The 230,686-nt window shown below is 34.7% G+C and carries 175 protein-coding genes, 1 tRNA gene, 1 other RNA gene and 2 pseudogenes (2 of these 179 cut by a window edge); 98 read left to right on the plus strand and 81 right to left on the minus strand.

Features of this window, described 5'->3' with window-relative positions; all coding sequences use genetic code 11:
- On the minus strand, window positions 1-598 hold the 5' portion of the coding sequence (locus BB050_RS14950) for a sensor histidine kinase (protein WP_008468852.1). It extends 455 nt beyond the left edge of the window; 598 of the gene's 1,053 nt are visible here — the first part of the coding sequence; it begins with the start codon at window positions 596-598; its stop codon lies beyond the left edge, outside the window.
- A gap of 278 nt (window positions 599-876) precedes the next feature.
- On the opposite strand from BB050_RS14950, the gene BB050_RS14955 reads away from it, so the two are divergent.
- The 5 genes from BB050_RS14955 (at window position 877) to chiA (ending at window position 14,989) form a co-directional block, all read left to right on the plus strand.
- Window positions 877-3,909 carry a SusC/RagA family TonB-linked outer membrane protein gene (locus tag BB050_RS14955; protein ID WP_008468853.1) on the plus strand — a complete coding sequence of 1,011 codons (3,033 nt, stop codon included), beginning with the start codon at window positions 877-879 and terminating at the stop codon, window positions 3,907-3,909.
- 10 nt (window positions 3,910-3,919) lie between these two features.
- A complete protein-coding gene (locus tag BB050_RS14960; RefSeq protein ID WP_008468854.1) occupies window positions 3,920-5,500 on the plus strand; it encodes a RagB/SusD family nutrient uptake outer membrane protein in 1,581 nt (526 codons plus the stop codon).
- Window positions 5,501-5,603: 103 nt separating this feature from the next.
- A complete protein-coding gene (gene nagB, locus BB050_RS14965) occupies window positions 5,604-7,541 on the plus strand; it encodes a glucosamine-6-phosphate deaminase (protein ID WP_066034091.1) in 1,938 nt (645 codons plus the stop codon).
- Window positions 7,542-7,698: 157 nt separating this feature from the next.
- Window positions 7,699-9,765, plus strand: a complete 2,067-nt coding sequence (locus BB050_RS14970) for a beta-N-acetylhexosaminidase (RefSeq protein ID WP_066034092.1) — start codon at window positions 7,699-7,701, stop codon at window positions 9,763-9,765.
- 487 nt (window positions 9,766-10,252) lie between these two features.
- Complete coding sequence (gene chiA / locus BB050_RS14975) at window positions 10,253-14,989, plus strand: T9SS-translocated chitinase ChiA (RefSeq protein WP_066034093.1); 4,737 nt, start codon at window positions 10,253-10,255, stop codon at window positions 14,987-14,989.
- A gap of 196 nt (window positions 14,990-15,185) precedes the next feature.
- On the opposite strand, the gene BB050_RS14980 is transcribed toward chiA, so the two are convergent.
- Window positions 15,186-15,416 carry a hypothetical protein gene (locus BB050_RS14980; protein WP_066034094.1) on the minus strand — a complete coding sequence of 77 codons (231 nt, stop codon included), beginning with the start codon at window positions 15,414-15,416 and terminating at the stop codon, window positions 15,186-15,188.
- 82 nt (window positions 15,417-15,498) lie between these two features.
- On the opposite strand from BB050_RS14980, the gene BB050_RS14985 reads away from it, so the two are divergent.
- The 3 genes from BB050_RS14985 (at window position 15,499) to BB050_RS15000 (ending at window position 18,574) form a co-directional block, all read left to right on the plus strand.
- Complete coding sequence (locus tag BB050_RS14985) at window positions 15,499-15,729, plus strand: helix-turn-helix domain-containing protein (protein WP_066034095.1); 231 nt, start codon at window positions 15,499-15,501, stop codon at window positions 15,727-15,729.
- 147 nt (window positions 15,730-15,876) lie between these two features.
- A complete protein-coding gene (locus BB050_RS14990; RefSeq protein WP_066034096.1) occupies window positions 15,877-16,650 on the plus strand; it encodes a TlpA family protein disulfide reductase in 774 nt (257 codons plus the stop codon).
- Between the two features lie 304 nt (window positions 16,651-16,954).
- Window positions 16,955-18,574 carry an ABC-F family ATP-binding cassette domain-containing protein gene (locus BB050_RS15000; protein ID WP_066034098.1) on the plus strand — a complete coding sequence of 540 codons (1,620 nt, stop codon included), beginning with the start codon at window positions 16,955-16,957 and terminating at the stop codon, window positions 18,572-18,574.
- A gap of 199 nt (window positions 18,575-18,773) precedes the next feature.
- On the opposite strand, the gene BB050_RS21895 is transcribed toward BB050_RS15000, so the two are convergent.
- Both BB050_RS21895 and BB050_RS15010 read right to left on the minus strand, forming a co-directional pair.
- The gene (locus tag BB050_RS21895) at window positions 18,774-18,947 is read right to left on the minus strand and encodes a hypothetical protein (RefSeq protein WP_164085588.1); all 174 of its coding nucleotides are present in this window, start codon (window positions 18,945-18,947) and stop codon (window positions 18,774-18,776) included.
- A 449-nt stretch (window positions 18,948-19,396) separates the two neighbouring features.
- The gene (locus BB050_RS15010) at window positions 19,397-19,870 is read right to left on the minus strand and encodes a hypothetical protein (RefSeq protein WP_066034100.1); all 474 of its coding nucleotides are present in this window, start codon (window positions 19,868-19,870) and stop codon (window positions 19,397-19,399) included.
- A gap of 201 nt (window positions 19,871-20,071) precedes the next feature.
- Here BB050_RS15010 and pyrR point away from each other — a divergent pair, with 201 nt between their 5' ends.
- The 6 genes from pyrR to BB050_RS15040 all read left to right on the plus strand — a co-directional run bounded on the left by pyrR (window position 20,072) and on the right by BB050_RS15040 (window position 24,632).
- Window positions 20,072-20,611, plus strand: a complete 540-nt coding sequence (gene pyrR / locus BB050_RS15015) for a bifunctional pyr operon transcriptional regulator/uracil phosphoribosyltransferase PyrR (protein WP_008468864.1) — start codon at window positions 20,072-20,074, stop codon at window positions 20,609-20,611.
- A 106-nt stretch (window positions 20,612-20,717) separates the two neighbouring features.
- Window positions 20,718-21,647 (plus strand): aspartate carbamoyltransferase catalytic subunit, encoded by a 930-nt coding sequence (locus BB050_RS15020; RefSeq protein WP_066034101.1) that lies wholly within the window; start codon window positions 20,718-20,720, stop codon window positions 21,645-21,647.
- Window positions 21,648-21,852: 205 nt separating this feature from the next.
- Entirely contained in the window at window positions 21,853-22,185 is a 333-nt protein-coding gene (locus BB050_RS15025) for a ribonuclease Z (protein WP_066034102.1), read from the plus strand.
- A 59-nt stretch (window positions 22,186-22,244) separates the two neighbouring features.
- Window positions 22,245-23,150, plus strand: a complete 906-nt coding sequence (locus tag BB050_RS15030) for a ribonuclease Z (protein WP_066034103.1) — start codon at window positions 22,245-22,247, stop codon at window positions 23,148-23,150.
- A 145-nt stretch (window positions 23,151-23,295) separates the two neighbouring features.
- Entirely contained in the window at window positions 23,296-23,940 is a 645-nt protein-coding gene (gene pdxH, locus BB050_RS15035) for a pyridoxamine 5'-phosphate oxidase (RefSeq protein ID WP_066034104.1), read from the plus strand.
- Window positions 23,941-24,125: 185 nt separating this feature from the next.
- Window positions 24,126-24,632 carry a CAP domain-containing protein gene (locus BB050_RS15040; RefSeq protein WP_066035184.1) on the plus strand — a complete coding sequence of 169 codons (507 nt, stop codon included), beginning with the start codon at window positions 24,126-24,128 and terminating at the stop codon, window positions 24,630-24,632.
- Window positions 24,633-24,749: 117 nt separating this feature from the next.
- On the opposite strand, the gene BB050_RS15045 is transcribed toward BB050_RS15040, so the two are convergent.
- From BB050_RS15045 to BB050_RS15055, 3 genes are all read right to left on the minus strand, one after another.
- Entirely contained in the window at window positions 24,750-26,693 is a 1,944-nt protein-coding gene (locus BB050_RS15045; RefSeq protein WP_066034105.1) for an OmpA family protein, read from the minus strand.
- Window positions 26,694-26,705: 12 nt separating this feature from the next.
- Window positions 26,706-27,623, minus strand: coding sequence for a PorP/SprF family type IX secretion system membrane protein (locus tag BB050_RS15050; protein ID WP_008468871.1), 918 nt, complete (start codon window positions 27,621-27,623; stop codon window positions 26,706-26,708).
- A gap of 131 nt (window positions 27,624-27,754) precedes the next feature.
- Entirely contained in the window at window positions 27,755-36,724 is an 8,970-nt protein-coding gene (locus BB050_RS15055; protein ID WP_066034106.1) for an HYR-like domain-containing protein, read from the minus strand.
- Between the two features lie 827 nt (window positions 36,725-37,551).
- Here BB050_RS15055 and BB050_RS15060 point away from each other — a divergent pair.
- The 6 genes from BB050_RS15060 to BB050_RS15085 all read left to right on the plus strand — a co-directional run bounded on the left by BB050_RS15060 (window position 37,552) and on the right by BB050_RS15085 (window position 43,125).
- Window positions 37,552-38,037, plus strand: a complete 486-nt coding sequence (locus BB050_RS15060) for a SixA phosphatase family protein (protein ID WP_008467937.1) — start codon at window positions 37,552-37,554, stop codon at window positions 38,035-38,037.
- 5 nt (window positions 38,038-38,042) lie between these two features.
- Window positions 38,043-40,121, plus strand: coding sequence for a polyphosphate kinase 1 (ppk1, locus tag BB050_RS15065; RefSeq protein WP_008467935.1), 2,079 nt, complete (start codon window positions 38,043-38,045; stop codon window positions 40,119-40,121).
- Window positions 40,122-40,156: 35 nt separating this feature from the next.
- Window positions 40,157-41,047, plus strand: a complete 891-nt coding sequence (locus tag BB050_RS15070) for a Ppx/GppA phosphatase family protein (protein WP_008467933.1) — start codon at window positions 40,157-40,159, stop codon at window positions 41,045-41,047.
- Window positions 41,048-41,062: 15 nt separating this feature from the next.
- Entirely contained in the window at window positions 41,063-41,644 is a 582-nt protein-coding gene (locus tag BB050_RS15075) for a TMEM175 family protein (RefSeq protein ID WP_066034107.1), read from the plus strand.
- A gap of 3 nt (window positions 41,645-41,647) precedes the next feature.
- Window positions 41,648-42,208, plus strand: a complete 561-nt coding sequence (locus BB050_RS15080; protein WP_066034108.1) for a Crp/Fnr family transcriptional regulator — start codon at window positions 41,648-41,650, stop codon at window positions 42,206-42,208.
- A 338-nt stretch (window positions 42,209-42,546) separates the two neighbouring features.
- Window positions 42,547-43,125 (plus strand): NAD(P)H-dependent oxidoreductase, encoded by a 579-nt coding sequence (locus BB050_RS15085; RefSeq protein WP_066034109.1) that lies wholly within the window; start codon window positions 42,547-42,549, stop codon window positions 43,123-43,125.
- A gap of 77 nt (window positions 43,126-43,202) precedes the next feature.
- Here the strand turns inward: BB050_RS15085 and BB050_RS15090 are convergent, their stop codons facing one another.
- Window positions 43,203-43,619, minus strand: coding sequence for a hypothetical protein (locus tag BB050_RS15090; protein ID WP_035691956.1), 417 nt, complete (start codon window positions 43,617-43,619; stop codon window positions 43,203-43,205).
- 275 nt (window positions 43,620-43,894) lie between these two features.
- Entirely contained in the window at window positions 43,895-44,980 is a 1,086-nt protein-coding gene (gene dnaX, locus BB050_RS15095; RefSeq protein ID WP_066034110.1) for a DNA polymerase III subunit gamma/tau, read from the minus strand.
- A 180-nt stretch (window positions 44,981-45,160) separates the two neighbouring features.
- Here dnaX and BB050_RS15100 point away from each other — a divergent pair, with 180 nt between their 5' ends.
- From BB050_RS15100 to BB050_RS15115, 4 genes are all read left to right on the plus strand, one after another.
- The gene (locus tag BB050_RS15100; RefSeq protein ID WP_066034111.1) at window positions 45,161-45,961 is read left to right on the plus strand and encodes a hypothetical protein; all 801 of its coding nucleotides are present in this window, start codon (window positions 45,161-45,163) and stop codon (window positions 45,959-45,961) included.
- A gap of 14 nt (window positions 45,962-45,975) precedes the next feature.
- Window positions 45,976-46,371 carry an NIPSNAP family protein gene (locus tag BB050_RS15105; RefSeq protein ID WP_066034112.1) on the plus strand — a complete coding sequence of 132 codons (396 nt, stop codon included), beginning with the start codon at window positions 45,976-45,978 and terminating at the stop codon, window positions 46,369-46,371.
- A 186-nt stretch (window positions 46,372-46,557) separates the two neighbouring features.
- A complete protein-coding gene (locus tag BB050_RS15110; protein WP_066034113.1) occupies window positions 46,558-47,037 on the plus strand; it encodes a BON domain-containing protein in 480 nt (159 codons plus the stop codon).
- Between the two features lie 7 nt (window positions 47,038-47,044).
- On the plus strand, window positions 47,045-47,416 hold the full coding sequence (locus tag BB050_RS15115; protein ID WP_066034114.1) for a LysM peptidoglycan-binding domain-containing protein: 372 nt from the start codon (window positions 47,045-47,047) through the stop codon (window positions 47,414-47,416).
- Between the two features lie 101 nt (window positions 47,417-47,517).
- Here BB050_RS15115 and BB050_RS15120 read toward each other — a convergent pair whose 3' ends face one another.
- Entirely contained in the window at window positions 47,518-47,811 is a 294-nt protein-coding gene (locus BB050_RS15120; RefSeq protein ID WP_008467915.1) for an SH3 domain-containing protein, read from the minus strand.
- A gap of 125 nt (window positions 47,812-47,936) precedes the next feature.
- Here BB050_RS15120 and rnpB point away from each other — a divergent pair.
- An RNA gene (rnpB, locus tag BB050_RS15125) (RNase P RNA component class A) lies at window positions 47,937-48,279 on the plus strand.
- A gap of 30 nt (window positions 48,280-48,309) precedes the next feature.
- On the plus strand, window positions 48,310-49,560 hold the full coding sequence (locus tag BB050_RS15130) for a cation:dicarboxylate symporter family transporter (RefSeq protein ID WP_066034115.1): 1,251 nt from the start codon (window positions 48,310-48,312) through the stop codon (window positions 49,558-49,560).
- A 66-nt stretch (window positions 49,561-49,626) separates the two neighbouring features.
- Here BB050_RS15130 and BB050_RS15135 read toward each other — a convergent pair whose 3' ends face one another.
- The 3 genes from BB050_RS15135 to BB050_RS15145 all read right to left on the minus strand — a co-directional run bounded on the left by BB050_RS15135 (window position 49,627) and on the right by BB050_RS15145 (window position 51,973).
- Window positions 49,627-49,821, minus strand: coding sequence for a hypothetical protein (locus BB050_RS15135; RefSeq protein ID WP_008467912.1), 195 nt, complete (start codon window positions 49,819-49,821; stop codon window positions 49,627-49,629).
- A 96-nt stretch (window positions 49,822-49,917) separates the two neighbouring features.
- A complete protein-coding gene (locus tag BB050_RS15140; RefSeq protein ID WP_008467910.1) occupies window positions 49,918-50,604 on the minus strand; it encodes a response regulator transcription factor in 687 nt (228 codons plus the stop codon).
- A gap of 10 nt (window positions 50,605-50,614) precedes the next feature.
- Window positions 50,615-51,973 (minus strand): sensor histidine kinase, encoded by a 1,359-nt coding sequence (locus BB050_RS15145; protein WP_066034116.1) that lies wholly within the window; start codon window positions 51,971-51,973, stop codon window positions 50,615-50,617.
- A 132-nt stretch (window positions 51,974-52,105) separates the two neighbouring features.
- On the opposite strand from BB050_RS15145, the gene BB050_RS15150 reads away from it, so the two are divergent.
- Entirely contained in the window at window positions 52,106-54,220 is a 2,115-nt protein-coding gene (locus tag BB050_RS15150; RefSeq protein ID WP_066034117.1) for a TonB-dependent receptor domain-containing protein, read from the plus strand.
- Between the two features lie 129 nt (window positions 54,221-54,349).
- Here the strand turns inward: BB050_RS15150 and BB050_RS15155 are convergent, their stop codons facing one another.
- Together BB050_RS15155 and BB050_RS15160 are read right to left on the minus strand one after the other, a co-directional pair.
- The gene (locus BB050_RS15155) at window positions 54,350-54,955 is read right to left on the minus strand and encodes an RsmD family RNA methyltransferase (RefSeq protein WP_008467905.1); all 606 of its coding nucleotides are present in this window, start codon (window positions 54,953-54,955) and stop codon (window positions 54,350-54,352) included.
- Window positions 54,952-55,773, minus strand: a complete 822-nt coding sequence (locus BB050_RS15160; RefSeq protein ID WP_035691950.1) for a DUF3822 family protein — start codon at window positions 55,771-55,773, stop codon at window positions 54,952-54,954. Before BB050_RS15160 ends, BB050_RS15155 begins: the two co-directional genes overlap by 4 nt.
- A 315-nt stretch (window positions 55,774-56,088) precedes the next feature.
- Here BB050_RS15160 and BB050_RS15170 point away from each other — a divergent pair, with 315 nt between their 5' ends.
- The 3 genes from BB050_RS15170 (at window position 56,089) to BB050_RS15180 (ending at window position 59,247) form a co-directional block, all read left to right on the plus strand.
- Window positions 56,089-57,498, plus strand: coding sequence for an ATP-dependent DNA helicase (locus BB050_RS15170; RefSeq protein ID WP_066034119.1), 1,410 nt, complete (start codon window positions 56,089-56,091; stop codon window positions 57,496-57,498).
- A 217-nt stretch (window positions 57,499-57,715) separates the two neighbouring features.
- Entirely contained in the window at window positions 57,716-58,546 is an 831-nt protein-coding gene (gene ygiD / locus BB050_RS15175) for a 4,5-DOPA-extradiol-dioxygenase (protein ID WP_066034120.1), read from the plus strand.
- A 137-nt stretch (window positions 58,547-58,683) separates the two neighbouring features.
- A complete protein-coding gene (locus tag BB050_RS15180; RefSeq protein ID WP_066034121.1) occupies window positions 58,684-59,247 on the plus strand; it encodes a helix-turn-helix domain-containing protein in 564 nt (187 codons plus the stop codon).
- A 31-nt stretch (window positions 59,248-59,278) separates the two neighbouring features.
- On the opposite strand, the gene BB050_RS15185 is transcribed toward BB050_RS15180, so the two are convergent.
- The gene (locus BB050_RS15185; protein ID WP_066035185.1) at window positions 59,279-60,616 is read right to left on the minus strand and encodes an outer membrane protein assembly factor BamB family protein; all 1,338 of its coding nucleotides are present in this window, start codon (window positions 60,614-60,616) and stop codon (window positions 59,279-59,281) included.
- 342 nt (window positions 60,617-60,958) lie between these two features.
- On the opposite strand from BB050_RS15185, the gene BB050_RS15190 reads away from it, so the two are divergent.
- A complete protein-coding gene (locus BB050_RS15190; RefSeq protein ID WP_066034122.1) occupies window positions 60,959-61,768 on the plus strand; it encodes a class I SAM-dependent methyltransferase in 810 nt (269 codons plus the stop codon).
- A 155-nt stretch (window positions 61,769-61,923) separates the two neighbouring features.
- Complete coding sequence (kdsB, locus tag BB050_RS15195) at window positions 61,924-62,658, plus strand: 3-deoxy-manno-octulosonate cytidylyltransferase (RefSeq protein ID WP_066034123.1); 735 nt, start codon at window positions 61,924-61,926, stop codon at window positions 62,656-62,658.
- A 207-nt stretch (window positions 62,659-62,865) separates the two neighbouring features.
- Here the strand turns inward: kdsB and BB050_RS15200 are convergent, their stop codons facing one another.
- The 8 genes from BB050_RS15200 to BB050_RS15235 form a co-directional block, all read right to left on the minus strand.
- Window positions 62,866-65,280, minus strand: coding sequence for an alpha-ketoacid dehydrogenase subunit alpha/beta (locus BB050_RS15200; RefSeq protein WP_066034124.1), 2,415 nt, complete (start codon window positions 65,278-65,280; stop codon window positions 62,866-62,868).
- A gap of 190 nt (window positions 65,281-65,470) precedes the next feature.
- Window positions 65,471-68,218, minus strand: coding sequence for a gluzincin family metallopeptidase (locus BB050_RS15205; protein WP_066034125.1), 2,748 nt, complete (start codon window positions 68,216-68,218; stop codon window positions 65,471-65,473).
- Window positions 68,219-68,516: 298 nt separating this feature from the next.
- The gene (locus tag BB050_RS15210; RefSeq protein ID WP_066034126.1) at window positions 68,517-69,245 is read right to left on the minus strand and encodes an LOG family protein; all 729 of its coding nucleotides are present in this window, start codon (window positions 69,243-69,245) and stop codon (window positions 68,517-68,519) included.
- 628 nt (window positions 69,246-69,873) lie between these two features.
- On the minus strand, window positions 69,874-72,705 hold the full coding sequence (uvrA, locus tag BB050_RS15215) for an excinuclease ABC subunit UvrA (RefSeq protein ID WP_066034127.1): 2,832 nt from the start codon (window positions 72,703-72,705) through the stop codon (window positions 69,874-69,876).
- A gap of 101 nt (window positions 72,706-72,806) precedes the next feature.
- On the minus strand, window positions 72,807-73,760 hold the full coding sequence (locus BB050_RS15220; RefSeq protein WP_066034128.1) for a Fic family protein: 954 nt from the start codon (window positions 73,758-73,760) through the stop codon (window positions 72,807-72,809).
- Window positions 73,761-73,823: 63 nt separating this feature from the next.
- On the minus strand, window positions 73,824-75,608 hold the full coding sequence (locus tag BB050_RS15225) for a chloride channel protein (protein ID WP_066034129.1): 1,785 nt from the start codon (window positions 75,606-75,608) through the stop codon (window positions 73,824-73,826).
- Window positions 75,609-75,680: 72 nt separating this feature from the next.
- Complete coding sequence (gene ggt, locus BB050_RS15230; protein WP_066034130.1) at window positions 75,681-77,369, minus strand: gamma-glutamyltransferase; 1,689 nt, start codon at window positions 77,367-77,369, stop codon at window positions 75,681-75,683.
- A 22-nt stretch (window positions 77,370-77,391) separates the two neighbouring features.
- The gene (locus BB050_RS15235) at window positions 77,392-77,976 is read right to left on the minus strand and encodes an acyl carrier protein phosphodiesterase (RefSeq protein ID WP_066034131.1); all 585 of its coding nucleotides are present in this window, start codon (window positions 77,974-77,976) and stop codon (window positions 77,392-77,394) included.
- Between the two features lie 419 nt (window positions 77,977-78,395).
- Between BB050_RS15235 and glmM the strand changes: the two genes are divergently transcribed.
- Window positions 78,396-79,784 (plus strand): phosphoglucosamine mutase, encoded by a 1,389-nt coding sequence (gene glmM, locus BB050_RS15240; protein ID WP_066034132.1) that lies wholly within the window; start codon window positions 78,396-78,398, stop codon window positions 79,782-79,784.
- A gap of 91 nt (window positions 79,785-79,875) precedes the next feature.
- On the opposite strand, the gene BB050_RS15245 is transcribed toward glmM, so the two are convergent.
- Both BB050_RS15245 and BB050_RS15250 read right to left on the minus strand, forming a co-directional pair.
- Entirely contained in the window at window positions 79,876-81,360 is a 1,485-nt protein-coding gene (locus tag BB050_RS15245; protein WP_164085589.1) for a glycosyl hydrolase, read from the minus strand.
- A gap of 209 nt (window positions 81,361-81,569) precedes the next feature.
- The gene (locus tag BB050_RS15250) at window positions 81,570-82,442 is read right to left on the minus strand and encodes a lysophospholipid acyltransferase family protein (RefSeq protein WP_066034134.1); all 873 of its coding nucleotides are present in this window, start codon (window positions 82,440-82,442) and stop codon (window positions 81,570-81,572) included.
- A 112-nt stretch (window positions 82,443-82,554) separates the two neighbouring features.
- Between BB050_RS15250 and BB050_RS15255 the strand changes: the two genes are divergently transcribed.
- Window positions 82,555-83,193 carry a rhomboid family intramembrane serine protease gene (locus tag BB050_RS15255; protein ID WP_066034135.1) on the plus strand — a complete coding sequence of 213 codons (639 nt, stop codon included), beginning with the start codon at window positions 82,555-82,557 and terminating at the stop codon, window positions 83,191-83,193.
- Between the two features lie 51 nt (window positions 83,194-83,244).
- Window positions 83,245-83,937, plus strand: coding sequence for an SIMPL domain-containing protein (locus BB050_RS15260; RefSeq protein WP_066034136.1), 693 nt, complete (start codon window positions 83,245-83,247; stop codon window positions 83,935-83,937).
- A 266-nt stretch (window positions 83,938-84,203) separates the two neighbouring features.
- Here BB050_RS15260 and BB050_RS15265 read toward each other — a convergent pair whose 3' ends face one another.
- Window positions 84,204-85,574, minus strand: a complete 1,371-nt coding sequence (locus tag BB050_RS15265) for a sensor histidine kinase (protein ID WP_066034137.1) — start codon at window positions 85,572-85,574, stop codon at window positions 84,204-84,206.
- 249 nt (window positions 85,575-85,823) lie between these two features.
- Between BB050_RS15265 and BB050_RS15270 the strand changes: the two genes are divergently transcribed.
- Window positions 85,824-86,801, plus strand: a complete 978-nt coding sequence (locus BB050_RS15270; protein WP_008467874.1) for a YheT family hydrolase — start codon at window positions 85,824-85,826, stop codon at window positions 86,799-86,801.
- A 9-nt stretch (window positions 86,802-86,810) separates the two neighbouring features.
- On the opposite strand, the gene BB050_RS15275 is transcribed toward BB050_RS15270, so the two are convergent.
- The 3 genes from BB050_RS15275 to BB050_RS15285 form a co-directional block, all read right to left on the minus strand.
- Complete coding sequence (locus BB050_RS15275) at window positions 86,811-87,578, minus strand: DUF2490 domain-containing protein (protein ID WP_066034138.1); 768 nt, start codon at window positions 87,576-87,578, stop codon at window positions 86,811-86,813.
- A gap of 519 nt (window positions 87,579-88,097) precedes the next feature.
- Window positions 88,098-88,442 (minus strand): hypothetical protein, encoded by a 345-nt coding sequence (locus BB050_RS15280; protein WP_066034139.1) that lies wholly within the window; start codon window positions 88,440-88,442, stop codon window positions 88,098-88,100.
- Between the two features lie 115 nt (window positions 88,443-88,557).
- Window positions 88,558-89,274, minus strand: coding sequence for a YqjF family protein (locus BB050_RS15285; RefSeq protein ID WP_066034140.1), 717 nt, complete (start codon window positions 89,272-89,274; stop codon window positions 88,558-88,560).
- A 151-nt stretch (window positions 89,275-89,425) separates the two neighbouring features.
- On the opposite strand from BB050_RS15285, the gene BB050_RS15290 reads away from it, so the two are divergent.
- Window positions 89,426-89,683 carry a hypothetical protein gene (locus BB050_RS15290; RefSeq protein WP_008467867.1) on the plus strand — a complete coding sequence of 86 codons (258 nt, stop codon included), beginning with the start codon at window positions 89,426-89,428 and terminating at the stop codon, window positions 89,681-89,683.
- Between the two features lie 312 nt (window positions 89,684-89,995).
- Complete coding sequence (locus tag BB050_RS15295; RefSeq protein WP_066034142.1) at window positions 89,996-91,165, plus strand: zinc-dependent alcohol dehydrogenase; 1,170 nt, start codon at window positions 89,996-89,998, stop codon at window positions 91,163-91,165.
- Window positions 91,166-91,302: 137 nt separating this feature from the next.
- Here BB050_RS15295 and BB050_RS15300 read toward each other — a convergent pair whose 3' ends face one another.
- Both BB050_RS15300 and BB050_RS15305 read right to left on the minus strand, forming a co-directional pair.
- Entirely contained in the window at window positions 91,303-91,959 is a 657-nt protein-coding gene (locus BB050_RS15300; protein ID WP_066034143.1) for a DUF6766 family protein, read from the minus strand.
- 183 nt (window positions 91,960-92,142) lie between these two features.
- Window positions 92,143-92,820 carry an SRPBCC family protein gene (locus tag BB050_RS15305; RefSeq protein WP_066034144.1) on the minus strand — a complete coding sequence of 226 codons (678 nt, stop codon included), beginning with the start codon at window positions 92,818-92,820 and terminating at the stop codon, window positions 92,143-92,145.
- 245 nt (window positions 92,821-93,065) lie between these two features.
- On the opposite strand from BB050_RS15305, the gene BB050_RS15310 reads away from it, so the two are divergent.
- The 3 genes from BB050_RS15310 to BB050_RS15320 all read left to right on the plus strand — a co-directional run bounded on the left by BB050_RS15310 (window position 93,066) and on the right by BB050_RS15320 (window position 95,409).
- On the plus strand, window positions 93,066-93,356 hold the full coding sequence (locus tag BB050_RS15310; protein ID WP_066034145.1) for a hypothetical protein: 291 nt from the start codon (window positions 93,066-93,068) through the stop codon (window positions 93,354-93,356).
- A 100-nt stretch (window positions 93,357-93,456) separates the two neighbouring features.
- Window positions 93,457-94,854 (plus strand): DHA2 family efflux MFS transporter permease subunit, encoded by a 1,398-nt coding sequence (locus BB050_RS15315; protein ID WP_066034146.1) that lies wholly within the window; start codon window positions 93,457-93,459, stop codon window positions 94,852-94,854.
- Between the two features lie 117 nt (window positions 94,855-94,971).
- Window positions 94,972-95,409 (plus strand): hypothetical protein, encoded by a 438-nt coding sequence (locus tag BB050_RS15320; RefSeq protein WP_066034147.1) that lies wholly within the window; start codon window positions 94,972-94,974, stop codon window positions 95,407-95,409.
- A gap of 95 nt (window positions 95,410-95,504) precedes the next feature.
- Here the strand turns inward: BB050_RS15320 and BB050_RS15325 are convergent, their stop codons facing one another.
- Window positions 95,505-95,855, minus strand: coding sequence for a hypothetical protein (locus tag BB050_RS15325; RefSeq protein ID WP_066034148.1), 351 nt, complete (start codon window positions 95,853-95,855; stop codon window positions 95,505-95,507).
- Window positions 95,856-95,891: 36 nt separating this feature from the next.
- Window positions 95,892-96,137 (minus strand): hypothetical protein, encoded by a 246-nt coding sequence (locus tag BB050_RS15330; RefSeq protein ID WP_008467852.1) that lies wholly within the window; start codon window positions 96,135-96,137, stop codon window positions 95,892-95,894.
- A gap of 224 nt (window positions 96,138-96,361) precedes the next feature.
- Here BB050_RS15330 and BB050_RS15335 point away from each other — a divergent pair, with 224 nt between their 5' ends.
- The 3 genes from BB050_RS15335 to BB050_RS15345 all read left to right on the plus strand — a co-directional run bounded on the left by BB050_RS15335 (window position 96,362) and on the right by BB050_RS15345 (window position 99,012).
- Window positions 96,362-96,940: a Crp/Fnr family transcriptional regulator gene (locus BB050_RS15335; protein WP_066034149.1), complete on the plus strand. Its 579-nt coding sequence runs from the start codon at window positions 96,362-96,364 to the stop codon at window positions 96,938-96,940.
- A 164-nt stretch (window positions 96,941-97,104) separates the two neighbouring features.
- Window positions 97,105-97,962 carry an SDR family oxidoreductase gene (locus tag BB050_RS15340; RefSeq protein ID WP_066034150.1) on the plus strand — a complete coding sequence of 286 codons (858 nt, stop codon included), beginning with the start codon at window positions 97,105-97,107 and terminating at the stop codon, window positions 97,960-97,962.
- Window positions 97,963-98,007: 45 nt separating this feature from the next.
- Window positions 98,008-99,012: a VOC family protein gene (locus BB050_RS15345; protein WP_066034151.1), complete on the plus strand. Its 1,005-nt coding sequence runs from the start codon at window positions 98,008-98,010 to the stop codon at window positions 99,010-99,012.
- Window positions 99,013-99,089: 77 nt separating this feature from the next.
- On the opposite strand, the gene BB050_RS15350 is transcribed toward BB050_RS15345, so the two are convergent.
- Window positions 99,090-101,129 carry a transketolase family protein gene (locus BB050_RS15350; RefSeq protein WP_066034152.1) on the minus strand — a complete coding sequence of 680 codons (2,040 nt, stop codon included), beginning with the start codon at window positions 101,127-101,129 and terminating at the stop codon, window positions 99,090-99,092.
- A gap of 67 nt (window positions 101,130-101,196) precedes the next feature.
- Window positions 101,197-103,824, minus strand: a complete 2,628-nt coding sequence (locus tag BB050_RS15355) for a glycoside hydrolase family 3 C-terminal domain-containing protein (protein ID WP_066034153.1) — start codon at window positions 103,822-103,824, stop codon at window positions 101,197-101,199.
- Window positions 103,825-104,104: 280 nt separating this feature from the next.
- Here BB050_RS15355 and BB050_RS15360 point away from each other — a divergent pair, with 280 nt between their 5' ends.
- From BB050_RS15360 to BB050_RS15460, 21 genes are all read left to right on the plus strand, one after another.
- A complete protein-coding gene (locus BB050_RS15360; protein ID WP_066034154.1) occupies window positions 104,105-105,136 on the plus strand; it encodes a LacI family DNA-binding transcriptional regulator in 1,032 nt (343 codons plus the stop codon).
- A 430-nt stretch (window positions 105,137-105,566) separates the two neighbouring features.
- Complete coding sequence (locus BB050_RS15365; protein WP_066034155.1) at window positions 105,567-106,601, plus strand: glycoside hydrolase family 43 protein; 1,035 nt, start codon at window positions 105,567-105,569, stop codon at window positions 106,599-106,601.
- 24 nt (window positions 106,602-106,625) lie between these two features.
- Window positions 106,626-107,336 (plus strand): NUDIX hydrolase, encoded by a 711-nt coding sequence (locus BB050_RS15370; RefSeq protein WP_066034156.1) that lies wholly within the window; start codon window positions 106,626-106,628, stop codon window positions 107,334-107,336.
- Between the two features lie 766 nt (window positions 107,337-108,102).
- A complete protein-coding gene (locus BB050_RS15375; protein ID WP_066034157.1) occupies window positions 108,103-111,192 on the plus strand; it encodes a SusC/RagA family TonB-linked outer membrane protein in 3,090 nt (1,029 codons plus the stop codon).
- 12 nt (window positions 111,193-111,204) lie between these two features.
- Window positions 111,205-113,145, plus strand: coding sequence for a RagB/SusD family nutrient uptake outer membrane protein (locus tag BB050_RS15380; protein WP_066034158.1), 1,941 nt, complete (start codon window positions 111,205-111,207; stop codon window positions 113,143-113,145).
- A gap of 153 nt (window positions 113,146-113,298) precedes the next feature.
- Window positions 113,299-115,029, plus strand: coding sequence for a glycoside hydrolase family 43 protein (locus tag BB050_RS15385; RefSeq protein ID WP_066034159.1), 1,731 nt, complete (start codon window positions 113,299-113,301; stop codon window positions 115,027-115,029).
- Between the two features lie 88 nt (window positions 115,030-115,117).
- A complete protein-coding gene (locus BB050_RS15390; RefSeq protein WP_066034160.1) occupies window positions 115,118-116,353 on the plus strand; it encodes an SGNH/GDSL hydrolase family protein in 1,236 nt (411 codons plus the stop codon).
- Between the two features lie 38 nt (window positions 116,354-116,391).
- A complete protein-coding gene (locus BB050_RS15395; RefSeq protein ID WP_083219850.1) occupies window positions 116,392-119,109 on the plus strand; it encodes an alpha/beta hydrolase-fold protein in 2,718 nt (905 codons plus the stop codon).
- Window positions 119,110-119,177: 68 nt separating this feature from the next.
- A complete protein-coding gene (locus BB050_RS15400; RefSeq protein ID WP_066035187.1) occupies window positions 119,178-121,706 on the plus strand; it encodes a glycosyl hydrolase 115 family protein in 2,529 nt (842 codons plus the stop codon).
- Window positions 121,707-121,797: 91 nt separating this feature from the next.
- Entirely contained in the window at window positions 121,798-124,080 is a 2,283-nt protein-coding gene (locus BB050_RS15405; RefSeq protein ID WP_066034161.1) for a glycoside hydrolase family 127 protein, read from the plus strand.
- A 54-nt stretch (window positions 124,081-124,134) separates the two neighbouring features.
- Window positions 124,135-125,712 carry a glycoside hydrolase family 43 protein gene (locus BB050_RS15410; protein WP_066034162.1) on the plus strand — a complete coding sequence of 526 codons (1,578 nt, stop codon included), beginning with the start codon at window positions 124,135-124,137 and terminating at the stop codon, window positions 125,710-125,712.
- 40 nt (window positions 125,713-125,752) lie between these two features.
- Window positions 125,753-127,129 (plus strand): glycoside hydrolase family 43 protein, encoded by a 1,377-nt coding sequence (locus tag BB050_RS15415; protein WP_335583300.1) that lies wholly within the window; start codon window positions 125,753-125,755, stop codon window positions 127,127-127,129.
- Window positions 127,130-127,314: 185 nt separating this feature from the next.
- Window positions 127,315-129,138 carry a glycoside hydrolase family 97 protein gene (locus tag BB050_RS15420; RefSeq protein WP_236940444.1) on the plus strand — a complete coding sequence of 608 codons (1,824 nt, stop codon included), beginning with the start codon at window positions 127,315-127,317 and terminating at the stop codon, window positions 129,136-129,138.
- 674 nt (window positions 129,139-129,812) lie between these two features.
- The gene (locus BB050_RS15425) at window positions 129,813-132,821 is read left to right on the plus strand and encodes a SusC/RagA family TonB-linked outer membrane protein (protein ID WP_066034164.1); all 3,009 of its coding nucleotides are present in this window, start codon (window positions 129,813-129,815) and stop codon (window positions 132,819-132,821) included.
- A 12-nt stretch (window positions 132,822-132,833) separates the two neighbouring features.
- Window positions 132,834-134,327: a RagB/SusD family nutrient uptake outer membrane protein gene (locus tag BB050_RS15430; RefSeq protein WP_066034165.1), complete on the plus strand. Its 1,494-nt coding sequence runs from the start codon at window positions 132,834-132,836 to the stop codon at window positions 134,325-134,327.
- A 194-nt stretch (window positions 134,328-134,521) separates the two neighbouring features.
- Window positions 134,522-135,484: a glycoside hydrolase family 43 protein gene (locus tag BB050_RS15435; protein ID WP_066034166.1), complete on the plus strand. Its 963-nt coding sequence runs from the start codon at window positions 134,522-134,524 to the stop codon at window positions 135,482-135,484.
- Window positions 135,485-135,533: 49 nt separating this feature from the next.
- Window positions 135,534-136,817, plus strand: coding sequence for a family 8 glycosyl hydrolase (locus BB050_RS15440; RefSeq protein ID WP_066034167.1), 1,284 nt, complete (start codon window positions 135,534-135,536; stop codon window positions 136,815-136,817).
- Window positions 136,818-136,835: 18 nt separating this feature from the next.
- The gene (locus BB050_RS15445; RefSeq protein WP_066034168.1) at window positions 136,836-137,951 is read left to right on the plus strand and encodes an alpha/beta hydrolase-fold protein; all 1,116 of its coding nucleotides are present in this window, start codon (window positions 136,836-136,838) and stop codon (window positions 137,949-137,951) included.
- Between the two features lie 35 nt (window positions 137,952-137,986).
- Window positions 137,987-139,153: an alpha/beta hydrolase-fold protein gene (locus BB050_RS15450; protein ID WP_066034169.1), complete on the plus strand. Its 1,167-nt coding sequence runs from the start codon at window positions 137,987-137,989 to the stop codon at window positions 139,151-139,153.
- Window positions 139,154-139,409: 256 nt separating this feature from the next.
- Window positions 139,410-140,384 carry a bifunctional Delta(1)-pyrroline-2-carboxylate/Delta(1)-piperideine-2-carboxylate reductase gene (gene lhpI, locus BB050_RS15455; protein ID WP_066034170.1) on the plus strand — a complete coding sequence of 325 codons (975 nt, stop codon included), beginning with the start codon at window positions 139,410-139,412 and terminating at the stop codon, window positions 140,382-140,384.
- Window positions 140,377-141,444: a proline racemase family protein gene (locus BB050_RS15460; protein ID WP_066034171.1), complete on the plus strand. Its 1,068-nt coding sequence runs from the start codon at window positions 140,377-140,379 to the stop codon at window positions 141,442-141,444. Before lhpI ends, BB050_RS15460 begins: the two co-directional genes overlap by 8 nt.
- A gap of 267 nt (window positions 141,445-141,711) precedes the next feature.
- Here the strand turns inward: BB050_RS15460 and BB050_RS15465 are convergent, their stop codons facing one another.
- Window positions 141,712-142,494 carry a GLPGLI family protein gene (locus tag BB050_RS15465; protein WP_035691899.1) on the minus strand — a complete coding sequence of 261 codons (783 nt, stop codon included), beginning with the start codon at window positions 142,492-142,494 and terminating at the stop codon, window positions 141,712-141,714.
- 4 nt (window positions 142,495-142,498) lie between these two features.
- On the minus strand, window positions 142,499-145,297 hold the full coding sequence (locus BB050_RS15470) for an outer membrane beta-barrel protein (RefSeq protein WP_066034172.1): 2,799 nt from the start codon (window positions 145,295-145,297) through the stop codon (window positions 142,499-142,501).
- An 823-nt stretch (window positions 145,298-146,120) separates the two neighbouring features.
- Between BB050_RS15470 and BB050_RS15475 the strand changes: the two genes are divergently transcribed.
- From BB050_RS15475 to BB050_RS15505, 7 genes are read left to right on the plus strand one after another with little or no spacing between them, the layout of a single operon-like run.
- Entirely contained in the window at window positions 146,121-146,786 is a 666-nt protein-coding gene (locus tag BB050_RS15475) for a hypothetical protein (RefSeq protein WP_066034173.1), read from the plus strand.
- Between the two features lie 38 nt (window positions 146,787-146,824).
- A complete protein-coding gene (locus tag BB050_RS15480; RefSeq protein WP_066034174.1) occupies window positions 146,825-147,334 on the plus strand; it encodes a phage tail protein in 510 nt (169 codons plus the stop codon).
- 23 nt (window positions 147,335-147,357) lie between these two features.
- On the plus strand, window positions 147,358-147,879 hold the full coding sequence (locus tag BB050_RS15485) for a phage tail protein (protein WP_066034175.1): 522 nt from the start codon (window positions 147,358-147,360) through the stop codon (window positions 147,877-147,879).
- A complete protein-coding gene (locus tag BB050_RS15490; protein ID WP_335583301.1) occupies window positions 147,854-148,447 on the plus strand; it encodes a phage tail protein in 594 nt (197 codons plus the stop codon). The genes BB050_RS15485 and BB050_RS15490 overlap by 26 nt, the downstream gene beginning before the upstream one ends.
- Before the next feature lie 11 nt (window positions 148,448-148,458).
- Window positions 148,459-148,965, plus strand: a complete 507-nt coding sequence (locus BB050_RS15495) for a GNAT family N-acetyltransferase (protein WP_066034177.1) — start codon at window positions 148,459-148,461, stop codon at window positions 148,963-148,965.
- Between the two features lie 9 nt (window positions 148,966-148,974).
- Window positions 148,975-149,274, plus strand: coding sequence for a DUF6916 family protein (locus tag BB050_RS15500; protein WP_066034178.1), 300 nt, complete (start codon window positions 148,975-148,977; stop codon window positions 149,272-149,274).
- 25 nt (window positions 149,275-149,299) lie between these two features.
- Window positions 149,300-154,276: a beta strand repeat-containing protein gene (locus BB050_RS15505; protein ID WP_083219851.1), complete on the plus strand. Its 4,977-nt coding sequence runs from the start codon at window positions 149,300-149,302 to the stop codon at window positions 154,274-154,276.
- 879 nt (window positions 154,277-155,155) lie between these two features.
- On the opposite strand, the gene BB050_RS15515 is transcribed toward BB050_RS15505, so the two are convergent.
- The 5 genes and pseudogenes from BB050_RS15515 to BB050_RS15535 form a co-directional block, all read right to left on the minus strand.
- Window positions 155,156-155,236 (minus strand) — tRNA-Tyr (locus BB050_RS15515).
- Window positions 155,237-155,693: 457 nt separating this feature from the next.
- A pseudogene (locus tag BB050_RS21750) lies at window positions 155,694-156,032 on the minus strand (TlpA family protein disulfide reductase); the annotation flags it as partial.
- A 66-nt stretch (window positions 156,033-156,098) separates the two neighbouring features.
- Window positions 156,099-156,860: a DUF4369 domain-containing protein gene (locus BB050_RS15525; protein WP_008467816.1), complete on the minus strand. Its 762-nt coding sequence runs from the start codon at window positions 156,858-156,860 to the stop codon at window positions 156,099-156,101.
- Between the two features lie 262 nt (window positions 156,861-157,122).
- On the minus strand, window positions 157,123-157,563 hold the full coding sequence (locus tag BB050_RS15530; protein ID WP_008467814.1) for a KTSC domain-containing protein: 441 nt from the start codon (window positions 157,561-157,563) through the stop codon (window positions 157,123-157,125).
- A 433-nt stretch (window positions 157,564-157,996) separates the two neighbouring features.
- A complete protein-coding gene (locus BB050_RS15535; protein ID WP_008467813.1) occupies window positions 157,997-158,242 on the minus strand; it encodes a hypothetical protein in 246 nt (81 codons plus the stop codon).
- Between the two features lie 86 nt (window positions 158,243-158,328).
- Between BB050_RS15535 and BB050_RS15540 the strand changes: the two genes are divergently transcribed.
- The 9 genes from BB050_RS15540 (at window position 158,329) to BB050_RS15575 (ending at window position 166,982) form a co-directional block, all read left to right on the plus strand.
- Entirely contained in the window at window positions 158,329-158,871 is a 543-nt protein-coding gene (locus tag BB050_RS15540) for a hypothetical protein (RefSeq protein ID WP_066034180.1), read from the plus strand.
- The gene (locus tag BB050_RS21900) at window positions 158,871-159,017 is read left to right on the plus strand and encodes a hypothetical protein (protein ID WP_164085590.1); all 147 of its coding nucleotides are present in this window, start codon (window positions 158,871-158,873) and stop codon (window positions 159,015-159,017) included. The genes BB050_RS15540 and BB050_RS21900 overlap by 1 nt, the downstream gene beginning before the upstream one ends.
- Window positions 159,018-159,120: 103 nt before the next feature.
- Window positions 159,121-159,354: a hypothetical protein gene (locus BB050_RS15545; RefSeq protein WP_066034181.1), complete on the plus strand. Its 234-nt coding sequence runs from the start codon at window positions 159,121-159,123 to the stop codon at window positions 159,352-159,354.
- On the plus strand, window positions 159,344-159,724 hold the full coding sequence (locus tag BB050_RS15550; protein ID WP_066034182.1) for a YchJ family protein: 381 nt from the start codon (window positions 159,344-159,346) through the stop codon (window positions 159,722-159,724). Before BB050_RS15545 ends, BB050_RS15550 begins: the two co-directional genes overlap by 11 nt.
- A gap of 106 nt (window positions 159,725-159,830) precedes the next feature.
- The gene (locus tag BB050_RS15555; protein WP_008467804.1) at window positions 159,831-160,949 is read left to right on the plus strand and encodes a vWA domain-containing protein; all 1,119 of its coding nucleotides are present in this window, start codon (window positions 159,831-159,833) and stop codon (window positions 160,947-160,949) included.
- Between the two features lie 189 nt (window positions 160,950-161,138).
- A complete protein-coding gene (locus tag BB050_RS15560; RefSeq protein WP_066034183.1) occupies window positions 161,139-162,602 on the plus strand; it encodes a magnesium chelatase in 1,464 nt (487 codons plus the stop codon).
- Window positions 162,603-162,871: 269 nt separating this feature from the next.
- Window positions 162,872-163,726 carry an EamA family transporter gene (locus BB050_RS15565; protein ID WP_066034184.1) on the plus strand — a complete coding sequence of 285 codons (855 nt, stop codon included), beginning with the start codon at window positions 162,872-162,874 and terminating at the stop codon, window positions 163,724-163,726.
- Between the two features lie 451 nt (window positions 163,727-164,177).
- Window positions 164,178-165,464, plus strand: a complete 1,287-nt coding sequence (locus BB050_RS15570; protein WP_170830266.1) for a Glu/Leu/Phe/Val family dehydrogenase — start codon at window positions 164,178-164,180, stop codon at window positions 165,462-165,464.
- 294 nt (window positions 165,465-165,758) lie between these two features.
- Entirely contained in the window at window positions 165,759-166,982 is a 1,224-nt protein-coding gene (locus tag BB050_RS15575) for a sterol desaturase family protein (protein ID WP_066034186.1), read from the plus strand.
- 124 nt (window positions 166,983-167,106) lie between these two features.
- Here the strand turns inward: BB050_RS15575 and BB050_RS15580 are convergent, their stop codons facing one another.
- Complete coding sequence (locus tag BB050_RS15580) at window positions 167,107-168,705, minus strand: DUF6377 domain-containing protein (protein ID WP_066034187.1); 1,599 nt, start codon at window positions 168,703-168,705, stop codon at window positions 167,107-167,109.
- 480 nt (window positions 168,706-169,185) lie between these two features.
- On the opposite strand from BB050_RS15580, the gene BB050_RS15585 reads away from it, so the two are divergent.
- The 6 genes from BB050_RS15585 to BB050_RS15610 all read left to right on the plus strand — a co-directional run bounded on the left by BB050_RS15585 (window position 169,186) and on the right by BB050_RS15610 (window position 178,933).
- Window positions 169,186-169,707, plus strand: coding sequence for a DUF5004 domain-containing protein (locus BB050_RS15585; protein WP_066034188.1), 522 nt, complete (start codon window positions 169,186-169,188; stop codon window positions 169,705-169,707).
- An 8-nt stretch (window positions 169,708-169,715) separates the two neighbouring features.
- The gene (locus tag BB050_RS15590) at window positions 169,716-170,798 is read left to right on the plus strand and encodes a hypothetical protein (RefSeq protein ID WP_008467788.1); all 1,083 of its coding nucleotides are present in this window, start codon (window positions 169,716-169,718) and stop codon (window positions 170,796-170,798) included.
- 28 nt (window positions 170,799-170,826) lie between these two features.
- Complete coding sequence (locus BB050_RS15595) at window positions 170,827-173,826, plus strand: SusC/RagA family TonB-linked outer membrane protein (RefSeq protein ID WP_236940339.1); 3,000 nt, start codon at window positions 170,827-170,829, stop codon at window positions 173,824-173,826.
- A 28-nt stretch (window positions 173,827-173,854) separates the two neighbouring features.
- A complete protein-coding gene (locus tag BB050_RS15600; RefSeq protein WP_008467783.1) occupies window positions 173,855-175,366 on the plus strand; it encodes a RagB/SusD family nutrient uptake outer membrane protein in 1,512 nt (503 codons plus the stop codon).
- A 277-nt stretch (window positions 175,367-175,643) separates the two neighbouring features.
- Window positions 175,644-176,888, plus strand: a complete 1,245-nt coding sequence (locus BB050_RS15605) for a glycoside hydrolase family 99 protein (RefSeq protein WP_066034190.1) — start codon at window positions 175,644-175,646, stop codon at window positions 176,886-176,888.
- A gap of 26 nt (window positions 176,889-176,914) precedes the next feature.
- Entirely contained in the window at window positions 176,915-178,933 is a 2,019-nt protein-coding gene (locus tag BB050_RS15610) for a glycoside hydrolase family 97 protein (RefSeq protein WP_066034191.1), read from the plus strand.
- A gap of 565 nt (window positions 178,934-179,498) precedes the next feature.
- Here the strand turns inward: BB050_RS15610 and BB050_RS15620 are convergent.
- Window positions 179,499-180,410 carry a hypothetical protein gene (locus tag BB050_RS15620; RefSeq protein WP_066034193.1) on the minus strand — a complete coding sequence of 304 codons (912 nt, stop codon included), beginning with the start codon at window positions 180,408-180,410 and terminating at the stop codon, window positions 179,499-179,501.
- Window positions 180,411-180,654: 244 nt separating this feature from the next.
- Between BB050_RS15620 and BB050_RS15625 the strand changes: the two genes are divergently transcribed.
- Window positions 180,655-181,821: a hypothetical protein gene (locus BB050_RS15625; protein ID WP_066034194.1), complete on the plus strand. Its 1,167-nt coding sequence runs from the start codon at window positions 180,655-180,657 to the stop codon at window positions 181,819-181,821.
- 138 nt (window positions 181,822-181,959) lie between these two features.
- Here the strand turns inward: BB050_RS15625 and BB050_RS15630 are convergent, their stop codons facing one another.
- Together BB050_RS15630 and BB050_RS15635 are read right to left on the minus strand one after the other, a co-directional pair.
- A complete protein-coding gene (locus tag BB050_RS15630; RefSeq protein WP_008467772.1) occupies window positions 181,960-182,394 on the minus strand; it encodes a DUF6526 family protein in 435 nt (144 codons plus the stop codon).
- Between the two features lie 300 nt (window positions 182,395-182,694).
- Window positions 182,695-183,180, minus strand: a complete 486-nt coding sequence (locus BB050_RS15635) for a DNA-deoxyinosine glycosylase (protein WP_066034195.1) — start codon at window positions 183,178-183,180, stop codon at window positions 182,695-182,697.
- Between the two features lie 170 nt (window positions 183,181-183,350).
- Between BB050_RS15635 and BB050_RS15640 the strand changes: the two genes are divergently transcribed.
- Window positions 183,351-184,376, plus strand: coding sequence for a helix-turn-helix domain-containing protein (locus BB050_RS15640; protein ID WP_008467767.1), 1,026 nt, complete (start codon window positions 183,351-183,353; stop codon window positions 184,374-184,376).
- Between the two features lie 191 nt (window positions 184,377-184,567).
- Here BB050_RS15640 and BB050_RS15645 read toward each other — a convergent pair whose 3' ends face one another.
- From BB050_RS15645 to BB050_RS15690, 10 genes and pseudogenes are all read right to left on the minus strand, one after another.
- A complete protein-coding gene (locus BB050_RS15645) occupies window positions 184,568-185,767 on the minus strand; it encodes an NAD(P)/FAD-dependent oxidoreductase (protein ID WP_008467765.1) in 1,200 nt (399 codons plus the stop codon).
- A pseudogene (locus tag BB050_RS15650) lies at window positions 185,764-186,278 on the minus strand (low affinity iron permease family protein). Before BB050_RS15650 ends, BB050_RS15645 begins: the two are co-directional and overlap by 4 nt.
- Window positions 186,278-189,100 carry an AsmA family protein gene (locus BB050_RS15655; RefSeq protein ID WP_083219852.1) on the minus strand — a complete coding sequence of 941 codons (2,823 nt, stop codon included), beginning with the start codon at window positions 189,098-189,100 and terminating at the stop codon, window positions 186,278-186,280. Before BB050_RS15655 ends, BB050_RS15650 begins: the two are co-directional and overlap by 1 nt.
- Before the next feature lie 104 nt (window positions 189,101-189,204).
- Window positions 189,205-190,035, minus strand: a complete 831-nt coding sequence (locus tag BB050_RS15660) for an MlaD family protein (RefSeq protein WP_066034196.1) — start codon at window positions 190,033-190,035, stop codon at window positions 189,205-189,207.
- Between the two features lie 22 nt (window positions 190,036-190,057).
- Window positions 190,058-190,834: an ABC transporter ATP-binding protein gene (locus BB050_RS15665; protein ID WP_370516257.1), complete on the minus strand. Its 777-nt coding sequence runs from the start codon at window positions 190,832-190,834 to the stop codon at window positions 190,058-190,060.
- A gap of 4 nt (window positions 190,835-190,838) precedes the next feature.
- The gene (locus tag BB050_RS15670) at window positions 190,839-191,597 is read right to left on the minus strand and encodes an MlaE family ABC transporter permease (protein WP_008467754.1); all 759 of its coding nucleotides are present in this window, start codon (window positions 191,595-191,597) and stop codon (window positions 190,839-190,841) included.
- Window positions 191,598-191,847: 250 nt separating this feature from the next.
- On the minus strand, window positions 191,848-193,092 hold the full coding sequence (gene fabF, locus BB050_RS15675) for a beta-ketoacyl-ACP synthase II (protein ID WP_066034198.1): 1,245 nt from the start codon (window positions 193,090-193,092) through the stop codon (window positions 191,848-191,850).
- Entirely contained in the window at window positions 193,092-193,649 is a 558-nt protein-coding gene (locus tag BB050_RS15680) for a TetR/AcrR family transcriptional regulator (RefSeq protein ID WP_008467749.1), read from the minus strand. Before BB050_RS15680 ends, fabF begins: the two co-directional genes overlap by 1 nt.
- A gap of 145 nt (window positions 193,650-193,794) precedes the next feature.
- A complete protein-coding gene (locus tag BB050_RS15685; RefSeq protein ID WP_066034199.1) occupies window positions 193,795-196,065 on the minus strand; it encodes a glycosyltransferase in 2,271 nt (756 codons plus the stop codon).
- Window positions 196,046-197,104 carry a glycoside hydrolase family 130 protein gene (locus BB050_RS15690; protein WP_066034200.1) on the minus strand — a complete coding sequence of 353 codons (1,059 nt, stop codon included), beginning with the start codon at window positions 197,102-197,104 and terminating at the stop codon, window positions 196,046-196,048. The genes BB050_RS15685 and BB050_RS15690 overlap by 20 nt, the downstream gene beginning before the upstream one ends.
- A gap of 270 nt (window positions 197,105-197,374) precedes the next feature.
- Between BB050_RS15690 and BB050_RS15695 the strand changes: the two genes are divergently transcribed.
- On the plus strand, window positions 197,375-197,536 hold the full coding sequence (locus BB050_RS15695) for a DUF1328 family protein (protein ID WP_008467744.1): 162 nt from the start codon (window positions 197,375-197,377) through the stop codon (window positions 197,534-197,536).
- Window positions 197,537-197,630: 94 nt separating this feature from the next.
- Here BB050_RS15695 and BB050_RS15700 read toward each other — a convergent pair whose 3' ends face one another.
- The 13 genes from BB050_RS15700 to BB050_RS15755 form a co-directional block, all read right to left on the minus strand.
- Window positions 197,631-198,098 carry a hypothetical protein gene (locus BB050_RS15700; RefSeq protein WP_008467741.1) on the minus strand — a complete coding sequence of 156 codons (468 nt, stop codon included), beginning with the start codon at window positions 198,096-198,098 and terminating at the stop codon, window positions 197,631-197,633.
- Between the two features lie 27 nt (window positions 198,099-198,125).
- Window positions 198,126-198,635: a DinB family protein gene (locus BB050_RS15705; RefSeq protein ID WP_066034201.1), complete on the minus strand. Its 510-nt coding sequence runs from the start codon at window positions 198,633-198,635 to the stop codon at window positions 198,126-198,128.
- A gap of 177 nt (window positions 198,636-198,812) precedes the next feature.
- A complete protein-coding gene (locus BB050_RS15710) occupies window positions 198,813-199,022 on the minus strand; it encodes a hypothetical protein (RefSeq protein ID WP_008467738.1) in 210 nt (69 codons plus the stop codon).
- A 13-nt stretch (window positions 199,023-199,035) separates the two neighbouring features.
- Entirely contained in the window at window positions 199,036-199,416 is a 381-nt protein-coding gene (locus BB050_RS15715) for a DoxX family protein (RefSeq protein ID WP_066034202.1), read from the minus strand.
- 336 nt (window positions 199,417-199,752) lie between these two features.
- Window positions 199,753-200,484: a GNAT family N-acetyltransferase gene (locus tag BB050_RS15720; RefSeq protein WP_066034203.1), complete on the minus strand. Its 732-nt coding sequence runs from the start codon at window positions 200,482-200,484 to the stop codon at window positions 199,753-199,755.
- Between the two features lie 71 nt (window positions 200,485-200,555).
- The gene (locus tag BB050_RS15725; RefSeq protein ID WP_066034204.1) at window positions 200,556-201,161 is read right to left on the minus strand and encodes a Crp/Fnr family transcriptional regulator; all 606 of its coding nucleotides are present in this window, start codon (window positions 201,159-201,161) and stop codon (window positions 200,556-200,558) included.
- 217 nt (window positions 201,162-201,378) lie between these two features.
- Window positions 201,379-201,996 carry a hypothetical protein gene (locus BB050_RS15730; protein WP_066034205.1) on the minus strand — a complete coding sequence of 206 codons (618 nt, stop codon included), beginning with the start codon at window positions 201,994-201,996 and terminating at the stop codon, window positions 201,379-201,381.
- A 326-nt stretch (window positions 201,997-202,322) separates the two neighbouring features.
- Window positions 202,323-203,741 (minus strand): TolC family protein, encoded by a 1,419-nt coding sequence (locus BB050_RS15735; RefSeq protein ID WP_066035190.1) that lies wholly within the window; start codon window positions 203,739-203,741, stop codon window positions 202,323-202,325.
- Window positions 203,742-204,068: 327 nt separating this feature from the next.
- Window positions 204,069-207,233, minus strand: a complete 3,165-nt coding sequence (locus tag BB050_RS15740; protein ID WP_066034206.1) for an efflux RND transporter permease subunit — start codon at window positions 207,231-207,233, stop codon at window positions 204,069-204,071.
- Between the two features lie 12 nt (window positions 207,234-207,245).
- A complete protein-coding gene (locus BB050_RS22310; RefSeq protein WP_472342643.1) occupies window positions 207,246-207,923 on the minus strand; it encodes an efflux RND transporter periplasmic adaptor subunit in 678 nt (225 codons plus the stop codon).
- Window positions 207,917-208,387 (minus strand): efflux RND transporter periplasmic adaptor subunit, encoded by a 471-nt coding sequence (locus BB050_RS22315; protein WP_472342644.1) that lies wholly within the window; start codon window positions 208,385-208,387, stop codon window positions 207,917-207,919. The genes BB050_RS22310 and BB050_RS22315 overlap by 7 nt, the downstream gene beginning before the upstream one ends.
- A 323-nt stretch (window positions 208,388-208,710) precedes the next feature.
- On the minus strand, window positions 208,711-209,304 hold the full coding sequence (locus tag BB050_RS15750) for a TetR/AcrR family transcriptional regulator (protein WP_008467721.1): 594 nt from the start codon (window positions 209,302-209,304) through the stop codon (window positions 208,711-208,713).
- Window positions 209,305-209,552: 248 nt separating this feature from the next.
- Window positions 209,553-210,476, minus strand: coding sequence for an SMP-30/gluconolactonase/LRE family protein (locus BB050_RS15755; protein WP_066034207.1), 924 nt, complete (start codon window positions 210,474-210,476; stop codon window positions 209,553-209,555).
- A 136-nt stretch (window positions 210,477-210,612) separates the two neighbouring features.
- Between BB050_RS15755 and BB050_RS15760 the strand changes: the two genes are divergently transcribed.
- Window positions 210,613-211,041, plus strand: coding sequence for a cupin domain-containing protein (locus tag BB050_RS15760; protein ID WP_066035191.1), 429 nt, complete (start codon window positions 210,613-210,615; stop codon window positions 211,039-211,041).
- Between the two features lie 67 nt (window positions 211,042-211,108).
- On the opposite strand, the gene BB050_RS15765 is transcribed toward BB050_RS15760, so the two are convergent.
- Complete coding sequence (locus tag BB050_RS15765) at window positions 211,109-211,444, minus strand: hypothetical protein (protein ID WP_123906998.1); 336 nt, start codon at window positions 211,442-211,444, stop codon at window positions 211,109-211,111.
- 366 nt (window positions 211,445-211,810) lie between these two features.
- Between BB050_RS15765 and BB050_RS15770 the strand changes: the two genes are divergently transcribed.
- Together BB050_RS15770 and BB050_RS15775 are read left to right on the plus strand one after the other, a co-directional pair.
- Window positions 211,811-212,359 (plus strand): type 1 glutamine amidotransferase domain-containing protein, encoded by a 549-nt coding sequence (locus BB050_RS15770; protein WP_066034209.1) that lies wholly within the window; start codon window positions 211,811-211,813, stop codon window positions 212,357-212,359.
- A 557-nt stretch (window positions 212,360-212,916) separates the two neighbouring features.
- Window positions 212,917-213,150 carry a hypothetical protein gene (locus BB050_RS15775; protein WP_066034210.1) on the plus strand — a complete coding sequence of 78 codons (234 nt, stop codon included), beginning with the start codon at window positions 212,917-212,919 and terminating at the stop codon, window positions 213,148-213,150.
- Between the two features lie 67 nt (window positions 213,151-213,217).
- Here BB050_RS15775 and BB050_RS15780 read toward each other — a convergent pair whose 3' ends face one another.
- On the minus strand, window positions 213,218-214,189 hold the full coding sequence (locus tag BB050_RS15780; protein WP_066034211.1) for a hypothetical protein: 972 nt from the start codon (window positions 214,187-214,189) through the stop codon (window positions 213,218-213,220).
- 71 nt (window positions 214,190-214,260) lie between these two features.
- Between BB050_RS15780 and BB050_RS15785 the strand changes: the two genes are divergently transcribed.
- Window positions 214,261-214,881, plus strand: a complete 621-nt coding sequence (locus tag BB050_RS15785; protein ID WP_066034212.1) for a hypothetical protein — start codon at window positions 214,261-214,263, stop codon at window positions 214,879-214,881.
- 60 nt (window positions 214,882-214,941) lie between these two features.
- Window positions 214,942-215,874, plus strand: a complete 933-nt coding sequence (locus tag BB050_RS15790) for a hypothetical protein (protein ID WP_123906999.1) — start codon at window positions 214,942-214,944, stop codon at window positions 215,872-215,874.
- A gap of 273 nt (window positions 215,875-216,147) precedes the next feature.
- Here the strand turns inward: BB050_RS15790 and BB050_RS15795 are convergent, their stop codons facing one another.
- The 3 genes from BB050_RS15795 to BB050_RS15805 form a co-directional block, all read right to left on the minus strand.
- Entirely contained in the window at window positions 216,148-217,236 is a 1,089-nt protein-coding gene (locus BB050_RS15795; protein ID WP_066034214.1) for an efflux RND transporter periplasmic adaptor subunit, read from the minus strand.
- Between the two features lie 221 nt (window positions 217,237-217,457).
- Window positions 217,458-220,748, minus strand: coding sequence for an efflux RND transporter permease subunit (locus tag BB050_RS15800; RefSeq protein ID WP_066034215.1), 3,291 nt, complete (start codon window positions 220,746-220,748; stop codon window positions 217,458-217,460).
- A 12-nt stretch (window positions 220,749-220,760) separates the two neighbouring features.
- Window positions 220,761-222,146, minus strand: coding sequence for a TolC family protein (locus BB050_RS15805; RefSeq protein ID WP_066034216.1), 1,386 nt, complete (start codon window positions 222,144-222,146; stop codon window positions 220,761-220,763).
- Window positions 222,147-222,319: 173 nt separating this feature from the next.
- On the opposite strand from BB050_RS15805, the gene BB050_RS15810 reads away from it, so the two are divergent.
- The 3 genes from BB050_RS15810 to BB050_RS15820 all read left to right on the plus strand — a co-directional run bounded on the left by BB050_RS15810 (window position 222,320) and on the right by BB050_RS15820 (window position 224,655).
- Window positions 222,320-223,357 (plus strand): sensor histidine kinase, encoded by a 1,038-nt coding sequence (locus BB050_RS15810; RefSeq protein WP_066034217.1) that lies wholly within the window; start codon window positions 222,320-222,322, stop codon window positions 223,355-223,357.
- Complete coding sequence (locus BB050_RS15815) at window positions 223,354-224,058, plus strand: LytR/AlgR family response regulator transcription factor (protein WP_066034218.1); 705 nt, start codon at window positions 223,354-223,356, stop codon at window positions 224,056-224,058. The genes BB050_RS15810 and BB050_RS15815 overlap by 4 nt, the downstream gene beginning before the upstream one ends.
- A 123-nt stretch (window positions 224,059-224,181) precedes the next feature.
- Entirely contained in the window at window positions 224,182-224,655 is a 474-nt protein-coding gene (locus tag BB050_RS15820; RefSeq protein ID WP_066034219.1) for a hypothetical protein, read from the plus strand.
- Window positions 224,656-224,931: 276 nt separating this feature from the next.
- Here BB050_RS15820 and BB050_RS15825 read toward each other — a convergent pair whose 3' ends face one another.
- The 6 genes from BB050_RS15825 to BB050_RS15850 form a co-directional block, all read right to left on the minus strand.
- Window positions 224,932-225,696, minus strand: coding sequence for an SDR family oxidoreductase (locus BB050_RS15825; protein ID WP_066034220.1), 765 nt, complete (start codon window positions 225,694-225,696; stop codon window positions 224,932-224,934).
- A 267-nt stretch (window positions 225,697-225,963) separates the two neighbouring features.
- Window positions 225,964-226,686 carry an SDR family oxidoreductase gene (locus BB050_RS15830; protein ID WP_066034221.1) on the minus strand — a complete coding sequence of 241 codons (723 nt, stop codon included), beginning with the start codon at window positions 226,684-226,686 and terminating at the stop codon, window positions 225,964-225,966.
- Window positions 226,687-226,994: 308 nt separating this feature from the next.
- A complete protein-coding gene (locus BB050_RS15835; RefSeq protein ID WP_066034222.1) occupies window positions 226,995-227,918 on the minus strand; it encodes a helix-turn-helix domain-containing protein in 924 nt (307 codons plus the stop codon).
- Window positions 227,919-228,068: 150 nt separating this feature from the next.
- Window positions 228,069-228,629 (minus strand): 2'-5' RNA ligase family protein, encoded by a 561-nt coding sequence (locus tag BB050_RS15840; protein ID WP_066034223.1) that lies wholly within the window; start codon window positions 228,627-228,629, stop codon window positions 228,069-228,071.
- A 25-nt stretch (window positions 228,630-228,654) separates the two neighbouring features.
- Window positions 228,655-230,022, minus strand: a complete 1,368-nt coding sequence (locus tag BB050_RS15845) for an alginate export family protein (RefSeq protein ID WP_066034224.1) — start codon at window positions 230,020-230,022, stop codon at window positions 228,655-228,657.
- Between the two features lie 5 nt (window positions 230,023-230,027).
- On the minus strand, window positions 230,028-230,686 hold the end of the coding sequence (locus BB050_RS15850; protein ID WP_066034225.1) for an amidohydrolase. The gene runs 1,129 nt beyond the window's last position; the window shows 659 of its 1,788 coding nt (coding positions 1,130-1,788); its start codon lies off the right edge, out of view; it ends in the stop codon at window positions 230,028-230,030.

Below are 230,686 nucleotides of genomic sequence, written 5' to 3' on the forward strand. Positions count from 1 at the left end.
TGGAAAGTTTTATGATTACATCAGGAACTTTTTTGGATGATTCTAATGATAATGCGTATAAGTTGTTTAATGTATTAAAGAAAAAATGTGGCTGAATTTGATTTTCGAGGTATTTAAGTTTAATCTTAAATTGGTTTTCTCTAAGCGATCTGTTTCTTTCTCTTTCTCGTAACCATGTCAGCGTCAGATAAACTGATGATGCCATTGCTAGTACATACAACTCTCCAATGCAAACGGCAACGATATGATTAATTTCAAAAGGATGATATTCTCGATTTGCTTCTGGCCAGATGTTTTCAGATATAATGTAGTAAGTAAGCGCAGTTTTAGCCAAATAAATTCCAAATAGACTCAGAAGCAATAAAAATGTATACATAATATATTTTTGCTTCAATACATACTTCGGAACCAAAACAAATAAATTCAGATATACTAAAGGTATAACCAGAGAAAATTCGATTAAGTTTGATTTGAAAGCATAAGGATAATCATTAAAGTAAGCGCCCCATCTTAAAAAGTTTAAAGTAAAGTATACTCCCCAAAACCAGATATGATTTTGCAGTTTAATATCAAATTTAACTTTTCGAATTTCTTTCAACTGGCTTTAAGTTCTTTACGGTTTTTTTGGTTTTTCTTAACAATATTGAAATATTGTGCAACTTTAAACAATTAACTGCAAAGAGCCAATTTTTTTGAATAAAATTTCGCAAAAAAAGGATATTGGTGCTTAATTTTTGTATTAGAACGTTTTCGTAAAGCGTATTATTGAATGATTTATGTCGTTCGTTTAAATTTTATTGCTGTTGGTTTAATTTATTTTTTTTAACAATGCCTTAAGAATAATTTTACTTCATAACTAACAAAATAAAAATAAACATGAAAAAAATTTTCTTAATCTTTATGATTGTTTTTACGGCGCAAGTTTCGCTTGCACAAGTAAAAAGTGTCAAAGGTGTGATTACAGATTCTGACGGTATGCCATTACCTGGAGCTTCTGTTGCTGTACAAGGAGGTCAAAAGGGAACAACTACCGATTTTGACGGATTGTATACTATTGAAGTTCAAAAAGGTCAGAGCTTAGTATTTACTTATGTAGGACTAGAAACTCAGACGATAGTTGTAGGAGATGCTGCTACAATTAATGTTAAAATGTTAACGGCTGCCTCTAATGCTTTAAGCGAAGTGGTTGTTACTTCTTTAGGTATTAAAAAGACAAGAAAATCTTTAACTTATGCTGCTCAAGAACTTAAAGGAGATGAGTTAGTACGTGTAAAAGATGCCAACGTTATCAATACAATTGCTGGTAAGATTGCCGGTGTTGCTGTAACTAAGAGTGCTGGTGGAACAGGGGGATCTACTAAAGTTGTAATTCGTGGAAATTCTTCTGTTTCCAATAGCCAGCCTTTGTATGTAATTGATGGTATTCCTATGTTGAATTCAGGTTCTGGCCAGCCAAACGATACATTTGGTAGTTTAGCAGGAGGTAACCGTGATGGAGGAGATGTAATTTCTTTGGTAAATCCTGATGATTATGAAGGAATGACAGTTCTTAAAGGTGCAGCGGCTTCTGTATTATATGGTAGCCAAGGTGCAAATGGTGTAATTTTATTATCATCTAAAAAAGCAAAAACAGGAAAAGCAAATATTACTCTTTCATCTGTAACAACTTTTGAAACAGCTGCTTATCTTCCTAAATTCCAAACAGATTATCTTGCTGCTGACGGTGCTGATGAGTCTTGGGGAGCAAAAGGACAATCTAAAGATCATGTAAAAGACTTTTTTACTACAGGAACAACACAAATTACTTCTTTAGGATATTCAATAGGTTCTGAAAATTCTTCTACAGCATTTTCTTATGCAAATACTTCTGCAAGCGGTATTATTCCTGGAAATAATTTGAAGAAAAACAACTTTGGTATTCGTCAAACTGCTAAGTTCTTTGATGATAAACTTGTATTTGCTGCAAATGCAAACTATACAAGTCAAAATATTGCAAACAAGCCAGTTAATGGATTTTATTTTAACCCACTTACAGGTGTTTATTTGATGCCAAGAGGAAATGATTTTAATTACTATAAAGATAATTATGAGCAGTTTGATCCATCAAGAAATTTAATGGCTCAAAATTGGATGACTAATAGAGATATTATGCAAAATCCATACTGGTCAATCAACAGAAACAAATCTGAAGATAAAAATGATTTCTTCAACGGAGCTTTGTCTTTAACGTATAAAGCAACTAATTGGTTATCTATTGCTTCTAGATATAGCTATAATAGAGTTACAAGTTTATTCGATAAAAGAATATTTGCTACTACACAAGGAACATTATCTCATGCTAATGGGCGATATATTAGCGAAAATGCGCTAAGCACCCAACGTTATGCTGATTTGATTGCAACGATCAATACAAAAATCGGATCTGATTTTAGTTTCAATGCAAACATTGGTACAAGCGTAACGAATACTTTAACGAATCAAAAAACAATATTAGATTCTGGTATTGGGGGAGGATTGAAATATGCTAACTGGTTTACTTTGCATAATTTCAATAATAATGATGGGAACTACCAAACAATCGATTCAAGAAGAGAAGTGCAATCTATATTTGCCGCTACTACATTTGGTTACAAAGAGATGTTATTCTTAGACCTTACAGGAAGAAATGACTGGTCATCTACTTTAGTAAATACAGGTACATCAAGCTATTTTTATCCATCTGTAGGTTTAACTGCTATCATCAGCGAGATGGCAACTTTACCTGAATGGATTAATTATGGTAAAGTTCGTGGGACTTATGCTCAAGTTGGTAATGATATCTACCCTTTCATTTCTACTCCAACAAATTACTATCCTAACGGAAGTGGATCAAAATACAATCCTTTAGTTGCACCAAAACCGGGAACTACATTAAAACCAGAGCTTAAATCAGAGTTTGAGTTTGGTACAGAATGGAGAATGTTTAATAATAGATTAGGTTTTGAAGTGTCTTACTATAATTCAGAAACTAAAAACCAATATTTACAAGTTGTTGCTCCAGTTGGAAATAGTGCAGGTGCTGATTTTTATGGAATAAATGCTGGAAGTATAGAAAATAAAGGTTTTGAGGTTGTATTAAATGCAGGAATTATTAGAGGAGATAAATTCACTTGGGATTCGACTATTAACTTCTCACAAAACAAGAATAAAGTAAAAGAAATTCCTGAAGAATTAGGAGGAAAAGTAAATTTAACAGATCCTGGAGTTAACGGTTATAAATATACTTTGACAGAGGGAAGACCTTATGGTGTTATCGAAGGTTACAAAATGTTGAAAGATGATCAAGGAAGAATTTTATTGAATAGCGATGGAAAAATTCAAAAAACTGAATTTGTTGAATTAGGAAATTCAAATCCTGATTTTATGTTAGGTTTTTCTAACTCTTTCAAATTGGGATCTTTCTTCGCAAATGTTTTAATTGATGGACGTTTTGGAGGAGAAGTAATGAGTTTAACTCAAGCGCAAAATGATGCGTTTGGTGTTTCTAAAGCTACAGGTGATGCAAGAAATGCAGGCGGTGTTAAAATAAATGCAGTAATGCCTGATGGTACACCAGTAACAACTATGGATGCTCAGTCTTACTACACAACCGTTGGGGGAAGAGCAGGAGTTACAGGAGAATATATTTACGATGCAACAAATGTAAGTTTAAGAGAGATTTCTATTGGTTACAATTTTAATCCTAAAACACTACCATTTATTCAAACAGCGAGTATTTCATTTATAGCTAGAAACTTATTCTTTATTTATAAAGATGCTCCTTTCGATCCAAATATTGCATTAAGTACAGGTCAAGGTTTACAAGGGGTAGATATTTATGGTTTGCCTTCTACCAGAAGTATTGGTCTTAATTTAAATGTAACATTCTAATTCTAAAAACATGAAACTAAATAATATAACAAAAGCGACTATTTGTGCCTTGTTACTCACTGCAGCAGGGTGTACAGATAATTTTGAAGACATTAATACTAATCCAAATGGTATTACACTTCCTGATTTTGAGCAAGATTTTAATCACATCAAAGGAGGATTTGCACCGATGTTTAATAATATTCAGGTTTTAAGTCCTGAGTGGGTATACCAATTACAACAAGGATTAAATAGCGATATTTGGTCTGGTTATATGTCAACTCCAACGGGATTTGCTGGGGGAATTAATAATACTACTTATTCATTAGTTGATGGGTGGAATGGATTTATCTGGGATTATGGTTATAAAAATGTGATGTTTAATGCATATGATATAGCTAATAAATCTAAAGGGAAATACGATCAATTTTATGCGTTGTCATTGATTTTGAAAGTGGAGGGAATGCATAGAATGACCGATACTTTTGGGCCAATTATTTATTCTAAATTCGGTTCTAATGACGCAACTATTCCTTACGATTCTCAAGAGGAAGTTTACACTCAAATGTTTGCTGAATTAGATACTGCAGTAGCTGAATTGACAAAAAGAATTGATGCGGGAGAGGCTTCTACATTTGAATCGACAGATATGTCAGGTTACAAAGGAAAGTATGAATCATGGGTTAGGTTTGCTAATACTTTGCGTCTGAGATTAGCGATGCGTATTGTAAAAGTTAAACCGTCTTTAGCTAAGGCAGAAGCAGAAAAAGCTATTGCACAAAAGTTTGGAGTAATGAAAGTTAATGACGATTCGTTTAAAATCGTTTCACCGGTTTACACAAATCCAATTTCAACAATTAGTGGTGCATGGCTAGACATTCGTATGTCTGCTGATATGGAGTCTATTCTAAAAGGTTACCAAGATCCTAGAATTGCTTCTTATTTTGATGTTTCTAAACAATTTCCAGGAGAATACAAAGGTGTTCGTACAGGTATTAATATTATTGGAAAATCAGATCATCAAGATTTTTCTGGAATTGGTGCTGTTGTAAGATCAAAAGAAATCTACCTTATGAACGCTGCAGAAGCTTACTTCTTAAGAGCTGAAGGAGCATTAAGAGGTTGGAATATGGGTGGCACTGCTCAGGAATTATATGAAACAGGTATTAAAGTGTCGTTTGAGCAAAGAGGTGTTTCGGGTGCTGCAAATTACATTACTGATAATGTTAAGACTCCAATAGCATATGTAGATCCTAATTTTCCAGAAAACAATTCACCAGCTGTAAATAATGTTACTGTTGCATGGGATGCTGCGGCTACAAATGAGGTAAAACTTCAAAAGATTATTACTCAAAAATGGATTGCTGGATTTCCAGAAGGACAAGAAGCTTGGTCTGATTATAGGAGAACAGGATACCCTAAACTATTCCCAGTTATTAAAAATTATAGTGGAGGAACAATCTCAACTGAATTAGGTGTAAGAAGAATCAATTTTGTTCAGTCTGAGAAAGCTGGTAATGCTGGAGGAGTGGCAACAGGAGTTGCTAAATTAAATGGTCCTGATAATGGAGGAACAAGGTTGTGGTGGGACACAACAGCTCCAAACTTCTAAAAAAAAGAATATTAAGTTTGGTTAGTAGTATGGTATAGATGGTGAAAGCTGTCTATACCATATCTTAAGACCAAAAGGGTAATTACTACAAAAAAAGAAAAAAATGAAAAGTGCTTTAGAAATAAAACCTGATATCAGTTATAAAAGCGCTGGGAAATTTGAAGAAACACGTTTTGAAAAAATTCATAACGAAATTTTCAAAAGTTCTATTGAAGCTTCTGTAATTGTAGCACAGGAAATTGCGCAACTTATTAGATCTAAGCAGGAAAAAAATAAATCTTGTGTTTTAGGTTTGGCAACAGGTTCTTCTCCGATCAAAGTTTATGAGGAACTAGTGAGAATGCACAAAGAAGAAGGACTTAGTTTTAGCAATGTAATCACTTTTAATCTGGATGAATATTATCCGATGACTAAAGAGAATAATCAGAGCTATCATTATTTCATGCATGAGCACCTTTTTAATCATATTGATATTAAACCTGAAAATATTAATATTCCTGATGGTACAGTAGCAATTGATGAAATTAATCAATACTGTATCGATTATGAAATGAATATTAAAAACGCTGGAGGTCTTGATTTTCAGTTATTAGGAATTGGACGTACAGGACACGTTGGATTTAATGAGCCTGGTTCGCATATTAATTCAGGAACAAGAATTATCACTTTAGATCATATCACAAGAGTCGATGCATCATCAGCTTTTAATGGTATTGATAATGTGCCGAAACGTGCCATTACCATGGGGGTTTCAACCATCATGAGATCAAAACGTATTGTTTTGATGGCTTGGGGGCAAAATAAGGCAGATATTATAAAAAGAACTGTTCAAGGAGATATCAGTTCAGAAGTTCCGGCTACATTTTTACAAAATCATCCAAATGCAACTTTTGTTTTAGACCAGTCTGCCGCTTCAGAATTAACCCGTTTCAAAACACCTTGGTTAGTTGGCGAATGTCTTTGGACACCTGAATTAAAAAGTAAAGCGATTGTTTGGCTTTGTCAAAAAACAAAACAGTCTATCTTAAAATTGACGGACCGTGATTATAACAATAACGGAATGTCTGATCTTTTGGCTCAAGAAGGTTCTGCTTATGATATGAACATTAATATGTTTAATATTTTACAGCATACTATTACCGGTTGGCCAGGAGGAAAACCAAACACAGATGATTCATTTCGTCCAGAAAGGGCAAATCCAGCTAGAAAGAGAGTAATACTTTTTAGTCCGCACCCTGATGATGATGTGATTTCTATGGGAGGAACATTTTCAAAATTAATCAAGCAAGGACACGATGTTCATGTGGTGTACCAAACTTCGGGAAATATTGCTGTTTCAGATGATGAAGCACTAAAATTTGCAGAAGTTGCCAGTGATTTTATCGGAGAAGGTCAAGCTGATATCAATTTCAAATCGGTTATCGAATTTTTAAATAATAAATCCGAAAATCAGATTGATTCTTTAGAAGTAAGAAAACTAAAAGGATTAATTAGAAGAAGAGAGTCTTACGGAGCAACAAGATACATCGGATTAAAAGATGAGAATACGCACTTTTTAGATCTTCCTTTTTATGAAACAGGACAAGTTAAAAAGAATCCGTTAGGACCAGAAGATATTGCAATTGTAAAAGATATCATTGCGAGGATAAAACCGCATCAGGTTTTTGCTGCTGGAGATCTTGCTGATCCACACGGAACTCATGAGGTTTGTTTAAATGCCATTTTTGCCGCATTAAAAGAACTTAAATCAGAACCATACATGGATGATTGCTGGTTGTGGCTTTATAGAGGCGCTTGGCACGAATGGGATATTCATGAAATAGATATGGCTGTTCCATTAAGTCCATCAGAAGTTTTATTGAAACGTCATGCCATTTTACACCATCAGTCTCAAAAAGACAGGGTAATGTTTCAAGGAAATGACTCTCGTGAATTCTGGGTTAGGGCAGAAGATCGAAACAAAAACACAGCCATATTATACGATGAGTTAGGTTTGGCTGAGTATGAAGCGATTGAAGCCTTTAAACGTTTTGACTACTAAAAATTTTTTCCGATTCATTTTATAATGAATCAAATAGCAAAATTCAGATTGATCTCATTGCGAAAGTGAGGTAAAAGCTGGAATCATTCTGAGTTTTGTTTTTTATATAAATTTCGGATACTTCTTAAAAAACTATCCAACCAAAAAAAAAAGAAAAATGAAATATCTATTTGTACTATTATTTGCTGGCATATCTGCAGGTGCTCAAGTCCAGAAAGAGCAGCTGAATCTTATGCCTTGGCCTCAGAATGTTGTTATTAATGAAGGTAATTTTAATTTAAGCAAAAATTTTAAAGTAAACATTACTGGAAATCCAAATCCAAGAATTTTTGGTGGAGTAACTCGTTTTTTGCGCCGTTTGGATGGTAGAACAGGTATATTTTTCGAGCAAGGTTTTATTGAAAAATTAAATGAAGTTCCAAATGCGGAATTACAGATTAATTGCACCAAAAGCGGTAAAATTGGTTTATACGAAGACGAAAGTTATCATTTAGATATTACTTCAAACAAAATTACTCTAAATGCTTCAAGTGATTTAGGAGCTTTGCATGGTTTAGAGACTTTATTGCAAATGCTTCAAAACAATTCAAAAACATTTTATTTTCCAGCTTCAAAAATTTCAGATTTCCCAAGATTTACATGGAGAGGTTTAATGATGGATGTTTCAAGACATTTTCAGCCAATTGATGTAGTGAAAAGAAATATTGATGCACTGGCAGCAATGAAAATGAATGTTTTCCATTGGCATTTGGTTGATGATCAAGGCTGGAGAATTGAAATGAAAAAACATCCAAGATTTACGCAAGTAGCTTCGGATGGAATGTATTACACGCAAGAGGAAATTAAAAATATCGTAAAATATGCCGATGAGCGCGGTATTTTAATTGTTCCAGAAATAGATGTTCCAGGTCACGGATCTGCAATCTTAACTGCTTATCCAGAAATTGGAAGCAAAGTGATTACACTGACAGGAGGAACATCCGAAAAAAATATTCAAGGTACAGCAATTGCTACCTATGGAATTGAAAGAAATGCTGGAATTTTTTCGCCAACATTAGATCCTTCAAATCCTAAAACATACCAACTTTTAAGTGAAGTTTTTGATGAGGTTTGTCCGTTGTTTCCAGGAGCTTATTTCCATATTGGAGGAGATGAAAACGAAGGAAAAGACTGGGATGCAAATCCTAAAATTCAAGAATTCAAGAAGAAACATAATTTAAAAACCAACCACGAACTGCAAACGTATTTCACGATGCAATTGGCACCGATGTTAAAGAAACACGGAAAACAATTAATGGGTTGGGAAGAAATTTTAACCAAAAATTTATCTAAAGAAGCCATTGTGCATTCTTGGAGAGGTCCAAATGAAGGAATGCCAGCTGGACAATCTCTTGTAGATGCCGTTAAAAAAGGATACAAAACAGTTTTATCAAATGGATATTATATCGATTTAATGTATCCAATCGCAAGCCATTACCTAAATGACCCAATGCCAAAAGGGGCTAATTTAACTAGCGACGAAAAAGCAAGAATTTTAGGCGGAGAAGCTACAATGTGGACCGAGTTGGTTACCCCAACAACTATTGATTCTAGAATTTGGCCAAGAACAGCTGCAATTGCAGAAAGATTATGGTCGGCAGAAGATGTAGTAGATGTTGAGAATATGCGCAAGCGTTTAGAAAATATTTCTTTTAGATTGGAAGAATTGGGGATTACACATATTCGTAATAAAGATGTGATTTTAAGAAACATTGCAAATAATCAGGATATCAAATCATTGGAAGACTTTTCTAATGTAAGCGAACCCCTAAAAGGATATACTCGTAACAAAGGAGGAACAGAGTACCAAATGTATTCTCCGTTTACCTTGTTTGCAGACGCCTGTGGACCAGACGCAAAAGATGCTTTAGCATTTGACGCAGCTGTAAGCCAATATTTAGCTAACAAATCGGCAGACAATAAAGCCAAAGTGGCTGCATTTTTTACAAAATGGATTGCAGTTCATAAAGGATTAACAGAATTAAGCAATAACGCACCGTTGGTGCAGCCAATATTACCATTATCTAAAAAACTAAATGATGCTTCTCAGGAACTATTATTGGTTTTGGATAATAAATCAACTTTAGCGCCTGCAGATCTGAAAAAATTGATTGAACAATGCAATACAAAAGATCATGCAGATGTAGAACTGTCTGTTTATGAGAGTTTAAAGAAATTAATTTAGAGTTGGATTTGAATTAGTATTTAGTACGTTTTTGAGTTACTAATGTTTTTTTAGAGTGATAATTATCTCTGCCATATTTATGGCAGGGGTAATTACAATGACAACTTTGAATTTTTAGAACAAACACATCAGAAATAATCAGTAAAAATTTAAAAAAAAATAACCAATAACGGAGTATTAACCTTTTAAAAACCAAATAGAAAGAATACCACAAAACATGACAATAAAAGAGTATAGATTGATGAGTAGTCCCAAATTTATCATTTGTATTTAACATTAATTTTTTAAAAATTATAAATAAATATCAATCACTACTATTGGCTAATGATTATGTATGAATCAGTAATAGTAATATTTATCTATAGAATTTAATTTGAGTTTATTTCCAATCGACAGCAGCCTTCCAACCTGCAGTTGAGCGAAACCCAGAAGCTTGATGCTGCTGCGGCCCAATTACTTATTTTCTATTAACTAATATTTATTAATTATGAAACATTTTTACAGATTGCTCTTTTTGTTACTGTTTCCCTTACTTGCGTTGGCGCAACCAGCCCACGGAAAAAAAGTAGTAGGGTATTATGCACAATGGTCTATCTATGCCAGGGACTTTAATGTTCCGAAGATTGATGGAAGTAAATTGACGCATTTAAATTATTCTTTTTATGGGACCACTTATGATCCTGCCCATCCTGAGAATACAAAATTAAAATGTTTAGACACTTATGCTGATTTTGAGCATATGGAAGGTGGAATTCCTTGGGATGCACCAGTAAAAGGAAACTTTTATGATTTAATGAAATTGAAAGAAAAGTATCCGCATTTAAAAGTTTTAATCTCTGTGGGAGGCTGGACAAAAGGTCAAGATCTTTCTCCAATTGCTGCAAGTCCTGTAGCAAGAGCGGCTTTAGCAGCAGACATGGCAAACTTCATTACTACATACCCGTTTATTGATGGTTTCGATATCGATTGGGAATATCCTCTTTCTGGTGGAACTGACGGTACAGAAATAGTAAATGGTGCGCCTGTTCCTCCACAAAAATATAGCCCAGACGACAATAAAAATTTAGTGCTTTTATTGAAAGCGATGCGTCAGGCAATGCCAAATAAACTGGTTACAATTGCTGCTGGAAACAATGTTAGAAATGTTTCTAAACAGTATTTAGGGCCAAACAACAGAGCACAATACGGAATGACAGAAGATATTTCGACTTATTGCGACTATATCACTTATTTCGGATACGATTTTGGCGGTAACTGGTACGATAAAACTTGTTACAACGCACCTTTATATGCAAGCGGAAACCCTAATGACCCGTTGTATGGCGCAACGCAATCAGAATCATTAGACGAATTAACTAATCAATATTTGAATGTAATTGGTTTTCCTGCCAATAAATTAATCATGGGATTGCCTTTTTACGGAAAAAAATTCGATAACGTTGCCGCAAATTCAACAAATGGATTGTTTGTTTCAGCACCAAGATATGTAGTTCCTGGATGTACAAATCCGCAAAACCCAACAGGTACATGGGATGGTTCTGGAGCTTGTGAAAAATCAGGAAGTATCGAAATCTGCGATTTAGTAGGAAACCCAGTTACCAATTCACATCCTTACTTAGATCCAAATACTATGATGGTAACGCCTTCTGCAGCTTCTGCTGGATGGGTTCGTTATTTTGATAATACTACAAAAGTTCCTTACTTATATAATGCTACTACCAAAGAATTTATCTCTTATGAAGATAAACAATCAATGGATTTAAAGGTGCAATATATAAAATCTAAAAATTTAGCAGGAGGTATGATTTGGGAATTGTCTCAAGATACAAGAGGCTCAATTCCAAATTCATTATTAAACCAAGTTGATACTTCTTTTGGAAGCGTTGTTCCAGGAACAGTTAGTATTTCTGGTTCTGTAAAAAACGGATCAGCTTTGGTTACCAATGTTACGGTTGAATTGCGAAATGCAAGCAATGCCGTAATCCAAACAGTAGTTTCTGCTACAGGAAACTTTGCTTTCAATAATTTAACTTCAGGACAAAATTATTCGCTTACAGCAGCAAAAGCAAGTTATACATTTGTCCCAGTATCTTTAAACAATGTAACTGTAAATCAGACAGGAGTTATAATTAACGGAACTCAACCAACTTACACAGTAAGCGGAACAGTACTAGACGGAACAACGGGAGTTTCTGGTGTAACCATTTCTGCAGTTTCTGGAAGCACAACATTAACAGCGGTTTCAAACGCAAGTGGAGCGTATAGCGTTGCAGGTTTAACAGCAGGATTAAACTTTACCGTTACAGCTGCAAAATCTGGGTTTTCTTATACTCCAGCTTCAACAGTTTACAATGCAATTGACGCGAATAAAACGCTTAATTTCACTCAAGGAGCAGCGGTGGTAACGTACACCGTAAGCGGAACAGTTCTTAACGGAACAACTCCAGTTTCTGGTGTAACAGTAACTGCATCATCTACAGCAGGGAATGTTACGGCAACGACTAATTCAATCGGAGCATATTCATTGACTTTAGCTTCTGTTGGAAATTATACAGTTACGGCTGCTTTAACAGGCCAAACATTCACGCCAGCATCTACAGTTTATTCTAATTTGAATGCTAATAAAACATTGAATTTTACTCAAGATGTTGCAACAACTACGAGCAAAATCAGTGGAACAGTTAAAAACGGAACAATTCCTGTTGCTGGCGCGAAAGTAGAATTGGTTTTACCTTGGACAGATAATAACCACAACTGGAAAAGCGTTTTAGCAACAACAGATGCACAAGGGAAATACAGCTTTGACAATTCGGTTATAGATGGTTATACACAAGCTTTGAGTTTGAAATTAAACTCTTGGCAAAATGGCGAAGTGGCTTATTATCCAAATAATCTAGCCAACTTTGCAATTCCTGCAACTCCAACTGTTTATAATTTCAATACAAGTTCAACGGCTAAAGTAGCATTAGCAGCAGCTACAAATCTAATCAGCGGAACTGTGAAAAATGGTTCAACGCCTGTAGCGAATGCTAAGGTAGAAATCGTTTTACCATGGACAGATAACACACACAACTGGAAAAGCGTTTTGGCAACAACAGATGCATCAGGAAACTATACTTTCGATAATTCAGTTGTAGCAGGTTATACACAAATCTTGAGTTTGAAATTAAATTCATGGCAAAATGGAGAAGTAGCCTATTACCCAAATAATCTGGCAAACTTTGCTGTTCCGACAACGCCAACAATTTATAATTTTAATACACAAACTACGGTTGTGACTAAGCCAGTTGTTGCCATTACAGCACCAACAGCTTCATCGATTGCTATAAACTTAGGATCATCAATTAATTTTGTAGCAAGTGTAGGATTAAGTGCTGCCGATGCGACTACAATCTCATCTGTTGTATTTAGTTTAGACGGACAAACGATAAGTGCTACCAATTCTTCTGGAACTTATACTTCGGTTTGGACACCGGTAGCAAATCAGTTTGGAGTTTCTCATACGTTAACCGTTACCGCTACTGCATCAAACGGACAAACAGATTCAAAAACCTATAGTTTTACATTAACTTGTTCAGGTGCAAATTGTCCAAATACATTGCCTGTAATTACTTGGAATTCGCCATCAAATACAACTGTTTACCAAAGTTCTTTCCAAGCTGTGCCAATTTCAGTTACAGCGGTTGACAGCGACGGATCAGTTTCTGGTGTTACTATTACTATAAACGGCGGTACATTTAATATGACAGCAGGTACAAATAATACTTATACATATAATTTTACGCCAACTGCTTATCAGGATTATCCAATTGTAATCAAAGCAACAGATAATAAAGCTGCTGTGACTACTTTAAACAATACTATTAAAATTGCTACAATAAGTGGTAATAGATTTATTCCGCTTCCATCTAAAATTATTTTAGGGTATGCGCATTCTTGGGAAAATACTGCAGCTCCATTCTTATATTTTTCTCAAATAAAGGGAAGCAAATTTAATGTAGTCGATTATGCTTTCGTAGAAACCGTTAATCGTGATGGTTATACACCAATATTAACTACAAATGATGCTAGATATTTGACCAATGGAGTTTTCGATAAGCAATTATTGAAAAATGATATAAAATCTTTAAGAGATAGCGGTGTTCCTGTTATTGTCTCTATTGGAGGTCAAAACGGACATGTTGTTTTAGAAAATGTTACTCAGAAAAATATTTTCGTTAATGGTTTAAAAGCGATTATCGATGAGTACCAATTTGATGGAGTTGATATTGATTTTGAAGGCGGATCTATGAATTTTAGCGCAGGAGGTTTGAGAGATATTTCTTATGCGGGTATTTCTGCTTACCCAAGATTGAAAAACGTAGTAGATGCTTTCAAAGAATTAAAAGCGTACTATGGCCCTGGATTCTTGTTAACTGCAGCTCCAGAAACACAATATGTACAAGGTGGTTATACTACTTATACAGATACTTTCGGTTCGTTCTTGCCAATCATTCAAAACTTGCGTAACGAATTGGATTTGTTAGCGGTACAATTGTACAACACAGGAGGAGAAAACGGATTAGACGGTCAATATTATGGTACAGCTAAGAAAGCAAACATGGTTACTGCCTTAACTGATATGATCATAAAAGGGTATAACATTGCTTCAACAGGAATGCATTTTGATGGTTTGCCAGCTTCAAAAGTTCTTATCGCATTGCCAGCTTGTCCAAGTGCAGCAGGCAGCGGATATCTAACTCCAACAGAAGGAATCAATGCTATGGACTATTTAAGAAACGGAACCAATTTCACTGGAAGAACCTACACTATGCAGCCAGGCGGACCATATCCTTCTTTAAGAGGTTTAATGACTTGGTCTGTAAACTGGGATGCCTCTTCTTGCGGTAATTCATCTGAATTGTCTAAAGCGTATGCTGCTTATTTTGCATCGCAAGCTACGGCTAAAACATTGGCTGTAGAAGATATAACGGCTGATAGCAATACGACTGTGGCTTACTTTAGAAACAATACTTTATCGGTATCTAACGAAACAGAAGACATTGCTCAAGTTGACGTATTCAATACGATAGGGCAGAGTGTTACAAGCCACAGAAACATTCAAAACAATAAAGAAGTGTTGCTTAATAGCCCAAGTTTTGCTAGTAAACAGATTTTTGTTGTGATAGTAACCAATAAATCAGGACACAAAAAGTCATTGAAAGTAATGAACTTTTTAAACTAAAATAAAAGGATTGAAAATTTAGAAATAAGAAAATTGGGACGGTTAAAATTGAGTTTGGTTATTTATTTTTTAACCTAATTTTTATTTCTTAAATGCTGTGAATTGAGGTAATTTGTTATTTGGTTTTTGCCTCAAGTAGCGCATTATGAACCCGACAATTTTATTGTCGGGTTTTTTTTATGGCTAAAACATTTTTTTATGCCTCCAAATAAGGATCTAAAACTTCTGCAAGTTGATTAAGCCAATAAAAATTATCATCGACATTCTTTATTCCCGATTCTATCGTTTCGCATTTTCTCATAACTGATAACGAAAGTGCATTATTTACTTCTCGTATCATTTTTGCCATTTCTTTACAATCAATTTTGTCTGTAAAGAAATCGTTTAATCTTGTTTCAAGTTCGGTTGAAAATTCATTTGTAATCATAATCTTATAATTTTTGTAAATATATTAAAACTTGACACAAATTTGTGTCAAATTAAAAAATATTTGTTATGACTTTTGAAATATGGATATTTCAGAAGAAGTTTTTATTATAAATCTTGGAGTTCACATCAGACAATTGCGTGAAAAAAAAGGCTTATCTCAACAGGATTTGGCTGATGATTGTGGTATTCCCAGAAATCAAATTGGTAGAATTGAAAGAGCCAAAATAAATACAGGTATAAAAACTCTTATTAGAATAGCAAATGCTTTAGATATTGAGCTTGCTGATTTGCTCAGTTTTCAATTAAAATAATTTTTGAAGAAAAAAATCTGCTAAATCTGCAGTCCCGATAGCTATCGGGAGCGAGAAACCCTTTGCGAACTCTGCGTAGATCCTTTGCGAACTTCGCGGTTAAAAAGAAATCCGTACTTTTGAATTACAATTATCGCATAAAACTTCATGAAAAAATTATTAATTATTTTAATCACATTTTTAGTTTCTACTCTCTCTTTCGGCCAAAATAAATTCGGAAATCCAGAAGTCGATCCCACTCAAATTCAAAAAACTTACCCAGAATGGTCCGTTTATCAGAATAAAAAAATAATGCTTTCGAGAGATTTTACCGCTTTAGACGAAGCTTCAAAAGAAATAACAAAAGAAGCCTTTTTAGATAAATTAGCAAACGGGAACTTTATCCCAGTTCGATTGAAATCTGAAGCGAATATTTACGTCTATAAGCTTTTTAAAATTCAGCCAAAAACAGATACAAGTATAAAAGCGACAATCAATCAAATTGGTTTTGATGCTTATAAAAACTATAAAATGGAAGGAACCGCTTTTCCTCAATTCTCATTCAAAGATTTAGACGGAAATCTAGTAACCAACGAATCCATGAAAGGAAAAATCATTGTGATAAAATGCTGGTACATTCATTGCACGCCATGCATCAGAGAGTTTCCTCAAGTCAACAAACTAGTTTCAGCATATAAAGACAGAAAAGATATTGTTTTTATGAGTTTAGCCGAAGATTCAGCAGAACAATTAAAAACGTTTTTAGCTAGAAAACCTCTTTTGTATTCTGTAATTCCAGACATGAAAGAATATATGAATAATGCTTTGCAGCTGAATTCTTTCCCAACACATTTTATTCTAAACAAAGAAGGAATGATTGCAAAAGTGCTCCCTAATTTTGAAAGTTTAGAAGTGGCTTTGGCTAAAGAAAGCAAGTTGTAGATGAATTAATCCATTCTGGGCAAAGCTTATGAATTGCCTCCATCTTTAGATGGAGGTTCGATTGGAAATGAAAAAGGCTTTAGCCCAAATTCTAAAGTTTGGCTAAAGCCTTTTTATGAGACTATAATTTACATCCAGCTAAAGCTGGACGCAATTCAGTTATATGTATTAACAAAGAAACTTTGCATCTCTGCGACTTTGCGAGAAAATGCTTATTCAAAAGAAAAAACCTTAGCCCCTTAGCATCTTTGCAACTTAGAACCTTTTTCACTACTTTTGCACCAAATTAATTAAAAAGACATTCATGTTAACAGTCAACAATTTATCAGTTCAGTTTGGTAAAAGAGTTTTATTTGATGAAGTAAATACAACTTTCACTCATGGAAATATTTACGGAGTTATCGGAGCAAATGGTGCTGGAAAATCTACTTTTTTAAAAGTGATTTCGGGCGATATCGACCCAACTTCTGGACACATTCATTTAGAGCCGGGAAAACGTATGTCGGTTTTAAACCAGAACCACAACATGTTCGACGAACATACTGTTTTGGAAACCGTTTTAATGGGAAATAAAGTTCTATACGCTGTTAAAAAAGAAATGGATGAACTTTATTTAGATTATAATGATGCTAATGCAGACAGAATAGGGGAATTACAAGTTCAGTTTGAAGAAATGAACGGATGGAACGCCGATTCTGATGCTGCAGCAATGTTATCTAACTTAGGAATCACAGAAGCAGATCATTATACTTTAATGGCTGATATGGAAGGAAAAATGAAAGTACGTGTGCTTTTGGCGCAGGCGCTTTTCGGAAATCCAGATTTGCTAATTATGGATGAGCCTACCAACGATTTGGATTTTGAGACAATCGCTTGGTTAGAAAACTTCTTGGCAAACTACGAAAACACTGTAATCGTTGTATCTCACGACCGTCACTTTTTAGATGCGGTTTGTACTCATATTTCTGATATTGATTTCGGAAAAATCAATCACTACTCAGGAAACTATACGTTCTGGTACGAGTCTAGCCAATTAGCGGCAAAACAACGTGCGCAGCAAAACAAAAAAGCAGAAGAGAAGAAACAAGAGTTGGAAGAATTTATTCGTCGTTTTAGTGCAAACGTGGCGAAATCGAAACAAGCTACTTCTCGTAAAAAAATGATTTCGAAATTAAACATTGCCGAAATCAAACCTTCAAGCCGTCGTTATCCTGCAATTATTTTCGATCAAGATCGCGAAGCGGGAGATCAGATTTTGAACGTTCAAAATTTAGCGGCTTCTGTAGACGGAGAGGTTTTATTTAAAGATGTGGATCTGAATATGGCAAAAGGCGATAAAATCGTTCTTTTCTCTAAAGATTCACGCGCAACAACAGCTTTCTACGAAATCTTAAACGGAGAACAAAAAGCAGACGCAGGAACTTTTGATTGGGGAATTACAACCAACCAAGCGTATTTGCCAGCTGAGAACCATAAATACTTTGAAAACGATTTGACTTTGGTTGACTGGTTACGTCAGTATGCAAAAACAGAAGAAGAACGTGATGAGGTATTCATTAGAGGTTTCTTAGGGAAAATGATTTTCTCTGGAGAAGAAGCTCTAAAAACGGCAAGAGTTTTATCTGGAGGAGAAAAAGTACGTTGTATGTTATCTAGAATGATGATGGAGCGTGCTAACGTTTTAATGCTAGACGAACCGACAAACCACTTAGATTTGGAATCTATTACGGCTTTCAACAACTCATTGAAAAACTTTAAAGGTTCTGTAATCTTCACAACACATGACCACGAGTTCGCGCAAACTGTTGGTAACAGAATCGTAGAATTAACACCAAACGGAGTTATCGACCGTTACATGACATTTGACGAATATCTTGATGATGAAAAAATTCAGGAACAAAGAAAGAAGATGTACAATCTTTAATTTTTGAAATTCCAATATATTAAAAATCCCAAATTCCAAATAAAACTTGGAGTTTGGGATTTTTTGTATTTAAAAATATAGCCACTAATTACACGAATTTCCACGAATTAAATTTGTGCTAATTTGTGTACTTTGTGGCAAAAAAACAATCCCGCTATAAAAATTGGAATTTGGGATTTTTTATTTGTTTATTTTACTATTATTTGCTTCCGAACATTTTTGCGAAAATCCAGATAATAATCGCAATAATAAAAATTACGATAAATATCCCGAATCCCATTCCGGCTTTAAAAATCTCTCCTATAACTTCACAGCTTGTAAATGAAAACAGTATTACAAATACCATTAACAATCTTAGTATTTTATTTTGCATGATTCTGATTTTTTAAATTGATTATTTAAAATTACTTCAGAAATCAGGAAAATGTGTTATAGAATTTTTTGGAAATGTTTTAGGATTTGGATTTTATAATTTTCATTTCTAAAACAACAAGTCCAATAATTACAATTATTTCTGCCAGAAAGTAAATAATGCCAAAAATAGAAATGCTTTCATAATTGAAGATTAATATACCAAATGTTAGGATACAATAAAGAATGTTCGCGGTGCAAATTATTTTTAAAAACGATTTCCAATTTTGCTTCACTAAAAAATAATAATTAATGGAGTAAATGAAAAATATGAATGCTATAATAGAAAGGTATTCGAAAATATCTTTAGATAATCCAAAAAAGTCATTGAAATTTCTAAGTGTAAAAAAGAGTAGAATGGAAGTAATCAATGCTCCAAAACTATCTAATAGAAATATGTTTTTGGGTTTTTTAATGGCTCTCATTTATTTTACTCAAATATTTTTTCCAGATATTTTTGTCAACTATATATGAATATTGATAACCAGTTTCAAATATTCTTACCTTATTTTTTAATTGAGTTGTATCAACATGATAAAGAGCAAAATATTCTTTTTCTTCATTTTGATAAAAGTTGATAGAATAGTTGATATCAGGACAACAACAATAATCAGTACGTTTTCCATTTGCAAATACTTTTTCAAAATCAAGTATTTGATTTTTATTTGTAACTTCACATAGTTTATCTACTACAGGAAATGTTGTTGCTGAATCAGTTTCTAATTTTTTATGAAGTTCAATAGTAATTTTTGTGCTGCGTTTAACGGTTTCAGTAAGAGTATATTCGTTTATATAGGTTTCTGATTTCTTACAATTTATAGTCATAACTGAAATGAGAAATAAAAAAATATATCTTGTATTACTGTTTAAATATTTTTGATTCATAATTATGAATTTACTATTTTATTGTAAAGCTAAAATATATTTTAAAATCAATTCAGAATAAAAAAAGTATTGCTGTCAATTAAAATAATTATGAAAATTATTAGGAAATAAAATTTTCCTCAAAAAAACATTTCCACGCCCAACACCCAACAAATAAAATCAGATTCCGTATATTTGCGCAACCAAACATTACAATCACTTATGAGTCAAAAAGTATTACTTAATTCGAAAGAAGTTACTATCATACTCCATCGTTTGGCTTGTCAGTTAATCGAAAAACATCTTGATTTCTCTGAAACTATTTTAGTTGGAATTCAGCCAAGAGGCGTTTTTTTAGCTGAACGTTTAAAACAAATATTAGAAAACGAATATAAGGTTCCTGAAATTTCTTTAGGATATCTGGACATCACTTTTTTTAGAGATGATTTCCGTCGTACTGATAAACCGCTTGAAGCCAATAAAACCCAAATCAATTTTATAGTCGAAGACAAAAAAGTCATTTTTATCGATGACGTTTTGTTTACCGGAAGAAGCATTCGTTCTGCCTTAACTGCCATTCAATCTTTCGGAAGACCTTCAGAAATTGAATTGTTGGTTTTAATAGACAGACGTTTCAGCCGTCATTTGCCAATTCAGCCCGATTATAGAGGCCGTCAGGTAGATGCTATCAATGGTGAAAAAGTAATTGTAAGCTGGAAAGAAAATGATGGTGAAGATGTTGTTCACCTAGTGACGAATTAAGTTTAATCGGTTAACCGGTTAATTGTTTAATCGGTAATAACACCGATTAAGCGATTTGAGAAAAAACGATTAAACAATTCAACGATTAAACATATAAACACACACAATGAAAGAATTAAGCGTAGATCATTTATTAGGAATCAAATATATCAACGAGAATGATATTAACCTGATTTTTGAAACGGCAGATCATTTTAAAGAAGTCATTAATAGACCAATTAAAAAAGTTCCTTCATTACGAGATATTACTATTGCCAATATTTTCTTCGAAAACAGTACCAGAACCAAACTCTCTTTCGAATTAGCGCAGAAACGTTTATCTGCTGATGTCATCAGTTTTTCTGCAGCTCAATCATCGGTTAAAAAAGGAGAAACCTTGATTGATACTGTAAACAATATCCTTTCGATGAAAGTGGATATGGTTGTAATGCGCCACTCTAATCCCGGAGCGGCTTATTTTTTATCTAAAAATGTCAAAGCAAGCATTGTAAACGCAGGAGACGGAGCACATGAGCATCCAACTCAGGCTTTATTGGACAGTTATTCTATCAGAGAAAAACTGGGAGATGTTGCTGGAAAAAAAGTAGTTATTGTAGGCGATATTCTGCACTCGCGTGTAGCGCTTTCAAACATATATGCTTTGCAGATGCAAGGCGCAGAAGTAAAAGTTTGCGGACCAAAAACGTTGATTCCGAGATATATTGAATCGCTTGGAGTTACGGTTGAACCGAATTTAAGAAAAGCGCTAGAATGGTGCGACGTAGCAAATATGCTTCGTGTACAAAATGAGCGTATGGATGTGAATTTCTTCCCATCAACGCGCGAGTACGCACAGCAGTACGGAGTAGATAAACCGCTTTTGGATTCTCTTAGCAAAGAAATTGTAATCATGCACCCTGGGCCAATCAATAGAGGAGTAGAGATTACTTCTGAAGTGGCAGATTCTGATCATTCGGTGATTTTGAATCAGGTGGAGAATGGTGTAGCGATTAGAATGGCGGTTATTTATTTATTGGCTTCTAAGATTCAGCAATAATTTTGTTTCTGGTTTAAAATTTAACCGCAAAGTTCGCAAAGAGCTACGCGAGGTTCGCAAAGCTTTGTTTTTTCTTGTGTACTTTGCGAAAAAACCTTGCGAACTTTGTGGTTAAGCTCACAAAGTTTGGCAACTTAAATTTGAAACTTGAAACAACAAAAAAACTTAGTAAATTAGCATAAATATAAGCCCTCAAAAATATAAAATGAAAGTAGATCAAAAAGGACATACCGTTACGATTAAAGATACGCAAGGAGATGTAAATGCTTTCTTGGAAAAAGTAACGCAACAATTTAAAACTTTTGAAAAACAAAATATTATAATCGATTTGTCATCAGATTCTAATATTTCAGAAAATGATTTAAAAGCTTTTTTACCGCTTTCTAAAGTTCAGAAAAAAGCAAAAAAATCGTTTGTAATTGTAGCAACCGATCTTGATTTTAATGCTATTTCAGATAAATTGGTTGTAGTGCCTTCTCTTTTAGAAGCTCACGATATTATCGAAATGGAAGAAATAGAAAGAGATCTAGGTTTCTAATAATTAACAATTGATAATTAAAAATTAATAATTGTCAATTATCAATTTTTAATTGAGAAATGAAATTAACTATACTTGGCTGTTATGCCGCAACTCCCAGAACGCTTACTAATCCCACTTCGCAGGTTTTAGAAATTAAGAACAGATTATTTCTAATTGACTGTGGCGAAGGAACTCAAGTGCAGCTTCGTAAAAACAAGATTAAATTCTCTAAAATTAATCACATTTTTATCTCGCATCTTCATGGAGATCATTTGTTTGGATTAATAGGAACTATTTCGACTTTTTCACTTTTAGGAAGAACCACAGATTTGCATATTTACGGTCCAAAAGGAATTAAAGAATTGATTCTGCTTCAATTAAAATTGACAGAATCTTGGACCACTTATTCTCTGTTTTTTCACGAATTAGAATCGAAAGAAAGCGAAGTTATTTTTGAAGATAAAAAAGTGATTGTAAAAACAATCCCGTTGAAGCATCGCGTTTATACGAATGGTTATCTTTTTCAGGAAAAACCCGACGAAAGAAAATTAGATGTAGAAGCTGTTCAGCGCTATAATATTCATGTTGCTTATTATCAGAAAATCAAAAATGGCGGAGATATTACGCTTGATGATGGAACTATAATTGAAAACGAAAAACTTACTTTTGATCCACCGCCAGCAAAAAGTTATGCCTTTTGTTCGGATACAGTTTATAACGAAGAGATAATTCCAGTTATTCAGAATACCGATATTTTGTATCACGAATCGACATTTTTAGAATCGGAGGCAAGATTGGCAGAAAAAACACTGCACTCGACAGCAAAAGAAGCTGCAAATATTGCTTTAAAAGCTAATGTAAAGCAATTGATTTTAGGTCACTATTCAACACGATATGATGGAATAGAGCCTTTTAAGAAAGAAGCTGAGGAAGTTTTTCCAAATGTGCTCTTGGGAGATGATGGAGTGAGTTTTGATCTTTAAAGTTGCTAAGATACTAAGGTTCTAAGATGCTAAGTTTCTTATTGTAACTAGAAGGGCTTCGACTCCGCTCAGCCTGACAAACTTGAAACTTGAAACCTGAAACAAAAAATCTAAAATCTAAAGTCAATAATCTAAATAATAAATCATGAACGATTTAAGTAATTATAGAAAATCTTACGAGAAAAGCGAGTTATTGGAAACTAATATTCCTGAAGATCCGATTAATCTTTTTAACCGATGGTTTCATGAAGTGGAAGATTTTGGCGGAAGCGGAGAGGTGAATGCTATGACGGTTTCGACGATTGGACTAGATGGTTTTCCGAAATCGCGTGTGGTTTTATTGAAGAAATTTTCTGAGGAAGGTTTTATATTTTATACCAATTATAATTCAGAGAAAGGAAAAGCGATAGAAGCAAATCCAAATATTTGTCTGTCATTTTTTTGGCAGGAGATGGAACGTCAGGTTATTATTAAAGGAATTGCGCAGAAAACTTCTGAGATTATTTCAGATAATTATTTTGATTCAAGACCTGAAGGCAGTAAACTTGGAGCGATTGTTTCTAATCAAAGCGAAGTGATTCCGTCAAGAACATTCTTAGAAGAAAACTTAAAAAAACTAGAAGCCGAATTTGACGGAAAACCAATTCCTAGACCTGAAAATTGGGGCGGTTATATTGTGACTCCGCTTCAAGTAGAATTCTGGCAGGGAAGACCAAATCGACTTCATGATAGAATTCGTTATACCAGCCAGTCAGATTTTTCTTGGAAGATTGAAAGATTATCTTCGTAAAAGTATTTTTACGTAGGAATTTTATATTTAAAAATATAAAATGAATGCATTTCGTCGATTATTTTTGCACTTTAACGGTAAATTGAATACGTTTGGAATACAATAAAGCAAACGATATTTATTCAAAGATAAATTTAAAGGATTTGCCCCAACATTTACTTTAAACCGCTACAATGCTGATGATTATGAAAAAGATTACGCGCACCATGTTGTTCATTGCGATTTTAGTCGCAATGAACGCATGTTCTGCTGACGCTGCCGAAGCAAGCTTGGATACTACTAGTCCAACAGAAACGCTTGTTGCAAATTACACATACAATGATACCGAAATAGAAACGATGAGACTGATAAACGAATACCGTGTGAGTATTGGTTTAAATGCCTTGGAAAGAGTGAATCATATATCTTTTAAATGTGAAGAGCATAACAAATATATGATTGAAAATAATGTTGTGAATCATAATGATTTTGCGGCTAGATCTAGCAATATGACGAGTGTATTAGGAGCAAAGAAAGTAGGAGAGAATGTTGCCTACAATTATAAAACTCCTGAGGCAGCTGTAAGAGCTTGGCTAGAAAGTCCGGGGCACAAAGAAAATATTGAAGGAGATTTTACTCATTTTGGATTGTCTGTAACGACAGATCCAGCTACAGGAAAAAAATATTATACTAACATTTTTGTTAAGCTTTAAAGATTTATTGAACAGGTTGGTTTTTTAGAAGTCGTTGTGATTCATAGAATTGCAACGACTTTTTAAATTAAAAAAAGCTGCTTAAAAGCAGCTTTTTTTGTTGGTCTATTGTTAAGATTATAAAGCGGTGATAATAAATTCGCTTCGTCTATTGGCCTGATGTTCTTCTTCGGTACATGGAACGCCATCAGCGCATTTATTTACAAGTTCTGTTTCACCATATCCTCTTCCAGTTAATCGGTTTGGCGCAATTCCGTTTTTAACCAGCCATTGAATAGTTGATTTGGCTCTTCGGTCAGATAAAGCTTCGTTGTATTGATGAGAAGCTCTACTGTCTGTGTGCGAACGAATGTCTAGTTTCATATTAGGATAATCGTTAAGAACAGCTAGTATCTTTTCTAGATCCAATGCAGCTTCGGTTCTAATATTTGATTTATCCAAATCGAAATAAATCATTTTAATGCCGAAACATTTTCCTAAATCATCGCCCACAGTAACTTTACAGGTTGCTTTTTCCAGTGCAATCGGTAAGTTTGTTTTACCGCTTGTTTTTTCAATCGTGACACTTAATTCTCTGGTTGTGTATTCTGGTTTTTCGGCTCTCACATAATAGGCTTTTCCGCATTCTACAGCAAAAGAGTAAAGACCTGAACCATCTGCAGCAGCAGAGTTTTTAAGATTCATCTGATCATCGTACAAAGTAACTTTTGCTCCAGGCAGTACGGCACCAGTTTCAGCATCTGTTATAACGCCATACAATTCCTGAACGCATTTGAGCCTTTTGGTTTCTAGGAATTTGTAGATATCATCAGAACCCTGTCCGCCCTCTTTATTTGAACTGAAAAATCCTCTCCTTGTTTCGGGATCAATGATGTACGCAAAATCATCTTTTGGTGAGTTGACATCTGCTCCCACATTTTGGATATTGCTCACTTTTCCGCTATTGTCAATATCGCCGACAAAAACATCCAAACCTCCCAAACCTGGATGTCCGTCAGAGGCAAAATAAATCTCGTTTTCGCTGGTCAGATAAGGATATGTTTCTTTTCCTTCCGTATTAATGCTATTTCCGAGATTTTCCGGTGGGCCATATCCGCCATTTGGATTTATGGTAACCTTATATATATCGGACTCTCCGATTGACCCTGGCATATCAGAAGCAAAATAAAGCGTTTTTTCATCTGGACTAAGAGCTGGGTGAGCCGTGCTATAGTTATTGCTATTGAAAGGAAGCTCAGTAATATTGGTCCATTTATTATCTTTTCCCAGCTCTGCTTTGTAAAGTTTTATTAAGGTAACTTTGTTTTCGTCTTTTCCTTTTTTTCCATCAATATAGTTATTCCTGGTAAAATAAACTGTTTTCCCATCTTTTGTGAACACGGGAGAGGCCTCATGAAATTTGGTATTAATAGCAGATTTGAATTTATTTACCTTTGATGTGCTTCCTGTTGCAGGATCCAAATCTGCATCGTAAATGTTGGTGAAATATTCTCCCGTCCATTTGTGTTTGCGTTTTGTAAAATTTCCAGTATCTCGCGCTGAAGCAAAATATATTTTGTTGTTGTAAATAAATGATCCGTAATCTGAGTACCTGCTATTTATACCTGCATCTTCTATCTGGTACCTCCCAGAATTTGCTTTAATCTGGTCCATGTAGTTTACATCTTCTTTGTAAAGTTTTCCTCTGCTGTCATTTTTGGAGATAGCATTAAACTCATCCAGAAATTTATTGGCTTTGCTGATGTCGCCAGTAGATTTTAGAGATTGCGCATATCTAAAATAGTATTCTGGTTCCACTTTTGTGTTCATTGCAAATAACTCGCCATACCATTTTGCCGCATTTTGAAAATCTGAATTGAAGTAATAGGCATTTCCCAGTTTTTTAAACATATCTTCAGATTTGTAGCCTTTTGCAGCAACTTTTTCATAAGTTTTTATTGCATCTACATAAGCATAGCCGTCATATTTTTTGTCTGCATTATTTATTTTTGACTGCTGTGCATAACTGCTAAATGAAAAAGCACCTATAATTGTAATTAAAAGTAGTGTATAGTTTTTCATGATACCTAATTTTTAGAAGAAACGAGGAGTTGTCATTTTGCCTTTGTTTGAGAAGAATTCATAGCGAAGGAAAATTTCGTGTGATCCTGAATTATAATTGTTTAAGTTTGAAGTTTCTCTATCATACCCATAACCTAAATAAAGTCCGTCTGTGATTTGAAATCCAACCATAGCGCTTAAAGAGGCGCTCCATCTATAGGCTGCACCAAGCATAAATTTATCATAGAACATAAAGTTGGCTGAAAGATCTACTTGAAGCGGTGCGCCCTGAACCATTTTGGCTAAAACAGCAGGTTTAAATTTTACATATTCATATTTGTCAAGATTGAATACATAACCTCCAATTAAATAATAATTGATTTTGTCTTTGTAAATTGCTACGTCATTGTCGTCGTAACGATTTGTTTCAATAAAATTTGGAACAGACAAACCAATATAAGCTTTATCAGAATGCCAGTAGACTCCAGCTCCAACATTTGGACTGAATTTATTGTTTAAATCCTGAAATTGAGGATCTCCCTGATCGGCGGGATTTAATTTATTTACATCTAAATTGAAAATATTTGCAGTTCCTTTAATACCAAATGAAAGTTTAAAATCGGCAGATGTCTGAACTGTATAAGAGACATCGACTGAGATATTATTCTCATTGGTAGGACCAATTTTGTCATTGACTAATGAAGCCCCTATACCTAGTTTGCTATTATTTATAGGAGAGTTAACTGAAAAACTGCTTGTTTCTGGTGCTCCGTCGAGACCTACCCATTGGGTGCGGTAAAGACCAAAAATACTAAGTGCTCCACGAGAACCTGCATAGGCAGGATTTATATTTATTGTGTTATACATATACTGCGTATACTGTGCATCTTGCTGTGAATACCCTGAACATGTAACTAACAGAATGACGAAGAAAAATAATTTTGTTCTCATAGTAGATTTTATTTAATAATTACTATTGACTTTTTAAATCATTGAATTTCAATGTTTTTTTTTGAGATGATTAAATTTTACGGATGTTTTTAAATACGCTGTAAAATGATATTTACAGCGTATTCTAAGTACTATTTGGATAGATACAAGTATCCGTCTAATTTATGATCTTGAACATTGTTGTTTCCATCCAGAGATTTATAGTTAATAATGTAAAAATAAGTTCCAGTTGGTAGTCCGTCAGATTGCTTAACAGTTGTTCTTCCTCTTGAAGTTCCATCAAAAGCATTCGTTGTATTATTGTAGTTTGTAGTTTCAAACACTAAAACTCCCCAGCGATTGTATATTTCCACAGTATTGCCAGGATAACAAGTGGTGTCATCGATATTGTCAATTTTAAAGAAATCGTTTATGTTATCACCATTTGGAGAAAAAGCATTATGTACTAATACATTACCACAAGCTAAGACTTTACAATCATCATTGATTTCCATATTTAAAACTATGCTTCTCGGACATCTTTCGTCAGCTATTATATATTCAAAAGCATAATTGCCTAATGCTAAACCGAATGGATTAAGAATGCTTCCCTGAAGCGCATTAGTATTGTTTCTATCCTGCCAAACTCCAGTCAATGGACTTCCTTCAGGAAGCAGACTGTTCAAGTTAACTAATGTTGAGTCATCTGTACATGCTGTGCCGCTTACTTCTACAACACCATTTGGAATCACTATGATTGTTACAGTGGCAGAATCGCAGTTTTGAGAACTTAATTTGTCACAGATTGTATAGTTGTAAATATAAGTTCCTGCAGGTGTCAAGCTTGATACATTTACATTTCCAGAAGCATCAACCGTAATGTTTGGATCTGTTTTGGTGTTATTTCCTTCTGCTGTAAGTGTAAAGTTTACTAACTCTATTGTTACTGGTGTTCCTCCTTTTAAATCATTACTTAAAACATTGCCTACTAATCCAAAGGTGTTGCATCCTATATTACTGTATGTATCATCATTTGCAATTAGTGGGGAAATTACAGTAACGGTTACTATAGCAGTATCACAGTTTCCAAAATCGGCTTTTTCACAAATTTGGTACGTTAATGTATAAGTGCCTCCCGGTGTATTTGCTGCGACGTTTATTGTTCCGTCAGAAGCTATCGATATCGATCCCGTTGGATCAGTAACGCTTGTTGTTAAAGTTACATCATTGATGTTTACTGCTGAACCATTTAATGTATCGTTGGTTAAAACATTGCCCACTGTGGCTTGTCCTGAGTTTCCTATTATTGGTGCAGGATTGTCATCGTTTGCCACTATAGCAAATGTTGGTCTTGCAGTACAAAAAGGATCAGCAGGAGGATAGCTAATTGTGATAGTCTGGCTTGGATTAAGAGATAGAGTTACATTTGCTGTTGGACGTAATTTTTCAAATCCGTCAGCGGCTTCAATCCATCTGTTATTTTCAAAAATCCAGCCTGGCCAGTCAATTCCTTTGCCTTGTTCATCTACTACAGCTCCTGGCCATAGTACACGTCCACTTAATGGCAGATCAGTCATTGTTGTAACTACATTGTTATTGCTATCTGCCCATGCTATGGTCACGCCATTTATAGGAGTAAAGTTTTGCGGCGTAACTGCGTAATCTAGGTAAGGAACATCATTAACGCATATTGATGTTGCTGTAACAGTCATAACTGGAGCTTCTATTGTAATGGTAACGGTTGCTGTGTCACAATTGTCCGTTTGATCAGCTTCACAAATTTGATATACCATTGTTAATGTTCCAACTGGAGCATTTGGCAGTACATCAACAGAACCGTCAGCATTTAATTGTAAAAACTCGTTTGGTGTTACAGTTGTTATAATTACATCAGATGCAGTTATAGGATTTCCTTCTAAAGTATCATTTGGCAATACATTAAGTACATTGGTTGTAGTGTGATTTACACCTGCAATTGGGCCAGCACTGTCGTCATTAGCCACAATGTCTTTGTATTCTTTACAGCTTACACCGAAATCAATATCTAAATGAACTAAATCTTCTGGTGTAACATTCACTACATAGCCACTATCTGTTGTAGTTTTACAAACGGTGTGCAACTGTGCTTTGCTTGTTTTTCCAGTTATGTTTTTAGCAGATACAGAAGGGAATACTTTTACTAAACCAGTAAATCCTAAGTTTGCAGCTACAGTATCGAAATTAGCATCTCTTACCAATTTTACGGTATATTGTCCATAAGGATTTGCTATTTCTGGACGGTTTCTCCAGAAACCTTCTATTCCCACAATAACTTCATCATGATATCCATTTGGACCATCAATGATCACATTTGCACTAAGAGCATTTCCGAAACCACCAGCATTTAATTCTCCAACATTTTGAGGACCAGCATAGCTTCCGTCTCCGTTAAGATCTATCCATTCCCATTGGCTGTAGTCAATAGCTCCATTTGAATCTGGAATGTTTTTGGTAACTGCTCCATCATTATTTGCATCATACCATTCATCTTGAATTCCGTTGCTATTAGTATCATACCAAACATAATCTCCGAGAACAGGAAGTTTAGAAGCTCCATATTCGAAGTTATGCACTTGGAAAGCACATTCTTCTAGAGTAGTAAAGAATAAGCTAGAATCAACAGGGTATAATTGATAGGCACTATTTAAATTAGCATCTTGTACTTGCACTAAATAACTTCCGGCAGGCATTCCTGTGAAACTGTACATTCCGTCTGCACCTGTAATACGCAATTGTATTGGTCCTATAGTGGTTCCTTGAGGAATCAATGTTACAGGCACATTTGCAAGAGGAGTGTTAGTATCTACATTTATGATTTGACCAGATATTTTAACTCTATAGTTTGGTTCTGTAATCACAACTGTTGCAGTTGCTGTACAAGTTTCATTTTCAGTATTTACTGAAGATGTTGCAGTAAGTGTATAGGTTCCTGCTGGTAGATTAGTATTTCCAACTACTTCATTATTTTGGTTGGTAATAACTACAGTAGCTCCAGCACTGCTAGTAACTGCAATTGAACCGTCGCTTTCTCCTTGGCAACTTACATTTGTAGCAATACCGCTTACAGAAACTTTATTTTCAACTGTAAAGGTTTGAACTAATTCAGTTTTATTGCCTGCACAGTCTGTTAATGTATAAGTTCTGGTTAAGATGTAAGATTCTCCATTACATCCTGTTCCTCCATTGTTAGTGTCGCTTACAGTAATATTTACAGTTCCTGAGCAATTGTCTGTTGCATCTTTTATGTCATCTGGACTTCCTGCTGGAATGTCTGCTGCACTTTGTAGATTGGCAACATCTGCTGGTGCTGTACCGGTTGGAGGAGTAGTATCTCTTACTGTTATAATTTGAGTATAAGAAATTGAATTTCCTCCACAATCACTTGTTGACCAGTTGCGAGTTAAGGTATATTCTGTACCGCATTCGTTTTTAATATCGCTTTTAGTTTCACTGAAAACAATTGGTAAGTCTCCATTGCAATTATCAGAAGCTACCATATTAAATGGTTCTGGAACAGTGTCACAAGAAACTGTAATATCTGCAGGAAGTTCACCAGCGAAAGTTGGTTTTGTAGTATCCTGAATTGTGATTACTTGAGTAAAAGTATCAGAAACATTACCGCAGTCATCTTTTACAGTCCATGTATTGGTGTAAGTTCCAGCGTTTGCACAGCTTTCAGAAGCTACGAACTGTCCGCTTACTTTTTCAATGTTTAAAACATCAGCATCGCATAAGTCAGCTGCTGTAGGGAACTGAGCCTGAGCAGCCGCAAGACCTTCTGTATCGCTACATTCTAAAGTTACGTTTAGAGTGCCAGCAACAGTCGTCCAAGTAGGAGCAGTTGTATCTTGAATTGTGATCACTTGAGTGAAAGTCTCTGAAGTGTTGCCACAATCATCTTTCACAGTCCAAGTATTGGTGTAAGTTCCTGCATTTCCGCATCCTTCAGAAGCCACGAACTCTCCGCTTACTTTAGTGATGTTTAGGACATCTGAATCGCATAAGTCAGAAGCAGCTGGGATTTTAGCTTGAGCCGCTGCAAGACCTTCTGTGTCACTGCATTCTAAAGTCACGTCTAGAGAGCCAGCAACAGTATTCCAAGTAGGAGCAGTTGTATCTTGAATTGTGATCACTTGAGTGAAAGTCTCAGAAGTGTTTCCGCAGTCATCTTTTACTGTCCAAGTGTTGGTGTAAGTTCCAGCATTTCCGCATCCTTCAGAAGCCACAAACTGTCCGCTTACTTTTTCGATGTTTAGAACATCAGCATCGCATAAGTCAGAAGCTATAGGGATTTTAGCTTGAGCCGCTGCAAGTCCTTCTGCATCACTGCATTCTAAAGTCACATTTAAAGCTGTTGGAGCGGTTGTCCAAGTTGGTGCTGTTGTGTCCTGAATGGTAATCACTTGAGTGAAAGTTTCAGAAGTATTTCCGCAGTCATCTTTTACAGTCCAAGTATTGGTGTATGTTCCGGCATTTCCGCAAGCTTGAGAAGCAACGAACTGTCCGCTTACTTTAGTGATGTTTGAAACATCAGCATCGCAAAGGTCAGAAGCCGTTGGGAACATGGCTTGAGCATTTGCCAATCCAGATGCATCGCTGCATTCTAAAGTCACATTTAAAGCTGTTGGAGCTGTTGTCCAAGTAGGAGCAGTGGTATCTTGAATCGTAATTACCTGAGTGAAAGTTTGAGAAGTGTTTCCGCAGTCATCTTTTACAGTCCAAGTGTTGGTATAAGTTCCGGCGTTTCCGCATCCCTCAGAAGCTACGAACTGTCCGCTTACTTTAGTGATATTTAGAACATCAGTATCGCATAAATCAGAAGCTTCAGGGAATTGAGCCTGAGCTGTAGCAAGACCTGAAACATCACTACACTCTAAAGTCACATCTAGAGAACCAGCTTGTGTTGTCCAAGTAGGAGCAGTTGTATCTTGAATTGTAATTACCTGAGTGAAAGTTTCGGATGTATTTCCGCAATCGTCTTTAACTGTCCAGGTGTTGGTGTAAGTTCCTGCATTTCCGCATCCCTCAGAAACTACGAACTGTCCGCTTACTTTAGTAATATTTAAAACATCTGTATCGCATAAGTCAGAAGCTGCAGGGAACTGAGCCTGAGCAGAAGCAAGTCCAGATGCATCGCTGCATTCTAAAGTCACGTCTAGAGAACCAGCTTGTGTTGTCCAAGTAGGAGCAGTTGTATCTTGAATTGTAATTACCTGAGTGAAAGTGTCAGAAGTGTTTCCGCAATCATCTTTTACAGTCCAGGTGTTGGTGTAAGTTCCAGCATTTCCGCATCCCTCAGAAACTACGAACTGTCCGCTTACTTTAATGATGTTAGAAACATCAGCATCGCATAAGTCAGAAGCTGTTGGGAACTGAGCCTGAGCTGTAGCTAGACCCGCACTATCGCTGCATTCTAAAGTTACATTTAAAGCTGTTGGAGCAGTTGTCCAAGTTGGAGCAGTGGTATCCTGAATGGTTATCACCTGAGTGAAAGTAGCAGAACTATTTCCGCAGTCGTCCTTTACAGTCCAAGTGTTGGTGTAAGTTCCAGCGTTTCCGCAACCTTGAGAAGCTACGAACTGTCCGCTTACTTTAGTGATGTTTAGAACATCAGCATCGCATAAGTCAGAAGCTGTTGGGAACTGAGCCTGAGCTGTAGCTAGACCCGCAGTATCGCTGCATTCTAAAGTCACATTTAAAGCTGTTGGAGCAGTTGTCCAAGTTGGAGCAGTGGTATCCTGAATGGTTATCACCTGAGTGAAAGTAGCAGAAGTATTGCCGCAATCGTCTTTTACAGTCCAAGTGTTGGTGTATGTTCCGGCATTTCCGCAAGCTTGAGAAGCAACGAACTGTCCGCTTACTTTAGTGATGTTTGAAACATCAGCATCGCAAAGGTCAGAAGCCGTTGGGAACATGGCTTGAGCATTTGCCAATCCAGAAGTATCACTGCATTCCAAAGTCACATTTAAAGCTGTTGGAGCTGTTGTCCAAGTAGGAGCAGTGGTATCTTGAATTGTAATTACCTGAGTGAAAGTGTCAGAAGTATTTCCGCAATCATCTTTTACAGTCCAGGTGTTGGTGTAAGTTCCAGCGTTTGCACAGCTTTCAGAAGCTACGAACTGACCGCTTACTTTAATGATGTTAGAAACATCAGCATCGCATAAGTCAGAAGCTGTTGGGAACTTAGCCTGAGCAGAAGCAAGTCCAGATGCATCGCTGCATTCTAAAGTCACGTCTAGAGAACCAGCTTGTGTTGTCCAAGTAGGAGCAGTTGTATCTTGAATTGTAATTACCTGAGTGAAAGTTTCAGAAGTGTTACCGCAGTCGTCTTTCACTGTCCAGGTGTTGGTGTAAGTTCCTGCGTTTCCGCAACCCTCAGAAGCTACGAACTGTCCGCTTACTTTAGTGATATTGGTAACATCAGCATCGCAAAGATCAGAAGCTACAGGTAACATGACTTGAGCATTTGCCAATCCAGATGCATCACTGCATTCTAAAGTTACATTTAAAGCTGTTGGAGCAGTTGTCCATGTCGGTGCTGTTGTATCCTGAATGGTGATTACTTGAGTGAAAGTTTCGGATATATTTCCGCAATCATCTTTTACAGTCCATGTGTTGGTGTAAGTTCCAGCGTTTCCGCATCCTTGAGAAGCTACGAATTGACCGCTTACTTTAATGATGTTAGAAACATCAGCATCGCATAAGTCAGAAGCTGTTGGGAACTGAGCCTGAGCATTTGCAAGTCCAGATGCATCGCTGCATTCTAAAGTCACATTTAAAGCTGTTGGAGCAGTTGTCCATGTAGGCGCTGTGGTATCCTGAATGGTGATTACTTGAGTGAAAGTTTCGGATGTATTTCCGCAGTCGTCTTTTACAGTCCATGTGTTGGTGTAAGTTCCAGCGTTTCCGCATCCTTGAGAAGCTACGAACTGACCGCTTACTTTAATGATGTTAGAAACATCAGCATCGCATAAGTCAGAAGCTGTTGGGAATAAAGCCTGAGCAGCTGCAAGTCCTGCAGTATTGCTGCATTCTACAGTTGCATTCAGCGAACCAGCAGAAGTTGTCCATGTTGGCGCAGTCGTGTCTTGAATAGTGATGACCTGAGTAAAAACTGTTGAAGTGTTATTACAAACGTCTTTAGCAGTCCAAGTGTTGGTGTAAATTCCAGAATTGGCACAAGTTCCAGCGGCGAAAGTTCCGCTAACTTTTGTATAGGTTACAGTTCCGCCGCAATTGTCTGTGGCAACAGGAGCCTGATTTTGTGCTGCTGTCAATCCTGCGGCATCGCTGCATTCTAAAGTAACATTCAAAGCTGTTGGAGCTGTTGTCCAAGTCGGTGCTGTAGTATCCTGAATGGTGATCACCTGAGTGAAAACTGCTGAAGTATTATTGCAGACGTCCTTAGCGGTCCAAGTGTTGGTGTAAGTTCCAGAATTGGCACAAGTTCCAGCGACGAAAGTTCCGCTCACCTTTGTATAGGTTACAGTTCCACCGCAATTGTCTGTGGCAACAGGAACCTGATTTTGGGTTGCTGTCAATCCTGCGGTATCGCTGCATTCTAAAGTAACATTCAAAGCTGTTGGAGCTGTTGTCCAAGTCGGTGCTGTAGTATCCTGAATGGTGATCACCTGAGTGAAAACTGCTGAAGTATTATTGCAGACGTCCTTAGCGGTCCAAGTGTTGGTGTAAGTTCCAGAATTGGCACAAGTTCCAGCGACGAAAGTTCCGCTCACTTTTGTATAGGTTATAGTTCCTCCGCAATTGTCTGCGGCAACAGGAGTCTGATTTTGGGCTGCTGTCAATCCTGCCGTATCACTGCATTGAAGGGTAACGTTTAATGCATTAGCTTGAGTTGTCCAAGTTGGCGCTGTTGTGTCGTTAACAGTTACTATTTTTTCACAAGTAGAACTACATCCATTTAAAGTAGTAGTTAATACTAATTTAAACGTTGTATTACAAGTAGAACCAGCTTGAACAGTCACGTTCTGTAAATTTGTCGCTGATGTGATTGTGGCACCATTTGCAGTTGCAGGAGGCAAAGACCAAGAATAGGTGGTCATACTGGCTGGAGCAGAATAAACATTAGAAGAAGATAAACATACAGGGCCAGCAGTACCAGTAATAGAACAAACCGTTGGAGCATTTACTGTTACGGTTGCTTCACTTGTTGCAATGTTACTTCCAGAGCATAAACCTGAATTAGAAAATATTGCTCTGAATTTTGTAGTTTCTGTTAAATTACCTGTATTGTAAGCTGTTAAACCTGCAGTATTAGCAATATCTACCCACACTGAAAATGGAGCAACAGATGATTGCCATTTAATTACAGTAGAACCAGCATTGAGACCTGTTATTGTTAAAGCAGCACTAGCCCCTGAACATATAGTTGTGTTTGGTCCAACTGTTCCTTTTAATGGAATTCCAAAAGTAAGTGGAGTATTGGTACATAGACTTGAATTAGGTGAGTTACCACTAACAGAAGCTAATTTTGTAACGTTAATTACGCCAGGATTATTGGGATCGCAAATGTTAATTCCCAAACTTCCAAAAGGGACATTAAACTCTAAAAATGTAGCGCCAGAATTACAATTGGCTCTACCTGCCATTGCAGCTAGGCCTGCAGGGATAACATTAGTTTGAGTTTTAACACTGCCATTTCCCGTATATAAAGTAAAACCACTTCCGTTAGAATTAATTTCTAAGATATACTCAGCACCAGCTACACTAATGGTTCCCCCAAACGAATCTGAGGTTAATCCTGTTGATGAATTATTATCGGTATCTAAGTACAATCTAAAAAGTGCCGAACCACCATTACCAATGTCCATACCTAATCTTAAAACTTGATTTTGGGTATCAACTTTAGCGCGAATCGTCCCAATGTTACATGTTGAAGAAGGATTAGCTAATAATACTGTGCTGTAAACCGTTCCAGTTGCATATTCATCACCAACTGCACCTGGGCCAGGGCAGTAATTGCCATCATATGTATTTTGAGAATAGCCACTTGTAACAAATATTAAAAGCAACGTAATATAAACGTATTTAATATTCAAATTAATTAAAGTAATGTTTTTCATAATCTCTAATTTTTTTAATCTTTAGTAATTTTATTTTGAGATTCTTGAGTTATAATCCGTTTTAACTGATTATAAATTGCCGAGGCGTTCTTAATAAAAATTATAGTAGTGACTTAAAGATTTGGGCTGTAGAAAAAATGAGTGTTTTTGTTTTTTTTAGTTTTAGGTTAATGTTCAGTAAAAATCTCAAGAAGATGGAAAAACTGTTCTATTTATTTTTGTAATGGGACAAATAGGTTATTAATCACATCGTACATTTCTAACAAAAAAATAACTTACAATTTTGACACTTTTTAGGACCGTTGAAGTGACACTTTTTTATTCGTATAAATTGTTTCTTTGTTTTGTGATATATTTAATATTTTAACAGAATCAAAGTTATATTAGAGTTTTTCTAATATGATTTTTTTATCTGTAACTAACCTAAAAACTCGTTGAAATGTTGTTTTTTTATCAAAAATTGACTTAAAAACACTTTTTTTTAACTCGAAAAAGTAGATTTTTTCTCTAAATTTTTTTGCCTAATTGATGATATTGAGTTTTTTTATATCTAATTAAGTGATTAATAATCAGGTATTTAATTAAAATGTTGGAATATTTTAGAATATCGACTAAATACTAATTTTATAGATGAAGTACATAAAATGATCAAAAATTGTTTTTTCGAATTTTTGTTGCCCTAAAGGTTTATCTGCTATTTATTCTTGTTAAAATTTTGTTATAATGTTAACAGAAATAAAAAAAAGAAATGGTTTAAAATTTCTTTTGTAAATTAGAACTTAATTAAAAAATGACCTGCAATTCAGGTTTTTAAAATTTTGCTACTTATGAAAAATCTTATATTAATTCGTCATGCCAAATCTAGCTGGGAAGCACCATTGAAAGATTTTGATCGTCCATTAATGAAAAGAGGAATTTTAGATGCGCATGATGTTTCATTAAATATTTCAGGGTATCTTCCAAAAACATATATTATTTGGAGCAGTACAGCTGTGAGAGCTACAGAGACTGCTTTAATTTTTGCGCAAAACTTATCCTATCCATTAGAAAGTATCATTTTTAAAGACGATTTATACACTTTTGATGAGAAGCAGCTCGAAAAAGTTATTAAATCGTGTGATAATAGTTTTGAAAGCGTTATTCTTTTCGGACATAACGAGGCTATTACAAATTTTGTTAATAAATTTGGGGATGTTTTTATAGAAAATGTACCAACTTCGGGCTTTGTATCGTTACAGTTTGATGCCGAAAGTTGGGACACGATCCATAAGGGCAAAACACATAAAACTATTTTCCCCAAAGATTTAAAATAATTACAGTGTACGAACAGAAATATATCGATAGAGAAAAAAGCTGGTTAGCGTTTAATGCAAGAGTACTTCAGGAAGCAGCAGACAATACAGTGCCACTTTTAGACAGACTGCGTTTTGTTGGAATTTTTTCAAACAACTTAGACGAATTTTTTAGAGTTCGGTACGCGGCCATTCGACGATTAAGTCTCTCAGGTATTTCTGGCGAAAAATATTTAGGAGGTATTTCTGCTCACCAATTAATTAAAGATATTACTGAAATCGTAATTCAGCAGCAATCTGAAAGTTTGCGTATTCTAGGAAATATTGAAGCAGAGCTAGAATCTGAAAATATTTTTATCATCAACGAAACACAGATTACACCAAAACAAGAGTGTTTCTTAAAAGACTTTTATACCCAAAAGTTAAGTCCGGAATTGGTAACCATCATTTTAAATGATTTAGCGGTTTTCCCAATTCTAAAAGATACTTTAGGATATTTGGCAGTTCGTTTAGAATTGGCAAACGATGAGGTTCGTTATGCTTTAATTGAAATTCCAAAAAACATCAACAGATTTGTTGTGCTTCCATCTGAAGACGAAAAACAATACGTTATTTTAATTGATGATGTGATTCGTTTTAAACTGAAAAACATCTTTAATATATTTGATTATAAGAGCGTTTCTGCCCACATGATCAAAATTACTCGTGACGCGCAATTGGACATAGACAGTGATTTGAGCAAAAGTATGCTTGAAAAAATTGCTTCGTCTGTAAAAGATCGCCGAATAGGAGAGCCTGTTCGTTTTATTTATGATAATTTAATTGAAGAAGATACCCTGCAATTTTTCTTAGATAAAATGAAAATTGTAGAAACAGACAGTATAATTCCAGGAGGAAGGTATCATAATCGTCGTGATTATATGAGTTTTCCAAACCTTGGTAGATACGATTTGTTGTATAAGCCAAACGAGCCACTACCAGTTCCGGGTTTGAGTTTGGAGGGAAGTATTCTAGAAAAAATTTCTAAAAAAGATTATTTGGTGCATGCGCCCTATCAGTCATTTTCATATCTGACAAAATTCTTGCGTGAAGCGGCTTTAGACCCAAAAGTAACGAGTATTAAAATCACCTTATATCGTTTAGCTAAGAACTCTCAAATTATCAGTTCGTTGATAAACGCCGCCAAAAATGGCAAAAGAGTGGTGGTGCAAATCGAACTTCAGGCACGTTTTGATGAAGCTTCGAACATTTCGTATGCAGAACAAATGCAGACCGAGGGAATCGAACTTATTTTTGGTATCAAAGGACTGAAAGTGCACAGTAAAATTTGTGTAATCGAAAGATTGGAAGAGGGCAAAAACCGTCGTTATGGATTTATTTCAACTGGAAATTTCAACGAATCAACAGCAAAAATTTATACCGATGTAACGCTTTTCACTTGCCATCAAGGAATTCTAAAAGACACATCCAAAATATTTGAGTTTTTTGATATTAATTATCGAGTACACAGATACAAACATTTAATTGTGTCACCTCATTATACCAGAACTAAATTCATTAAATTGATTGATCGTGAAATTCTTCATGCGCTTGCTGGAAGAAAAACTCACATTAAATTAAAAATGAATAGTTTATCCGATTTTAAAATGATCGATAAATTATACGAAGCAAGTAATGCGGGAGTAAAAATCCAGCTTCAGGTAAGAGGAATTTGCTCCTTAATTCCAGGAATTCCAGGAATGAGCGAAAACATCGAAGCCATAAGTATCGTAGACAATTACTTGGAACATTCAAGAGTGTATATTTTCGGAAATGCTGGCTTGACCGAAGTTTACATTTCGTCTGCCGATTTTATGACCAGAAATTTAGACGGAAGAGTCGAAGTAACCTGCCCGATTTACGACCTTGAAATTAAAAAAGAACTGATTGATAATTTCAATATTGCATGGAAAGGAAATGTAAAAGTGAGATATCATTCTTATAAATTAGATAATAAATATAAGCCTAAAAATCATCATGCCCCATTTAGAGCACAATTTGAAACCTATAAATATTATCAGAATAAAGTAGCCCTATTAGAAGAGGTTCCTCAAAAAGTAAATTAATACTAAATACCAATTTTCAAAATCATAAAGTGAGCATGATTAATATTAGGAAGTTTGCAGCGATAGATATCGGTTCAAATGCCATGAGGCTTTTGATCGCTAACGTTGTGGAACAAGAAGGCAAAGAACCGCAGTTTAATAAAAGTTCCCTAGTTCGTGTGCCAATTCGTTTAGGACAAGATGCCTTCACGGTTGGAGAAATTTCACCAGAAAATATAGATCGAATGGTAGATGCCATGAAAGCATTCAACCTTTTGATGAAAGTACATAAAGTAGAGCGTTATATGGCATTTGCAACTTCTGCAATGCGTGAAGCTTATAATGCGAAAGAAGTCGTTGCTTTAATAAAGAAAAAAGCCGATATTAAAATCGAGATTATCGACGGTAAAAAAGAAGCCGCAATTATAGCTTCTACAGATTTGCATCACTTAATTAAATCTGACGAAACCTATCTTTTTGTGGACGTTGGAGGCGGAAGCACCGAGTTTACTTTATTCTCTGACGGAAAAATGATTACTTCAAGATCTTTCAAAGCAGGAACCGTTCGTTTATTGAACAACATGGTTCATGACGTAGTTTGGGATGAAATCGAAAAATGGATTAAAACCAATACTGCAGATTATGATGAGGTAACGCTAATAGGTTCTGGAGGAAACATCAATAAATTGTTTAAAATGTCTGGGAAACAGCAGGAAAAACCACTTTCGTACATCTATGTTAACTCACAATATGCCTTTTTAAATTCGTTGACTTACGAACAGAGAATTGCCGAATTAGGTTTGAACTCTGATCGTGCCGACGTAATTATCCATGCAACTCGTATTTATCTGAATGCGATGAAGTGGAGTGGTGCACGACAGATCTATGTTCCTAAAATCGGACTATCTGATGGTATCGTAAAAGCAATGTATTACGGTAAAATTTAATATCTATTTTTTTAAATGAATAAAGGCAGACTTGAAGCTTTCAGTGATGGCGTTTTGGCAATCATTATAACGATTATGATTCTGGAAATTAAAGCGCCAGAAGGACATGAATTTGCAGATCTAAAACCACTTATCCCGAAGTTTTTGAGCTATATTTTGAGTTTTATTTACGTTGGAATATACTGGAATAATCATCACTACTTGCTACATAGTTTATCAAAAGTAAACGGAAAAGTATTGTGGAGTAATCTACACTTTTTATTTTGGCTTTCCTTAATTCCTGTCTCAACTGCTTGGATGGGAGAGCATAATTTTGAGAAAGCCGCAATGACAATGTATGGTGTTGTGCTGCTTCTTTCTGCAATCTCTTATATTATTTTGCAGTACACGATTATGTGTAGCGAAGGAAAGAATTCTGCTTTGAGAAAAGCGCTTAACAAAGATTATAAAGGTAAAATCTCCTTAGTTTTATATGTTATCGGAATTGTTACAGCATTTTACAATCAATGGATTTCTGGAGCGGCTTATTTTATTGTGGCCATGTTATGGCTAATTCCAGACAAAAGAATTGAGAGCGTTTTTGCTTCAAACGAATAAGATATGAAATTTGTTTTTCAGTCCATTCAAGATTTTTCTGCCGATGAATTAAGTCTTTTAGACAGTTTGATTACATTTCGAACAGTAAAAAAAGGAGAGCTTTTATTGACTGAAAATCAGGTTTGCAACGAAATAGTTTTTATCGAAAAAGGAATTCTACGTTCCTTTTTTGTCAATCATAAAGGCGACGAAATCACCAACTGTTTTGCTTTTGAAAACGAATTTATGGCCTCTTTTGCCAGTTTTATTACAAAAGAAAAAGCAGAAGAAAATATTCAAGCGCTTACTGATACACAATTGCAGATTCTAGATAGAAAAGCTTTAGAGAAATTGTATCAATCAAGTTCTAATTGGCAGGAAACTGGTAGAAAATTGACCGAATTAGAATTTGTAAACCTGCATAAAAGAATGGTTTCTTTTCAAAAACTATCGGGTGCGCAACGTTACGAAGAACTTTGTAAAAATCATCAAAAGTATATTCAGCTAATCCCATTGCAATATTTGGCTTCTTATCTCGGAATCACACCAAGACATTTAAGTCGAATACGAAAACCAGTTGTGTAATTATTCTCTTGCAGATTTAGCAGATTTTATTTTAACTAGTTAGGCTTAAAATATTTTAGCTAAGAGATCTGCGTAAATCTTTTATTGTTTTCTAAATCTGCGCAATCTGCCAAATCTGCGAGAAATAACCTTTTCAGATCACTATAGTCTATATGTTTAAATTTAGATTTTTTCAATAGACTTTTTCATAAAAATAATTCTATGTTTCTATGTGTTTGAAATTTTAGCATTAAAATTAAGAATCATTTTAATCTGTGAAATCTGTGGGAAAAAGTCATTTTAGGACATTTGTCCAGTAAAAGAAAATGTATGAATAGTATTTTTGAAAAAACTTCGATATGAAAAAAATACTAATTATAAACGGACACCCGAATGCAGAAAGTTTCAATTTCGGAATTGCAGAATCGTATCAAAAAGGCGCTATAAATTCTGGAGCAACAGTAGAAACCATTACAATTGCGGATTTAAATTTCAATCCAAATCTCAAATTTGGTTACCAGAAAAGAACAGATCTCGAGCCAGATTTATTGGAATCGTGGGAAAAAATAAAAAGAGCCGATCATTTAGTTTGGATTCATCCCGTTTGGTGGGGTGGACTCCCAGCGATAACGAAAGGATTCATAGATCGCTTATTTTTGCCAGGAATGGCTTTCCAGTATCGTGAAAACTCGGTTTGGTGGGATAAATTGCTCAAAGGTAAAACAGCTCACATCATAACAACTCTAGATCAGCCTAGCTGGTATTATAGGTTTGTCTATGGCAGGCCAAGTGTAAATCAATTAAGGAAATCTACTTTAGAATTTTGTGGTGTAAAACCAGTCAAAGTAAGCTATATCGGAATTATAAAAGGTTCTAATGAAGAACAAAGAAAAAAATGGCTAGAAAAAGTCTATAATTTCGGGGTTAGAAACAAATAATTTGGGGTTTTATTTTAATAACATGAAACAGGAAAAATAATAGGATTTAAAAAGAAAAATTTACCGCTATTAAAAAATTAATCCTTCAAGTCCAATCCAAATGTTGTGCGTAAAAGTTCAATATTTGGGTTGATTTCCAAGAAACGATTGTAACGATCCTGATTGTTATAGCTTCGTTTCATTTCAACTTTTTCATTTACAATAACTTCAATAGTAATATCGTGATTATGTAAATGACCTTTTAGATGACCTAATAAACCATTCATCTGGCTTTCAAATTCCAGTTTAGAACCCTCGTTTGGCAATTCGTATGTAATTCTCGTTCCATCCAAAACAGGATCGTTGATCAATAAAATAGATTCCATGATCTTTAATCCCTTTTGACCTAAACGCTCTGCATATTTGTTCCAATGAAGACGCATATCGGTTTCGTTAAATTCTTCGGTAGGTAAAACAGAAGAAGGTTTAACATACGATTTACTGCTTTCTTCCATTTCTTTTTTCTTGCGAATGCTGGCAAGAGAAAAGGCAGAAACTTTTGGAGCGCCGTTTGTTTCCGTTTTTGGAACTTCGGGAGCCTGAACTTTTGGAGTTTCAGTAGGAGCTTGAACTGTATTTTGGATATTTACAGATGCGGTATTATTAATGCTGTTGGCATTATTTTTTTCTTCCGAATTTGGAATTTGGGATTTTGTATTTGAATCTTCTTTACTTGGACTTTGGACTTCAACAATAGAATAACCTCCATTTTTAAAGTAAACGGGCGGAATTATGAATTGCTCAACTTTTTTTTTTCTCCATCAAAGTTGATAGAGGCCAATTGCATCAAGCATAATTCAACTAAAAGTCGCTGATTCTGACTTAATTTGTATTTTAAATCGCAGTCGTTTGCAATGTCAATTCCTTTCAGTAAAAACTCTTGAGAACATTTTTGAGATTGAACTGCATACATTTGTTGCGCCTGTTCACCAACTTCTAATAAAGCAATAGTTGAAGGTGTTTTGCTTACCAATAAATCTCTGAAATGTGAAGCTAAACCTGCAATAAAATGATGCCCGTCAAAACCTTTGGCTAAGATATCATTGTATGCTAGTAAAAGTTTTGGAATCTCATTTTCCAGAAGTAAATCAGTAATCGAAATATAAGTTTCGTAATCTAAAACGTTTAGGTTTTCAGTTACAGCCTGACGCGTTAAATTTGTTCCGCAGTACGAAACTACACGGTCAAAAATAGACAAAGCATCACGCATCGCTCCATCTGCTTTTTGAGCAATAATGTGCAGTGCATCATCTTCAAAAACGATTCCTTGACTTTCAGCAACATCTGCCAAATGTTCTTTAGCATCTTTTACTGTAATTCTTTTGAAATCAAAAATTTGACAGCGAGATAAAATCGTTGGAAGGATTTTGTGTTTTTCTGTTGTTGCTAAAATGAAAATAGCATGTTTTGGCGGTTCTTCTAGTGTTTTAAGAAAAGCATTAAAAGCAGCCGAAGACAACATGTGGACCTCGTCGATGATATATACTTTGTATTGTCCTGTTTGTGGCGGGATTCTAACCTGATCGATAAGGTTACGAATATCATCAACCGAGTTGTTTGAAGCAGCATCTAACTCAAAAACGTTAAAAGCAAAATCTTCGGTAGGATCATCATATCCAGGCTGATTTATTTTTCGAGCCAAGATACGTGCGCAGGTAGTTTTACCAACTCCACGCGGTCCTGTAAATAAAAGAGCAGACGCTAAGTGATTGGTTTCTATAGCATTCAACAAAGTGTTTGTAATGGCTTTTTGCCCCACAACATCCTTAAAGGTCTGCGGGCGATATTTACGTGCCGATACTACAAATTGTTCCATATTCTCTTTTATTGGATAGCAAATATAGAGTATAATTTAATGATTTAAAAATTTAAAAATTGAAAGATTTTTAAGTGATTGAATTGTAGAAAGAAAAAATTATTATCTGCAACGTTTAAAGAAAAAGTAATACTTTTAATGCAAAATATTTAACAGCCTATTTATTATTAATTAAAAAGTATGAACGCAAAACAAATCGTCAAATTAAGTAATATTATCGGAATCACCTCTATACTTTTATTAGTGTATTGGGTTTTTACATTTATTGTAATTGAGGTTTTTGGACTAAAAGTATTTAGAGAAAATATGACCGAAAGCTTTTATTTAAGCATTCTCGGAATTCTTGCTCTTATGGCTGGATCTCTAATAGTGAATCTCATGTTTAATTTGACAAGAATTGCCGAAAGAAAAAATGAAGATGAAGTAAACACCAAATCAAACCGACGCAAGTTTGCTGTCTTGCTTTTAATTTTCCCGTTAATTTTAATTATACTTTTTGGCGGTGATTATTTGACTTCTGCTAAAAAAGAAAAAATGTTAATTAGTTCTGCAAAATCTATTATAGAATCAAACAAGTCAAATAGTGATAAACTTCTAAATTATACTTTTTCTAAAGCGTATATCAAGGAAACAACCGGAATTTTAAGAATCTTGTCTTCAACAGATAAAAACTTTCCGAGCGTAACCTTAATTGTAAAAGATTCCATTAAGGATTCGCCTGTTTTTCTTGGTTTTAATGCTTATTACAATGAAAGTTTGGATACAAATGATAGCATACGGCCCCATAAAGCGAATTATATTTATAAGACAACTAAAGAAGAAAGAGCTTATTTGAATGAGGTTTTTGATAAAAATAATGAGGAATTAAGATATAGTTCGAGTAAAGGAAATTATGAATTGTTTTACCCTTATAAAAAGAATGGAAAAACAATTATTATTTATTTTTCTGAACAGCAGCGATATGGTAAATTAGGAAGCTGATAAATTTATAAGGTATGAAGAAGTATTTTCTACTATTAGTTTTACTTGCGGCATTTACTGTAAAAGCGCAAAAAACTCGAACGAGTCCAATTTATCAATTGCGAATCTATGAGATTTTTGAAAGTAATAAAAAAGAGTTTCACGAACGTTTTCGCGATCATGCTATGCGTATTATGAAGAAATACAACTTTAAGATTATTTCGATTTACGAATCAAAATCAGATAAGAAAACGGAGTTTGTCTATTTTCTAGAATGGCCAAATGAAGTAACGATGAAAAAAGCTTGGGAAGATTTTAGAAAAGACCAAGAATGGATCGATATCAAAAAACTATATACCGAAAAATATGGCGATGTACTAGGGAATATAGAAGATAGGGTCTTGACTAAACTTGATTATTCGCCTAATTAGAGTTTTATAGATTGAATTTATTTTAACCTTAAATTGAAAAATTTGAGTTTTTTTTATGTGCCTCTTTTAAGAAAAGAGCAAAATTCAATTAACTGAAAAACTTATAAAACTCACAGTAACATCCTATAATCTTTTGATGCTTAATCTTTTTAATTTTAAAAATGTAAATTATTAAAAGAGAGTATTATGAAAATGAGATCCATTTTATTAGGAATGAGCCTTAGTATTGCTCTGGTATCATGCAAACCTAGCGATGCTGATATTGAAGCAGCAATTAGAGAAAAACTCGGTGACGTTGCAACGATACAAGTTGCTGTACATGATGGCGTTGCAACAATAGCGGGAACTTGCGAAGACGAAATTTTCAAGAAAAATATTGAAAAAAGCGTACGAGCAACCAAAGGGGTAAAATCTGTAATAAATACCTGCGAATTGGCAAGAGCCAATCAAGAGCCAGCTGCGGCTACTGTTGTTATTAATTCTGATGCCGATTTAGATAAATCGGTTAGCAAAGTTGTAGATGCTTACGACGGCGTTAGCGCTACTGTTGTTGGCGGTGTTGTCACGCTTTCAGGTGAAATTAAAAAAGACAAATTACAGCCTTTAATGCAAAGTATACAAGAATTGCATCCGAAAAAAGTAGACAATAAATTAACTATTAAATAAGGATATCATGAGTATACAGGATAAATACAGAGAAGTAATCGATTTAGCATCTGAATTAGGAATCGAAAATTTACAGGTAAGAGAACAAGATAATGTGCTTTATATTGATGGGACAGCAAAATCTGCTGCAGATAAAAATAAGCTTTGGAATGCTTATGAAAAACTCGATCCAGAATATAGATCGGCTGATGTGGTAATGAATATTGAAGTTGAGGAAGGTGTTTCTAGAGAATATACAGTCGAAATAGGAGATTCTCTTTCGAAGATTGGAAAAGCGTATGGAGTTTCCTGGCAAGATATTTTTGAAGCCAATAAAGACATCATTTCAAATCCCGATTTAATTCAGCCAGGTTGGAAATTGAAAATTCCAACACCCTAAAATTGGCAAATTCCAATAAAAAAAATCCAAATTCCAGATGTGTATTAATACAATTGGAATTTGGATTTTTTTATTTTCAAGCTCTGGATTGGATTTTAAAATTACCGTCCTCTAATGCTTAAATCAAATAAAAACTTTGCTGTTTCCTGGTCTGAATCGGCTGAGAAACCAGCAACATAAACTCCTTTTTTGCCCGAAGTCGACTTAATTCCGTATACAACTGCCTCATCTGCTGGGTCTGACTCACCCTCGTATCGATACACATGAACAATTTCAAATTTCTCAGGATTCTTTTTAATCGCATCAGCATTTCGATTAAAATCGCACGTAAATCCTTTTTCATTCAATTGATCTAAAGCTTTTGAAACAGTTGCGTAATGATACATTCTTTTCATGATAAACTGAATTTAAAATTATAGATTTCTAAAGATAACTATTTTAAAATTAAAAAGTTATGATAAAATTCATAAAATCTGAAATTTAAAATCATTATTGTTAGTTCTTAAATCGCTACTTTTGCAGCGCAGACCGCCTTATCGTCGTTCCGATTTTATCGGAGGGGAGGAAAGTCCGGACACCATAGAGAGGCATAGCGGGTAACGCCCGTCGGTTCTCTCGTTTTTTGGAACGAGAGGATTAGGACAAGTGCAGCAGAAAGTATGTACAGGTAATGCTGTAGTGAAACCAGGTAAACTCTATGCGGTGAAATACCAAGTATATCGGCATTTAAGGGCTTCTCGTTCGTTGCCGAAGGGTAGGTAGATTGAGTCCATCAGTAATGGTGGATCTAGATAAATGATAAGGTATTGTCTTGTTGCAAAATAAGGCGAGAACAGAATCCGGCTTATAGGTCTGCATTTTTTATATATTTGTGAACTATCTAACTTACTTTCATGAATATTACCACTCCAAATCCATCTTCAAAAGCAAAAAAAAGTCTTTTTAGAACTGTTGTAACCAATCTTACTTTTTGGGTTTTAATTGCTATTATTTCGGGTGTTTTACTTGGACATTTTTCTCCTGAAAATGGTGTAAAAATGGAATTTCTAGGCAAGAAGTTTATTCAGCTTATTTCGCTTTTTATTGGTCCGATTATCTTTCTAACGATTGTTTTGGGAATTTCAGGAATGGGAAATCTGAAAAAAGTAGGACGTATCGGGGTTAAAGCTTTAACTTACTTTGAAGTGGTTTCGACCGTTGCTCTTGCAATTGGTGTAGCAGTCGCTTATTTATTTAAACCTGGAAAAATTGATAAATCGGGATTGACTTTTGGCGATGCAAGCCAATATACAAATGGCGCAGCAAAGGATTTTTCTTGGTTGCAGTTCTTTTTGTCCAATTTTACGCTGCAGGTTTTGTTAGCGGCTATTATCTGCGGAATTGCATTGAATTTTTATCAGAAAAGAGAGCAGACGATTTTGGTTCTAGAACGATTTTCTAAGGTGGTTTTCTTCGGATTAAAATATGTAATGTATCTCGCTCCAATTGGCGCTTTTGGAGGAATGGCGTACACAATCGGGAAATTCGGTCTCGCAACTTTGATTCCGCTTGGCAAATTGATGCTTTGCGTTTATTTGACCATGGCATTATTTGTCTTTTTGGTTTTGGGAAGCATATTGAAATATTATAAAATCAGCATACTTTCAATTTTAAAATATATCAAAGAAGAACTTTTACTAGTTCTCGGAACTTCATCTTCTGAGGCTGCTCTGCCAAGTATTATGGTAAAACTAGAAAGAATGGGATGCAGTAAATCGGTTGTGGGTTTGGTGATTCCGACTGGTTATTCTTTTAATCTGGACGGAACTTCAATTTACCTTTCGATGTCGGTGCTGTTTATTGCGCAATTATATGATGTGCATTTGAGTTTCTTCGAAATCCTGACCGTTATCGGAATTCTGATGATTACTTCAAAAGGCGCGGCAGGCGTCACGGGAAGCGGATTTATTGTTTTAGCATCAACCTTAACGGCATTGCATAAAATACCAGTTGAAGGGTTAGCATTTTTATTGGGTGTAGATAAATTTATGAGCGAAGCGAGAGCGATTACCAATTTAATAGGAAACACAGTCGCAACGATAATAATTTCTAAAACCGAAAGAGATTTTACTGATTTGGATTTGAGTAATAAAGTTGCGGAGTGACAGAGTAACAAAGAAGAGTGACAAAGAATTTAAAACTTTGCCACTTTGTTACTTTGTAACTTAGAATTAAGATTCATCTTTAGTTGTTCTCACCAAACTAATGCCCGACATGAAAAAGACAATTCCTAATATTCCGTAAATAATAAGCGATTTGATATCTCTGGTTTCTCCAGATGTGCCGGCAAAAATAACGGCAGTATAAATAAGTCCTACTATTCCGAGGATTGTTAGCAATCCGCCGAAAAATCTTTTTAGGTTCATAATTGTTAGATTTAAAAGTTCTCTAACAAAGTTAAATTTTCATGAGTTAATTGCTGTTATACAATTGCTTATGAAAAATTATATGATTTTCAGAACTTATTTTTCTATTTTAAATTCCAATCCGATATTTCGAACACTTTCAATTTTAATTTTAGGATCTGAATTAAAGTATTTTCTAAGCCTGCTGATAAAAACATCCATGCTTCTTCCTGAGAAATAATCATCTTTTTTCCAGATCGACATTAAAATCTGATCTCTTTTTAAGAGTTGATTATGATTCAAATATAAATATTCGATAAGAGAAGCTTCCATTTCTGTAAGTTGCTGGACGTGATTTTTATTGTTTAGCGTTAAGCGTTCGTTATCAAAAATATACGAACCAATTTCGATTATATTATTTCCATCCAGACTTCTTTTTTGCTCGATTCTTTTTAGGATATTCTGCAAACGAAGAACCAACTCATCAACTTCAAAAGGTTTTGCGATATAGTCGTCTGCACCAAGTTTTAGACCGATGATTTTGTCTTCTTTAAGCTTTCTCGCCGTTAGAAAAATAAAAGGAATTTCTGGATTGATGGTAATTATTTTTTCGGCCAATGAGAATCCGTCCATTTTAGGCATCATGACATCAAAAATGCAAATATCAAAAACCTGATTTTTAAAATAGTCTAAAGCTATTTCGCCGTTTTCTGCCCAAATTACTTCAAATTGATGCAGTTCTAAATACTGTTTTAAAATCGCCGCAAAATCAAAATCGTCTTCGGCTAAAAGTAATCTTTTCAAAATAAGGGAATTAAACTTTTAATAAAATAGTAAACTGAGCGCCTTTTCCTAAATCGCTAATAACGTTTACAGAACCTTGATGCGCTTTTACGATTTGATGCACATAATATAATCCTAAACCTAAGCCTTTAGTATTGTGCAGATTTCCTTGTTCGACACGATAAAATTTCTCAAAAAGGAAGGCTTGTTTGTTTTTGGCAATTCCAATTCCGTCGTCTTCAAAACTTACAGAAAATTGCTTTTCTACAATTCTGGTTTTTACAGTAATCGTGCTCGAACCGTATTTTACAGCATTTTCCAAAACATTTAAAAAAGCGGTTGTCAAATGGAATTTATCCAAAACCAAAATTGTTTTTTCAGTCTGAAAATCGGTTTTCAAAATAATTTTAGGGAAAGCAATCTTAAAATCATTTGCGATAGAAAGCAGGAAGTCTTCGGCTTCTATTTTTTCTTTCTGCAATTCAAGTTCATTTTCAGCCAAAGAATTTGCCATAACCTGATCAATCAAATTCTGAAGGCGATTGTTTTGGCGTGAAATTGTACTCACAATTGCATTGAAATTTTCGTCGTTGTCACGAATATTCTTCTGCGCTAAAATCTTTGTCGAAATTCCTAAAGTTGCCAAAGGCGTTTTAAGTTCGTGTGTGATATTATTGATGAAATCGGTTTTAACGTCGCTGACTTTTTTCTGTTTAATCAAAGCTTTTAAGGCAATGACAAAAAGCGTAATTAAAGTTAGAATGGATAATAAAGATAGAATCAAAATAAAAGTCATTCGTCTCAAAATAATCATTTCCCAATCCATTACAGAAACGTACATTGAATCTTCTGTCAGCAATTGATATTCCTGATTTTCAAAAGTTCCGTTGGTCGTTCCAACATAATTTCTCACTAAAAAAGCATGATTTAAAGAAGCAAGATTTCCGTATAGTTTGTTTTGAATAAAAGGCTTTTCTGAGAAAATGGTATCTGCTTTTTGAGCGTTTTTGTACAAAATGAATTTGTTGAGTACAATGGCAAAATCAATCTTGAAATTAGGCAAATCCCTTTCAAATTTTCGCTGAATTTCTTGTGTTATGGCACTCTGATATTCGTTTTGTAAAACACCAATTTTGATATCCAATTTGGTGTTTTTTCCTTTTATGTATTTTTCAGAAAGACTTTTGTAAAGCGCTTCTTTTTTTGCTACAAAAGCCGAATCAATATCGCTATAGTTATTAGAAATCTGAGCAATTTCATTTTTAATCTGTGTATGAAACTGCGCCACTTTGTATTCGTAGGCTGTTTTTACTAAATAACATTGTACAGTCATAAGCACAATTAATGCGATGACAGAAAATGCGATTAGTAAATTGATTCTTTGTTTCATATCTCTTTGGAATTCTGTTTCAAAAATACAGCTTTTACCATACAAATGGCAGATTAACCCTGCATTAACCTACGATTAACTTTCGGAATTAGGTTTTCAAAGCATTTTTGCAGCAACACTAATCAATTTAAAATGAATATTTATCTGCCCTTAAAACTTCTTATTACACTTTTATTTTTTGGTCTTTCCTATGTTGCTAATGCCCAGAGTGTAACGCCAAAAGATTCGCTTACAAATCAATTGGATGAAATAGTAATCAATAAAGAGAAAAAGACGTTTACAAATTCAAACGGAAATATAAAAGTCGATGTTGCCAATTCGGTTTACAATTCCATTCCAAATCCAGTCGATTTGCTTTCAAAATTGCCAAATGTTCTAGTAAGCTCAGATCGTGAAAATATATCTGTAGTTGGAAAAGGGATGCCGTTGATTTATATTGATAATCAGAGAGTGGGAATAAACGAACTGAACTCTCTCTCTGTGAACGATATTAAAACAATTGAAATCATTCAAAACCCGTCTTCAAAATATGAAGCAGAGGGTCGGGCAGTAATTTTAATTACTAGAAAACTAAGCCGAAAAGAAGGTTTTAAAACTGATATTTCTGAAACGGCTTCGTTTAAAAAGAATTTCAATAATTATTTAGGATTCAATTCCAGTTTCAAAAAAAACAAACTGGAATGGAAAGCCAATTTTAATTACAACCGTTTAAATCCTTGGGAAAATCACAGTATTGCATACCAGATTCCGCAAACATCTATTATTTCAGATTATGATGTTTCTGCTACTACTTACAGAAATCAATATGTTTTTGGCGCAGGTATATTTTACAAAATAAATGAAGAAGATTATTTGTCTATCAATGTAAATGGCAAAAGGCAAAGCGATACTTTCGACATTAACACATTTACATTTAATCAGACTCAAGATGAAATAAATAATGTTTTTACTTTCAGTGATAATGCTAGTGACAAGAATTTTATCAATTCAGTTGTAAATTATTCAAAGAAAATAAAAGCCATTGATACTAAATTGTTTACTGGTTTTCAAGTGTCAAATTTTAATCAGCATTTGTGGAGTTTGGTTCAAAATAGTTTTAATGAAAATGCATTGGAGTTATCTCAAAACCGCGATCAAAAGTTTAATGTCGATGTTTTTTCAGGAAGAATTGATTTAGAAAAAAAGTTCAAAAATGAAATAAACTGGGAATACGGCGGACTTTATTCGGCTGCAAAATCACGATCAGATTATGATGTTTTTGATTATCAGAAAAATGAAAATACAGTTTTCAGTTATAATTTTAAAGAAGAAAATTTAGCGGCTTATTCTCAACTATCAGGAAAAATCAAGAAGATCGATTTCTCAATAGGATTGCGACTAGAAAACACTAATGTAAGCGGAAAATACAGTACGGAGAGTAATGTCATGATTGATAAAAATTACACTAAAATGTTTCCAAAGGCACAGTTTTCTTTTTCAATAGACAGCACAAAATCTATAAGTTTCGATTATTCTAAAAGTGTTTCAAGACCCAATTATTCTTCTTTGAGTATGATTGCAACATATATAAATCCGTATTTTATTTATGGAAGCAACATCAATTTGGGGCCGACATTTATGGATGTAATTTCTACTGCTTTTCAGTATTATGATAAATCTTTAAAATTTACTTTATACCAGAATAAAAATCCTGTTTACCAAGATTTTGTTTTTGACAGTCAAGGAAATGTTTTGACTTTTACTGAGAAAAACTTTCAGAAAGAATCGGGTTATAATATTGAATTTACCCTGCCATTTACTTATAAAATTTGGACCAATACCAATTCTTTAATTTTTGCAACTAATAAAATTGAAGACCAATCGGCAGTATTCAATTCATCTAGAACATATTTGTATTACTATTCAAATAATACATTTAAATTACCCAAAGATTTCACGTTTGTTCTCTCTTTTTGGGGAGCAACCAAACAAAAAGAAGGAGTTTTTGAAAGAAATGCTAAGTTGATTTTCGATTTGTCTCTTGCAAAAACATTTGGCAAGAACTGGAATTGTACGTTGAACTACAATGATATTTTTAAAAACACTATTTATACCGAAAGATTTACAATTAATACGATAAGTTCTAGAGCCAGATATTTAGTTGATGCAAACGAAGTTTCTCTAACGCTTCGTTATTCTTTCGGGAAGATTAAAGATTCTGAATTCAAAGAAAAAAGCGTTAATGAAAACGAAAACCGAATCAGATAAGATTTGAAATTTCAAAAATAAAAATTCCAAATTCCAGTCTCGACATCAGGGAGAAAATTGGAATTTGGAATTGAGATTTTTAATTTTAAAAGTTGAAATTGGAATTTTAAAAATGGGATATTTTTTAATTTATCCTTCGTCTTCTTCAGATTCTTTTTTAGAATCATCATGTGGTAATTCTTCGTCATCATCGGTTGAATTTAGTTCGAAAAAACTAAAATAAGAACCGCCGTAGCTTTTCTGAAACGAAAAATTACTCATATGATCCAATTTGGTATATTTTGAATGCTCGATAATCATCATTCCATCATCTTCCAACAAATCCCTTTCAAAAACAGTCAGAACAATTTTCTCAAAAGTCGCCTGATCCAATCCGTAAGGCGGGTCTGCGAATATAATGTCATACGTAGTTTTGCAGTTTTCTAAAAATTTAAAAACATCACTTTTGGTTGCAGCAATATCAAAATCATATTCTGATGAAACTTGCTTGATGAATTTTACGCATCCGAAATCGCCATCAACAGAGGTGATTGGTGCGCTTCCGCGTGAAGCAAATTCATAGCTGATATTTCCCGTTCCTGAAAAAAGATCTAAAACCTTCAAGCTGTCAAAATGAAAATGATTATTCAAAACATTAAACAATGCTTCTTTACTCATATCAGTCGTTGGTCTCACAGGTAGATTTTTTGGCGGAAAAATTCTGCGTCCTTTATATTTTCCTGAAATGATTCTCATGATTGAAATAAGATATAATGTTTTTGATTTTGAGCGGTTGTAAAGCTGTTTCTTTCTTTTAGGTTTGAGACATCCATAAAAGAAATATGGCGCACGTATTTGTAAGCTATAGCATAAAATGGATCGTTTTCTGAAATGGTTCCCAATAATTCTAATTTGAAACTTTCAGGATTCATGCTCATTTGCTCAGCCGTAAATAAAATGTAGTAGATAAAATCTTCTGGGGTATTGTATTCGAACGTATTAAACAATAAAAGTTTTTGATTCTGCACCACGATAATTTCAAAATTACCAGGATTAAAATTCACAATCATTTTTTTGTCGTCATTGTTTCGTGAATTGTCCAGAATTTTTTCGACCAAAATCGTATTGGCGTGTTTAGAATCAAAAGATCCTACATTGTCAATCAGGAAATTGTTGATATTCACATACGGAATATAAACAGAATTCATTTGATAATTAGGAATTTGATCAAAAGTAAAGTGATCTGTTTCAAATACTTTTGTAGTGTATTGAAGGTAACTTCCTAAATAATTCTCATCAAATAAAGCAGTTGGAACAAACGTAGAAAGATTGTTATTATGGATAACCATTACTTCGTCGTAAGTTTCTTTTAATTCAGGATTAACCTTAAAAGCATTGCTGAATAAATCTTCAATTCGGCTTGTTTTGCTAGTGGTGTCAAACTTTATTTCTTTGAAAGAAGTAATGACATTGTTTAAAGTATCAAAACAGCAATATGAAAATCCAGTCAGGGAAACCTGAATTGAAAGTTTTCTGTAATTTTTTGAAGTAATGTTAGTATTTTGTAATGACATAGTTGATTTACAATTCGTTACCTGTTTTAAATCAAGAAAGAATTTAAGCGACCACAAACTTACAAATAAAAAAAATAACAATGTCAATTTCAATATCAATGAAAAAGACTTAATCAACATGCAATTTCAAAATTTAATATTGCAAAAAAGTTACCAGAATGTTATCATTTTGTTTATTATCAGTTATTTAAGTATGTGATTAAAATTTAAGTTTGAGATTGTTTTTAATTTTCATATTAAACTTGATTTTGTCATTGAAATTGATTTTTGTCATTGCCATTAAAAAAAACGATCTTTGTATTTCAATTTTATTTTATGAATTCTGCACAGTTTTACGGTATTTTACAAAAACGATTTCCTTTTCCTCCAACCTATAAGCAGGATATTTTTTTTCAGAAAATTGCAATCTTCCTGACTGAACCTCAAAACGACACGATTTTTGTTTTGAAAGGATATGCCGGAACTGGAAAAACAACCGTTATTTCTACTATTGTCAATAATTTAGACGATATCAATAAAAAGTACGTTTTATTGGCGCCAACTGGACGCGCGGCAAAAGTAATTGCCAATTATTCTAATAATCCAGCTTTTACGATTCATAAAAAAATATATTTTCCGAAGAAATCTTCTGGAGGTGGAGTAGCATTTACCAAACAAGTCAACAAACATAAAAACACCATTTTTATCGTCGATGAGGCCTCGATGATTTCAGACAGTACTTTAGACAGCGGTTCACTTTTAGACGATTTGATCAATTATGTGTATTCAGGACAAAACTGTAAAATGATACTTTTGGGAGATACGGCCCAGCTTCCGCCAGTAAATTTGGATGTTAGTCCAGCTTTGGATATTGATACTTTGGGTTTTCATTACAGTAAGGAAATTGATCATATCGAATTGGATGAGGTAATGCGTCAGGAAGAAAGTTCTGGGATTCTATATAATGCGACAGAACTGCGAGAATTGCTTAAAGAGAGCTTCATTACCGAATTTCGATTTAATGTAAAGAAGTTTAAAGATATTGTTCGCTTGACGGATGGTTATGATATTCAAGATGCGATAAATTCGGCTTACAGCAATTATAGTATTGAAGATACTGCTTTTATTGTTCGTTCTAATAAAAGAGCAAATCAGTACAACGAGCAAATCAGAAGTCGTATTTTATTTAAAGAAAGCGAACTTTCGGTTGGTGATTTCTTAATGGTAGTTAAGAATAATTATTTCTGGCTGAAAGAAACTGACGAAGCTGGATTTATTGCCAACGGAGATATTATTGAAGTTCTGGAGCTTTTCGGAATAAAAGAATTGTACGGATTTAAGTTTGCGAAAGTAAAAATCAGAATGGTCGATTATCCAGAACAAAAGCCTTTTGAAACGGTTTTAATTCTAGATACTTTAACCAGCGAATCGCCTTCTTTAACGTATGAAGAATCAAATCGTCTATACGAAGAAGTGATGAAAGATTATGAAGACGAGCCAACCAAATACAAGAGATTTCAAAAGGTAAAAGAAAACGAATATTTCAACGGACTTCAAGTTAAATTTTCATACGCAATAACCTGTCATAAATCGCAAGGTGGACAATGGAATACTGTATTTATCGAACAGCCATTTTTACCAAACGGAATTGATACTGATTACATTAGATGGCTTTACACCGCTATGACACGTGCCAAAAATAAGCTATATTTGATTGGATTTAAGGACGATAGTTTTGAGGAGTAATGGTTTGCCACAGATTAAAAGGATTTTTGCAGATTTTTCTCGTTTTAAGTTAAAATGCTGGGATGCTTAATTTTTGTTTCACGCAGATTTTGCAGATTGAGCAGATTGTCAATTTAAAAAACGCAATCAAATAATCTGCTCAATCTGCAAAATCTGCGAGAGAAATTTAACCGTATTCAAAAAAAACTTTTTAATCTGTGGCAGAAAAAAAATAAAAATGACAACACTAAACGACTTACATTCGATTTCATCTACGTTTTCGAATACAGATAAAATGCCGGTTCTATTTTTAGGGCACGGCAGCCCAATGAATGCTATTGAAGAAAATCAGTTTGTGACTGGTTTTCGTAATTTGGCTAAAACACTGCCACAACCCAATGCTATTTTATGCGTTTCTGCACATTGGTTTACAAAAGGAACAAAAGTAACGGCAATGGAAATGCCAAGAACCATTCATGATTTTGGAGGTTTTCCGCAAGCACTTTTTGATGTTCAGTATCCAGCAAAAGGAAGTCCAGAATTGGCAGTTGAAACTAAAAAGATCTTAGATCCCGTTATGGTCGAATTAGACGAGCATTGGGGATTAGATCATGGCGCTTGGAGCGTAATTAAACATTTATATCCAAACGCAGATGTCCCTGTTATTCAGTTGAGTATTGATTATACCAAATCGGGACAATATCATTTTGAATTGGCTCAAAAACTGCAGGCACTTCGCTACAAAGGCGTTTTAATTATCGGAAGCGGCAATATTGTTCATAATCTTAGAATGGTCGATTTTAGAAATTTTGATAAAGACAATTACGGTTATGATTGGGCAATTGAAGCGCGAGAAACCGTAAATAATTATTTATTGGATGGAAATTTTCAGCCTTTAATTGATTTTGAAAAACTAAATAAAGCGGTTCAATTGGCGGTTCCAACTCCAGAACATTATCTTCCGTTGTTGTATACTTTAGGTTTAAAAGATAAAACGGATGAATTGGATTTGTTTAATGATAAATTATTGGCAGGGTCTTTAAGTATGACTTCGGTAAAAATCATGTAATCAACTTTACGTAATAATTTTTATAATCAAGAAAATCAGTATTTTGACAAGAATGTCGTTAAAATGTCGCAAACAAACCGTTATCAAAATCAACTTTTCAAAAGTAGTTTTGTCGAAATAATAAATCAAAATTGATTATGAACGAAATTGGAAAAAAGATAAAAGAAATAAGAAAGAAAAAAGGTCTTTCTCAAGAAGAATTAGCCGAAACTTCAAAAGTAAATTTAAGAACGATTCAGCGCATTGAAAATGACGAAAACGAACCACGTGGGAAAACCTTGAATCTGATTTGTGAAGTTTTAGATATAAATGCTGAAGATGTTTTAGATTATGGAAAGCATGAAGACAAAAGCTATTTGATCGTTTTTCATCTTTCAGTATTAGTATTTCTCGCAATTCCTGTCGGAAATATTATTTTGCCTCTTATTTTATGGATTGCGAAAAAAGATAAAATTATCGGACTAAAAGAAATTGGAGCAAATCTGCTCAACTATCAAATAGTTTGGTCGATTTTTACTTTTATTGTAATAACAGTTTTTGCTGTTTCTAAAATTATGCATTACGGTCAATCTTTAATGCTTTTATATATTTTTATAGCATTTTATATTTTGAATATAGCTTTGCCAATATTTTTTGCAATTAAAACAAGCAAAAAAATGAGCATCAATCTATATCCAAATCTGATAAGAATAATTAAGTAAGATCAGGATAATTATAATTTGAGAAAGGAAATTATTTTGCCTTTCTCAAATTATAAGCATACAAATAACCATCTGTGCTTCCATAAAAAATAACATTATTGCTAATAAATGGTGAAGAAACAATTGGTCCCAATCTATAAAATTCATTCATTACTCTGTGATTCTCTGCATAAATAGACAAATCGGTTGCCTTCGCCACGTGGGTAAAATCTAAAAGATCATTGTTTAAAATTGTTTTAGCGTACTTTTTTCTATTTTCGGTTGGAGTAACTTGGAATTCTTTTTTAGAAAGTAAATTTAGACTGAAGAAATTCCCCGAAAAATCTCCAAAATAAATCGTATTGCCGGCAATGGCAGGCGAAGAATAAACATATCCATTTCCTTTAAAACGATATTTCTCTTCTCCGGTTTTTGCGTCCAATGCCAATAGAGCATAAGTGTCTGAAGTTCCTACATAAACGGTATTGTCTTTAATAACAGCCGAACTCAAAATCCAAGAGTTTTCAGCATTGTATTTCCAGATTAATTTTCCTGTTTCAGCATCAAGCGCAAAGAAATACGGATCTCTTGCGCCAAAATATACGATACCGTCAGAAACTGCTGCAGAAGCTTGAATTCCTGTAAAACCAGTTTTGATTTCAGTAGAAAACTTCCATTTTTCTTTTCCCGTTTTGCAATCCAAAGCATAAAAAACGCCATCCCATCCACCAAAATATAAGGTGCTTTTGTCTAAAACAGGAGTGCTGTGTATAGCGGCTTTGGTTTGGAAATTCCATTTTAGAGTTCCATTTTTAGCATCAACTGCATATAGGTTTCCATCACTGCTTCCAAAAATCGCCAATGCCGATTTATTGTCTGAGTAAATAACAGGCGTTGAAAGGTAAAAGTCCCATAAGTCAGCCATTAATAAATCGCTTGGTTTCATGCCCCACATTCCAACTTCACTGTACCAATGTTCGCCTTTGGTTTTAAAACGCCATATTTCTTTTCCTGTTTTAGCATTTAGAGCATAATAATGACCGTCAAAACTTCCGAAATAAACAATATCATTGTAAAGGCTTGCCGAACTGTGAACGGCTCCATTGGTTTTAAATTTCCATTTCTGTTTTCCCGATTTTTCATCGATAGCATAAAAATTACCATCTTCACTGCCAATATAAACGATTCCGTTTTGAACAATTGGAGATGAAAAGACTTTACCTTCTGTTTTAAATTTCCATTTTAAATCTTGTAAAGGCTGATATCCTTTTCCTGAAAAAATGCGATTAGAAAATGGATTTAAGAGATTTGACTTGCCAGTTTGTGAGAAACCATTTAAACTTAGAATTAAAAAGAAATATAGCAGAAGTAAAGTAAAGTTTCTTTTCATGTTTTTTCTCATAAAAATAAAAATATTATAAGAGATTAAAATGCAACGCTTTAAGAAATATGTTATAAATACATTTTGGAAAGTGTTTTGTAAATAGTATATCTGTTTTTAGAGGGAAATAGCGAAAGAAGGCTTCAAAGTTTTCCAGTTGTTTTCCATTTAATTTGTTTATTTTTGTGTAAGTAATTGTTTGTCAGTTGATTGTTTTGTTTTTGTCTTCTTTTTAAGTAGTTTTTTAAATGCCTTTTGTGATTAACTGGTGATAATTTAAAAAATAACAGAAGATGTTTACAAATGAAGTAAGAGTGCGGCATCAGCACTATAATCACTGATAAAATTAAGATGAATCCAAACAAAGCATTATGGGAAAAAGGCGATTTTACACGCGTTGCAGAATCTATGAGAGAAAGTGGTGCGGAATTGGTTGCCAAAATTGGAATTAAAGAAAATAGTAACGTTTTAGATCTCGGCTGTGGCGATGGGACTACCGCAATACCTTCGGCAAAATTGGGGGCCAATGTTTTAGGTGTTGATATAGCAAGAAATTTAGTTGAAGCTGGCAATCTTCGAGCAAAAAAGGAAGGATTGGATAATATTGTATTTCAAGAAGGTGACGCAACTGATTTGAATGAATTGAAAAATCAATCTTTTGATGTTACGATGAGCATTTTTGGAGCTATGTTCGCTCCAAAACCTTTTGATGTTGCCAAAGAAATGGTTCGTGTTACACGGCCTGGAGGTAAAATTATTATGGGTAATTGGATACCAGGAGATCCAACGTTGATTGCGCAAATCTTGAAAATTAGTGCTGAATTTACACCTCCGCCTCCTGAGGGTTTTGTAAGTCCAATGCTTTGGGGTATTGAGGATAACGTAATCGAAAGATTCACAAATGCAGGTGTTCCAAAAGAAAATATTTCTTTTGAGAAAGACACCTTTACATTTAAAGCCACATTTCCACCTTCGGAATGGCTAAATCGATTAAAAACGTACTATGGTCCAACTATGAATGCTTTTGAAGCTGCTGAACAAAACGGGAAAACTTCAGATTTGTATGCTAAACTTGAAGGATTAGTTAATAGTCAAAACCAAAGTAATGACAATTCTACATTAATTCCTGCAACTTATCTTCGTGTTACAGTTTTGATTTAATTTTTTGTCTTAATATTCTTGAACATGATTTTCATCTTTACAGAAATAGAAATACAGAAAATTTAAAAGTAATTTTTGCATATTTGCAAACACTTAAAACTAGTGAAAGTTAAATTACTAAATTTTGAGTTTTTTAAACTCAGTAAAATAGAAGAATGAAAATAATAGCAGTAATTCCAGCTAGATATGCTTCAACACGTTTTCCAGCAAAACTGATGCAAGATCTTGGAGGCAAAACAGTAATTTTAAGAACTTATGAAGCGGCTGTTTCAACAAAGCTGTTTGATGATGTTTTTGTAGTAACTGATTCTGATTTAATTTTTGATGAAATTGTGTCTAATGGCGGAAAAGCCATTAAGAGCATCAAAGAACATGAATCTGGAAGTGACCGTATTGCTGAAGCTATTGCTGACCTTGATGTTGATATTGTAGTAAATGTTCAGGGTGATGAACCTTTTACAGAAGCAGAGCCTTTGGCGCAAGTTTTATCGGTTTTTAAAAATGATCCAGATAGAAAAGTTGATTTGGCTTCGCTAATGCGTGAAATCACAGATGAAGACGAAATCAACAATCCAAATAATGTAAAAGTCGTGGTTGATCAGTCGCAATTTGCATTATACTTTTCGCGTTCTGTAATTCCGTATCCAAGAGAGAAAAATGTTGGAGTACGGTATTTTCAACATATCGGAATTTATGCTTTTAGAAAACAGGCTTTATTAGACTTTTATAGTCTTCCAATGAAATCTTTAGAAGCTTCTGAGAAGTTGGAGCAATTACGCTATTTAGAATTCGGAAAACGTATTAAAATGGTTGAAACCACTCATGTTGGAATTGGAATTGATACGGCTGAGGACTTGGAGAGAGCGAGAGCTATGTTGAAGGATATTTAATTAATTTGAATAACATTATCCACAATCTTGTCATTTCGACGAAGGAGAAATCTCTGCGAGAAACTCCACAATGCTGATCAATCTTTGTCGAGCTACTTATGGAGATTTCTCCTTCGTCGAAATGACAAAACTGTGTGGACACTTTGGCTAAAAACAAAAAAAACGCTCCAAAGCTTGGAGCGTTTTTTTAATATCTAAATCGTATTTTTATTGATATAAAGCTGGATACTTAGAAGGATTTACTTCGTGCATCATATCGTACACTTTCTCGTAAATATCTTCTGCAGAAGGTTTGGAGAAATAATCTCCATCCGTTCCGTAAGCAGGTCTATGCGCTTTTGCAGCTAAAGTCTGTGGCTTGCTATCCAAATGTTTGTAAGCATCTTGTTCTTCTAAAATCTGCTGTAAAATGAAAGCTGAAGCTCCTCCAGGAACATCTTCGTCGATTACTAAAAGACGGTTGGTTTTGGCAATACTTTTTACAATGTCTTTGCTAACATCAAACGGAAGTAAAGATTGAATATCGATCACTTCGCAGTCAATTCCTTTTTCTGCCAATTCATTAGCCGCTTGCATAACCAATCTTAAAGTTGATCCGTAAGAAACTAAAGTAATATCAGAACCTTCTCTTAAAGTCTCTACAACTCCAATTGGCGTTTTGAATTCACCAAAGTTCAAAGGAGTTTTTTCTTTTAAACGATATCCGTTCAAACATTCGATAACCAAAGCAGGTTCGTCACATTCTAACAAAGTGTTGTAGAAACCAGCTGCTTGCGTCATGTCTCTTGGAACCAAAACGTGAATTCCGCGAATCGCATTGATAATCATTCCCATTGGAGAACCAGAATGCCAAATTCCTTCCAAACGGTGTCCACGAGTTCTAATAATTAATGGCGCTTTTTGTTTTCCAACAGTTCTATATTGCAATGTAGCTAAATCGTCACTCATGATCTGAATAGCGTACAATAAATAATCTAAATACTGAATTTCAGCAATTGGACGTAATCCTCTCAATGCCATTCCGATTCCCTGACCAATAATAGTCGCTTCACGAATTCCGACATCGGCAACACGAAGTTCTCCGTATTTTTCCTGCATGCCTTCAAGACCTTGATTTACGTCTCCGATGTTTCCAACATCTTCACCGAAAATTAAAGTTTCAGGATATTTCGCAAACAAAGCATCAAAATTATCACGAAGAATCATTCTTCCATCCAAATCTGGTTTTGCATTTTCTGCATATTTAGGAAGAACTTTTTGTACAGAAAATACATTTTGAGCCGATTCCGAATGCTGATTACTGCTGAATTTTTCTTGAGTTTCATTCAAGAATTTTGTAATCCAATTTGATAAAAGAACTTTGCTATTTGGCACTTCAATAAAACGAAGGATCTTTCTAGCATAAACTAATAATTCCTTTTTTAAAGGCGCTTTAATTGCAGCCAATTCAGAAATTAATTTTTTGATTCTTTCTTTATGATTGATGCTTGCTTCAGCAATTTGCTCCAATAAAGCTAAGAGATTCTTTTGTTCGTCAATAATAGGATTGATGAAGTTATTCCAAGCTTCTTTTTTTGCTTCTAAAACTTCTTTCTTTAATTCGAAATCAAGTTCTGCCAATTCCTCTGGAGAAGCGATATTAATGGCAATCATCCAAAGACGCATTTGACGAATACAGTCAAAATCTCTTTCCCAAGCCAGTCTTTCTGCACTTTTGTAACGTTCGTGAGAACCAGAAGTAGAGTGGCCTTGCGGTTGAGTCAATTCGTTTACGTGAATTAAAACCGGTATATGTTCTTCGCGTGCAATTGCTCCAGCTCTTTCGTAAGTAGAAACTAATTCGGCATAATCCCAACCTTTTACTCTAAAGATTTCATAGCCTTTAGAATCTTCATCGCGTTGGTATCCTTTTAAAATTTCAGAGATATTTTCTTTAGTCGTTTGGTGTTTAGCGTGAACCGAGATTCCGTATTCATCATCCCAAACGCTCATTACCATCGGAACTTGTAGAACTCCTGCAGCGTTTATGGTTTCAAAAAATAAACCTTCAGAAGTACTGGCGTTACCAATGGTTCCCCAAGCTACTTCATTCCCATTAACAGAAAATTTGTCTTTAATTGTAATACCGTCAACGTTTCTGTAAATTTTTGATGCTTGAGCCAAACCAAGCAATCTTGGCATCTGACCAGCTGTTGGAGATATATCTGAACTTGAATTTTTTTGTTTTGTTAAGTCTTTCCAAGAACCATCTTCGTTTAAACTATGCGTTACAAAGTGTCCTCCCATTTGTCTTCCTGCAGACATCGGATCAAAAGCTAAATCGGTGTGACCGTATAAACCGGCAAAAAACTGTTTAGCGTCCAATTCGCCGATAGCCATCATAAAAGTTTGGTCGCGATAGTATCCAGAACGGAAATCTCCGTTTTTAAAAGCTTTTGCCATTGCCAGCTGCGGAACTTCTTTTCCATCTCCGAAAATACCAAATTTAGCTTTTCCTGTTAATACTTCTTTTCGACCTAAAAGACTACATTCACGGCTTGTAACCGCAATTCTATAGTCATTCAATACCTCAGTTTTGAAATCTTCAAATGTCAGTGTAGTATTGGTTTTTTCTTTTATCATAATCTTGTAGGGTCATGTTGTTTATGTCGCGAAATTACTTAAAAACAATCAATAATCATAATTCTTTGAACTAAATATAATTTAATTATTTGTATTCAAATCTAAAAACTACGTATTTTATTTATGTTATTTTTATATGTAATTTAATTTTATTGATAATTTCGCAAGTTTTTGTTTAATTTTTATTTGATTAAAACCATTTTCGGGTAAAAAGAGTAACTAACGTTTTTGGCGAAAATGTGATGATAAATCGTATTTTTTCATTGTATTTAGGTTGTGATATTTCCCATCCGTTGTTAGAATAAACAGGAAAATAGAGTTCAAAATAGTCAGGAACAAGGTTTAAACGCACTCCAGAATCGTAAGCAAAGAACTCATTTTGATGCTTATTTTTCAAAAAACCAATGTCTCCATAAAGTTCTACCCAGTTCCATATCGCATAACTTGCGTTTAGAGTTGTCATCCATTGGTTAGCGTATGAAGGCTCTAATTGTGACTTGAAACCTCCTTCGGCAATTACATATTGCTGACTAAAAAATCCCGTACTTTCTGATCTTCCAAACAAATTGTAATCAAATAAATAATCTGTCGGACGGTCTAAACCAAAACTAAAATAATCTGAGTTTGTTGTATTGTATAAGAAACTTCCAGCATATAGCCTTAAATTTAACTTTTTATTATTTTCGAATAATCTTCTGTATTCTACTTCTCCCGAAACTTTTCCGAATCCGCTAGAAAACTGCAAATCGGTCATAAAATTAAAATGATCAATTAATTCAGTTTTGGTATTGGAATAACGTGCGTTGAAAACAGAATAGTTGGGTTCTGAATTATCTGTAATATAACTGCTCGCTTCACGGTTTACCATAACCTGTCGGAACATAAACGCTTGCTTTCTATTGTCTCTAAAATCTTTTTCGCGAATGCGGAACACCACCATCGGATTTAATCTCAAATAAGTGGCATCTGGCGCATAGTGAAAATAGTTTTGACTGATAGAATAGCGAACATTATATAAGGTGCTGTTTCTGTAATACTGGTTCCATGAAAAAGCTGATGAACCCGAAATTGTACCTGCCTTGATTGAGTAGGCCGGATTAATATCAAAATTAAAAGGCTTGTCTAAAATAGTTTTATTATGAAAACGGATTCCAGGCGTGAAACCATCATAATAATTATAATTTAATGTCGGAATGTATAAAATCTGATTGTAATCTGGATCTTCTAAATCTTTAGCGAAATTAAATTTTATAGGACGATTCAGCGCAACATGTTTTAGAGATCTCCAGTTGTTTCTCTGATTGTACTCTGGAACTTCATTATTGTAATTAATGACAATTTTGTCTGCGTTTTTTCGGCTGAACTCATAAATAGAATCTTTTTTGGTAGGTTCAATCCATTCTTTAAAAACAACTTCTTTCTTTTTAATTCCGTAAATCGGAATAGGAGCGTAGATTCCAGTTTTATTTTTAACCGAAAATGTAACGCTGTCTGCAGTTCTCGACACATTCGAAAATTTATAATCGATAATATCTCTGGAATCGATTATGGTTTTAAAGAACCAGTCGATATTTTTTGGACTTTTTTGAGTTAAGATTTTTTCAAAATCATAACGGTTCGATTGTCCAAATTGGTTAAGATTGTAAAACTCTTTTACGCTTTTAGGCACAATATCATGATTAAGATAATCGTCTAAATAACTCAAACTTAAACCAGCGCGGTATTTGCTGGCAATCTGTTCGTTAAATTTTATAAGCGTGTTTTTCGGGTCTCCAAGCGGCTGATCCAGATTTTTACGAGCCATCAGCATATAATAATAGCTGTATTGTTCGTTAAAAGTAAGATTGGTAATGTTGTAGCTTTTAAAGAGTTTCATGTCCGAAAGTCTTCCCAGCATTTTTTCATCCTGATGATGTTCTTCCATATACTTCATCATGGTATAAATCTGGATTCCGTCATATACCCAATTGTCTTTTCTCGGATCTAAACGCAGACTGTTTTTGAGATAATTATTTAAAAAAGTTTTTAAAAATTGAATCTCAAACATAAAATCATCTTCAAATGGACTAATAAACGAAGGCAGCTGATTTAAACCATAAAACGGATTTCGGTCATAATCTGCCTGAGAAACAGTAATTCTCTCATGTGGGTACTTGCCAATAAATTTTTCAGCATAAGAAACCACTCGATTGATAATAATAGCTTTTTGAAATTCGTCTATTTTCTTATTTCTTAAATTCGTAAGAACTTGCAAAGAGCCATTATCATAAATCCTAAAACTATTTTGCTTTTCGATATAAAGACTTAAATCGGTTCTGTTTTTGCCCGAAAAAGAATAAATATTATAGCTCTGATTGGTTGAATCTTTGGAAACTGGATTTAAATCGGTAGTTATAGAATACTGATTCGGAATTTTAATTTCCACCTCATAATCACTCACTGCATTTGCAATATCATCCAGATTGAAATTATTGTACTTGACAAAAAGTCCATTTTCAAAACGAGCGGGGCTTAAGAACCAGTTTTTTAATAACATGCCACCATTTTGATCGAATCCAAAATGGGTGAATTTATCATTTGGTATTTTTACAATATAATTAAGGTGTAGATCGATTTTTTCGTTCGGTAGAAGTTTACGATTCAATCGTATAGTGATATAATCAGGATCTTCGGCGCTTCTTTCCCATTCCAGAGCCGAAAAATTGGTTTCGGTTAGATTTATAATGGTAGTTTTTCCTCTGTCGACAGCTTTGGCTAAATGAAAACCTCTGTAAAACTCATCAGAAAAACGTCTTGCCAAAGGCGTGTTTTTGTCTGCAAAAGCATTATTCCAATCATTCAAAACAATCGAAACCAGAGTGTCATTTGTAGTATTATGATACGTAATATCCTGTTTTATATTCAGTGTCTTAAGCTCAAGATTTACCGCCACTTCCATCTTAGATTGATGTTGTGCAGTTAGTTTTATCGAAAATGATAAAACTATAATGAGGCAAATAATTTTATAAAGTGCTTTCAAATAATGGCTTAAAAATTATCAGACATACTTATGTACGGACATAATGAAGTTACGGATTTTTGTAAAAATAGTATAAAAAAAGCTGTTTAAAAAAACAGCTCTCAATTTTTACGTATTTGCAATATAATTTAACCATATAAGTGATAAAAGTGTTTTTAACGCAAAGCTTAAAAACATACTTTTAAATGAACTTATATCACTTATATGGTTTTGAAAATTAGAAATTCGGACTTAAATCGTACTTTTTGTAGAATTTATCCAATGCTTCTACAACTTCGTCTTCTGTGTCTACGATTTTAAATAAATTTAAATCTTCAGGGCTTACGGTATGCATTTTTTCAACCAATACCGTTTTAACCCAGTCAATCAGGCCAGACCAGAATTCAACTCCAACTAAAATAATTGGGAACTTTCCAATTTTTTTAGTCTGAATCAAAGTGATGGCTTCAAACATTTCGTCTAAAGTTCCAAAACCTCCTGGCATTACCACAAACCCTTGAGAATATTTTACGAACATTACTTTTCTCACAAAGAAATAGTCGAAATTGAGGTTTTTATCGTGGTCAATATACGGGTTAAAATGCTGTTCAAACGGAAGTTCGATATTTAAACCAACCGAAGTTCCTCCACCTAAATGCGCACCTTTATTTCCAGCTTCCATAATTCCGGGACCACCTCCTGTAATCACACCGTAACCTGCTTTACTGATTTTATAAGCGATTTTTTCTGCCAATTGATAGTACTTGTCTTCTGGCTTTGTTCTTGCCGATCCAAAAATAGAAACGCAAGGACCAATACGTCCCATTGCTTCGTAACCATTTACAAACTCAGACATAATTTTAAAAATTGCCCAGCTGTCATTGGTTTTAATTTCATTCCACGTTTTTTGCTTTAAACGATCCTGAATTACTTTATCTTCATCATTATCAAAATCTTCTAATCTCATTTTAGGTATTTTAATTTATTATTTTATTTATGTCTTTTTTGTCATCCTGAGCGTAGTCGAAGGAAGGAGCTAGTTCCTGCTGTCCGCTATATCTTTTGTGCTGAACCCTAGCACAAAAGGATGCCGCTCCCATCAGGGCTAGGGCAGTTGGTTTCAAATAAACAATTGGTTTAATTTAAAGATCTTTCTTTAAAACTTTGAATTTTTTAGAAAAAGCGGATACTAAATTAACGCTTTTTTCTAGAATTGTTATAAAAAACAGGAATTATAATCCAAAAGTAATGTTGGGATAATAATCAAATTTAGTTTTTTGATTCATTATCAGGTGTTTGGTGCATGTAAAATCAGTAAGTTTTTTAGATCTAAATCTTTATGAAAGTTTAAGGACAAATATGTATAGAGTTTTGATAAAAGGTAAATTATAAAGTTGGTGTGCGCATTTTTGTCATTTCGACGAAGGAGAAATCTCCGCGAGAAGCTCGACAAAGATTGGGTTTTCGTTGCGGAGTTACTTGTGAAGATTTCTCCTTCGTCGAAATGACAAAGAATTGTGGTTGTTTTGTTTAAAAAAAAAACAAAATTCCACATACACTAGGTTTTTAAATATTTACAAAGATCACTCTTACTCTTACTCTAACTCTTTTTTCAAAAACTTAGCCGTATAACTCTTTTTATTCTGAGCCACTTCTTCTGGAGTTCCTTTGGCAACCAATTGTCCACCACCTTTTCCGCCTTCTGGACCAATATCAATAATGTAATCGGCAAGTTTGATAACATCCATATTATGTTCGATGACAAGAATGGTATTGCCTTTATCAACCAATTTATTGATTACTTCCATCAAAACGCGAATGTCTTCAAAATGCAATCCAGTTGTAGGTTCGTCAAGAATATAAAATGTATTTCCAGTATCTTTTTTAGACAATTCTCCTGCTAGTTTTATACGTTGCGCTTCACCGCCAGAAAGCGTTGTGCTTTGTTGTCCAAGTGTAATGTAACCTAAACCAACATCTTGAATTGTTTTGATTTTTCTGTGAATTTTTGGAATGTTTTCAAAGAAAGGAACCGCTTCATCAACCGTCATATCCAAAACATCAGAAATAGATTTTCCTTTGTATCTGATTTCTAAAGTTTCTCTGTTGAAACGTTTTCCTTGACAAGTCTCGCATTCTACGTAAACATCTGGCAAAAAGTTCATTTCGATTGTTCTAACACCAGAACCTTCGCAGGTTTCGCAACGTCCTCCTTTTACGTTAAAACTAAAGCGTCCCGCTTTGTAACCACGAATCATACTTTCAGAAGTCATGGTAAACAGATTTCTAATTTCAGTAAAAACTTCCGTATACGTTGCCGGATTAGAACGTGGTGTTCTACCAATCGGACTTTGGTCAATGTCAATTACTTTGTCGATATGTTCTAAACCTTCAATCTTTTTATACGGTTGCGGTTTTTTTACGCCATTAAAATAATGTGCATTTAGAATCGGATAAAGCGTCTCATTAATCAAAGTCGATTTTCCGCTTCCAGAAACACCCGTTACGCAGATTAACTGTCCTAACGGAATTTCAATAGAAACGTTTTTAAGATTGTTTCCAGTTGCTCCAGTAAGTTTTAAAAATTTACCATTTCCTTTTCTTCTTTTCTTCGGAATGTCGAATTTCATTTTGCCGTTCAAATATTGAGCAGTAATTGTATTTGATGCTAATGTTTCTTTCGGAGTTCCTGTGCTGATGATTTGTCCACCATATTTTCCCGCTTTTGGACCAATATCAATTACATAATCGGCGGTTTCAATCATGTCTTTATCGTGTTCTACCACAATAACCGAATTTCCGATATCACGTAATTGCTCTAGCGACTGAATTAATTTTTCATTATCTCTTTGGTGGAGGCCAATACTTGGTTCATCCAAAATATAAAGAACACCCACCAATTGCGAACCAATTTGTGTCGCCAAACGAATACGTTGTGCTTCACCACCAGAAAGCGATTTTGAACTTCGGCTTAAAGCCAAATAATTCAAACCAACATTCATAAGGAAGTTCAAGCGGTCTTTTATTTCTTTTACAACTTCAGAAGCAATTAAAAGCTGTTTGTCTGTCAGATGGTTTTCTAAATCTAAAAACCATGCAGTCAAATCTGAAATATCCATATCACACAATTCGGTGATATTTTTTTCATTTACTCTAAAAAACAAAGCTTCTTTTTTAAGACGTGAACCTTCACAAACAGGACAGTTAATTTCGTCCATAAAATCTTTTGCCCAACGTTTTATAGTTGTTGTGGCACTTTCGTCATATTGATTTTTAATGAAATTAGAAATTCCTTCAAAATCAATTTTATATTCTCTTGTAACGCCAAGATCTTTTGAGTTGATAGAGAATTTATCTTTCCCGCCATACAAAATCATTTGCATGGCTTCTTCTGGAATTTTCTCAATGGGATCAGTTATTTTAAATCCGAATTTTTCCCCGATGGTTTCCAATTGCTTGAAAATCCATGAAGATTTATATTCGCCCAGAGGCGCAAGACCACCTGCTTTTATTGATAATTTCGGATTCGGAATAATCTTTTTGACGTTGATTTCGTGCACAGTTCCCAATCCGTTGCAATGAGGACAAGCTCCTTTTGGAGAGTTGAACGAAAATAAATTCGGCTCTGGATTCTGATACGAAATTCCTGTTGTAGGACACATTAAGTTTCTACTGAAATAACGTACTTCATTAGAATCCTGATCCAAAATCATCAAAACATCTTCACCGTGATGCATGGCTGTATTGATGCTTTCTGATAATCTTTTTTGCGTATCAGGATTATCTTCAATGACCATTCTGTCTACAACAATCTCGATATCGTGAGTTTTGTAACGATCCAATTTCATTCCTGCAACCAAATCTTGAACTTCGCCGTTTACACGAACCTTCAAGAATCCTTGTTTGGTAATCTGCTGGAATAATTCGGCATAATGCCCTTTTCTGGCCTTAATAACTGGCGCGAGAATATTAATGCGTTTTCCTTTATAATCCTGAATAATCAAATCTTTAATCTGTTCATCAGAGTACGAAACCATTTTTTCGCCTGTGTTGTAACTGTAGGCATCTGCACCACGTGCATATAGAAGTCTCAGAAAATCGTAAATTTCGGTAATCGTTCCAACTGTAGAACGTGGACTTTTACTGGTAGTTTTTTGTTCAATTGCGATTACAGGAGAAAGTCCGTCAATTTTGTCTACATCAGGACGCTCTAAACTGCCAAGGAATTGTCTTGCGTAAGCTGAAAAAGTTTCAACATAACGACGCTGACCTTCAGCGTAAATCGTGTCAAATGCTAACGAAGATTTTCCCGAACCTGATAAACCAGTAATGACAACCAGTTTTTCACGCGGAATAGATATATCGATATTTTTTAGATTATGAACTCTTGCACCAAGAACTTCAATAGTATTGTCTTTATCTAACATAATTTTGAGCAAAACGCAAAGTTACCACTTTGATTTGTTCTTTTAGTGCTCGATAGCAAAAGTTTATGTTACAAATAATAACAAAAAACGCTGATATAAAATCAGCGTTTTCTTTTTCGGGTTGCCATATAGTTTTCGATGGCTTCTTTGGTGGTATACCAGTTTCTGCCTTCTTTGTAAGCATCTATTTTTCCTGTTCTGGCCAATAAACTTACATATTCTTGGCCGTATGGGGTGTCAGGCTCACTAACAATGTTTTGAATAGATTGATAATCATAATTGCTTCCAGGCATTGCGCCTAGATAAATATTGAGCGTTCTTTCGAGTGCTTGGCACATTAAAAGTGTCAATTTTTGATAATTGCCATTATTAGCTTGATTAAGCGCTTCGTAATATTTCTTGCGATCATTTTTTAAAATAATGGCAGGAGGAAAACCGCAACGCATCAATAATAAATTCATGCTCAAACGAACGGTGCGACCATTTCCATCAAAAAAAGGATGAATCCAGACTAGTTTATGATGGTAAATTGTTGCCAATTCTATATCGTTTAAACCTAAAGGATTTGTATTGATAAACTCAATTAATTCGTCTAAATAATCTGAAACTTTATTGGCATTTGGTGGCATAAAATTAGCTCCTGAAATTCGGACACCTCCATTACGAATTCTTCCTGCAAAATCTTCTTCGATAGAGCGCATTACTAAACCGTGGATAGATAAAATGTCAATACTTCGTAGCTTATAATTCTCATCGACAATTGAGTAGAGATAATCAATAGCTTTGTCGTGATTATGAGTTTCAAAATGTTCGCGAAGCGATTTCCCTTTAATGGTTATTCCTTCTTGAATAACCATTTGGGTTTCTCTCAGGCTAAGTGTATTTCCTTCAATACTATTAGAGTTATAAGTCCATTCGAGAGAAAGACTTTCTCGTATTTTATTCAAAGCAATATTAGGCAATGGTCTGCTGTTTTGCAGTTCTTGCCTTTTTTGATACAATCGATCAAAGGTTGATTGAAATTCTTCTCTGTATGTTAGGTCAATATTAAACATAATCCTACAAAGGTACTTTTTAATATCGGATAAATAAAATTTTTAGCGTATCCGATATTAAGCTTATTCAATTGTCATTGAACGGAGTTTTGTTCTATAAGCTTCTAGTGCTATTGATTTGGAAATAAATCCGTGGTATTTCCCGTCTCTTAAAACAGGAAGGAATGCAGATTTTGTGGTTTCAAATTTACGCATTACAATTTCCATGCTGTCGAGTGTAGAGATTGTTGCAGCAGGCGCTTTCATTACGTCTCTGATAAAGGTGTATTTTACACGGTAAGAATTAAAAATAATTTCTCGTATATCATTAAAATGAACAACTCCAACTAGATCTTTCTCTTGATTTACCACTGCAAAAACAACCTGGTTCGAATGCGAAATAAGATCAACCAATTTAGTTAGATTTTCATCTGGATGCACTGTCAGATAATCGCATTGAATAATCGAGTCGATATCTAAAGTCGATAAAATGTTTGAATCTTTGTTGCTTGTAAAGGCATGTCCTTTCTTTGCTAAACCTTTTACGTCAAGTGAATATTTTTCGTAACGTTTAGAAATGGCAAAACTGATAGAAGAAACAATCATCAGCGGAATCATTAATCCATAACCTCCTGTGATTTCTGCAATTAGGAAGATGGCAGTTAGAGGTGCATGAAATAAACCGCTCAGAATTCCAGCCATTCCAACCATTGTAAAATTACTGATAGGAAGTTTAGATAAACCTACCATGCTTACAAGTTTAGAAAAGAAGTAGCCTAGATAAGAGCCTAAGAATAGAGAAGGAGCAAAGTTTCCTCCGTTTCCACCGCTTCCAATAGTTAATCCAGAAGCAAATACTTTAACCATCATGGTAGCGCCAATAAATAAAAGCAAAACCCACTGATTATTTCTAAAATCGGCAAATAAAGTATTGTCCAACAATTTTCCAGGATCGGTTTCAGATAAAGTTTTAATGCTTTCGTATCCCTCACCAAATAGGGTTGGGAAAATAAAAATTAATAACGCCAATAACGATGAGCCAATTAAAGCTTTTTTATAAGGGTTAATTTGCTGTTTGGCAAAATAATGCTCCACTCTTTGAAAGTTTCTCGAGTAATAGATGGCAACTAGTCCGGTTAAAACTCCCAAAATAACGTAAAACGGAATATTGTGGTAATCAAAAGTTTCTTGTTTTTTAAAGCTCAAAAGAATGCTTTCGTCCAAAACGATGGCAGAAACCAAAGCGCCCGTTGCTGCAGAAATCATAATAGGCGTAAAAGCAGAAATGCTGACGTCTACCAATAAAACCTCAATAGCAAAAAGAACACCAGCAATTGGAGCGTTAAAAGCAGCCGCAATTCCAGCAGCTACACCACATCCAATCAGCAAAGTTCTATCCTTATACTGCATCTTATAATTCTGGGCATAATTTGAACCAAAAGCAGCTCCTGTAATTACGATCGGACTTTCTAAACCTGCAGAACCTCCCAAACCAACTGTCAACGAACTTGTCACAATTTGAGCATACATCTGCTTTCTAGGAATAATACTGGCTTTTTTCGCAACTGCATAAAGTATTTGAGAAGTTCCTTTTTGAATACTTCCGTTAAGAACTTTATTTACTACAAAAACAGTTAATGTAATACCTATAATAGGCAGAATACTGTTAATGAAACTCAATTTCAGGATTCCATTAATGTATGTTGCAAATGAGAATACACTATGCGCGAAAGTTTTAAGTACGATAACGGCAAGGGAACAAGATATTCCGATAAGAACGCTCGACAAAAAAAGAAACTGCTTTGGAGTCATTAAGGATTGTGCCAAAGCAATAATGCTTTCGAGTCTTCTGAAATATTTTTTTAGCATTCTGTTTTAAAATTATCGTTCTTACAAAATTAGTTCATAATGTTAGATTAAAAAAATAAAAACGGAGAACTATTAAAAACCAACGGCTTTATCATCGCCTCTAAAATCAGCTCCGCCTTCTAGATTTTTGTTTGGTAGAACCAAAATAGCATCAACTTTTCCGATGATAGGAGTTGGTTTTTCGTTGATGATATAGTTTTTTGCTTTAAGCTGATCAATTGTTTTTTTTTCAAAAGTATTGGGCTCGAAAGTAATTAAATCTGGCAGCCATTGGTGATGAAAACGTGGAGCATTAACAGCTTCTTGCATGCTTAGATTATATTCGTAAACATTTAGAATTGTCTGTAAAACAGAAGTAATGATTGTTGAACCTCCTGGAGTACCTACCACCATAAACAGTTTTCCGTCTTTTTCTACAATGGTTGGCGTCATAGAACTTAACATTCGTTTTTGCGGAGCAATGCTGTTGGCTTCATTTCCAACTAATCCAAACATGTTTGGAGAACCTGGTTTTGCACTAAAATCGTCCATTTCATTATTTAAAAAGAAACCTAATTCGTCGCAATAATATTTTGATCCATAACCGTCATTTAGTGTTGTAGTAGCCGCAATTGCATTCCCGAATTGATCTACAATGGAATAATGTGTAGTTTCTGTGCTTTCGGCATAATCCACTTTTCCTTCTTTTATTTCGCTTGATAAAGTCGCTTTTTCTGGATTAAAATTAGCCATTCTTTCACGAAGGTAATTTTCATCTAATAATTCTTTCATCGGAATTTTGACAAAATCTGGATCACCCAAAAAGTAGCTTCTGTCTGCATAAGCTCTTCTTTCAGCCTCAACAATAACCTGAATGGCATCTGGCGAATTATGCCCCATTTTGGCTAAATCATACGGCTCAAGCATTTTTAAGATTTGAGCAAGACAGATTCCGCCACTGCTTGGAGGAGCCATTGAGGTAATTTTTAAACCTTTATAAGTAAACTGCAATGGTTTTCTCCATTTGGCTTCGTATTTCGCTAAATCCTGCATCGTGATAATGCCTCCTTTTTCCTTTAGATAATTGACTAGGATTTTTGCAGTTTCTCCTTTATAAAATTCGTTTCTTCCTTTTTTCTGGATTCTTCTTAAAGTTTTGGCTAATGCTGGATATTTGATGGTATCGTTTTCTTTAAAATTGCCAGATAAAAGCGAATTTTCTCCATTTATTTTTACAATGCTTTCGTGATAATCTTTTAAGCTTTTTTCTTGTTTTTTAGTCACTACAACACCTCTTTCTGCTAAAGCGATTACAGGTTCAAGGATTTTAGAAATCGGCATTGTGCCATATTTTTTATGAACCGCAAAAACGCCTGCAATTGTGCCTGGAACACCAATGGCAAGTGCTGTCTGGGTGCTTTTTCCTTTTATTACATTTCCCTCGCTATCCAAAAACATATCTTTTGTAGCAGCCAACGGAGCTTTTTCTCTATAATCCAAAGAACCAACCTCGCCATTGGCTTTTCTATACACCATAAATCCGCCGCCGCCGATATTTCCTGCAAACGGAAAAGCAACTGCAAGTGCCAACTCGGTTCCTACCATGGCGTCAAAAGCATTTCCGCCTTTTTTCATAATATCAGAACCTATTTTTGAGGCTTCTTCGCGGGCAGAAACCACCATAGCTTTTGTAACAACCAATCCAGTCGGATTTGGTGTTGCCTGTTGCGCATTGCTATTGCTTATATATAAAAGTGCTATTAAAAATGTAATTTTTTTCATGTTCAATAAAATTAAATTGGACTTAAAGAGAAAGTAATTTTCCTTTTGCTTGTTCTCTAATTTCTTCAAAGAAGAGTGTGAATTCTTCTTCAAATTCATCATAAAATTCAGTAAGCTCTTCGACAGCGAACTGCATTTGAGAAACATTTTTGGATCTTCTGTCCATTTGGGTTAATATATGTTGAATTCCTTCGGTTGTGCGATAACTTACAAGCCAGTTTCTTTCAATCATATATGGCATTAAGCCTTGAGTTTTTTCAGTTAAAATTTCATAATTATCGTGAAGCGAATGATAAAATCGATTTACAAAAAGTTCTAATTTTTCATCTGAATATTTTTCCCAGTTTTTGGCTAGAAAATGATCGTAAACAATATCTACAATAACCCCGGCATAATGGTGATATCTCTCATGGAGGCGTTTGGTGCTTTTCCTAAAAATATCATGAGAATCAGTATAAGTATCAATGAATCGATGGAGTAAAATTCCTTTTTGAACATCTTCAGGAAAATGCTCAAACTGTTTTCCGCGAATTCCGTCTGCCATAAAATTCCCGATTTTAATTAAATCATTGTCTCCAGAAAGATATATATGGGCTAAGAAATTCATTTTTTTATAAGTTTCTAAGAATCGAAGTTTTTTAAGATTCTGAGTTATTTTAGTAAATGTATAAAAACTTTTTTAAATCATTTTGTTATAAAAATAACGAGATGCAAGTAGTTTCCTATAGGTTAAATTTAAAATCTTAGAATCTTAGCAACTTAGTATCTCAGCAACTTTTTATATAAAGTTGCTGAGATACTAAGATACTAAGTTACTAAGTTTTTTGCATGAGTGCTATTTGTTGGGTTTGTACGATTTAGTTTATTGTTCTTTCATATAGGTACGATTAGTGATATATGCTGAAATCTAGTTATTTCAGTATTTTTTTGGTTTTTCCGCAATGATTGGAGAAACTTAGAATCTTAGCAACTTAGTATCTCAGCAACTTTTTTATATTTGTAAAAAAATAACCCTAACTCACAAAAATGACTCTAATAAAATCTATTTCTGGAATCCGTGGGACGATCGGAGGAAAAGTGGGAGATAATCTAACTCCTGTTGATGCAGTAAAATTTGCATCCGCTTACGGAACTTTCTTGAAAAATAATATTGCGAAAGATAAATTGACAGTTGTAATTGGCCGTGATGCGAGAATCTCTGGACCAATAATTCATAATTTAGTAGTGAATACTTTAATTGGTTTAGGAATCGATGTTATTGATCTTGGACTTTCTACAACGCCAACTGTTGAAGTGGCTGTTCCTTTGGAAAAAGCTGACGGTGGAATTATTTTAACAGCTTCTCACAATCCAAAACAATGGAATGCTTTAAAATTATTAAATGCTAAAGGTGAATTTTTAAGCGGAGCTGATGGAGCAAAAATTCTTGAAATTGCAGAAGCAGAAGCTTTTGATTTTTCTGATGTGGATAGTTTAGGTGAAGTTATTTCTAATGACGCTTACATGGATATTCATATTGATGAAGTTTTAAACTTGCCATTGGTAGATATCGAAGTAGTAAAAGAAGCTAAATTTAAAGTGGTTGTTGATGGTGTAAATTCTTCAGGAGGAATTATTATTCCGAAACTTCTAAAATTAATGGGAGTTGAAGTAGTAGAATTGTACTGTGAACCAAACGGACATTTCCCTCATAACCCAGAACCTTTAAAAGAGCATTTAACTGATATTTCGGAATTGGTAGTAAAAGAAAAAGCTGATTTTGGTATCGTAGTAGATCCAGATGTAGATCGTTTGGCTTTTATCAGCGAAGACGGTGAAATGTTTGGTGAAGAATATACTTTGGTTGCTGTTGCTGATTATGTTTTAAGTAAAACTCCAGGGAATACAGTTTCTAATATGTCATCTTCTCGTGCTTTAAGAGATGTTACTAAAGCTCATGGAGGAAGCTACGAAGCCAGTGCAGTAGGAGAGGTAAACGTGGTAGAATTGATGAAGAAAAATAATGCTGTAATTGGTGGTGAAGGAAACGGCGGAATTATCTACCCTGAATTGCACTACGGAAGAGACAGTTTGGTTGGAGTTGCTTTGTTCTTGACGCATTTGGCAAACAAAAAAATGGCAGTTTCTGCTTTGAGAGCTTCTTATCCAGAATACTACATGAGTAAAAATAAAATCGAATTGACGCCACAAATTGATGTTGATGCGATTTTAACCCAAATGACTGAGAAATATAAAAACGAAGATATTTCGACAATTGACGGTGTGAAAATTGATTTTGCAACAGAATGGGTTCATTTAAGAAAATCAAATACAGAACCAATTATTCGTATTTATACTGAGGCGCCTTCTCAAGCAGCTGCAGATCAATTGGCACTTCGAATTATTGATGAAATTAAAGTAATTGCTGGAATTTAAGATTTTCAGTTTTTAAAATAAAAAAAGCTCTTTAGATTTGTCTAAAGAGCTTTTTGTTTAGTCAAAACTAATTCATTCCGTTAGGAATGAATTAGTTCTTAATTATTTTAATCGATTTTTTAATGTTTCCATACGAAGCGTTTACAATATAAACTCCTTTTGGGAGCTTGTCTCCAATTTTAATATCTTCATTCGTAAAATAATCTGCAGAAGAAAAACAGACATCTCCTTTCATATCAATTATTTTGATCGTTAAAGGTTTAGTAGTATTTGATTTAATATGTAAAGTGGCTTGCGTTTTTACAGGATTTGGATAAATCGTAAAACTGTCTTTTTCAAGCTCATTATCATTAACGCCAAGATTGGCAACGGCAAAATCGATAAAATTAAAATTAAAATCATTTGATTTGAATTTGATTTTCAAATACACCTCGCCTTTTGGTAAAAAAACATCATTTACCGTTTTATTAGCAAAAGTCTGCCAGTCACCTGTTGGTGGAAAGGTTTCATCGGCTTTTACCACAACATCATTTACTAGAATGTCAAATTTGCCTGTCAATACGGGAGAAGCCACTCTAAAAGTCAAATTGTAGGTTCCAGCATTGGCAACATTCAGCATAAATTCGTTCCAGTCTCCTTCATTGATGAAACAAACATTTTGCCCCGTTCCAGAATCTGTTGTTGCCTGTAAACCAGTTCCTTTTCTTCTGTAATGTTTATTGGCAGTAACGCGACCTGGTATATTCATTTTTTTTGCTGTGTAAGGAACATTAATATATTCAGTTCCAATTGGTCTTAGGACACCACTTGTACCACTTAACAATTGTCCTTCTAACATATCGGTCCAAGTTGGATTTACTCTTCCGGTAAACCATGAATAGCGAAAAATATCTGGATCATTTTCATAGCTGGTTAAAATTTGTTTCATGAAAGCTGTTTTTTCATCAGCGGTCTGTATAACTCTATTGGCAAACTCCGTAATCCAAAGCGGGCGATTGAATTGTTTTAAAATTCCTGTTACTCCAATCACAGATCCAGCAGTGGCATCATAAGTATGAAAAGCGATATAATCTACTTTACAGTTGGGGCATAATTGGAAAAACTGATTGTGCCAAACAACAGGGTCAGAAATTCCTCCGTAATTATTGGGGCCATTATAAGCAGGTGAGGCACTTACAATTTCTAAATTTTTTGCGGCAGCAATTTTTTCGATATTTGCCCATGCAGTTACTGCCTCTTGTGGTGTTAATCTTGCACCGTCGGTAAAATTAGGTTCATTAAACGCCAAAAGATATTTGGCTCCAGGTTTTATTTTATTGATGAAAGTTTGTACGTCATTGTCGCTGATTTTTCCCCATGCCATTGGGACAAATTCAACTCCAAGAGATTCATAATTGGCTTTTAAATCGGCATCAGGTTCTGGCGACCAGTTGTACCACCAAGAAAGGCCTGGTTTTAAAGCTTGCATGTCGGCTTGGGAGTGGTATCCGTAAGCAATTCCTCGTTTTGGACTTTGAGCGAAGACAGAAAAAAAGAGAAAAGATACTAAAAATGAAAAAAATAGTTTTTGGATCATGGTTAATGATTTTTGGTTCTTTTTAGATATTGGAGAAGAACCAAATTTAAATGGTTTCCTTTTTTTATCCATTCAAAAAAATCATTACAAAAACACATCAAATTAGATAAAGAGAACGTATTTAGATATTTATTATTCAGTTTTAAAAGAAAAAGCCCGAAAAGCAAATGCTGTTTTTCGGACCTTCCATTTAAATTATTTTCTAAATATCATTCAATACGGTGTTTCCATCTTTTGTGTGTCCACAAATAAAATTCCGGAGCTTCTAGAATCTGTTTTTCCACTTCTTTTAAATACATTTCGGTGATTTTGAAATTTTCAAATTCTTTCGGATTATCTGCAAGCGAAATAAATGTAGCCTCATAATAACCTCTTTTGACTTTTTTAACCTGCACAAATATCACAGCCAAATCATATTTTTTAGCTAGTGTTTCTGCGCCAGTATGTACAGGAACTTCAACTCCCATAAATTTCATCGAATGAAAAATCCTTTCCATTTTTGGTGACTGGTCACTTGCTAAACCGTACATGCTCAAAATTCCTTCACGCTGGTTTTTTGCCATTGTCGGAATCGCTTTTCGGGTTTCTATCATTTCGGTGTTGTATTTAGAGCGAATTTTTCTAACTAATTTATCAAAATAAGGATTGGCTAGTCTTTTGTAAACCGCAACTCCTTGAAAACCAAGTTTAGGATTTATGGTTAAAAGCCACTCATAACTTGCATAATGTGAAGCTACCAAAATCACGCTTTTTCCCTTTTTAGCATAATCGCGAACAAGATCAATATTGGTTACATGAAATCTTCTTTCCATTTCTTCAGGAGACATGCTCATGGTTTTAATCATCTCCAGGAACATATCACACATATGCTTGTAGAATTTCTTTTCTACAACTTTTCTTTCTGCATCGCTCAAATGAGGCAAAGTAAGCGCCAGATTTTCGCGCACTACTTTTTTACGGTATCCAATAACTTTATATACTAAAAAATATACAAAATCTGAGAATAGGTAAAATACAGGAAAGGGAAGTATAGAGATGAGCCAAAGTAAAGGGTAGGCTAAAATATAAACAAGAAATTGCATGTAAATTTTTTTTACAAAGATAAATTAAAAATGATTAGCGATTGATATTTTGCTTTCTTGCTAACTTATCTTTAAGAATGATTATATTTACCATTCACAATAATTATTATTTATGAATATTATTTTAATAGCGATTATCGTTGCGAACGTTGTTATTAGTTACAAAGGTTTTAACGATCTTTATTTTTTTAGAAAATACGAGTTTCATGTAGGAAGCATTCGTTCTGGCGAGCAAATCAGAATGCTGTCTTCTGGCTTTCTGCATGTTGATATGATGCATTTGATTTTTAATATGCTGACTTTGTATTTTTTTGCTCCTGTAGTTCTAGGCTGGCTTGGTAATTTTTCTTTTATCTTGGTCTATTTTGGAAGTTTAATTTTCGGAAGCCTTCTTACTATGCTCTTTCATAAGAACGATTATAGTTATAGAGCCGTTGGAGCATCTGGCGCTGTTACTGGAGTTTTATATTCGGCAATATTATTGCAGCCTGACATGATGCTTGGAATATTTTATGTCATTCCGATGCCGGCTTATCTTTTCGGAATTTTGTATTTATTGTACTCAATTTATGGAATGAAGGCCAAAAATGACAATATTGGGCATACGGCACACTTTGGAGGTGCTATAGGCGGTTATTTAATTACCTTGATAAAAATGCCATCATTATTTACAGACCATACATTGATGGTAATTCTGCTTGCAATTCCGATTTTGATACTTTTTGGAATGGCAAAATTGGGAAAACTGTAAGCTTGGCACAACTTTTGGAATGCTCTTGTCAAACATTAAAATTTAACAAAAATGAAAAAACTAGTATTATTTTTAACAATCATGTTTATGACTATGTCTTACGGCCAAGAAATCAAACAAATACCTTTAATTAATGTTAATGGAGAAGGAAAAGTAAAAGTAGCACCTGATCAGGTTTGTATTTCAGCTTCGGTTGAAACAAAAGGGAATAATGCTAAAGATGTTAAAAAACAAAATGATGAAAAGATGGATGCTGTTTTAAAATTCATCAAAAAAATGAATATTCCAACGGCAGATTTCAAAACAAAACAAGTAGCTCTTAATCCGCAGTACGATTATGAGAAAAAGAAAACTTCTTATAACGCTACACAAACTGTAGAAATCGTGGTAAAAGATTTGACTAAGTATGATGAATTAATGGAAGGTTTGGTTCAGCAAGGAATCAATAGAATCGACAGAGTTTCTTTTGAATCATCTAAATTAGCGCAATATGAGTCTGAAGCTAGAAAATTAGCGATGAAAGATGCTAAAGTAAAAGCTGAAGAATACGTTTCTGTTTTAGGACAAAAAGTAGGTAAGGCATTTACAATCTCTGATAACTCTCAAGTTTACCGCCCACAGCCAATGTACGCTGCTATGAGAATGAAAGAAGCAGATGCAATGGGAGGAGCTTCAAACGAAACTTTAGCAATTGGAGAAATCGAAATTACAGCAAATGTTAGCGTCAGTTTTATGTTAGACTAAACGTTTCTAAAATTTCAAATAAAAAAATCCAAATTCCAATTTAAACTGGGATTTGGATTTTTTATTTTAGATTTTTTCCTAGAGGATTACACATAGTTTGTCCTCCTGAGCGGAGTCGAAGAATCTTGCGCAAAATCATTATTGTGTGCTCATCGATATGTGTCCTTCGACTCCGCTCAGGAGGACAAAAAATGAGAATTGGAATTTGGAATTTTCATATCGGAATTTAACCAAAAGTTTGGAATTTGGAATTTGAGTTTTGGAATTTAAACAGTCTTTAGCGGAAGCGTAAACCTAAATGTGCTTCCTTTTCCTTGTTCGCTTTCTACTGAAATTTCTCCTTTATGAATGTTTACAAATTCTTTGCAGAGCAGCAATCCGAGTCCGCTTCCGAGTTCGTTTTCTGTGCCTTTCTGAAGTACTTTTCCGTTGATTTTAAATAACTTTTCTTTGATGTAATCAGGAACTCCGATTCCGTTATCTGTAATAGAGATTTCTGCTTTCAGGTTAGTTTTTATCAGTTTTAGTTTAACTTCTCCATTCTTACCTGTAAATTTAATGGCATTGCTCAGCAAATTACGTAAAATGGTACTAATCATATTTTTATCTACTTCTGCCTCAACCAAAAAAGCCGATTCAAATTTGATGTCTATATTTTTACTTAAAGCGACATTTCTGCTTAGTTCAATATTTTCCTCAATTAAAGCATTTAGCAATATATTTTTAGGATGAAAAGTAATCATTCCGGTTTGGACTTTAGACCATTCCAAAAGATTTTCGAGCAGCTTATAAATGTTTTTATTTGAGTCATGCAGCAGTTCTGATATTTCTTTTATTTCTTCACGGCTGTACTGTTCTATATTTTCCAGCAAAATTTCGGAAAGAGAAACCGATGATCCTAAAGGCCCTCTTAAATCATGTGAAATAATAGAGAAAAATTGGTTTTTGTCATTCAAAAGCTTTTTGATTTTATGATCCTGTCTTTCTTTTACCAAAAGCAAAAAGCCAACAATTCCGATCAAAGTAAGAAGAAACAAACAGATGCTGTATAAACTATCAAAAGTATTGTTGGAAATAATAAGATTTTGAGGATATAAGTATCGGTGAATTGTTCGTATGACAATTAGAATTTCAAATCCTGTGTAGCACAAAACATAAAAAGTCTTGAAAAAGCTTTTTTCTTTTTCTGTGAAATAAATGATTGTAGGCAATAAATAAATAGCAAAAATACCAATCCCCCCAAGGATAACACGGGTATTCATTGAGGCATAAAAAAGCGTCGAAATATTAAAAAGCAATATCGCAACCGCTGTAATAGCTATCTGAATTTGAAATTGCCTTTTTGCATGTGCTTTAATGAGCGATAACATGGCAAGGGTTTCGAAGCAGCAGGCGCCAAAGATCATTGAATTGGCAATATTGATGGAAGCAAAGTCGGGAATAATATTTCGTAAAAGAGCCAATATCCAAGCAAGAGTCAGTATTAATTTACCTAAACCGAACCATTTTAATATTTTTCTATTATCGCTAGTAGCGTACGAAAAAGAAAAACTGAATATAAGGATGCAGGTAAAAAAATTACCCCAGAAATAAAGCAGAAAAATGGTTTTTGGATCTACTGGTAAAAATTCAAACATTAAAAGGATTTTGCTTTTTTGAAATCGATTTTACAAATATACAAATAAAGTAAACATTCAAACCTGAGTTGGCGCTTCATGAGCCGTGTTCCAGCATATTTAACAATTAGTTTTCTTTAGAATCAGTACTGCTTTTTTAAATTTACATACTGTTAAATTATTAAAAAAGGGCACAAATAAAAAGAAAGAATTAAATTACATGTTGATTGATTTCTTAGCTTTGTAAAAAGTACCACAAAACTCTTTGTTATGCCACTAATTGAACATTCAGAATATGATTCTCCTTCGATTATTCATCGCAACAGGCATATTTCTACCATATATGCTGCCTTGATTAAAAAGTTTGAAGTGCCTGAATATACAAGAGAAAAGCATGAATTGAATGACGGAGATTTTATCAACATCGATTATATTTTAAATGGCTCAAAAAAAGCAGTTATTTTATGTCACGGTTTAGAAGGTGATTCGCGAAGAACATATAATAACAGTTGCGCAGCCTATTTTTTGCAGAAAGGTTTTTCGGTTTTTGCTTGGAACAACCGCACTTGTGGAGGAGAAATGAATCGACTTCCAAGATTGTACCATCATGGAGCAGTTGACGATCTTGACGAAGTGGTTCGGTTTGCTTTGAAAAAAGGAATTGAAGATATTTATTTGATAGGATATTCGATGGGTGGCGTTCAATTGCTTAATTATTTGGGCTGGACAAAAATCGATCAGCGCATAAAAGCTGCAGTTTCTATTTCGGTGCCAACACATATTGCTACTAGCGCAGAAGTGCTTAAGCAAGGTTTTAATAGAGTGTATCTAAAGAATTTTACCATTGATATTAAAAAGAAACTGAAATATAAAGCGGCACAATTTCCTGATTTCATCAACCGTGATCAGATTGATAATATTTCTTCTTTTGACGAAGTAGATCAATATTTTACAGCGCCGCTTCATGGTTTTGCGAGCCGTGACGATTATTACGAACGTGTTTCTCCAGAGTTTTCTCTTAAAGATATTACAATTCCGGTTTTAATTATCAATTCGCTAGACGATCCATTTTTGGGCGAAAGATGTTACCCGAGAACGATTGCCAAAGACAGTGCATATGTGTATCTGGAAACACCTAAATATGGCGGACATTGTGCTTTTCCGCTACGTGATTCTGAATATTCATATGCTGAGAAAAGAGCTTTTGAGTTTTTTGAATCTTTCAGGTCTAACAATACTTTGGTTTAGAAATAAATTTTATTCATCGCCAGAATTCTCAATTTCAGAAGGCGCTTTTTTTCTAATGCTGGTATTCAGATAAAAAAACAATCGTATTGTGTGATTCATGTCGTACTGATATCCAGAGTATTTTTGCTGATAAACATTCATATAACCAAAATCGTAACTCCATTTCGGATTAATATTTTTTCTGATTCCGATAAAAAAGCGGTTTTGATCGAAAGTATTGTAAACGACTTCTTCTCCAAAATGCAACAGAATCTCATCTGAAAGAACCATTTGCGGCCACGATTTTTTATCAGAAATCCGGAAAGTATAACTCATCAGGTAACGAATTCTATTGGTAAAACGCCAATCACCGGTGGATTTGTCATTGACGATTTTTTCCTGCCAGCGCTGTTCATTTCTCAGACGCTGTAGAATGCTAACATTTCCAAATTTTGTATTCAACTGGGCCTGCTGGTAAATTCTATTTTCATCAGAAAAAGTATTCCAATCAGGATTTGATGGCGCTAACCACATGTGTGCATATCCTAGATTTAGTGAAATATTTGAATTTGGAATATAACTGATTCCGCCCCTTATAAAATAAAAACTGGGATAGGACACAAAATCATTCCGTCTGATATGAAAATCTCCAATCACTCCCCAGTGGTCGGCAAATTTGGTAACCGTATTTATAGAAACCCAAGTCTGAAGCTGCTGGTTAATTTCTTTTTCCTGCGCTTGCCCAAATGCATTTAAGGAAAGCAAGAAAATAAGGATTCTGATAAAATTGGTTTTCATAAAAAACACTTAGAAATTAGTAAAAAGTAAATTTCTGTAGAATCGGTTTACTGGCATTCGTTTGGTTAAGTAAAGATATTCTTTTTTAACGAGAAATTATATCGTTTATTTAAGTTTTAATTTGTTTTATATCAGTTGTTTATGTGTTTTATAAAAATTAAAATTTGTCTGTAAATTATTAAATATGAGTACTCCAGCACATGAAAAGAAAGATTCTACTAAAGTAGAAATGACTAAATTTTCTGAAATCATGATGACCAAAATTTTTTCCGGTTCTATTGCTAATCTTGATTGTCGAATTTATTGCCTGTAACGCATTTTATAAAAGTGGTTCGGCTTATTGTTCTAAAAGGAAGCGGTCTGCAAGAAGTGGGAAGTGAGCTTTTATACTTATTTATTTTTGCCATTGTCTTGAATTCATTGGCGATTTATAACTACAAAAAAACAAGTTAAATAAAATGGTACTCAAAAGCCATTAAAAACAAACCCCGTTTGAAAGTTTCAAACGGGGTTTTACTTTTATAAATTCCGATTCGGATCTGTTCCTGTTTCATCTCCTTCTAAATTCTCTCGAGTCAGTTCATCATCGTCAATGTCTTCCTCATCTTCCTCATCTTCGTCATCTTCAAATTCTTCATCGAATTCGTCGCCACTTGGACCATCATCATCAAGTTGCTGATTGTTGATTTCATCTTCGTCAAATTCGTTTCCGTAATCTGGCTCTGCAGTATCACTTATAGAATGATCTGCTGGCGGTGCATCAATATCGATATCATCATATTGATGTTCATCTTCATATCGGGTTTCGTCATCTTGAAAATATTGGTCTTCTGGACTGTAATTTTCTTTTTCATTTAAATTCATAGTGCTATTTTTAAGTTGTTATTAATTATTGTTTCATGTAAAAATAGCGTTAGCATGTACGTAAAATTTATATGACCTATCCTTTGCAATTATATAATTTACAGTTTGTTGCATTTTAAGTTTGTACTTTTCCCCATAATACTACTTGAGTTCTTTCTGCGTAGTGAATTTTATCAGGATATGTATTGATTATAAATTGCCCAGCCTCATACCAAATGTCTTGTATTTTGACGTTTAGATCCAAAAGTTCCCATTCTTTATGATGAATATCAAAACGGCAGATTTTGCCATTACACATTTCATATAACGAATGTCTTTCGGAGAGCCATAAATCTAAATCGGTTTTTTGAAGAGATGCTGTTTCCCCAATTTTAAAACCAAGAAGATGATTTTTCTTTACATTTTGAGAAGTAAGATGATTTCCTGAACGTTCAATTTCTGCTTTTTCATAAGGAAGTCCGATAAAAAGTCTAGAAAACAATACTTCGATTAATTTATTGGTTTCAATAGAAAATAAATAGATACCAGGAATTCCGTCTTTAATAACATATGTTCTAATATTAATTTCTTCAAAATTTGAAATGTAAGGCAAAGGAGGAAAGTATCGTAATCTCATATTTTTCACTTCAAAAGAAACAAGAGAAACCCATGCCATTGAAGAGTAAGTGTCTAGCTGTAAATCTTTAGGAATATATTTCTCCAAAAAATATACTGGGACTTCCCAATGAAAAAAAACAGTATGATGCCACTCCTGATAGTATTTCCATTTTCGTTCAGGCAAAGCATATTGTCTGTTTTCGGTAGAATTTAGTATTTGCTTTATTGAGGCCATTGAGATGATATTTTAAGTGATTTGTTTTATGGTAATCATGTAATAACGAGTGTTTTATAGTGTAAATAACTATGGTCTTTCTTTATAAAATTTGCAACGAGACATCACTAAAGTGTCTCATAAACAAATTGTTAATTTAAAATTGATTGTTATGAAAAATTTATTTTTAATTGGTTGTATGCTTTTGTGTTTTAGTTTTGCATCAGCTCAGGATACAATTCCGGGGAAGAAAAAATCTTCTCCAAAAACTGATACTGTTCATCATAAAAAGAATAAGCAGTATCCTTCAACACGAAAGACTGATACAGTCAACAAACAGCGTACTGATAAAAAGAAAGGAACTCCAAAGTCAACTAACCCGACTACTGTTCCGCCAACGAGAGACTCAATTAATGGCACAAGACCATAAAAGTTACTTCTCAATTTTATTGTAAATGATGAGGCCTGTTTTATTTAAAACGGGCCTTTGTTTTTTTCTAATTGATTCAAGATATCAAATTCAATTCTTTGTGATAAATATAAACTTACCATGCACACCGTTTTTTATATAATTTGTAATACTATGCTGCATGATTTTCATTTTCATTGGTTTTATCATATAAAATGTAGGTTTTCCATTTGCACATTCGAGACTGTATTTTGTAAGAGTAACTATTAATGATGTAATCACAACTTGTTTGTTTATAGTTAATTAGTAATAATTAATTTAAAAATTATTATTATGAAAGCAGCAGTTATTCATGGACCTGGCTCTATCAAGTATGATACAGTCGACGATCCGATTTTAAAAGAAAAAGACGATATAATTTTGAAAGTGACCTCTACCGCAATCTGCGGATCTGATCTTCATATCTATTCAGGAGGAATTCCGCAGCCACGGCCTATGGTTTTAGGTCACGAATTTATGGGTATTGTAGAAGAAACAGGATCTACAGTTACGAATCTCAAGAGAGGCGACCGTGTAGTGGTTCCGTTTCCTATTGCCTGTGGGAGTTGTTTTTTCTGCACTCATGATTCGCCTGTAAATTGCGAACACAGTAATACGGAAAATTATGGGCCTGAAGGCGGAATTATGACTGAGAAAGGCGGAGCACTGTTTGGCTATACTGATTTATATGGAGGTTATGATGGAGGTCAAGCACAATATGTTAGAGTTCCTTATGCTAATTATGGTCCGAGGATAGTGCCTGAAGATTTATCAGATGAGCAGGTGCTTTTCCTGACTGATATTTTTCCCACCGGTTATACGGGGGTTGATTGGGGAGAGGTAAAAGGCGGGGAAACCGTCGCTATTTTTGGAGCTGGTCCTGTTGGAATTATGGCTGCAAAAAGTGCATGGCTTCGTGGCGCAGGTTTAGTTATTATTGTAGATACACTGCAATACCGACTGGATAAGGCTAAAGCAACAACCGATTCGGTTACCTTACTTTGGGAAGATGGCCCAAAAGATGTTATCGAGCAGATTCGAGCAATGACCAACGGACGCGGTGCAGATGTCTGCATTGATGCTGTAGGTTTTGAACCCGACCGAAATATAGCCGATCGTATAAAAGCGACTATCAATTTTGAAAAAGGATCGATTAAAGTATTAGAAGCTTGTATGAGTGCCGTGAGAAGAAACGGAATAGTATCGGTATTGGGGGTGTATCCTGTTAATTATGATAATTTTCCTTTAGGGCAGTTTTTTGACAAGGGAATAGTTTTAAAGGGAGGACAGGCACCTGCGCACAAACACATAGACAAACTTTTAGATTATGTGGTTCAGGGAAAAGTAAAACTTGATGATATTATTACACACAGGCTTCCACTATCTGAAATTTCACATGCATATGATATCTTCAAAAAAAGAGAAGACGGCTGTGTCAAAGTGGTTTTAGATCCTTGGAAATAATTTTAAAGGTGAAGTTTAAATAAAAACTTCACCTTTAATTTTTAGTTTACCTAGCTTATTTACCGTTTCAACGTAATTCCATTTTTGAATAAGCTGAAAATATTTTATGTAAAAGTTGATAACTTATATGGTTAAAATCATCCGCCAGTCTCCATGTGAGGCGCATCAACTGGTTTTGACTGTGAGGACCCAATCTGGCGCAAATATATCGATAGCATAATAATAGCAAAAACAGAAAGAAATTCACTTTGCCAATTCTGAAAAGACTCAAACCAAAATCTTGAATTTCCTAAATAAGAAGACACAGTTTCTAATGGTTCTCCTTTTCTGAGAAGCTGTTCGTTTTCATCTTTCAGACTTCCGTAAAAATGAATAATAAATGATATTAAAAACAGAAGCATAAGCATAATAGTAAGAGAATGCTTGTAAATCTTCAAAATAAAACCTCCTTTTTTAACTGGCCAAGGCGCATCTTTTTTTGTTGGATCTGGTTCGCGGTCTACTTCTTCTGGTTCGTCTATTTTTTTGGATTCTGAAGAGCCTTTTTGTTTTAGAAAAATGGTAAAGACTACGAACAAAGCCATTTGTAAAAATTCACTTTCCCAATTTTCAAAAGTCGATTGAAAAAAATGCCCAGAACTGAGATACGCTATGAAAGTGATCGTATTTGCACCTTCATCAATCAGTTCTTTATTATGCTCTTTAAATCCTAATATAATCTGGCCTGCTAAAGATCCGATAAATAAGACTAAGAAGCAGATACACAATCCGTTATTTCTAAAAAATGTTTTCATTTTATTTGTTATTTATTCTCAAAGTTTAAAAAATCACGGAATAAAATTTTATAAGATTTATTTCACTTTTTATAGTTTTTGCATAATCAAACAATAAGTTATTATTGCAACAAACAAAAAACGCCTCCATAAATGAAGACGTTTTTCTACAAAAAAATAAATACAAGAAACAGTAGCGTTTTCTTATTCTTGGTTAGTTTCAAGATAGACTTTAAGATTAGAAATGTCATCTTTTACTAACTTTTCAAAATAAGGATTTAAAAGTTTGGCAGCGCTTTCGCCTGCAATTCCAAGTGGCGCATGATACGAAATTGTAACATCAAGTTCTGTTGCTTTTCCTTTTGGTTTAAAGACAACCTTTCCAGCATTTTTAATAGAAGATCCTTCAATAGAATTCCAGCTTAAAAGTTTGTCCTTTTCATCTCTTATGATTTCGGCATTCCAAGATATTTTCCCAATTCCGCCTGGACCTTTTGCTGTCCATTCAGAAATTGTAGAACTTGTAGGTCTTACAGCATCCAGATGATTCATGAACTTTGGTAAATTTTCTAAGTTTCTCCAAAAGGCATACACTTCGCTTACAGGTTTATTGATTACGCTATTTACTCTGATATTTATATTCGAGGCTTTGTCATGCATTAAATGGTCTGCGGCATCATAAATTGGGCAATAGCCAGAAATGCCGCGCAGTAGCATTGCACCTCCAGCTCCCGCTTGTGTAATACTTTTATTTTCTTTAGAAAGAGCATTGTACAAAAGATAAGCGCCACTTGTAACCATTAAAACTCTTTCTAGTTTTGATACATTATTTTTTAATAATGATTTTGAAGACTGATTTTGTTTGGATAATACTGTATTCATAGCTATTTGTTTTTAAAAGATACAATAAGTTAGACAAGCTTCGAGAATAATATTGTAGCTTGAATAACAAATTTCGACAGTCTTTTGAAGTATTTTTTACAAGATTAATAACTTGATTTACACATTTTACATCAGCGATGTCTTCAATTGCTCTGATTTTTATAAAGGCTTTTTGAAATTATATAAAATCATTGATATACAGTGGTTTAATTTAGTTTTATAAAAATTTTAAAAAAACTTGAATTATGAAGACATTTTTGAAAACAATCGTTATGCTGCTTGTAGTGACAGCTTTATTTTCATGTAAAAAGAATGAAAATAACAATGCATATCCAAATGATAATCAAGCAGACACTATGAACATGTCAGTCGATACAGTTGGGCCAGCAGTAGACTCGTCGGCAACCTTAAATCCTGATCAAAATGGTCAGAATGGTACAACAGGAGCAACTGGAGAAGGGGCCACGGGTTCGGGAACAGATGGATCAACTCAGAAAGGAAATCAGAATATTAAAACAGATTCAATTAAAAAGTAATTTCATTTCTGCTAAAGGAAAAGCTCTTAACACTTTTAAGAGCTTTTTTTTATTAATTTACAATATAGTTATTAATCAAGCTTTTATCTGTAATTAAAGGATGCTAAATAATAAAGAAGAAAAAAAAGAACAAAATGCAGTATATCTGCTTCCTTGGGTAACGGCAATCGCTATGTTTATGCAATCATTAGATGGTACTATTTTGAATACCTCGTTGCCGTCAATAGCTAAAAATATGGGATATTCAGCAACCGAAATGGATTCGGTTATTGTAACGTATACGCTTACATTGGCCATGTTTATTCCGCTCTCTGGATGGCTCGCAGATAGATTTGGCACGAGAACGATGTTTATGATTGCCGTATTAATGTTTATGACGGGATCTTTGTTTTGTGCCCTTTCAGTTGATTTAAAAACGCTAAATATGGTACGTGTTTTACAAGCCATTGGCGCTTCAATGATGGTGCCTATTGCCCGATTGGCTATTTTATATCAATATCCAAAAAACGAACTGCTTAAAACGATGAATTTTATAACCTTATTTGGATTATTAGGAATGGTGGCAGGCCCAAGTTTAGGAGGTTTTCTCTCTGATAATTTTAGCTGGCATTGGATTTTTCTAATAAACATTCCAATCGGTTTCATAGGCATTTCTATGGCATATCGCATTATGCCCAATTTTAAACACGCAGTAGGAAGATTTGATTTTAGAGGATTGATTTATTTCAGCTTGGCGCTTATCTCCATTACCTTGGTTTTAGAGCTTATTGGAAGTGGGAGGATACATATGATTGTAATTTTGAGCTTGCTGTTTTTATCAGGGTTGCTTTCTCTCTTTTATTATATTCACTACAAAAGAACCGAAAAACCAATAATAGATCTGCAACTCTTAAATATTAGAACCTTAAAAATTGGATTAATAGGAAGTTTGATTACGAGATTGGGAATAGGCGGACTGCCATTGTTATTGCCACTCATGCTGCAAACAAGTTTTGGCTATTCGGCATCTGTGTCAGGATTGTTATTGTTGCCTTCTGCATTGTCAAATGTGGCTGTAAAGCCTTTTATGGTAAAAATCATCAAATTTTTTGGATACAGAACAGTATTAATAAGCAACACCATTTTGCTGGGATTTATTTTGATAATCCTTGGATTTGTCACAAAAGAAACACCATTAGGATACTATATTCTACTAATGATTTTCTACGGAATTTTCACTTCTATTCAAATGTCGGCTATGAATACCATTACGCTTTCAGATCTCGATCAAGATACAGCCAGCGGAGGAAATACCATGCTGGTTATTATGCAGCAGCTTTCGGTAAGTTTTGGAGTTTCCGTTGCCAGCCTTGCGCTCTCCTTATTTCAAACAGGTATTTTTGGGTTGGATACTTCCAAAGCCTTTGAATACACTTTTATTACATTGGCGGTTTTTACCATTTTTTCTAGTTTCACTTTTTCAAAATTAAATAAGACAGATGGAGAAGGGTATATGTAATGCCTTTGTGGGTATTTTATAAGTTTAAAAAGTAATCGTAAAATCGCATTGATGATTTCTTAAGTTATTTTGTAATTTATTGTTTGTTAGATTATTGTTGAATTAAAAACTACAATTATGAAATTGCAAAGAGAAATTATCAACGGATTTTTAATATTCGTCGGGATTGCATTGTTCTTTCTTTTGATGGAGCTCTTAAATCTTTCGAATCTATTTTATTTAAGACTTTTAAATGTAATTTTCATTTTTTATGGTGTGAACCGAAGTTTGAAAATGAATCTTGCCGAAGGAAAAAACGAATTTGTGCCGAATGCTATATCGGCTATGGTTACCTCATTTACTGCTGTCGTGATAAGCATAGTAGCCCTTCTTATTTACAGTTATGCCAAAGGAGGCGATAAATATGTAAAATCATTATCAGAAGCTTTTATGTTTGGAGGAGAGCCATCGGTAACCTCTTATTGTCTTTCTTTATTTTTTGAAGGAACCGCCTCGTGTATTATCGTAACGCTTTTATTAATGCTGTATTGGAATAATAAATATGTTGCAGATTAAACTCGCAAAAAGATTTAGCCAATAAAATAAATCCTGAAAAGAATTTTTAAAACTTTCTTTTCAGGATTTACTTTTTGAAACAAAGAAGCATTGATTTACTCTTCATCATCCTCATCTTCATCAGGTTTTGTTTCGTCTAAAGTTCTTCTGTTTGCATCATTATCAAACTCATCATCGTTGTCGTCCTCCCCTTTAAGATCTTCATCTAAATCTTGCGCAATAGGCGCATTTTTTTGAAAGAAAGGATCAGTAGTGTCATTTTCATTTTCTTCTCTTTCTTGATATTCAGGAGTGTGTTTGTGTCTCTGTGACTCGTCTTCGTGCTGATTGATGGCTGGATCTTTTTTCTCCATAGTTTCAGAATTGATTGAATCGCTTGCCGAATGATCTGCTGCGTGATAGATAAGATCTTCCTGATCGTAGCTATCGTAATTTTCTCTTGACATACTATTTTACTTTAATGTTATACAAATGTGATTTTTTTAAATCTTAGTAAGTTTTGAAGGATCGGTTGCTTCTTCAACACTTTTTCCTTCGGGATTATGATTTTTCTTTTCATTTGAAGTAGAGTTTTCCTCTGTATTTTCCTCATCATAATCGCTTAATCGTCCGGCTTCACCATTACTGCCTCCAGGTTGCATACCTCCAGATCCGCTATAAGCACTGTTTGCATTTTGATTGGTAAGCTCTTCTTCGTTTTTTTCTAGATTTTGCTTATTATTTTCCATGATTTCCTTTTTTATAATTTTTAAACTTTCTCCAAAAAAAGCATCGAATGTTTTTTCAGCTTCTTTTTTAATTATTTTAAAATTAGTAAACCTTAGTGCTTGATTTTTATATTATTACATCGAGCTTTTATATAATAGGTATTAAAATAACTGACGAAATATTGTTTTGTCCAATTTCACTTTGAATTTGTTGGTCAGAAGCCTTTTGCATAATTTTACATGCTATGTATGAAATATTCCAAAAATATCTTGACGAAAAAGTTGAATTGACTCAGGCTGAATCAGAACGTATACAATCATTTGCTATAAGTAAAAAACTTCGTAAAAGACAGTATTTACTCCAAGAAGGAGACATCTGGAAATACGATGCTTTTATAACTCAAGGCTGTGTAAGAACATATACCGTTGACGAAAAAGGCAGTGAGCACGTAAACAGTTTTAGTATTGAAAACTGGTGGACAGGCGATCGTGAAAGTTTAATGTTGCAGCAGCCCTCTCGTTTTAATATTGACGCTATTGAAGATACCGAGCTGATACTATTTACCCATGAAAACTTTGAATTGCTATGTCGAGAAATTCCAGCATTTAATAATATGGTCAATGCTATTCTGCAAAGAAGTTTTATAGCCGCTCAAAACAGAATTCAGGCATCACTGACATTAACAGCAGAAGAGAAATATTTAAACTTCATAAATAAATATCCAGGGTTTGCTTCAAGGATTCCCCAAACTATGATTGCCTCATATCTGGGCATGACACCAGAAACACTGAGTCGCATTCGGAAACAAACCGCAAAGAAATAAATCTATAAGGAGCTTTTAGAGCTCCTTTTTTTATGCCCGCTTTCAAACTCTTGATCTATATCAAGTTTTTACTTATTTCTAATCAATGTACAGGTTTTGCATTAGACGCAACTTTGTAATGTTCAAAAGAAACAAACATTATAAACATTTAAAAAATAGAAATCATGTCAAAAACAATTTTCATTACAGGAACAAGTACAGGCTTTGGAAAATTAACAGCGGTAACATTAGCTAATGCTGGTCACTCAGTAATTGCAGGAATGCGAAACACAAATGATAAAAATGCCGCTGCCGCGAAAGAACTTCAAGCAATAGAAAATATTGAAGTAGTAGATATTGATGTTACAGATGACGCATCAGTTAGAAATGCAGTTGAAAAAGTAATCATTAAATACGGAAAAATTGATGTCTTAATTAATAATGCGGCAGTAAGCGGTTTCGGTCTTTTAGAAGGATATTCAATTGATCAGGTTCGTAAAATGTTTGATGTAAACGTTTATAGCGTGCTTCGTATGTATCAGGCAGTGCTTCCTTCTATGAGAAAAGAAAAAAATGGTTTGGTTATCAACATTACAACTGGAGCAAGCGGACATACACTTCCTTTTATGATTCCGTACATCGCATCAAAATTGGTAGTAGAAAGCTTTACAGAAGGATTACAAGATGAACTTGCAGATTACGGAATTGAAAATGTGAGCATCCAACCTGGAGTTTATCCAACCGAAATGAATAACGGATCGAAAGCTGGTATTCATGCAGATAAAACAGAAATTATAGGAGAATACGGCGATGCAGCAACTGAAAAATTCAATGCATTAGGGACAGCATTATTTGGTAAAATGGCTCAGTTTGAAATGAATCCGCAAACAATAGCGGATGGTATTCTGGAATTGGTAAATATGAAAAAAGGGGAGAGACCGCTTCGTTTTCCGCTTGATGCCATTGCTCAAGGAACCGATAAAGAATTTATAGAAGCCCGCGCCAATATTAAAGCAAAATGGGTTGCAGCGTACACTAATTAATTTCCCTTTTAATTGAATTTAAGAATAACAAACGTAAATATATTCATGAGAACAAATTATAAAAAATCGAATAAAAAAGTACAAACATCAGCGGCAGCAATGCTTCATTTACTAATATTATTTTCTGCCTCAGATAAAGCAGTAGCACAAAATAGTGCAGGAATTGTCGGAATTGATCATGTCGGGATTAATGTTCCAGATCTTAATAAAGCCGTTACATTCTTTAGTGATGTGCTTGGTTTTACACCCGTAACACAATTAGGGCCAATTCCGCTTGACGCTGATTGGAAAAAGCTAAACCATATTAATCCTGATACTGGAGCCGTAACTATAAAAATGATTAATGCAGGAAATGGAGCAAGTATAGAAGTATTTGAATATGCTGATAATAAAGGAAGTAAAACTCATCCCAATACAGATGATATTGGAGCGTCTCATATTGCTTTTTATGTAAATGATATTAATGCAGCGGTAGAATATTTAAAAAGTAAAGGCGTAAAAATAATAGGAGAACCATTTACAATGCCTTCTGGAGATACAGCAGGTGAATCTTGGGTTTATTTTGAAACACCTTGGGGCTCTAAAATGGAATTGGTTTCTTATCCAAACGGAAAAGGTTACGAGAAAGCAAACCCAAAAACGGTCTTATGGTCTCCAAAAAATAAAACAATCAAAAAAACGGTTGATGATTTTGATTCTAAAAAGAACACATTGATAGTGGAAAATCATCTGAAGATATGGAATGAAAGAGACGAAGCAAAACGTAAAGTTTTATTGAATCGAGTTTACGCTGCTGATGTAGAAATGGTAGATCGTCATTTTATTGCTGAAGGATTTGAAGATATTAGTAAATTCATTGTAGAGCTTCAGACTAAAAATCCTGATTTTAGGTTTTCAGCCAAATCTATTGAAACTAATCATAATATAGTGAGATTGTATTGGCAATTTGGTTCAAAAGCAAAACCATCTGTTGTTAGCGGTATGGATTTGTTTGTGATTGAAAACAATAAAGTTCAAAAGCTATATGTTTTTGTAGATCAAAAGGAATAATGTTTACTCATTTTTGAAAATTATAAAAGCCAGAAATTCTTTTTCTGGCTTTTTAATTGTATAGAATGGTTTAGTTTCTATTGTCTCTGAGTTTCCAAATACTTCAATATCTCATTGCTAATATTTTCAGCCGTAAATCCAAATTTTTGATCTAAAACCGAAGCTGGTGCTGAGTAGCCAAAATGATCTAAGCCATATACAATTCCTCTGGAACCTGCTAAACTTTCAAGATTAATAGGAAGCCCTGCCGTTAAACCGAAAACCAATCCGTCTTTTGGAATTATACTTTCTTGATATTCTTTTGCTTGAGATCTGAAAATGCCCTCAGAAATTATCGAAGCAACATTTATCTTTAATTGTTTTGTTTTTTCCAATTCAGAAGCCGCTTCTAAAAGAGTGGCAACCTCAGATCCGTTTGCAATTAAAGTAAGATCTGAATTTTGGGTTTCTTTAACCAGATAACCGCCTTTTTTAGCTTGTGACGCCGTCTCGAACTTTGGATCCTTGTGCGGAAGATCTTTGATGTTTTGTCTGGAAAGGATTAATGCCGTCGGAGTTATTTTATTTTCAACTGCCATTTGCCATGCTACCGAAGTTTCAGTTGCATCAGCTGGGCGCAGTGCTAAAAAGCTCTGATGCCCCGAATGGTTTTTAATTTTTTCTAGAAGCCTAATTTGGGCTTCTTGTTCAATTGGCTGATGGGTTGGTCCGTCTTCTCCAACTCTAAACGAATCGTGCGTAAATACATATTTTACAGGAAGTTCTTGAATTGCCGCAAGACGCATGGCGGGTTTCATGTAATCAGAAAAAACAAAGAAAGTCGCGACAACAGGAATTACTCCTCCATGCAGAGCCATTCCGTTTGCAATTGCGGCCATAGTAAGTTCGGCAACACCAGCTTGAAGAAATGCTCCGCTAAAGTTACCTTTTTGCATCACTGAAGTCTTTTTCAAGAAACCATCCGTTTTATCGCTGTTCGACAAATCTGCAGAAGAAACAATCATGTTTTCCACTTTTTCGGCCAAATAACCTAAAACCTCTGCAGAAGCATCGCGTGTTGCCGCATTAGCTTTTTGAGTTATATAGCCGAAGTCCATTTCAGGAAGTTCTCCGCTGAAAAACTGTTTTATCTTTTTGGCAGACTCAGGATTTTGATTTTCCCAAGCCAAAATTTTTGATTTTCTTTCAGCAGCATCCTTAGTTTTTTGTTCTAAAACTTTTTTATAATGGTCTTCAACGCTGCTGTAAATGGCAAAAGAATCTTTTGGATCAGCGCCCAAATTTTCGAGTGTTTTTATAAAGTCCGCTTTTGTTGCTCCGATTGGTTTGCCGTGAAGTTCACATTGACCTTCGTATAATGTTCCGTCAGAAGTAACGCAGCCTTTTCCCATAATTGTTCTTCCAATAATAAGCGTAGGCCTTTTTAATTCGGCATTTGCAGCGTTTAATGCAGAGCGTATCTGAGTATGATTGTGAGCGTCAATAGTGATGACCTTCCATCCCCAAGATTCATATTTTGCGGCTGTATTTTCACTGGTTACTTCGTCGGTCATGGAAGATAATTGCACATCATTAGAATCATAAAACATGATAAAATTGTTTAGCCCTAAATGTCCTGCAATTCTTCCTGCTCCCTGCGAAATTTCTTCCTGAACACCTCCGTCTGTTATAAAACCGTATATTTTATGATCGAATAAATTATCAAATTTTTCCGATAGAAATTTGGCCGCGATGGCAGCTCCAATACCCATAACATGTCCCTGTCCCAACGGACCTGATGTATTTTCAATTCCTCTCTTTACATCAATTTCTGGGTGTCCAGGCGTTACAGAACCCCACTGTCTGAAGTTTTCAAGATCGTTTTTTTCATAGTTTCCCAATAGATAGTACTGAGCGTACATTAAAGCCGATAAATGCCCAGCATCCATAAAGAAACGATCTCTGTAAATCCAGTTCATTTCGGTTGGATCATATTTTAAATATTCAGAATATAATATATGCATAAAATCTGCTCCTCCCATTGATCCTCCGGGATGTCCAGAATTGGCTTTTTCAACCATTGATATTGCTAAGGCTCTAATATTATCTGCCGATAATTGGTCTATTGTCTTGTCCATTTTTTAGTTTTTTTATAAATGCTAATAACACGCCTGCGAATAAATTAAAGTTTGCAGGAATTAATAATTAATTTTTTATCTCTAAAGTTTGAGTTATGCTATTACTCTTTGTTTGATTTTTTTCATCTGGCTGAGAGCCTCCAACGGCAATTTGAATTTTACCTTCATAAGGCTTTAAGTTTCCGCTTTCTGTTACATAAGAAAGATCTTCTGGAGAAAGTGTGAAATTGACAACTGTACTTTGGCTAGGTTTCAAATTGAACCTTTCAAATCCTTTGAGGCTTTTTAAAGGTGATTTTATTGATGTATTCGGGTTAATTAAGTACAATTGCGCCACTTCTTCTCCTTCCATTTTTCCAGTGTTGGTAACCTTAACAGAAATAGTGACTGGCTGTCCTTTCTTTATTTTAGCAGGAGTTTTTAGTCCGCTGTATTTAAAGTCAGTATAGCTTAAACCATAGCCAAATCCGTATAGAGGAATACCTTTAAAGTAACGATATGTTTTATTATCCATTTTATAATCAACAAAAGAAGGTAAATCAGAATCGCCTTTATAAAAGGTTACGGGAAGCCTTCCTGCAGGATTATAGTCGCCAAAAATGACATCTGCAGAGGCCGTTCCTGCAGATTGTCCTCCATACCAAATGTTGAGTATAGCGGGAATATTTTCAGCTTCCCACGGAACAGCTATTGCACTACCGGTCATTATCAGAAAAACTACTGGTTTTCCAGACGATTGGAGCGCTTTTAAAAGTCTTGTCTGTACTACTGGAAGCATGATAGAAGTGCGGTCTCCGCCATTAAATCCAGGCGCGTCAACAGGCATTTCTTCTCCTTCCAGTTGAGGTGAAATACCTCCAGCGAAAATGAAAGCATCTGCATTTTTATGGCGTTCAATTAGATTAGCAAAATCTGTTTTTATAAAATTTCCTGTTTGCAGAGCTACTTCAGCTTTTCCTTCACCTTGCCAGTATTCCAATACTAATTTGTAAACAGAATCTTTTTTGGTTTGCAGTTTGTAGGTTTTTGCTCCCCATCTGTTTTTCCCCCAAGCGTCTATAACTTCTTTTCCATCAACAATAAATCTATAGCCGTCATCTGCAGCGATTTCAAAAGTAATAGAACCATCTTCATCTGCTTTAAAATTAGTAGTATAGCGTGCCGAAAAATGATTTGCCTTGATATTTTTAGTAACCATTTCTCCTTCCTGCCAGAAATTATTTATTTCAGATTCAGTTCTTATAGTTTCAGGTGTGCCAGATAATGTATTGTTATTAAAGTATTCGGCTTTAAAACCTTGTTTTCCTTCATAAGAATAACGGCTCTTAAGATCTTTGTAAACCAGCAAAGTGTCATTTGTAAAGTTGATGGCTTTTTCATAAACTACTTCAGTTTCAGGACTTACTTTTTCTTTAATACCTTGTAAAACGGTTGTTAGTTTGGATGGAGTACCATTATAATTTCCAAGTATAGAAATTGAATTATCTGCATTTGGACCTAAAACAACAATCTTTTTCAATTTTTTGCTTAACGGAAGCGTATTTTTTTCATTTTTAAGCAGTACTATTGATTGTCTAGCCATTTTTAGAGCATGCTCTTTATGCTCTTCTGATTCTAATACCGAACTTGGAGTCTGAGCATACTTTACCATTGACACAGGATCAAACATGCCCAATCTGAAACGGATCATAAAAAGGCGTTTTACAGAAACATCAATCTGTTTTTCGGTAATTTGACCATTTTTAACTGCTTGAACAAGTGATTTATAAGCATCTGTTCCGCAGTCGATATCGGTTCCATGAAGCACTGCATCGGCTGAAGCAGATGCCGCATCAGGATGTGTTTTATGGTTTTTGAAAAAATCATCAATCGCCCAGCAGTCCGATGTGACATAACCCGTAAAATTCCATTGATTTCTTAGAATGTCATTCATCAAAATATCGCTGGCACAGCAAGGCTGTGTTCTAAACGCGTTATAGGCACACATAACACCTGCAACTTTGGAGTTGGTGACTAGTTTTTTGAAAGCAGGCAAATAGGTGTCCCAAAGTTCATATGGAGTTACATCAACGTCAAAAGTGTGGCGCAAAGATTCTGGTCCGCTATGGACAGCGTAGTGTTTTGCGCAAGCCGCGGCTTTTAGATATTTAGGATCGTCTCCTTGAAGCCCTTTTACAAAAGCATCGCCCAAAACAGCAGTCAGATAAGGGTCTTCCCCGTAAGTTTCTTGTCCGCGTCCCCATCTTGGATCTCTAAAGATGTTAATGTTTGGCGTCCAGTAGGTAAGTCCTAAATAGCGTTCGTTGGTTCTATTAAGCTCGACAGCTTTATTGTAAATGGCTCTGCCTTCTAGAGCAGAATAATCGGCCATTTTGAAAAGTGAATTTTTATCAAAAGTAGCGGCCATTGCAATAGCCTGTGGAAAAACTGTTGTTTTAAAGGGAGTTCTTGCAACGCCGTGAAGCGTTTCGTTCCACCAGTCATAAGCAGGAATTCCCAGCCGTGGTATGGCAGGTGCCGCATTTAACATTTGCGCTACTTTTTCTTCCAATGTTAATTGGCTCACCAAGTTTTCCACTCGTTCTTCAAAAGTAAGATCAGTATTTTGAAATGGAAATTTAGGGTCTTTGTTTTGTGCCGTACACCAAAGCGAGATTAATACCAGAATTTGATACTTTAATTTTTTTGTTTTCATATGAATAATTTTTACTGATGTTGCGAACTGATAGAGTGCCGTATTTTTATTAAAAAATAAATTGCAACCGATTGTGTAAAGAAAAGAAAAATATTTTAACTTTAGATCATTATTTAAAAAATAATGCCTTTTTACTGTAGTATTGATGGTTTTTTATGATAAAAATTTCATTTTATATTGATTTTCAGTAAATTCGTTGGTAAAGCGGAGAATAATAGTGTTGAAATACTTGACCGATTTTTTAAATTATATTTAAAATTTACGACTAATCATATAGTAAATGGAAGAACACAGACATGTAACAATTTATGATATTGCAAAGAGACTTAATCTGGCTACATCGACAATTTCAAGAGCTTTAAAAGACCATCATACCATAAGTGATAAGACTATTAAGAAAGTGAAAAAGACAGCCGAAGAAATGGGATTTGTTCCCAATACTTTGGCAGCAGGACTACGAGGCAACAAATCTAAAACTATTGGCGTTTTAATTCCAACTATCACACAGCCTTTCTTATCATCTTTGATCAGTGGTATCGAAATCACTGCCAGAAAATCTGATTACTCCGTTATTATTATGCAGTCGCATGATTCTTATGAAGAAGAAGTTAATATGACTAAATCGCTTTATAGCAGTAGGGTCAGCGGTGTTATTTGTTCGTTGGCAATGGAGACAAAAGATACTTCTCACTTTCAGCAATTTTCAAATAATAATATTCCTCTTGTATTTGTTGACCGTGTGCCTAAAGACTTTAATACTTTTAGGGTGGTTATTGATAATTATACGGCAGGATATAAAGCAACAAAACACCTGATAGAACAAGGCTGTAAAAGAATTGCACATATGACAGCAGGTGCTGAATTCGGCAATCTTTATAATGAAAGAAAAAGAGGCTATATAGATGCACTAGCTGATTATGGTCTGCCATTAAAAGATGAATTGATTATAAATCTGAAAGCAATGACTTATGATGCTGGCGTTAAAGCCTGCAATAAACTGTTTGGGCTAAAATCGCCTCCCGATGGACTTTTTGCGCCAGGAGACATTCTTGCTGTTAGCGCCGTACAAACAGCAAAAAAGAAAGGAATTAAAGTTCCGCAGGATTTTGCTGTAATTGGTTTTAACAATGATCCCATTTCGGAGATAATCGAGCCGAATATTACAACTATTACCCATCCTGCAGAAAAAATGGGAAAAGCGGCAGCAAATATTGTCATTGATACTATAGAATTTCATAAAGAAGAAGAAGCAAAAGAAATCACTTTTCTAAATACCGAAGTATTGGTGCGTGAATCTTCAAAGAAAGTTTAAAATTTTTGTCCTTAAAAGAAACTGCTATTGCATTTTATGTAATAGCAGTTTCTATTTTGTCACATTAATTTAAAGGAAATAATACTATGAATGTTTTGAATTTGAAAGTCTTAAAAAACTAGCCAAACTTGAATTTAATAAGTTTTTGATTAGGTATATTGGCAATCGGTTGTTAATTAGAAATAGCCTAAATAAAGTAAACTAAATTTGCATAATATGTTTTTTTGTATAATTTTACACAACCGATTGTTTTTTATCGGGAAACAATATTATTTTTGCCATTTCTGAAACTATTATCCTAGCGATTGTGAAAGAAGAGACAATTGCATAGCCAAGCAAAGAGAATAAAATTCAGTTCACAGAATTTTTAGATTTCACCGAAACGGAACTGAAAGAAAGAAGAAGTTAATTATTAAAGAAAAATATCACTATGCCTGAAGACAGCATTGAACACATTAATTTTGAAGAAATAAGCAATCTGGCAATTTCCAAGCCTTTAGTTTCCCATATCTACACCGCCGATCCTTCGGCGCATGTATTCAACGGAAAGATTTACATTTATCCGTCGCACGACATCGATGCGGGGATTCCGTTCAACGACAACGGCGACCATTTCGGAATGGAGGATTACCATGTCTTTTCGATGGAGGACATTTCATCGGAAGCCGTCGACAATGGGGTTGCCTTGCATGTGGATGACGTTGCCTGGGCCGAAAAGCAGATGTGGGCGCCCGATGCCGCGCATAAGAACGGAAAGTACTATCTGTATTTCCCTGCCAAACGCGCCAGCGGAATTTTCCAGATCGGCGTAGCGGTTTCAGACTCGCCAGTCGGACCTTTTGTTCCTGAAAAGGACGCCATAAAAGGCAGCTACAGCATCGATCCTGCGGTCTTTGAAGATGAAGATGGGAAACATTACATCTATTTTGGGGGAATCTGGGGCGGACAGCTTCAGAAATACCGCAAGAATAAATATCATGAAAACAACGAAGAGCCTCTTGCGGGCGAAAAAGCCTTGGGGCCGATTGTGGCTTTGTTAAGAGACGATATGCTCGAGTTTGCTGAAGAGCCGAGAGAAATCCAGATTTTGGACGAAAACGGAAATGGGCTTCTGGCAGGGGATAATGCGCGCCGTTTTTTTGAAGCTTCGTGGGTGCACAAATACAACGGAAAATACTATTTGTCGTATTCGACGGGAGACACGCATTTCATCTGCTATGCTATCGGAGACAGTCCGTACGGACCATTTACGTATCAGGGAAGAATCCTGAATCCGGTGATAGGCTGGACATCGCACCATTCGATCTGCGAAGTGGAAGGCGAGTGGTATCTGTTCTACCATGATTCGAGCCTTTCAAAAGGCGTGACGCATTTGAGAAGCATGAAGGTTACCAAAATCGACTATCTGGAAGACGGTTCGATCGTAACGATTGATCCCTACGGAATAAGAAGATTATTTGATTAGAAGAGAGTTTTAATTTTATTTTCTATGAAAAAAGAAGACTCAGAAGAGAGAGTAGGTTTTAATTTAAGTCAAGAAAATAAGATAGAAATTGACTGTGTAATATTCTGTTTTGAAGACAGAAGCCTAAGAGTTTTGCTTGTCAAAAATGAAAATGATGCAACGAATGGTAACTGGAGATTGCCTAGTGCCAGTTTGGAAGAGGGGCAGACAATATTAAAAACGGCACAAAAGATTTTGAAAAAGTATATTTCAGAAGATGACTTCTTTTTGGAACAATTACGGGCATTTGGCTATCACTCATCAGCATCATTTCGCGAAAATATCTCAATCGGATATTATGCAATGGTGAGCAAAGAAAAAAAAATTGATGATGACGAATTGCAATCTAATGTGATTTGGGTTGACGTACACAATATAGCTGATTTAGAGGAAAAATATATGGCAGTAATTGATTTCAGCATTAAGGAATTGCGAAAGAATATTTGCTGTAGCGCAGTTGGCTTCAATCTCTTGCCTGAAAAATTTACTTTGCTTCAAGTAATTCATTTATATGAAATAATCTTAGGCATTAAAATTAATAAGACTAATTTTAGAAGAAAGATTTTACAGAGAAGATTAGTTCGCGGTCTTGCTGAAAAAGAAGAGGGCGTATCAAACAGGGCTGCTGAATTTTATAGTTTGAATGTGCCAAAACATGAAATATTTTGGAATGCAAAATTCAATTTTAATTTTTAAAGGAATTTATTTTGATTTGTTAATATTAAAATCATTAATTCTAATTTGAGCTATGTGATAGCCAAAGAACGTTATAAGTGTGTTATTATTAAATGTATAATAGATGTAAATAGTTTACAAAGATTGGCGTTACTATATCGTACATTTTATAGAAATACTTTAGTAGCGATTGTTTAGAAGACAAAAAGTTTATTTCTTAGAATTTGTTTTAAAAACCTTTCATGAAAATGAAAGGTTTTTTTATGAAAACAAACAATCGATTGTTTTAAAGATGTTTTTTTAGAATTTTAATGATTGGTAGATCAGATTATTACTGTGTAATGTACGATTTTACTGGTGATTTTTGTTGGTTTATCGCCCTTCAATTTCAATAATTTTATTTTTTTTAGATTAGAAAGCAGAATTTTTCATTTTTATGTTTTCTTTAAGAATATCCCAAGAACACATAATTTTCATTAAAGATAGCTATAACGTTATAGTTTGTTTTGTCATATTCTTATTTTTTTAAGCTTAAATATGAAGTAACTATTTTTTTAAGGCATATTTTTTTTATACTTATCAATAAAAAATTACACAACCGATTGTGTTTGCAAGATATTTTTCTATATTTGTAATAAATACACTTATTAAGTTGATACTTGATTTAACTTTTTAAAGTGTAAAAAATAACTAACTAACTAACTAACTAACTAACTAACTAACTAACTAACTAACTAACTAACTAACTAACTAACAAAAACCAATTTTAATAATTAAATCAATTTTTATGAATAATTTTTTTATTACAAGTAAATCGAAGCATATAAAAAGCTTCGGTTTTTTGATCCTATTGTTTTTGGTCTCAATGCAAATTAAGGCGCAAACAACAGTTACAGGAACAGTTTCGGATGCAAACGGTCCAATTCCTGGTGTGAATGTTAATCTAAAAGGAGCAAAAAACGGAGTAAGTACAGGTTTCGACGGTAATTATTCTATAAGTGTTCCTTCAAATGGTATTCTTGTTTTTAGCTTTATAGGATTTAAAAGCCAAGAAATTAGCGTGAATGGACAAACCAAGATCAATGTGCTTTTGGAGGAAGACTCAAATACCTTAAAAGAAGTAGTTGTAATTGGATACGGTACCCAAATTAAGGAGGCTGTTACAGGATCGGTTGCATCATTAGGAGGAAAAGAATTAAATGAAGTGCCCGCCGCCAATATTACCCAAGCTCTGCAAGGTAGGCTTGCAGGGGTTGAGATGACGCAAACTTCTTCTAAACCTGGTGCTGCAATGCAGATAAGGATTCGAGGAACAAGATCTCTTACTGGTAGTAATGATCCTTTAGTAGTATTGGATGGGGTTCCGTTTGCGGGTTCTATAGGAGATATTAATCCAGCAGATATTAAGTCTGTGGATATTTTGAAAGATGCTTCTGCTACCGCCATTTATGGTTCTCGCGGAGCCAACGGTGTAATTTTAGTGACTACTTTAAAAGGAAGAAAAAATCAGAAAGCTACTTTTACCTACAATGGTTTTAGCGGTATTAAACAGGTTTTTTCAAAATATCCTATGATGGATGCTTCTAAATTTGCTACTCTTCGTGATTATACAGGTTTATATGTAGATGGTGTTGATGAGAAAAGAAATGTAAATACAGATTGGCAGGATTCATTATACGGTTCTGGCGAAATGATCAGCCATGATGTTAGCGTTTCGGGTGGAAGTGAAACAGGTGCGTACAATGCAGGTTTAGGATATTACAAAGAAGAATCAGTTCTTCCTGGCCAAAGCTATGAGCGTTTTAGCCTTAGAGCAGGTTTAGACCAGCAGATTAATCGATCTATTCGTATAGGATTTAACACCAATAGTAATTACAGCATTACAAATGGAGATAATATCGGAACAGGAACTATTTTGCAGACTTCACCGCTTGCTAATCCGTACAATGCAGATGGTTCTTTGAAAAGGACAGTGAGCATGGCAGCAGATGACCAGTGGGTTTACACTAGAAAATCTATTGAAAATTTAGGAGATGCTTATGTGAATTTAAATAGAGCTTTCAGTTCATACAATAACATTTTTGCAGAAATTAAAATTCCAGGTATTGAAGGGCTGAAATATAGACTTAATACAGGTTTGAATTTACGCACATCAAATGTTGGATATTATGAAGGTCAAGGAGTTTTTGACGTAAACCCAACGACACTTTCTAATGCGGCAATAACAAACGGCTGGTCTACACAATGGCTGTTGGAAAATTTATTGACTTATGATAAAACTTTTGCACAGAAACATACAATAAATTTTGTTGGATTGTATTCAAATGAACAATATACAGGACAAAGTTCGAGAGTGACTCGAAATGGAATTACCTCTGATGCTTTCCAATTTTACAATTTAGGGCAAAGCGAGGAAGAAGCTGTAATTAACCCTGCGGATCAGGATTATACGCAATGGGGATTAACATCTTATATGGCTAGGTTAATGTACTCTTATGATAACCGTTACTTTATATCTGGAACAGTTCGTTCTGACGGTTCATCAAGATTATCTCCTGGAAACAAATGGGTAACTTATCCTGCTGTATCTGCTGGTTGGACACTTTCAAATGAGTCATTCATGAAAGATATTAAACATATCAATTTATTGAAATTGAGAGCGGGGTATGGAGAAACTTCAAATCAGGCAGTAGCTCCTTATGCAACACTAGGAGCTTTAAGTACAAGACCATACAATTTTGGAAGCAATAATTCAACAGGAGTATATGTTACTGAGCTTCCAAATCCTAATTTGGGATGGGAGTTCTCAACTACATGGAACTATGGTTTAGATTTCGGATTTTTTAATAACCGCTTATCTGGTACAGTTGAATATTATAAAACCAATACAAAAAATCTATTGCAGCGTGTGGGTCTTCCAGCAACATCTGGTGTAAGCAGTTATGTGGCTAACGTGGGAGAAACACAAAACAAAGGTTATGAAATCTCATTGAACGGAGTTATTCTTGATAATCCTAAAGGTGTGACATGGTCTGTGGGAGTTAACTTCTACAAAAACGAAAACAAACTTGTTGCTTTAGCATCAGGAGCTAGCCGTGATGAAGCAAACAATTGGTTTGTTGGATATAATATTAATTCAATCTATGATTATGAAAAGGTTGGAATCTGGCAAGAAGGTGATCCATATATGTCAATTCTTGAGCCAGGACCAACTGGAATTAATCAGCAGGGAACAGTTGTAGGATCGATCAAAGTGAAATATACCGGAGAATATAATCCAGATGGCTCGCCAACTCGTGCCATTAATGCAAGCGATCGCCAGATTATTGAAACAGATCCTGATTTCCAAGGAGGTTTTAATACTAATGTAACTTACAAAGGATTTGATTTTAATGCAGTAGGAGCATTTAAAAGCGGAGGTGTATTAATAAGCACATTATATGGAGGAGCAAGTTATATGAACTTATTAAATGGACGTAGAAGCAACGTAGATGTTGACTATTGGACTCCAGATAATAGAGACGGAGAATTCCCTAATCCGAGAGGTATCAGAAGCGGAGATAACCCTAAATATATGTCAACTATGGGATATTTTGATGCTTCTTATGTAAAAATTAGAGCAATGACTCTTGGATATACTCTTGATCCAAACTTTACAAAAAATGTAGGAATAGACAAGTTAAGACTTTATTTCACAGTGCAGAATCCGTTTGTTTTATTTTCTCCATATCATGATAAATCTGGAATGGATCCTGAAACGAATTCATTTGGTGACGAAAATCAGGCTGTTGCCTCTTATCAGAGAAGATTTTCTGTTATCGGTACAAACACTCCTGCAACCAGAAATTATTTATTTGGACTTAATTTAACATTTTAATCAGATACAGACATGAAACGATATATTTTTAAAAATTTAATTATAGGATCAACGGTTTTACTTTCATTAGCCGGCTGCTCTGATATATTAGAGGAAAAACCTCATGATTTTTATGAACCAGGCTACTTTAAAACAGAGCAGGGAGTTAAACAGGGATTAACTTCTCATTACGCACATTTACGCTGGATTTACGGACAAGCTTATTTTTATAATGCATGCCAGACAGGAACAGATGAGGCAACATATGCGCAAAGTGCAGACGGAAATTTTAAAGATCACGATTTATCTGGGGTGGGTATCATTAATCCAACTTCAAGCCGTTCAGATGTTTTGTGGAATAACTCTTATTATGATATCAATACCGCGAGCGGTATTATCGAAAATGGAGCAGCCGTAGGTGTTGCTAGCAGTTTAATTGCTGAATCTAAATTTTTTAGAGGGTTTGATTACTTTCTTTTAGTGCAAACTTTTGGAGGAGTGCCGTTAGATTTAGGAGCTGGAGAATTAAAGTTTAACAGCAAACCTTCAAGATATTCTAAACGAAATACTGTTCCTGAAGTATATACAAAAGCCATTTTTCCAGATTTGATTACAGCGGTTAACGATCTTCCAGATACACCTAGATTGACAGGTACGGTAACTAAAACTGTAGCCAGATTATTTCTAGCAAAGGCATATCTTACTTATGCTTGGTGGTTAGAAAACCCAAATAATATTCCAACTTATCCAGATACTCCAAGAACAGATCCTGACGGACATAATGCACAGTGGTATTTTCAGAAGGCCTATGATTTGGCTGTAGAAGGAATAAATAATCCTGGGTCTTATGGACTGCTTGATTCGTATTATGATGTTAATGCAGGAGCAAATGACAGAAATAAAGAAGTAATGCTTTATGCAGATCATACGCAAGAAAGCGAATATTATAATGGCGCAAGTCTTACGTACGGTAGCGGTGGTGCTCCAGATAACTTTTCAGGTTGGATGGTGACTTGGAACTACACTGCTATAAGAAGTAAAAACGGAACTGCAGCAGTTTCTTCAGTACAAAGAGAAGCGAATCAATTTTTAGGACGCCCATGGACAAGAATGGCGCCGCCTATTGAAGTTTTTACCAACACTTTTGCGGATAAGACTAATGATTCAAGATACGATGGAACATTCACAACTGTTTTCAGAGGAAATTGGAATCTTCAAGGAACAGGTCTTACAGGTGTGGCAACTCTAACGAATGCAAATGGTTTGACAATTAAACCTGGAGACGCTGTTTTAAGCTTCCTTAATGATGAGCCAGCAACAGCAATCACTTATCCTTCTGGGCAAGGCGACAGCGGAGTAGGTGCAGGAGTATTGCCGGGAAGAGCAGATTATGTGATTTCTCCGAAAGGCATTAGTAGAATTGTATATCCAGGTTTCTGGAAACTTGGGCCTTACAGAACAGATAACGCCGGAGGATTAGGGCAACCTAATGCAGGAAGCACAAGACCATTCCCAGTAGCAAAATTCTCTGAATTATATTTGGTTGCAGCCGAAGCAGCTGTTAAAGGAGCTACAGGATCTTGGAGTGCTAGATCTCTTGTAAATGTACTTAGAGCTAGAGCAGGAAAATGGAAATGGGACAACAATGGAAATACGGCTAAAATTCAGGATAATAGTGCTGCTATGACCAATGCAACTCCAGCTGTAATTGATATTAACTACATTCTTGCTGAGCGTTCACGTGAATTTTTTGGCGAAGGATACCGTTGGTATGATTTAGTAAGAACACAAAAATGGAATGAAATTGCGGGTAAATATTCTATCGGAGGATCTAACTATGGACAGCATACGCCAGAAGTAGTAACCCGCACAATTGATCCGCATCATTATCTAAGACCAATCCCGCAAGGACAAATCGACGGAATGGAAATGTCTGCTGATGAAAAAGCAACTTACCAAAATCCAGGATATTAAGTTTTATTTTTCTAAAAACTAATGCTAATCAAATAAGGTCAATTTTAATGAATTATCTTATTAGGGTTTATTAATTTAGTTTTAAACAAGCCGGGAGTAAGCATCTCGGCTTTTTAATATTTTTTCGAAATTTACTTTAACAAACAATATAAAATGAGCAATAAAAAAAAGATTCTTATATCAGTTGCTGTTCTGTTTTGCTCTATCCTTACACAGGCTCAGGAAAGCACTATCCTAAAAAAGAAAAGCGGTAAAGATCCAATCTTTTCAAACGCAACTTACGTAGGAGATGACCAGATTTACAAAAGCAATCCGTTAAAAGAAGATGAATTTTATTCTCCGATTCTGCAGGGATGTTATCCAGATCCTGCTATTACAAGAAAAGGAGACGATTATTATATGGTGTGTTCTTCGTTTGCCATGTTCCCTGGAGTGCCCATTTTTCATTCTAAAGATTTAGTAAACTGGACCGATTTGGGTGGGGTATTAAATAAAGTTTCAGAGTTTAATCCTCATGATACAGGAATCAGTGCAGGAGTTTATGCACCTGGAATTACGTACAATCCTCATAATGATACTTTTTATATGATTGTTACTGCTTTTACAGGCGGTTTAGGGAATATCATTGTAAAAACTAAAGACCCAAAAAAAGGATGGGGAAGTCCAATTAAATTAGCTTTTAACGGAATTGATCCGTCTATTTTCTTTGATGACAACGGAAAAGGTTATGTCGTGCACAATGATGCTCCCGATAAAGGAAAAGAATTGTACAACGGACATCGAGTAATTAAAGTTTGGGAATATGATTTAGAGAAAGATCAGGTAATTCCGGGAACGGACAAAATTATTGTGGATGGCGGAGTTGACCTTTCTAAGAAACCAATTTGGATAGAAGCTCCTCATTTGTATAAAAAAGACAATCATTATTATTTAATGTGTGCTGAAGGAGGTACCGGAGGAAATCATAGTGAAGTTGTTTTTATTAGCGATAGTCCAAAAGGGCCTTTTAAACCAGCATCTAATAACCCAATTTTAACACAGAGATATTTCCCTCAAAACAGACCTAACAAAGTAGATTGGGCAGGGCATGCAGATTTAGTCCTTGGTCCAGACAATAAATATTATGGTGTATTTTTAGGAATTCGTCCAAACGAAAAAGATAGAGTAAATGCTGGACGTGAAACTTTTATGCTGCCAGTAGACTGGTCAGGTACCTTTCCTGTTTTTGAGAACGGTTTAGTTCCAATGGGGCCAAAATTAAAAATGCCAAACGGTGTGGTAAATAAAACAGGTAAAGATGGTTTTTTCCCTAATGGCAACTTTACATTTACAGAAAATTTTACATCACAGAAGTTAGATTATAGATGGATTGGATTACGCGGACCAAGAGAACACTTTATTTCTATTGTTAAAAAAGGTTTGCAGATTACGCCATTTGCTGTAAACATCAAGGAGCTAAAACCAACTTCTACCTTATTTTACAGACAGCAGCATAATACTTTTTCTTTTACAACAACTTTAGAATATAAGCCAGAGTCAGAAAAAAATCTGGCAGGAATTGTATGTCTGCAGAACGAAAGCTACAATTACGTTTTTGGTATCACTAAGAAAGGAAAAGACACCTATATACTGTTGGAAAGAACGGAAAAAGGACAATCAGAAATTGTGTCAAGCGCAAAAATAGAAATCAAAGGAGCAATACGTTTGCAAGTTAAAGCAACAGGCGACGATTATCAGTTTAGCTATGCTTTAAACGGTGCTGATTTTGAAAATCTTGGAAATCCAGTTTCAGGAGATATTCTTTCAACAAATGTTGCAGGCGGATTTACAGGAGCTTTGGTGGGTTTATATGCCACTTCATCAAATAATTCACATCCGAAATAAAATTTGCAACTCCCATTTATTTCAATTTTAAAATGATTTATGGGAGTTGTTTTTTTAGCATAACAGCAGTCATCAAATTTTAGTAGAAATGATAAAAAGATATTTAAAATATATATTGCTTTTACAGCTTTTCACTTTAATACTAGGATGTAAAACCAATCAGCCTTTAGCAAATTCTTCTGAAAAGGCGAAAGCTGAAAATTGGGTGGGATCGTGGGCTTGTGCACCAATGCTTGTAGAACCAAACAATATGCCTCCAGCCCCAGGTTTGGCCGAAAATACACTTCGTCAGATTATAAAAGTTTCGATTGGAGGAGAGCATATTCGTCTGCGTTTTTCAAATCTATTCAGCGATCAGCCTACAGTTCTAAAAAAAGTAAGTATAGCCAATGTGCTTGAGGCTCCTGCGATTGATAAAAACACACAAAAAAATCTGAGTTTTAACGGAAATCAAGAAGTAATATTAAATCCAAATCAGGAAGTATTTTCAGATAAACTGAATTTTAAATTAAAGCCAGGCCAGAGGCTTGCAATAACCATTTATTATGGAGCTGCATCACCAAAAACAACTGGACACCCAGGATCTAGAACGACCTCTTATATTTTATCGGGAGACAATATCAATAATGATGTTTTCTCGGACGCCGTAAAAACAGATCATTGGTATTCTATTGTTGGCGTCGATGTTCTGGCATCAAAAAAGGCATCTAATATTGTTTGTCTAGGAAACTCCATTACAGATGGACGCGGTTCTGGAACAAACAAACAAAATCGCTGGACCGATATTCTAGCAGCTAGACTAGCAGCCGATAAAGCAACTCAAAGTATTGGAGTTCTAAATTTAGGAATAGGAGGAAATTGCGTTGTAAAAGGCGGATTAGGTCCAACAGCATTAGAGCGTTTTGATCGTGACGTGCTTTCGCAAACCGGTACAAAATGGCTCGTGATTTTAGAAGGAATAAATGATATTGGCGGAATTAAACGTGCAGAAGATGCTCCTGTAAAAGCACAAGAAATTATAGATGCTTATAAAATTATGATAGAAAAAGCACACGCCAGAGGCATAAAAGTCTACGGCTGTACGATTTTGCCTTTTCAAAAATCATTTTATGACGCGCCTTTCAAACAGGAAGCAAGAGATCTAGTGAATGCTTGGATTCGAAATAACCATTTTGATGCAGTAATAGATTTTGATAAAGAAATGGCTTCGGAAACCGGTTCTAAAACCATTTTATCTAATATGCATGATGGGGATTTTTTACATCCTAATGAATTAGGTTATCAAAGAATGGGCGAAGTCATAGATTTAAATTTATTTAAGTGAAATCCCATTTAGTATTAAAACAACTTTAACAAGATATCATGAAATCAATAATTAGATTTTTCGCAATAGCAGTTCTTTTTTTAAAGGGACTGAATGGATATTCTCAAGATCCAAATTTTCATGTTTATTTAAGTTTTGGACAGTCCAATATGGAAGGCGCTGCTCCGATAGAAGCTGAAGACAAAATAAATGTAGATCCTCGTTTTCAGGTTCTGGAAGCTGTAAATTGCCCAGATTTGAATCGCGAAATGGGAAAATGGTATACTGCAATTCCGCCATTATGCAGATGTAAAACAGGATTAACATTGACAGATTATTTTGGAAGAACTATGGTAGCCAATCTTCCTAAAAATGTAAAAGTGGGAGTGGTAAATGTTGCTGTGGGAGGGTGTAAAATCGAACTTTTTGATAAAAATAATGTCGAAAATTACGTAAAAACAGCACCAGAATGGATGCTAGGCATGCTTAAGGAATACAATGGCAGTCCGTATGCAAGATTGGTTGAAATGGCAAAAATTGCACAAAAGAAAGGAGTTATAAAAGGTATTTTACTGCATCAGGGAGAATCTAATACAGGAGATACTCTATGGCCGAAAAAGGTTAAAATAGTATATGATAATCTGATGAAAGATCTAAACCTTGATCCTAAAAAAGTGCCATTGCTTTCAGGTGAAACCGTTCATGAAGAACAAAAAGGAAAATGCGCCAGCATGAATAAAATCATTGCAACACTTCCTCAAACCATTCCAACCTCTTATATAATTTCATCAAAAGGTTGTGCAGTAGCTCCAGATTTCCTTCACTTTAGTTCGGCAGGATATAGAGATTTAGGAAAACGTTATGCAGAAAAAATGCTTTCATTATTAGGCTATAAATCAGATAGCTCAAATGAGCCTTTTATAGTTCAAGCGCCAGTCGGTTTTGATCAGTTAAACCCATCAGTTCCGTCAGGAAAAGTAGAAACGGTAAGTTATGATTCAAAAACAGTTGGAACAAGCAGAAAAGCCACTATTTATACGCCACCTGGATTTAGTAAAAGCAAAAAATATCCAGTTTTATATCTTTTGCACGGAATTGGCGGAGATGAAAAAGAATGGCTTAATGGTGGAAGTCCTCAGATTATATTGGACAATCTTTATGCAGAAGGAAAAGTAGAACCGATGATCGTAGTAATGCCAAACGGAAGAGCCATGAAAGATGACAGCGCTACCGGAAATATAATGGCGCCAGACAAAGTGCAGGCATTTGCAGATTTTGAAAAAGATTTATTGAAGGATTTGATTCCTTTCATTGAAAAAAAATACAATATTTATAAAGATAGAGAGCATCGTGCCATTGCAGGATTATCTATGGGTGGCGGACAGTCTCTGAATTTCGGTTTGACAAACCTAGATAAATTTGCTTGGATCGGTGGATTTTCTTCTGCTCCAAATACCAAGAAAACAGAAGAATTGGTGCCAAATCCTGAAGAAGCCAAAAAGAAACTGAAACTGCTGTGGATTTCTTGCGGAGATAACGATTGGCTGCTGGAAAACAGCAAACGAACACACGATTATTTATTCAAAAACAATGTCCCGCACATCTATTATCTGGAACCAGGAGTTCACGATTTCAAAGTATGGAAAAACAGCTTGTACATGTTTTCGCAGTTATTGTTCAAACCTGTTGATGAATCAAGTTTTGCAAAATATACGGTTTTAGGAGCCACAGCTCAAACCAACATACGTAATGCCAAATATCCTCAGATTCTGCCTGATAACAGAGTAATCTTTAAAGTCAATGCACCTGACGCATCAAAAGTGCAGATAGACTTGGGAAGAAAGTACGACATGCAGAAAGATGGTCAGGGAGTCTGGAATGTTACAACTGACCCTATAAACGGAGGATTTAATTATTACTCGCTTTTGATTGATGGTGTGGCAGTTGCAGATCCGTCAAGCGAAACTTTTTATGGAATGGGGCGCATGGCCAGTGGAATAGAAATCCCGAAAAAAGATAGTGATTTTTATGAATTGAAAACTGTTCCGCATGGTGAGGTAAGAATAATGAAATACTTTTCAAAAGGAACTAATTCTTGGCGTGAAATGTATGTGTATACGCCGCCAGGATACGAAACCTCTTCAGAAAAATTTCCTGTGCTGTATCTTTTACACGGAGGTGGTGAAGACCAAAGAGGATGGAGCACTCAAGGAAAAGCAAATTTGATTTTGGATAATTTAATTGCAGAAAATAAAGCAAAGAAAATGCTTATTGTAATGCTTGATGGTAATATGGGCAATACAGGCGGTATTGCAGGTTTTGGAGAAGAAACACTAAAAGCATTTGAAAACGAACTGAAAAATGGAGCCATACCTTTTGTAGAAAGCAATTTTAAAGTTGCGACAGACAGCAAAAGTAGAGCTTTAGCCGGTTTATCAATGGGTGGATTGCAGACACTTTACGCTGGAATTAAAAACTCTAATATGTTTTCAAGTCTGGGCGTTTTCAGTTCAGGCTGGTGGGCAAACAATCCGAAATTATCAGATCCTCAATATGAGTTTATGAAAAACAATGCGCAGTCAATTAATGCTAATTTGAAAGATTTCTGGATTTCGATGGGAGGAAAAGAAGACATAGCTTACGAGAATTGTAAAATCATGATGCAGAAATTTGATCAATTCGGCATAAAGTATAAATACAGCGAATATCCAGGCGGACACACTTGGCCAGTATGGAGACACGATTTGTTCCTGTATTCACAGTTATTATTCAAATAACACAAAGCAGAATCAAAGATTTTGATCTGAAATAAGCTGAATCTGAAATGAATGATAAAAAATACCTGATGAAAAACTATTTGAAATTTATATACGCCTTGATTTTTGTTTTAGCAAGTACGCTATCAAAAGCTTCTCAGCCTTTTATAACAGAAGATAAAAGCCAGAATGTTATGGTGCTGAAAGAAAAATCGCTGTCACTTTCTTTTTTTATAAATCCAAATTTAGATGCAGGCATTTTGCGAGCTGTACATAATCTACAGTCCGATTTTGAGAAAGTTACAGGCCAGCGTCCGCTTATTTTAAACCAAAATCCTAATGCATCATCACCGCTCATTATCATTGGAACGATCGGATCTAATTCTGTTATTGATGATTTAATTAAACAAAAAAAAATCGAAGGAAAAGAACTCAAAGGGAAGAATGAAAAATTCATCATACAACACGTTAGAAGTCCTTTTAAAGGTGTAGACGAAGCGCTCGTAATTGCAGGAAGCGACAAACGAGGTACGATTTACGGAATTTATGAATTATCGAAACAGATTGGCGTTTCTCCTTGGTATTACTGGGCTGATGTGCCTGTAAAACAGAAAGAAAATATTTATTTCATTAAAGGGATGTACACAGACGGAGAACCAGCTGTAAAGTACCGAGGCATTTTCCTTAATGATGAAGCACCAGCATTGAGTGGCTGGGCAAAAGCTACTTTTGGCGGTTTTAACAGTAAATTTTATGAAAAAGTTTTTGAATTAGTACTTAGGCTAAAGGGCAATTATATGTGGCCTGCGATGTGGGGAAATGCATTTTATGACGATGATGTGGCGAGCGGGCCTCTAGCAAATGAGATGGGGATTGTAATGGGAACTTCTCACCATGAACCAATGGCTTTGGCACAAACCGACTGGCGACGTTATATTAAAAAAAATAATTTGCCGAATGTTTGGGACTATTCCAAAAACAAAACTGTTTTAGACGAATTCTGGAAAACGGGGATTCAGCGAAGCAAAAATTGGGAAAAACTGGTAACTATTGGGATGCGTGGCGATGGAGACGAAGCAATGAGCGAAGGCACCAATATAAGTCTGTTGGAAAATATTGTAAAAGAACAGCGCAAAATTATTGAGAAAGAAACAGGGCAAAGCGCCAATAAAACACCTCAGGTTTGGGCTTTGTACAAAGAAGTTCAAGATTATTACGATCAGGGAATGCGTGTTCCTGATGATGTAATTCTTCTGTTTTGCGATGATAATTGGGGAAATGTCCGCAAACTTCCAGATCTTTCTAAACCGCTGCATAAAGGAGGTTACGGAATGTATTATCATTTTGACTATGTTGGAGGTCCAAGAAATTCAAAATGGATAAACATAAGTCCGATACAAAGAGTTTGGGAACAAATGAACCTTAGTTATGAAAATGGAGTCGATAAAGTATGGATTGTGAATGTTGGGGATTTAAAACCAATGGAATTCCCGATCAGCTTCTTTTTAGACATGGCTTGGAATCCTAAAAACTTCAACTCTCAGAATTTATTTCAATATACAGAAAGCTGGACAGCAGAACAATTTGGAAATAAATATGCTAAAGAAATAACCAGATTATTAAATACCTATCCGAAATTTAATCGTCGTGTTACGCCAGAAATGCTGGACAGCAAAACCTATTCTTTAGAAAATTATAATGAATTTGAAATGGTTGTTAACGATTACAAAAAATTAGCACTAGATGCTTACAGAGTTTACAACGAACTTCCAAACGAATATAAAGATGCTTATTTCGAGCTGGTTTTGTATCCTATAGACGCCTGCTGCAATCTTTATGAAATGTATTTTGCACAGGCAAAAAACAAGAAACTTGCGTCAGAAAAAAACGGTCTTGCCAATTATTATGCAGATGAGGTTAAAGTAAAATTTGAACGCGATTCTATTCTTCAAAACAAGTACAATAATGAAATTGCAGGGGGCAAATGGCCTCACATGATGGATCAAATGCGTATAGGTTATAAAGCTTGGCATGATGATCCTAAAAATATTCTTCCTGAGGTAAAATATCTTCCTGATAGCGAAATTATAGTTCCGAAAGTTTTTGCAGAAAAAGAGGGTTATGTTTCGATTCATGCAGAACACTTTTCTATGGTCAATAATTCAAAAAAAATACATTGGGAGGTGATTCCAGATTTCGGAAAAACACTGAGTGGAATAACGACATTTCCGCAAAATATTTACCCAACAGCAGATGATAATGTCTTTGTAGAATATGAAATCAATTTTGCTTCAACGGGAGAATTTAAGGTAGAACTTTTACTGGCTCCAACGCTTAATTTTAATAGCAATAAAGGACTTCGATATGAAATATCTTTTGATGGCGAAAAACCGCAACAAATCAATTTTAATGGGCATTATAAAGGAGAATTAGGTAAATGGCAGGCAGAGCATATGATTCATTCTGTGACTAAACATACTATTTTGAAGTCAGGAAAACACACACTTCGGTTCAGGGTTTTAGACCCAGGAATTGTGCTTCAAAAAATATTGATTGATACTGGTGGTTTGAAGCCTTCTTATTTGGGAGCTCCAGAAAGTGAAAGAGTGGCCCAATAAATTTATCGGATCTTTTTACTAGTGAGAAAGATTTTAAAGCTGATAAAGAAAATATATTTTTAGTATAAAATAATTAAAATTAAATTCTCTAATGAAAAATAACATATTTTTTTGCCTATTCGCCTTATTGATGGGGGCCAACTTATCGGCTCAAATGAAGTTATTTGATTTAAGCGAAGTAAAACTAAAAGATGGACCATTTAAAAATGCTCAAGATGTAGACCTTAAGTATATTTTAGCATTAGATCCTGACAAACTTCTAGCGCCTTATTTATTGGAATCTGGACTTCCGCCAAAAGCAGATCGTTATGGCAATTGGGAAAATATAGGATTGGATGGACATATAGGTGGACATTACCTTTCGGCTTTAGCTCTGATGTATAAATCTATTGGAAACAAAGAGATTAAAGATAGGCTAGACTATATGCTTTCAGAATTGGCGCGCTGTCAGGCTAAAAATGGCAATGGCTATGTTGGAGGCATTCCGCAAGGCAAAGTTTTTTGGGATCGAATTCATAAAGGAGACATAGACGGAAGCAGTTTTGGTTTGAATAATACTTGGGTTCCGATTTATAACATTCACAAACTTTTTGCTGGTTTGACTGATGCTTATCAATACACAGGAAGTGAGCAAGCGAAAGATATAGTAATAAAACTTGGAGATTGGTTTATAGAATTAATCCGTCCACTTTCGGATGAACAAATTCAGAAAGTTTTAGCAACAGAGCATGGAGGTATAAATGAATCTTTTGCCGATTTGTATATCATTACAAAGGACAAAAAATATCTTGAAACGGCCGAAAAATTATCGCATAAAGCTTTATTAAATCCATTACTGCAAAAAGAAGACAAACTCACAGGGCTTCATGCTAATACTCAAATACCGAAAGTGGTTGGTTTTGAGAAGATTGCCGCACTGTCTGATAATAAAGAATGGTCAGATGGTGTCCAGTTTTTTTGGAATAATGTAACGCAAAAAAGAACAGTTGCATTTGGAGGAAACAGTGTGGCAGAACATTTTAATCCAGTTAACGATTTTAGCGGCATGGTAAAATCAAATGAAGGGCCAGAAACCTGCAATTCTTACAATATGGAACGTCTTGCAAAAGCTTTGTTTCTCGATAAAAATGATGTGCATTACCTAGATTTTTACGAAAGAACACTTTACAATCACATTCTTTCTAGCCAGCATCCAGAAAAAGGAGGTTTCGTTTATTTTACGCCTATTCGTCCAAATCATTATCGCGTTTATTCTCAGCCTCAAACAAGCATGTGGTGCTGCGTAGGAACGGGACTTGAAAATCATACCAAATATGGAGAATTAATTTACAGTCATTCACAAAATGATCTTTTTGTAAATCTTTTTATTCCATCTATTTTAAAGTGGAAAGAAAATGGAGTAGAGCTGGAACAAAACACAAACTTCCCTTATGAGAATCAGACAGAGTTAGTTTTAAAACTTAAAAAAACAAAAAGCTTTGCTTTGAATATCCGTTATCCAAAATGGGCTGAAAACTTTGAAATATTCGTTAACGGAAAAGAGCAAAAAATAGCATCTCAGTCCTCTGAATATGTTTCGATTTCAAAAAAATGGAAAACGGGAGATAAAATAATTGTCAGATTTAAAACGTCAATACATTTAGAAAATCTGCCAGATGGTTCAAATTGGAGTGCATTTGTTAAAGGGCCAATTGTACTGGCTGCCAAAACTTCAACAGAAGGATTAGACGGCTTGTTTGCAGATGACAGCCGAATGGGACATGCCGCAAGAGGAAAATTTATTCCGCTTGATAAAGCTTATGCATTGGTTGGGGACAAAGCAGATTATATTTCAAAACTTAAAGAAACAGGTAACTTAAGATACAGTTTAGATTCATTAGAATTGGAGCCTTTTTTTGAAGTGCACGACGCCCGTTATCAAATGTATTTTCAAACGTATTCTAAAGAAGAATATAAAGAAAAGCAGGAGTTGCTGAAGAAGCAGGAAATTGAAGCCATGGCACTTGAAGCCAAAACAATAGATAAAATAAACTGTGGTGAACAACAGCCAGAAGTCGATCATTTGTATAAAGGAGAAAAGAGCAATTCTGGTTACGAGGACGGAAAGTTCTGGCGAAATACACGTGCCTATATCTCTTATCAAATGCTGAACAAAAACAGCAAAGGTCAGTTTTTGAATATAAGTGTTTTAGATGAATTCAATAGCGATAACATTACTATTTTAATTAATGAAAAGCCTGCGGTAATAAGTTCAGCAGATAAAAAGACAATCAAAATAAAAATAGATAACAAGGAAGTACTGAACATTAAAATTCTGGCAAGAGAAGGAAAAATAAGTCCGAAGTTTTCTCAGCTTAGAATTGTTACGAATTAACGCATAATATCTCTGTTAGACATTTTTCAGAGATCCCGAAAATAAACAACAACAATGAAAACAAAAGATTTTATTTATGTTTTTTTGGCGATTACATTTACTATTGTAACAAGTCATTCTCAAAAAGTAAAAGCTCAAAATCCCATTATTTTTGCAGATGTTCCCGATTTATCTATAATTAGGGTTGACGACACTTACTATATGAGCAGCACCACAATGCACATGAATCCTGGAGTGCCTATTATGAAATCTAAGGATTTAGTAAATTGGCATTTGGTTAATTATGCCTATCAAACCTTAGAAGATAATGATGATCGCTTGAATCTAGATCATGGTAAAAATGACTACGGAAGAGGTTCTTGGGCGAGCAGTCTGCGTTATCATAACGGAATGTATTATGTGAGCACTTTTTCGGGAACAACAGGAAAAACCTATATTTTTTCTACAAAAGATATTGAAAATGGCCCTTGGAAAAAGATTGTTTTAAATAATTCCTATCATGATCATTCTCTTTTCTTTGATGATAATGGAAAAGTTTACTTGGTTTGGGGTGGCGGAAAACTTCAAATTGTAGAATTAAAAGAAGACTTGTCAGAAGTTAAAGAACAAACAAAGAAAATTTTAATTGAAAATGCTAATGCTCCCGCGAGGAGCGATATCATGCTGCCAGCAGAGGGATCACAGCTTTTTAAAATTAACGGAAAGTATTATCTGTTTAATATCTGCTGGCCAAAAAACGGTATGCGCACCGTAATCGTACATAGAGCAGATACTATTGCAGGGCCATGGGAAGGAAAGATCGGACTGCAGGATTTGGGCGTTGCACAAGGCGGACTTATTGATACTCCAGACGGCAAATGGTTTTCTTATTTATTTAGAGACGCAGGTGGCGTAGGACGTATTCCCTATCTGGTTCCTGTAAAATGGGAAAATGGCTGGCCAATATTGGGCGAAAATGGTAAAGTGCCTCAAAATTTAGATCTTCCAGCCAACAAAAGCTTAATTCCCGGAATTGTAAACTCAGACGAATTTAACCGTAAAAATGGAGAAAGAGACCTGCCTTTGGTTTGGCAATGGAATCATAACCCAGATAATGCAAATTGGTCGGTAAAAGAAAGAAAGGGGTATTTAAGATTAAAAACAGCCAGAATAGACAGCAGTTTTACGCAGGCAAAAAATATTTTGACACAGCGAACTTTTGGTCCTGTATGTTCAGCAACCACAATGCTTGAACTTTCAAAGATGAAAGAAGGAGATGTTGCGGGTCTTTCGCTATTACAAAAAGATTTTGGTCTTGTGGGAGTAAAAGTAAATCAAGGAGCAAAAAGAATTGTGATGATGGATGCTGAAAAAGGAAATCCGAAAGAAATAGAAAGTGTACCATTAAATCAGGACAAAATATATTTTAAAGCTGAATGCGATTTTAGAAGTCAAGCAGATCAAGGAAGATTTTATTACAGCTTAGATGGCAAAAAATGGATCAGCATAGGAAAACCAATCAAGATGCCATACACAATTCCGCATTTTATGGGCTACCGATTCGGACTGTTTAATTATGCTACTAAAACCGCTGGAGGTTTCGCTGATTTTGATTATTTCCGTATTGACGAAAAGATTTCAGAAACGAAATAATCTAAGAAAAGATTTAGCAATACAATTTAAAATAGAAGTAATGAAAATAAGTCAGAGCATGTATTTAAAAAAAATAAAATTTCTAGCCGCATTTATCATTCCTGTATTTGGTTTTGCCCAAAACCCTATTGTACAGACAAGCTATACAGCAGATCCAGCGCCAATGGTTTACAATAATAAATTGTATTTGTATACTTCGCATGATGAAGACGATTCTACTTGGTTTACTATGAATGACTGGAAATTGTACACTACAGAAGATATGGTAAACTGGACAGATCATGGTGCTGTATTATCGTATAAAGATTTTAGCTGGGCTAAAATGAATGCTTGGGCCATTCAATGCATAGAAAGAAAAGGCAAATTTTATTTGTATGCTCCAATTACAGATAATCAAGGCCGAAATGGGATTGGTGTTGCAGTTTCAGACAGTCCGTATGGGCCATTTATAGATCCGTTAGGAAAACCCTTGGTGCAAAATAGTGACGCCGATATTGATCCGACTGTTTTTATAGATGATGATGGGCAAGCCTATTTATTGTGGGGCAATCCAGTTTGCCATTATGTGAAATTAAATGAAGACATGATTTCTTATGCTGATGAGGTAAAGGTATTTCCAAACACAATTGAATCATTTGGAAAGCGTGTAGGAAAAGAAGATCCGCGCAGACCTACCACTTATGAAGAAGGGCCGTGGCTTTATAAAAGAAATAAATTGTACTATTTGTTTTTTGCCGCAGGGCCTATTTCTGAACACATAGGGTATTCTACAAGCAAAAGTCCGCTTGGGCCTTGGAAATACCAAGGGGTTGTAATGCCAACACAGGGAACGAGTTTTACAAATCATCCTGGAGTAGTAGATTTTAAAGGAAAAACCTATTTCTTTTACCATAATGGAGCTTTGCCTGGTGGAAGTGGCTTTACCAGATCTGTAGCCGTTGAAGAGTTGCTTTTTAATTCTGACGGTAAAGTCAAAGAAATGAATATGACAGAAGGCATCAAAAAAGGAATGGGAACCCTGAATCCTTATGCTAAGTCTGAAGCAGAAACGATAGCTTGGTCTAAAGATGTAAAATTCATGCAGAATAAGGAAGTTGGCGTTTTTATTACAGCCATGAAAAACAATGCCTTCACGAAAGTCAGAGATGTTGATTTTCGTGAATCGGGCGCTTCAAAATTTACGGCTCGAGTAGGTACTACGCACAATGGAAATGTGTCTATGGAAATAAGATTGGATAGTCTGGATGGAGAATTGATAGGAACAGTAAAAGTTCCTATGACGGGAGGAAATGACAGATGGGCTCTAGTTACAACAGACATTAAAAAAGTTTCAGGAGTGCACGATCTTTATTTTATATACAAAGGCAATGCTGCCGAAAAAATCATGTATTTTGATTATTGGATGTTTTCGAAATAACATTTTTAGCTAATCCTACTTTAGTAAAAAGAGTTTAATCATTACAAAAAGAAAAATCTTTAAAGGTTATGAATCTTAAAAAAATAATATTCTTATGTTTAGTTAGTTTCTTAAAACTAAACGCCCAATCAGTTGTAAAAAGTCCAGACGGAAAGCTTGCGGTATCGGTTTCTGCAGATAACGGAATGCCCCAGTATAGCGTAACCTACAACGAAAAAACGTTTATAGAAAAATCGCCATTAGGCTTAAAAACGAATGCGGGAGATTTCAGCTCCGGACTGGCTTTGGAAGCAAACGGCGTCCAAAATAGAATTGACGAGTCCTATCAGCTGCGCAACATTAAAAAAAGCAGCGTGCATTACACGGCCAACGAGGCTGTTTTTTCGTTCACAAAGGACGGCAGACCGGCTTTGGATGTAATCTTTAGGGTAAGCAATAATAATCTGGCATTCAAATATAAAGTGTATCCGCAGAAGGAAACGTTTTCCTGTGTGGTCCAGGAAGAGGCTTCGGGATTTCTGATGCCTAAGGGAACCGCAACATTTCTGTGCCCACAAAGCAATCCCATGACAGGATATGCGAGAACAGCTCCCAGTTATGAGACTTCATACGCTCTCGATGATGCAGTGGGAAAAAACGGCTGGGGAAACGGATACACGTTTCCATGCCTGTTTAAAGTAAACGGTGGATGGGTGCTGATTTCTGAAACAGGGGTGGACGGCGGCTACTGCGCCAGCAGGCTGATCGGACATGAGAACGGATTATATTCAATCGGATTTCCGATGCCCGGAGAAAACAACGGAAACGGAACATCAGCGCCGGGAATTCCGCTTCCAGGAGAAACGCCGTGGCGTACTATCACTATTGGTGAAACATTGGCGCCAATTGTCGAAACCACCATTCCTTTTGACTTGGTCAAGCCAAAATATGAAGCTTCCAAAGAATACCAGTACACCAAAGGGACTTGGAGCTGGATAATAAAAATGGATAGTAACACAACGCTTCCCGTGCAGAAGGAGTACATCGATTTCAGCGCGGCGATGGGATATGAAACCATTTTAATCGATGCGCTTTGGGATGTGCAGATTGGCCGTGATAAAATAGCAGAACTGGCGGCATACGGAAAGCAGAAAGGCGTGGGGCTCTATCTTTGGTACAATTCAAACGGGTACTGGAATGATGCTCCGCAAGGCCCGAGAGGTTTGATGGATAACTCGGCGATCCGAAGAAAAGAGATGGCATGGATGAAAAGCATCGGAATCAAAGGCATTAAAGTAGATTTTTTCGGAGGAGACAAGCAGGTGACCATGAAACTGTATGAAGATATTCTGACGGATGCCAATGAATTTGGGATAATGGTTATTTTCCACGGCTGCACCCTGCCTCGAGGCTGGGAACGCATGTATCCGAACTATGCCTCCAGCGAAGCGGTTCTGGCAAGCGAGAATCTGCATTTCGGACAGCAGAGCTGTGATAATGAAGCTGTAAATGCGGCAACGCATACTTTTATCAGAAATGCGGTGGGAAGCATGGATTTTGGCGGAAGCGCTTTGAACAAATTCTACAATAGCGATAACATTCCCAACAAAGGCTCAAAGAGAAAGACTTCTGATGTATTTGCTTTAGCCACTTCAGTGCTTTTTCAGAGCGGCGTGCAGCATTTTGCTTTAGCACCCAATAATCTGCATGACGCTCCAGACTGGGCTATAAAATTTATGAAGGAAGTGCCGACGGTCTGGGATGAGGTTCGCTTTTTGGACGGATATCCAGGGCGATATGTTTTATTAGCCAGAAGAAAAGGGGTAAAGTGGTATATTGCGGGAATTAATGCTGAAAATAAACTATTAAAGATAAAAGTAAAGCTAGAAATGCTTAATTCTGGTGCCACGGTAAATTATTATGCAGACGATGATCAGCTAAACGGAAAAGTAAGTTTACTGAAGATGAGCAAAAACAAAGAAGTTGAAATAAAAATCCCTAAGAATGGAGGTATAGTGATAACAAATTAAAGGAATAATGTAATCCGCTTAATTTATAATAAGCCAATTCAGAATTTGAGTTGGCTTTTTTATGCTATAAATTTTGGTAGCAGTATTGAATAAGCTTATTTCTTTTTATTGAAATTAAAATGTTTCTGTAAGCTAAAAAGGTCAATTTTAGTAAGCAAAAAAACTGCATTCCTTTTTAACAACCGATTGTTATTTTGACTTTTTTCATTTCTTTTTAAATCAATATTGGTATAAGGTTAATTGCAAAACTTGTCTTTTTAACTCTTTTTAGTAAAATTTTACTTATTTTTTAGTACTTTTTGAAAGTTTTATCTTCTTTTTTAAATATTTATATTTTTTGTAGAAAATGAGTCAGTTGGCTACAGATTTATTATTTTTTATTTTAATATTATTTTTAAAATATGTATTTCTTATTTTTTTCGGTTTAAAAATATTTTTAATGTTTTTATTTCTATTATTTTTTGAGTTTTTTTTAAATAAATTACAAAGCAACCGATTGTTTTATGAGTTGTTTTTTTATATTTGTGATGATCTCTTGTTTGTGAAAATGGATTCATTATCGAAATCGTCTTTTGCACAAAAGATTTTAATATAAACTGAATAAACATTATGAACCTTACTAATTAAAAAAACAAAAAACCATTAACTATTTAAACCAAACAAAAACAATTAATATGAAGTTAAAGCTCAAAATTGCACTAATCGGACTGCTGATAGTTGGCAGTCATAGTATAATGGCACAATCAAAGACCATTCATGGCGTGATTACCGACCCTTCGGGATTTCCTTTGCCAGGTGCCAGTGTTAATGTAGAAGGTACGCAGAATAGCGCATCAACAGATTTTGACGGTAAGTACTCTTTAAAAGGAGTTAATCCTACTGATAAAATAACGTATTCTTACGTCGGTTTAGTTTCACAAACGATTACTGTAGGTGAAAGAAGCTCAATCAATGTAACTCTAGTTCAAAACACGCAAAACCTTAATGAAGTTGTAGTGGCCTATGGTACTCAAAAGAGAGCGAAGGTTACAGGAGCGATTTCTACGGTAAGTTCAAAAGATATTGCCGCAGTGCCTATTACCAATGCTGAATCTGCTTTGCAAGGACGTGCAGCAGGGGTTACAGTCGTAAACGGCGCGCCTGGTTCTAATCCTACCGTTAGTATTCGTGGACTGGCAACAATGGGAAACAGTGCCCCTTTGTATGTAATTGATGGAGTTTTAACTGGGAATCTTTCTGGTTTAAGCCCTAATGACATCGAGAGCATTTCTGTTTTGAAAGATGCTTCTACAACAGCTTTATATGGTTCTAAAGCTTTTAACGGGGTTATTATGGTTACTACTAAAAAAGGAAAAAAAGGTCCAGGTCAGTTAAGTTTTAGCACTTATGTGGGAGGACAGGAAGTAACAAAAAGATATAGTGTTTTAAATACACAGCAATACCTTCAATATGCGAAAGATTTAGGAAGCGACTTAACGGCTAGAGCAGCTGAGTTTGGAAACATCAATACCAACTGGCAAGATCAGATTTTTCAAACTGGTGTTATGCAGGATTATAACTTGAGCTTTTCAAATGGAACAGAAACTTCAACAGGACGTTATTCTGCTGAATATATGAAACAGGAAGGAGCTATTATAAATACTGGTTTCGAACGTTATTCTTTCAGAGCCAATAATACACAGGATATTGGTAAACTAAAGATTGGAAGCAACATGGGGGTTTCTTTCAGCACGATTAATCCAGAAAGAAGCTCAGGCGGAAGAACATTATTAGAGCATGCTATTAAAATGGCACCGTATTTTCCGATTTACAATGAAAATAGTTTAGGCGGTTATCAAGGTCCTAGTGCCATTGACGGAAATGATGCTGAAAACCCAGTACGTGTAGCGAATTTGGGGTATCAGAAAATAAATAATCTATCTATTATCGGAAATATTTATGCAGAATTAGAAATTTACAAAGGTTTGAAATTCAGATCGCAAGTTTCTTTAGATTACTACACAAGTAAAGACCATACTTTTATTCCAAGTTTTCAAGATGGTTCTTATCACAAGCAGGCTTTTTCTTCAACCAACGAAACAAATTCTCAAGGACAAACTATCGTTTTTGATAATAGCTTAACGTACAAAACAACGATTGCTCAAAAGCACAACCTTGAAGTGTTGGGAGTTATCACTAAAATTGACGGAAAAGGGCAAAGTTTAGCAGCTGGAAGCCGTTATTATATTTCAAACGAAATTGATCAGTTGAGATATAATGAAGGGAGTTTAGGATCTTCTAATTATGAAGAAAAAAACTTAGGATATATAGCTCGTATCAACTATGACTATGATGGCAAATATCTTTTAGCTGTTTCAGGGCGTAGAGATGCATCTTCTCGTTTTGGGGCAAATAACCGCTGGGGGAATTTCTATTCTGTTGCATTAGGGTGGAATATTGCAAAAGAAAATTTTATGCAAAATTCTGTTTTTAGTACTTTAAAACTTAGAGCTAGTACAGGAACAACAGGAAACGATAGAATAGATAATTACCAATACAGTGCTACTTTATTGGCAAACTACAATTACCCAATTGGAGGCGCAAATGCACCAGGAGTTTCTTTAGGTGTTGCGGCTAATCCAGATTTGAAATGGGAATCAAAATTAGATCGAAATATAGGGGTTGATTTTGGTTTATTTGATGATAAGCTAACCGGTTCATTTGAATATTTTAATAATAAAAGTAGCGACATTCTTTTTGCAGTTCCTCTTGCTGCTTCTGTTGGTTCTGCAGGTGGTGGAACTCAAATTCAAAATATTGCAGACGTAAAAGTAAGCGGTTTTGAAGTTTCTATTGGTTACAATGACAGAAAAGGAGACTTTACATGGTCTGCAGTAGCAAATCTAGGAACAAGTAAAAATGAAGTGGTTGGTTTAGCGCCTGGAGTGACAAGCGTATTAGGAGGTCCTTCTGCAAGAGCAGGTTTAGAAAATTTCTCTAGATTAGAAGTAGGACAGCCATTATTCTATTTTTATGGATATCAGACTAATGGAATTTACCAAAATCAGGCAGAAGTAGATGCTGTTTTTGGACCAGGTCAGACTACTATAAAACCAGGAGATATTAAAATTGTGGATCGTGATGGCAATAAAGTGATCAATTCAGATGATAAAACAAACATTGGAAATCCATATCCTGATTTTACTTACGGTTTAAACCTAAGTGCCGCATATAAAAACTTTGATTTCAATTGCTTTATCACTGGAGTGGCAGGTAACGATATTTATAATGCAAACACTTTTGACTTAAAAGGAATGAACCGTTTATTTAACGCCAGCACAGATGTTTTAGATAGAGCAAATGTTGTAAATGGAGTGGTAACAAACCCTTCAGCTACATTGCCTAGAGCGCAAGGGGCAGACATCAACTGGTCTTCAGCAAATCAACGTTATATTGAAGATGGCTCTTTTACAAGATTAAAAAACATTGCTTTAGGATATACATTGACAGGAGATGCTTTTAAAAGTTATTTCTCAAAAGCGAGGTTCTACATCAGCGGACAGAATCTTATTACAATCACAAATTACTCTGGTTTAGATCCAGAAATTGCAAGAGCAGATGGTAATGCAAATTCAGCAGGTATTGATTTAGGAAGATATCCACAGCCAAAATCGGTAATTTTTGGAATTGATGTTACATTTTAATACTTAAAGACGATGAAAAAAATTAAATATATACTTATAGTACTGTCTGGAGCTTTAACTCTAACTTCATGTGACAGTAGCGAATTAGAATTGACTAATCCCAATACTTTATCGCCTGAAACTTTCTTTAAAACCGAAACGCAGGTACAGTCTGCTGTAAACGCTTCCTATGCCAACCTTCAGACAAGAGGACTTTATGGAAGAAATCTTTTCTTTGCCATGGACCTTATGGGACATGATGCTTTAGGAAATCCACAGTTAGAAGGTAACAAAAAGCCATTTCAGGATTTTTCTTTTAATGCAGGAAATGATATTATTCAATACTATTGGGAATCTTGTTTTACAGGAATATCCAGAGCCAATTTTGTGTTAGACAACGAACCTAAAATCAATGCTCTTCCAAATTCTGTTTTGTCTCAAGAAAAAAAGAACAAATATTTAGGAGAAGCTCATTTTTTAAGAGCGTACTATTATTTCCTATTAGTAAGACGTTTTGGCGATGTGCCAATTTATAAAACAGGTACTATTGTCGGAAATCCAAGAAGCCCAAAAACAGAGGTTTATGCTTTGATTGAAGAAGATCTTGTATTTGCATCACAAAATCTTTTGCCAAAAGCTTCAGAGGCAGTTGGAAGAGCCAATAAAGAAGCAGCTTATGCGCAATTGGGTAAGGTATTGTTATATCAAAAAAAATATAATGAAGCTTTAGCAGCATTGAATAATGTGACAAGTTATAGCCTTGAAGACAAAGGTAATTTTTACAACAACTTCATGGAAGAGACAGAACACGGTAAAGAATCGATTTTTGAAATTGAGTTTGATGAAAAAAATGGAACTGGTGATCAATGGGGAGCTGTTGGTGATAGCGGCGGAACTGGTTTTGATGAGTCAACTCTTAGAGGTCAGGAATACGGAAATCTTAGCTGGTACAATGTTTACCCATCAGATGAGCTTTTAGATTCGTATGAAGTAGGTGATAATCGCTTTGGAGATACTTTTTATGTTCCTGGTTCATCTTATCTAAAAGGAACCAAAGTTATGGTGGCAAGTAATTTTACTACCTCTGCAGGTATTAGAAGAGCAGGGTGGAAAAAATATCAAAACTATTACAATAGAGAAGACGAAGCGACACGTTCAAGCATTAACTTTAAAGTAATGCGTTATGCAGATGTATTGCTTATGAAAGCAGAATGTGAAAACCAAAGAGATGGCGGTTCTCAGACAGCAGCAATAGCATATATTAAAGAAGTTCGCGACAGAGCAAATCTAACAACTACTATTGCACCAACCAAAGAAGCGGTTTTTGCTGCAATTGTGCACGAACGCCAAGTAGAATTTGCTGGAGAACAATCTCGTTTTGATGATCTTATAAGATGGGGTATGGCAAGTAATGTATTGCAAGGTACAGGTTTTACAGCTGGTAAAAGTGAATTATGGCCAATACCAAATAGAGAAACATCTTCTAATCCTAATATAAAACCAAGCGATAACAATCCTGGTTATTAAGATAATTAAATTTTGGTTAGTTTAAGTTAAATAAGTCAAGTCAAGTTAAGTTAAGTTAAGTTAAGTTAAGTTAAGTTAAGTTAAGTTAGTTTTTTGTAAACAGCGCATTTTACTGCGCTGTTTATTGTTTACAGAAATAAAACTGGAGAAAAATTAAAGGCATTTTCGTAATTATTTCAATTAAATCAAAAAAAATGAAAAATACAGGCAAAATTTTATTTGTGCTCTTCTGTAATGTATTTGCAATACATGCAGAAGCACAAAACCCCATTATCAAAGATATTTTCACTGCAGATCCAGCTCCTCTTGTGCATAAAGGCACTTTGTATTTATACACAGGACATGATGTGGCAACTCAGGAAGATACTAATTATAAAATGGCCGACTGGCACGTTTTTTCTACAACCAATATGAAAGATTGGAAAGATCATGGAGCACCGCTTTCTCCGAGCACATTTTCTTGGGCTACAGGTGATGCCTATGCAGCTCAGTGTATAGAAAGAGATGGAAAATTCTATTGGTTTGTTTCTACATTTCATAAAAAAGACGAAGTAAGCCAAGGAGGTGCTGCAATAGGCGTGGCAGTTTCAGATAGTCCAATAGGTCCTTTTAAAGACGCCATTGGAAAAGCGCTTATTATAAATGAAATGACAACAGATATGAAGTATGGTTGGGATGATATCGACCCAACTGTATTTATAGATGATGATGGACAAGCCTATATGTTTTGGGGAAATGGAAGCTGCAAATGGGTAAAACTTAAGAAAAACATGATAGAGGTGGATGGAGAAATTACCACTTTCAAACCTAAAAATTATATCGAAGGACCGTGGGTGTACAAAAGAAAAGGACTTTATTATTTAGTGTATGCCAGCGCTGGAACAAAACCCGAAATGATAGAATATTGCATTGCAAAAAGCATAACGGGACCATGGAAGTATCAGGGAATTATCCAAGAAAATGTGCAGAATAGTTTTACCACACATCCTGGAATTATTGACTATAAAGGAAAGTCATACTTTTTTTATCACAACGGAAGTTTGCCAACAGGAGGCAGTTACAGACGTTCAATTTGTGTAGACTATATGCATTATAACAAAGACGGAACTATTCAAAAAATTATACAAACCAATGAGGGTGTAGGTTTAGTAAAATAAAATCTCATTTTGTTTCTCTGATGGAGAATTACTATTTAAACAGATAAATATGATAGTATATAAAAACCTGAACATTAAAATTTCGGCGTTTACGTTGTTCATGCTGATAACGCCATTGTGGGTTATAGGACAGCATAAAAAGAAGACCGCTAAGACAGAGTCTGAAAGGCCTCAATATAGAAATCTCTTTAAAGAAGCAGGCTACAGCCAAATTGAAATAGACAAGAAAGTAGCCAAAGCTTACTTTGATATATTCGAAGGTCCAAATAAAGTATATTTTGAAGAAGGAGATTCTTTAGGATATGTTTCTGACGTTAAAAATAAAGATGCCCGTACCGAGGGAATGTCTTATGGTATGATGGTTGCCGTTCAGCTTAACAAGAAAGAAGTTTTTGATCGTCTATGGAGATGGTCTGTAAAATATATGCAGCATCAAGACGGGCCAAGAGAAGGTTATTTTGCTTGGAGCGTGAATCCGCTGACGAAAAAGCAGAATTCTCCAGGTTCGGCTTCAGACGGTGAATTATATTTTGTTACAAGCCTTCTTTTTGCTTCTAACAAATGGGGAAACACTACGGGAATTGACTACTACAAAGAAGCCAGAAAAATACTAGATGCCATGTGGAAAAAAGATGGCACTGGCAATGTACATAACATTATAAACACCGAATACAAACAGATTTCATTTGTGCCCGAAGGAGGTGGCTACAACTGGACAGATCCCTCTTACCATGTTCCAGCATTCTATGAAATATGGGCATTATATGCTAAAGATGGCCATGAACAATTTTATAAAGAATGTGCAGAAGTTTCACGTAATTTTCTACATAATGCATGCCATCCCGTAACAGGTTTAAATTCAGATTATACTGAGTTTAATGGCGAACCGCATCCCACGCCGTGGATGCCTCCGGGATTTCGTTACGATTCTTGGCGCGTTCCGATGAATGTGGCAATGGACTATACTTGGTATGGAAAGGATAAAAAATGGCAGGAAGGATACGCCAAACGTTTTCAAGATTTTCTTAGATCGAAAGGATTAGACAAGTTTGAAGATCAATTTAATTTGGATGGTACAACTCCCGACTTTATCCTTCAAGCTGGCCATGTCAAAAAGCTAAGACATTCTATAGGATTAGTAGCCACTTCAGCAACAGCATCATTAGTCAATCCCGATAAAGAAAGTTTAGATTTTGTTCATGCAGTTTGGAACGCAAAGCTTGAACCTTACGAAGACGGTTACTTTGATCCCTATTATGATGGACTGATGTATCTTTTTAGCCTAATGCATCTTAGCGGAAAATATCAAATTATTGTTCCAGAAGTAAAATAACTTTTAAAGCAAAAAAACATGAAACAGTATAAAATGGTTGTCTTATCGATTTTAGCAGGATTTGTTGGTTTTTCACAAACAAAAACAAATTCAATTATTGAAGATTTTAAGCCTTCAGTGCTAAATCAGCCAGGACAGGAATATCCAAAAGTTAATTCTCAAGGCTATGCACGATTTCAAATTGCAGCGCCCGAAGCAAAATCGGTTGTAGTGAGTCTTGGACTTGGCGGAGCCAAAGGTGGAACTGTCCTTACAAAAGATCAGGACGGTTATTGGAAAGGCACTACAGAGGGAGCAATGGATGAAGGTTTTCATTATTATCATGTAACTATTGATGGAGGTGTATTTAACGATCCAGGTGCGCTTAACTTCTATGGATCTACACGTTGGGAAAGCGGTATCGAAATTCCGGCGCATGATCAGGATTTCTATGCATTAAAAGATGTTCCGCACGGAAATGTGCAACAGGTACTTTTTCCTTCAAAAAGCACTAATACATCTCGCAGGGCTTTTGTTTATACTCCGCCTTCTTATCATAAAGATAAAGACAAAAAATATCCAGTTTTGTATTTACAGCACGGTTGGGGAGAAGATGAAACGGCTTGGAGCAATCAAGGACGCGTAAACTTAATAATGGATAATTTGATTGCAGAAGGTAAAATAAAGCCATTTATCATCGTAATGACTTACGGAATGACAAATGAAATTAAGTATGGAGGTTTGGCAAGTTTTAAAATAGAACCATTTCAAACGGTTCTGGTAGACGAGTTAATTCCGTACATTGATTCAAATTTCCGTACGATTTCGAATCAAGCAAACCGCGCAATGGCTGGCCTGTCAATGGGCGGAATGGAAACGCATTCTATTACGCTCAACAAACCTGATGTTTTTTCTCATTATGCGCTTTTAAGCGGTGGAATTTATAAGCCAGAGGAGATTAAAGATAAGTCAAAACTTAAACTGATTTTTATAAGCTGTGGCAGCCGCGAAAGACCAGAATCAGTGCAGTCTGCAGTAAAAACATTAAAAGATGCAGGATTTAATGCTGTTTCTTACGTCTCTGAAAACACAGCTCACGAATTTTTGACTTGGCGCAGAAGTTTCAAAGAATTAGCTCCGCTTTTGTTTAAATGACACGCATTTTTTTATAAAAAATTAAACTAATAAGTATGAGACTATCTATTAACGCAGTGATTGCAATTTTTAGTTTGTATTTTCAGTCTGTGAACGCTCAATCTGAGCAGATTATAACTGAAGATTTTAAACCTTCAGCAGCGAATCAGCCAGAAAGAATATTTCCTCAGGTTAATTCGCAGCGACGTGTTCGCGCCAGTATTTCGGCACCAAATGCAAGCAAAGTACAGCTGGATATTGGCGGTGTAAAATATGATATGCGAAAAGATGATAAGGGCGTGTGGACAGGAGAGTCAAATCCGCAAGATGAAGGATTTCATTATTATCAGTTAAATATTGATGGAGCTTCGGTTCCTGATCCTGGAAGTTTATATTTTTATGGTGCAGGGAGACTAGGAAGCGGTATAGAAATTCCCTCATCAGATCAGGACTTTTTTGCCTTAAAAAATGTGCCTCACGGCTTGGTAAGTGAAAATATTTATTTCTCTAAACTGACCAATTCATTTAGACGCTGTTTTATTTATACTCCAGAAGGTTATAACGAAAATACAAAAACGCGTTATCCAGTACTTTATCTGCAGCATGGAAGTTTTGAAGATGAAACAGGCTGGTCTGCACAAGGCAAAGCTAACTTAATTTTAGACAATTTAATTGCTTCAAAAAAAGCAGTTCCAATGATAATTGTAATGGATAACGGATATGCTTATAAAGCTCAAGAAAGTAATTCCTCAGATAAAAATCCTAAGGAATCTGTTTTTGAAGACGTGCTTATTACGGAAGTTATCCCTATGATTGATGCTAAATTCCGTACAATTCCAAAACGTGAAAACCGGGCTATTGCAGGGCTTTCAATGGGAGCCAATCAGACCATGAGAATTATGATGAATCATTTGGATACTTTTGCCTATTATGGAGGATTTAGCGGTACGGCAAATTATCCAAGTTCTGATGCCATTGATGCTTCTACGTTTTTAAATGGAAAGTATAAAGACGGAAATGCCTTAAATAAGCAAATTAAACTTTTCTGGCTTGGATTAGGAACAAAAGAACCTGCTCCGTTTCCTAAATCAGTTGGCGCTTTTCGTACCATGTTAGAACAGCAGGGAATTAAATATGATTATTATGAATCACCAGAAACTGCTCACGAATGGCTTACTTGGAGAAGATGCTTACATCAGTTTGCTTCTAAATTATTTAAATAAAACAGTCTAAATATTGTGTTGGGTCTGCTAATCATCATAAAAAAATAATGATTAGCAGACCCAACTCCATTTAGCCATTTGGTGAAATAATTCTTTTTTATCCAATCTCCAGTTATCGATTTCCAATTTAGTGCACAATGTTAATGAGGTAATTTGTACTATATTAACCTTAAATTAGTGTATGTTATCCAATTGCTGATGAAATAGTATTATGGTGAAATAATCTTTTATTTTTAGTGAAATTTCAACAAAATACATGGAGCCAATACAATTTATTTCAGATCATTTCATTGAAGAGAAATGCAATTTTAAAGAACTCATAGAAAGACTTCGGGCAGGATTTTCGACCTCAGATATCAAGGTGCCCATGCGCCATCATCATGATTATTCTAATCCAGAAGAAAGCAAAGATTCAACATTACTGCTGATGCCTGCCTTTCAAGCAGGTAAAGATTTAGGTGTAAAAATAGTTACAGTAAGTCCCAATAATGGAAAATATGATTTGCCTTCAATTCAAGGAACTTATATTTATTTGGATGGGCACAAAGGAAATATAAAGGCAATTCTTGATGCAAAATCACTGACAGGCAAACGTACTGCGGCAACATCTGCGTTAGCAAGCAGTTATCTTTCACGAAAAGATGCTTCTTCTATGCTGATGATTGGCACTGGAGCATTGGCTGTTAATTTAATTCAGGCGCATGCAAGTGTTAGACCAATAAAAGAAGTTTATGTTTGGGGAAGAACGTTCGAAAAAGCACAATTGGTTTGCGATGCACTTAAAAATTCTTCACTTATCTGCAAACCAGTTTCGACCATAGTAGAAGTCATTTCTAAAGTTGATATTATTTCAGCAGCGACTTTATCGCCTGTCCCGCTTGTTTTAGGAAAATGGCTGAGAGCCGGACAGCACGTAGATCTTGTTGGGGCATATAAAAAAGATATGCGAGAAGCAGACGATGAGGCAGTCTTAAAATCAAGCTTATTCCTTGATACTTATCAGGGCGGACTAAAGGAAAGTGGCGACATCTTGATTCCGCTCACAAATGGAATTATCACCAAAGAAAACATAAAAGCAGATTTATTTGAACTGTGCAGCAATGCAAAACAGGGAAGAACATCATATGATGAAATTACCTATTTTAAATCTGTTGGACATGCGTTGGAAGACCTTGTTGCAGCGGGATATTTTTATGAAGAGTATAATTTAAAAACACAACAAAATGCCTAACATCTACCAAAATATTTGTAATAATACAGATTATAAATCCGATCCATCGGTACTACAGATAAAAACCATTGATATGCACACAGGCGGTGAGCCCTTACGTGTAATTGTTTCAGGTTTTCCAGAACTGAAAGGAAATACTGTTTTAGAATACCGAAGAGATATAAAAGAAAATTATGATTATTTAAGAACGGCATTGATGTTTGAACCTCGTGGTCATGCTGATATGTATGGCTGTATCTTGCTTCCGCCAAATGATGAAGACGCTGATTTTGGTATTCTTTTTATGCATAACGAAGGTTATAGCAGTATGTGCGGTCATGCTATTATTGCGATAAGCACGCTGGCTGCAAAAATGAACTGGATCAATGTGAAAGAAGGTGAAAATGAATTGAAGATAGATGCTCCTTGCGGTCGCATTATTTCGTATGCCAATATGGTAAATGGAGAAGTAATAGGAGTGAGGTTTCATTGTGTGCCTAGTTTTGTAGTAAGTTTAGATCGTATTCTAAATGTGCCGGGCATTGGCAATGTAGTGTATGATTTGGCTTATGGCGGTGCTTTTTACGCTTATGTCGATCTGAGAAAAAATACACATTTGAATTTTGGATTAACGGAAGAAAACTACAGAGCGATTATTCAAGCTGGAGTAGATATAAAGCATGCTGTAATGAGTCAAGATAAAGATATTCAGCATCCGTTTGAGGAGGATTTGAGCTTTTTATACGGAACTATTTTTATCGATGAGCCAATGGATATAGATAATCACAGCCGAAATGTTTGTGTTTTTGCCGATGGGGAAGTAGATCGTTCGCCAACAGGTTCGGGTGTTTCTGGAAGAATAGCAATTGAAAAAGCAAGAAATGCAATAGATACGAATCAATTTATCACCATAGAAAGCATAACGGGAAGTACCTTTATCGGATCGCTTGTGAAAGAAGAAAAATTTGGTCCTTTCAAAGCTGTAATTCCGCAAGTTGAAGGAACAGCTTTTGTAACAGGAATAAATACATTTTTAATAGACCCAAAAGATCCGATGAAGAATGGGTTTATACTTAGATGATTAATTTTATGTAAAAAACTGTAGGTCATTAGATTCGCAGTTTTTTTATTTCTATGTTTAGAGCAAAAAAAATCCTAATCAAAGATTAGGATTTTTGTGGGAAGCAGAATTTTAACTTTTAAATTTGAACCCCTTATTTCACTTTTATTTATGTCTTGAATCTTTGCGCATCGATTCTGCTATACTATTGCTAGGCCATTTGTATATTTTGGAAATCTTAGAAGCGATTAGATAGTTTTTGTGTAAAAATAAGTCTTTGAGAACTTGTTACAAGGAGTAGGCCAGCAATGTTTTTCTAGCCCATTTTCCCCAATTTTTTAAAGCTTCCAAAAGTGTTTTGTTTAGTTCTTTATTGTCAGTGGGCTTACCTTTTGTTGGAGGAGCCAAATCTTTCTCGAGCACTGGAATTTCAGTAACTTTTGTGGCAAACCATGTAATATTTTCATGTGGAAGAGCTAGACCTAAAATCGTTCCGGGTAAGCCTGTAAAAGATTCAGGGCCGCCTGAGAATGGAATTTGAATTGTGTAATAGGCAACAACATAGACAGAATCGATAATTATTGCATTTGCTCTGCGGCATTCATAACCCGCAATTTCTCTGGTTTCATCGGTAATTTTCCAGTCAATTTTGCGTAAACTGTCTTTAACTAAATATAAATTATCGTAAACGTTTTTTTGTGTGATACTGGTTTTTGTATCTAGATCTGTGGCTATAACATTTTTTAAATTGGCCATTGCATCGTCAGAAATCCAACTATTGCTTGCTGATTGGTTTGTTTCATCCCATTTGTATAAACTCTTGTTTTTTGAAAAACTGAGAATGCTTTTTGTAGTTTTAAATTGGGGATTGTTTTTTTTATAACTTTCAAAAGCAAGTTGATAATAACTATCAGTTTCTCCTTTTATTTTTTTTGCAATCAAAGCATACATATTCGATTTTTTCTCAAATTCGATTATGCCATTTTGTACAAAGTGGTCGTTTTGTGAAAAAGTATTGCAGCATGTCAATATAATTATTAAACTTAAGATGTGATTTATTATTGTTTTCATGGTTTTAGTTTTGTTTAATTTCTCCTCCGCCCATTTTGCTAAAATCCCAGCTTACGGAGAACATAAAGTATCTTTGGATAGTCGTATAAGTGCTTTGGTTGATATTTCCATTGAATGCAGAACGATTAAATCCTACATTTTGGTTCAAAAGATCTCTTCCCGTTATAGAAACTCTTAAATTATCTGATTTTAAGAATTTTTTGGTGACAGATGCATTCCAAATAAAACGTTCAAAACTTTCCTGAATAACTTGTGTTTTTCCATTATATTGATAATTACCATCTGTACTGATTTCTAGTTTGAAAGGCAACTGTATACTGCCCCAGAAATTTCCATTAACCCCCCAACCATTACTATCACTATTTTCATTTATGCTTGCTTCTGCAACATTGTAAGTAGGTCCGAAGCTAGTATTAAAATTATATTTTTTTTCTTTATACTTTGATAAGTTTAAATTAAAGGAATAAGTCGAATTTTTAGTTTGATTCAGTTTTGTATTGATGTAATTGTAATTTACATTTTTGTTAGCGCTTAAACCAATTCCTGCATTCATGTCTATGGCTTTGATTGTTCTGCCAAAATTACTATTCAAATAATAATTTGTTGTCGCTTTGTTTTTTAGGTTTACAAATTGAGAAATGCTTTGTCCTCTATCATTTGTAACCACATTACTTATTATTGGATTTAGCGTAAAATTATACGATCCATTAACCGAAAAATATTGATTGCTAAGTACTTTATACGAATAATAACTACCTCTAAAACTATTTTTAAAAGAAGGATCTAAATTTGGATTACCCAAAATCGTATTTAATTGGTTTTGATTATTTGGTATCGGTTGTATCTGTTCTAATGTTGGTTGCTCACTGTTTCCGTTATACGACAAACGCAGTGATTCTCTCTGTTTAAAATTATATTGATAGTTTATCTGAGGCATGTAGTTGATAAATTTTCGATTAAAAGAACTATCTCTATAAAAATCATATTGTTTAAAGTTTACACCACTAAATTTAGATCCAAAAGAAAAAATAGTTTTATTTTTTTTGTAATTAAAAATAGCTCCAAGCTGGTTTATCGTTTGGTCTAATTCATAATTATTACTGAAGATGGAATCCAAAACATTATAATCGCCATTTGGAGATTGATTAAAAGATTTGCGATCAGCTTTTCCGTTACTAATGTTGAATCCATAATTAAGAATTACAGTAAAACTCTTGGATAACGGTTCGGTATAGATTAAATTTGATTTAAAAGCTGTATTTCTAATATTATTGACCTTGTTTTGATCGACTACTTTGGTGCTATCTGGACTAATTACGGATGGTGTAAAAAATTCAGCTCTAGAATTTAAATAGCCATCACTTTTGCTATCTGAACTTGATTGGCTTAAATTAAGAGATAAAGTTCGTCCTGTTTTTTTAAGTCTTTTGGTTAACAAAGTATTTATATTAAATATTTTATCATCAACATCGTTTGTAGTTGTCTGTTTCAAATTATTCAATTGGTTACCTTGCTCGTCAGTACCTTTTCGCATTTCTGCTTCACTTGAATTACTGTTTTTAAACAACCCATCTACATTTAATTTTAAAGTTAAAGTTGTATCAATTTTAATTTCATAAGCAAGATCAAGTTTATTTTTAGTCATGTTTTTCTCAAAACTCTTGTCTGAAGTATTATAAATACTGCTAGAACTTAAATTTTGCTGGTTAATATCATTGCGGTTTCCTGAAAGTTTGATATCGCCAATTTTATAATTTACATTGATAGATTCTTTGTCTTTATTCCATTTATTGTCAAAATGTATTCCGCCAGTTTGAGTTACAGGAATTCCTTCACCATTGAATTGTCCATCCCAGCTGTCAAATTCATCATTTCCATTGTTTGAAAAATAAATACCGCCGTCATCAGTTACTTGATAACTGCTTTGTCCATATTTATCTTTATCTCCCCATCCCAGTCCTACTTGTCCTGTGTTGCCTAAAATGCCATAAGCCGCTAATTTTTTCTTATCCCAAAATTTATTGAACATAGCTTGCCCTTTGTAAAAATTGTCGGTTCCTCCTCCGAGTTCTACTTTCCCGAAATGACCATTTTTTTTATCTTCTTTAAGTTTAACATTCAGTGTCTTGGTTTTTTGACCATCATCAATTCCCGTAAAAGCGGCCTGATCACTTTTTTTGTCGTACAACTGTACTTTATCAACCATGTCCGCACGTAGATTTTTTGTAACTAAAGTGGGATCATCACCAAAAAATTCTTCACCATCAACCAAAACTTTGGTTACCGTTTCACCTTGAGCGGTAATTTTTCCATCTTTATCAATTTGTATTCCTGGGAATTGTTTTATCAGATCTTCTACTTTTGCATTAGGTTCTATTTTAAATGCTTTTGGATCAAATTCTAACGTATCTCCTTTGATTTTCATGGCAGCTCTATTGCCTTTTATAATTATCTCGGATAGTAATCTTCCTTTATCAGTCAAATTAATTTTACCGTAATCTTTGATTAGCTTTGTGGAATCAGTAGAAAATTGATCTACAAAATCAGCATATTTGGGATAAGAAACCAACAAAATAAATTTGCCAGTTTTAATATTATTCAACTCAAAATAACCATTTTCTTTAGCTCGGGTAAATTTTATTAAAATGGAATCCTGCGCTCTTAATAAAGAGACTGATGCTTTGGATAAAGGAGAATTATTTATGGTATCTATTGCATATCCTTTAACTGTGCCTGATGTTTGTGCCTGTAAAATATTTGATAAAGAAAGAAAGCAACATAATACTAGAATAGTTTGTCTCATTAATTGGCTGTGGTTTTTTGAAAAATAGGCATGATGGTTCTATTCCATTTTTTCAGAAATAGAAATAAAATGCATTTGTTGTCTGATTTGTTTTTGGGTAAGCAGGATTGCAGATTCTAATGTAGAAATTGAGATCGTGACTTTTGATGCAGGTTTGCTAAAGTGTGGTGATTTGATTTTGTGAAATTCATATTTTTTTGCTAGGTTTTGATTGTTAGTGCTATGGATTTTAACAGTTTTATATTGTTATGGTTGCTATAATAGTTAAATGTGGATATTGTTCAAAAGTATATAAAAATACTACAATATTAAAAAAAGAGTTGCTTTTGTAACAGAAATAAATACACTTTTAGCAGGCCCTAAAAATCTTATGGAGAATGGGGGAGTATTTTGATAATTTAATTCTGTAAAACAAAAAATAACTGAAATTATTTAATAAGATTTACAGTTTCTTTTTATTCTGAAAATAGAGCAAAAAAAATCCTAATCAAGTGTTGTAGTCATACAGATGTTAATTAATGGATTTTATTGTTGAAATGATTGATTCGTCCTATTTTTTACTCATTTCATTAAGATGCGATTTGTTTCTCTTTTATAAGGAAAAATTGTAGTGAAAGACTTGATTTTTGCGATATTGTGGATCCAAAGCGGGACTTGTCTAGTTCAATTATCTTTGCATGTCGATCCTTATAAGTGTTTTCTTTAAAAAAAGAGATTTTTAACGTATTTTTACGGTTTTTATTGTGTTAATTAACAAAAAATTATCATTTAATATTTCCTTTTGCTACTTTTACTGTGAATTTTAACAGAAAAGCAGCGAATTATGATCAATTTAGCACGAAGAAATTTTATTAAAAATGTTGGATTTGTTGGCGCAGCAACTCTTTTTTGTGGCTCTCTGGCAGCTAAAAGCACTTTAGAAAATTTTTCGATTCCGGAAAATGATGAAGAAAATATTCTAGCCGCATTCTCAAAAATAACTTTTTTTGACGCTTTCCTTTTAGATCAATCTCTTGCAGATTGTTATAAAAAATCTGTTTTAAATTGGGAAAAAATAGGATACGCCTCCTCAGGAAATTATTGTTTCAGTTCTTCTGACGGACTTTTAAAAATGTTCCCCATGCATCTGCAAACTGAGGCGACTGGAAAAGTGGATGATGTTTTGCTATGCTTTGGAAAAGATTCAGATGGAAGCTGGAAATCTCTAAGATCTTTATCCGGATTTGATTTGGAGGCTATTACTGTAGCAATGCGTGATTTAGATATATATCGAAATGAGGTTAATTTATCCCATTATTTATTTCCTGCGCCTACGCAAAAATTAAATCCTTATGGATATGATACCAGAAAAGGCAGCATTTCTCTTCATACTAATTTAGCGCAGGAACACACCGTGACAAAAATTATTATAAAAGAAGGCAATTCTATTGTATACCAAAAGAAAATAATTTCAAAGCATAATTTTGCGACCGATTCTTTTGTGGCCTAATATAATTGTTTTGAATAACTTAATAAATAGTCAAAATTATGGCAACACCTTATTTAGGAGAAATACGTATCGTGTCTTTTAACTTTGCTCCGACAGGCTGGACTTTATGTAATGGGCAGTTTTTGCCTATAAACCAAAATCAAGCTTTGTTTTCTCTACTGGGAACAATGTATGGTGGCAATGGACAAACAACATTTGCTTTGCCAAATTTAAGAGGAAGGACTCCCATTCATTTTGGAAATGGGCATACAATAGGAGAAAAAGGCGGAGAAGAAGCTCATACTTTAAGCCTATCAGAGATGCCTGAGCACACCCATGTACTGCAGGCGAAAACAGATGCGGCAAGTACCAATATCCCCAGTTCTTCAAATTTTTTGGCTAATACCGCTCCTAATTTAGTTTATAGCGGCCAGAGCCAAAATTTTACTTCGATGAACTCGGGTTCTCTTACCAGTGTCGGCGGAAACCAGCCCCATTTAAATATGCAGCCATTCCTTACCTTGAATTTTTGCATTGCCTTACAAGGCGATTTTCCTTCTCCAAATTAATATTAACTTTAAAAAGTAAAGATATGGCGCAACCTTACGTTGGGGAAATCAGAATGTTTGGAGGAAACTTTGCTCCTGCAGGATGGATGTTCTGTGAAGGGCAGATTCTTTCCATTTCTGAGAATGAAACATTATTTCAATTGATAGGCACTACTTATGGAGGTGATGGCGAAAGCACTTTTGCTTTACCAGATTTGCGAGGAAGAGTTCCCATCCACTCTGGCACATCTTCTAGCGGCACAACCTATACATTGGCCGAAACAGGTGGGGCAGAAGGCATTACGCTAACCCCCAATCAAATTCCTGCCCACACCCACAGTTTAATGGCAACCGCAGATTTGGCAGATACTGCAAGTCCGTCCAACGCGATATTTAGCACAAATCCCCCGGGAAGCAAAATGTTCTCTAGTGCCGCGCCGACAGCAGCTTTAAATTTGTCATCGATTGGAAGTACCGGGGGTAGCCAGCCCCACACTAATTTTCAGCCTTATCTGTGCGTCAGTTTTATTATTTCATTGTTTGGAGTGTTTCCTTCTCAGCCTTAGAATTTTAAAAATTAGTGATTCTTTTTCTAATAAAAATAAAAACAATATATCTATGGATCAATTTGTTGCCGAGATACGTCTTTTCCCGTTCAATTTTGCACCTGTAGGATGGGCTATGTGCAATGGACAAATATTGCCTATATCTCAAAATACAGCGCTTTTCTCTTTGCTTGGAACCACGTATGGAGGAGATGGGAAAAGCAATTTTGCCCTGCCAGATTTACGGGGCCGTGTTCCTATGCATCCAGGACAAGGACCGGGATTATCTTTACATGATCTGGGAGAAACAAGCGGAAGCGAAAGTGTCAGTCTGCTTGAATCTGAAATTCCATCCCACAGCCATACATTAATGGCTGCGACTTTAAACTCACAATCCACATCTCCAACTAATAATAGTTTAGGCCGCGGAAATCCTATACGAATTTACGGTCAGACAGGAACCAACGCCAATATGAGTTTAAACACCTTATCTATAGCTGGCTCAGGATTGCCGCACAATAATATGATGCCTTATTTGACAATGAATTTTTGTATTGCTCTTCTGGGGATTTATCCATCTAGAAGTTAATTTGAGAGGATTTGAATTTAGAAATAAAAGATATTGGCTTTAGAGATATTCAGGAAAGAGATAAAACTCTTCTCCGTGAAATATATGGCAGTACCCGTCAAGAAGAACTGGATAAGGGGACTAATTGGAATGATGAACAAAAAAGACATTTCATTGACCAGCAATTTTCAGTACAGCATGAATATTATCAAAAGAATTTTTCAGATGCAAAATTTTATATAATTGAAAAAGAGGAAGTTCCGATTGGAAGATTGTATATCGATTTTTCTGAAAATGAGCCTGTCAGAATTATAGATATTACAATATTGCCTGAATGGAGAAACAAAAATATTGGCAGCTCCATTTTAAATGAAATCCTTAAAAAAGCGGGAAGCAATAATTTAAATGTCTCGATACATGTTGAAGCTTTTAACCCTGCAATGAATTTATATAAAAGATTAGGATTTAGAAAAGTAAGCGAAACGAATGGCATTTACCATTTAATGGAATGGAATTACAATACCAATATTAACGATTAACAAAATTATATGGATATATCTTTACTCTCTGCAAATAACTTTAATGCTCTGCTTAACGCAGTATTCACGATCAAATTTTCTGAAGGAATTGAGCATGGCGCCGAGCTGATTTCTGTGACTGAATTTAGTGGTTATTCTCCGTTGCAAAGAACTCCATTTTCTCTTGTTTTTCGTACCCAGCAAAAAAACGAATATTACGAACAGGGCATCTTTACGGTTACACACCCTGAAGAAGGCAATTTAGAATTATTTCTTACACCGCTAGGTTTTGATGAGGTGGGAATGAAATATGAAGCAGTATTTTCTTAATTAGGCTAATTAAAAGCAAAAAAAAATGAAAAATAACAAACTCCTAGCTGTAATAATACTAGTTGGATTTCTAAGTTTTGGAATGAAATACAATGCTATTATTAAGAAAAATTTTGTTGCTCCCATAGTTGAAAGTTTTGCAGAAGCTGAAAAAACTTTCATTGACGGTAAAAAAGAAAATAAAGGCAAAAAGGCTGCAATTGAAAAAGGCGGAGCAAGCACGTCTGTGGCAGCTGCTGCAGTTACCGTAACAAATGCGGTAGCGGTAAATGGAGGCGGAAACGCTCAGCCTGGTTCTCAGCTTGATTTTACTGTAACTATAACAAATACAGGTGCAGATGATGCTTTAGGAGTGAGTTTTCAAGATATTTTAGATTCTAATCTAACATTAGTTCCAAACTCTTTTAAAGCAACGCCAATAGCAAACAATAATTCTTATTCCTGTATTGGAAATGTTGGAATTAATGTAGATGCGGCAGGCGGTGTTTTGGCAAATGACGTCAGCCCCGACGGAACAGCTTTATCAACTTCTTTATTGACAGGAGCTACAAACGGAACTGCAGTTCTGAATGCAGACGGTTCTTTTACTTATAATCCAAATGCGGGATATTCAGGATCTGATAGTTTTACTTATACCCTAACATCTACCAATGGCAAAACCTCAACTGCGACGGTAAATATTACCGTAACAACTCCTATCATTTTTGTTAATGGTATGGCTGCGGCACCAGGAAACGGAACTTTAGCCTCGCCTTACAAAACTTTAAACAGTATTACTGGAAGCGCGGCATACCCAATTTTTATCTACACGGGCACAGTTACCGGACTTTTGACCTTAAATGATAATCAAAAAGTAATTGGACAGGGGGCAACTGCAAGTCTAACTTCGATATTAAGTCTTGCCGTGCCTGCCTATAGTAACGTTTTGCCTTCTACTGGAGGAACAAATCCGACTATTGCCGGTGTCAATTTAAAAGCAAATAACGATATCCAAGCTGTTGCGCTAACAGGCACTTTATCTGGTTCAAATGTTGGGGCTTTAAAAGTAAGGAATGCAACTATTAGCACAACAAATGCACAGGCCGTTAATATTGCCGGAGGAGGCGTGTTAGATTGCATTTTTACTAGCATTTCTGCCAGTGGCGTTTCTAAAGGAATTTCAATAAGCGGCTCACAGGGAAGTTTTCTGGTTACAGGAACAGGATCTGCTGCGGGATCTGGAGGGACAATGCAAAATATATCTTTCAGAGGTGTTGAGTTTATATCTTGCGCCAATGTTACGCTTAAGAACATGAATTTCACTAATGCAAATAATTCTAATACCGTAATTTTTGACGCTGAAGATGACAACACCAATTCTTATGGAGCAATGCATTTTAAATCTATCTCTGGAGGTGTTAATTTAGATAATATTGTGATCACCGGCACTACAAACTCTGTTGGAATAAATTTAAATGATGTGAATAATTTCGTATTGTCCAATAGTACAATTACAGGATGCGGAAGTGCAAATGGAGGAAATGCAAATGTTGGCGGAATATTTGCGTTAAATTTAAAGGGGACAAGCTCAATCACGAACACAAATGTCAATGATTCTTGGGGAAGAGGCTTTTTTGGATTTAACGGCCAACTTTCTCAAAATCCTACGCTTAATTTAACGGTAACCGGCTGTCAATTTAAAAACTCCTTTAATAAATCAAACGGGGACAGCAATTTTATTTTCCAGGCTAAGGGAACCACAAACAACACATTAGTTTTTAAAAAGAATGATTTTTCTAATTCAAAAACTACAGGTTTGGCATTGAATTTTAGCGGATCTTCTGTCAATACAGTTCAAATTGGAGGAAATAATGCATCTACAGATGCTAATATTATAAATGCCGCCGCTGCAAGTCCTGGAAGCAATGGCTTATCTCTGCAAGCATCCGGCAGCGCAACTGTGAACTACAATATTATAAATAACACTTTAAAATCAAGTTATAATGGCCTTTCCGCATGCAGTGTCGGAAATCAAGGTTCGGGAACTGTAAAAGGACGCATAAATAATAATACTATTGATGGAGGAGGTTCAACTTCTTCCAGCAATGGAATCAGTGTTGCTGCTTATGGAAATGCCAAACATATTACTGAGATAGCCAATAATATAATCACTAATGCCGCCAATTATGGCATTTTCTCTCAAGCAAATGATAATGCCGCATTAAGTGCAGGAAGAATTGATGCTTCCATTACCAATAATAATATTAGCGTTGCAAATAATGCCTACACTCACATTGGGGTAGTGGCCTATGCCGATAATGCTTCCAGCACAATGATTAGCGCTGCAAAGGTTACCGGAAATATAGTTAATTCTGCAAGCGGATTAGTGGCAGGAAATTTTGACGTGCTCTCTCAGGGGCCAAATTGTTCGGTAATTTTGCAGGGCAATCCGGCATACGTTTCAGGAAGCGGAAACAGAAGCACTGCATTAACAGCTTTCTGGAATAGCAACAATGCCAATACTCCAACAGGAATAGCACTGGATGAAGGCGGTACTGGAACTATAATTCCAGGAACTGTCACTATTCCTGATAATGGAAGCGCTTCAAAAATGGCTATTCAAAACGAAACAGCACCAGAAGAAATAGCTGCTCCTGTATCAGAATCTTTGAATGGAAATACAGCTAATAATTCAGCATCTGCTAAAACTACAGGGGCAAATGCCGCTAATGGAACGCTTGCTGCCGGACCATTTGCTTTAGCTGCCGGAAAAAGCACAGTCATTACTTTTAGTGCGACAATTAATGCTGCAGGCACTTTACCGCAAAATACTTGCTCAGTTACAAATCAGGCAACCGTCAGCGGTTCTAATTTTACAGCCGTAAATTCTAATATTACAACAACATCCATCAAACCGGAAAGCGCAACAGTTACTCCTGACACGCAAAATATTCCCTGTTTAGGAAGCACGGCCGTTACTTTAAACGCTTCTTGCCCGCTTGGCACAACTGCCACATGGTATAAGACGATGACTGGAGGAACAAGTTTTGCAACCGGAAATTCAGTTTCTGCAACACCTACAGAAAATAATACGACTTATTGCGTTGCCTGTGAAACAGCTTATTGCGCAAGCGACAGAGTTCTGGTAAAAACTGTAACGGGAACTCCTTCAACAGCATCACCGCCAGTAACAGCAAGTGCATGCGATTCTTATACATGGAGTGCAAATGGAACAACCTATACGACTTCCGGGACGTACACAACTACGGTTGGATGTGATGCCAAAACTCTAAATTTAACTATTACTCCATCTACAGTTTCTGCGCCTGAAACAATAGCTGCGTGCGATTCTTACACATGGAGCGCAAATGGAGCAACTTATACAGCGTCTGGGACTTATACTGCAGTTAGCGGATGTGATACTAAAACTCTAAACTTAACAATCACTCCTTCAACTTCATCTCCAGCTGAGACTATTTCTAGATGTGATTCTTACACATGGCCTGCAAATGGTACCACTTATACCGCATCTGGAACTTATACCCATACAATAGGATGCGACACTAAAACTTTAGCATTAACGATAATTAATTCTACAAGTTCAACCCAGACCGAGACCGCCTGCGATAGCTATACATGGCCTGCAAATGGCACCACTTATACCGCATCTGGAACTTATACCCATACAATAGGATGCGACACTAAAACTTTAGCATTAACGATAATTAATTCTACAAGTTCAACCCAGACCGAGACCGCCTGCGATAGCTATACATGGCCTGTGAATGGCACCACTTATACCGCTTCGGGGAATTACACCTATTCTACGGGATGCGACACTAAAACCTTGGCATTGACGATCACCAATTCTACAAGTTCCACGCAGACTGAAATCGCCTGCGATAGCTATACCTGGCCCGTGAATGGGGCCACTTATACCGCTTCGGGGAATTACACCTATTCTTTGGGATGCGACACTAAAACTTTAGCATTAACGATAATTAATTCTACAAGTTCAACCCAGACCGAGACCGCCTGCGATAGCTATACATGGCCTGTGAATGGCACCACTTATACCGCTTCGGGGAATTACAGCTATTCTTCGGGATGCGACACTAAAACTTTAGCATTAACGATCACCAATTCTACAAGTTCTACGCAAACCGAGGCTGCCTGCGATAGCTATACATGGCCGGTGAATGGGGCCACTTATACCGCTTCGGGGAATTACACCTATTCTACGGGATGCGACACTAAAACCTTGGCATTAACGATAATTAATTCTACAAGTTCAACGCAGACAGAGGCCGCCTGCGATAGCTATACATGGCTTGTAAATGGCATTACTTATACGACTTCCGGAAATTATACGTATTCTTTGGGATGCGACACTAAAACCTTGGCATTGACGATCACCAATTCCACAGGTTCCACGCAGACTGAAATCGCTTGTGATAGCTACACGTGGGCTGTAAATGGCATTACTTATACGACTTCCGGAAATTATACATATTCTTTGGGATGCGACACTAAAACTTTAGCATTGACCATTAACAATTCTTCTTCAATTCTGAAAACAGTAGCATTAAATTCTGGAATCTTAACTTCGGACCATTCCGGAGCCATCTACCAGTGGTATAAGTGTCCTAACACGCCGCTGGCAAATGAAACTGGCCAATCGTTTAAACCATCAGCCGTTGGAGATTATAAAGTTGAAATTACTGTTGCAGGATGTACGGCTGTTTCCGATTGCATTACGGTAAGCACTTTGGGGCTAGACGATTTCAAAACAACTGATTTTATAATGTACCCTATTCCAAGCAAGGGAATTTTAAATATCGTCACCAAAAATGATGGAAATTACAGCATAATAGACGGTGCAGGAAAAATTGTGAAATCAGTAAATCTAAATGCAGACATTCTAAATACAATTCACTTGGAAGATCTTGCAGATGGTGTTTTTTTAATTAAAAATACAGACCGCAATTCATTTAAAGCCCAGAAATTTATTTTGAAAAAATAAGGTAATTTGCCAGATGCCCTTCCAGCCAATTGCTCTCTCGTACATTTGCTGAAAATCACTGATTTATAGTAGGGTCGAATAAAATAAAAACAGCCTTCGGGCTGTTTTTTATTTTATGGCTTTTTTGTGCAAGTTCTTTGCCGTTAATTTCAGTTTTTTTGTTTCTCTTTGGCCAGCCAAAGTGGAATCAGTCAGATCGGTTGTTTTATTTAAATTGTCTGATATTAAATAGTTAGTTAGTGTTTTCTCTTTTTATTTTTTTTAAGATTGTTTTATTTGATTTTGGTCGGTGAGGTGGGATTTGGAAGAGAGTGGGATATATTTTATGGCTAAGAGTTTGTAGGTAAGCTATTTGTTGCTCCCTTTTCCAACAAGCGCCTCCATTTCATCATTATGCTTCTGGAATTCTTCCAGCACTTTGCATCTTTGAGCCGACCGCTCTTTCGAACCTTTGATCCCATCGTGTATTATCCCATCTTCTCTTAGTGATACCGTCAACAGTTATTCTGAAATATACAATCCATTCTTTACTTTCTATTTTGGGTCTTTTTAAAAAAATATCCCAAACCAAAACTACTTTCCAACATAATCCTACTTTTTAAATTAATAAATGTAGAATAATATAACTGCCAAATAAAGTCGTTAATCTTGTTAACCCTTATAAAATAAGGGGTTTTTGCTTGTTTCTGGTGCACTTTTCTGTGCGCTGGAAAGTGCACCGATTTTGTACCTTTAATTTTGTGGACATTTATAAATAGTGAAAATAGGCTTAAAACGAAAAAGACCCGCAAATCGTTGAATTTGCAGGTCTTAAGACATTTTTTGTGGCTTTTTGAAAAGTTTGAAAACTTTAAGTTTTCTGGCTTTTCAGCCGTTCCGTGGGGAGAGCAGGATTCGAACCTGCGAAGTTTTCACAGCAGATTTACAGTCTGCCCTCGTTGGCCGCTTGAGTATCTCCCCGAATCTCTAGCGTTGCGCTTATTGTTCTAAGCGGTTGCAAAGATAGGAACGTTTTCTACATTTCCAAACAAATAAAGGACTTAATTTTAAGTTATTTTAAGGTTGTTTTTTAATTCATTGGAATTGAATAAAATAAAAAACCTTCAAATTGTGTTTTTTAAAATTTATTTTTTGAAATAAGAATATTCTTATTGTGTTTTTTGATTTTCTGCTGTAGATTTATTCTTTAATAAAACTTTAACCATTACTTTTATTGATGTTTTGAGTGAATATTAAAGAGGAAACAAATTATTAAATGCTGTTTGAAATAGGGTTTATTCTATTTTTGTAAACATTATATTTTAAATCAGAATTGCTACTTCATTTTGATGAAATTTTACTTTTAAATGGCATATTTCTCAAAACAACAAAAAAATCTCCACTAGGGAGATTTTTTTGTTTTATTTTAAATGTAGAATTATTTAGCTAACAATTCTTGGATTTTTGCTTTAAGTTCAGCACCTCTTAAGTCCTGAGCTACGACTTTTCCTGATGCATCTAGAATGAAAGTTGCAGGAATAGACTCAACATTATATTGTTTTGCAATTGGCTCATCCCAAAATTTAAGATTTGAAACATGAGTCCAAGTCAAACCGTCTTTTGCAATAGCTTCTTTCCATTTTGCCGCGTCTTTATCTAGTGATACTCCAACAATGTTTAATCCTTTAGAATGGAACTCTTTGTATAGAGCTACTACATGAGGGTTTTCTTGTCGGCATGGTCCGCACCAAGAAGCCCAGAAATCTACGATAGTTACTTTGCCTAAGCTTTCTTTAAGCGAAACTACTTTTCCTTCTGGATTTGGAGCAGAAAAATCTGCTCTTCATTTAGCGCTGCCTACTGGTGGAGCTGTAGCACCAACAGACGGCATTTTTGCTTGACCAAATCTAGTTTTGATTTCTTTTCCAGGAGCTGTGTTTTTTAAAGACTCATCCAAACCATTATAAAGTCCTTCTAATTTTTTCATGTCAGCTGTTGGATCATTCAATAAACTTTGGATTATTAAAGCTGTAATGAAAGATTTAGGGTGACCTTCAGCATAAGTCAAATATTTCTTTTTGCTGCTTTCTTGTACTTCTTTCTGAATTTCCATATATTGTTTCATCAAGCCATTGATAACTGCTGTATCTTGCGCTTGTTGAGCTTGTTTCATTTTTTCATTGTTCTTTTTTTGGAAATCAATTAAACTTTTTTGAGTTTTATTCATTTCTTCCATGAAAGCAAAATACTCGTCGTTGTTGTAAGTTCCAGAGATTTTAGATTTGTGGATACTATCTTTATCAATAGCAATATTAATTTCTCCAGTTTCAAGGATGAATGGGATAGGACCATTAGCACCTTGTAAAATTAATGTGTGGAAAGCTGGTTCTGTAACTTTTCCTTTTATTTCAAATTTTCCGTTTTCAACTTTTACTGTATCAAGAGAAACTGGCATTCTCGTAGCAGGGTCCTGACCTTGTAAGATGATAGTTTTTCCGTTTTCAATTCCTGTAGCAGTACCTGTAATAAGGTATTCTCCATCTTTAACTTTGCTGCAAGAAATGATAGCCGCAGAAGCTGTAAGTACAAAAAGTATTTTTTTCATTATAAAAAATTAATTAGTTAATTGATTTGTGTGACAAAAGTATCTAAAAATATAAAACATACAGAATTTTGTAACCTAAAATTTTGTTATAGTTTTTTTAGTCTTAAAACGCATGAAATCAGTGTGTTTGTTGGCTTGATTTGATGAGAAACTCTTAATGTGGAACATATTTGAGAGATCTCTATTCAAATTTTTAAATTTTTGGCATAAAAAAAGCACTCGTTTAATAGAGTGCTTTTTTATAAAATATAGTGTTATAAAACTATTCTTGATTTGTTTTCTTTCTCCAAGTAAAAGCATTTAAAATATGTCTTTTTGCAAATCTTGCAGGAGAATCAGCATTTACCATTTTCACGTAAGTTGCTTTAGGAACACTGATGTATTCATAGACACTTCCGTTAGAAAAGTCAATAATCAAACGCCCTTCAACATATTTAAAATCTGTGATAGAACAAGTCGAAATTGTTTCTGTGTATTCAGGTAAATTAAGTTTAATAGTATCAGGGTGAATACTTACTAAAAAGTGGTAAGCTTCGATAATCGTTTTACTTTTTTCTTCTGCTTCTTTTAAACCAGCTTCATTTCCAACAAATTTATCAGGATGAGATTCTTTCATCGCATTACGATAAATTGTTTTTAAATCTTTTAATTCTGCAGTTTTGTCTACGTTTAGTAACTTGCGGTATTCAACTATTTTTTTCATAAATAAAGGTAACTACTTGTCTATTAGTTTGAAATCGTTCTTTTTTAGTTCAAATCGACAAATTTTTTGCAAAGGTACACTTTTTTTTAACTTTTCAGTTTTGATGTAAAAAATATTCAAGAAAGTTGGGTTATTAAAACATTAACTGAATAGTGAAATCGTTTTTTTTAACCGCAAAGTATGCAAAGAATTACGCAAAGAACGCTAAGATTTTTTTACCGCAAAGCACGCAAAGGTTTACGCAAAGAGCACAAAGTTTTTTTTAAGCAAAATGTTCATAAACATAAAGTTCGCAAAGCTTTATCTACACAAAGCTTTGCAAACTTAAATATTCTCAATTTATAACACTCAGAAAAAATAAACTTAGCGTTCTTTGCGTTAAAAAAAAGCGTTCCAACAAAATATGAAACTTGAAACCTGAAACAAAATAAACCTATTCCGGTTTATGATTGGCCTTATCGAAGTTTCTTGATTTTTTAGGGTATTTATCATAGCTCATGTCGCTTGGGTTTTCGATAACGGATTTTATGGTAATCCAATCGCCGACATTAAATTTCGCTTGAACCATTTTATAGTCTAAAAGATATTCTCCGCAGAAATAATTATTATTTTCATCTTTTTCGATAATGCCGGTAAAAACTCCTTTTTGCGGCATTTTTTGTTCTATATCTTTAGACATGATTTTTTTGTTTTGAATTAAGAAGCAAAGGTAAGCAATTTAGGTTTGTTTTAGGGAGTTCGCCGTAATCTGAGTATATTTGCAGCATGCAGAAAAACTTTAAGCCACATCCTAATTCTTTTAAAAACACTTTTTGTGCTTTTAACGAAGTACTTCCAGATGCCATAAAAGGTTTAAAAAAACAGTTTGAAAGCAAAGCAGGAAGTGCCTATTATTATACGGAAGAAGGAATGTATCGCGTTTCTAATCATTGGGGAAGACTAGCTAATAGTAAGTGGCGCTTGATTGCCCGTGATCCTGAAACAGAATCAAAGACTAAAATTGGTTTTGCGAAATGGACAGAATTTTATCCCGATAATGCAACTGATAAACTGTATTATATAGAAGCCGATTTCGAAAAAAATCTAGCCAATTATCAGCATAAAAATAATCCTGAATATGATGGAAAAGCGGTGTTGAGAACAAGTGCTGAAACCACAAAAAGATTAAAACAGATTAGAAATCTGCAACAACTGACCAATTGGGCAAAGCATTTTGATTATGATGATATTGATGATTTACGAAAACAGCTTATCAACGAATTAATTTTTACTGAAAAAACTTTGGAACAAATTAAAAGAAATGTATAATGGGACGCAATAACGAAAAAAACATCAAAAAGCACAACGATAAATTGCACAAAGCCGAGGCAAAAGCCAAACAAGCAGAAATTGCCCGAAAAGAAAAATTAAAAGAAATCGTGAAGAAATTCAACGAAAGTAAAAACGAAGAGTAAAATATTTGTTTCAGGTTTCAGGTTTCAAGTTACAAGTTACAAGTTAACGAAGCGAAACTCAAACTTGAAACCTGAAACTTGAAACAAAACAAACAATAAACAAATGAATAGTAAATTCGAAAACCTAAAAGCAAACGTACAGGAAATCATTGATTTGATTGCTGCGAAAAACGACAGAGAAGCAAACAACAAATTGTTGGAAGTAAGTGAAACATTGGATGAAATGATTGATTTTGCTGAGAAGGATGAAGAAGTGAGAGAAATTACCCGTTATCAAGTTTTGCTAAATCAGCTTCATGTAAAAATTAATGGAGAAGAACCAGTCGATGGAGAGTAAAAAATGTTTCTGCGATACAGGACTGTTATTTGAAAACTGTTGCGGACTGTATCTAAATGGCGGTCAAAAAGCGCCTACAGCATTGGCTTTAATGCGTTCCAGATATTCGGCATATGCCACTCATAATGCCGATTATTTGATGGAAACTACTTATGTTTCGGAAAGAAAGTATTATTCAAAGCCCGAAATTTTAAGATGGGCAGTTTCCAATAAATGGCAGAAATTAGAAATTCTAAGCTTTTCAGAAAATACAGTAGAATTCAAAGCTTATTTTTTAGATTCAGATAATAAACCGCAAGTGCATTATGAATTTTCTACTTTTAAATTCGAAAATGAGGCTTGGTATTATTTGGATGGAAAGTTTGAATAATTATTACATCTAACACTGTTAGTTGAGATTTTTGGTTAAATATTTTAACTAAAAATTAATAAACGTTTCGTTTTTCATAATTCCAAAAAGATGTAATTTTAGATTTATGAAAAACGAATTTAAAAAAGGCTTTTATTTTAAGACTTACGAAGCTCCTTTTCAGTCTCCGTTTGACAAACTTTTTACGATTTTTAAAGAGTTGATCACCCATACTTCGGGTGATTTTGATGAAGCCATCAACTGGCTTCGGGAACTGGACAAAGAATACAAACTTACCGACGAGAACTATACTATTGACGATTTTATCGAAGACCTTAAGAAAAAAGGGTACATCAGAGATGAAGTAAAAGGTGATGGAAGTTCTGGTTTTGGCATTACAGCAAAAACTGAAAGAGCCATTAGACAGCAAGCGTTGGATCAGATTTTCGGAAACTTGAAAAAATCTGGAAACGGAAATCATAAAACAAAATATGCTGGAAGCGGCGATGAACACACAGGAGAATTCCGCGAATATAATTTTGGAGACAGTTTAGAGAGAATCTCATTGACGGAAAGTCTTCGAAATGCTCAAGTCAATAATGGTGTTGAAAGTTTTATGCTGACTGAAAACGATTTGATTGTAGAAGATGCTCAGTATAAAGCTCAAATGAGTACCGTTTTGATGATCGACATTAGCCACAGTATGATTTTGTATGGCGAAGACCGAATTACTCCTGCGAAAAAAGTTGCCATGGCGTTGGCTGAGTTAATCACAACAAGATACCCAAAAGATACGTTAGATATTTTGGTTTTTGGAAATGATGCCTGGACCATTCCGATAAAAGATTTGCCGTATTTGCAAGTTGGACCTTATCATACCAATACAGTTGCGGGTTTGCAATTGGCGATGGATATTTTGCGAAGAAAGCGAAATACCAACAAGCAGATTTTTATGATTACTGACGGAAAACCAAGTTGCGTTCGTGAGCGAGATGGTTCTTATTATATGAATAGTAATGGTTTGGATGAATACATTGTCGATAAATGTTATACTCAGGCGCAACAGGCAAGAAAACTCCATATTCCGATTACGACTTTTATGATTGCGAGAGATCCGTATTTACAGCGTTTTGTAAATCAGTTTACTGAGGCTAATCAAGGGAAAGCATTTTATACCGGAATTAAAGGTTTGGGTGAAATGATTTTTGAGGATTATGAAGCAAATAGGAAGAAGAGGATTAAATAGGGTTGCTAGGATACTAAGGTTCTGAATAGCAAGTAACAAAGAGACAAAGTGATAAAGGTTTCTTTTGAAGATGAATATAAGCAACGAATATCGTAGAGAAGCACTGTAGTGAGTCTAACCCATTAATTGTCATGCTGAGCGGAGTCGAAGCACACATCAATAAACAAATAAAAACTATATTTCAACACAATGGAAATAAAAACTATAAAGACATTAGGTCAATTAAAAGCCGCTGGATATAAAAGTACAAGCATTAAAGACGAATTGCGAAATAATCTTCGTGAAAAAATCAAATCGGGAAAACCTGTTTTTGAAGGTGTTCACGGATTCGAAAATACCGTAATTCCAGAATTGGAACGTGCAATTTTATCTCGTCATAATATCAATTTGTTGGGACTTCGCGGACAAGCGAAAACGCGTTTGGCTCGTAAAATGGTCGAATTATTGGATGAATATATTCCGTTTGTGGAAGGTTCAGAAATCAATGACGATCCGTTACATCCGATTTCTCGTTTTGCAAAGGATTTAATCGCAGAAAAAGGAGATGAAACGCCAATTGCATGGCTGCACAGAAGTGAACGTTTCTTCGAAAAACTGGCTACACCAGATGTAACGGTTGCCGATTTAATTGGCGATGTTGACCCAATTAAAGCAGCAAATTTAAAACTGTCTTATGCAGACGATCGCGTAATACACTTCGGAATGATTCCAAGAGCGAATCGCTGTATTTTTGTAATCAACGAATTACCCGATTTGCAAGCCAGAATTCAAGTGGCATTATTTAATATTCTGCAAGAAGGCGATATTCAAATTAGAGGTTTTAAATTGAGAATGCCTCTCGATATGCAGTTTGTTTTCACAGCAAATCCGGAAGATTACACCAATAGAGGAAGTATTGTAACGCCTTTAAAAGATAGAATCGGTTCTCAGATTCTTACGCATTATCCAGAAAGTATCGAAATTGCAAGAACGATTACAGAACAAGAATCAAAATTAGATAAAAACCAAACCGACGTTGTTTACGTTCCGAGTTTGGCCAGAGATATTTTAGAGCAAATCAGTTTTGAAGCCCGAGAAAGCGAATACATCGACAATAAAAGTGGTGTAAGTGCCAGAATGAGTATTACAGCTTTCGAAAATTTAATCAGTACTGCAGAACGCCGTGCCTTAATTTCTGGTGTTGATAAAACCACTTTGCGTTTGTCTGATTTTATCGGAATCATTCCAGCCATTACAGGAAAAGTAGAATTGGTTTACGAAGGAGAGCAGGAGGGAGCTGATGTTGTAGCGGAAAGTCTGATTGGATCTGCGATTAGAACTTTATTCCCAGAATATTTCCCTAAAATAGAAAAATTAGAAAAGCCAGACGAAAAAACGCCATATTCTGATATTGTAGAATGGTTTTTCGCGGAAAGCGGATTTGAATTATTAGATGACGCTTCTGATGCAGAATACAAAAGTATTTTAGATGAAGTAACGCCACTGGATGAATTATTAAAGAAATACCAGCCACAATTAGCAAAGGAAGATGTTTATTTTATGAAAGAATTCATCCTTTGGGGGTTGGTTGAATATAAAAAACTGAGTAAAGACCGTTTTGCAAAAGGAAATCAGTTTAGAGATATTTACGGAAGTTATATTAGTAAGTTCTAAAAAATGAGATGAAGTTTTTTTTAACACATAGAAACATAGTTTTTGCAAATTGAGAAAAAGGCCTTTCACTAATTTAAATTCACATAGCTATGTGTTAAAGCTTGCTTTTTTTGCAATCTTAAACAGAAAGAATAAAATCTATGATTCTATGTGTTTAAATTAAATTTTATTGAATTGCATTAAAACTTAATCTGGTCTAGCTGGTTTTTTAAAACTGGCTGGACTTTTTTATTTTGCAATACTTACTTTTACAATCCAAATATAAATTTATGTTGTTTCTTATTTTAAGCATCTTATGCAGCGTTACAGTTGGCGTTATATTCAAAATTTCAAGAAAGTATAATGCTAATCCTTCTCAGATAATTTCATTCAATTATATAGCGGCAATTGCACTTTGCTATTTTACTTTTAATCCAAATCTTAAGGAATTAGATCATAATGCGCCATTAGAAATTTATACTTCTGTTGGAATTTTACTTCCAATATTATTTCTTTTTCTCGCACTTTCGATAAAATATATGGGAATTGCAAAGACAGATGCTGCACAAAGATTATCATTGTTTATTTCGATTTTGGCGGCTTGGCTGTTATTTAATGAAGGATTTAATAGTTATAAGGTAATTGGAGTTTTAGTTGGATTTGCAGCACTTTTATTTATCTTAAAAAAGCCATCAGACAACGCAGAAAACAAATGGATTTATCCAGCAATAGTTTTACTTGGTTTTGGAATAATAGACATTCTTTTTAAGAAAATAGCTTTGTATACTGTAGTTCCTTATACAACATCTTTATTTTTTGTTTTCTTAATTGCTTTTGCCGTTTCTATTGTAATCGTGCTGTATAAGCTATTTATAGCGAAAGAAAATTTTGTTCTAAAAAGCATTCCTTTCGGAATATTGGTTGGAATTTTCAACTTCGGGAATATATTATTCTATTTAAAAGCGCATAAAGCATTTGCAGAAAATCCATCGACAGTTTTTGCCGGAATGAATATGGGGGTAATTATTTTAGGAACTCTAATTGGCGCTTTTTTCTTCAAAGAAAAACTATCTAAAATCAATATTTTAGGACTGTTTTTAGCTCTTATAGCGGTTGTTTTTATATTTTTATCGCAATTGCAGTAATTTTTTTTAGTTTGTAATCCTTTAATTTACAGCTGTTTTTGTAAGTAAATTGAAAATGTTTTAAATTAACTCTACTAATTCTATAGAATTTATAAATATAATTTTGTAGCTTTGTCTCAACAATGAAAAACTATAGTCAAAATATAAGAACGTCTTTTCCATGCTGCTTTGCGATGTGCTGCATGATGAATCACGTTTTGAAATGGCGTTAATAGAGAAAGTACTTGTTAGTTATTTTTTTTTTAGCCTTTCATTGCACCATGAAAGGCTTTTTTTTGAATCGTTAAAAAATCAAGATATGAGAACCAACAGAAATATGAAAATTTTGATGCGCCGCTGCTTAATCAAGATTCCGTGTTGCAACTAGGAGACAGAGTATAAAATAGACACAATCTTCAGAGAGAAGGTTGATAAACATAAAAAAATAACCCAAACCTAAAAACTATATAGTATGAGCTCAGAAATTATAAAACACAATCCGTTTCAATCTATGATTGATCGCTTTAATATCGCTGCAGATATTTTGAATTTAGATGAATCTATTAAACAAAAACTGCAGCGCCCAGAAAAACAAATTACGGTAAACTTTTCCATTACTTTAGATAACGGAAACGTTCAAAATTTTGAAGGATATCGTGTAATTCACAACACCGCTTTAGGACCTTCAAAAGGAGGAATCCGTTATGATACCGGTGTTAATTTGGATGAGGTAAAAGCACTTGCCGCCTGGATGACCTGGAAATCTGCTGTAACTGGAATTCCATTTGGTGGAGCAAAAGGCGGCATTATTTGCGATCCTAGAAACCATTCTAAAACTGAATTAGAAAAAATTACAAGAGCTTACACCAAAGCTTTAGCTGATATTTTTGGACCAGAAAAAGATGTTCCTGCGCCAGATATGGGAACGGGCCCAGACGAAATGGGCTGGCTGATGGATGAGTTTTCAATACTGCACGGAAGGCCAATTCATGCGGTTGTAACAGGAAAACACCTTCATTCTGGCGGATCTTTAGGTAGAGTAGAAGCAACGGGAAGAGGCGTAAGCATCATTACGATTTTGGCGCTTCAAAAATTAAAAATCAGACCGGCAAGAGCTACAGCAGCAATTCAAGGATTTGGAAATGTTGGATTACACTCTGCTTTATTCCTGCATGAAAAAGGAGTGAAAATTGTAGCAGTAAGCGATGTTTCTGAAGCATTTTATAATCCGAATGGGATTAATATTCCAGAACTGATATTGTATTACAACTTGAATAATAAGACTATAAAAGGATATCCAAATTCAGTTGCCATAAAACATGAAGATTTATTGCTTTTGGATGTTGATGTTTTAATTCCAGCTGCTAAAGAAGATGTTATTACGCACAAAAATGCAGGCGATATTCAAGCCAGAATTATTGTTGAAGGTGCTAATGGCCCAGTTGCTTCAGATGCAGATCAGATTTTGCATGATAAAAATATATTAGTTGTTCCTGATATCTTAGCCAATGCAGGCGGTGTGACCGTTTCTTATTTCGAATGGCTTCAGAATTCGCTTTTGGAGTCTTGGAGAATCCATCAGATTAATAAACGTCTGGAGGATATATTAGAAAAAGGTTTTGAAACTGTTTTTAGAGTGGCAGTAAAACACAATGTAACGCCTCGTATTGCTGCTTATATTATTGCTTTGAAAAAAGTAGCCGAAACACAATCGGTAAAAGAAGTGGCTTTGGAAGCTCCTTTGTTTAAGCAGAATTAAATCAGGTTTATTTCGTAAAAGATCATTTTCGTTGATTACGTTTTTTGTCTGCTGAAAACGGAATTGATGGAAATGTCTTTTTCGTTTGATTATTAAAAGAAAATTATTAAACACATAGAAACATAGTTTTTGTTAGTCTATAAAGGCGTTTCACTAATTTGAATACACATAGCTATGTGTTAAAGCTTGCTTTTTTTGTAATCTCAAGAAGAGGAAAACAATAAAAATCTATGTTCCTATGTGTTAAAATTATATTACCCAACATAATTTTTAGAATCGAAAAGCATCACATAAATGAAAAACATCAATTTTCTAGCATTTGCTATGCCGGCCTTTTTTCTTTTTTTGTTTTTAGAATATAAGCTTGCCCAACGCAGAAAAAGGCCTGAAATTTTTAATTATGAAAGTTCCGTTTCCAATATTTCCATCGGAATTGCAGAACGTTTGATTAACCTATTTGTTGCGGCCAGCTTTTATCAGTTGTATTATTTGATTTATGACGATTATAGAATATTTGAGATTCCGAGCAATGCCTTGGTTTGGTTTGCATTAATTCTAGCTACTGATTTTGTCTGGTATTGGTATCATAGATTAGGGCATGAGGTCAATTTTTTCTGGGCGGCACATATTGTTCATCATCACAGTGAAGAATTTAATTTTACGGCTGCGGCCAGAATTACTACATTTCAAGCTATCATCAGAACGGGATTTTGGTGTGTGCTGCCTTTAATCGGTTTTCATCCAAGTATGGTGATTACCATGCTGATTGTGCATGGCGCTTACTCCTTTTTTACGCATACCCAGCTCATCGGAAAAATAAAATGGTTGGAATATGTTTTTGTAACGCCTTCTGTTCACGGAGTGCATCATGCTTCTGACGAAAAATATCTGGATAAAAACTATGGCGATATGTTCACTTTTTGGGATCGTCTTTTTGGAACTTTCCAAACCGAAGAAGAAAAACCAAAATATGGATTAACGCATCCGCTGAAAAGCTATAGTTTCTTGTGGCAACATTTTCATTATTACTTCGAAATCTACGAATTATGGAAACGCTCCAGCGGATTCAAAGCCAGATGGAATGCCATTTTTGGTAGCCCTGCCGATATGGATCAGGATATTCGTCCGATTCTCGAGAAACGTTTTCTGCAAGATAAAGCAGCTCCAAATCAGAGACTTCGATTTAAAAATTACCTATATATACAATTAGGCATCTGCACGCTTATTTTAACTGTTTTCACTTATTATTTTGATTATTTGGACTTGTATGATAAAGTTTTTGTGCTTTCGCTAGTAATTATAACCTTAATCAATTGCGGAGCTCTATTAGAACAACGAAAATGGATTTATTATCTTGAATATACTAGGTTAGCGATGATTTCGACTTACTTTTTATATGAAGAAGATTTAATCGCATTTTTCTTTGTTCCGATTGCTGCTATGATTTTTGCAGAACAATTGTTTTCATTGAGTACCATTTATCAAAATACCATTTTGCAATTGGAATCAGGGGAATAACTTTTTTTTAGCCACGAATTCACGAATTATTTTTTAATATCTATTCGCGTAATTGTTGCTTACAAATTTCACGTATCATTTTCAATAAAAATTCGTGAATTCGTCGCTAAAAAAACTTAGCATCTTAGATTGTCTTAATCTCCATAATCTTCTGCTCAAAAGTATCTTTAAAATCAGATTTGCTTTTAATTCTGGTTTTGTACGTGTAAATGGTAGCTACAGAAAGTTCCAGAAATTCAGCCATTTGACTGCTGTCTTGGATTCCTAACCTGTATAAAGCAAAAATTCGTAATTCGGTATTCAAAAGCTCGCCTTTTTTGACAATGCATTTATGATCGTTCGGGAATAATTTATTGAAATCCGTTACGAATGTAGGGAACAGCTTCAAGAAGATTTCATCGAACTGATGAAACAGATTTTCTCGTTCCTCCTTAACATTATAACGTTTCAAACTCGCAATAACTTCATCTGTTTTTTTGGTGATGATTTTATGAAGCGTACTTTTTTGGATATGATCTATTTTATTGATGAAAGCCGAAGTAGCTTTGATAAAATAAGTAATATATTCTTCTTTAATTGCATTGGCTTCGCTCAAACTCACATTCATTTCCTGCAATTGCAAATACGAATCGGCCATGATTTTTCTCGCTTTGTTTTTTTCTTTTAATTGCTTGAAAATGATGCCGAGAAAAACAAAAATAATGACCGTTAAGATTGTCAAAAGAATAATAATTTTCTCCAGCTTATCATTCTTATCCTTTACATTATTTAGCTGTGCTTTTTCTATAATAGGTAAAATCGACGAAATCTCAATTTTTCGATGTCTTGCATTATAAAAAGTGGCATCATCCATTGCGATGTTGATGTATTCGTTTGCTTTATCCAGATAACCCATTTTAAAGAGTTCGTTGGCTAAATTTCGAAGTGCTACGGTTTCTTTCGTAGCGTTTTTAACATCGGCAATTGCGGCGAGTGCCAGGTATTGAATGGCTTTTTTGGTATAACCTCTTTCGGAATAAATATAACCAAGACTCGAAGTTGCGATTCCATAATAGTCTGGAGGCAGATTATAGTTGTTAATCCAATAGCTGAAAGCAAATTCGGCGCCTCTCCAGTCCTGTTGTTTCAAGCGTTTCAAACTTTCTGCCGCCCAATATTCATTGGTATTTGTTCCGATTAATTCTAAAGCTTTTTTAAGAAAATGGTTTCCTTGCTGTATATAATGAATATTAAAACGCTGATCACTGCTATAATCGGCCAAATCATAATAAGCACGCGCTTTGATGCTGTAATATTCAAATTTATTTTTGATCTCTAATTGGCTTTCATCAACCACATTTAAAGTATCAATTGCTTCTTTAAAAAGTCCAGAAGAAAGGAGGACGAAGCCTTCTTTTATTCGGCTTTTGGCTAAATGTTTTGGGTTTTTTAAAACTTTTGCTTTGATTTTTGCCTGATCTAAATAATAATACGCCGAATCATATTTAAAAGATTTGTATTCGTCAAACAATGACATATAGCAATTGTATAGTTCTTCATTATTCTGACTAAGGGTAAACTTTGATATATTTTTCTTTAAAGATTCAATTTTTCGATATTTCTGTTTCAGATAAACCTCTTTTTTCAAGAGCGCTTGATCTAATTCTTCTAAATAAGGATTTGTCTCTTTTGCAGTAAGAGAAAAAATGCCTAGGAAGAAAAACAGCATCCATATTCTTTGCATGATTTGTTTTGGTTTAGGGAAAAAGATTGGTTGATAGATATAATTAGTTAATAGGTTTTAAAAATAAGAATAAGTTTGAGATTAAGCTAAACCTGTTTTTTAAGTGTTGTAAAATGTTTAATAACATCGCTTTAAAGGGGATTTTCAGGGTGAAAATAAGCTGTAAATGTTAAAAACAGGTAAATTATTTGCAATTATACAATAAAAAGTAGTTATATATATGCATAGTGAAAAAAATATACTTATTATTTTACATATTGTCATTTTTACCATTTAAAAACCGCTACTTTTTATCTTAACACTATCTTGATTTTTTGTTTATGTTTAAAATTGTAAACTGTTGAATTTTAAGTATTTAAGTGTTTTATTGTTTGAATTTCATCTTGATTTTTCTCAGATTTTTTTTTTAGGATTTATTTAAGGTCTAGTTTCGCTGTATCCTTTTGAAGGGGATAACAAACTAACGAAAACCAAAAATTTATGAAATGTAAAAGTCTTTATTGGCTAGCTTTTATGATGTGTTTCTTTGCGATCGGATGCGATAACACAGATGACGGAAGCTACGTAGAACCGATTACTCTTTATGAAAAAGTAAATGGAAATTGGGGATTAACAAATCTGAAAATGGTTGATGAAGTTGCGAAAGCAAATAAGATCGAACCAAACGAAGAAAACTTGAGTACTTATTTTAACTACGAAGATTTTAAAATCAAATTTAACGTAGATGAAAAGAACAATCCAACAAGTTATGAAGTAACAGGAGATGTCCCTCCGTTATTTGCTCCTAAAGGATATTGGGCATTAAGCTCAGATTTTCAGCAGACCAATGGTGTTGGAACAAAAATCTATTTGTACAGTGATGCTCAAAAAATGCAGAAAACAGATGAATTGAGATTGGTTTCAGTTCCAGGTAAAACCAAAGAAATGCAGATTCAATTGACACATGCTTCTGGAGGTGTAGATTTTGTGTCTTATGTGTTTAAATTAAATGCTATTAATTAAAAAGTAACATGAAAAAGTTTATATATACAATTTTACTTGCCTTGTTGATGGCTCCTAATTTTATTCAGGCACAAGAAGCCGCTGGAGCTGTAGGGCCTATATCGTCATTTCCTGTTGTGTACAAATATGATGAACAAGTTACGTGGTATTTTGACATGTCGGCGTCGACATTTGCTGAAACAGAAGATTTATACATCTGGATTTGGTCTCCATCTGAACCAGATGCTGGACACTGGGAAAACTCTTCTGACTTTGCAAAATTAAAATATGAAGGAAATAAAATCTGGAGTTTTACTTTAACTCCAACAGTTTATTTTTCTAAAACTCCAGAACAAATAGCTAAGAGCGATGGATTTTGGTTTCGTTTGAAAAACAAAAACGGATCTAAACAGAGTGATGTTGCCAATGTGCCATATACTGATTTTTCATCTTTTTATACAGCAAATGAGTTAATCAGATCTTATCCTTCCAAACCTTTGATTGATAAACCGGTAAGTATTTTATTCAATTCAAATTTAAAAGATGGTTTTGCAGGTGTGCCAAGTGTTCACTTTCATAGTGGTCTAAACAACTGGGCTGTTTTGCAAGAATATCAGGCTTGGATTCCAGAAGTTTCTGAAAAGACAAAATTGAAAGATCTTGGAAATGGTTTCTACAGAATGGATTTGATTCCACAGCAATACTACAATACCGAGCCAGGTTTTGTGATGGAAAACATCACTTTCCTTATGGTAGCAAAAGATTGGACCACAAATTCTGGCGATCAGATTATTTATGCCGGAGAATTTATTCCGCCGCCGCCGCCAAGTTTTGCTTTCTTTCCATCACAAATTAGCCAAAAGGATTTTCTTGGAATGTCGCGAAAAAATAACGAGGTAGGGGTAAACAAATTGATCTACACGATTACAGCTGGACCAAAAACGATTTCTGGTGAGTTTACAGGGGGAACTTCAGAAATTAAAGGTTTTGTCAATTTAGTTTCAGAACTAAATGGAGTTCCAAATTTAAGTGAAATCCACGTTTTGGTAAAAGATAATAAAGACAAAACAATTTCGGATACGACGATTCCGCTTAAAACTTTAGATAAATAATCACTATTAAATTAAAACACCAATTCTAATGAATAGTAAAAATAAAAAAAGCGTCCTGCATCAAATGTGGACTGCTAAAGGAGCGGTATTGATGATTTTTATGCTTTTTCTTTCTGCCAGCACTTTCGCGCAGACGAAAAAACAAATCTCAGGAACCGTTTATGACAATACAGGTACGGTATTGCCGGGAGCTTCTATCATTGAAGTAGGAACAAAAAACGGAACTACAACAGATTTTGATGGTAAATTCAGTCTTCAGGTAGCCGTAGGAGGTGCAATTGAAGTTTCGTTTATCGGATCAACAACACAGAAAATCCAAATTACCGGAAGTACTTCTAACGTTGAGGTTCGTCTGCAAAATGACGGCTATACTTTAGCAGAAGTTCAAGTAGTTTCTGTGGGTTATGGAAAGGTGAAAAAATCAGATTTGACAGGAGCAATTTCGACTGTTGGAGCAGATGATTTAGTAAAAGGAAACATTTCTTCTACAGAGCAGGTTTTGCAAGGAAAAGTCGCAGGATTGAATATTATTCGTCCTTCTGGAGATCCTGCGGCGGGTTCTACAATCCGTCTTCGTGGAGGAACTTCTTTAACAGCAAGCAATAGTCCGCTAATCGTTGTGGATGGAATTGCTGGTGTTGACATAAACGTGGTTCAACCTTCAGACATTAAATCGGTGGACGTTCTTAAAGATGCTTCGGCAACTGCAATCTATGGTTCTCGTGGTGCAAACGGAGTAATCATGATTACAACAAAATCTGGAACAAAAGGAGTTTCTGTTGTATACAACGGACAAACTGGGATAGGTTACGTAAATGATAACTTAGATTTATTATCTGCAAACCAATGGAGAGGATATGTTCGTCAGAATCAAATTGCAGATGCGGTTGATTATGGAGCAAATACAAATTGGCAAAAAGCAATTGAGCAGACAGCAATTTCTCAGTCTCATACTTTAAGCATCAATTCTGGAAAAGCAGATAGCGGTTTTAGAACTTCGCTTTCTTACCTAAACAACGAAGGAGTTATTAAAAAGTCAGGTTTAGAAAGATTAAGCGGCAATGTTAGCGCTTACCAATTTTTGGGAGACAACAAAGAAGTAAAATTTGATATGGGTTTATTTGCAAATATTGACAAATGGCATCCAATCGATTACAGAATTTTTGAAAGAGCATACAACTTAAATCCGACAATTCCAGTTTACGATGCCAACGGAAATTTTAGTGTGGTAACAGGAAATATTTACGAAAATCCAGTTGAGATTTTAACTAACAGAACTTTCGATAATGAGAGACACAGACTTTTAGGTTATTTTAAAACAGATGTAAAATTCTTGAATGACTTTACTGCTACAGCGAATATTTCGTTAGAACATAATGCTGTAAAAGGAGGCACTTACAAACCATCTTATGCAGTTATGGAAGGACAGACTGAAGGCGGTTTTGCACAAAGAACGTATGCAGAATATACCAATGCACAAGGTGAACTTTATGTAAACTACAGCAAAGTGATAGACAAACATAACATTAGTGCTTTAGCCGGTTATTCTTACCTTGAAAATATCTACGAAGGTTTTGGAGCGCAAAGAGGCGGATTTGTAACAGATGCTTTCAGCTATAACAATTTAGGAGCTGGTTACAATTACCGTTTGAGTGATGTTTATTCATACAAAGGAAAATCAAATTTAGTTTCTTTCTATGCTCGTGCTAACTACGGTTACGATGGCAAATATTTATTGACAGCAACGGTAAGACGTGATGGATCTAGCCGTTTTGGAGAAAACAATAAATGGGGAACTTTTCCATCTGCTTCTGCTGCGTGGAGAATTTCTAACGAAGAATTTATGGAATCTTCAAAAGGATGGTTGGATAATTTAAAACTTAGAGTAGGATACGGAGTTACAGGAAATCAGGACGGAATTGGTGAGTACAAATCACTTTCTATTTTAGGAGTTGGAAACGACAGTTACTACGATCCAGTTACAAAAACTTGGAGTTTGGCTTATTCTCCAAAACAAAACCCGAATCCTGACTTGAAATGGGAATCTACAGAACAAGTTAATATTGGTTTCGATTTTGGACTTTTCAACAGAATTACAGGATCTTTTGAATGGTATTCTAAAACAACCAAAGATTTGTTATATACATACGAAGTGCCTCAGCCTCCATATTTAGTAGGAACAATGCTGGCAAACGTTGGTGAAATGTCAAACAAAGGGGTAGAATTAACTTTGAATGCTGACATTATTCGAGGAGATAAATTCAATTGGAATGCTAATTTAACTCTTGGACACAACGTTCAGAAAATTGAAAAACTGTCAAACCCAACCTATAAAACAGATGTTATCTATAGCGGATCTCTTCATGGTTTAGCAGGTATGTCTGGACAATATTCTCAAATTATTGCTGAAGGATATCCTGTTGGAACTTTCTGGGGATTCAAAAATGCTGGTTTAGATGCTAACGGAAAAATTCAGTATTACAATGCAGCAGGACAAGTTGTTGAGGAAAGCGCTTTGGTTGATGCAGACAAAACAGATTTAGGAAACATTCAGCCAGATTTGACTTTAGGTATCGGAATGAATTTTACTTACGGAAATTTTGATCTTGGATTTTCTGGATACGGAATGTTTGGACAAAAAGCTTTAAATGCTACCAACATGATGCTAAACGATCCGAACAGACTGCCTGCTTTTAATGTGCCAGATTCTTTCTTAAGCAGCGGTATTACTTCTGCCCCTAAGTATTCTGATTACTGGATTGAAGATGCTTCTTTCTTTAGACTTCAGACTTTGACTTTTGGTTATACTTTGCCATTGAAATACAAGAAATCTAAATTTAGAATGTATGTAATGGGAGAAAACTTATTTGTAATTACAGGTTACAAAGGTGTAGATCCAGAAATTGGCTTAAATGCTCAAGATGGTACAGATCAAACCGGATTGGCAGCTCCTGGTATTGATAAATACAACAATTATCCTCGACCAACTACAATTTCTGTTGGACTAAATTTTACGCTGAATAACTAAGCGAATTGATAACCATAAAATATTAAAAATGAAAATCAAAATAACAGCAGCCCTACTTTTAAGCATGCTTTTTACGGTATCATGTACTGATTTGGACGAACAGTTGTATAATCAGGTAGAAGACGGAAATTTTGGAAACACAACCAAAGAAATTGATGCGCTGGTAGGTGGAGCTTATTCTTCGTTAAGAGGATTCTCCGATGCAATCTCAAATAATTTTCCAACTTGCGAATATGTTTTCTTTTTGAATGAAGTAGTTTCAGATGAAGCTACAATTCCAACAAGAGGTACAAACTGGTACGATGGAGGACAATATCAAGATGCTCAAAAACATACTTGGAAATCAGATAACAGAATGATTCTTTCGGCTTGGCGATACAATTATACCGGAATCGCGAAAATCAACGCGATTATTTATCAGATCAATAAATCATCTTTGTCAGATAAAGCAAAAGCGCCAATCTTTGCCGAATTAAAAGCGCTTAGAGCCTATTACTACTACAATCTTTTAGATTTGTTCGGAAATGTGCCAATTGTAACCAATTTTGAGGATACAGACCTTCCGTCTAATTCAACAAGGAAACAAGTGTATGATTTTGTCGAAAAAGAGTTAACAGATGCTATTCCGTATTTAAATCCAAATGTGGTGTATTCTAAATTCACTAGAAACGTAGCATATGCTGTTTTAGCTAGACTATATTTAAATTCAGAAGCATTTATAGGTCAGCCGCGTTGGCAGGATTGTTTAGATATGTGCCAGAAAATTACAGGTTACAGCTTAACACCAGATTTCTTCGCCAATTTCGTGACAGAAAACCAAACTTCTCCTGAAATTATTTTTGCAATCCCTTACGATTCAAAAGCAGGAACAGTTGGAAATTACATGAACTCAATGTCTTGCCACTACAACCAAAAATTGGCTATTTCTGCAATACCAAACAATTATCCTTGGAGTGCAAACGGAATGTGCGCGCAGCCGGGCGTTTACTCAGCTTTTGCAGACACAGACAAAAGAAAAAAATGTATGCTAGAAGGCGATCAAATCAATCTTGCAACAGGTTCTGTGATTATGATGGACAACGGAGAACCGTTAACCTATACAGAGAATCTGACAAGTTTAGAAGATGCAAAAGAGAATGAAGGGGTTCGTTTGGCAAAATATGAAATGAAAGCAGGAGAACAATGGGAGCGTGATCATGATTTTGTATTAATCCGTTATGCAGAAATCTTGATGATGCAGGCAGAATGTTACGTTCGTTTAGGTTCGCCAGATTTAGCTAGACCATTTGTACAGCAAGTGGCGTCTCGTGCAGGCGAAGAATTGCCTGCAACAATTGACCTTGCGTTCATAGATCAAGAGTTGTTGAAAGAATTCACATTTGAAGGGCGAAGAAGAACAGATAATATCCGTTTCGGAACGTTCTTCCAGCCATGGTGGTCAAAAGGTACGACTGAGAAATACAGAGCAATTTTCCCAATTCCGAGTACTGTTTTAACTACCAATAAAAATCTAAAACAAAATCCTGGGTATCCAAATTAGGTTACTAGAATGTCAGTCTTCCATGTTGGTTAGTCGTGGAAGGCTGACATGTTTTTAAATGTTGCATTAAATAGATCGACAGTGCTTAAAATATGTTTAACACATAGAAACATAGGTTTTTATGTGTAAAAAAGGAAAAGGAAAGAAACTAGTTTCTCACACATAGTCCCGATAGCTATCGGGATGTATTTATGTAAGTGAAAAGCCTTTTTCTAAGTTTCAAAAAGCTATGTTTCTATGTGTTTAAATTATTAAGTAAATAAAATAGTATCTCAATATGAAAAGATATATCACATCGTTGGTTTTCGGTTTGATGAGCATTGTGATGGCTGCCGGCTGCAGCAGCGATGACAAAGGTCCAGACAAACCAGTAGAACCAGAAAAAATAGCACCTGTTGCGATTGAGAAAACCAACAGCACCAAGATTTATATGCACTATATGCCGTGGTTTGAAACCAACGAAAGTAGTGCCGATAAAAAATGGGGATATCATTGGACAATGGCAAACAAAAATCCGAACAATATAGGAGCAAATGGCCGAAGAGAAATTGCATCGTATTATTATCCGCTGATTGGACCTTATCACTCAGGCGATAAAAATGTGATTGAGAATCATTTGCTGTTGATGAAATATTCAGGAATTGATGGAGTTTTAATCGACTGGTATGGCACTTACGATGTAAATGATTATAGAATGGTTAAAGAAAATACAGATCAGCTTATTGAAATGCTTGACAAAGTAGGTTTGGAATATGCCATTGTATACGAAGATCGATTTTTGACGAATGTTGTCAATGCAGGAAAAGCAATTTCAGTAACTGGTGCAGCAAAAACAGATCTGGTTTATGTAGAAAAGAATTATTTTTCTGATGCTAATTATATTAAGATCAATGGCAAACCGCTTTTAATGAATTTTGGACCAATTGTTCTAAAGACCCCAGCTGAATGGACAAATGTTTTTAATACTTTAACAGCAAAACCAACTTTCTTGACACTTTGGGATCACTCTTCAATGGCAGGAGAAAATGCTTCTGGCGAATATGCTTGGGTATACAAAGACAACAGTTACCTCACAAATTTCTATACCAATACCAAACCAAAATTGAGCGTAGCAATGGGAAGTGCTTATCCAGGTTTTAAAGACTTTTATGCTGAAGGCGGAGGTGGCGCAGCGATAGGTTGGACGATTGATCATAACAATGGAGCAACGCTTGATGAAACTCTTGCTTTAGCCAAAAATGCCAATGTAAATTACCTGCAGCTAATTACGTGGAATGATTTCGGAGAAGGAACCATGATGGAGCCAACAGTGGAATTTGGCTATTCTTTTATCGAAAGAATAAAAACTTTCTCTGGAGTAAAAAATACAGAAAGCGTATTTCCAGATATCAGCAAATTGTATGATTTACGCGTACAGAAAAAAGGAAATGTCGAAATCCAGAAAAAACTCGACCAAGCGTTTAATTATTTTGTTTCAATGCAGCCAGCAAAAGCAAAACAAGTAATAAACGAAATAAAATAGAGCTGTAATTAATACAATTTTAAATAATGAAAAACAGAAAATATAGATACTGTCTATTGGCTTTTGCATCAATGCTTATTATGGCTTGCAGTACTAAAAAAACGTATAAAATCAGTTCTCCTGAAAAAATCTCTGAATTAACCTTTGAATTGACACCTTCTGGACAACCGCAATACAGTTTTTCTTCTAATGGAAAATCGGTTATTGAGCCTTCTCTCATGGGATTTGAATTTCAAGGTTTAGCAAAAATGACTGATGGTTTTGAAGTCGTTTCGACAGAAGAAAAATCGGCAGATGAAACTTGGGAACAGCCTTGGGGTGAATTCAAAAAAGTAAGAGATCATCATAACGAACTGATTGTTCACTTAAAAGAAGCAAAAGGTGAGGAGCGTCTAGTTGATATCATTTTCAGGGTTTTTGATGATGGTGTCGGATTTCGTTATGAATTTCCAAAACAGCCTCATTTAGGAAAAGTAAAAATCTCTAATGAAGTAACGCAATTTACATTTAAAGACAACAATGACGTTTGGTGGATTCCAGTTCACCGCGAAAACAGTTATTACGAAAGCGAATACCGCAAAACCTTAATGAGTAAAACAGATACGATCAATACGCCAGCAACTTTTGAAACTAAAGACAAATTGTATGTAGCCATTCATGAAGCCAACCTAACAGATTTTGCCTCAATGACGCTTTTGAAAACTACAGACAAACAATACAAAAGTGATTTAGTGCCGTGGGCTGATGGTGTAAAAGTATACGCAGAAACGCCTTTTAAAACGCCTTGGAGAACTATTGTTGTGGGTAAAACTCCTGGTGAGGTAGCAACTTCAACCATTATGCTAAACCTGAACGAACCTTCAAAAATTGAAGACTTATCTTGGATCACTCCATCTAAATATATTGGAATTTGGTGGGGAATGCATTTGGAAAAATACACTTGGGGACAAGGTCCAAAACATGGGGCCACAACCAAGAACACAAAAGAGTACATCGATTTTGCTGCTAAAAACGGTTTTGACGGAGTTTTGGTTGAAGGATGGAATGAAGGTTGGGATGGCGACTGGACAGCTGACGGCAATACATTTAGTTTTGTAAAAGCTTATCCGGATTTTAATTTGGAAGAAATTACAAAATATGCTGCCATGAAAAATGTTCGTTTAATCGGACATCATGAAACAGCTGGAGCAACCAAAAATTATGAAAACCAGTTGGAAGATGCGTTCAAATTGTATCAGAAAATGGGCGTGAATTCGGTTAAAACGGGTTATGTAAACAAATATTTGGACAAAAAAGAATGGCATGATAGCCAATATGGCGCTCGTCATTATAGAAAAGTAATCGAAACGGCAGCTAAATATCACATTATGATTGATAACCACGAACCGATGAAAGGAACGGGTTTACAGCGTACATATCCAAACTTCATGTCGCAAGAAGGGGGAAGAGGGCAGGAATACAACGCATGGTCTGTAGACGGAGGAAATACGCCTGAGCATTTAACAACTCTGCCTTTTACAAGAATGCTTTCTGGACCATTTGATTATACACCAGGGAACTTCAATTTTGATTATAAAACGCCATCTGGAGCAAAAGTGCAAACCACTTTAGCAAATCAATTGGCATTGTATGTGATTATTTTCAGTCCGTTGCAAATGGCATCTGATTTACCTGAAAATTATGAAGGCAAACCAGAATTTCAATTCATAAAAGATGTGCCTTGCACTTGGTCTGACACGAAAGTTTTAGATTCTAAAATTGGAGAATACGCTACAATTGCCCGCAAAGATTGGGATGAAAAGAATTGGTATTTAGGATCGATCACTAATAGAAATGCAAGAGATTTAAAAGTTGCTTTATCTTTTTTAGATAAAGACAAAGAATACGAAGCAGAAATCTACGCAGATGGTCCCGGAGCAAATTATAAAACTAATCCATATCCAGTTACAATCTCTAAACAAAAAGTAAACAGCAAAACTGTTTTAAATATCAAATTGGCAGCTGGCGGAGGAGCTGCAGTGAAATTCTCTCCAATCAAAAAATAGTTTTTTAAGATTCTAAGAATCTAATTTTATGAGATTTAAATTTATAAAGTTTTATTTTGAGTTAAGTTAAGTAAGTTTAAGTTTGGCAATAAACCCGATAGCTGGAGAGTTATCGGGTTTGTTTTTTTGTTTCAGGTTTTTGAAAAACTTTGAGTGTAATTTTACCGCAAAGAACGCTAAGAATTACGCAAAGGCCGCAAAGAAGCTTTTATTGAGAATCTAACAGTGCCTATAAGAAAAGTTCGCAAAGCATTAATAGGAAACAAGCTTTACGGACTTCTTATTTTAAATGACTCTAAAGAAATCTTAGCGACCTTTGCGAAAAACTTTGAGTATAATTTTAGCGCAAAGAACGCTAAGAATTTACGCAAAGGCCGCAAAGAAGCTTTTGTTGAGAATCTAATAGCGCCTATAAGAAAAGTTCGCAAAGCTCTATTGGAAACAAGCTTTGCGAACTTCTTATTTTAAATGACCCTAAAGAATCTTAGCGACCTTTGCGAAAAAACTTTGCGCTCTTTACGGTTAAAAAAAACTTAGAACCTAGCATCTCAGAACCTTAGCACCTTTATTTAGTAACTTTAACATGCTTTCCAAAAGTGTACACTGCAGTTATTGTTGGTCCATTATAGCCCCATTTTAAGAAACCGTTTAATCGATCCTGAATAGTATCAACTCTAAAATTCAAACCAGTATAACCTGCAGTAAGGCTGAAATTTTGTACAACATTATATAAAACTGATAAATTATAGCTTATGATTCGTCCATCAGTTTCATCAATTTTTATTGCTAGATAATTTACGTTGGCATATAAACCCCAACGCTTTCCAAGAACAAATTCGCCCCATATTCCAACATCTGGCAGCGGAGCAGTAAAATCAAAACTATCATGATATTCTACACTTTGTGTATTAGCTTCTAATCGTAAGCCGAGATCTGCAAAAAGAACATGCGCACCAATTAATAAACCAGCTTGATATTTAGGTTTAGATAGGATAGCGTATCCATAAGCAATTCTAGCAATCTGTACATTAAAAGTACCTTGAACCCTACCATCTACTGGATACGTATGGTCTCCAAAATTAATATCTCTTTGCAGCGTTTTGGTTGCAGTTCGGTCTAGCACAAAATACTCAAAACCTAATCGTGATCTTTTAGAAATACGCCAGTCAAACGTTCCTAGAAATGATGCGGTTGATTTAGAAAATCCTAAATCATTTTCAAGATCAATTTCAGTACCTATATTTCCGTTATTGCCTTCAACTTTAACGACGGTATTATTTACGGGAAAAAAACCACCGGCAGAAACTTTAAATTTTCTATTGTGCCAGGGCAGATCATCAACGCTATTATCTTGAAAATCGTCAGTTTCAGTTTTAAAAGTTGTTAAGTCTTCATTTTTAGTGGCTTCAGCAACTGTCTGAGCGTTTAGCGGAATCCAAAGGAGCATCATTACCAAAAAAATAAATAATTGTTTCATCAGATTAGTTTTTAAGTTTTTATTAGGTAATATTTAACATTTAAAGTTAGTAAAAATAATCGTTCATTTTTGATTTTGAGGTCGAATTATTTTTTGGAATATGTTGTATATCAGTAAAATAAGGAATTGTGTTAAAATAGTTGGTAGTCTACTGTTTTTATAATTTCGGATTATGTAAATTTAACTTACCGAAAAAACAGTTTTTCCAGTTATTGGAAAGAAGAAATATTAAGCAACTCTAAAAATGACAGAAAATATAAAACGTTATTTCATAAAATCTTTTATTGTATTAGCCGTAATTCATCTAGCTTACTTTTCATATGGTTATTTTACTTTTAAGGGGCTGAAAAATATTAATATTTATACCGAATTCTACCGATTTAAATTTTACGATGACGTTTCGATTTCACACTTTTTTGTAAGCGGATTGTTTTTACTTATTTTCTTGATTTTTCTGATTCGAAATCATTCGAGAGAAAATTATAAAGGTGGTAATCTTTTTAAAGTTGCCATTTGTCTGCTGCTGATTTCATTTTTGACTTTTTCATTTTTTATTAGTTATAGTTTCGGAATGAATGCTAAACTGAAAACAGAATTGTCTGAAAATGATTTTAATAATGACAAAAAACTTTTGAATGTTTTAAATCCGTTTTTGTATGGATATACTTCTTACAGTTCTGAGAAATTATTCAATTACGAGAACATTTTATATCCAAAACCATATCCTGTAATTAAGAAGGAAGATACCATTGTAACGGGCGAATATCCAATTACTGAAACCAGTTATTATAGTATCGATACCATAAAAGCGCTGACAAGCACTTTTGATAAAACAACCCATAAAGCAGATAGTATTTTTGATATTCTTGGTTTTGACAAAGAAGAGTTGTACAAAAGAGTTATCTCAAAAACAGTTATTGGCGATAGTACAGAAATTGTTTTTAAAGGCATTCAGGTTCATCCAGAACATGATAATGATATTTGTATTTTCTTGGAAAACAAATCTTTATTTAGTCCTGTTCATGGAGATTCTATTGGCAAACAAACTTACCAGGCTGCTGTAGATCGTTATAAATTACTGTATAATTCTAAGAAAGATTCACTTACCTATACTTTTCAGAGATTAGACACGATTTTGAGAAAATACAATATCGAAACGAGTTTAGTTCCGAAGCAATTAACTCAAGATGTGTATCATTACAGAGATAACAAAGAGGAACCTCTTAATGGAATTAGAAATACTTTTGATAGAAAAGCTTTAGCAGAAAAAATTAAGACGCTAAATAAGTTATTTTACGAACCTAATTACTTACACCCGAATATTATGGCAATTTATTTTGCTGTAATCGTTTTGGTTTGGATGGCACTCTTTCTGTTTTATCTTATTTTTAATAGAAAGAAAAGTCAATGAAAATGAAAATCACAATGAAAATCACAATGAAAATCACAATGACAATGTGAATGACAATGATAATATCAAAAATCAATAATTAATTTAAAAAATTGAAAATTGATATTGTTATTGAATTTTGTCATTGTAATTGCCATTTTAAACTCTGTGATAATCTGCTTTCCAGTGTACGATGGCTTTTTTGATTGCGTCTCCCGTTAAGTTGTTTTTTAAAACATCTTCTACAAGTGGAATCAATTCGTTGTCTGGCGCAAAACGTAAGGCAAATATCTGATCGTCTGTAAGTTTGTATTCAAATTCTTCAAATCTTTTGCCTGTTAATGTAAAATATCGGTAACGCATTTCTAAACGTACAATTCTATTTTGCAGCGTTAATGCATAGTGTTGGCGAAGCATATAAGCCAATACAAATAAAAATACAAACGCGGCACTTATAAATGACCATATTAAATGATCTTCTGTTGTAATACTCAAATAAATGCTGGCAATTAAAAATAATATTAAAACAGGATAATATATAAAATGGTGTGGGGTGTAAAACCGTATATGATTATAATAAGTCTGAATTTTCATGTTTTTATCTTTAAATGGTAGCTTATAAAAACAAAACTACTCTATATTTCTATAGAGTAGCTTTTTCCCAAAAATAAACTAACATAACCAATGTTCTCTTTATAGACTAAACTTTTTACAGTTTGCTTTGTAAATTTTAATAAGAATTAAAGCCTTTCTTTTCGTGAATCAAATCTTCAATACGGCTTATTTTTCTTTGATGTAAAATTAGATTGAGAGTGGCTGTATTTTGTTATACTTTAAACGGAAAAAGTTACATGATTTCAATATTTGCATTGTAATTATATAAAATTGCTGTCTTTATAATAAGGTTTTAATGATGCTCCATTCGTTGAATTTATCTTGGAAAGCCTTACTGGCATTGGCAGGACTTGTTGATGGAAGTGTAAAAGTTTTATATTCTTTTGTTAAATGAACATATTTTTTAAAAAATGTTGCGGCTTTTTGCCCATTAAAAAGAATGGCTTCTATTTGTGTATGAGTTTCTAAGAAATTTTCAAAATCATTTGCAATTTCATTTTTTATGGCGCTGTCCAAACTTCCAACACGCTCGCAAAATTGTAAGACATCCCAAAGAGCGATATTATTTTTAATTAATAAGCTTTTTCGTATTTCGTAATCCTTGGAAAATACCTCTCCAAGAATCTGAAACATAAATTTCCAAAAGTTATTCTGGTTATGGCCATAATATTGATTGAGTTCTAAAGATTTAGTTCCAGGCATCGTGCCTAAAATCAGAATTTTAGAAGTGGGAGAACTAATAGAAGCAAACGAAAAACTTTTCATACTTGTAAGTTGAATAAATATTGATTTACGTTAAAATAAACATTTATAAGGAATTATAAAACAAAACCAAAAAATTATATAACATTTTTGGCGGGTCTTTAAACGAACTTTGACTTTCAGATTTCTAGAAATAATCTGTTAGCAAATTATAATTTTAAATCCGGCGAACCATGAAAATTGTTACTATAAATACAGAAAAAACTCAAAATATATTTGATGAGCTTCAGACTAGTTTTGGCGGAAAGGTGGCTTTTGACTCAGACGAATATACATTAGAAGTTGAAAATAGTTTTGCTGAAGGTTCAATAATTGGCGCTTCTTTTAACGATAATATCTCTTACGTTCAATTTGACATGACATTTTCAACAGATATTAGACTAGATATTCTAAACGTAAAATCGTCGCCAATTTATTTTGCTTATTGTTCTAAAGGTAATTTATCGCATAGTTTTGGACTAAATGGTGAGGAGCGAAAACTCAAAACATTTCAGACGGCAATTGTTTCATCAAAACAAAATAAGGATAACGTTTTGTTTTTCGAGAAAGGAAAAAAAACAAAACTGACTTTAATTATTGTTGGAACTCAGATTGACGCTGCAAATCAGGCTCATTCTTTAAATCAGCAGGTAAAAGATACTTTTTTTGAAAATAACCAAACATCAGATTTCTTCTATATCGGATCTTATAATTTACAGATTGCCGAAAAAATCGAACAGCTTAATTCGATTACACAAACCGGAGTTGTTAGAAATTTATTAAAAGAAGGAATTATGAGAATCATTCTTGCAATGGAAATTCAACAGCATTCTGATGACTTGCATGCTTTTGCAAACGAGTCAAACGGATTGACATTAAGAGAACTAGAAGAGATCAAAGAACTTTCTGAATTTATAAAATCAAATCCGGAAGAAGCTTTTTCAATTAAATCTTTGAGCAAAAAATCTGGACTTTCTCCAAATAAACTTCAAGAAGGTTTTAAAATGATCCATAATCGCACGGTCAACGATTACATTACGCACATGCGAGTGCTTAAAGCAGAAATTCTTATCAGAACTTCTGATCTAAATATTTCAGAAATAGTGTATTGCATTGGTTTTACCAGCAGAAGCTATTTCTCAAAAATTTTCAAACAAAAATTTAACTGCAGTCCAAAAGAATATAAGTTTAATTTGAATTCTTTGGCTATTACGGCCTAATGGACGAAGTTGTTAAGGTTCTGAGACGCTAAGATTCTAAGCTTTTTTGCCATCTCAAAAAAATAAAGTCGCTAGCTCTAAAGCAATATATAAAATAAAACCCTCAGATTTTGAGTTCTCAAAATCTGAGGGTTTTATCATATTTAAAATAAAAACTTAACACCTTGGCGTCTCAGAAGCTTAGCATGTTTCTAACGTCCAAATCGATAATAATCCAAATCTGTATTTTTTTTGTTGTAAAGTGAATCTAGAATAGAATTTGTTCCTAATATGCTGAAGGTGATTCCGTTTCCGCCGAAACCTAAAATGTAGTGTTCGTTTTTTCTCGGATTTGGCTTTCCGAAATAAGGAAGACCATCTTTAGTTTCTCCGAAAGTTCCTGCCCAGGAATAATCAATTTTAAAATTTAAATCTGGGAATCGTTTAAAAAATTGTTTTAAAAGGTATTGTTCTTTTTTAGGCAGCAATTTATCACGTTTATTGGTGTCTTTAAAATCTTCGTCTCCGCCACCCATTATAATGCGGTTGTCTTCTGTAGTTCTTATGTAATGGTAAGGCGAAGCGGTATCCCAAAATATAGTATGCCTGAAATTTTCTGGAAGATCAGACTGGCTCTCAGAAGCAATTACATAAGTGCTTTTTAAATCGACCACTTTTTCCTTTAAAGTCTCTGTGCTTTCATAACCTGTGCAGTGTATTATGTGATCGGCCGTAATAACATGTTTTGAGTCTGTAGTGGCAATAATTTTACCTTTTTGATGCTGTATGGAAGCAATATTAGTACGGTCAAAAATCTGCATCCCTTTTTCATGACAATGAAATAGAAGATCACTGGCAAGTTTAAACGGATCCATAACAGCTGCAGTTTTAGATTCAATTCCTGCAATGGCATTCAGCCCCATTTTTTGCAATTCTGATCTGCCCAGCCAACTGATTTCAAAACCATGTTGCTTTCGGGCTTTAAACTCATTTTTTAAATAAGGCACATCTTTTTTTAAAGTAGTGAAATAAATGCTTTTTTTGAATTCGAAACCACAATCGCAACCTACTTCATCAATTATATTTCGAAGGTCAAAAATTGCTTTTTTTCCATTCTGATAACTGTCTACGGCGCATCTTGTGCCGCGAAGTTTAATGAGTTGATGGAGTGGAACATCAATTTCATATTGGAGAAGTGCCGTACTTCCAGAAGTGCTTCCGCCACAGACATCGCGACGGTCTACAAGAACAATTTTTTTTCCTTCATTTAGTAATTTATAAGCAGTTAAAGCACCTGTAATGCCGCCGCCAATTATTAAAATGTCGGTGGTAATATCAGAATCTATTGAAGGGTAACTTTGTTTTATGGCATTTTTTAACGGCCAATAGGTTTCAGTAGAGCTCAATTTCATTTTTTGGTTATTTTTTTAGAGGTATTCTTGGTAGTTTTTTTGATGTTATCTGGTTTTGTATTTTTTTCTTTTTTACGATTATGAAGTTCATTTGCTTCGGCAATGGAATGCGAAGTTCTTATAGTTCGGTCTTTCTTTGCCAATTGGCTCAAATGATGATAATATTTCTGGATAATGATCATCTCTTCTTCGGTCATATTTCAATGTCGACTAAACTATTGCTGGATAATTCATTTGATGCCACGAGTTCATTTAGTTTTAACTGAATGGCAAGCGAATCTTTATTTTGCGCTTTTTGAATTAAAAAGACCATTAGAAAAGTAATAATGGTTGTGCCTGTATTGATGACCAATTGCCAAGTTTCAGAATAATCGAAAATAGGTCCCGAAGCCGCCCAGCCCACAACAAGGGCCAACGCACCAATAAAAGCTGGAGTACTCCCCGCAGCTTTAGATACTTTTGTAGCAAACTTTTCGAATGCACTGCTTTTATGTTGGGGTTTAGAACTCATTATTTCTTTGTTTTGGGGTTGCTTACTTTTTCTTCTCGAATAACTTTATTGTTTTTTTCATCATAAACAGCAGGATCAATTTCTTGCCCTGTTTTACTGAATATTTTAATTTTTGGAGCATCATGCGTTCCAGTAATTACGATCGGAAATCCGATGATTCCAAAAAGCGGAAGACCTAAACGCATTCTCAGATCCAAAAGCCCGTCAAAGCTTGTAGTTCCTTTAATGGTTGGCCTAAAACTGGCTACACTAAAGGTAAATGGCTCAATATTTATAAGATTTTTATCTATTGTCGATTTAATTTCAATTCCTTTCATATCAGGATTATTCAAACCGTTTTGCCCTGTTTTAGAACTGATTCCATCAAAAAGTTTCAATCCTTTAATTTTCACATCACGTAAATTAATCGTTCCTCCACCTTGCATTGATTCATAAATTGGCCCCATATTTCCGTCCAAATCTCCTTTTACCTTATAGTCGACAGAAATTATTCCGTGTGCTTTTTCAGCTGCTGTGACCATATCATGAAACATCGGAATTTCTTTGTAAGCTCTCTGTACATCAAAGTCTTTTGCCGTAAAATGAGCATCAAAATGTGCAGAGGTTGGAGACTCATCTTTATAAAAAGCATTAATCCCTAAAACACAGTCAATGATATTAAAGGTAATATTTTCTAAGTAAAATCCTTCTTTTTTTACACCTATTTTTCCATTTAGTTTGTTAAAAACCAATTTATTATATTCAATTTTATCTGCATTGGCATTTAAACTTACATTTAGGTTTTTCGGAATAATGACCACACCGCTCATTTTCGGATGATCTTCTTTGGCATATTCCACTTTAATGTCTCGATCATTATTTTCGCCTTCTTTGAGCGCCATAAATTCATCCACGTTAATCAATTTTGATTTCAGATTGAAATTACCGCTCAAAGTTCCTTTTGATTCTAAGAAGTAATTAATAGTGTTCAACAGATAGCCATTGATGTCAAAATCTGATTTTCCATAAGCAGCATTGAATTTTTCAAACCACATTTTTTCGTTCTGAAAACGGAAATTTCCCTGTTTGATAAAGAACGCTTTCGGAAACAATTCGGAGGTTGCTTTTATATTTTTTAGAAGTAAAGTTCCTTTATTATGTAGTTTGTCATACTGACCCGTTGTGGCATAACTTTGTTTTCCTTTTAAAGAAAGATCAGCTTTGGCATAACCTGTTAAATCCAAACCTTTTTGTGAGAATACCTGATAGATTCGGCCCACATTCAACTCGCCTTTAATCTTTGCATTATAAGCCAAATCGCTAAAATCGGATAATGTAGCATTGACATAAACAGGGTTTCCTTCAAAAGCAAAAGAGAAAGGTGCCACAGCAATGATCAAATCTTGATAGGTTCCCGCTTTATTCAGCATATTGGCTATAAAAGTGATATTGGTAATAGGATTTGGATAATACTTTGTTTTTAGCCATCCGTTTCGCAAAGAAATACCGCCAATAGTTTTTGGGAATAATTTTTTTGAAGTGCTAAAAAGCCCGCGAGCCTGAATATCGGTTTTTAAAATTCCTTTTAAATCCATGTTTTCAAGCCCTAAGGCAGCATCTACTACAGCAAGGTCTAAAGCACCTTTTACGCTTGCATTTATCGACATTTCGCTTAAACCTTTGCTGTGCAGATAAGCATTAAAATAATCTTTTTCGCCAACTTTAAATTTCAATGTTCTCAAATTAACCAGCAATTGTTCGGTATCCAGAGACGGGAGCATGGCATTCAAATTCATTTGAAAATCAGTTAAAGGGACAGGAGCATTTTTATAGTTTACCGAACCTTCGCTGATTTTTAAATTAAAAGCTAAGTTTGGTTTTTGTTTTTTCTGAACGTTGTAATCTCCTTTAAAACTAAGAAGCAAATCGCTTCTTCCTGAAATTTCTGTTTTTTCAAGCCACGTTAAATATTCGGGAGGCATTACAGAAAGTAAATCTTTTACAGTTGTATTTTCAGAAGCTGCTTTTATATTGATTTTATATCCGTCTCTTAAAATGGTAAATAAACCTGTAAATTTTAGAGGCAGTTTATTGATATGAAGTTCATTTTTTTGAAGGATAAAGGTAAGTGCATGCGTATTGATGCGGGTAATTAAATCGGCGCTCACTTTTTTTCTTCTCAAATAGCCAGTTCGATCATAAAAGAAATCTAGATTGTCAATTTTGGCATCGGTTGCGAGGTCAAAAATATCTTCACTCAAATTTCCTTTTCCGATATAATTAAAGCCTTTTGCGTCAACCAAAATCTTTGCGGAACGGTCGTTATATTTTACATGACAGTTTTGTAAATCAATGCGTTCTAGTCGAATTGCAGTTCCTTCTTCAGGAGCATTCGGATCTTCTTTTTTATCTCTGTCTTCAGGAGCTACATAAATGTTATAATTGGCCTGACCTTTTTCATTGACCATTACATTAATCAAAGCATCAGAAACATACAGTTTGTTGATTTTAACTTCGTTATCAAAAAGCAATCTCTTAATGTCAATTCCAAAAGCCACCTGATCTGCTTTCAGCAATGTATCATTGCTGAAAGGCTTAGAACCCGTTAATGACAAATCATCAAGAGCAACAGTTAGTGAAGGGAAATGTGTAAAAAATGACAGCTTAGATTTAGTAAATTCCAATTTGGTATCCAGACGTTCGTTGGCGATTTTCTTTACTTCTGAGGCAATTTTTCCAGGAAAAAGCAGCGGAATTATAAACAGCAAAAACAGAATCACTGCAATTGTAATTCCAGTAATTTTTAAAACTTTTAAGGCGGTATGTTTTATTGAACTAGGCATATACTTTTTGATTGTGAATTATAAATTGTGAATTATGAATTGTGAAACATACGCTCAGGAAAGCATAAAATGAGAATTGGAATTTTGGAACTTAAAATTTGGAATTATTTTTTGGCATCTTCCTGTTTTTGCTGTTCTTCTTTCTCTTTCTGTTCCTTTTCCTTGGCAGCTTTTTCCTGTTCCTCTTGCTTCTCTTGTCTTGCTTCTTGTTTCTCTTTTTTCGCTTCCTCTTGTTTTTCTTTTCTTTCCTCAGCCTTCTCCTTTTTCTCCTTTTCTTTTTTCTTGAAGTAACCTCTAAAAAGGAAATTACTTTTTGCAGCTTCCATATTTTCGCTGAAACCTTTTGTTCCAGTTTCTAGATTAGAAAGCGTATTCGAAACGCTGTTGGCCATTTTATCGTCTTTCACCAATCTTGCTAAAGCACCGTTCCCATTGTTCATGCTGTGGCTGAAAATGGCAAGTTCCTCAGAAATGATACCGACATTATCTACACTTTTCTTCACGCTTTTCATCAGATCCTGCATTTCAATTCCGTCAACAGAAGCAATCTGTCCGTTGTCTTCGATAACTTTTTTAGATTTGGCGCCGGGTGAAATGGTCAGCACTTTGTCGCCCATTAGACCATCTGAACCAATACTGGCTGTTGCATCGGTTTTAATAAATTTTCGAACTTCTTCCTTCATTACTAAAACCACTACGACTGTTGAGTCATTTTTTAGCTGAATTTGTTCTACGGTTCCCACATTAATTCCAGAGAAACGAACATTGTTTCCGACTTCTAAACCGCTTACCGTTTTAAATTGAGAAGTAATATGAAAGGTAGATCCGAAAAGGTTTTGCTGCTTTCCGATAAAGTATACGGCCATTATAAAAAGCAGTAAACCTATCGTTACAAACATTCCCAATTTCCAAGTATATCCAGATTGCTTTTCCATGATTTCTATTATTTATTTTGCTTTATTCAAAAAATGAGCGTACCCATTCGTCTTCGTCTTTTTCTAATTCTTCGTATGTTCCTTCGGCGTGAATCACCCCCTCTTTTAAAACCACAATTCGGTCGGCGGTCATTTTTGCGCAGGCCATATCGTGGGTGATAATAATGGAAGAGGTTTTTTGTTTGTGTTTAATGTCCAGAATCAATTCACTTATTTCTCTTGATGTTATAGTGTCCAAACCCGTTGTGGGTTCGTCATACAAAATGATTTCTGGTTTTAAGATTAAAGTGCGAGCCAAGCCAATTCTTTTTCTCATACCACCCGAAAGTTCAGACGGCATTTTATCTACGGCATCTGCCAGTCCTACATTTTCTAGCGCTTCCATTACTTCGTTTTCCACTTCTTCAGGGCTTAAATCTCGTTTGTGTTTGGTCAATGTAAAAGCTAGATTTTCTCTAACTGACATCGAATCGTAAAGTGCTCCGCTTTGGAACAAAAATCCGATTCGGACTCTAATTTCATTCAGCTCGCTTTTTGAGATATTAAGAACGTTTTGATCAAAAACTTTAATTTCGCCTTTGTCTGGTTCAATCAATCCCACAATACATTTTATGGTAACCGATTTTCCAGAGCCTGAACGTCCTAAAACCACTAAATCTTCGCCTTTATTCAAAGTGAGATTTACGCCTTTTAAAACGGCATTATCTTTACCAAAAGTTTTATGCAGATCTTTAATCTCGATAATTGGAGTCTGATCTTTTTCTTTTGTTTTAGGTTCTTTATGTAATTTTTCCTTCATCATTTTAAAAGAATAAATCGGTTATTTGTACAGCGACCATATCGATAATAAAAATGCTCAACGATGCTGTTACCACAGCAGAATTGGCAGCTTGTCCCACGCTTTCTGTTCCGTTAGAAGCATTAAAACCTTTGTAACAGCCAATAATTCCGATAAAAAATCCAAAAAAGAAAGTTTTGAGAGTGGCTGGAAGCAGATCTAAGTATTCTAAAGACTGTACAATCTGGGTTAAAAAGCGGTAAAAGTTGACATCGCCATGAATGTTAATGCCTACATAACCGCCAATAATTCCAATTGCATCTGCAAAAAACACCAAAATAGGAACCATCAAAGTACAGGCTAGAACTCTTGTCACTACCAAATAGTTGTACGGATTTACCGCTGACACTTCCATGGCGTCGATCTGTTCTGTAACTTTCATCGATCCTAGTTCGGCACCGATTCCAGAGGAAATTTTTCCTGCACAAATCAAAGCAGTGATTACTGGAGCAATTTCTCTTATTAGCGAAAGCGCCACCATTCCAGGAAGCCAAGATTCGGCACCAAATTTCACCAATGTTGGGCGTGATTGAAGCGTAAGCACCAGCCCCATAATAAAGCCTGTGATAGCAACCAATGGAAGAGATCTATAGCCAATGACATAACATTGTCTGAGAAACTCTTTGGTCTCATAAGGCGGAATCAAAACTTCCTTAAAGAACCTTTTGGCGAATATAGTCGTCTCTCCAATTTCGGCGAATGTATTTTTAATATTGAGAATCAAAATAGTTTTGTTTTTAGTGTGAATTATGTAATTTGAAAATCAATTATTTAACAGTTTTTTTCAACTCATTAAATTCTATACGAAAGTTAGCCCTATACTTGTTAAAATATATTACACAACTTTTTTGAAGCCTTATATAATTTTCATAAACACGCAATAATTCAAATAAATCGACATTTTGAGACCAAACAAAAAAATCCCTTTCATTACGAAAGGGATCTAAATTGATTTTTACTTTTTTAGCTAAATATTATTCTGTAAATTTTTTAAATATAGAACTGGCTACATGACCACCAAATCCAAAAGTATTACTCATTGCATAATTCACTTCTCTCGATTGTGCTTTTCCAAGAGTTAGATTAAATTTGTCTGCAAAATCTCCTTCTACGTTTTGAGTGTTTATAGTTGGTGGTACAATATTTTCTTGAACAGATTTTATGCAGGCAATTGCTTCAATTGCTCCTGCACCGCCAAGTAAATGTCCAGTCATTGATTTTGTGGCACTTATATTCGCGTTTGGATTTATTCCAAATACTTTTTCAACAGCTTTAAGTTCACTTAAATCACCAGTTGGAGTAGAAGTTGCATGGGCGTTAATGTAATCAATTTGATTTGGTGTAATTCCAGCTTCCTCTAAAGCAAGTTCCATTCCTAAAACGGCACCTTCACCTTCAGGATGAGTTCCTGTTAAATGGTAGGCATCGGCAGCTAATCCGCCACCAACAATTTCGGCTAGGATTACTGCATTTCGTTTTATAGCATGTTCATAGCTTTCTAAGATAACAACTCCGGACCCTTCGCCCAAAACAAATCCATCTCTTGTGATATCAAAAGGGCGTGAAGCTTTGGTGTAATCTTCATTTAATGTAGACAATGCTTTTGAAGCATTGAAACCTCCAATTGAAGATTCTGAAACCGAAGCCTCAGAACCGCCGCTAATAATCATATCAGCTTTGCCCCAGCGAATGTAATTAAATGCATCTATGATGGAAGTATTACTCGCAGAACAAGCCGCAGCTGTAGTGTAATTTATCCCTCGAAGACCATATTTAATAGAAATAACTCCCGAAGCTATGTTAACGATTCTTTTTGGTATAAAAAAAGGACTAAATCGTGGAGATCCATTTCCTAGTTTATATTCTCCAAATTGTTCTTCAAAAGTTGATATACCTCCGTCACCGCAGCCCCATATTACACCAATTCTGTTTTTATTTAAGTTTTCAAAATTGATATTGGCATTTTTTATGGCTTCGTCTGTAGCATGCAGAGCATACTGTGTAAAAAGATCGTATTTCCTAATCTCATTTTTTTCGAAAATTTGCTGTGCATCAAAGTTTTTAACCTCACATGCAAATTTAGTTTTGAAATGTGTTGTATCAAATCTTGTAATTGGAGCTGCACCGCTTACTCCATTTATTAATGAATTCCAATATTCCTGAACACTATTTCCAATCGGAGTTACTGCCCCTAATCCTGTTATGACGACTCTTTTCATTATTTCTTAGGTCTTAATTCTGTTAATATTGTTTCTTTTACCAATTCAAAATCATCGTCGCTTGTTAGTCTTGATAGCTGGACGATCGCGACCATATTGGTAATTATCATTATGGCTTTTGTTCTAGGTAACATTTCATAGGCAAATTGGTTAAGTTCTTTTCCTTCGATTAAAATTTCAGTTAGCCAATTGATTACAATTTGGGCAAATTTCTGAAGTTCTGTTTTTATGGAATTGTCTAGTGTATTTAAGTCTGTAGCTAATGATCCTACTATACAGACCTTATTTTCCTTTTTAATTTGTGTCTGAACCTCTAAAAAAGCTTGAAGTTTTACTAATGGAGACTCATTGGCAACTTTTTTCTTTAAAGCTTCACATCTTGCAATATGTTCCTTAATGGTCGCTACGCCAAGATCTGATTTTGTTGGGAAATGATAATGAATAGAAGCCGTTTTTATGCCTATATCATTAGAAATATCTTTAAAGCTAAACGCATTGTAGCCTTTATCTCGAATAAATTGATCTGCTTTATCTATAATATTTTCTTTTGTAGTCATAGCGATAATTTTTACGACAAAGATACTACCTATTAGTAGATAGGCAAATTTATTTCAATATATTTTATAAACAAAAAATCCCTTTCATTAAGAAAGGGATTTTCAGGGTTTAAATGAAGTATTTGGTTAGCTTCAATTTCTTTTGTTATAAATTTATAGCAATGCCGCTTCGTGATTTCATTAAAGGAATGACACGTGATTGTGACATGGCCAGTTTTTCCATTAATAATCTTGCGGTTAAATAGCAAACTGTAGATTCTGCACCTTGATTTAGATTGACATTATGTTTCTCAAGTCCGTCGTAACCACCGCCGCTTACTGGATTATACATAATCTGGTTCAAATGATTTTTTCCTAAAAACCAGTTAAATGCGGCTCTCATTTTCTTTTTGTATTCTGGATTTTTAAAGGCATTATAAAATGCATTTAAAGTCTGAATCGTGTAGGTAACATCAATTGGCTGTTCTCCGTACTGGCTTGGTTCTGAGCCTTTATGATGCCAGCTTTGGTTTGAAATAGCTTTGAAAGTTCCTTTTATAAACGTTTTTGAAATCAAGAAATCTAAAGAGTCCAATGCTACTTTTTTGTAAACTGGTTTATTGGTAATTAAATAAGCGTAAAGCATTGATTCTGGCAAAATGCTGTTTCCATACGTCAGATAATTTTCAAACCATTGCCAATCTTCTGTGGCAGTGTCTTCGTAATTCGCCAGCAATTTTGCATTTAGCTTATTGATGATAGCTGCAACATACAAATTCGGAATGGTTGAATGGTATAAATACAATCCTTTTGTAGCAAAACCAATTGAACGAGGCGATTGGATATTTTCAGCCCATTTTAAGGTATTCAATAAACATTTGGTTGCCTTTTTAGTTATAGCTTCTGGGAGAATATCCGACATAGAAACAACAGTTCCTAAAGCCCAAATGGCTCTTGCATTTGAATCTTCAAGATTTACTTCGGCATTTTGCTCAATATGTTCGCGGTTTTCCTTATCGACATAATTGATAAAATCTCCTTTTGGTTTCTGACAACGCTGAATGAAATCTAAATAAATTAAGATGTAAGCAAGATCATCTTTGTCTTGAGTCAGTTTATAATGCATGCAAAACGCTATTAAAGCTCTTGCATTATCATCTAAAGTATATCCAGAATCTAAATCCGGAATAGAAATTTTACTGAACTGAATAATTCCTAATTCTGTAGTCAGTTTTTTGATATGTTTCAGCTGAATAGGAGGGTAGCTGTATTTAATTTCTGAAGGATTTTTGAATAGGTTTTTATAAGTATTCATTTGCGTGATGGCAACATTTTCCCATGATGAAGCTCTCATTTTGGTAAATGAATTAATTCCCATTTCGTGTCTTAAATTCTCATCTTCAATCAATTTAATTGCTGAGGCCGCAAATTGATCAGCATCTCCAATATCACATAAAATTCCAGAATCTGGAGTTAAAACCTCTCTGGTGTGCGGAATTTTAGATGCCACGATCGGACACGCACAACTCATCGCGTAAGCAAATGTGCCGCTCACTGCCTGATTCGGGTCTTTTGACGTAAACATATAAATATCTGTTGCTTTTAAATATTCTAAGAGCTCATCGGTATCCAAATATTTATTAATGAAGCGTACATTGTCTTGAAGATTTAATTCTTTAACTAAACCTTCCAATTTATCACGATACGTGTCAATTCCGTCTTTAATTAAGTTAGGGTGTGTTTTGCCAATAATAAGATACAAAGCATTTGGCGCTTTTTCGATAATTTTTGGCAGAGCCTGTAAGCCTGTTTCTATATTTTTACCTTCGCCCAAAAGTCCGAAAGTAGCCAAAACCAATCTATCTTGAATTCCTAATTTTTCTTTTGCCTGTTCTGGAGTTTCGTATATCACAATATGAGTTCCATGAGGCACGCAAGTAATTATTTCTTCATTGATATCGTAGTCTTTGATTAAAATTTCTTTCGATTTATTAGTCATCACAAAAACCGAATTGCTGTAGTCCAATAGCAGTCTTACGAATGTTCTCAATTCGTCATTCGGATTCGGAATTACGCTATGAAACGTAAATGTAACAGGCGCTTTAATAACATTTAAAAAATCTAAGAGATGGTCACCATAATTTCCTGAAAACAAACCAAATTCATGCTGAATATGCACTAATTTCACAGTTTCATCTTGATTAATTTCCTCGGCAACTCTAGCGTATTCTTCTCGATTTTTAGTGTTTAAGGTAAATGCCTGCGTTGGCTGATCTTTGGGTTTATCAACAAGTTCGCATATTTCGCATTTGATAGATTTACCGTAAACATCTGTGATTCCTTTGATGGTATCTTGAGTATAGGTTGCTATGCCACATTGCGTAGGCGGAAAAGTAGATAAAAAAACGATTTTTGATTTATTTGATATTGTTTTCATGAGAGTTCATTTTTAATTCGGTTAATAACTCGTTAAGGTTCAGAGATGCCACCGCAATCTTATCATCGGCAGCGCCATAATAAATATATAGTTGGTCATCAAAAATGGCAGTCCCTGTCGGGAAAACCACATAATTGACATAGCCATGTCTTTCGTAATATTCTGAGGGAGTAATAATGGGTTTTGGCAGTCTTGCAATAACTTTTGACGGATCTTCTAAATCCAGTAAAACAGCTGCGGCATGATAAACCAAACCTTTCTCTCTCCTTTCAGCAGCATGATAAATTAAAAGCCAGCCGTCTGCTGTTTCTATCGGCGGGGCTCCAGGACCAATATGACTTGTTTCGTGATCATATTTTGGTTCCATTACAATATGATCGGGAAGATTTTTTAAATAGTTTTTCCAAAAATCTTCTGTCAGTTCTGATTTCTTTTCAAACGAAAAAATCTGAATGGATGGAAATAAGCGATGCAGGGCAACAAACTTTCCATTAAATTTCTTCGGAAAAAGAACCACATTTTTATCCCATACAAACAGATTCTCTTTAATAGTTTCCGTAAGCGGATAATTTCTTTCCGTATTAAAAGCTAAGATCTTTGCAATGCTCGGATTCTGTAAATGCTTTCTAATAAGATTTGTAAATTCGTTAAGAATAAATTTTGGCGTTATAATTCCCTTCTTCTTAAAAATTTTTAAATCTTTTGAAACTGCCAAAGCGCCACAAGCATTAATTCCATCATAAGTAACGTAAGTCATGTAAAACCTGTCGTCTATTTTAGTGATTCTCGGATCTTCTACACCATGAATCTCATAAATGTAATCTGGCACAAAAACCGGCTGAGTGCTTCTTTCAACTAATGTAGTTGGACCTTCAAAACGACAATATCCAATGGTTGAAAAATTTCCTCTTTTGGCCGCTCTGTAAAACATGTGTACAGTATTTCCGTCTTGATAAATGGCAGGATTTAAAACACCTAATTCCTCAAAAGCCCGATCTGTTTTTTCTAAGATGACACCATGTTTCCTAGCTTCTTCCATTACCCTTAAAAATTTTATCTAAAATTACTTTGAGATGGAAGCGGCAATTAATCCAATCGATCAAAAAATTAACTCAAAAGCGTAAACATGGTAATTCTGTAAGGCTTTGAAATAATAGTGAAAGTGGCGTGAGTTCTAGTGTTGTTTTAGTTTTATTGAGATAATAATAAAGCGCATAGAGTTAACAAGATTTGTAGGAATAAAAGAACTTTGAGATAAACAAAAAGGCTTATAAAAACAGTCATATTAAGAACTTAAAAATCAAATATTATGTTACGTTGGACAGTTATATTTATCATTTTGGCTATTATAGCCGGAATTTTTGGTTTTGGCGGAATTGCCGCTGGAGCCGCAAGTATTGCAAAGGTTTTATTCTTCATCTTTTTAGTGCTATTTATTATATCATTAATAACAGGAAGAAGAAAAGTTTGATTTTAAGGGGACAAAGTACCAAAGTTCCAGAGTTACAAAGTGTAAAGTATTTTAACCTTTGTAACTTTGTCTCTTTGCAACTTTGTCCCTTCAATTAGTACCATTTTGCATAATATTTCCGAGTTATAAATGCTATCGGAATCCCTACACAAAAAATCACAATAAGTATCGAAAGCAATAGCGGAAAATCTAGTTTTTTTTCTGGTAAAACTGGAAATACGATGGGGAGAACCACAAGATTCATTACAACCCAAATAAAGAAGCCATAAGAAACTCCCGAGAGTAAAGTGTTTATTTTAAAAAATGGGATATAAGGGAAAATCTTAAAATAAAACCAAGCAAAAATAAAAGCAATTAAGAAATGAAGTCCCAAACCCACAAAAGTCATTTCTGTTCCTGCTGTATAAGCCTCTTTTTTAAAAATTCCGCTTGCAATAGATTGTAAAATTTTTTCTGCTGTTGTTTTATGTAATATTCCTGCGTAAATCAAAATAGCGGCAGTAATATCTAATGTCCCTGCAACTAAACCAGATGAAACAATGGTTCTAACTTTTGATCTCATAAAAATTGTTTTGAGTTAAATACTGATTTATTGTTTTTTAATATGTTCGTAAATCGATTTTAACTGCTGCGTATGTCTCTGCGTGTGCACAATGGCAAAATGAAGCCATTCGTAAATCGTGAAATATTCAAAACCAGGTACTTTAGCATCCAAGCATGTCAGTGTTAAATCGTAAGTTTCTGCAGCTTCAAACAAATCATTTTGTATTTTTTTTACAGAAGCCAGCAGAGTGCCTTTTTCATACTCAATAGCAGGAGGTTTTATGTTTTCGGGTGATTGGTATTTAGTAGTATAATCTAAAAAGATGGAGTCGAGTCCTTTTACATTTTCGTCAGGTTCTCTATTGGTTTTTTCGGTTTTTCCAGCAAATAGCATGGTAAGACCTGAGCAGGCTAGAATACTATGCTGTGCGGTTTGTCCAGCCGTCCAGCTTCCTTCAAACGGAACAACATTGATTTCTTCTTTTGAAAAAGAAGAAAGTAAGTCGCCCAATTTACTGTAGGTTTCAAGTATGGTATTTTGAATAGCGCTCTTCATTTTTTTAATTTTAGAAATTGAAAATTCGACAGTAAAGGTTTACCGATTGGTTAAGAAAACCTCAGTACATAATCTGGCGAAATTAAATTTATAGAATTAGGGGAAATGATACTCCTTCAAATATACAATAAAAAATATTAAAATGCTATAATTCAGGTATTTGAGAAGTGTTAATTTTTAAGGAAGCACTTCGCAGAAGTAACCGTGCGAATTTAAAATGTCGATAATTTTTGTATTCGAAATGGCGGGTGCATGAATGCGGAGGATTTTGTCACAATCTTCTAAATCGAAGTTGATTGAGCCGTTGGGATAGTGCTCAAGAAGCTTCTCAATGATGATGTTGCATTGAGATTCTTCTTGAACATTTGTTTTAAAAACTTCAATCATAAAGTTTTGATTTTTAGAGCGCTATATTTTTATAACGTTGTATTCTGTGATATGTTACATAAGAAATAATTAAAACTGCAAAAACAATTAAAGGAAAGAATCCTTGAAAACCGATTCCGTCAACCGCAAAATGGCTTATGGAAGCAAAAATGAAATCAAAAGCAAATCCTGCATAAGCCCATTCTTTGATTCGCCCTGGCACTTGTGGAATAATTAAAGCTAAAACGCCAAGGATTTTAAACACGACTAATGCATTTCCGAAATATTCTGGATAACCCAAATGTTTGATTCCTTCTTTGGCTAATTCTGTTTGAGAAGTCAATGCCGGCATAACGCCTTCAAATAAAAAGATTAAAATAGTAGTAGTCCAGAAAATGATTTTGGTTGTCTTCATTGGGTATTTGTTTAAAAGATTATTAGTTAATGTATTACAAATGTACTATTCTTATTTTTTAACAAAATACCTATTTATGACTATTTTGGGGGCATTTGGGACATTCTTGATTTTAGATTTTAGAAGTTAGATTTTAGATTGAAAATAGTTCTCGCAAAGGCGCAAAGGCGCAAAGTTTTTATTTTAAAGCCACAGATTCAAAAGATTTAAAGGATTTGTTTCTCGCAGATTTGGCAGATTATTTATTAAAAAATCTAATCTGCCAAATCTGCGAGAGCTAAAAATAAAATTGCGACTTCGCGACCGAATTGGAATTTGAATTTTAAAATTTGGAATTTAACTCAGTTGATAATTCGTAATCGTAAACAAATCCTCAAAACCTAATCTCGTATAAATGCCTTTTCCTAATGCAGAAGCTTGTAGTTGCGCATATTCGCAATTGGCATCAATAGCTTCATTGATAGCAAATTTCATGATTTCTTCTGCGAAACCTCTTTTGCGCATTTCTGGGATTACGCCGACACCGTGAATTCCCATTGTTTTGTAGGTTTGAAAAAGAGTAAGCGTTCCAATCGCTTTTCCTTCAAAATGAACTAAATAAAACTTTGCATTTTCGTAATTAGCAATCAAGGTTTCTTTGCTGATTACATAACTAAAAGACATTGGATAAATATCTGACCAGGTTTTGGCATCTTCTTCATTTAAAACTCTCTTGAAAGTAAGATTGTTTTGAAGCGGAAATTTTTCTCCCAGTTTTAAAGCCATCGCTACAAGCTGAATTCGGATATGAAAGCCATTTTTTTCGAAAATTTCTTTAGAATTGCTTCCAAAAATATCCCAATAAGGAATAACCAAACCTGGATTTTTCTCCATCGTTTCCTGAATCTGCAGAAAGTTTTCTTCGGTAATATCTTCTCTAGACCATAATCTATTTGGCCAGCCTGAGTTTTTTATTTGAGAAAATTCAAAAGGATCATTTTTATGATAAGAAAGGAGTGGAGTTGCAACAGTTTTCCAAAGAGTGGTTAGATTGTCAATATTGTCTTTAATGAGGTTTATATGGTCCATTTTTATGACGAGTTTTAATTATAACACAAAGATAAATTGGTTCTCTTAGAAAAGTCTTTACATATGTTGATTTACAAATCTTTTTCCAAACTCTTTCTGATTCGGCTTAACTGCGTTGGCGTAATGCCTAAATGCGAAGCAATATGCAATAACGGAACCCGATCAGCGATTGTTGGATGCGTCTCAAGAAGATTAAGATATCTTTCTGTCGCATTCTGCATGACTAGTGCCACTTCTCTTTGTTCTTTTTCGATAATCCAGTTTTTCTCTAAATAGGCAATGTAGAAGGTTTTAAGATCATCATTTTCGCTAATCAACTGGATATATTTTTTGTAATTAAGTCTGATTAAAATACAATCTTCTAAAGCTTCGATCGTAAAACTGGAAGGAGTTTGCAGTATTGATGAAACTTTAGAGCATGCCAGTTTGTTTTCGAGAAAAAGGTTTTTGTTATAGAAATTTCCTTGTTCGTCTGTGATAAAAGTTCGTAAAATTCCTTTTGCAATAAAATAGAGATTTTTGCAGATTTCCCCATTTTCTAATACTATTTCTCCTTTTTTGACGGTCTGGAAATGTGTTAAGTTTTCAATTGATTTCCATGACTTTTCAGAGATAGGAGTGTAACTTTCGAAATATAATTTTAGATTGTTGAGGTATGTTTCTTTGTTGAAGGTCATATTTTTTTATTCGAAGCTAATTCTTAAATTATTTTCTACCCTTGCTTTATTTCCTTTATATGTTCCAGGTTTCCAGTTATTGTAATCTTTTTTTAGAGTATTTAAAGCAAGACTGATTAAATCATTTTTATATTTTTCATCTATACCATTCTGATTTACCCAATTATCTTCTTTTAAATTACTTATAGTTCCATCTTTTTCTACAATAAAATTTACATCAATACATAAAATAACGTGTACCAGTTTTATTTATAGGTAAATCTGTTTTTATTGTTACGTAATAATCATTTTCAATAGCAATCTTTGGGTCTAATATTTTTGGTTTTTCATTTGGTTCTAAATCGTAAATACTAACAATTTTATTATTAATGTTGATATTTTTTATTAGAATTTTTATTGCATCATTTTCTATTTCAGATTTATAATTTTCCCCATATTTCTCTTTCATTTTCAAGTCAATATATTCAATATAGCAACCTACAGTTTGTCCCTCATATCTTACACAGCCAATATCCTGAATTCCAAGTTTAAATTTTCTTTTTTTGAGAACTTCTTTAATTTCTTCTTCATATGGTTTAAAATCACATCCAAAGCATATAGTTTGGACATAAACGCCATCGTATTTTGAAAGATCTTTTTTTGCTCTTTCAATTTCCCCATTACACAAACTATCGGTTTTAGGAACATTTTTTAGATATTGCTCATAATCTAATGGAGGAAGAGGTTTAACAATCTTGGTTGTATCTAACGTTGATACATTAGATACCTCTATATTTTTTTTACAACTAATTATCAAAAAGAAAAATACAAATAGGGCGAAGTAATATTTTTTCATAGAACGATTAATAATCTAGAAGTAAATATATGAAATTATGGAGATGCATTATTATGGTATTTTCTTTGTGGAGATACTTGTGGAGATCTCTCCTTCGTCGAGATGACAAAAAAATGAGAATAAGTCCGTTCCAATCAGCTAAATCTGCGTGAAGAACAAAACTTTGCGACTTCGCGTCTTTGCGAGAAACTCAAAAAGACTTTCGCGTCCTTTGCGCAAACCTTCGCGCCCTTTGCGGTTAAAAAACTAAAAAACGCCATGAAACCTAAGTCCCACAGCGTTTTCATCTCAAAAAATAAATAATTAACGGGTAATGTAACGAGGTATTATTTCCAGCCTCCGCCTAAAGCGCGGTATAAATCTGTATTGGCTGTAAGCTGTTGTCTTTTAATATCAGCAAGTTCCAATTCGCTTTGCAAAAGATTCGCTTGAGCTGTTAAAACTTCAAGATATTCTGCCAAACCATTTTTGAACAAAAGATTTGCATTTTTAATAGCCTGCTGTAATGTTTTTACTTTTTCTTTCAAGAAAGTTTCTTGCTGCTGTAATTTTTCTACTTTAACCAAAGCATCAGAAACTTCGCTTACCGCAACCAAAACCGATTGTCTAAAAGCTAAAACGGCTTTTTCTCTTTCTGCTAAAGCAATATTATATTGCGTTTTAAGTCTTTTGTTATTCAAAAGCGGTTGTGTTAAACCTCCTGCAACAGTTCCGAATAGAGAAGCCGGAATGTTGAACCAATTGCTGGTCTCAAAAGAGTTTACGCCGCCTTGAGCCGTAATTCTGAGAGCTGGGTATAAATCCGCTTTCGTGATACCGACATTTGCGTTGGCGACTTTAAGAGCCAATTCGGCACTTTTTACATCAGGTCTTCTGCTTACTAAGGCAGAAGGAATTCCAATTGCTGTATTGTGTTTTACTTCTAGTGCGCTTAACTTAACGGATCTTTCTTTTGAATTCGGAAAAGAGCCAGTTAACACACTCAAAACATTTTCCTGAATCGCAATGTTTTGTTCCAATAATGGAATCAATTGTGCTGAATTTAATTTCTGTGCTTCCGATTGTTGAATCGCTAAATTGGTTACCTGACCAGCATCGTATTTTAATTTGATAATATTTGTTGTACTATCATTTAAACGAAGGTTTTGTCTGGCAATGTCCAATTGTGCGTCTAACATCAAAAGATTATAATATCCTCTAGAAACATTAGCCACAATATTGGTCTGCAATGCTTTTTTTACTTCTTCAGATTGAAGATATCCTGCGTAAGCCCCTTTCTTTTGGTTTCTGATCTTTCCCCAAATATCAGCTTCCCAAGAAAGAGAAGCTCCAGCAGAATAGTCGTCAATATGTTTGGCGCCAATGGCCTGATTTAAGTTTAATCCTGTAAAACTATTGTCTGACGGATTGCTTGTACTGGCATTAACGAATAAGTTAACTTGAGGCACATTTCCCCATTTTGACTGTGTAAAACGGTATTGTGCAATTTCGATGTTCTTTTCAGCAATCTGAAGGTCGTTGTTTCTCGCAACGGCGCTGTCAATTAATTTGATAATATCTTTTTCTGTAAAGAAATTTTTCCACTCCACATCGGCAATACTGGTTGTATCACTCGAAACCGATGCATTCCTGAAATTGTCAGGAAATGCATCTTTTGGAGTTTCAATATCCTTAGAGACTTTACAGGATATTAAAGTCGTGATCAGAATGGCGAAGGTCACGATTTTGGTTATATGATTTTTCATTAGTCTTTTTATTAAATTTCTACCCGTTGGGTTTATTCTTTTAAACATATAGAGACATAGTTTTTTTAGCCTCTAAAAAGGCGTTTCACTTGTTTTAAATGTACATAGTTTTGCTATGTGTTGAAACTAGTTTCTTCTAATCTCTTTTTTAGACATACAATTCTATGTCTCTATGTGTTAAAATATATTTTTTTAAATCTCACTAGCAGATTAAATTTCTGTACAAGTATCTTTTCTAGTTTCAAGATCTCTTGAGATTCTGTACGATATATATCCGATGCCAAATATGATGGCGACAAGTATGGTTGTGATATAGTTTTCCATTTATTATTTTTCTTCGTTATGAATTACAGCGATTGGTTTTCCGCTCACTTTTTCTTGTAAATGCTGGAAGATGATGAATAATACAGGGATGATGAACAAACCTAGAACTACTCCTGAAAGCATCCCTCCAGCTGCCCCGATACTGATGGAGTGGTTACCTTGTGCTGATGGACCTTTGGCACTCATCATTGGTATTAATCCCACCACAAAAGCAAGAGACGTCATGATAATTGGTCGCAAACGTAATTTTGCTGCCATAATTGAAGCTGCTACTAATCCTTGTCCTGATCTTCTTCGCTGTGCTGCAAATTCCACAATCAAAATGGCATTTTTAGCGAGAAGTCCGATCAGCATGACAAGAGCAACTTGTACGTAAATGTTGTTTTGAATTCCTGTTAAACCAATAGCAGCAAATACTCCAAAAATACCTGCAGGAATTGACAAGATTACTGCCAAAGGCAAAATGTAACTTTCGTACTGTGCAGCAAGTAAGAAATAAACGAATATCAAACACAGTAAGAATATAGTTGCCGATTGTCCTCCTGACGAAATCTCCTCACGCGTTTGGCCCGAGAATTCAAACCCGTAACCTGCAGGCAATTGTTGTGCTGCTACTTCTTCAATAGCTTTAATGGCATCTCCTGAACTAAATCCTGGTTTCGGAATCGCATTAATTGAAATTGAGTTAAACAAATTATATCTAGAAGCGGTTTCAGAACCATAAATACGAGTCAGTTTTACTAAAGTATTTATCGGCACCATTTCGCCTGTTTTGTTTTTTACAAAAACTCTGTCAATCGAAGTCGGATCGGCTCTGTCTTCAATATCTGCCTGAACCACTACACGGTAATATTTACCAAATCGGTTAAAGTCAGATGCTTGTGCGCTACCAAAGTACGCTTGCATCGTTTGTAAAATGTCTTTTACATTAACACCCAATTGATTTGCTTTTTCGTCGTTAACTTCCAATTGCAATTGTGGATAATCGGCTTTGAAAGAGGTAAAGGCAACGGCAATCTCAGGACGTTTCATTAATTCTCCGATAAAATTCTGAGAAACTCCACTGAATTTATCCAGTTTTCCTCCTGTTTTATCTTGCAGCACTAAATCCAACGCTTCAACGTTGCTAAATCCTGGAACGGTTGGAAAACTGAATACGAAGAAACTTCCTCCAGAAATAGATCCCAGTTTACCGCGAACCTGATTCATGATTTCGTCAATATTTTTTATTTCTCCACGTTCTTCGTTTGGTTTAAGCAATACGAAAACTACTGCAGAAGATGGGCTCGTAGAGTTGGTCAACAAGTTGAAACCTGAAATTGCGGTTACAAATCGAGAAGCGTCTAATGCTTTTAAAGTATTCTCAGCTTCTGTCATTACCTTTTGAGTTCCGTCTAATGACGTTCCAGATGGCGTATTTACTGCAATAGCAATAAATCCTTGATCTTCTGTTGGAATAAACCCAGAAGGAGTTGTTTTTACCATCACTACTGTTGCCAAAGTAATTAACGCTAATCCGCCTAAACTCAACCATTTTCTTCTGATTAAGAATTTAATTCCGCCAACGTAACGATTGGTAAGCGATTCAAAACTGCTGTTGAAAGCACTGAAGAATTTTTCTTTAAATCCTTTTTTCTGATAAGGTTCATTGTGATCGTGTGCTCTGTGATTATCTTTTAAGAATAATGCAGCAAGCGCTGGACTCAATGTTAAGGCATTTACAGCCGAAATTACAATTGCAATTGCCATCGTAAAGGCAAACTGACGATAGAAAACTCCCGTTGAGCCTTCCATAAAACCAACCGGCAGGAATACAGCAGCCATTACCAGCGTAATCGAGATAATAGCACCCGTTATTTCGTGCATTGCTTCATGGGTGGCGATTTTTGGAGACAAACGTTTGTGCTCCATTTTCGCATGCACCGCTTCGACTACCACAATGGCATCATCGACCACAATACCAATCGCCAGAATTAATGCGAAAAGTGTTAAAAGGTTGATCGAAAATCCGAATAACTGCATGAAGAAGAACGTTCCTAAAATTGCTACAGGTACAGCAATGGCCGGGATTAATGTTGATCTAAAATCTTGCAGGAAGATAAATACCACAATGAATACTAAAATGAAAGCTTCAATTAAGGTATGTTCAACCTGTTCGATAGATTGGTCTAAAGATACTTTTGTACTATAGAAAATATTGTGTTTAATGCCTTTTGGAAAATCTTTAGAAGCTTTTTCCATCATTTTGTTAATGGCAATCTGAATATCATTTGAGTTGGATCCAGCTAACTGGATAACTCCAATTACAATTCCTTTTTTACCATTTAAACGAGTTAAACTGTTGTAAGAGTAAGCTCCAAGTTCAACTCTCGCTACATCTTTTAAGCGAAGTACTGAGCCATCTGCATTAGAACGTATAGCAATATTTTCATAATCTTCTGGTTTGGTTAATTTTCCTTTGTATTTAATAACGTATTCAAAAACCTCTTTGCTTCGCTCTCCAAATTTACCTGGAGCCGCTTCCAAACTTTTGTCCTGAATAGCGCCCATAACTTCGCTTGGCGTTACTTTATAAGCTGACATCTGTGTTGGATTCAGCCAAACACGCATAGAGTAATCTTTTACACCACCAAAAATGCTGGCAGAACCTACACCAGGAATACGTTTTAATTCCGGAATGATATTAATCTGTGCATAGTTGGCCACAAAGGTTTGATCGTATTTGGCTTCGTCATCAGTATACATACCAATAGCCATGATGAAACTGTTTTGCTGTTTAGCGGTAATAATACCTTGCTGGACAACTTCGGCTGGCAATTGGCTTGTTGCTTGTGCCACACGGTTTTGCACGTTTACCGCAGCTTGATCGGCATCTGTACCCAGTTTAAAGAAAACCGTAATAGCCAAAGTACCGTCGTTACTGGCAGTAGAACTCATATAAGTCATGTTTTCTACACCATTTATAGACTCTTCTAGAGAAGGAGCCACAGAACGTAAAACCGTTTCTGCGTTGGCTCCTGGATATACCGCCGTTACCAAAACCGATGGAGGCGCAATATCAGGAAACTGTTGTAAAGGCAGTTTAGTTAAACCCAATACACCCAGAATTACCAATAAAATGGAAATTACGGTTGCCAGTACAGGTCTTTGTATAAATATTTTGAACATTGTGTTTTAGAATTATTTTTGATTAGTTACTTGGGCAACTTTAGTTGATTTTTCAGGCTGAATCGCTTGCCCGTCCTGAAGTTTGTCAATACCGCTTAACACTATTTGGTCGCCGGTTTTTACACCTTCTTTAATTAAATAATTAGTGCCGCTTTTACCTACAACAGTTATAGGCATTTTGGTTACTTTGTTATCTTTGCCTACAGTAAATACAAATACTTTGTCCTGCATTTCAACTGTAGCCGACTGAGGAACTAAAATCGCATCGTCGTGATTTAATCCTAAACGGATTCTTCCTGTGTTTCCAGAACGTAACACGCCGCCTTTGTTAGGGAAAGTTGCTCTAATAGTGATTGCACCAGTAGTTTTATCAAACTGACCGTCAACCATATCGATTTTTCCAGTTTGAGGGTAAGCATTGTTATCAGCTAAAATCAAAGTAACTGGAGGTAATTTTTTGATTTTATCGCCTAATGAACTTCCTGCATATTGCTCTTTAAAGTTGATGAAATCAGTTTCACCTAGCGAGAAATAAGCAAATACTTCGTGAACGTCTGATAAAGTAGTTAAAGGTTCAACATCTGTTGCAGAAACTAAACTTCCTTGTTTTTTAGGCAATCTTCCAATGTATCCACTAACTGGAGCTGTTACGTTGGTATATCCTAAATTAATTTTAGCAGAACCTACCATTGCTTTTGCTTGTTCGATATTGGCAGCAGCAATTTTTGAGAAGCTTTAGCTGTTTTTAATTGATAATCAGAAACTACTTTGTTCTGAACTAACGGAGTCAATTTGTCAACTTCTAAATTAGCGTTTATTAAAGCCGCTTCAGCTGCGTGGAGACTTGCCAAAGCATTGTTTAACTGCTCACGATACGGACGTTCATTGATTTTAAATAAAGTTTGTCCTTTGTTTACATATGCGCCTTCGTCTACATAAATTCTGTCAAGGTTTCCGCTCACTTGTGGGCGAATTTCAACATCAACAGTTCCTTGTATTGAAGCAGGATATTCAGAGTCAGTAGTTGTGTTGGCACTTGTGATAGCCAATACTGGTAAAACCGGTGGGGGTGGAGCAGTAGGCGCCTGATTTTTGTCGGCACAGCTGCTTAAAACTAAGGCCAGGATAAAACTGGTTATAATTACATTTTTCATTTTCATTGTGGTTTTAATTGGTTGAACATTTTCTCGGATAAAATTCTTTGGTATTCTGGCATTCTCGGGATTCATATTTAATTGAATTAAATTATCTAACGTTGTTAAGTAAATGTGCGCAAATTTCCATACAGTAAGCCTTTCCAATTCTATTTTAAATCAGTATTAAATTATCTAACGTTGTTAAGTAAAAGTCTAAAAAAAGAGCTTTTATTACCTTTATTAAATTTTCTAACAGTGTTAAGCGAAAGTTATAAAAAAAAGGATTTTATGTTATCCCGTTTAAATCATTTTACACTGTTAAGTAAAATTGAAAATTTTTTTTATTGTATAGATTTGATGATACCAGTAATAGCATCCTTCAAAATCTGAGCATTTATGGTTTCTAAAATATCACTTTTGTTAATGATGTTGATGGCGATTAAACCATGAATAACAGAAAAGAAAGTAAAATATTTTTGTTTTATGATATCTTCACTAGGATTGCTGTCCTTCATAATTTCAGCAATGACACCAGTAAACAATTTGTAAGGTGCTTCCTGAGCCGAACATCGCTGTGCGCAGCAAGTCATTTGAACACCAAACATAAGTTGATACATTTCAGTATTGGTAAAAGCAAAATCCCAATAAGTCATCCACATGGCTTCTAACTGATCTTCTGGTTTTTCAAACTTGTCTTTCGCAGTCTGCAACTCTTTAGCCAGTTTAATAAAACCTTTGCCTGTCAGTTCTTCTAATATTGCTTCTTTATTCGAGAAATATTCATAAATAATAGGAGCAGTATATTCGATTCTGTCGGCAATTTTACGCATACTCAAACCATTCCAGCCTTCATCTTTTACGATATCATAAGCAGCGCCAAGAATATTATTTCTTGTCTCTTCTTTTTGTCTTAAAATTCGATCTTTGCTAGCCATTGTATTCAAGTATTAAATCGTTTAACACTGTTAGGCAAATGTATGGCGGATTTTCGAATTTCAAAATATTTTTATCATAATATTTTCTTATTGTATTATAGAGAGTGCTAAAACACTTTTAAAATAAGGTGTTTCGAAAGTTTTTGTGCTTTGTAAAATTTAGTTTAAAACAAAATTCAAACTAAATTTGAGTCAAATTTAGATGATTTTCAAGTTTTTTTTAATCTGAAAAAGCGATGATTTATCGATTATTTCATTCCGCGAACATTCATTTCTATCGTATAAACACTTTTGCTGGCAGTAATAAATAATGTTTTAAATTTTTTTCCTCCAAAACAAACATTAGCTGTCCAAGGTTCAGGAACATCAATATGAGCTATTTTTTCTCCTTTTGGATTGAATATGGTAACTCCTTTTCCGCATAAGTAAATATTTCCGGACTCGTCTATTGTCATTCCATCTGAACCCGATTCGGTAAACAGCGTTTTTTTACTTAAAGAGCCATTGCTTTCAATTGTATAAGAGTACGTTTTGTTTCCTGCTATATCAGCAACGTATAACGTTTTTCCGTTTGAAGTTCCAATAATGCCATTTGGTTTTACAAGATCACTCTCAACGTTGATAATTTTGGATTTATCAGGAGATAAATAGTAAACGCATTCTTTCTCTATTTCTTTCGAGGTATGTTTCCAGTAATCCCTTTGGTAAAAAGGATCTGTAAAATAGATACCGCCTTTTGTGTCAACCCAAAGATCATTAGGGCCATTCAGCCTTTTTCCTTCGAAGTTGTTTAGTATTACAGTATATTTTTTGTTTTCATCTATTTTCCAAAGTTCATTTTTTTCATCGGCACAAGCCAAAAGATTGCCTGTGTGATCAAAATACAAACCGTTAGCTCTTCCTGCATTTTCCATAAACACAGAAAGTTGGCCATTAACCGACCATTTCATGATTCTATTATTCGGCTGATCCGTAAAATAAATATTTCCTTTTTTATCTGAAGCAGGTCCTTCTGTAAAACTGAATTGGTCTGATAGTTTTGTGAGAACTGCTCCTTTTGCTATTATGGAATGGCTTTTTTCTTTTAATGACTGAGCGTATATAAAATTTGTAAAAGTTAAAGTAATAAGAAATAAAAAGTGTGATTTTATTTTAAGTTGGAGTGGGTTCATTATAAAAAGGTTTAAAAACTTGCTTTTGAAGCGGTTTTAAAAGTAGTTTTTATTTCTGATATTAAGTGCAATGAAATTAGAATTTTATTTTAATTTCAGTTTATCAAAAGCATTTTTCGTAACATTACAACAAAAAATGAAAACGCTAACTATCCTACAAACCACAATCGCTGTTTTATTTTTCCAAAAGACCTTCTGTCAGGAAACCAAAAAAGAGACTCCACAATACACCATCGAAAACTGTGTCAATCATTTTGATATCAACAAAGCCACCAAAACCAAAGTAGGTTACCAATACTGGTTTGCCAATAAAGATTTCACTCAAGAAAACACTTTAAAAATGAGTATTGTCGAACCTGGAAAATCCACGCATGCGCCGCACCACCATCCTGAAGAAGAATTCTTCTACATTTTAGAGGGAACCGCCGAATTCTTCCTTGACGGAAAAACCGTTACAGCAGGCCCGAATACGAGTTTTTATTGTCCGCCAAATGCCGAACACGGAATTAGCAATGCTGGAAAAACAGACTTGAAATATTTAGTTATTAAAAAGGATTTGAGATAGGTTGCTTTCTTGTCTTTTGAAATTTTGGTCATTTTCAATCCGAAGTAAATTAGCATTGAGGGCACCATTAATCTGCATGTTTTGCAAAATAGAGAGAAGCCATTTCAACGATTGCCTCTTGTGTTGTAAAACTGTATTGCACTCCGTGATTGAGCGTATAAGAATCTCCAAGTTCGGGAAAATGCTTTTTTCCATCTATTTGAAACGGATCCAGAACCGACAGCCAAAGATTGCGATGCCGATCTTTAAAATAAAACTGATTCCGATCTGAAACAACTAAGATTGTTCCGTTGTCATTATCAAGAATCGAAGTATGATTGCTGCCCTCGTAATCGCCCAAAATAGTAATATTGGTATTGTATTTTTTGGACATTAATTCCGCAATTTTTTTTGTAAGTGGCATAAGAAGTGGTATTTGGTTTGTCTCGAGGTCAGTAAATTTAAAACGGCATATTTTATTGATATTACCCCTAAAAGTTTTTTTTGTATTAAAATAAGGTTTTTTTAAGTTTTTTATGTCGTTAGAGTTTTTAAGTCTGAAAAAAAATCCGTAGAAATGAAATCTTGATTGATTCATAAAATGCTTATAAAATAGTAAACCAAATTGACCTAAATTTTACATAATTTCATTTTATTTTTTAATAAAAATTTGATTGCCAATTAATTAACTTTTATTAAAGAAAGCTTTAACACGGTCTATTTTCTCTGGCTTTCTCAAATAACTAATTTTAGGTAAATCAAAATTAATAACGTTTAAATATTTGAAATTATGAAAAAGAATATCGCCATATTAGCCACAAACGGTTTCGAAGAATCAGAATTAGCATCGTCTAAAGCCTATCTGGAAGAGCAAGGCTGGAATGCAGATATCGTCAGTTTGAAATCTGGAACGATCAAAGCTTGGAAAGACGGAAATTGGAGCAACGAATATAATGTTGATGTCGTATTAGATCAGGCAAATGAAGCCGATTACGATGCTTTGGTTCTGCCTGGAGGAGTAATAAATCCTGATTCATTAAGAAGGGAAGAAGCTGCGGTAAATTTTGTACGTTCCTTTTTTGAAAGTAAAAAACCGGTAGCCGCAATTTGTCACGGACCTCAAATTCTGGTGGATGCTGATGTTTTGGATGGTCGAAAAGTAACATCGTTCTTTTCTGTTAAAAACGATTTGAAAAATGCCGGAGCACAATGGGAAGACTCAGAAGTTGTCGTAGACAACGGATTAGTAACCAGCCGAAACCCGAATGATTTACCCGCTTTTAATAAAAAAATGGTGGAAGAAATTAAAGAGGGAATACATGAACGCCAGAGAGCGTAAAAAGTTGTTTTCTTTTAGATTTATCAAATTATAAAAAATGCAGGATCATATTTTGGTCTTGCATTTTTTTATAATAGCTAGTTTAATTTCTTATCCCCAATTTTGTCGTTTCGAGGAACGAGAAATCTTCGCAAGTAGCTCTACAAAGATTGTAGATTTAGATTGCGGGCTTCGACTTCGCTCAGCCAGACAAATCTTTGTAATTTTTTTTCATACAGTTTGTCATTGCGAGGAACGAAGCAACCACATTTACAAAATCAGACTTTGTAACTTATGGTTAATGAGATTGCTTCGTTCCTTGTAATGACAAAGCTACGATAAATGCCTGCTGAAATATAGATTTCTTATATTTGATAAAAGGAATATAATAATTGAAAGAAAAATCTTTCTTTTTAAAAAGTTTTCTTACATTTGAAATTCCTATAATTACGACTTTAGATTTGAACAAGACTTGCCCTTGTATTATGTGTACGGTATCGGAAACGACCGTAAACGCTGTCGTAGGCGTTAGGAACACTAAGATGCAAGGGTTTTTATATTCCTAATACTACGACATTATGAATTCAAACACCCTTTCCAAAGAAGCCGAAACAAGGCTGATTGATTTTTTTAACCATATTATAGATCCTGAAGATATGGCTAAAATCTTAAGACAAGTAAATTGCATTTTAGCTCTCGGCGTAATGCGACAACACGAAACCCTCCAAATTGGACTAACCAATTTTGAAGACAATTATTATTGGCTCAATGAATTGGCGGAAATTTTGAATCCTTATTTGAGTGAGGAGTAAATTGTAAAAATGAAAAACCTCGATTTTTTTAAGGTCGAGGTTTTCTTTTAAATAACGAACTATTTTGTTACTGAAATAAGTTAAAGGTATTTTCTATATTCCAACTATGGTTAAAAGCTTCTTTCTCCCAGATTGTAAAAAGCTCCTTTTTTTTCTTTTCATCTAATGTATTATATAATTCTGGAGATATACACCAAAATTCTATTCTAGTCGAAATTAAATCAGAAATTATTTTTTTTATTTGGGCATCATCTGAGTTGATAATTTTTTCAAATAAAATTTCTGACCATTTACAAATATAGTCAGCATGAAAAGCAATTAGTACATACGATTTGTCTTTGTATGGAAATATATTGATAATACTTGTCGTAAATGGATTAATTCTTTCTCCGTTTAAATTAGTTCTAGATAATGAATTTTCAGAATCTATAATATTAATTGGACTGGAAATACAAATTTCTAATCTATTGATTTCGCAAACTTTATAGATAAAACGGTTTTTATTATTTTTCAATTCGTTTTCAAACTCTTTTTTAAAAAATAATAAATTGTTCAAACTATTAAGAATACCTTTTTTATAATTACTTAAAAAAACAACTGATTTAATTCCTGTTGATATATCTAAATATCCACTTGCTATATCAAATGCCATTTCCTTACGTCTTATTTCTTGGCACAATGATCTATATGCAAAAAGACAAAGATTTTTTTCAGATTTTAAATCCATTTTTTTTGTATTTTCAATAGAAGAAAATATACTAGCATCATGGTTTTTACAAAACCCAGGAAATGTATAAATATTATTTATTCCAATTTTTTGAAATTGAAATTTGCCTTTAGTCTGTTCTTCAAAAGGTGAGTTGCCAATTACTTGATATAGATGATTATTGTAACTGATACTATTTAAAATACCATTTTTCTGTAAAACATGAGACTTTATAGCAATTTCATTACAATCTTCATAGATACATTTATATACTTTGTTTTTTACTTTTCTTTCTATTTGATCTAATTTTTGAGAAAGCGTTTGATGTTTCATATATTTTGATTATTATTAATCTTTATAATTGACCAAGTTTTACATATAATGTTTTATAAATAAATAAAAAAATGGATATAAATTTTTACAATAAAATATCACGATCTTATCAAATTCTTTCAGATCGATTTACAAATTTTAGTAAATCATATCAAAACGGATACATAATATATGATAAAAATATGTTTCAAGTTCGTGATGATCAATTTAAGTTTTTAAAACAGTTCGAAAATATTCCTTTTGGGACATTTTTTAATGATGATTTTATCAAGAAAAATGATACTGGAGGAGATTACTACAAATCATCCTCAATAATTGAAACAGAAAAAACAATGAATATCCATAGTGAATTTTATATGATTCTATTTTATTACTTAATAAATGAATTTAAGCAGGATCTTCAAAATTTACTTGATTTGTTAGAAAGTGATATATTTAAAGAGAAGTATCGTGGTTTTTATAAAGTTGACGAATTTAAATTTAAATATTACTTATCCGAACATGAATCAATTTTTAAATTTATAATGGATAGAATACAAAATTTTGGATTAATATATCATTTATTTCATAGGACAAACTCTGGGTTTATTTACGCTACGGAAAGCGAAATGGTTTTTAGAGTTCAAGCAATAAAAGATTTATTGGAGGCTAATAGCAGGATTTATAATTTTCAAAAATTTAGAATTGTCTAGAAAATTTTAATTCAAAAATAAGAATATTTAATAAAGTTATTTAACCTCAAAAAAAGCCTATTGGAAACTAATATTGTAGACATTCAAGATCGTGTTTTAGATTATGGAGATATAAGGAAACAAAGTATACGAGCAGAACATGGAATTCGCTCTTTGTGTGTTATGTATGATGATCACTCAACGGATGTTAACTCAAAAGAAAATATCTTTATTCTTAAAGAAAATGTCCATTATAGAGTTTTTTCTCTTGTGCATCAATATCAGATATTTTTATCACAATTAGACTTTCATGAGCACAACTTAAATCAACTTTACAAAGCTAATCCACATTATTTAAGTGCTTTTCCATTTGGTAATCCACACTTTAAACAAGTTGATTTAGAAATGTCTTCTGTTTTTGATAATGTTATCTTTCAAATATCATCTGTTTACGATTATTTAAGTCATCTCATCTGTTACATTTGTAAAATCAATAAGTCTGATACTCTTTATTGGACTAAATTGGCAAAAGCTGCTGCAGGACAAAATAATGAATTCTCAAATTTAGAAATTCGAAATACAATTGCGGATTTAAACAGAGAGTTTGTTGCACGTTTATATGATTATAGATCAAGATTATTGCATAATAAAAAAGATGATCATATTTTTAATGGTGAGATTAAACTTGAAGGATTTAATTTTAATTTAAAAATTTTAGCATCTGATACTGCTATTAGGCACTTTAAAGGAATCCGTAAAATTTACGAAAGCGAGCAGATCACATTAGCCTTTCTAACATCTTGGATGATCAAAAAAACCTTTATTGATATTGAAACAATTTTAGATGCATTGAGGGAGGAAATTCTAAAGAAGTCAAATTTTGAAAATAACTTAAGAAATCCTAAAAATAAAAACAATGCTATGTTTTTTTATATGGAACCTGGAACTAATGAAGTGAGACCTGCTTCAGAAGGATTGTGGAATGAATATAAAAATTGGGATAAACACAATTAATTTAAAATGGAAATTTTTACTCTGTTAGATTTTTTTTGATAATTTAAATAGTTGAAAATTTTGCAGAAATACTTTTAAAAAAAACAAAAAAAGGACAGTCCCTCCAATTAAAGTAGAACTGCCCTTTTAGGCAAATTTTTAAATTTGCATTCCTAAGAATGCGTACAGTTTTTGGTAATCACTAAATTGAAGACTAAAACGCAGGTTATCAATGCCGATATAGTATGAAAACAGTCTAATTTTTATTAGACTGTATTGAATACATAATCGGTATTATTCGTTTATGACATCGCCTTCCTTAGTTTCTTCGCTGGCAATTTTTACCAGTTTATCGTTTGGAGTCAAATCGCCGAAAATTTCAATTTTATCTTCGATTTCTCTTCCTTTTTTAATATCAACTCTTGTCGCTTTGTGGTTTACTACTTTCACTACATATAAACCTTCTGCAGAATTCACTACTGCCGATTTTGGCACTACAAACGTGCTGTCTTTCGCGTTAAGCGGTAACAAAACTTCGGCAACCATTCCTGGCAATAAATTTCCTTTGGTGTTATGAACGTCCATTTCTACTCTTTCAGAACGCAGTTTTAAATCTAAAGCGCCAGACATTCTGGTAATTTTAGCCGTAAAAGTTTCTGGCAAAGATTTTACATTAAAACTCATTTCGTCCCCTGGGTGCAAATATCCTGTATACAATTCTGGAACAGAAACCGCCAAACGTAATTTGCTTTGCTCTTGAATCGTCAATAAAGGCAAATCAGATCCTTTTCCTTGCGGGCCAACAAATGTTCCTAAATTCACATTTCTAGCTGCTACAACACCGTCAAAAGGAGCACGAATTTCTAGATAACCTCTCATAATCGAGATTTCTTTATGTGCTGCAATAGCTGCTTGGTATTGTGCGTAATCAGAATTCTTTTTGCCGCTTGCCATTTCTAAATCGTTTTTAGAAATCGTTCCTTCCACTTTGCTCGTTTCGTACAAACGGTTGTAAGTGCTTTTGCTCGTTGCGTAAATCGCTTCCATAGATTTCAGTCTTGATTCGGCTGCAGCCAATTGCGAACTGATTTCTGGAGCTTCCAAAACAATTAAAAGCTGTCCTTTTTTTACTTTAGAACCAATATCAACTTTTAAGGTTTTTACGAAACTGCTCACTTTTGCATACAAATCAACTTGTTGGAAACCGGTTAATTCGGCTGGCAAACGTAATTCTGTCGTCAGTTTTTCTTTCGCTAATAGGAAAGTTTCTACTTTAGGTTCAATTTCTGCTTTAACAGGTTCTTCTTTTTTAGAATTACAGCTGTTCATGAAAAATACTGCTACTAGAAACAGCGGGCTATATTTTATAATTTTAGTGTTCATTTTTTGGTTTTATATAATGAATATGTTTTTAATTCTTTGGGAGTAATTATTTTAACACATAGAAACATAGCTTTTCTTTGTGCATAAAAGGCGTTTCACTTTTTTAAATGCATCCCGATAGCTATCGGGACTATGTGTGAAAACTAGTTTTTTCTTTTACCTTTTTTTAAAAACTAAAATCTATGTTTCTATGTGTTAAAAAAATAATTACACTCAACGAGTTAGGACTTTCCAACTTTCGACTTACTCAATGATGAGATATAATGGATGCTTTCTTCGTCTTCAGGATCTAAAGAAACAGATTGTGTCGATGTTTTTTCTTGTGCCCACGCAAATATCTGCGGAAGGATCAATAATACGGCAAAAGTAGAAAATAATAATCCACCGATAACCGCTCTTCCTAACGGAGAAACTTGATCGCCTCCTTCGCCGTGTCCAATTGCCATTGGCAACATACCCATAATCATCGCAACAGAAGTCATGATAATCGGACGAAGACGCAATGCTGCTGCTTCTCTCGCAGATTCTAAGGCGTTTCCGTTTATTTTTCGGAGCTGTTCGGCATTGGTAACCAAAAGTACGGCATTGGCAATAGAAACCCCAACCGACATGATGATTCCCATATACGATTGTAAATTCAATGTTGAACCAGTTAAAGTCAGCATTAATAAAGATCCTAAAACTACGGCAGGAACTGTTGTTAAGATTACCAGCGAAACCTTGAACGATTGGAAATTAGCGGCCAGCATTAAGAAGATTACAAACACAGCGACCAATAATCCTGTTTGCAAGCTGCTTAATGTCTCTGTCAATACAGTACTTAGTCCGATTGGCGTGATAAACAAACCACGAGGTAATTCGCCCAATGAACTAATTGTTTTGCTCACATCTTTTGAAGCCGTCCCCAAATCGGTTTTATAGATGTTTGCTGTAACGGTAATGTATGGCATGGCCCCTAAATTGTCATTTTCTCCGCTTACAAATCCCGGTGTAATTTTGGCAACGTCACTTAAAACCGGACGAAGCGAATTTTTTAATACCGGAATTTCTCCAATATCGGTTTTGCTTTTCATTTTATTCAAAGGTACTTGAACCTGTACAGAATATGATAATCCTGCTTTTTCGTCTACCCAGTTATTTTTTTCGGTATAACGAGAAGATGAGGTCGAAGCCACAAGCGAACGCGAAATATCATTCATATCGACTCCCAATTCGGCAGCACGAGTTCTATCAATATCAATATTCATTGCTGGATAATGTATTGGCTGACCAATTTGAACATCTCTGAAATACGAAATCGCTTTTAGTTTGTCTACAATTTGAGTCGCGTACAATTCGTTTTTCTTTTTATCTTTTCCAGCCACACGAATCTCAATTGGAGTAGGAGAACCTTGGCTTAAAACTTTATCCGTCAATTCGATTGGCTCAAAAGAAAGTTTAGTATCTGGAAGCAATTTTTTAAGTCTTGCTCTAAATTCATCTTTAAAGTCATCCATATCTGCCTCATAATCTTTTAAACTCACTTGGAAAACCGCTTCGTGAGAACCTGCCATGAACAGATAAATCGGGTTAATCGAGAATAGAGAAGGGTGTTGACCCACATAAACAGATGAGATTCCGATATGCTCTTTTCCGACCATTTTCTCCAATTCTTTTAAAACGATTCTAGCTTGTTCTTCTGTTCTTTCCAAACGAGTTCCATCAACAGCACGCATTCTCAATTGGAATTGGCTTGAATTGGTTCTTGGGAAAACGTCTTTTCCGATAAAAGTAATAAATACAATAGCCAGCGCAGTTGCAGAAACCAGATACGTAATACTCGTTATTTTTTTGTGAACAAATAAACGGTCTAATGTTCGCATAAAACGAATCTTGAAGCGTTCGAAAGCGCTGATTTTTCCGTTGTTGTTAGTATCTTCTCTTTCTACATAAACTTTTTTCTGAGTAATCAGATTTTGTTCAGATTCTGGCGTTAAACCGCAGTCGTTAAACTCCGCTTCGTCATCCGTAATTTCTGGTCCGTGTGCATGTTTTTCATGTCCTTTCATCATCCAGTTGGCCATTACAGGTACAAAAGTCTGAGATAATAAGAACGAAATAACCATTGAGAAACCAATTGCTAAAGCCAAAGGCAAGAACAATGCTCCTGGAATACCCACCATGGTAAATGCTGGAGCAAATACGGCAAGGATACAAAGAAGGATCAATAATTTTGGCAACGCGATTTCTTTACAGGCGTCCCAAATGGCGAGTGCTTTTGGTTTTCCCATATCGAGATGCTGGTGAATGTTTTCGATCGTTACGGTACTTTCGTCAACCAAAATACCAATTGCCAAAGCCAATCCCGAAAGAGACATTAAGTTAATCGTCTGTCCGAATAATTTAAGGAATAAAACTCCCGAAATAACCGAAATCGGAATCGTCATAATTACGATTAAAGCCGCACGGCGGTCACCCAAGAATAATAAAACCATTAATCCCGTTAAAACCGCACCAATGATTCCTTCAGTAATCAAACTTTTAACCGAGTTGATTACATAAACGGACTGGTCAAATTCATAAGATAATTTTACGTCTTCAGGAAGCGTGCTTTGAATTTTAGGCAATTCAGATTTTAATTTCTGAACCACATCCCAAGTAGAAGCGTCTCCCGCTTTTGCAATACTAATGTAAACCGAACGTTTTCCGTTTACCAATGCATAACCCGCTGTAATGTCGGCACCGTCTTTTACTGATGCAACATCACCCAGTTTTAAGTTTTGAACACCGCCTTTGAATAACGGAATCTGTTCAAAATCTTTAATTTCTTTAATCGTATTATTGGTTGGCGTAATATAGTTTTTGTCGCCCATACGAACGTTTCCTGATGGAGCCGTCTGGTTGTTTAAACGAATCGCTTCTACGATTTGGTCTGGCGTCATATTGTGCGAACGCAATAAATCTGGATCTACGTTGATCTCAATAGTTCTTGGGCTTCCTCCAAATGGTGCTGGAGATAATAAACCAGGAATCGAAGTAAAAGAAGCACGAACATAAACGTTGGCCAAATCCTGCAATTCGTTGTTGGATCTGATTTTACTGCTCAAAACCAATTGTCCGATTGGCAGTGAAGAAGCATCAAAACGAATTATAAACGGAGGTTGTGTTCCTGGAGGAAAAACCGCTTGGATTCTGTTTGAAAGCGCACTTAACTCGGCAGCTGCCTGCGCCATATTGGTTCCTTCATAATAGGTTAATTTCATAATCATTAACCCCTGAATATTTTTGGTTTCTACCGATTTGATACCGTTTGAGAAAGGTAAAACGTTTACGTAGTTTTTGGCAAAATAAGCTTCCATCTGGTCTGGCGTATAACCTCCAAACGGGTGCGCAATGTAGATAACCGGCAAATTCATTTTTGGTAAAATATCTACCTTAATGTCTTTGATGGCACCAATTCCGAAGAAAAATAGACCCGCAACCAGTACTAAAATGGAAATGGGTTTGCGGAGTGCAAAACGTATTAAATTCATTAGGATTTATAATTAAAATTCATTTATAAATAAGTCAAAATTTCCTGTTGCGGCGACTTTCAATAAGTACGACTGCCACACATTATTATTGACAATATCTCGATCGATTTCAGCACGGTTCAGCGTGTAAATGGTTTGTGTTAAATCGGTTAGATCGGTTAAACCATTCTTGTATAATGTCGATTTCTGAATGTAAGCTCTTTGTGCGGCATCAACCTGAATCGGCGCTTCGGCATAATTTTCCAAAGTAATTTTGATTTTATCTTCGGCGAAAGCCAGTTGAGACTTCAATTCTCTATCGGCCTGATTGTATTCTTCCTGCAGAGCTTGAGATACAAATTTCTGAGCGCTTACTTGTTTGCTTGAACGGAAAGGTGTGGTTAAATTCCACGTAATTCCAACTCCAACTAAATAGTTCGTGCGGTCTGGATTTACGCCATCCCAATAATTTCTAGTAAATGCGTTTTGATTGGTGGCATAAGAAGAATCAAATCCCGAGGCTCTGGTCTGTAAAACGCCAAAAGCACTCATGGTTGGATAATAGAATCTTTTATACAATTTAACCTGCTGATTGCTGTAATCGATTTTGGTTTTATAGAACTGTAATAATGGGTGAAGACTGTCTGTAGCCGTTTCTTTGGTTACCAATTCTTTCGGAATCTGAGTTACAAATAAAGTATCGGCAACAAAATCCTGCGGTGCAACGCCCATTAAATCGACTAATTTGTTGTTTTGTTCCTTAACGAAATTTTTAGCTAGGTTTAAAGCCATTTTTGCTTTAGAAACTTCGGCTGTAGCCAATGTAGAATCAACTCCAGCTAATAATCCGTTTTTAACTCTTGCAACGGCAGTCTTTTTGAAAATTTCTGCACGGTCTAAATTCTTTTGCTGCGAAATCAGTAATCTTTGGCTCGCCAATAAATTTAAATAAGCCGCTGAGATTTTGATTTCCTGCTGGAATTTTTCCTGCTCTAAATCTTTTTCTTTAGCCTGAACATCAATTTTAGATAAATTGATTTTTTCCTGTGTTTTTCCGAAAGTGAAAAAATCCCAGTTCATGTTGACTAAATAAAGTGCACCAAATGCCGAGTTCCAGTTTTGCTCTGGCAACGGAAGTCCTGATGAAGCAACTCCTAAACCTCCAAAACCATAAAGCGGTCCGTTTTGTCCGTTTACGGTTCCGTAATCCTGCTGTGCCGATAAGTTCAGGTTTGGCAGATAATCACGGCGAGATTGTTTGAGAGTCTCTTTTGATGCATTGGTGTAATTGTTTTTTGCTCGGATAGAACCGTAGTTTTCAAGTCCTATCTTTATGGCTTCTTTTAAAGACAGGGTTTGAGCGTAGCCGGCTGAGGCAAAAATCAACAAAAATAATAAGGTAATTTTTTTGAAATACATAAACTCAAGTGTGATATAGAATATTTTTGATGCAACAAATTTATTTCTCTTACACTGATAAAAGTCAGGTTAAGTGATGTACTGCACTAGTAAATGACGAATTGAATTGGTCATTTTTTGAAAAAAATAATTAAATATTTGTGCGTACTTTGTAAACTATTTCACAATTAAGAATGAACAAAAAAATTGATAACATATTGGATAACAAATGGTGGCAGGAGGTTGCTGTTGTCCTTTTTTCATTTACAATTTATACCCTTAAGAATGACTGGATGCTTTTTAGCTCCTTCGTTTCTATTTTGATGGGGATATTTTTTTATTGCATTTTATACATGCATGCGCAGTTTAACCGCTTTTTTTTACTTCCAATTTTATTCAAAGCCAATAAACCTTTCACTTATATTATCCTGACGCTTTTTGGTGTTTTTGTATTCTCGGTCATTTTGTATGAAATTACCATGCTGGATATGTTTGCCAAATGCCATTTGTACCAAAATTCGCATCAGAGAAGCTATGTGTACCAATTGGCAAGTGTTTTAGGAACTTTGGTCTGCATTCTCAGTCCGATTATTGTTTTTAAGTTTTATCGTATTCACAGAAAACAAACCGATGCGGCTTTATTGTTCAATCAAATGCAATTAAATTCATTGAAAGGACAATTAAATCCGCATTTTTTGTTTAATACTTTTAATACACTTTACGGCATCAGCCTTCAGTTTCCAGACAGAACACCCGATTTAATTATGAAGGTTTCGCAGTTAATGCGCTATCAATTAGAGAGCAATAGCAAACAATGTGTATCTTTAGAAGACGAACTGGAGTTTATAAATAGCTATGTTCAGCTTGAAAAAGAACGTGTTGGCTATAGATGTGATATTACTTTTGAAAATAAAGTAGATAACGAATACACCTATAAAATTTCTCCGATGCTTCTAATTGCATTTATTGAAAATGCTTTTAAACACGGAACCTGCGCTATTGAAAAGTGTTTTGTGACAATTACAATTTCTGTAGAAAACGGATTGCTGCATCTTCATGTTGCCAATTCAATTCCGAAGAAAAATGATGTGGTTTCTACCAAAATTGGTTTAAAAAATACTATTGAACGTCTGAATTTAATTTATGGAAAAGACTATAAATTAGATATAAAAGACGATAAACAGACTTATATTGTAGATTTGGAAATACAGCTTAAAAAGTTTGTAGGATGAAAGAAACGAAAAGATGTATTATTGTAGACGATGAACCTGCTGCGCATTATGTTCTGGCCAATTATATCAAACAGAATCCGCAGTTAGAATTGGTTTTTCAAGGATACAACGGCATTGAAGCGATGAATTATCTCAGGGAAAATCCAGTCGATTTAATGTTTTTGGATATCAATATGCCTGAGATTTCTGGAATGGAACTGCTTAAAATTCTTCCGACACATCCTAAAACCATTTTGACTACAGCGTATTCTGAATTTGCTCTAGAAAGCTACGATTACGGTGTAATTGATTATTTGCTGAAGCCCATTTATTTCCCAAGATTTCTAAAAGCAATTGACCGATTTTTTGCAACCGAAAGCTTTAGGCAAAAGGCAGAAGAAACGGTAAATTCGGTTAGCGTAAAAGTAGATGGCTATTTAATGGATATTGAATTAGACCAGCTTTTATATGCTCAGAGTTTTGGCAATTATGTAAAACTTCACACGACAAAGAGAACGTATCTGGCTTCGATAACTACAACAGAATTTGAGAAATGCCTTCCAGAAAAGAGTTTTATGCGCATTCACAAATCGTATATCGTGGCGTTGGATAAAATCGATGCAACCGAAAAAGATTTTGTAGTCATCAAAAACGAAAGAATTCCAATCGGAATTACGTACAAAAGAGAGTTGACCGATAGACTAAAAAAGCTCGAATTGTAATTGCAACCATTGATTTTAGAGCGATTTTTGTGCTTGAAAAAAATGTTAAAATCTTCATGTTATCTTAATAAAAAAGTAGTACTTTTAATACGTTATTAAAGTTTAATTTTAAAAAATGAAACTATGAAAAACGTGTTTTTATCTTTTACTTTTTTATGCAGTAGTTTTTTAATAGCTCAAGAGGGAACCAATATGAAAAAGGTAATTACACCGCCAGAAAAGGTTCGATTTGCTTTTGAGAGAGAATATCCGGGAAAAGTGCCAGTCTGGTCTGAAGAATATGTGGGAGATGATGCAGATGAAATTCGATTTGAAGCGCGATATAATGTAGATGATAGAACCAAAGCAGTTGCGATTTACGATAATCTGGGAAACATGAAAGCGTATGAGCTGCAGATTCCGTTTAAACAGCTTCCGATAAAAGCGCAGTCTTATCTAAAAAAGAATTACAAAGCAAAAGCCATTCAAGAAATTGCAATGGTGGTAGACGATAAGAAAAAAACAACCTACGAAGTAGGCGTAACAAAAGACACTAAATTTTATGATATTGTTTTTGATGCAGAGGGAGGTTTTGATGTCTCTGTAGAAAAAAATTAAAACGCTTTACTAATTCAAATATTATTTGAAATGACAAACCCGATGAGTTTTTAATGCTTATCGGGTTTTGTTTTTTTAGTTATTTTGTTTCATGTTTCAGGTTTTAAGTTTAACCGCAAAGAGCGCTAAGGTTTACGCAAGGTTCGCAAAGTTTTTTACATATAGCTTTGCGAACTTTGCGTTTGTATAACATAAAGCTTAGAAAAAACCTTGCGCTCTTTGCGGTTAAAACACACAAAGAATAATCAACCTGAAACTTGAAACTTGAAACTTCTTTTACAACATCATTCCGCCAGAAGCTTCAATTCTTTGAGCATTTATCCAGCGAGCGTCTTCAGTACATAAAAAGGCAACTACACCACCAATATCATCAGGAAGGCCAACTCTTCCTAAAGCTGTTACAGAAGCAATCTGCTGGTTCATTTGTTCATTATCACGAACGACTCCGCCTCCAAAATCAGTTTCAATAGCGCCTGGCGCCACTATATTGGCTCTAATTTTTCTTGCGCCCAATTCTTTTGCCTGATATTTTGTCAAAGTTTCCATTGCGCCTTTCATAGAAGCATAAGCTGCATACCCTGGGAAAGAGAATCTCGCCAAACCAGTTGAAATATTTACAATTCCGCCGCCGTCATTCATTACGTTTAATCCTTTTTGAGTCAAGAAAAACGGACCCTTAAATTGAATATTAGTCAATTGATCAAATTCAGCTTCAGTGGTTCCAATGAACGAATTATGAATTCCGATTCCGGCGTTGTTTACCAAAAAATCAAATTTGTCTGTTTTGAAAGTGTTTTTCAAAACTGTTTTTACTAGATCGAAGAAAGAATCGAAAGTTCCGGATTCAGCAACATTTAATTGTAGTGCAGCGGCTTTCTGCCCTAAACTTTCAATTTCCGAAACTACAGCGTCAGCTTCTTCTTTTTTACTGTTGTACGTAATAATTACGTCAAGTCCTTTTTTTGCAATCGCAATTGCCATATTTTTTCCTAAACCTCTTCTACCGCCTGTAACTAGAGCTATTTTTGTATTTACTGCCATCTTATATAGTGTTTATTGTTTATTGTTATGGTTTGTTGTCAGTCTGAGCGGAGTCGAAGACCTTTATAGTTAGAATGTCCTTTGGCTACGCTTATGAAGACAAATAGTTGTGTTTATTTTTTTAACACATAGAAACATAGATTTTGTTTTTCTTTAGAAGATTATATAAAGAAACTAGTTTCTAACACATAGCCTATGTGTTTTATTAAAAGTGAAACGCCTTTTATTCACTACAAAAATCTATGTTTCTATGTGTTTAATTTTAAATTAAGAATGCATTGCATTAAAATGATTTCTCAATTCTTCTGCGCTTGCATTTAATCTCGTTTCGCTGGTGCCGAAAGTCAATTCTTGTTTTCCTTTTTTCAATTGTTCGAAGATAGATTCGATAAAACTGCTTACGCTTGGATGTGCGTCGTGAAGACCAATTCCGCCCAAATCTGTGTTTAATGCGGGTGGAATAATTTCTACCACTTCAATATTTTTTTCTCTTAATAAATGACGAATTGAAAGTGTAAATGATCTGAAAAATGCTTTTGTAGCCGAATAAACCGGGACTTTTGCAAAAGGAGAAAATGCCAGTCCAGAAGTTACATTCATCACTGTTTTTAGCGAGGACAACTGAATAAATAGCGAAGTTAAATGCAAAGGAGCTTCGATGTTTGTGGCAAGCTCATTTTTCATGTTATTGTAAAAGTCAGCATCTGTTATGTTCATCCAGTTTTGAATTCCAGCATTATTGACTAAAACATTTAAATCAGGATGATTTGCTGCAATCCATTGATAAAGCGCAATGCGTTCCTCTTCTATAGACAAATCGCATACTTTAGTAATAATCGATGGAAACTTAGCTTTTACTTCTTCTAGAAGAGAAGCTCTTCTTCCGCAGATAATTACGGTATTGTTTTCCTGAATAAATCGTTCGGCAAGTCCAAGTCCGATACCGCTTGCACCGCCAGTTATTAAAATTTTGTTGTCTGATAAATTCATCTTTTCGTTCTTTTAATTTGATAAGACAAAGGTAGGAGCGAAGTAGACTTGGGTAGTTGTAAATATCAAACCGATGTTTGCGAAATTCAAATCACTATAGTGAAATTCCAATTTTTTAAATTCCAAATTCCAAGCTTCAAGTTTAACCGCAAAGAACGCTAGGGATTCCGCAAGGTTCGCAAAGTTTTTTACATAAAGCTTTGCGGACTTTGCGTTTATATAGCATAAAGCTTAGAAAAAACCTTGCGTACTTTGCGGTTAAAACACACAAAGAATATCAATTTGAAAGCTGAAACCTGAAACAAAATTTAAGCTCTAAAAGCAATCGGCGTGTAAGAAGTCTGTTTTTTAAAGAAATTAGAAAAATGCGCTAATTCTTCAAAACCAAGTGAATAGGCGATTTCAGAAATATTCCAATCGGTTTGTTTTAAAAGAATTTTGGCTTCGTTTGTTAATCGGTTACTGATTAATTCTGTTGTGGTTTTTCCGGTGCTTTCCTTTAAAACTTTATTTAAATGATTGACATGAACAGATAATCGCTCTGCAAAATCTTTTGCTGTTCTCAATTCTAATCTTTGATTTGGAGATTCTATCGGGAATTGTCTTTCTAACAATTCAGCAAATAAAGAAGAAACTCTTGCTGCCGAATTGTGTTTGGAATATAACGCGGTAATAGGCTGCAGTTTTTGTCCGAAGTGAATTAACTCTGCAACATAATTTCGAATTAAATCGTATTTGTAGATATAATCAGAGTTGATTTCTTTTTGTATTTTATTGAAAATCAATTCTACTTCGGAAACTTCTTCGTCTGAAAGCTGAAAAATAGGATAACCAGCGGAGGCAAAAATCGGAAGTTCATCTAGATCGATTCCGCTTTTGCTTTTAGATAAAAACTCGCTTGTAAAAACACAAAAATGCCCGCCTTGATTGGTGTCCTGAGGTAAATAGTTATACGGAATTTTTGGTGTTGCAAATAACAATCCCTGTTTTTCTATTTCGATAACTTTATCGGCGTATTCGGCTCTATTATGGCCTTTTATCAAACTTATTTTGTAGTAGGCTCTTCTGTCATAAGGCATTCCAGGCTTTCCTTTCATGCGTTCGAGAAGTTCTTTTATATCAAAGACATTAAAGTGTCCGATTTCTTTCTGGATGTCGTTTGGCAATAGGGAAGTGGGGTCAACTGTTGAGCCTTCGGTAATATCGTGGTAAAATGAATCTAAGGATTTCATATTGTGATGAATTGCGAAATTCAAATATACGAAAAAATAAGCTTTGTGAGTTTAACCGCAAAGGGCGCAAGTTTTTTTGATTTAGACAGTCTATAAAGCTTTGTGTAAAATATTTGCGAAGCTTGCGAAAAAACTTTGCGCTCTTTGCGGTTAAAACAAACTTCCCTGTACGAACTCTGGCTTAGGATTGCTTCCGAAAGGAAAAGCATCAATTACAAAAAACTGTTTTACTTTGGGATCGAATTCCCTTAAAACAATTTCATTGCATTCAAATTCAAGATCAATTGTGGTAAAAAGCTCAGAAGCTATTTTAAGGTTTTCGGGTGTTAATCTTCTTCCGATTGACAAGTGCGGATTATCACTTTTTTTGAGTTTTAAAAACTTAAAGGTCTCATGAATCTTTTTCATAATAGGCACTAGATTATTTTTTGAATCTTCGGTTACACCTATAAAAAAAGCGCCGCTATTTTGGAAAGCATCAAAATGATTTAATGATACGGGGAAAGGGAAAAAAGTATCTGAAATTTTAGAAAGCTTTTGTTTAATTGAATCGAACTCAGATTCGTCGATTGTAAATTCACAAATCGTGATATGTGCTTCAGAATTGCAGCTGTTGTACCAATCGATTTTGCTTCTTAAAAAATCTTTCAGCTTTTTAACGGGTTCAACTAAATCTTTTGAATAAAATACAACCGAATATGTTTTTTCCATTTTTAGGATTTTGAATTACACAAATTTAAAATTTAAATTGTGCTGTCAATGCGGCGTAAAAATAATCTTTTCCCGACCCCACTTCTTTTAAAAAACTGCCCGCATTAAACCAACCCGTTTCTAGTGTAAATCCTAAATGATTATTCATGTCGTAGTTTACATTCGAAATTAATTGCGAACCAATAAAACGTTCCGTTGTGTTTTTTCCAGAATATAAAAGCTGCATGTTAGGGGCGTATATACCGTCACTTAAGGTTTGTCTCCAGAAAATATCGTAATCAATTCCAAGTGTCCATTTTTCCGATAAACTAAAATTAATTGAAGGATGAACATCTATTAAATTAGAAGGGCCAATTAAGGCAACTAATCCAAAATAAGCGCCTCTTGGATATAACGGATTAAAAGTTTGTAAGTGAGCATCTCCCGAACTTTTATCGCCAGAAATGATTTCTGTTTTCAATCCGATTTCAGGCGTATATTTTATGTTTTCGAAAGTATAACAGGCAAAAGATGAAAGTGTCCAGCCTGAAATTGTTTTTTGATTGATGTTTCCAAATTGGTAAACGCCTTCAAAATCGTATTTCCATGTTCCTTTATTTTTCCAGATTCGGGTTCCAATAGATTGTCTGTTTTCTTCACCAATGGCATCATCAAAAACAGATCGGCTTTTCCATAAACCTAAATAATACAGATCGATGTTCTGAATGAAAGGCACTTTGTGAATTACAGTATAACTTCCCCAAAATTTAGCGTTTTCATTAAAACTATCATTAAAAGTTCCTTGTTTATTGACAATAGGATGCGTGAAAAATGCGTCTGATTGCCAGTTGTTTTTTTTATAAAATAGTTTTACTGCATCAAAAGCAAGTCGACTGTTTGGACCTTCACGCACTGCAATTAAACGCTGTGAACCGTACATCATTTCTTGTCTTCCAGAACGCAATGTCAATTGCTCATTTTCTTCTTTAATAAAATCAATATCGAGAAAAGCCTGATGAATGTCTAGCTGATTTTCGTCAACTGGACTGGGATCTGTTTTGCCATTTGCTAAACTGCTTTGCAATTCAAAAAAGGTTCTGAAAACTCCTAATTGAACATTTGCATGAAACAGATATCGGGAAAGTAAATAGCCATCGTCATCAGCTTCGTCTCCCCATTTGTTATTGACGGTATAAGTGTACTGAAGCCTTGCTTCACCGCCAATTGAGGCATAATATTTATCGTTTTTTCCTAACGGAATATATTTGATTCTCTCGTATAAAGTTTTGATCGAATCTGCTTTTAGATAAGTGAAATCATCCTCATATCGCAGCCTTTGGAAAACTGGTTTTTGTTGTGCATTTGCAGAAAAAATGATTCCCAAAAGCAACAATAAGAAGAATGTGTTTTTCATTTGAATTAGTTTTTTTGATAACCTCCAAAGTAATTTACCGGACTCCAGTCTGGAATTGCTTTTGGTTTTTCGTTGGCAAAGGTTCTAAAGTCATTATCAGCGTAAACTACTTTTCCGTTTACTACTGTAAGTTTTGATTCGATATTTAAGATTTTTTCTTCAGAAGTCGAGAAGTAATCGTCAGAAAGAATAGCGAAATCGGCCAATTTTCCAGATGCCAGCATTCCTCGATCTTTTTCAATATTGATTAATTGGGCGCTTCCGTATGTGAATAGTTTTAAAGCAGTGTTTCTGTCAACAATATTTTCATCATTCATATATTTTAAGCCGCCCAAAGTTTTTCCTGTTGTGAGCCAATATAAACCAACCCAAGGATTGTAGCTTGCTACACGTGTTCCGTCAGTTCCCATTCCGACTTTAATTCCTAGCTCGAACATTTTCTTTAATGGAACTGTGTTTGAAGCAGCTGTTTTTCCATATCTTTTAATGAAACTTTCTCCTTGATACGCCATCCTATGCTGGATTGCGATTCCGCCATTTAAAGCTTTAATTCGTTTTAAATTTTCTATAGATACCGTTTCAGCATGATCAAAGAACCATAAAAGTCCATTTAAAGGTGTTTCTTTGTTGATGTCTTCTATTACGTTTAAAAATCTAGTGATGC

Source organism: Flavobacterium anhuiense, assembly GCF_001705175.1.
Classification (GTDB): Bacteria; Bacteroidota; Bacteroidia; order Flavobacteriales; family Flavobacteriaceae; genus Flavobacterium; species Flavobacterium anhuiense.

What these genes read in the sequence shown, in the direction of transcription:
- BB050_RS22310 (WP_472342643.1), bottom strand. Translation starts at nt 207,923, where the DNA reads ATGGTAGGTTCTGCTAAAATTAATTTAGGATATACCAACGTAACAGCT.
- BB050_RS15625 (WP_066034194.1), top strand. Translation starts at nt 180,655, where the DNA reads ATGACAGAAAATATAAAACGTTATTTCATAAAATCTTTTATTGTATTA.
- BB050_RS22315 (WP_472342644.1), bottom strand. Translation starts at nt 208,387, where the DNA reads ATGAAAAATGTAATTATAACCAGTTTTATCCTGGCCTTAGTTTTAAGC.
- BB050_RS15630 (WP_008467772.1), bottom strand. Translation starts at nt 182,394, where the DNA reads ATGAAAATTCAGACTTATTATAATCATATACGGTTTTACACCCCACAC.
- BB050_RS15555 (WP_008467804.1), top strand. Translation starts at nt 159,831, where the DNA reads ATGAAAAACGAATTTAAAAAAGGCTTTTATTTTAAGACTTACGAAGCT.
- BB050_RS15255 (WP_066034135.1), top strand. Translation starts at nt 82,555, where the DNA reads ATGAATATTATTTTAATAGCGATTATCGTTGCGAACGTTGTTATTAGT.
- BB050_RS15115 (WP_066034114.1), top strand. Translation starts at nt 47,045, where the DNA reads ATGAGTATACAGGATAAATACAGAGAAGTAATCGATTTAGCATCTGAA.
- BB050_RS15475 (WP_066034173.1), top strand. Translation starts at nt 146,121, where the DNA reads ATGATCAATTTAGCACGAAGAAATTTTATTAAAAATGTTGGATTTGTT.
- BB050_RS15635 (WP_066034195.1), bottom strand. Translation starts at nt 183,180, where the DNA reads ATGAAAAGTTTTTCGTTTGCTTCTATTAGTTCTCCCACTTCTAAAATT.
- BB050_RS15795 (WP_066034214.1), bottom strand. Translation starts at nt 217,236, where the DNA reads ATGAACACTAAAATTATAAAATATAGCCCGCTGTTTCTAGTAGCAGTA.
- kdsB (WP_066034123.1), top strand. Translation starts at nt 61,924, where the DNA reads ATGAAAATAATAGCAGTAATTCCAGCTAGATATGCTTCAACACGTTTT.
- BB050_RS15110 (WP_066034113.1), top strand. Translation starts at nt 46,558, where the DNA reads ATGAAAATGAGATCCATTTTATTAGGAATGAGCCTTAGTATTGCTCTG.
- BB050_RS15145 (WP_066034116.1), bottom strand. Translation starts at nt 51,973, where the DNA reads ATGAAACAAAGAATCAATTTACTAATCGCATTTTCTGTCATCGCATTA.
- BB050_RS15545 (WP_066034181.1), top strand. Translation starts at nt 159,121, where the DNA reads ATGAATAGTAAATTCGAAAACCTAAAAGCAAACGTACAGGAAATCATT.
- BB050_RS15410 (WP_066034162.1), top strand. Translation starts at nt 124,135, where the DNA reads ATGAAAACAAAAGATTTTATTTATGTTTTTTTGGCGATTACATTTACT.
- BB050_RS15075 (WP_066034107.1), top strand. Translation starts at nt 41,063, where the DNA reads ATGAATAAAGGCAGACTTGAAGCTTTCAGTGATGGCGTTTTGGCAATC.
- BB050_RS15530 (WP_008467814.1), bottom strand. Translation starts at nt 157,563, where the DNA reads ATGAAAAAAATAGTTGAATACCGCAAGTTACTAAACGTAGACAAAACT.
- BB050_RS15170 (WP_066034119.1), top strand. Translation starts at nt 56,089, where the DNA reads ATGAATTCTGCACAGTTTTACGGTATTTTACAAAAACGATTTCCTTTT.
- BB050_RS15290 (WP_008467867.1), top strand. Translation starts at nt 89,426, where the DNA reads ATGAAAAATTTATTTTTAATTGGTTGTATGCTTTTGTGTTTTAGTTTT.
- BB050_RS14980 (WP_066034094.1), bottom strand. Translation starts at nt 15,416, where the DNA reads ATGATTACAAATGAATTTTCAACCGAACTTGAAACAAGATTAAACGAT.
- BB050_RS15295 (WP_066034142.1), top strand. Translation starts at nt 89,996, where the DNA reads ATGAAAGCAGCAGTTATTCATGGACCTGGCTCTATCAAGTATGATACA.
- BB050_RS15645 (WP_008467765.1), bottom strand. Translation starts at nt 185,767, where the DNA reads ATGAAATTGAGCTCTACTGAAACCTATTGGCCGTTAAAAAATGCCATA.
- BB050_RS15600 (WP_008467783.1), top strand. Translation starts at nt 173,855, where the DNA reads ATGAAAATCAAAATAACAGCAGCCCTACTTTTAAGCATGCTTTTTACG.
- BB050_RS15440 (WP_066034167.1), top strand. Translation starts at nt 135,534, where the DNA reads ATGATAGTATATAAAAACCTGAACATTAAAATTTCGGCGTTTACGTTG.
- BB050_RS15640 (WP_008467767.1), top strand. Translation starts at nt 183,351, where the DNA reads ATGAAAATTGTTACTATAAATACAGAAAAAACTCAAAATATATTTGAT.
- BB050_RS15315 (WP_066034146.1), top strand. Translation starts at nt 93,457, where the DNA reads ATGCTAAATAATAAAGAAGAAAAAAAAGAACAAAATGCAGTATATCTG.
- BB050_RS15050 (WP_008468871.1), bottom strand. Translation starts at nt 27,623, where the DNA reads ATGAGAACAAAATTATTTTTCTTCGTCATTCTGTTAGTTACATGTTCA.
- BB050_RS15340 (WP_066034150.1), top strand. Translation starts at nt 97,105, where the DNA reads ATGTCAAAAACAATTTTCATTACAGGAACAAGTACAGGCTTTGGAAAA.
- BB050_RS15205 (WP_066034125.1), bottom strand. Translation starts at nt 68,218, where the DNA reads ATGGAAGTGGCGGTAAATCTTGAGCTTAAGACACTGAATATAAAACAG.
- BB050_RS14990 (WP_066034096.1), top strand. Translation starts at nt 15,877, where the DNA reads ATGAAAAAATTATTAATTATTTTAATCACATTTTTAGTTTCTACTCTC.
- BB050_RS15480 (WP_066034174.1), top strand. Translation starts at nt 146,825, where the DNA reads ATGGCAACACCTTATTTAGGAGAAATACGTATCGTGTCTTTTAACTTT.
- ygiD (WP_066034120.1), top strand. Translation starts at nt 57,716, where the DNA reads ATGACAACACTAAACGACTTACATTCGATTTCATCTACGTTTTCGAAT.
- BB050_RS15335 (WP_066034149.1), top strand. Translation starts at nt 96,362, where the DNA reads ATGTATGAAATATTCCAAAAATATCTTGACGAAAAAGTTGAATTGACT.
- BB050_RS15655 (WP_083219852.1), bottom strand. Translation starts at nt 189,100, where the DNA reads ATGCCTAGTTCAATAAAACATACCGCCTTAAAAGTTTTAAAAATTACT.
- BB050_RS15155 (WP_008467905.1), bottom strand. Translation starts at nt 54,955, where the DNA reads ATGAGAATCATTTCAGGAAAATATAAAGGACGCAGAATTTTTCCGCCA.
- BB050_RS15135 (WP_008467912.1), bottom strand. Translation starts at nt 49,821, where the DNA reads ATGAACCTAAAAAGATTTTTCGGCGGATTGCTAACAATCCTCGGAATA.
- BB050_RS15345 (WP_066034151.1), top strand. Translation starts at nt 98,008, where the DNA reads ATGAGAACAAATTATAAAAAATCGAATAAAAAAGTACAAACATCAGCG.
- BB050_RS15355 (WP_066034153.1), bottom strand. Translation starts at nt 103,824, where the DNA reads ATGAAAACAAAAAAATTAAAGTATCAAATTCTGGTATTAATCTCGCTT.
- BB050_RS15665 (WP_370516257.1), bottom strand. Translation starts at nt 190,834, where the DNA reads ATGAAGGAAAAATTACATAAAGAACCTAAAACAAAAGAAAAAGATCAG.
- BB050_RS15235 (WP_066034131.1), bottom strand. Translation starts at nt 77,976, where the DNA reads ATGAATTTCTTAGCCCATATATATCTTTCTGGAGACAATGATTTAATT.
- BB050_RS15210 (WP_066034126.1), bottom strand. Translation starts at nt 69,245, where the DNA reads ATGAGATTAGAAGATTTTGATAATGATGAAGATAAAGTAATTCAGGAT.
- BB050_RS15435 (WP_066034166.1), top strand. Translation starts at nt 134,522, where the DNA reads ATGAAAAATACAGGCAAAATTTTATTTGTGCTCTTCTGTAATGTATTT.
- BB050_RS15245 (WP_164085589.1), bottom strand. Translation starts at nt 81,360, where the DNA reads ATGATCCAAAAACTATTTTTTTCATTTTTAGTATCTTTTCTCTTTTTT.
- BB050_RS15425 (WP_066034164.1), top strand. Translation starts at nt 129,813, where the DNA reads ATGAAGTTAAAGCTCAAAATTGCACTAATCGGACTGCTGATAGTTGGC.
- pyrR (WP_008468864.1), top strand. Translation starts at nt 20,072, where the DNA reads ATGAGTCAAAAAGTATTACTTAATTCGAAAGAAGTTACTATCATACTC.
- BB050_RS15120 (WP_008467915.1), bottom strand. Translation starts at nt 47,811, where the DNA reads ATGAAAAGAATGTATCATTACGCAACTGTTTCAAAAGCTTTAGATCAA.
- BB050_RS15815 (WP_066034218.1), top strand. Translation starts at nt 223,354, where the DNA reads ATGAAAGAAACGAAAAGATGTATTATTGTAGACGATGAACCTGCTGCG.
- BB050_RS15450 (WP_066034169.1), top strand. Translation starts at nt 137,987, where the DNA reads ATGAGACTATCTATTAACGCAGTGATTGCAATTTTTAGTTTGTATTTT.
- BB050_RS15585 (WP_066034188.1), top strand. Translation starts at nt 169,186, where the DNA reads ATGAAATGTAAAAGTCTTTATTGGCTAGCTTTTATGATGTGTTTCTTT.
- BB050_RS15845 (WP_066034224.1), bottom strand. Translation starts at nt 230,022, where the DNA reads ATGAAAAACACATTCTTCTTATTGTTGCTTTTGGGAATCATTTTTTCT.
- BB050_RS15750 (WP_008467721.1), bottom strand. Translation starts at nt 209,304, where the DNA reads ATGGCTAGCAAAGATCGAATTTTAAGACAAAAAGAAGAGACAAGAAAT.
- BB050_RS15415 (WP_335583300.1), top strand. Translation starts at nt 125,753, where the DNA reads ATGAAAATAAGTCAGAGCATGTATTTAAAAAAAATAAAATTTCTAGCC.
- BB050_RS15550 (WP_066034182.1), top strand. Translation starts at nt 159,344, where the DNA reads ATGGAGAGTAAAAAATGTTTCTGCGATACAGGACTGTTATTTGAAAAC.
- BB050_RS15565 (WP_066034184.1), top strand. Translation starts at nt 162,872, where the DNA reads ATGTTGTTTCTTATTTTAAGCATCTTATGCAGCGTTACAGTTGGCGTT.
- BB050_RS15020 (WP_066034101.1), top strand. Translation starts at nt 20,718, where the DNA reads ATGAAAGAATTAAGCGTAGATCATTTATTAGGAATCAAATATATCAAC.
- BB050_RS15090 (WP_035691956.1), bottom strand. Translation starts at nt 43,619, where the DNA reads ATGGAAGAAAGCAGTAAATCGTATGTTAAACCTTCTTCTGTTTTACCT.
- BB050_RS15740 (WP_066034206.1), bottom strand. Translation starts at nt 207,233, where the DNA reads ATGTTCAAAATATTTATACAAAGACCTGTACTGGCAACCGTAATTTCC.
- BB050_RS15835 (WP_066034222.1), bottom strand. Translation starts at nt 227,918, where the DNA reads ATGAAATCCTTAGATTCATTTTACCACGATATTACCGAAGGCTCAACA.
- BB050_RS15825 (WP_066034220.1), bottom strand. Translation starts at nt 225,696, where the DNA reads ATGGCAGTAAATACAAAAATAGCTCTAGTTACAGGCGGTAGAAGAGGT.
- BB050_RS15575 (WP_066034186.1), top strand. Translation starts at nt 165,759, where the DNA reads ATGAAAAACATCAATTTTCTAGCATTTGCTATGCCGGCCTTTTTTCTT.
- BB050_RS15285 (WP_066034140.1), bottom strand. Translation starts at nt 89,274, where the DNA reads ATGGCCTCAATAAAGCAAATACTAAATTCTACCGAAAACAGACAATAT.
- BB050_RS15465 (WP_035691899.1), bottom strand. Translation starts at nt 142,494, where the DNA reads ATGAAAACAATAATAAATCACATCTTAAGTTTAATAATTATATTGACA.
- BB050_RS15325 (WP_066034148.1), bottom strand. Translation starts at nt 95,855, where the DNA reads ATGTCAAGAGAAAATTACGATAGCTACGATCAGGAAGATCTTATCTAT.
- BB050_RS15770 (WP_066034209.1), top strand. Translation starts at nt 211,811, where the DNA reads ATGAAAAAGAATATCGCCATATTAGCCACAAACGGTTTCGAAGAATCA.
- BB050_RS15570 (WP_170830266.1), top strand. Translation starts at nt 164,178, where the DNA reads ATGAGCTCAGAAATTATAAAACACAATCCGTTTCAATCTATGATTGAT.
- BB050_RS15590 (WP_008467788.1), top strand. Translation starts at nt 169,716, where the DNA reads ATGAAAAAGTTTATATATACAATTTTACTTGCCTTGTTGATGGCTCCT.
- BB050_RS15715 (WP_066034202.1), bottom strand. Translation starts at nt 199,416, where the DNA reads ATGAAGACAACCAAAATCATTTTCTGGACTACTACTATTTTAATCTTT.
- BB050_RS15525 (WP_008467816.1), bottom strand. Translation starts at nt 156,860, where the DNA reads ATGAAAAAAATACTTTTTGTACTTACAGCTTCTGCGGCTATCATTTCT.
- BB050_RS15580 (WP_066034187.1), bottom strand. Translation starts at nt 168,705, where the DNA reads ATGCAAAGAATATGGATGCTGTTTTTCTTCCTAGGCATTTTTTCTCTT.
- BB050_RS15780 (WP_066034211.1), bottom strand. Translation starts at nt 214,189, where the DNA reads ATGAAACATCAAACGCTTTCTCAAAAATTAGATCAAATAGAAAGAAAA.
- BB050_RS15680 (WP_008467749.1), bottom strand. Translation starts at nt 193,649, where the DNA reads ATGACTACAAAAGAAAATATTATAGATAAAGCAGATCAATTTATTCGA.
- BB050_RS21900 (WP_164085590.1), top strand. Translation starts at nt 158,871, where the DNA reads ATGGGACGCAATAACGAAAAAAACATCAAAAAGCACAACGATAAATTG.
- BB050_RS15160 (WP_035691950.1), bottom strand. Translation starts at nt 55,773, where the DNA reads ATGTCATTACAAAATACTAACATTACTTCAAAAAATTACAGAAAACTT.
- BB050_RS15275 (WP_066034138.1), bottom strand. Translation starts at nt 87,578, where the DNA reads ATGAAAACCAATTTTATCAGAATCCTTATTTTCTTGCTTTCCTTAAAT.
- BB050_RS15305 (WP_066034144.1), bottom strand. Translation starts at nt 92,820, where the DNA reads ATGAATACAGTATTATCCAAACAAAATCAGTCTTCAAAATCATTATTA.
- BB050_RS15620 (WP_066034193.1), bottom strand. Translation starts at nt 180,410, where the DNA reads ATGAAACAATTATTTATTTTTTTGGTAATGATGCTCCTTTGGATTCCG.
- chiA (WP_066034093.1), top strand. Translation starts at nt 10,253, where the DNA reads ATGAAACATTTTTACAGATTGCTCTTTTTGTTACTGTTTCCCTTACTT.
- BB050_RS15300 (WP_066034143.1), bottom strand. Translation starts at nt 91,959, where the DNA reads ATGAAAACATTTTTTAGAAATAACGGATTGTGTATCTGCTTCTTAGTC.
- BB050_RS15350 (WP_066034152.1), bottom strand. Translation starts at nt 101,129, where the DNA reads ATGGACAAGACAATAGACCAATTATCGGCAGATAATATTAGAGCCTTA.
- BB050_RS15100 (WP_066034111.1), top strand. Translation starts at nt 45,161, where the DNA reads ATGAACGCAAAACAAATCGTCAAATTAAGTAATATTATCGGAATCACC.
- BB050_RS15190 (WP_066034122.1), top strand. Translation starts at nt 60,959, where the DNA reads ATGAATCCAAACAAAGCATTATGGGAAAAAGGCGATTTTACACGCGTT.
- BB050_RS15775 (WP_066034210.1), top strand. Translation starts at nt 212,917, where the DNA reads ATGAATTCAAACACCCTTTCCAAAGAAGCCGAAACAAGGCTGATTGAT.
- BB050_RS14960 (WP_008468854.1), top strand. Translation starts at nt 3,920, where the DNA reads ATGAAACTAAATAATATAACAAAAGCGACTATTTGTGCCTTGTTACTC.
- BB050_RS15505 (WP_083219851.1), top strand. Translation starts at nt 149,300, where the DNA reads ATGAAAAATAACAAACTCCTAGCTGTAATAATACTAGTTGGATTTCTA.
- BB050_RS15370 (WP_066034156.1), top strand. Translation starts at nt 106,626, where the DNA reads ATGAAAAAAGAAGACTCAGAAGAGAGAGTAGGTTTTAATTTAAGTCAA.
- fabF (WP_066034198.1), bottom strand. Translation starts at nt 193,092, where the DNA reads ATGAAAAGAGTCGTCATAACAGGATTAGGGGCAGTAACTCCGATTGGA.
- BB050_RS15360 (WP_066034154.1), top strand. Translation starts at nt 104,105, where the DNA reads ATGGAAGAACACAGACATGTAACAATTTATGATATTGCAAAGAGACTT.
- BB050_RS15735 (WP_066035190.1), bottom strand. Translation starts at nt 203,741, where the DNA reads ATGAAAAATCATATAACCAAAATCGTGACCTTCGCCATTCTGATCACG.
- BB050_RS15030 (WP_066034103.1), top strand. Translation starts at nt 22,245, where the DNA reads ATGAAATTAACTATACTTGGCTGTTATGCCGCAACTCCCAGAACGCTT.
- BB050_RS14985 (WP_066034095.1), top strand. Translation starts at nt 15,499, where the DNA reads ATGGATATTTCAGAAGAAGTTTTTATTATAAATCTTGGAGTTCACATC.
- BB050_RS15380 (WP_066034158.1), top strand. Translation starts at nt 111,205, where the DNA reads ATGAAACGATATATTTTTAAAAATTTAATTATAGGATCAACGGTTTTA.
- BB050_RS15540 (WP_066034180.1), top strand. Translation starts at nt 158,329, where the DNA reads ATGCAGAAAAACTTTAAGCCACATCCTAATTCTTTTAAAAACACTTTT.
- BB050_RS15840 (WP_066034223.1), bottom strand. Translation starts at nt 228,629, where the DNA reads ATGGAAAAAACATATTCGGTTGTATTTTATTCAAAAGATTTAGTTGAA.
- BB050_RS15820 (WP_066034219.1), top strand. Translation starts at nt 224,182, where the DNA reads ATGAAAAACGTGTTTTTATCTTTTACTTTTTTATGCAGTAGTTTTTTA.
- BB050_RS15430 (WP_066034165.1), top strand. Translation starts at nt 132,834, where the DNA reads ATGAAAAAAATTAAATATATACTTATAGTACTGTCTGGAGCTTTAACT.
- BB050_RS15010 (WP_066034100.1), bottom strand. Translation starts at nt 19,870, where the DNA reads ATGAATCAAAAATATTTAAACAGTAATACAAGATATATTTTTTTATTT.
- BB050_RS15180 (WP_066034121.1), top strand. Translation starts at nt 58,684, where the DNA reads ATGAACGAAATTGGAAAAAAGATAAAAGAAATAAGAAAGAAAAAAGGT.
- BB050_RS15485 (WP_066034175.1), top strand. Translation starts at nt 147,358, where the DNA reads ATGGCGCAACCTTACGTTGGGGAAATCAGAATGTTTGGAGGAAACTTT.
- BB050_RS15070 (WP_008467933.1), top strand. Translation starts at nt 40,157, where the DNA reads ATGATTAATATTAGGAAGTTTGCAGCGATAGATATCGGTTCAAATGCC.
- BB050_RS15185 (WP_066035185.1), bottom strand. Translation starts at nt 60,616, where the DNA reads ATGAAAAGAAACTTTACTTTACTTCTGCTATATTTCTTTTTAATTCTA.
- BB050_RS14955 (WP_008468853.1), top strand. Translation starts at nt 877, where the DNA reads ATGAAAAAAATTTTCTTAATCTTTATGATTGTTTTTACGGCGCAAGTT.
- BB050_RS15405 (WP_066034161.1), top strand. Translation starts at nt 121,798, where the DNA reads ATGAAAAATAACATATTTTTTTGCCTATTCGCCTTATTGATGGGGGCC.
- BB050_RS15280 (WP_066034139.1), bottom strand. Translation starts at nt 88,442, where the DNA reads ATGAATTTAAATGAAAAAGAAAATTACAGTCCAGAAGACCAATATTTT.
- BB050_RS15660 (WP_066034196.1), bottom strand. Translation starts at nt 190,035, where the DNA reads ATGGAAAAGCAATCTGGATATACTTGGAAATTGGGAATGTTTGTAACG.
- BB050_RS15225 (WP_066034129.1), bottom strand. Translation starts at nt 75,608, where the DNA reads ATGCTAAAAAAATATTTCAGAAGACTCGAAAGCATTATTGCTTTGGCA.
- BB050_RS15400 (WP_066035187.1), top strand. Translation starts at nt 119,178, where the DNA reads ATGAAAAACTATTTGAAATTTATATACGCCTTGATTTTTGTTTTAGCA.
- BB050_RS15720 (WP_066034203.1), bottom strand. Translation starts at nt 200,484, where the DNA reads ATGGACCATATAAACCTCATTAAAGACAATATTGACAATCTAACCACT.
- BB050_RS15105 (WP_066034112.1), top strand. Translation starts at nt 45,976, where the DNA reads ATGAAGAAGTATTTTCTACTATTAGTTTTACTTGCGGCATTTACTGTA.
- BB050_RS15605 (WP_066034190.1), top strand. Translation starts at nt 175,644, where the DNA reads ATGAAAAGATATATCACATCGTTGGTTTTCGGTTTGATGAGCATTGTG.
- BB050_RS15220 (WP_066034128.1), bottom strand. Translation starts at nt 73,760, where the DNA reads ATGTTTAATATTGACCTAACATACAGAGAAGAATTTCAATCAACCTTT.
- BB050_RS15755 (WP_066034207.1), bottom strand. Translation starts at nt 210,476, where the DNA reads ATGAACCCACTCCAACTTAAAATAAAATCACACTTTTTATTTCTTATT.
- BB050_RS15085 (WP_066034109.1), top strand. Translation starts at nt 42,547, where the DNA reads ATGAAAAAAATACTAATTATAAACGGACACCCGAATGCAGAAAGTTTC.
- BB050_RS15705 (WP_066034201.1), bottom strand. Translation starts at nt 198,635, where the DNA reads ATGAAGAGCGCTATTCAAAATACCATACTTGAAACCTACAGTAAATTG.
- BB050_RS15810 (WP_066034217.1), top strand. Translation starts at nt 222,320, where the DNA reads ATGAACAAAAAAATTGATAACATATTGGATAACAAATGGTGGCAGGAG.
- dnaX (WP_066034110.1), bottom strand. Translation starts at nt 44,980, where the DNA reads ATGGAACAATTTGTAGTATCGGCACGTAAATATCGCCCGCAGACCTTT.
- BB050_RS15265 (WP_066034137.1), bottom strand. Translation starts at nt 85,574, where the DNA reads ATGTTTGAATTTTTACCAGTAGATCCAAAAACCATTTTTCTGCTTTAT.
- BB050_RS15040 (WP_066035184.1), top strand. Translation starts at nt 24,126, where the DNA reads ATGAAAAAGATTACGCGCACCATGTTGTTCATTGCGATTTTAGTCGCA.
- BB050_RS15080 (WP_066034108.1), top strand. Translation starts at nt 41,648, where the DNA reads ATGAAATTTGTTTTTCAGTCCATTCAAGATTTTTCTGCCGATGAATTA.
- BB050_RS15365 (WP_066034155.1), top strand. Translation starts at nt 105,567, where the DNA reads ATGCCTGAAGACAGCATTGAACACATTAATTTTGAAGAAATAAGCAAT.
- BB050_RS15025 (WP_066034102.1), top strand. Translation starts at nt 21,853, where the DNA reads ATGAAAGTAGATCAAAAAGGACATACCGTTACGATTAAAGATACGCAA.
- BB050_RS15055 (WP_066034106.1), bottom strand. Translation starts at nt 36,724, where the DNA reads ATGAAAAACATTACTTTAATTAATTTGAATATTAAATACGTTTATATT.
- BB050_RS15045 (WP_066034105.1), bottom strand. Translation starts at nt 26,693, where the DNA reads ATGAAAAACTATACACTACTTTTAATTACAATTATAGGTGCTTTTTCA.
- glmM (WP_066034132.1), top strand. Translation starts at nt 78,396, where the DNA reads ATGACTCTAATAAAATCTATTTCTGGAATCCGTGGGACGATCGGAGGA.
- BB050_RS15610 (WP_066034191.1), top strand. Translation starts at nt 176,915, where the DNA reads ATGAAAAACAGAAAATATAGATACTGTCTATTGGCTTTTGCATCAATG.
- BB050_RS15460 (WP_066034171.1), top strand. Translation starts at nt 140,377, where the DNA reads ATGCCTAACATCTACCAAAATATTTGTAATAATACAGATTATAAATCC.
- BB050_RS15695 (WP_008467744.1), top strand. Translation starts at nt 197,375, where the DNA reads ATGTTACGTTGGACAGTTATATTTATCATTTTGGCTATTATAGCCGGA.
- BB050_RS15390 (WP_066034160.1), top strand. Translation starts at nt 115,118, where the DNA reads ATGATAAAAAGATATTTAAAATATATATTGCTTTTACAGCTTTTCACT.
- lhpI (WP_066034170.1), top strand. Translation starts at nt 139,410, where the DNA reads ATGGAGCCAATACAATTTATTTCAGATCATTTCATTGAAGAGAAATGC.
- BB050_RS15330 (WP_008467852.1), bottom strand. Translation starts at nt 96,137, where the DNA reads ATGGAAAATAATAAGCAAAATCTAGAAAAAAACGAAGAAGAGCTTACC.
- BB050_RS21895 (WP_164085588.1), bottom strand. Translation starts at nt 18,947, where the DNA reads ATGCAAAATAAAATACTAAGATTGTTAATGGTATTTGTAATACTGTTT.
- BB050_RS15730 (WP_066034205.1), bottom strand. Translation starts at nt 201,996, where the DNA reads ATGAAAAAATATTACTTCGCCCTATTTGTATTTTTCTTTTTGATAATT.
- BB050_RS15785 (WP_066034212.1), top strand. Translation starts at nt 214,261, where the DNA reads ATGGATATAAATTTTTACAATAAAATATCACGATCTTATCAAATTCTT.
- BB050_RS15420 (WP_236940444.1), top strand. Translation starts at nt 127,315, where the DNA reads ATGCCCCAGTATAGCGTAACCTACAACGAAAAAACGTTTATAGAAAAA.
- BB050_RS14970 (WP_066034092.1), top strand. Translation starts at nt 7,699, where the DNA reads ATGAAATATCTATTTGTACTATTATTTGCTGGCATATCTGCAGGTGCT.
- BB050_RS15250 (WP_066034134.1), bottom strand. Translation starts at nt 82,442, where the DNA reads ATGCAATTTCTTGTTTATATTTTAGCCTACCCTTTACTTTGGCTCATC.
- BB050_RS15200 (WP_066034124.1), bottom strand. Translation starts at nt 65,280, where the DNA reads ATGATAAAAGAAAAAACCAATACTACACTGACATTTGAAGATTTCAAA.
- BB050_RS15560 (WP_066034183.1), top strand. Translation starts at nt 161,139, where the DNA reads ATGGAAATAAAAACTATAAAGACATTAGGTCAATTAAAAGCCGCTGGA.
- BB050_RS15150 (WP_066034117.1), top strand. Translation starts at nt 52,106, where the DNA reads ATGAATATTTATCTGCCCTTAAAACTTCTTATTACACTTTTATTTTTT.
- BB050_RS15800 (WP_066034215.1), bottom strand. Translation starts at nt 220,748, where the DNA reads ATGAATTTAATACGTTTTGCACTCCGCAAACCCATTTCCATTTTAGTA.
- BB050_RS15690 (WP_066034200.1), bottom strand. Translation starts at nt 197,104, where the DNA reads ATGGAAGAAGCTAGGAAACATGGTGTCATCTTAGAAAAAACAGATCGG.
- BB050_RS15310 (WP_066034145.1), top strand. Translation starts at nt 93,066, where the DNA reads ATGAAGACATTTTTGAAAACAATCGTTATGCTGCTTGTAGTGACAGCT.
- BB050_RS15320 (WP_066034147.1), top strand. Translation starts at nt 94,972, where the DNA reads ATGAAATTGCAAAGAGAAATTATCAACGGATTTTTAATATTCGTCGGG.
- uvrA (WP_066034127.1), bottom strand. Translation starts at nt 72,705, where the DNA reads ATGTTAGATAAAGACAATACTATTGAAGTTCTTGGTGCAAGAGTTCAT.
- BB050_RS15595 (WP_236940339.1), top strand. Translation starts at nt 170,827, where the DNA reads ATGAATAGTAAAAATAAAAAAAGCGTCCTGCATCAAATGTGGACTGCT.
- BB050_RS15500 (WP_066034178.1), top strand. Translation starts at nt 148,975, where the DNA reads ATGGATATATCTTTACTCTCTGCAAATAACTTTAATGCTCTGCTTAAC.
- BB050_RS15130 (WP_066034115.1), top strand. Translation starts at nt 48,310, where the DNA reads ATGAATATTACCACTCCAAATCCATCTTCAAAAGCAAAAAAAAGTCTT.
- BB050_RS15535 (WP_008467813.1), bottom strand. Translation starts at nt 158,242, where the DNA reads ATGTCTAAAGATATAGAACAAAAAATGCCGCAAAAAGGAGTTTTTACC.
- BB050_RS15805 (WP_066034216.1), bottom strand. Translation starts at nt 222,146, where the DNA reads ATGTATTTCAAAAAAATTACCTTATTATTTTTGTTGATTTTTGCCTCA.
- BB050_RS15700 (WP_008467741.1), bottom strand. Translation starts at nt 198,098, where the DNA reads ATGAGATCAAAAGTTAGAACCATTGTTTCATCTGGTTTAGTTGCAGGG.
- BB050_RS15375 (WP_066034157.1), top strand. Translation starts at nt 108,103, where the DNA reads ATGAATAATTTTTTTATTACAAGTAAATCGAAGCATATAAAAAGCTTC.
- BB050_RS15445 (WP_066034168.1), top strand. Translation starts at nt 136,836, where the DNA reads ATGAAACAGTATAAAATGGTTGTCTTATCGATTTTAGCAGGATTTGTT.
- BB050_RS15060 (WP_008467937.1), top strand. Translation starts at nt 37,552, where the DNA reads ATGAAAAATCTTATATTAATTCGTCATGCCAAATCTAGCTGGGAAGCA.
- BB050_RS15710 (WP_008467738.1), bottom strand. Translation starts at nt 199,022, where the DNA reads ATGATTGAAGTTTTTAAAACAAATGTTCAAGAAGAATCTCAATGCAAC.
- BB050_RS15270 (WP_008467874.1), top strand. Translation starts at nt 85,824, where the DNA reads ATGCCACTAATTGAACATTCAGAATATGATTCTCCTTCGATTATTCAT.
- BB050_RS15830 (WP_066034221.1), bottom strand. Translation starts at nt 226,686, where the DNA reads ATGAATTTATCAGACAACAAAATTTTAATAACTGGCGGTGCAAGCGGT.
- pdxH (WP_066034104.1), top strand. Translation starts at nt 23,296, where the DNA reads ATGAACGATTTAAGTAATTATAGAAAATCTTACGAGAAAAGCGAGTTA.
- BB050_RS15395 (WP_083219850.1), top strand. Translation starts at nt 116,392, where the DNA reads ATGAAATCAATAATTAGATTTTTCGCAATAGCAGTTCTTTTTTTAAAG.
- BB050_RS15385 (WP_066034159.1), top strand. Translation starts at nt 113,299, where the DNA reads ATGAGCAATAAAAAAAAGATTCTTATATCAGTTGCTGTTCTGTTTTGC.
- BB050_RS15760 (WP_066035191.1), top strand. Translation starts at nt 210,613, where the DNA reads ATGAAAACGCTAACTATCCTACAAACCACAATCGCTGTTTTATTTTTC.
- BB050_RS15765 (WP_123906998.1), bottom strand. Translation starts at nt 211,444, where the DNA reads ATGCCACTTACAAAAAAAATTGCGGAATTAATGTCCAAAAAATACAAT.
- BB050_RS15000 (WP_066034098.1), top strand. Translation starts at nt 16,955, where the DNA reads ATGTTAACAGTCAACAATTTATCAGTTCAGTTTGGTAAAAGAGTTTTA.
- nagB (WP_066034091.1), top strand. Translation starts at nt 5,604, where the DNA reads ATGAAAAGTGCTTTAGAAATAAAACCTGATATCAGTTATAAAAGCGCT.
- ggt (WP_066034130.1), bottom strand. Translation starts at nt 77,369, where the DNA reads ATGAAAAAAATTACATTTTTAATAGCACTTTTATATATAAGCAATAGC.
- BB050_RS15685 (WP_066034199.1), bottom strand. Translation starts at nt 196,065, where the DNA reads ATGAAAACAATATCAAATAAATCAAAAATCGTTTTTTTATCTACTTTT.
- BB050_RS15725 (WP_066034204.1), bottom strand. Translation starts at nt 201,161, where the DNA reads ATGACCTTCAACAAAGAAACATACCTCAACAATCTAAAATTATATTTC.
- BB050_RS15470 (WP_066034172.1), bottom strand. Translation starts at nt 145,297, where the DNA reads ATGAGACAAACTATTCTAGTATTATGTTGCTTTCTTTCTTTATCAAAT.
- BB050_RS15260 (WP_066034136.1), top strand. Translation starts at nt 83,245, where the DNA reads ATGAAAAAACTAGTATTATTTTTAACAATCATGTTTATGACTATGTCT.